Origin of the sequence: Pseudolabrys sp., assembly GCF_035943735.1 — a bacterium.
Classification (GTDB): Bacteria; Pseudomonadota; Alphaproteobacteria; order Rhizobiales; family Xanthobacteraceae; genus Pseudolabrys.
Map to the genome: position 1 here is coordinate 168283 of NZ_DASZBV010000019.1, position 230686 is coordinate 398968.

Annotated in this window: 210 protein-coding genes, 1 tRNA gene and 1 pseudogene (2 of these 212 running past the window's edge); 99 read left to right on the plus strand and 113 right to left on the minus strand. The window is 66.1% G+C overall.

Translation table 11 applies throughout. The features are described 5' to 3' along the window. On the minus strand, positions 1-513 hold the 5' portion of the coding sequence (locus VGV41_RS13690; protein WP_326864394.1) for a glutathione S-transferase family protein. It extends 252 nt beyond the left edge of the window; 513 of the gene's 765 nt are visible here — the first part of the coding sequence; the start codon lies at positions 511-513; the stop codon falls past the left edge of the window. A gap of 343 nt (positions 514-856) precedes the next feature. Between VGV41_RS13690 and VGV41_RS13695 the strand changes: the two genes are divergently transcribed. Beyond that, positions 857-1243, plus strand: a complete 387-nt coding sequence (locus tag VGV41_RS13695) for a hypothetical protein (RefSeq protein WP_326864395.1) — start codon at positions 857-859, stop codon at positions 1241-1243. Between the two features lie 62 nt (positions 1244-1305). Here the strand turns inward: VGV41_RS13695 and VGV41_RS13700 are convergent, their stop codons facing one another. Further along, on the minus strand, positions 1306-2262 hold the full coding sequence (locus tag VGV41_RS13700; protein ID WP_326864396.1) for an NAD(P)-dependent oxidoreductase: 957 nt from the start codon (positions 2260-2262) through the stop codon (positions 1306-1308). Between the two features lie 241 nt (positions 2263-2503). On the opposite strand from VGV41_RS13700, the gene VGV41_RS13705 reads away from it, so the two are divergent. The 6 genes from VGV41_RS13705 (at position 2504) to VGV41_RS13730 (ending at position 8541) form a co-directional block, all read left to right on the plus strand. Further along, positions 2504-3328 carry an ABC transporter permease gene (locus VGV41_RS13705; protein ID WP_326864397.1) on the plus strand — a complete coding sequence of 275 codons (825 nt, stop codon included), beginning with the start codon at positions 2504-2506 and terminating at the stop codon, positions 3326-3328. Then, positions 3328-4113, plus strand: coding sequence for an ABC transporter permease (locus VGV41_RS13710; RefSeq protein ID WP_326864398.1), 786 nt, complete (start codon positions 3328-3330; stop codon positions 4111-4113). The genes VGV41_RS13705 and VGV41_RS13710 overlap by 1 nt, the downstream gene beginning before the upstream one ends. Positions 4114-4122: 9 nt before the next feature. Next, on the plus strand, positions 4123-4929 hold the full coding sequence (locus tag VGV41_RS13715) for an ABC transporter ATP-binding protein (protein WP_326864399.1): 807 nt from the start codon (positions 4123-4125) through the stop codon (positions 4927-4929). Positions 4930-4931: 2 nt separating this feature from the next. Beyond that, positions 4932-5915 (plus strand): ABC transporter substrate-binding protein, encoded by a 984-nt coding sequence (locus tag VGV41_RS13720; RefSeq protein WP_326864400.1) that lies wholly within the window; start codon positions 4932-4934, stop codon positions 5913-5915. Between the two features lie 153 nt (positions 5916-6068). Then, positions 6069-7310: a hypothetical protein gene (locus tag VGV41_RS13725; protein WP_326864401.1), complete on the plus strand. Its 1242-nt coding sequence runs from the start codon at positions 6069-6071 to the stop codon at positions 7308-7310. Positions 7311-7524: 214 nt separating this feature from the next. After that, complete coding sequence (locus VGV41_RS13730) at positions 7525-8541, plus strand: GTP-binding protein (protein ID WP_326864402.1); 1017 nt, start codon at positions 7525-7527, stop codon at positions 8539-8541. Between the two features lie 39 nt (positions 8542-8580). Here the strand turns inward: VGV41_RS13730 and VGV41_RS13735 are convergent, their stop codons facing one another. From VGV41_RS13735 to VGV41_RS13750, 4 genes are all read right to left on the minus strand, one after another. Beyond that, positions 8581-9408 (minus strand): ABC transporter permease, encoded by an 828-nt coding sequence (locus VGV41_RS13735; protein WP_326864403.1) that lies wholly within the window; start codon positions 9406-9408, stop codon positions 8581-8583. Next, entirely contained in the window at positions 9408-10187 is a 780-nt protein-coding gene (locus VGV41_RS13740) for an ABC transporter ATP-binding protein (protein ID WP_326864404.1), read from the minus strand. The genes VGV41_RS13735 and VGV41_RS13740 overlap by 1 nt, the downstream gene beginning before the upstream one ends. 114 nt (positions 10188-10301) lie before the next feature. Continuing rightward, entirely contained in the window at positions 10302-11288 is a 987-nt protein-coding gene (locus VGV41_RS13745; protein WP_326864405.1) for an ABC transporter substrate-binding protein, read from the minus strand. Positions 11289-11387: 99 nt separating this feature from the next. Then, positions 11388-12299 (minus strand): methylenetetrahydrofolate reductase, encoded by a 912-nt coding sequence (locus VGV41_RS13750; RefSeq protein WP_326864406.1) that lies wholly within the window; start codon positions 12297-12299, stop codon positions 11388-11390. Between the two features lie 101 nt (positions 12300-12400). Here VGV41_RS13750 and VGV41_RS13755 point away from each other — a divergent pair, with 101 nt between their 5' ends. The 5 genes from VGV41_RS13755 (at position 12401) to VGV41_RS13775 (ending at position 17557) form a co-directional block, all read left to right on the plus strand. Further along, the gene (locus VGV41_RS13755) at positions 12401-13216 is read left to right on the plus strand and encodes a CoA transferase subunit A (RefSeq protein WP_326864407.1); all 816 of its coding nucleotides are present in this window, start codon (positions 12401-12403) and stop codon (positions 13214-13216) included. Further along, the gene (locus VGV41_RS13760) at positions 13197-13955 is read left to right on the plus strand and encodes a CoA-transferase (RefSeq protein ID WP_326864408.1); all 759 of its coding nucleotides are present in this window, start codon (positions 13197-13199) and stop codon (positions 13953-13955) included. Before VGV41_RS13755 ends, VGV41_RS13760 begins: the two co-directional genes overlap by 20 nt. An 82-nt stretch (positions 13956-14037) precedes the next feature. Then, the gene (locus VGV41_RS13765) at positions 14038-15129 is read left to right on the plus strand and encodes a Gfo/Idh/MocA family oxidoreductase (protein WP_326864409.1); all 1092 of its coding nucleotides are present in this window, start codon (positions 14038-14040) and stop codon (positions 15127-15129) included. A gap of 229 nt (positions 15130-15358) precedes the next feature. Continuing rightward, positions 15359-16474, plus strand: a complete 1116-nt coding sequence (locus VGV41_RS13770) for a Gfo/Idh/MocA family oxidoreductase (protein WP_326864410.1) — start codon at positions 15359-15361, stop codon at positions 16472-16474. Positions 16475-16561: 87 nt separating this feature from the next. Then, positions 16562-17557 (plus strand): tripartite tricarboxylate transporter substrate binding protein, encoded by a 996-nt coding sequence (locus tag VGV41_RS13775; RefSeq protein WP_326864411.1) that lies wholly within the window; start codon positions 16562-16564, stop codon positions 17555-17557. 3 nt (positions 17558-17560) lie between these two features. Here VGV41_RS13775 and VGV41_RS13780 read toward each other — a convergent pair whose 3' ends face one another. Together VGV41_RS13780 and VGV41_RS13785 are read right to left on the minus strand one after the other, a co-directional pair. Continuing rightward, positions 17561-18631, minus strand: coding sequence for an Ldh family oxidoreductase (locus VGV41_RS13780; protein ID WP_326864412.1), 1071 nt, complete (start codon positions 18629-18631; stop codon positions 17561-17563). After that, positions 18628-19629: an amidohydrolase family protein gene (locus VGV41_RS13785; RefSeq protein WP_326864413.1), complete on the minus strand. Its 1002-nt coding sequence runs from the start codon at positions 19627-19629 to the stop codon at positions 18628-18630. The genes VGV41_RS13780 and VGV41_RS13785 overlap by 4 nt, the downstream gene beginning before the upstream one ends. 188 nt (positions 19630-19817) lie before the next feature. Here VGV41_RS13785 and VGV41_RS13790 point away from each other — a divergent pair, with 188 nt between their 5' ends. Beyond that, the gene (locus VGV41_RS13790) at positions 19818-22145 is read left to right on the plus strand and encodes a xanthine dehydrogenase family protein molybdopterin-binding subunit (protein ID WP_326864414.1); all 2328 of its coding nucleotides are present in this window, start codon (positions 19818-19820) and stop codon (positions 22143-22145) included. 148 nt (positions 22146-22293) lie between these two features. On the opposite strand, the gene VGV41_RS13795 is transcribed toward VGV41_RS13790, so the two are convergent. The 5 genes from VGV41_RS13795 to VGV41_RS13815 all read right to left on the minus strand — a co-directional run bounded on the left by VGV41_RS13795 (position 22294) and on the right by VGV41_RS13815 (position 28222). After that, a complete protein-coding gene (locus VGV41_RS13795) occupies positions 22294-23721 on the minus strand; it encodes an NAD-dependent succinate-semialdehyde dehydrogenase (protein WP_326864415.1) in 1428 nt (475 codons plus the stop codon). Positions 23722-23858: 137 nt separating this feature from the next. After that, the gene (locus tag VGV41_RS13800; RefSeq protein WP_326864416.1) at positions 23859-24611 is read right to left on the minus strand and encodes an SDR family NAD(P)-dependent oxidoreductase; all 753 of its coding nucleotides are present in this window, start codon (positions 24609-24611) and stop codon (positions 23859-23861) included. Positions 24612-24781: 170 nt separating this feature from the next. After that, positions 24782-26155: an MmgE/PrpD family protein gene (locus VGV41_RS13805; RefSeq protein ID WP_326864417.1), complete on the minus strand. Its 1374-nt coding sequence runs from the start codon at positions 26153-26155 to the stop codon at positions 24782-24784. A gap of 19 nt (positions 26156-26174) precedes the next feature. Beyond that, the gene (locus VGV41_RS13810) at positions 26175-26966 is read right to left on the minus strand and encodes an enoyl-CoA hydratase (protein WP_326864418.1); all 792 of its coding nucleotides are present in this window, start codon (positions 26964-26966) and stop codon (positions 26175-26177) included. A gap of 62 nt (positions 26967-27028) precedes the next feature. Further along, positions 27029-28222: a CoA transferase gene (locus VGV41_RS13815; RefSeq protein WP_326864419.1), complete on the minus strand. Its 1194-nt coding sequence runs from the start codon at positions 28220-28222 to the stop codon at positions 27029-27031. A 392-nt stretch (positions 28223-28614) separates the two neighbouring features. On the opposite strand from VGV41_RS13815, the gene VGV41_RS13820 reads away from it, so the two are divergent. The 3 genes from VGV41_RS13820 to VGV41_RS13830 all read left to right on the plus strand — a co-directional run bounded on the left by VGV41_RS13820 (position 28615) and on the right by VGV41_RS13830 (position 32032). Continuing rightward, positions 28615-30063 (plus strand): DEAD/DEAH box helicase, encoded by a 1449-nt coding sequence (locus tag VGV41_RS13820; RefSeq protein ID WP_326864420.1) that lies wholly within the window; start codon positions 28615-28617, stop codon positions 30061-30063. 106 nt (positions 30064-30169) lie between these two features. Next, positions 30170-30442 (plus strand): translation initiation factor IF-1, encoded by a 273-nt coding sequence (gene infA, locus VGV41_RS13825; RefSeq protein ID WP_326864421.1) that lies wholly within the window; start codon positions 30170-30172, stop codon positions 30440-30442. A gap of 78 nt (positions 30443-30520) precedes the next feature. Next, the gene (locus tag VGV41_RS13830; protein ID WP_326864422.1) at positions 30521-32032 is read left to right on the plus strand and encodes a S10 family peptidase; all 1512 of its coding nucleotides are present in this window, start codon (positions 30521-30523) and stop codon (positions 32030-32032) included. Here VGV41_RS13830 and VGV41_RS13835 read toward each other — a convergent pair. The 4 genes from VGV41_RS13835 to VGV41_RS13850 all read right to left on the minus strand — a co-directional run bounded on the left by VGV41_RS13835 (position 32029) and on the right by VGV41_RS13850 (position 35925). Then, complete coding sequence (locus VGV41_RS13835; RefSeq protein WP_326864423.1) at positions 32029-33027, minus strand: tripartite tricarboxylate transporter substrate binding protein; 999 nt, start codon at positions 33025-33027, stop codon at positions 32029-32031. The two genes, VGV41_RS13830 and VGV41_RS13835, sit on opposite strands and share 4 nt — an antisense overlap. Before the next feature lie 102 nt (positions 33028-33129). After that, on the minus strand, positions 33130-34125 hold the full coding sequence (locus tag VGV41_RS13840) for a PdxA family dehydrogenase (protein WP_326864424.1): 996 nt from the start codon (positions 34123-34125) through the stop codon (positions 33130-33132). Between the two features lie 5 nt (positions 34126-34130). After that, positions 34131-34628: a hypothetical protein gene (locus VGV41_RS13845; RefSeq protein ID WP_326864425.1), complete on the minus strand. Its 498-nt coding sequence runs from the start codon at positions 34626-34628 to the stop codon at positions 34131-34133. 10 nt (positions 34629-34638) lie between these two features. Next, entirely contained in the window at positions 34639-35925 is a 1287-nt protein-coding gene (locus tag VGV41_RS13850) for a Rieske 2Fe-2S domain-containing protein (RefSeq protein ID WP_326864426.1), read from the minus strand. A gap of 118 nt (positions 35926-36043) precedes the next feature. Between VGV41_RS13850 and VGV41_RS13855 the strand changes: the two genes are divergently transcribed. Continuing rightward, positions 36044-36373 (plus strand): non-heme iron oxygenase ferredoxin subunit, encoded by a 330-nt coding sequence (locus VGV41_RS13855; RefSeq protein ID WP_326864427.1) that lies wholly within the window; start codon positions 36044-36046, stop codon positions 36371-36373. Positions 36374-36386: 13 nt separating this feature from the next. On the opposite strand, the gene VGV41_RS13860 is transcribed toward VGV41_RS13855, so the two are convergent. Together VGV41_RS13860 and VGV41_RS13865 are read right to left on the minus strand one after the other, a co-directional pair. Beyond that, a complete protein-coding gene (locus VGV41_RS13860; RefSeq protein WP_326864428.1) occupies positions 36387-38081 on the minus strand; it encodes an AMP-binding protein in 1695 nt (564 codons plus the stop codon). A gap of 105 nt (positions 38082-38186) precedes the next feature. After that, positions 38187-38263: transfer RNA gene (locus VGV41_RS13865), tRNA-Arg, on the minus strand. Positions 38264-38587: 324 nt separating this feature from the next. Between VGV41_RS13865 and VGV41_RS13870 the strand changes: the two genes are divergently transcribed. Continuing rightward, positions 38588-39376, plus strand: coding sequence for a hypothetical protein (locus VGV41_RS13870; protein WP_326864430.1), 789 nt, complete (start codon positions 38588-38590; stop codon positions 39374-39376). 89 nt (positions 39377-39465) lie between these two features. On the opposite strand, the gene VGV41_RS13875 is transcribed toward VGV41_RS13870, so the two are convergent. Then, entirely contained in the window at positions 39466-40056 is a 591-nt protein-coding gene (locus VGV41_RS13875; protein ID WP_326864431.1) for a hypothetical protein, read from the minus strand. 155 nt (positions 40057-40211) lie between these two features. After that, complete coding sequence (locus tag VGV41_RS13880; protein ID WP_326864432.1) at positions 40212-41189, minus strand: tripartite tricarboxylate transporter substrate binding protein; 978 nt, start codon at positions 41187-41189, stop codon at positions 40212-40214. Positions 41190-41550: 361 nt separating this feature from the next. Here VGV41_RS13880 and VGV41_RS13885 point away from each other — a divergent pair, with 361 nt between their 5' ends. From VGV41_RS13885 to VGV41_RS13895, 3 genes are all read left to right on the plus strand, one after another. After that, positions 41551-41982 (plus strand): SPW repeat protein, encoded by a 432-nt coding sequence (locus VGV41_RS13885; protein ID WP_326864433.1) that lies wholly within the window; start codon positions 41551-41553, stop codon positions 41980-41982. 101 nt (positions 41983-42083) lie between these two features. Continuing rightward, the gene (locus VGV41_RS13890; RefSeq protein WP_326864434.1) at positions 42084-42833 is read left to right on the plus strand and encodes a thermonuclease family protein; all 750 of its coding nucleotides are present in this window, start codon (positions 42084-42086) and stop codon (positions 42831-42833) included. Beyond that, positions 42830-44299 carry a M48 family metalloprotease gene (locus tag VGV41_RS13895; RefSeq protein ID WP_326864435.1) on the plus strand — a complete coding sequence of 490 codons (1470 nt, stop codon included), beginning with the start codon at positions 42830-42832 and terminating at the stop codon, positions 44297-44299. The genes VGV41_RS13890 and VGV41_RS13895 overlap by 4 nt, the downstream gene beginning before the upstream one ends. 75 nt (positions 44300-44374) lie before the next feature. Here the strand turns inward: VGV41_RS13895 and VGV41_RS13900 are convergent, their stop codons facing one another. After that, positions 44375-45340, minus strand: a complete 966-nt coding sequence (locus tag VGV41_RS13900) for a VOC family protein (protein ID WP_326864436.1) — start codon at positions 45338-45340, stop codon at positions 44375-44377. 799 nt (positions 45341-46139) lie between these two features. On the opposite strand from VGV41_RS13900, the gene VGV41_RS13905 reads away from it, so the two are divergent. Together VGV41_RS13905 and VGV41_RS13910 are read left to right on the plus strand one after the other, a co-directional pair. Continuing rightward, positions 46140-46766: a cyclic nucleotide-binding domain-containing protein gene (locus VGV41_RS13905; RefSeq protein WP_326864437.1), complete on the plus strand. Its 627-nt coding sequence runs from the start codon at positions 46140-46142 to the stop codon at positions 46764-46766. Between the two features lie 140 nt (positions 46767-46906). Next, positions 46907-48244: an adenylate/guanylate cyclase domain-containing protein gene (locus tag VGV41_RS13910; RefSeq protein WP_326864438.1), complete on the plus strand. Its 1338-nt coding sequence runs from the start codon at positions 46907-46909 to the stop codon at positions 48242-48244. A gap of 136 nt (positions 48245-48380) precedes the next feature. Here the strand turns inward: VGV41_RS13910 and VGV41_RS13915 are convergent, their stop codons facing one another. Next, complete coding sequence (locus VGV41_RS13915) at positions 48381-49148, minus strand: HpcH/HpaI aldolase family protein (protein ID WP_326864439.1); 768 nt, start codon at positions 49146-49148, stop codon at positions 48381-48383. Between the two features lie 17 nt (positions 49149-49165). Beyond that, on the minus strand, positions 49166-50143 hold the full coding sequence (locus VGV41_RS13920) for a tripartite tricarboxylate transporter substrate binding protein (protein WP_326864440.1): 978 nt from the start codon (positions 50141-50143) through the stop codon (positions 49166-49168). Positions 50144-50452: 309 nt separating this feature from the next. Here VGV41_RS13920 and VGV41_RS13925 point away from each other — a divergent pair, with 309 nt between their 5' ends. After that, on the plus strand, positions 50453-51064 hold the full coding sequence (locus VGV41_RS13925) for an aspartyl/asparaginyl beta-hydroxylase domain-containing protein (RefSeq protein WP_326864441.1): 612 nt from the start codon (positions 50453-50455) through the stop codon (positions 51062-51064). Positions 51065-51072: 8 nt separating this feature from the next. Here the strand turns inward: VGV41_RS13925 and cydB are convergent, their stop codons facing one another. The 5 genes from cydB to VGV41_RS13950 form a co-directional block, all read right to left on the minus strand. After that, positions 51073-52077, minus strand: a complete 1005-nt coding sequence (cydB, locus tag VGV41_RS13930; protein ID WP_326864442.1) for a cytochrome d ubiquinol oxidase subunit II — start codon at positions 52075-52077, stop codon at positions 51073-51075. A gap of 11 nt (positions 52078-52088) precedes the next feature. After that, positions 52089-53480, minus strand: coding sequence for a cytochrome ubiquinol oxidase subunit I (locus VGV41_RS13935; RefSeq protein ID WP_326864443.1), 1392 nt, complete (start codon positions 53478-53480; stop codon positions 52089-52091). Positions 53481-53596: 116 nt separating this feature from the next. After that, positions 53597-54244, minus strand: a complete 648-nt coding sequence (locus VGV41_RS13940; RefSeq protein WP_326864444.1) for a SagB/ThcOx family dehydrogenase — start codon at positions 54242-54244, stop codon at positions 53597-53599. Between the two features lie 152 nt (positions 54245-54396). Beyond that, a complete protein-coding gene (locus VGV41_RS13945; protein WP_326864445.1) occupies positions 54397-54675 on the minus strand; it encodes a hypothetical protein in 279 nt (92 codons plus the stop codon). A gap of 145 nt (positions 54676-54820) precedes the next feature. Then, on the minus strand, positions 54821-55264 hold the full coding sequence (locus tag VGV41_RS13950) for a CBS domain-containing protein (RefSeq protein ID WP_326864446.1): 444 nt from the start codon (positions 55262-55264) through the stop codon (positions 54821-54823). Positions 55265-55660: 396 nt separating this feature from the next. Here VGV41_RS13950 and VGV41_RS13955 point away from each other — a divergent pair, with 396 nt between their 5' ends. Continuing rightward, positions 55661-55915, plus strand: a complete 255-nt coding sequence (locus tag VGV41_RS13955) for a hypothetical protein (RefSeq protein WP_326864447.1) — start codon at positions 55661-55663, stop codon at positions 55913-55915. A 1329-nt stretch (positions 55916-57244) separates the two neighbouring features. Further along, the gene (locus VGV41_RS13960; RefSeq protein ID WP_326864448.1) at positions 57245-58882 is read left to right on the plus strand and encodes a putative bifunctional diguanylate cyclase/phosphodiesterase; all 1638 of its coding nucleotides are present in this window, start codon (positions 57245-57247) and stop codon (positions 58880-58882) included. A gap of 61 nt (positions 58883-58943) precedes the next feature. Here the strand turns inward: VGV41_RS13960 and VGV41_RS13965 are convergent, their stop codons facing one another. From VGV41_RS13965 to VGV41_RS13985, 5 genes are all read right to left on the minus strand, one after another. Continuing rightward, on the minus strand, positions 58944-59714 hold the full coding sequence (locus tag VGV41_RS13965; protein ID WP_326864449.1) for a CarD family transcriptional regulator: 771 nt from the start codon (positions 59712-59714) through the stop codon (positions 58944-58946). Between the two features lie 278 nt (positions 59715-59992). Beyond that, complete coding sequence (fdxA, locus tag VGV41_RS13970; RefSeq protein ID WP_326864450.1) at positions 59993-60331, minus strand: ferredoxin FdxA; 339 nt, start codon at positions 60329-60331, stop codon at positions 59993-59995. 116 nt (positions 60332-60447) lie between these two features. After that, on the minus strand, positions 60448-60714 hold the full coding sequence (locus VGV41_RS13975; RefSeq protein ID WP_326864451.1) for an RNA-binding S4 domain-containing protein: 267 nt from the start codon (positions 60712-60714) through the stop codon (positions 60448-60450). Positions 60715-60730: 16 nt separating this feature from the next. Then, positions 60731-63955: a helicase-related protein gene (locus VGV41_RS13980; protein WP_326864452.1), complete on the minus strand. Its 3225-nt coding sequence runs from the start codon at positions 63953-63955 to the stop codon at positions 60731-60733. Between the two features lie 563 nt (positions 63956-64518). Beyond that, positions 64519-65379, minus strand: coding sequence for a DUF3108 domain-containing protein (locus VGV41_RS13985; protein ID WP_326864453.1), 861 nt, complete (start codon positions 65377-65379; stop codon positions 64519-64521). A gap of 304 nt (positions 65380-65683) precedes the next feature. Between VGV41_RS13985 and rpmB the strand changes: the two genes are divergently transcribed. After that, a complete protein-coding gene (rpmB, locus tag VGV41_RS13990; RefSeq protein WP_326864454.1) occupies positions 65684-65974 on the plus strand; it encodes a 50S ribosomal protein L28 in 291 nt (96 codons plus the stop codon). Positions 65975-66036: 62 nt separating this feature from the next. Here the strand turns inward: rpmB and VGV41_RS13995 are convergent, their stop codons facing one another. The 4 genes from VGV41_RS13995 to VGV41_RS14010 all read right to left on the minus strand — a co-directional run bounded on the left by VGV41_RS13995 (position 66037) and on the right by VGV41_RS14010 (position 71078). Next, a complete protein-coding gene (locus tag VGV41_RS13995) occupies positions 66037-67080 on the minus strand; it encodes an esterase-like activity of phytase family protein (RefSeq protein WP_326864455.1) in 1044 nt (347 codons plus the stop codon). A gap of 89 nt (positions 67081-67169) precedes the next feature. Beyond that, a complete protein-coding gene (gene cobT / locus VGV41_RS14000; RefSeq protein WP_326864456.1) occupies positions 67170-69065 on the minus strand; it encodes a cobaltochelatase subunit CobT in 1896 nt (631 codons plus the stop codon). Between the two features lie 212 nt (positions 69066-69277). Then, complete coding sequence (cobS, locus tag VGV41_RS14005) at positions 69278-70264, minus strand: cobaltochelatase subunit CobS (protein WP_326864457.1); 987 nt, start codon at positions 70262-70264, stop codon at positions 69278-69280. Positions 70265-70475: 211 nt separating this feature from the next. Further along, a complete protein-coding gene (locus tag VGV41_RS14010) occupies positions 70476-71078 on the minus strand; it encodes a J domain-containing protein (protein WP_326864458.1) in 603 nt (200 codons plus the stop codon). 129 nt (positions 71079-71207) lie between these two features. Between VGV41_RS14010 and VGV41_RS14015 the strand changes: the two genes are divergently transcribed. Next, positions 71208-71483, plus strand: coding sequence for a BolA family protein (locus tag VGV41_RS14015; RefSeq protein ID WP_326864757.1), 276 nt, complete (start codon positions 71208-71210; stop codon positions 71481-71483). Between the two features lie 2 nt (positions 71484-71485). Here VGV41_RS14015 and VGV41_RS14020 read toward each other — a convergent pair whose 3' ends face one another. Genes VGV41_RS14020 through VGV41_RS14030 form a run of 3 tightly spaced genes read right to left on the minus strand, consistent with a single transcriptional unit; the run spans position 71486 to position 74488 of the window. Then, positions 71486-72769 (minus strand): HlyC/CorC family transporter, encoded by a 1284-nt coding sequence (locus tag VGV41_RS14020; protein WP_326864459.1) that lies wholly within the window; start codon positions 72767-72769, stop codon positions 71486-71488. A 4-nt stretch (positions 72770-72773) separates the two neighbouring features. Next, positions 72774-73901, minus strand: coding sequence for a 3-dehydroquinate synthase (gene aroB, locus VGV41_RS14025; protein ID WP_326864460.1), 1128 nt, complete (start codon positions 73899-73901; stop codon positions 72774-72776). Further along, the gene (locus VGV41_RS14030) at positions 73898-74488 is read right to left on the minus strand and encodes a shikimate kinase (protein ID WP_326864461.1); all 591 of its coding nucleotides are present in this window, start codon (positions 74486-74488) and stop codon (positions 73898-73900) included. Before VGV41_RS14030 ends, aroB begins: the two co-directional genes overlap by 4 nt. Positions 74489-74635: 147 nt before the next feature. Here VGV41_RS14030 and VGV41_RS14035 point away from each other — a divergent pair, with 147 nt between their 5' ends. The 6 genes from VGV41_RS14035 to VGV41_RS14060 all read left to right on the plus strand — a co-directional run bounded on the left by VGV41_RS14035 (position 74636) and on the right by VGV41_RS14060 (position 79637). Further along, entirely contained in the window at positions 74636-74788 is a 153-nt protein-coding gene (locus tag VGV41_RS14035) for a histidine kinase (protein WP_326864462.1), read from the plus strand. A 12-nt stretch (positions 74789-74800) separates the two neighbouring features. Beyond that, positions 74801-75763 carry a site-specific tyrosine recombinase XerD gene (locus VGV41_RS14040; RefSeq protein ID WP_326864463.1) on the plus strand — a complete coding sequence of 321 codons (963 nt, stop codon included), beginning with the start codon at positions 74801-74803 and terminating at the stop codon, positions 75761-75763. Between the two features lie 56 nt (positions 75764-75819). After that, positions 75820-76806, plus strand: coding sequence for an acetyl-CoA carboxylase carboxyltransferase subunit alpha (locus tag VGV41_RS14045; protein ID WP_326864464.1), 987 nt, complete (start codon positions 75820-75822; stop codon positions 76804-76806). A gap of 182 nt (positions 76807-76988) precedes the next feature. Then, entirely contained in the window at positions 76989-78422 is a 1434-nt protein-coding gene (locus VGV41_RS14050) for a L,D-transpeptidase family protein (protein WP_326864465.1), read from the plus strand. A 124-nt stretch (positions 78423-78546) separates the two neighbouring features. Next, complete coding sequence (locus VGV41_RS14055; RefSeq protein WP_326864466.1) at positions 78547-78813, plus strand: GIY-YIG nuclease family protein; 267 nt, start codon at positions 78547-78549, stop codon at positions 78811-78813. Further along, entirely contained in the window at positions 78810-79637 is an 828-nt protein-coding gene (locus VGV41_RS14060) for an amidohydrolase family protein (RefSeq protein ID WP_326864467.1), read from the plus strand. The genes VGV41_RS14055 and VGV41_RS14060 overlap by 4 nt, the downstream gene beginning before the upstream one ends. Before the next feature lie 54 nt (positions 79638-79691). Here VGV41_RS14060 and VGV41_RS14065 read toward each other — a convergent pair whose 3' ends face one another. Further along, on the minus strand, positions 79692-80273 hold the full coding sequence (locus tag VGV41_RS14065; protein WP_326864469.1) for an HPF/RaiA family ribosome-associated protein: 582 nt from the start codon (positions 80271-80273) through the stop codon (positions 79692-79694). A gap of 53 nt (positions 80274-80326) precedes the next feature. On the opposite strand from VGV41_RS14065, the gene VGV41_RS14070 reads away from it, so the two are divergent. Continuing rightward, positions 80327-81646 (plus strand): PrpF domain-containing protein, encoded by a 1320-nt coding sequence (locus VGV41_RS14070; protein ID WP_326864471.1) that lies wholly within the window; start codon positions 80327-80329, stop codon positions 81644-81646. 116 nt (positions 81647-81762) lie between these two features. Here VGV41_RS14070 and VGV41_RS14075 read toward each other — a convergent pair whose 3' ends face one another. Continuing rightward, positions 81763-82908: a DUF2778 domain-containing protein gene (locus VGV41_RS14075; protein WP_326864472.1), complete on the minus strand. Its 1146-nt coding sequence runs from the start codon at positions 82906-82908 to the stop codon at positions 81763-81765. 194 nt (positions 82909-83102) lie between these two features. Between VGV41_RS14075 and VGV41_RS14080 the strand changes: the two genes are divergently transcribed. Beyond that, on the plus strand, positions 83103-85091 hold the full coding sequence (locus tag VGV41_RS14080; protein WP_326864473.1) for a tetratricopeptide repeat protein: 1989 nt from the start codon (positions 83103-83105) through the stop codon (positions 85089-85091). 3 nt (positions 85092-85094) lie between these two features. Here the strand turns inward: VGV41_RS14080 and VGV41_RS14085 are convergent, their stop codons facing one another. Continuing rightward, the gene (locus VGV41_RS14085; protein ID WP_326864474.1) at positions 85095-85355 is read right to left on the minus strand and encodes a hypothetical protein; all 261 of its coding nucleotides are present in this window, start codon (positions 85353-85355) and stop codon (positions 85095-85097) included. Positions 85356-85424: 69 nt separating this feature from the next. After that, complete coding sequence (secA, locus tag VGV41_RS14090) at positions 85425-88223, minus strand: preprotein translocase subunit SecA (protein WP_326864475.1); 2799 nt, start codon at positions 88221-88223, stop codon at positions 85425-85427. Between the two features lie 324 nt (positions 88224-88547). Between secA and VGV41_RS14095 the strand changes: the two genes are divergently transcribed. From VGV41_RS14095 to VGV41_RS14115, 5 genes are all read left to right on the plus strand, one after another. Then, positions 88548-89474, plus strand: a complete 927-nt coding sequence (locus VGV41_RS14095) for a peptidylprolyl isomerase (protein ID WP_326864476.1) — start codon at positions 88548-88550, stop codon at positions 89472-89474. A gap of 262 nt (positions 89475-89736) precedes the next feature. Next, complete coding sequence (gene argJ / locus VGV41_RS14100) at positions 89737-90984, plus strand: bifunctional glutamate N-acetyltransferase/amino-acid acetyltransferase ArgJ (RefSeq protein ID WP_326864477.1); 1248 nt, start codon at positions 89737-89739, stop codon at positions 90982-90984. Next, positions 90981-91877 carry an alpha/beta hydrolase gene (locus tag VGV41_RS14105; protein ID WP_326864478.1) on the plus strand — a complete coding sequence of 299 codons (897 nt, stop codon included), beginning with the start codon at positions 90981-90983 and terminating at the stop codon, positions 91875-91877. The genes argJ and VGV41_RS14105 overlap by 4 nt, the downstream gene beginning before the upstream one ends. 117 nt (positions 91878-91994) lie before the next feature. Then, the gene (mutT, locus tag VGV41_RS14110) at positions 91995-92396 is read left to right on the plus strand and encodes an 8-oxo-dGTP diphosphatase MutT (RefSeq protein WP_326864479.1); all 402 of its coding nucleotides are present in this window, start codon (positions 91995-91997) and stop codon (positions 92394-92396) included. A 24-nt stretch (positions 92397-92420) separates the two neighbouring features. Beyond that, a complete protein-coding gene (locus tag VGV41_RS14115; protein ID WP_326864480.1) occupies positions 92421-92606 on the plus strand; it encodes a Flp family type IVb pilin in 186 nt (61 codons plus the stop codon). A 10-nt stretch (positions 92607-92616) separates the two neighbouring features. On the opposite strand, the gene VGV41_RS14120 is transcribed toward VGV41_RS14115, so the two are convergent. Next, positions 92617-93516: a methyltransferase domain-containing protein gene (locus VGV41_RS14120; RefSeq protein ID WP_326864481.1), complete on the minus strand. Its 900-nt coding sequence runs from the start codon at positions 93514-93516 to the stop codon at positions 92617-92619. A gap of 16 nt (positions 93517-93532) precedes the next feature. Here VGV41_RS14120 and VGV41_RS14125 point away from each other — a divergent pair, with 16 nt between their 5' ends. From VGV41_RS14125 to VGV41_RS14150, 6 genes are all read left to right on the plus strand, one after another. After that, positions 93533-94336, plus strand: coding sequence for a ComF family protein (locus tag VGV41_RS14125; RefSeq protein WP_414705115.1), 804 nt, complete (start codon positions 93533-93535; stop codon positions 94334-94336). Positions 94337-94364: 28 nt separating this feature from the next. Then, positions 94365-94637 carry a glutaredoxin 3 gene (gene grxC, locus VGV41_RS14130; RefSeq protein WP_326864483.1) on the plus strand — a complete coding sequence of 91 codons (273 nt, stop codon included), beginning with the start codon at positions 94365-94367 and terminating at the stop codon, positions 94635-94637. Then, positions 94634-95515 carry a carbon-nitrogen hydrolase family protein gene (locus VGV41_RS14135; protein ID WP_326864485.1) on the plus strand — a complete coding sequence of 294 codons (882 nt, stop codon included), beginning with the start codon at positions 94634-94636 and terminating at the stop codon, positions 95513-95515. Before grxC ends, VGV41_RS14135 begins: the two co-directional genes overlap by 4 nt. Beyond that, a complete protein-coding gene (locus VGV41_RS14140) occupies positions 95512-95991 on the plus strand; it encodes a DUF1178 family protein (protein ID WP_326864487.1) in 480 nt (159 codons plus the stop codon). Before VGV41_RS14135 ends, VGV41_RS14140 begins: the two co-directional genes overlap by 4 nt. Positions 95992-96290: 299 nt before the next feature. Next, positions 96291-96575 (plus strand): 30S ribosomal protein S21, encoded by a 285-nt coding sequence (gene rpsU / locus VGV41_RS14145; protein WP_326864489.1) that lies wholly within the window; start codon positions 96291-96293, stop codon positions 96573-96575. 9 nt (positions 96576-96584) lie between these two features. After that, positions 96585-96803, plus strand: coding sequence for a hypothetical protein (locus VGV41_RS14150; protein WP_326864491.1), 219 nt, complete (start codon positions 96585-96587; stop codon positions 96801-96803). A gap of 121 nt (positions 96804-96924) precedes the next feature. On the opposite strand, the gene VGV41_RS14155 is transcribed toward VGV41_RS14150, so the two are convergent. From VGV41_RS14155 to ubiG, 5 genes are all read right to left on the minus strand, one after another. Further along, positions 96925-97230 (minus strand): hypothetical protein, encoded by a 306-nt coding sequence (locus VGV41_RS14155; protein WP_326864492.1) that lies wholly within the window; start codon positions 97228-97230, stop codon positions 96925-96927. Between the two features lie 520 nt (positions 97231-97750). After that, on the minus strand, positions 97751-98425 hold the full coding sequence (locus VGV41_RS14160) for a spermidine synthase (protein ID WP_326864493.1): 675 nt from the start codon (positions 98423-98425) through the stop codon (positions 97751-97753). Between the two features lie 4 nt (positions 98426-98429). Beyond that, positions 98430-99317: an EamA family transporter gene (locus VGV41_RS14165; RefSeq protein ID WP_326864494.1), complete on the minus strand. Its 888-nt coding sequence runs from the start codon at positions 99315-99317 to the stop codon at positions 98430-98432. 141 nt (positions 99318-99458) lie between these two features. Then, positions 99459-99803 (minus strand): hypothetical protein, encoded by a 345-nt coding sequence (locus VGV41_RS14170; protein ID WP_326864495.1) that lies wholly within the window; start codon positions 99801-99803, stop codon positions 99459-99461. Between the two features lie 16 nt (positions 99804-99819). Next, positions 99820-100572, minus strand: a complete 753-nt coding sequence (ubiG, locus tag VGV41_RS14175; protein ID WP_326864497.1) for a bifunctional 2-polyprenyl-6-hydroxyphenol methylase/3-demethylubiquinol 3-O-methyltransferase UbiG — start codon at positions 100570-100572, stop codon at positions 99820-99822. 160 nt (positions 100573-100732) lie between these two features. On the opposite strand from ubiG, the gene VGV41_RS14180 reads away from it, so the two are divergent. The 5 genes from VGV41_RS14180 to VGV41_RS14200 all read left to right on the plus strand — a co-directional run bounded on the left by VGV41_RS14180 (position 100733) and on the right by VGV41_RS14200 (position 107887). Beyond that, the gene (locus tag VGV41_RS14180; protein WP_326864498.1) at positions 100733-101986 is read left to right on the plus strand and encodes an aspartate kinase; all 1254 of its coding nucleotides are present in this window, start codon (positions 100733-100735) and stop codon (positions 101984-101986) included. Positions 101987-102291: 305 nt separating this feature from the next. Continuing rightward, complete coding sequence (gene ptsP / locus VGV41_RS14185; protein WP_326864499.1) at positions 102292-104559, plus strand: phosphoenolpyruvate--protein phosphotransferase; 2268 nt, start codon at positions 102292-102294, stop codon at positions 104557-104559. A gap of 93 nt (positions 104560-104652) precedes the next feature. Further along, on the plus strand, positions 104653-105735 hold the full coding sequence (prfA, locus tag VGV41_RS14190; protein ID WP_326864500.1) for a peptide chain release factor 1: 1083 nt from the start codon (positions 104653-104655) through the stop codon (positions 105733-105735). Continuing rightward, positions 105732-106631, plus strand: coding sequence for a peptide chain release factor N(5)-glutamine methyltransferase (gene prmC / locus VGV41_RS14195; RefSeq protein WP_326864501.1), 900 nt, complete (start codon positions 105732-105734; stop codon positions 106629-106631). Before prfA ends, prmC begins: the two co-directional genes overlap by 4 nt. Positions 106632-107137: 506 nt before the next feature. Continuing rightward, on the plus strand, positions 107138-107887 hold the full coding sequence (locus VGV41_RS14200; RefSeq protein WP_326864502.1) for a DUF4167 domain-containing protein: 750 nt from the start codon (positions 107138-107140) through the stop codon (positions 107885-107887). A gap of 4 nt (positions 107888-107891) precedes the next feature. On the opposite strand, the gene VGV41_RS14205 is transcribed toward VGV41_RS14200, so the two are convergent. After that, positions 107892-108632, minus strand: coding sequence for a class I SAM-dependent methyltransferase (locus VGV41_RS14205; protein WP_326864758.1), 741 nt, complete (start codon positions 108630-108632; stop codon positions 107892-107894). Between the two features lie 112 nt (positions 108633-108744). Here VGV41_RS14205 and gloB point away from each other — a divergent pair, with 112 nt between their 5' ends. Together gloB and VGV41_RS14215 are read left to right on the plus strand one after the other, a co-directional pair. Then, the gene (gene gloB / locus VGV41_RS14210; protein ID WP_326864503.1) at positions 108745-109512 is read left to right on the plus strand and encodes a hydroxyacylglutathione hydrolase; all 768 of its coding nucleotides are present in this window, start codon (positions 108745-108747) and stop codon (positions 109510-109512) included. Between the two features lie 2 nt (positions 109513-109514). Then, positions 109515-109940: a cupin domain-containing protein gene (locus tag VGV41_RS14215; RefSeq protein WP_326864504.1), complete on the plus strand. Its 426-nt coding sequence runs from the start codon at positions 109515-109517 to the stop codon at positions 109938-109940. Here VGV41_RS14215 and VGV41_RS14220 read toward each other — a convergent pair whose 3' ends face one another. Beyond that, a complete protein-coding gene (locus tag VGV41_RS14220; RefSeq protein WP_326864505.1) occupies positions 109941-110801 on the minus strand; it encodes a DMT family transporter in 861 nt (286 codons plus the stop codon). A 112-nt stretch (positions 110802-110913) separates the two neighbouring features. On the opposite strand from VGV41_RS14220, the gene VGV41_RS14225 reads away from it, so the two are divergent. Together VGV41_RS14225 and VGV41_RS14230 are read left to right on the plus strand one after the other, a co-directional pair. Continuing rightward, positions 110914-111717 (plus strand): class II aldolase/adducin family protein, encoded by an 804-nt coding sequence (locus VGV41_RS14225; protein ID WP_326864759.1) that lies wholly within the window; start codon positions 110914-110916, stop codon positions 111715-111717. A 65-nt stretch (positions 111718-111782) separates the two neighbouring features. Then, entirely contained in the window at positions 111783-112718 is a 936-nt protein-coding gene (locus tag VGV41_RS14230; protein WP_326864506.1) for a YncE family protein, read from the plus strand. A gap of 72 nt (positions 112719-112790) precedes the next feature. Here VGV41_RS14230 and phbB read toward each other — a convergent pair whose 3' ends face one another. Further along, the gene (gene phbB / locus VGV41_RS14235; RefSeq protein ID WP_326864507.1) at positions 112791-113516 is read right to left on the minus strand and encodes an acetoacetyl-CoA reductase; all 726 of its coding nucleotides are present in this window, start codon (positions 113514-113516) and stop codon (positions 112791-112793) included. A gap of 221 nt (positions 113517-113737) precedes the next feature. Continuing rightward, on the minus strand, positions 113738-114913 hold the full coding sequence (locus VGV41_RS14240; RefSeq protein WP_326864509.1) for an acetyl-CoA C-acetyltransferase: 1176 nt from the start codon (positions 114911-114913) through the stop codon (positions 113738-113740). A gap of 260 nt (positions 114914-115173) precedes the next feature. Here VGV41_RS14240 and phaR point away from each other — a divergent pair, with 260 nt between their 5' ends. Beyond that, a complete protein-coding gene (gene phaR, locus VGV41_RS14245; RefSeq protein ID WP_326864511.1) occupies positions 115174-115761 on the plus strand; it encodes a polyhydroxyalkanoate synthesis repressor PhaR in 588 nt (195 codons plus the stop codon). A 4-nt stretch (positions 115762-115765) separates the two neighbouring features. Here phaR and VGV41_RS14250 read toward each other — a convergent pair whose 3' ends face one another. After that, positions 115766-117472, minus strand: coding sequence for an EAL domain-containing protein (locus tag VGV41_RS14250; RefSeq protein ID WP_326864512.1), 1707 nt, complete (start codon positions 117470-117472; stop codon positions 115766-115768). Between the two features lie 202 nt (positions 117473-117674). Here VGV41_RS14250 and VGV41_RS14255 point away from each other — a divergent pair, with 202 nt between their 5' ends. Continuing rightward, a complete protein-coding gene (locus VGV41_RS14255; protein WP_326864513.1) occupies positions 117675-117947 on the plus strand; it encodes a hypothetical protein in 273 nt (90 codons plus the stop codon). Here VGV41_RS14255 and ggt read toward each other — a convergent pair. From ggt to mtgA, 4 genes are all read right to left on the minus strand, one after another. After that, positions 117944-119524: a gamma-glutamyltransferase gene (gene ggt, locus VGV41_RS14260; RefSeq protein ID WP_326864514.1), complete on the minus strand. Its 1581-nt coding sequence runs from the start codon at positions 119522-119524 to the stop codon at positions 117944-117946. The genes VGV41_RS14255 and ggt overlap by 4 nt on opposite strands. A 22-nt stretch (positions 119525-119546) precedes the next feature. Further along, the gene (locus VGV41_RS14265) at positions 119547-119966 is read right to left on the minus strand and encodes a hypothetical protein (protein WP_326864515.1); all 420 of its coding nucleotides are present in this window, start codon (positions 119964-119966) and stop codon (positions 119547-119549) included. Positions 119967-119995: 29 nt separating this feature from the next. Continuing rightward, the gene (rpmF, locus tag VGV41_RS14270; RefSeq protein WP_326864516.1) at positions 119996-120181 is read right to left on the minus strand and encodes a 50S ribosomal protein L32; all 186 of its coding nucleotides are present in this window, start codon (positions 120179-120181) and stop codon (positions 119996-119998) included. 107 nt (positions 120182-120288) lie between these two features. Next, a complete protein-coding gene (mtgA, locus tag VGV41_RS14275; RefSeq protein ID WP_326864760.1) occupies positions 120289-120999 on the minus strand; it encodes a monofunctional biosynthetic peptidoglycan transglycosylase in 711 nt (236 codons plus the stop codon). A gap of 99 nt (positions 121000-121098) precedes the next feature. Here mtgA and VGV41_RS14280 point away from each other — a divergent pair, with 99 nt between their 5' ends. The 7 genes from VGV41_RS14280 (at position 121099) to VGV41_RS14310 (ending at position 128204) form a co-directional block, all read left to right on the plus strand. Beyond that, on the plus strand, positions 121099-122031 hold the full coding sequence (locus VGV41_RS14280) for a farnesyl diphosphate synthase (protein ID WP_326864517.1): 933 nt from the start codon (positions 121099-121101) through the stop codon (positions 122029-122031). 15 nt (positions 122032-122046) lie between these two features. Further along, a complete protein-coding gene (locus tag VGV41_RS14285) occupies positions 122047-122730 on the plus strand; it encodes a DUF1345 domain-containing protein (protein WP_326864518.1) in 684 nt (227 codons plus the stop codon). 94 nt (positions 122731-122824) lie between these two features. Then, positions 122825-124432 carry a Na+/H+ antiporter gene (locus tag VGV41_RS14290; RefSeq protein ID WP_326864520.1) on the plus strand — a complete coding sequence of 536 codons (1608 nt, stop codon included), beginning with the start codon at positions 122825-122827 and terminating at the stop codon, positions 124430-124432. A 15-nt stretch (positions 124433-124447) separates the two neighbouring features. Further along, entirely contained in the window at positions 124448-125305 is an 858-nt protein-coding gene (locus VGV41_RS14295) for a MaoC/PaaZ C-terminal domain-containing protein (RefSeq protein WP_326864522.1), read from the plus strand. A 173-nt stretch (positions 125306-125478) separates the two neighbouring features. Further along, positions 125479-126648, plus strand: coding sequence for an acyl-CoA dehydrogenase family protein (locus VGV41_RS14300; protein WP_326864761.1), 1170 nt, complete (start codon positions 125479-125481; stop codon positions 126646-126648). A 75-nt stretch (positions 126649-126723) separates the two neighbouring features. Beyond that, the gene (locus VGV41_RS14305) at positions 126724-127011 is read left to right on the plus strand and encodes a GIY-YIG nuclease family protein (protein ID WP_326864524.1); all 288 of its coding nucleotides are present in this window, start codon (positions 126724-126726) and stop codon (positions 127009-127011) included. Positions 127012-127079: 68 nt separating this feature from the next. Beyond that, positions 127080-128204 carry a CaiB/BaiF CoA-transferase family protein gene (locus VGV41_RS14310; RefSeq protein ID WP_326864526.1) on the plus strand — a complete coding sequence of 375 codons (1125 nt, stop codon included), beginning with the start codon at positions 127080-127082 and terminating at the stop codon, positions 128202-128204. Between the two features lie 5 nt (positions 128205-128209). Here VGV41_RS14310 and VGV41_RS14315 read toward each other — a convergent pair whose 3' ends face one another. The 3 genes from VGV41_RS14315 to VGV41_RS14325 are packed head-to-tail and all read right to left on the minus strand — an operon-like array spanning position 128210 to position 131421. Next, positions 128210-129769 carry a DHA2 family efflux MFS transporter permease subunit gene (locus tag VGV41_RS14315; protein ID WP_326864529.1) on the minus strand — a complete coding sequence of 520 codons (1560 nt, stop codon included), beginning with the start codon at positions 129767-129769 and terminating at the stop codon, positions 128210-128212. 15 nt (positions 129770-129784) lie between these two features. Further along, the gene (locus VGV41_RS14320) at positions 129785-130936 is read right to left on the minus strand and encodes an HlyD family secretion protein (protein ID WP_326864531.1); all 1152 of its coding nucleotides are present in this window, start codon (positions 130934-130936) and stop codon (positions 129785-129787) included. A 5-nt stretch (positions 130937-130941) separates the two neighbouring features. Then, positions 130942-131421 (minus strand): MarR family winged helix-turn-helix transcriptional regulator, encoded by a 480-nt coding sequence (locus tag VGV41_RS14325; RefSeq protein WP_326864532.1) that lies wholly within the window; start codon positions 131419-131421, stop codon positions 130942-130944. A 192-nt stretch (positions 131422-131613) separates the two neighbouring features. Here VGV41_RS14325 and VGV41_RS14330 point away from each other — a divergent pair, with 192 nt between their 5' ends. Both VGV41_RS14330 and VGV41_RS14335 read left to right on the plus strand, forming a co-directional pair. Beyond that, entirely contained in the window at positions 131614-132507 is an 894-nt protein-coding gene (locus tag VGV41_RS14330) for an NAD(P)-dependent oxidoreductase (RefSeq protein WP_326864533.1), read from the plus strand. Then, positions 132504-133301, plus strand: a complete 798-nt coding sequence (locus tag VGV41_RS14335; protein WP_326864534.1) for an N-acyl homoserine lactonase family protein — start codon at positions 132504-132506, stop codon at positions 133299-133301. Before VGV41_RS14330 ends, VGV41_RS14335 begins: the two co-directional genes overlap by 4 nt. 168 nt (positions 133302-133469) lie before the next feature. On the opposite strand, the gene VGV41_RS14340 is transcribed toward VGV41_RS14335, so the two are convergent. From VGV41_RS14340 to VGV41_RS14350, 3 genes are all read right to left on the minus strand, one after another. After that, complete coding sequence (locus tag VGV41_RS14340) at positions 133470-134018, minus strand: O-acetyl-ADP-ribose deacetylase (protein WP_326864536.1); 549 nt, start codon at positions 134016-134018, stop codon at positions 133470-133472. 173 nt (positions 134019-134191) lie between these two features. Further along, complete coding sequence (locus VGV41_RS14345) at positions 134192-135277, minus strand: patatin-like phospholipase family protein (protein WP_326864762.1); 1086 nt, start codon at positions 135275-135277, stop codon at positions 134192-134194. Then, entirely contained in the window at positions 135277-136059 is a 783-nt protein-coding gene (locus VGV41_RS14350; protein WP_326864537.1) for a 3-hydroxybutyrate dehydrogenase, read from the minus strand. Before VGV41_RS14350 ends, VGV41_RS14345 begins: the two co-directional genes overlap by 1 nt. 170 nt (positions 136060-136229) lie before the next feature. Between VGV41_RS14350 and VGV41_RS14355 the strand changes: the two genes are divergently transcribed. Both VGV41_RS14355 and VGV41_RS14360 read left to right on the plus strand, forming a co-directional pair. Continuing rightward, positions 136230-136718 (plus strand): Fur family transcriptional regulator, encoded by a 489-nt coding sequence (locus VGV41_RS14355; RefSeq protein ID WP_326864538.1) that lies wholly within the window; start codon positions 136230-136232, stop codon positions 136716-136718. 63 nt (positions 136719-136781) lie between these two features. After that, positions 136782-137684, plus strand: coding sequence for a DMT family transporter (locus tag VGV41_RS14360; RefSeq protein ID WP_326864540.1), 903 nt, complete (start codon positions 136782-136784; stop codon positions 137682-137684). On the opposite strand, the gene VGV41_RS14365 is transcribed toward VGV41_RS14360, so the two are convergent. From VGV41_RS14365 to VGV41_RS14395, 7 genes are all read right to left on the minus strand, one after another. Continuing rightward, the gene (locus tag VGV41_RS14365) at positions 137685-138143 is read right to left on the minus strand and encodes a MarR family transcriptional regulator (RefSeq protein WP_326864541.1); all 459 of its coding nucleotides are present in this window, start codon (positions 138141-138143) and stop codon (positions 137685-137687) included. 122 nt (positions 138144-138265) lie between these two features. After that, positions 138266-138994: an ABC transporter ATP-binding protein gene (locus VGV41_RS14370; RefSeq protein ID WP_326864542.1), complete on the minus strand. Its 729-nt coding sequence runs from the start codon at positions 138992-138994 to the stop codon at positions 138266-138268. Then, the gene (locus VGV41_RS14375; RefSeq protein WP_326864544.1) at positions 138991-139755 is read right to left on the minus strand and encodes an ABC transporter ATP-binding protein; all 765 of its coding nucleotides are present in this window, start codon (positions 139753-139755) and stop codon (positions 138991-138993) included. The genes VGV41_RS14370 and VGV41_RS14375 overlap by 4 nt, the downstream gene beginning before the upstream one ends. Beyond that, a complete protein-coding gene (locus tag VGV41_RS14380) occupies positions 139752-141635 on the minus strand; it encodes an ABC transporter permease (RefSeq protein ID WP_326864546.1) in 1884 nt (627 codons plus the stop codon). Before VGV41_RS14380 ends, VGV41_RS14375 begins: the two co-directional genes overlap by 4 nt. Positions 141636-141831: 196 nt before the next feature. After that, the gene (locus VGV41_RS14385) at positions 141832-143043 is read right to left on the minus strand and encodes an ABC transporter substrate-binding protein (protein WP_414705117.1); all 1212 of its coding nucleotides are present in this window, start codon (positions 143041-143043) and stop codon (positions 141832-141834) included. 299 nt (positions 143044-143342) lie between these two features. Then, positions 143343-144161 carry an SDR family NAD(P)-dependent oxidoreductase gene (locus VGV41_RS14390; RefSeq protein ID WP_326864547.1) on the minus strand — a complete coding sequence of 273 codons (819 nt, stop codon included), beginning with the start codon at positions 144159-144161 and terminating at the stop codon, positions 143343-143345. Between the two features lie 22 nt (positions 144162-144183). After that, entirely contained in the window at positions 144184-145041 is an 858-nt protein-coding gene (locus tag VGV41_RS14395; RefSeq protein WP_326864549.1) for an alpha/beta hydrolase, read from the minus strand. Positions 145042-145239: 198 nt separating this feature from the next. Here VGV41_RS14395 and VGV41_RS14400 point away from each other — a divergent pair, with 198 nt between their 5' ends. From VGV41_RS14400 to VGV41_RS14420, 5 genes are all read left to right on the plus strand, one after another. Next, positions 145240-146214, plus strand: coding sequence for an ABC transporter substrate-binding protein (locus VGV41_RS14400; RefSeq protein WP_326864550.1), 975 nt, complete (start codon positions 145240-145242; stop codon positions 146212-146214). Continuing rightward, positions 146204-146977 carry an ABC transporter permease gene (locus VGV41_RS14405; RefSeq protein WP_326864551.1) on the plus strand — a complete coding sequence of 258 codons (774 nt, stop codon included), beginning with the start codon at positions 146204-146206 and terminating at the stop codon, positions 146975-146977. The genes VGV41_RS14400 and VGV41_RS14405 overlap by 11 nt, the downstream gene beginning before the upstream one ends. Before the next feature lie 79 nt (positions 146978-147056). Continuing rightward, the gene (locus VGV41_RS14410) at positions 147057-147887 is read left to right on the plus strand and encodes an ABC transporter ATP-binding protein (protein WP_326864552.1); all 831 of its coding nucleotides are present in this window, start codon (positions 147057-147059) and stop codon (positions 147885-147887) included. 185 nt (positions 147888-148072) lie between these two features. Continuing rightward, positions 148073-149320 carry a flavodoxin-dependent (E)-4-hydroxy-3-methylbut-2-enyl-diphosphate synthase gene (gene ispG / locus VGV41_RS14415; RefSeq protein WP_326864553.1) on the plus strand — a complete coding sequence of 416 codons (1248 nt, stop codon included), beginning with the start codon at positions 148073-148075 and terminating at the stop codon, positions 149318-149320. A gap of 34 nt (positions 149321-149354) precedes the next feature. Then, a complete protein-coding gene (locus tag VGV41_RS14420) occupies positions 149355-149792 on the plus strand; it encodes a hypothetical protein (RefSeq protein WP_326864554.1) in 438 nt (145 codons plus the stop codon). 86 nt (positions 149793-149878) lie between these two features. Here VGV41_RS14420 and VGV41_RS14425 read toward each other — a convergent pair whose 3' ends face one another. The 10 genes from VGV41_RS14425 to VGV41_RS14470 form a co-directional block, all read right to left on the minus strand. Further along, positions 149879-150982, minus strand: a complete 1104-nt coding sequence (locus VGV41_RS14425) for a 5-methyltetrahydropteroyltriglutamate--homocysteine S-methyltransferase (protein ID WP_326864555.1) — start codon at positions 150980-150982, stop codon at positions 149879-149881. 183 nt (positions 150983-151165) lie between these two features. Then, positions 151166-152266, minus strand: coding sequence for a 5-methyltetrahydropteroyltriglutamate--homocysteine S-methyltransferase (locus tag VGV41_RS14430; protein ID WP_326864556.1), 1101 nt, complete (start codon positions 152264-152266; stop codon positions 151166-151168). A gap of 193 nt (positions 152267-152459) precedes the next feature. Beyond that, positions 152460-153569, minus strand: a complete 1110-nt coding sequence (locus tag VGV41_RS14435; protein ID WP_326864557.1) for a 5-methyltetrahydropteroyltriglutamate--homocysteine S-methyltransferase — start codon at positions 153567-153569, stop codon at positions 152460-152462. Positions 153570-153616: 47 nt separating this feature from the next. Continuing rightward, positions 153617-154495, minus strand: a complete 879-nt coding sequence (locus VGV41_RS14440; protein ID WP_326864558.1) for a methylenetetrahydrofolate reductase — start codon at positions 154493-154495, stop codon at positions 153617-153619. Next, entirely contained in the window at positions 154495-155937 is a 1443-nt protein-coding gene (locus VGV41_RS14445; RefSeq protein ID WP_326864559.1) for a hypothetical protein, read from the minus strand. The genes VGV41_RS14440 and VGV41_RS14445 overlap by 1 nt, the downstream gene beginning before the upstream one ends. A gap of 302 nt (positions 155938-156239) precedes the next feature. After that, positions 156240-156857 (minus strand): protocatechuate 3,4-dioxygenase subunit alpha, encoded by a 618-nt coding sequence (gene pcaG / locus VGV41_RS14450; protein ID WP_326864560.1) that lies wholly within the window; start codon positions 156855-156857, stop codon positions 156240-156242. Between the two features lie 3 nt (positions 156858-156860). Further along, positions 156861-157568 (minus strand): protocatechuate 3,4-dioxygenase subunit beta, encoded by a 708-nt coding sequence (gene pcaH, locus VGV41_RS14455; protein WP_326864561.1) that lies wholly within the window; start codon positions 157566-157568, stop codon positions 156861-156863. 24 nt (positions 157569-157592) lie between these two features. After that, complete coding sequence (gene pcaF / locus VGV41_RS14460; protein WP_326864563.1) at positions 157593-158798, minus strand: 3-oxoadipyl-CoA thiolase; 1206 nt, start codon at positions 158796-158798, stop codon at positions 157593-157595. A 13-nt stretch (positions 158799-158811) separates the two neighbouring features. Then, complete coding sequence (locus VGV41_RS14465; RefSeq protein WP_326864564.1) at positions 158812-159585, minus strand: CoA-transferase subunit beta; 774 nt, start codon at positions 159583-159585, stop codon at positions 158812-158814. Positions 159586-159593: 8 nt separating this feature from the next. Continuing rightward, the gene (locus VGV41_RS14470) at positions 159594-160445 is read right to left on the minus strand and encodes a CoA transferase subunit A (protein ID WP_326864565.1); all 852 of its coding nucleotides are present in this window, start codon (positions 160443-160445) and stop codon (positions 159594-159596) included. A gap of 94 nt (positions 160446-160539) precedes the next feature. Between VGV41_RS14470 and VGV41_RS14475 the strand changes: the two genes are divergently transcribed. The 5 genes from VGV41_RS14475 to VGV41_RS14495 all read left to right on the plus strand — a co-directional run bounded on the left by VGV41_RS14475 (position 160540) and on the right by VGV41_RS14495 (position 164959). Further along, a complete protein-coding gene (locus tag VGV41_RS14475) occupies positions 160540-160992 on the plus strand; it encodes a DUF3237 domain-containing protein (protein ID WP_326864566.1) in 453 nt (150 codons plus the stop codon). Then, positions 160989-161789 (plus strand): crotonase/enoyl-CoA hydratase family protein, encoded by an 801-nt coding sequence (locus VGV41_RS14480; protein WP_326864567.1) that lies wholly within the window; start codon positions 160989-160991, stop codon positions 161787-161789. The genes VGV41_RS14475 and VGV41_RS14480 overlap by 4 nt, the downstream gene beginning before the upstream one ends. A 63-nt stretch (positions 161790-161852) precedes the next feature. Beyond that, a complete protein-coding gene (locus VGV41_RS14485; RefSeq protein WP_326864568.1) occupies positions 161853-163739 on the plus strand; it encodes a feruloyl-CoA synthase in 1887 nt (628 codons plus the stop codon). An 18-nt stretch (positions 163740-163757) separates the two neighbouring features. Further along, complete coding sequence (locus VGV41_RS14490; protein WP_326864569.1) at positions 163758-164519, plus strand: SDR family NAD(P)-dependent oxidoreductase; 762 nt, start codon at positions 163758-163760, stop codon at positions 164517-164519. Between the two features lie 14 nt (positions 164520-164533). Continuing rightward, positions 164534-164959, plus strand: coding sequence for a thioesterase family protein (locus VGV41_RS14495; RefSeq protein WP_326864571.1), 426 nt, complete (start codon positions 164534-164536; stop codon positions 164957-164959). Between the two features lie 9 nt (positions 164960-164968). Here VGV41_RS14495 and VGV41_RS14500 read toward each other — a convergent pair whose 3' ends face one another. Further along, the gene (locus tag VGV41_RS14500; RefSeq protein ID WP_326864572.1) at positions 164969-165457 is read right to left on the minus strand and encodes a MarR family winged helix-turn-helix transcriptional regulator; all 489 of its coding nucleotides are present in this window, start codon (positions 165455-165457) and stop codon (positions 164969-164971) included. A 155-nt stretch (positions 165458-165612) separates the two neighbouring features. On the opposite strand from VGV41_RS14500, the gene VGV41_RS14505 reads away from it, so the two are divergent. From VGV41_RS14505 to VGV41_RS14545, 9 genes and pseudogenes are all read left to right on the plus strand, one after another. After that, a complete protein-coding gene (locus VGV41_RS14505; RefSeq protein ID WP_326864573.1) occupies positions 165613-166644 on the plus strand; it encodes a TRAP transporter substrate-binding protein in 1032 nt (343 codons plus the stop codon). A 155-nt stretch (positions 166645-166799) separates the two neighbouring features. Continuing rightward, complete coding sequence (locus VGV41_RS14510) at positions 166800-167297, plus strand: TRAP transporter small permease (protein WP_326864764.1); 498 nt, start codon at positions 166800-166802, stop codon at positions 167295-167297. A gap of 11 nt (positions 167298-167308) precedes the next feature. After that, positions 167309-168607, plus strand: coding sequence for a TRAP transporter permease (locus VGV41_RS14515; RefSeq protein ID WP_326864575.1), 1299 nt, complete (start codon positions 167309-167311; stop codon positions 168605-168607). A gap of 48 nt (positions 168608-168655) precedes the next feature. Next, positions 168656-170767 (plus strand): annotated as a pseudogene (locus VGV41_RS14520) (thiamine pyrophosphate-dependent enzyme); the annotation flags it as partial. Beyond that, entirely contained in the window at positions 170756-172453 is a 1698-nt protein-coding gene (locus VGV41_RS14525) for an indolepyruvate oxidoreductase subunit beta family protein (protein WP_349256816.1), read from the plus strand. The pseudogene VGV41_RS14520 and the gene VGV41_RS14525, both read left to right, overlap by 12 nt. Positions 172454-172563: 110 nt before the next feature. Next, positions 172564-174264 carry a thiamine pyrophosphate-requiring protein gene (locus VGV41_RS14530; protein ID WP_326864576.1) on the plus strand — a complete coding sequence of 567 codons (1701 nt, stop codon included), beginning with the start codon at positions 172564-172566 and terminating at the stop codon, positions 174262-174264. Positions 174265-174293: 29 nt separating this feature from the next. Continuing rightward, complete coding sequence (locus VGV41_RS14535) at positions 174294-175304, plus strand: amidohydrolase family protein (RefSeq protein WP_326864577.1); 1011 nt, start codon at positions 174294-174296, stop codon at positions 175302-175304. A 166-nt stretch (positions 175305-175470) separates the two neighbouring features. Further along, positions 175471-178224, plus strand: coding sequence for a DNA mismatch repair protein MutS (gene mutS / locus VGV41_RS14540; RefSeq protein WP_326864579.1), 2754 nt, complete (start codon positions 175471-175473; stop codon positions 178222-178224). Then, positions 178221-179990, plus strand: coding sequence for an FAD-dependent oxidoreductase (locus VGV41_RS14545; protein WP_326864580.1), 1770 nt, complete (start codon positions 178221-178223; stop codon positions 179988-179990). Before mutS ends, VGV41_RS14545 begins: the two co-directional genes overlap by 4 nt. Here the strand turns inward: VGV41_RS14545 and VGV41_RS14550 are convergent. The 4 genes from VGV41_RS14550 to VGV41_RS14565 all read right to left on the minus strand — a co-directional run bounded on the left by VGV41_RS14550 (position 179987) and on the right by VGV41_RS14565 (position 183296). Then, complete coding sequence (locus VGV41_RS14550) at positions 179987-180778, minus strand: hypothetical protein (RefSeq protein ID WP_326864582.1); 792 nt, start codon at positions 180776-180778, stop codon at positions 179987-179989. The genes VGV41_RS14545 and VGV41_RS14550 overlap by 4 nt on opposite strands. Positions 180779-180785: 7 nt before the next feature. After that, positions 180786-181580, minus strand: a complete 795-nt coding sequence (locus VGV41_RS14555) for a hypothetical protein (RefSeq protein ID WP_326864583.1) — start codon at positions 181578-181580, stop codon at positions 180786-180788. A 120-nt stretch (positions 181581-181700) separates the two neighbouring features. After that, the gene (locus VGV41_RS14560; RefSeq protein ID WP_326864584.1) at positions 181701-182210 is read right to left on the minus strand and encodes an OsmC family protein; all 510 of its coding nucleotides are present in this window, start codon (positions 182208-182210) and stop codon (positions 181701-181703) included. A gap of 27 nt (positions 182211-182237) precedes the next feature. Further along, positions 182238-183296, minus strand: a complete 1059-nt coding sequence (locus VGV41_RS14565) for an alcohol dehydrogenase (protein ID WP_326864585.1) — start codon at positions 183294-183296, stop codon at positions 182238-182240. Positions 183297-183460: 164 nt separating this feature from the next. Here VGV41_RS14565 and VGV41_RS14570 point away from each other — a divergent pair, with 164 nt between their 5' ends. From VGV41_RS14570 to VGV41_RS14580, 3 genes are all read left to right on the plus strand, one after another. Beyond that, complete coding sequence (locus VGV41_RS14570; RefSeq protein ID WP_326864586.1) at positions 183461-186280, plus strand: [protein-PII] uridylyltransferase; 2820 nt, start codon at positions 183461-183463, stop codon at positions 186278-186280. Between the two features lie 172 nt (positions 186281-186452). Then, the gene (locus VGV41_RS14575; protein ID WP_326864587.1) at positions 186453-187946 is read left to right on the plus strand and encodes an ATPase domain-containing protein; all 1494 of its coding nucleotides are present in this window, start codon (positions 186453-186455) and stop codon (positions 187944-187946) included. Continuing rightward, positions 187943-189634: a response regulator gene (locus VGV41_RS14580; protein ID WP_326864588.1), complete on the plus strand. Its 1692-nt coding sequence runs from the start codon at positions 187943-187945 to the stop codon at positions 189632-189634. Before VGV41_RS14575 ends, VGV41_RS14580 begins: the two co-directional genes overlap by 4 nt. On the opposite strand, the gene VGV41_RS14585 is transcribed toward VGV41_RS14580, so the two are convergent. Further along, a complete protein-coding gene (locus VGV41_RS14585; protein ID WP_326864589.1) occupies positions 189631-192711 on the minus strand; it encodes a bifunctional diguanylate cyclase/phosphodiesterase in 3081 nt (1026 codons plus the stop codon). The two genes, VGV41_RS14580 and VGV41_RS14585, sit on opposite strands and share 4 nt — an antisense overlap. Before the next feature lie 384 nt (positions 192712-193095). After that, positions 193096-193302: a hypothetical protein gene (locus VGV41_RS14590; RefSeq protein WP_326864590.1), complete on the minus strand. Its 207-nt coding sequence runs from the start codon at positions 193300-193302 to the stop codon at positions 193096-193098. Between VGV41_RS14590 and VGV41_RS14595 the strand changes: the two genes are divergently transcribed. Next, on the plus strand, positions 193301-194290 hold the full coding sequence (locus VGV41_RS14595; RefSeq protein ID WP_326864591.1) for a hypothetical protein: 990 nt from the start codon (positions 193301-193303) through the stop codon (positions 194288-194290). The two genes, VGV41_RS14590 and VGV41_RS14595, sit on opposite strands and share 2 nt — an antisense overlap. Positions 194291-194302: 12 nt before the next feature. Here the strand turns inward: VGV41_RS14595 and VGV41_RS14600 are convergent, their stop codons facing one another. The 3 genes from VGV41_RS14600 to VGV41_RS14610 form a co-directional block, all read right to left on the minus strand. Beyond that, positions 194303-196291 (minus strand): putative bifunctional diguanylate cyclase/phosphodiesterase, encoded by a 1989-nt coding sequence (locus VGV41_RS14600; protein WP_326864592.1) that lies wholly within the window; start codon positions 196289-196291, stop codon positions 194303-194305. A gap of 180 nt (positions 196292-196471) precedes the next feature. Continuing rightward, complete coding sequence (locus tag VGV41_RS14605) at positions 196472-197737, minus strand: MFS transporter (RefSeq protein ID WP_326864594.1); 1266 nt, start codon at positions 197735-197737, stop codon at positions 196472-196474. A 334-nt stretch (positions 197738-198071) separates the two neighbouring features. Beyond that, the gene (locus tag VGV41_RS14610; RefSeq protein WP_326864595.1) at positions 198072-198284 is read right to left on the minus strand and encodes a hypothetical protein; all 213 of its coding nucleotides are present in this window, start codon (positions 198282-198284) and stop codon (positions 198072-198074) included. A 248-nt stretch (positions 198285-198532) separates the two neighbouring features. Between VGV41_RS14610 and VGV41_RS14615 the strand changes: the two genes are divergently transcribed. Continuing rightward, positions 198533-200647, plus strand: coding sequence for a penicillin-binding protein 1A (locus VGV41_RS14615; RefSeq protein ID WP_326864596.1), 2115 nt, complete (start codon positions 198533-198535; stop codon positions 200645-200647). Here VGV41_RS14615 and VGV41_RS14620 read toward each other — a convergent pair. The 5 genes from VGV41_RS14620 to VGV41_RS14640 all read right to left on the minus strand — a co-directional run bounded on the left by VGV41_RS14620 (position 200644) and on the right by VGV41_RS14640 (position 205854). Next, the gene (locus VGV41_RS14620) at positions 200644-201840 is read right to left on the minus strand and encodes a multidrug effflux MFS transporter (protein WP_326864597.1); all 1197 of its coding nucleotides are present in this window, start codon (positions 201838-201840) and stop codon (positions 200644-200646) included. The genes VGV41_RS14615 and VGV41_RS14620 overlap by 4 nt on opposite strands. A gap of 50 nt (positions 201841-201890) precedes the next feature. Continuing rightward, the gene (locus VGV41_RS14625) at positions 201891-202652 is read right to left on the minus strand and encodes a SprT family zinc-dependent metalloprotease (protein WP_326864598.1); all 762 of its coding nucleotides are present in this window, start codon (positions 202650-202652) and stop codon (positions 201891-201893) included. A 58-nt stretch (positions 202653-202710) separates the two neighbouring features. Further along, complete coding sequence (locus VGV41_RS14630) at positions 202711-204042, minus strand: polyhydroxyalkanoate depolymerase (RefSeq protein ID WP_326864766.1); 1332 nt, start codon at positions 204040-204042, stop codon at positions 202711-202713. A 164-nt stretch (positions 204043-204206) separates the two neighbouring features. Next, positions 204207-205007, minus strand: a complete 801-nt coding sequence (locus VGV41_RS14635) for an ABC transporter permease (protein WP_326864599.1) — start codon at positions 205005-205007, stop codon at positions 204207-204209. 85 nt (positions 205008-205092) lie between these two features. Further along, the gene (locus VGV41_RS14640) at positions 205093-205854 is read right to left on the minus strand and encodes an ABC transporter ATP-binding protein (protein WP_326864600.1); all 762 of its coding nucleotides are present in this window, start codon (positions 205852-205854) and stop codon (positions 205093-205095) included. Positions 205855-205986: 132 nt separating this feature from the next. Here VGV41_RS14640 and VGV41_RS14645 point away from each other — a divergent pair, with 132 nt between their 5' ends. After that, positions 205987-207300 (plus strand): ActS/PrrB/RegB family redox-sensitive histidine kinase, encoded by a 1314-nt coding sequence (locus tag VGV41_RS14645; protein WP_326864601.1) that lies wholly within the window; start codon positions 205987-205989, stop codon positions 207298-207300. A 130-nt stretch (positions 207301-207430) separates the two neighbouring features. Beyond that, the gene (locus tag VGV41_RS14650) at positions 207431-208003 is read left to right on the plus strand and encodes an ActR/PrrA/RegA family redox response regulator transcription factor (protein ID WP_326864602.1); all 573 of its coding nucleotides are present in this window, start codon (positions 207431-207433) and stop codon (positions 208001-208003) included. Here the strand turns inward: VGV41_RS14650 and VGV41_RS14655 are convergent, their stop codons facing one another. Both VGV41_RS14655 and mtnA read right to left on the minus strand, forming a co-directional pair. Next, positions 208004-208483: an MmcB family DNA repair protein gene (locus tag VGV41_RS14655; RefSeq protein WP_326864603.1), complete on the minus strand. Its 480-nt coding sequence runs from the start codon at positions 208481-208483 to the stop codon at positions 208004-208006. Next, entirely contained in the window at positions 208480-209574 is a 1095-nt protein-coding gene (gene mtnA, locus VGV41_RS14660) for an S-methyl-5-thioribose-1-phosphate isomerase (RefSeq protein WP_326864604.1), read from the minus strand. Before mtnA ends, VGV41_RS14655 begins: the two co-directional genes overlap by 4 nt. A gap of 89 nt (positions 209575-209663) precedes the next feature. On the opposite strand from mtnA, the gene VGV41_RS14665 reads away from it, so the two are divergent. Next, a complete protein-coding gene (locus tag VGV41_RS14665; protein ID WP_326864605.1) occupies positions 209664-210509 on the plus strand; it encodes an alpha/beta hydrolase in 846 nt (281 codons plus the stop codon). A 3-nt stretch (positions 210510-210512) separates the two neighbouring features. Here VGV41_RS14665 and VGV41_RS14670 read toward each other — a convergent pair whose 3' ends face one another. The 9 genes from VGV41_RS14670 to mdh all read right to left on the minus strand — a co-directional run bounded on the left by VGV41_RS14670 (position 210513) and on the right by mdh (position 224425). Then, on the minus strand, positions 210513-211292 hold the full coding sequence (locus VGV41_RS14670; RefSeq protein ID WP_326864606.1) for a sulfite exporter TauE/SafE family protein: 780 nt from the start codon (positions 211290-211292) through the stop codon (positions 210513-210515). A gap of 19 nt (positions 211293-211311) precedes the next feature. After that, entirely contained in the window at positions 211312-212529 is a 1218-nt protein-coding gene (locus tag VGV41_RS14675) for an acyl-CoA dehydrogenase (RefSeq protein ID WP_414705119.1), read from the minus strand. A gap of 837 nt (positions 212530-213366) precedes the next feature. After that, entirely contained in the window at positions 213367-214791 is a 1425-nt protein-coding gene (locus VGV41_RS14680; RefSeq protein WP_326864607.1) for an MFS transporter, read from the minus strand. 229 nt (positions 214792-215020) lie between these two features. After that, complete coding sequence (gene lpdA / locus VGV41_RS14685) at positions 215021-216424, minus strand: dihydrolipoyl dehydrogenase (protein ID WP_326864608.1); 1404 nt, start codon at positions 216422-216424, stop codon at positions 215021-215023. A 157-nt stretch (positions 216425-216581) separates the two neighbouring features. After that, positions 216582-217808: a 2-oxoglutarate dehydrogenase complex dihydrolipoyllysine-residue succinyltransferase gene (odhB, locus tag VGV41_RS14690; protein ID WP_326864609.1), complete on the minus strand. Its 1227-nt coding sequence runs from the start codon at positions 217806-217808 to the stop codon at positions 216582-216584. A gap of 125 nt (positions 217809-217933) precedes the next feature. Then, positions 217934-220891 (minus strand): 2-oxoglutarate dehydrogenase E1 component, encoded by a 2958-nt coding sequence (locus VGV41_RS14695; RefSeq protein WP_326864610.1) that lies wholly within the window; start codon positions 220889-220891, stop codon positions 217934-217936. Positions 220892-221256: 365 nt separating this feature from the next. Then, a complete protein-coding gene (sucD, locus tag VGV41_RS14700; protein ID WP_326864611.1) occupies positions 221257-222141 on the minus strand; it encodes a succinate--CoA ligase subunit alpha in 885 nt (294 codons plus the stop codon). Then, complete coding sequence (gene sucC / locus VGV41_RS14705) at positions 222141-223310, minus strand: ADP-forming succinate--CoA ligase subunit beta (protein ID WP_326864613.1); 1170 nt, start codon at positions 223308-223310, stop codon at positions 222141-222143. The genes sucD and sucC overlap by 1 nt, the downstream gene beginning before the upstream one ends. 152 nt (positions 223311-223462) lie before the next feature. Next, entirely contained in the window at positions 223463-224425 is a 963-nt protein-coding gene (gene mdh / locus VGV41_RS14710; RefSeq protein WP_326864614.1) for a malate dehydrogenase, read from the minus strand. A 281-nt stretch (positions 224426-224706) separates the two neighbouring features. Here mdh and VGV41_RS14715 point away from each other — a divergent pair, with 281 nt between their 5' ends. Then, a complete protein-coding gene (locus VGV41_RS14715; RefSeq protein WP_326864615.1) occupies positions 224707-225975 on the plus strand; it encodes a divalent metal cation transporter in 1269 nt (422 codons plus the stop codon). A gap of 16 nt (positions 225976-225991) precedes the next feature. Here VGV41_RS14715 and VGV41_RS14720 read toward each other — a convergent pair whose 3' ends face one another. Further along, positions 225992-226762 (minus strand): DUF1003 domain-containing protein, encoded by a 771-nt coding sequence (locus VGV41_RS14720; protein WP_326864616.1) that lies wholly within the window; start codon positions 226760-226762, stop codon positions 225992-225994. Positions 226763-226852: 90 nt separating this feature from the next. Beyond that, positions 226853-228025 (minus strand): cell division protein ZapE, encoded by a 1173-nt coding sequence (gene zapE / locus VGV41_RS14725; RefSeq protein ID WP_326864617.1) that lies wholly within the window; start codon positions 228023-228025, stop codon positions 226853-226855. 412 nt (positions 228026-228437) lie between these two features. Between zapE and VGV41_RS14730 the strand changes: the two genes are divergently transcribed. Then, positions 228438-229010 carry a GNAT family N-acetyltransferase gene (locus VGV41_RS14730; protein ID WP_326864619.1) on the plus strand — a complete coding sequence of 191 codons (573 nt, stop codon included), beginning with the start codon at positions 228438-228440 and terminating at the stop codon, positions 229008-229010. Between the two features lie 185 nt (positions 229011-229195). On the opposite strand, the gene thpR is transcribed toward VGV41_RS14730, so the two are convergent. Together thpR and VGV41_RS14740 are read right to left on the minus strand one after the other, a co-directional pair. Further along, positions 229196-229741, minus strand: a complete 546-nt coding sequence (gene thpR, locus VGV41_RS14735; protein WP_326864620.1) for an RNA 2',3'-cyclic phosphodiesterase — start codon at positions 229739-229741, stop codon at positions 229196-229198. 9 nt (positions 229742-229750) lie between these two features. Beyond that, the gene (locus tag VGV41_RS14740; RefSeq protein WP_326864621.1) at positions 229751-230359 is read right to left on the minus strand and encodes an arylesterase; all 609 of its coding nucleotides are present in this window, start codon (positions 230357-230359) and stop codon (positions 229751-229753) included. Between the two features lie 79 nt (positions 230360-230438). Here VGV41_RS14740 and VGV41_RS14745 point away from each other — a divergent pair, with 79 nt between their 5' ends. Next, positions 230439-230686, plus strand: the 5' end (the start) of a protein-coding gene (locus VGV41_RS14745; RefSeq protein WP_326864622.1) for an ABC transporter ATP-binding protein. 445 nt of this gene lie beyond the right edge of the window; 248 of the gene's 693 nt are visible here — the first part of the coding sequence; it begins with the start codon at positions 230439-230441; the stop codon falls past the right edge of the window.

A 230686-nucleotide genomic window follows, 5' to 3' on the forward strand; every position in this document is an offset into this window, starting at 1 on the left:
CATGCGCTCCCAGGAGCGGCGCAGGCGGCCAAGCGCCGCGTCCATCTCCTCCTTGGGAAAACCGGTCTGGCCCATCGCCAGCATGAACTCGCGCCGCAACGGCTTCGACTCGGCCATGGCGACGAAGTCATCGCGGCTCATCGCCTGGAACTTGGGCAGGAAAGCCAGATTGAAGGTCGGCACCCGCACCGCCGCCGCCGGCATCTCGTCGATGAAATGCATCAGCGTGCGCATGCGCGCCCGCACCACCGGATCCTCCGGCGTGAAGCTCGCGTCCGGCTCGACCTCGTCGAGATATTCGGTGATCACCGTCGAGTCGGTGACAATGGCGCCGTCGTGGTCGAGCGTGGGCACGACCCCATTCGGATTGAGCTTGAGGTAATCGGGCTTGAGCTGGTCGCCTTCGAGCAGGTTGAGCTTGATCTCCTCGAACGGCAGGCCCTTCGCGTTCAGCACGAAGCGCACACGCTGGCTGCATGTGGATTGCGGCGCGTTGTAGAGCCGATAAGCCATCGCGTTCCTCCTGCTTTTGTTGATGAAATCATGCGCTAAAAGTCGCGGCAAAATCCACCGGGATTTTTATGGCCATTTTACTTGTGATATACGCCCCCGACCGATTGAGTGGGTTCGTGCGCAGCCGTCGTTTTCCTCCCTTAGGCTTAGCGACGGCGTGAATCCTCCACCTTCTGCACACAGGGCCGCGAAAGCGGCCCTTTTTTTTTGTGGCGCCGGCCACGATTATTCCAGGGTTTGAGAAAAATTTTCATCGCGCGCCGGCCGGAATAGCCGTTCCGCGGCGGCATTTGTCCTCTCGGAAGCAACGGACGTTCTCGTCCACAACAATCCGGAGGACATCATGAAACGCATTCTGTTCGCGGCGATCGCCGCCGCAACGCTGAGCATGGTCGGCGCCGCGCACGCGCAAATGGCGCCCACCAAGATGGGCACAACCAGCAAGGGCCAGGTGCTCACCGACGCCAAAGGGATGACCCTGTACACGTTCGACAAGGATGCCGGCGGCAAGTCGGCTTGCAACGGCCCGTGCGCCGGCAACTGGCCGCCGCTGATGGCGTCCGCCGACGCCAAACCCGCCGCGGGTTACGCGATCATCGCGCGCGACGACGGCGGCAAGCAGTGGGCCTACAAGGGCAAGCCGCTGTACACGTGGAAGAACGACCACAAGCCCGGCGACATCACCGGCGACGGCTTCCTCAACAACAGCTGGCACATCGCGAAACCGTAAGCGACGCGCGCAACAAAAACGCCGCCCTGCCGAGGCAGGGCGGCGTTCGCGTTCCGAAAAACTCAGAGGCCGGTGCCGACGTTCTTGTTCTCGCTGGCGAGCTTCATCCCGGAGAGCTCGGCCATGGTCTCGGCCATCTTGGCGAAGTCCTGGGCGAGGATCTCCTTGCTGTTCGGCTGCGACAGCGCCTTGCCGATGTGCTGCTGGATCACTTCGCGGGTCGCCGCCGTCACCGGCATCGGCACGTCCCACTCGCGGCCAAGCTCGAGGCCGAGATCGAGGTCCTTGCGCAGCAGTTCCGGCGTGAAGGTCGCGGCCCAGTCGAGATTGACCAAAGCCGGCGTCTTGTAGGCCGTGAACATCGAACCCATGACGCCGTTGTTCATGAAGGCGAGGAAGGCGTGGCGCGGCACGCCCATCTTGTTGGCGAGCAGCGTGATCTCGATCAGGTTCTCGATGACGACGCCGAGCATGACGTTGTGCGCGATCTTGCAGATGCGCGCCAACTCGCCCTCGCCGACGTAGGAGACGCCGCGCGGCGCGAACACCTCGATGACCGGCATCGCCTCCTTCGCCTCGGCTTCCGGACCGGAGACGACCGCGGACAGCTTGCCGGCCTTGATCACCAGGCCGTTGCCGGACACGGGCGCGCAGATGAAGGCAACGCCGTGGTCCTTCAGCCGCGCGCGAATGCGCTCGGAATCCTCGACCGAGATCGACGAGCAATCGACGAAGACCTTGGGCAGCTTACCCTTGGCATTGGTGACGATGCCGTTCTTGCCGAAATAGACCTCTTCGAGATCCTTGCCTTCCGACACGATGGCAAACAGCATGTCGACGCCGGAAAGTTCGGCGAGCGTATCGACGATCTTGCCGCCGTGCTGGGCGAGCGGTTCGGCCTTCGCCTTGGTGCGATTCCAGATCGAGACGTCGTGGTTCGCCTTCAACAGGCGCTCCACCATCTGGTAGCCCATGCGGCCCACGCCGATCCAGCCGATCTTCATTTCCGTCTTCGACATCCCGAAACTCTCCCGTTAAATCCGCCGCCGTCGCAGACGAGGCGGCAGGCGTTTACCCGTTCTGAGGGCATAGCGCCAGAGGCCGGCTGGACCCGTGCGGCGGATTGACCGCGCCTCCTTGTGGCCGGCAGCGGAAGAGCATTATCCTACACGCAAGGCCGGGAACAAGGCTCGCGACCGCAGACGAACGAAACCCGTTCGCTGCCAAGATAAAAAGCTCAGGGAGGAGGCTGCCGGCACCATGCAGGAAGCCGCGACACTTCAGGCTCCGGCACCGGCGTCCCCGCTCGCCGGCGAGCGGCTGCGGGCTTTCGCCCGCAATGCCTTTCCGTTCGTCGTGGTCGGCGCCATTTGGGAAATCGTCGCCCGCTCGGGCATTTTCCCGCGCCAGCTGTTCCCGACGCTGGAAGACATCGCGCGTTCCTTCGTCCGTCTCACCGTCTCGGGCGTGCTGCCGCACCACACGATCGATACGCTGATCCGGCTCTCGTCCGGCTTCGCCCTTGCCGCCGTGATCGGCATGACGATCGGCGTGTCGATGGGACGCTCGCGCCGCATCGAGGACGTCCTGCTGCCGCTGGTGTCGATCCTGGCGCCGATTCCGGGGCTCGCCTACACGCCGCTGTTCCTGCTCTGGTTCGGGCCCGGTCAGTTTTCGGCCATCCTGCTCGTCGCCTTCGTGTCGATGTTCCCGGTCATCTACAACAGCTGGACCGGCGTGAAAGCGGTGAAGGAGATCTGGTTGCGCTCAGCGCAGTCGATGGGCGCCGACAAGCACCGGCTGTTCCGCCACGTCATCCTTCCCGGTGCGATGCCCTACATCCTGACCGGACTGCGGCTCGGCCTCGCGCAGGCCTGGCGCATCCTGATCGCGGTGGAGATGCTGGCGTCGGTAAACTTCGGCCTTGGCTGGCTGATCTTCGGTGCCCGCGAATTCCTCGACACCGCGGCGATGATGTCCGGCGTCGTCGTCATCGCCGTCATCGGGCTCCTGCTCGAGAAATACGTGTTCCAGAAGATCGAGGCTTATACGGTCGTGCGCTGGGGCATGGTGGGGTCGATGTGATGGACGAGCAGCGCAAACGCTCCCTCGTGCGCGGCACGCTGGCCATTGCCGGCGCCGCGGCGCTGTACGAAGGCGTGTCCTATAGCGGGCTGTTCCCGCAGGTGCTGCTGCCGACGATCCAGACGGTCGCCAGCACGCTGTACGGCATGCTGGCGGACGGCAGCATGTTCGAGCATGCCGGCGCCACGTTGTTGCGCGTGCTGGTCGGCTTCACGCTGGCGACGTCGCTGGGCGTGACGCTCGGCATCCTGATGGCGCGTTTCAAACCGGTGGAAAATTTCTTTTTGCCGCTGGTCAGCGCGCTGATGCCCATCCCCTCATTCGCGCTGGTGCCGCTGTTCATGCTGTGGTTCGGGCTCGGCAACACCACGACGGTGCTGGTGGTGTTCTACGGCGCGACCTTCCCGATCCTGTTCAACACCTGGTCCGGCGTGCGCGCGGTCAATCCGCTGTGGTTGCGCGCCGCCGGCGCGATGGGCGCGGACGAAAGCAATCTGTTCTGGAAAGTGATCCTGCCCGGCGCGTCGCCGTTCATCATCACCGGCATGCGGCAGGGCTTCCTGCGCGCCTGGATCGCCGTGGTCGGCGCGGAGATGATCGCGGCGTCGGACTGGGGACTCGGCTGGGTGATATTCGATGCCGAGCAGTTCCTGCAGGCCGACATCATGATCGCCTCGATCGTGGTGATCGGCATCATCGGCTTTGTCTTCGAGCGGCTGGTGTTCGGCTCGATCGAGCGCGCGACCGTCCATCGCTGGGGCATGGTGCGGGCGGCGAAAGGATAACAACGAACAATGCTTCCCATCGAAATCCGCGACGTTTCGCTGATGTACGACACGCCGGGCGGCAAGGTGCCCGGCGTCAAGGACGTCAGCATCAATATCGACGCCTCAGAGTTCGTCTGCATCGTCGGCCCCTCCGGCTGCGGCAAGTCGACCCTGCTCAACATCATCGCCGGCTTTCTGGCGCCGGCCGCCGGCGAGATCCGCATCGGCGGCAAGGCCGTCACGGGGCACGGCATGGATCGCGGCGTCGTCTTCCAGGACTTCGCGCAGCTCTTCCCCTGGCGCACCGCGCTCGGCAACGTGACCTTCGGCCTGGAGATGAAGGGCGTGCCGAAGGACGAGCGCGAGAAGATCGCGCGCGAGCAGTTGCGCCTCGTCAAGCTCGAGAAATTCACCGCTTCGTTCCCGCACCATCTGTCCGGCGGCATGCAGCAACGCGTCGCCATCGCCCGCGCGCTCGCCTACAACCCGGCCGTCCTGCTGATGGACGAGCCCTTCGCGGCGCTCGACGCGCTTACCCGCGACGACATGCAACGGCTCCTGGCCGATGTCTGGCGCGAGACGCGCAAGACCGTGATCTACGTGACGCATAACGTCAGCGAAGCGGTCTATCTCGCCGACCGCGTCATCGTGATGTCGGCACATCCCGGCACGGTAAAGGCCGACATCCGCATTCCGCTCGATCGGCCACGCGATCCGCTGAGCGCCGATTTCCTCGAATGGCAGAAGAACCTGCTGCGTCACCTCGGCCATGACGCCGGCGGCGGCGAGGCGGGGCAGAAAAGCAACGGCAAGGCACACACCCAGGGAGGATGACAATGACGAACAAGGGCATGACGCGCCGGCAGACGCTGGCGGTCGCCGGCGCAGGCGCACTCGCTGCCGGCTTCGGACTGCGTCCGGCGATGGCCGAGACCACGGTCAAGCAGGGCTATCAGACCAATATGTGGGGCATGCCGACCTACTACCTGCTCCACTCCGGTCATCTGGAGAAGCACGGCATCAAGGCGGAGGAATTCGCCGTGCCGTCGGGCAACCTGACCATGCAGCAGCAGGTCGCGCGCCAGGTCGATCTCGGCACCTATGCCGGTCCCTCGCTGCTCATCGGCTACGACAAAGGCGGCCTGATCGCCATCGCCAAGATCGAATACGTCGGCAAGACCGCACGCGTGATGGGCCGCAAGGACCTCAACATGAAGACGGTCGCCGATCTGCGCGGCAAGAAGGTCGCCAACCAGACCGGCTCATCCACCGGCAACATCTTCGTCGACCAGATCGCCACCAAAGCGGGCCTGAAGAAGGGCGACTATCAGGAAGTCCGCATGAACGTGAACGACATGGTCGCGGCCATGGCGGCCAAGACCGTCGACGCGATGGTCAATGTCGAGCCGTACAACGCGATCGCCGAAGCGAACGGGCTGGCCAATTCGCTCGAGGACTTCTACTCGTTCGACAAGCTGCCGGTGTTCATGGCGGCGACCCCGGAATTCGTGCAGAAGAACCCGGACGCCATCGTCGCCTATATCAAGGCCTGGCTCGACGTCGCCAAGGATTTCAAGAACGAGCCGGACAAGGTCGCCGACAAGATCTACTCGTTCTACACGTCCAAGGGCTACAAGATGTCCAAGGAGACCTTCGCGAAGGCGCTGGCGCGGGTGGAGGTCGGCATCGACTGGCCGGACGACCTCGATGCCTACATGAAGCACCACGCCGAGGTGCTGATCGCCGCCAAGAAGATCAAGGCGGTGCCGGACTGGAACAAGCTCTTCCGCAAGGATTTCGTGAAAAAGGCCATGGGCTGATTTGCACGCTGCGAAAGCCGTCACCGACGGCCGTCGCGGCAGCCTTGCGAGACGGGTGGGATGACGGCCGCGCCCGCCTGCGCTACAAATCCCGCGCCGGCGCCTCCCGCGCCGGCGTTCCTTTGATGTCCATCCCCTGACCCGGAGACGCGAATGTCGGCCGCGACCAATCCGCTCAACAAGAGCAGCGAGCCCGTGACCTGGAATTTCAAGCTGCTTGCGCAGAATGACCTCGGCGGCTTCGGCGGCATGGGCGAAGGCATTGCGGTGCAGGTCGCCAAGGACGGCCGCCGCATCGCCTGGATCGCGCACGAGAGCGCGCCGAAGAACTTCACCGGCGTCGACGTCTCCGACCCCCGCAACCCGAAGGTCGTGGTGCAGACGGCGCTGCCGCAGACGCATATGCGCTCGAACTCGCTCGACGTCTCCGGCGACATCATGGCGGTCGCCTACCAGACGCAGAAGGTCGGCCAGCAGCCGGCCGGGCTCGAATTGTTCGACATCTCGGTGCCGGAAAAGCCGCGCTCGATCTCGTTCTTCGACTGCTCGGGAGCGACCTCGCGCGGCGTGCACCAGCTGTGGTTCTGCGACGGCGAGTACGTGCACATGGCCTCCGGCGCGCCGGACTTCAATCCATCCAACCCGCTCGACGACCAGTTCTACCGCTGCATCGACGTGCGCAATCCGTCGAAGCCGGTCGAGGTCGGCCGCTGGTGGATCCCCGGCACTTCGGCGACCGACAACGTCGCGCCGCCGCCGCGCCATCCGCTCGACAAGGGCTATCGCGCGCACAACACCAACGTCTATCCGCAGCGGCCGGACCGGATGTATCTCTGCTACATCGACGGCGGCATGTTCGTGATGGACATCAAGGACAAGGCCAATCCGAAGGTCATCTCGCACTGGACCAACTCGCCGCCCTACACCGGCTTCATGCACACCGCCGTGCCGCTGTTCGACCGCAACCTGATGCTGGTCACCGACGAGTCGACCGAGAACAACGCCAAAGACTGGCCGAAGCTGATCTGGGTGCTCGACGCGCGCGACGAGGAGCATCTGGTGCCGATTTCGACCTGCCCGCTGCCGCCGGTCGACGCCTACAAGGACCGCGGCGGCCGCTTCGGCGCACACAACATCCACGAGAACACGCCGGTGCCGACGGCCTTCCACTCCGACCAGATCGTGTTCGGCACGTTCTTCAACGGCGGCCTGCGCGCCTACGACATCTCCAATGCGTACCAGCCGAAGGAGATCGCGGCCTTCGTGCCGCCGGCGCCGGCCAATTCGCCGGTCGGCGCGGTGCAGCTCAACGACGTCTATGTCGACGAGCGCGAGGTCATCTACGTGGTCGACCGCTTCTCCGGCGGCCTTTACACGCTGGAGATGGATTTCTGAGTTCTCCCTCTCTCCCGCTTGCGGGGAAAGGGGTCGGGGTGAGGGGCGTTTCGAACTGCTCAGACTCGCGGCTAAGCCCCCTCACCCGATTTCCTCGCTACGCTCGGAATCGACCTCTCCCCGCATCTGAACTCGGGTTCACCGGAGTTCGGCTTTGAAATTGGTTGAAGTCGGATATATCCGACTTCAACTGGGGAGAGGTAAAGTAAGGCCCATGACCTCCCTCTTCTCCTCTCCGGCCGCGGGCCCGTTCGGCCGCAGGCAGCGGCGCGAACGCGGCGCGCGCGTTCCGGTGACCGTGCTCACCGGCTTCCTCGGCGCCGGCAAGACCACGCTGCTCAACCGCTTCCTGCAATCGTCGGAAGGCCAGGGCACGGCCGTCGTGGTCAACGAGTTCGGCGCCGCCGGCATCGACGACGCGCTGGTGCGCGCCAGCGCCGACGAGACCGTGCTGCTCGGCAATGGCTGCCTCTGCTGCGTCTCGCGTACCGATCTGCAGGAGACCTTGCGCAAGCTGGTCATCGACCGCGAGCGCGGTGACATCCCCGCCTTCCGCCGCGTCGTCATCGAGACCAGCGGGCTGGCCGATCCGTCGCCGATCCTGCAGACCTTCTCCACCGACCGCGCGCTCGCCGACACATTCCACGTCGAGGTGGTGATGACGGTGGCCGACGCGGTCACCGGCGCCGAAACGCTCGACTGGTCGGCAGAGGCGCGCAAGCAGGCGATCCTCGCCGACCGGCTGGTGATCAGCAAAACCGATGTCGCCGGGCAGGCGGCGGGCGAGGCGCTGATGGCGCGGCTGCGCGCCCTCAACCCGCGCGCAGAGGTCGATGTCGCGGTGAGCGGCGCGATCGATCCGCGGCGCCTCACCGAGCCCGTCACCGCGCGGCGCAACGCCTTCGTCGCCGAGGCCGAGCATTCCGACGGCATCGGCAGCTTCGTGCTCGAATTCGATAAGCCGGTCGCCTGGCCGGTGTTCGCGCGTACGATGGACACGCTGATCGCCCTGCGCGGACCGGACCTCTTGCGCGTCAAGGGGCTGCTCGCCGTCGAAGGCTGCAAGGGGCCGGTCGTGGTGCAGTTCGTGCAGCACCTTGCGCAGCAGCCGACCGAGCTCGAGGCATGGCCCGATGACGATCGCCATGGCCGCGTCGTGTTCATCACGCGCGGCATCGGCAAGCAGCAGGTGAGCGATCTCCTGGCCGCGGTGCAGGGAATCGCGACGTAAGCGCGGCGGCAGCGGGTTTGCCGCTGCCGCGCCTTTCGTCTAGTCGCGGTCGCGGCCGGTGATCTCGGCCTGCCAGGGCGCGACCTTGTGCTCGACCCAGCCGATGAAGCTGTTCAGCCCGATCGCCATCACCATCAGGATGATGATCGGCACGAACATCGTCGCCGTGTCGAAATTGTTGGCCGAGTTGATGATCACCGCGCCGAGGCCGGAGATCGTGGTGAAGAACTCGGCGATCACCATCGCCACCACCGCGCGGCCGACCGCGAGGCGGATGCCGGCCATGATATAGGGCAGTGTTGCCGGCAGCACGATGCGACGTAGAATGACCATATCCGAAGCGACGAAGGATTTGCCGACCTCGATCAGTGTCTTCGGCACGGCGATGACACCGAGCCAGGTGTTGATGCAGATCGGAAAGACCGACATTAGGAACACGACCGACGCCTTCACCGCGAAGCCGAGGCCGAGCCACAGCACCAGCAGCGGCACCAGCGCGACCAGCGGCATGGCGTAACCGGCGGTGACGTAGATGCCGAACGCCGCTTCGGCCCAGCGGAAGCGGCCGATGATGAGCCCCATGGGGACGCCGAAAACGATGGCGAGGAAGTAGCCGAGCAGGAACGGCTGCAGGCTCTGCACCATCGCTGTGCCGAGATCGCCGCTGATCAGCAACTCCCAGAAGGCGACCGCAATCGCGCTCGGATAGGAGCCGAACACCGGGTTCACCTGGCGCCCGAAAATCTCCCACAGCCCGAGCATGACGCAGATCGAGATCAGCGTAATGGCCCAGCGCGGCATCGGACGGCGCGGCGCGGCTTCCGCCGGCGCGGCGGCCTTGTTTTCCGTGTCCACGATGTCGACCATCAGTGCACCGTCTCTTCTTCGTGCAGCGTGCGCCACACCTTGTAGCGAGTCTCGGCGAACTCCGGCATGCCCCGGACCACGCCGAGATCGGGCCGCGGACGTCGGAGCGGCACGGTCATGACCTCGCTGACGCGGCCGCGCTTCATCACCACGATACGATCGGCGATCAGCACCGCTTCATCGAGATCGTGGGTGACGAAGATCACGGTCTTTTTCGTACGGGCATGGATTTCGAGCAACTCGGCCTGCAGCGTCTCGCGCGTCTGCGCGTCGAGCGCGCCGAACGGTTCGTCCATCAGCAGCACCTTGGGATCGATGGCGAGCGCGCGGGCGATGCCCACGCGCTGCTTCATGCCGCCGGAGAGCTGATGCGGCCGCCGGTTCTGCGAGTCCTTGAGGCCGACGAGATCGAGATATTTTTCGGCGGTCGTACGCAGCTCGGCGCCGCGCATGCCCTTCATCTCCAGCCCGAACATGACGTTCTGCAACGCCGACAGCCAGGGCAGCAGCTCGGCGTGCTGGAACACCATGCCGCGGTCATAGCCGCAGCCGCTCACGGCCTTGCCGTCGACGGTGACGCGGCCCGAGGTCGAAGCGTCGAGCCCCATGGCCACGCGCAGCGCCGTCGTCTTGCCGCAGCCGGACGGGCCGATCAGCGCGACGATCTCGCCGTCGTTCACCGTGAAATTGACGCGGTCGAGCGCCTGCACCGTGTGCAGTTCGTTGTCCACGCGCAAGCTGAAGCGCTTGGACACGTCGAAGAAAGTTACCTCACCCATTCAGAACTCCGATCGAAATCGCTGCTCCGGGCTCGCGCGCGGGGCGCGGCCCGGAGAGGAACCAATGTTGTCGCCTGGAAACCGGGTTCCGCCGCTCGGGCGTCCCGGGACGGCTTATGAGTGCCCGGCCAGCTTCAGCGCCTTTTCGCGATACTCCGGCGCGATCACGCTGTCGATGGGCAAGGGCTTCGTGAGCTTGCCCGCCTTCACCATCTGGCCCTGGACCCAGTCCAGCTTGTCCTTCGGCAGCGGCAACGTCGGATCGACCTCGTGATGCGCCACCGCGTCGTCGAAGACGAAGGCGGCGCGCGGGTCGTCCGGCTTCGCGTGCGTGATCTCCTTGGTCAGCGCCACCGTCTCGGCCCTGTGCGTCAGGGCATAATTGAGCGCGTCCATTTCCGTCGCGAGGAATTTGACCGCGTCGTCGCCGCGGGCCTTGAGCTTGCTGGCGGTCGAAGCAATGCAGACGCGCAGGAAGTTCGGCAACGCGTCGCGGCCGGCGAGCAGCAGATGCACGCTTTTCGGCGCGATCGGCTGATATTCGTTCGACACAACGGCGGCCTGCACGACGCCGCCGATCAGCGCCTGATAGCGCTCGCGGTCGCCGCCCACCGCAGCGAATTTCACCGAATTGACCGGCACGCCGTTTGCCTCCAGCGCCGCGCGCGCGAGCAGGTCTGGCATCGTATTCGGCGAGGAAACCGCGATGCTCTTGCCCTGCAGATCCTTAACGCTCTTGATCGACTCGTTGGCATAGATGCCGTGCGGCACGACGATCCAATGGCAGCCGATGATGCGTGCGTCAGCGCCGCGTGCATCCGCCGCGAACACGCCTTGCGGCCCGCCTTCGAAGCTGTCGATTTCACCCGCGATCAGCGCCTTGAGCGCGAGCTGGTCATCCTTGAACTGCGAAATCTGGAGCTTGAGCCCGTGCTTCTTCGCGAAGTCGCGGGTCGACATCATCATGAAGATGCCGGCGTCCGATTTGGCATTGAGGAGGCCGTGGCGCCAGACCTTCTCCTGCGCGTGCGCCGACATCGCGAGCGCGGCGACGGCGACCGCCACAGCGGCGCCGGCGCAGTTGCGAATCCCTTTGTGCATTCTTATCCTCCCCTTACCTTTTCATGGCTGCCTTTTGGCGCCCTTTGACAGCAAACGTAGCATTATTTTCGCCGCCGCACGACAGCGGGGATGGCCCTCCTAGCCGGCCCGCAAACGCGGCATTGTGGCGCGTGCCTCGGCAATCACCTCCGGCACGGCCGCATCGTTGCCCGGCGCCATGATGTGGCAGCCGGCCACCGCCGGGATCGCCGTCAGATCGGCGATGACCTCGAGGCAAATGCGGCGCCCTTCGGCGATCGGGTCGGCGGCCTTGTCCAAGCGGGTGACGAAGGCGTCCGGGATGATTGTGCCGTAGAGCTTCTCCTTCATCCAGCGCGCGGACTGCGCCGAGCGCAAGGGCGCGATGCCGATGAGGAAGGAGAGCTTGCCGCCGAGGCCACAGTCCTCGAGCCGCGCCAGATAACGGCGTACGACTTGCGCGTCCATGCAGAATTGGGTCTGCACGAATTGCGCCCCGGCGTCGATCTTGGCGACGAGGCCCTTGGGCTCCCAGCCCGGCGGCGGGTCGATCGGATTGTCGGCGGCGCCGAGGAAGAACTGCGGCTTACCGCCGACTTTGCGCCCGGTCGGCAGTTCGCCGGCATCGCGCAGGCGGCGCGCGGTGTCGAGCAACTGGCGCGCATCGAGATCGAACACGGCCTTGCTGTCGGGCTGATCGCCGGCGGACGGATCGTCGCCGCGCAGCGCCAGCAGATTGCGCACGCCGAGCGCCGCAGCGGCGAGAAGGTCGCTTTGCAAGGCGATGCGGTTACGGTCGCGGCAGGTGAGCTGGAGGATCGGCTCGATGTCCGCCGCCTGCAGCAAACCCGCTGCGGTGACCGCCGAAAGGTGGGCGCGCGCCCCGGCGCCGTCGGTGACGTTGACGGCATCGGCCAGGTCCTTGAGCGGCAGCGCCTTGGCCAAAAGGTCGCCGCGGTCCGCGGACACGGGCGGCGTCACCTCCGCGGTGAGGACGAAACGGCCCGCGCGCAATTTTTCTTCAAGGGTCATGCGGCGCTCCAAGTCGCAAAATCCAGTGGACCTGGCAAGCGGGGCAATGACAGATTGCCCCACGCGGCCGAGCGGCCGCACCGCAATCCGGGGCGAGAGATATGGCACAGATCACCTCGCTCGACGAGGTATTGGCCTTGATCGGCGACGGCACCCTGCTGGTGGTGCCGCGCGAGGTCGCTGGCGTGCCGATGGCGGCGACGCGAGCGCTGATCCGCCGCGGCGTCCGGCGCCTGCATCTGGTGGCGCTACCGACCTCGAGCCTGCAGGCAGACCTACTGATCGGTGCCGGCTGCGTCGCGACGCTGGAGACGAGCGCGGTCAGCCTCGGCGAATTCGGCCCGGCGCCGCGGTTCACCGCCGCCGTCACCGGCGGCACCATCACCATGAAGGACGCCACCTGTCCGGCGCTGCACGCGGCGTTGCAGGCGGCGGAGAAGGGCGTGCCGTTCATGCCGCTGCGCGGCCTGATCGACTCCGACGTGCTGAAGTATCGCGATGATTGGCAAGTCATCGACAGCCCGTTCGGCAATAACGATCCGATCGTGCTGCTGCCGGCGATCAAACCCGACGTGGCGCTGTTCCATGCGCCGATGGCCGACCGCTTCGGCAATGTGTGGATCGGCCGCCAGCGCGAGCTGACCACGATGGCGCATGCAGCCGAGAAGACCGTCGTCACCGTCGAGCGTATGCACGACGGTGACCTGCTCGCCGACCCGGTCCTCGCCGCCGGCACGCTGCCGGGATTTTACGTCGAGCACATCGCCATCGCCGAACGCGGCGCCTGGCCGCTACCGCTGCCCGACCATTACAAGAGCGACGCCGAGCATCTGGCCTTGTACGCAAAGATGGCCGCGACGCCGGAAGATTTCGCCGAATATCTCGACAGGTATGTGTATGAGCGCCGCGCCGCCTGATCGTCCCGTCCGCGACGAAGAACTGCTCGCCTCGGTGATCGCCGATCTGATCGGCGACGTGCGTCACGTCGCGGTCGGCAATGCCTCGCCGATTCCGGCGACCGCCGCGTTGCTCGCGCGCGAGCGCGGCAAGGGCCGGCCCTACGTCTCACTCCTCGGCAGCGCGGCGCACACCTTCTGGACCGACGGCGGCCGCGAACTGTTCGACTGCGCCGGCCAAGGCCGCATCGACGTCTTCTTCCTGTCCGGCGGTCAGATCGACGGCCACGGCAACATCAACCTTGTCGAGATCGGCGAACACGGTCATCCGAAGGTGCGCTTTCCCGGCTCGTTCGGCTCGGCTTATCTCTATTACGTGGTGCCGAAGGTGATCCTGTTCCGCACCGAACATTCGCGTCGCACTCTGGTCCCTGAGGTCGACTTCGTCAGCGCGCCGGGCTCGAACGCGCCGAACGTGTTCCGCACCGGCGGTCCGATCGCTCTGGTCACCAATCGCTGCCTGTTCTCGTTCGCGAACGGGCGGTTCCGGCTGGAGAGCGTGCATCCGTGCCATACGCTCGACGAGGTGATCGAGAACACCGGCTTCGACTTCGACCGCCCGTCGGAGGTGCCGGAAACGCCTGCACCGACATCCGGGACACTGCGGCTGCTGCGCGAGGTCGTGGCGCCGCAACTGGCCGACGTCTACCCGCAATTCGCCCGTCAGGTATTCGGGTTCGGCGCCGTCGCCCCCGTTTGAGCGGGGGCGCGCAAGAGGCTAGTGTGCGACCCGCACGGCGGGCCCGCCGTGGCGCATCAAAACAAGACAAGGGAAACGTCCGGTGCAAACGGTTGAAGTTGCGGTCATTGGCGTCGGCTGGGTCGGCGGCACGCGCGCCGAAACGCTGGCGCGCACGGCGCTCGTCGACAAGCTCCATCTGTGCGAGATCCGCCCGGACCGCCTCGCCGAGGTGAAGGCGCTGTACAAGCCCGCCACCGCGACCGCGAACTATCAGGACATCATCGACAATCCGAACATCTCGGTCGTCTATATTTCGACCACGCCGGAATCGAACCATTATCCGATCTGCCGCGACTGCCTGAAGAACGGCAAGAACGTGATGCTGGAGAAGCCGATCGCGCTGGAGCTGTGGGAGGCCGACGAGCTCATCCATCTCGCCAAACGCAACAATCTGAAATTCACCATCGGTTATTCGCAGCGCTTCAATCCGAAGATCGCCTACGCCAAGAAGAAGATCACCGACGGCACGCTCGGCACCGTCGTCTCGGTGCTGGTGAGCCGGCACCTGTCGCGCTCGCTCGGCAAGAAGATCGCCAGCCGCGTGCGGCTCTCGCCGGTGGTGATGGAATCGACGCACGACCTCGACTTCGTCATGTGGCTGCTGGAGCCGGCCAAGCCCGTGCGCGTCTACTCGCAGGGCGCCTATGGCTACATGAAACCGGTCAACGGCTCGCACGACATCATGTTCACCACCGTCACCATGGACAACGGCGTCGTGGTGATGATCGGCGGCGGCTGGAATCTGCCGCCGAGCTACCCGAACTACTGCGCCACCTGGATCGAGATCACGGGCACGGACGGCGCGCTGATGCTGGACGACACCCAGCGCGACAACTGGCTGAATACGGTGGAGCGCGGCCAGGAATTCCCGATGTCGACGATGCCGGGCGAATGGGTCGACAATGTCTTCGCCGGCGGCATGGGGCCGGAGACGATCCATTTCCTCGAGGCCTGCATCCGCAACACGCCGGTGATGGTGACGCCGGAATCGGCGCGGCGCGTGATGGAAACCTACAGCGCCGCCGATCTGTCGGCTGACCGCAACGAGCCGGTCGACCTGCCGCTGTCGAACGAGACCATCTCGGCGATCGCCGAGTTCAAGCAGAAGATCCGCGCGGGAGTGAATGATTGAACGACAGCGCCGCGAGTGTGGGCGCCCGTCGCTGCGCCCTCTCCCCGTTGTGGGAGAGGGCATTTAGGACTCTCACGCACTCGATTGGGTGAGGGGGGCGGCATTTCGACAGTCCCAGCCCCCTCACCCATTCTTTGAATTTGCACAGCTGCGGCTGCCCTCTCCCACGGGGGGAGAGGGCGCAGTTACGAATCGCCAAACCCGCGAAAGCGTTCGGGAGAGACAGGACATGAAGAAATCAGCCAAGGGCCTTGGGCTCGCGATCATCGGCGGCGGCCGCGTCGGACTGTTCCGCGGCGAGGTGGCGGCGCGCCATCCGGCGGTCGAATGGATCGGCTTGGCCGAGAAGAACCCGAACCGCGCCGGCGAAGTCGGCCCGAAGATCAGCGCCGATTTCGTCACGCAGAGCCACGTCGAGCTGATCAAGCGGCCGGAGACGACCTGCGCCATCATCGCCACCGACGAGCATCTACACGTCGATCCGATCATGGCCTGCATCGAGCGTGGCATTCCGATGCTGATCGAGAAGCCGCTGGCGACGCGGCTCGACGAATCCGCGCGCGTGCTGAAGCTGATCAAGGACGCCAAGCTCGACGCCGTCGTCGGCTATACCCAGCGCTTCCGCCGCCGCTGGCTGGCGGCGAAGGAGAAATGCCGCACCGGTGCGCTCGGCGACGTGACCTTGGTCACCTCGCGCGCCTTCATGAACCGACTGGTGGCGATCGACAACTACAAGCGCACCGACGACCCCTCGACCATTTCGCCGATGGTGATCTCCGGCACGCACGCGCTCGACATCTGCATGTGGTGCCTCGAAGGCAAAAAGCCGGTCGAGGTCTTCGCGCGCTCAATCGACAAGGTGATGGGCCCGCTTTACCAGGGCATAGACGCCACCGCCGGGATGATCATGTTCGACGACGGCACCGTCTATCATCTGAGCATGTCGTGGGCGATGCCGGTGACGTGGCCGGCGGCGGTCTATTCGCTCGAGGTCGGCATCTCCGGCACCACCGGCGTGCTCACCATCGACGACACGCATCGCGACATCGTGCTCGCGGTGTCGAAGGCGCAATCGGAAGGCTATAACCCGGACGCGACGCGGCTCGTCGACTTCATGGGCAGCTACCCGCCCGGCGACATGGCCCTCGGCGAACTGCGCGGTCCGATGGCGGACGAGACCGTGAGCTGGCTCAACCGCGTCTCGCTCGGCCTGCCGACCGCGGCGGCGACCGTCGAGGAAGCCCATCGCAACCTGATGCTGACCAAGGCGCTCGACTTGTCGGCCAAGCGCAAGCAGTCGGTGAAGCTGCCGCTCGATGCCGACGACATGAAGGCGGTCGCCTGACCGCGACCACCCCCGCTGGCGGCGCGCGCAATGCGTGGCTACTCTTGGCGCCAACAAGAATCAAAACGGTGCCAGGAGGAGGATCCCATGGAGACCGCGGCCGCCCGGCTGCGCGCGTGCATCGCGCTGCTGTTCCTGCTGACAAGCTTTGTAGCGACGCGGCCAGCCGCCGCCGATGATTACCCGAGCCGGCCGATCCACATCATCGTGCCGTTCGCTCCCGGCGGCGCTTCCGATCTCGCCATCCGCCTGCTGCAGCCGGGCCTGGAAAAGGTTCTCGGCCAGCAACTCGTCGTCGAGAACAAGTCCGGCGCCGCCGGCAATATCGGCATGGAAATCGCCGCGCATGCGGCCGCCGACGGCTACACGTTGTTCTTCGGCAATGTCGGCACCATCGCCATCAACCCGCATTTCTATCCCGAGCTGAAGGTGAAGCCGGCGCACGACTTCGCACCGGTCTCCATGGTGTCGGAAACACCGGGCATCTTCATCACGCGGCCGGACTTTCCGTCCAATTCGCTCAAGGAGATGGTGAGCTATGTGAAGGCGCGGCCGGGCAAGGTGAACTACGCCGCGGCCGGCATCAGCACCCTGAATACCTTGGAGATGGAGCAGTTCGAGCACGTCGCCGGACTGAAGATGATCCAGGTACCGTACAAAGGTGGCGCCGGGCCGGCGGTGGTCGATCTGATGGGCGGCCACGTCGACGTGATGTGCGTGACCTACTCGTCGGCTCTGCCGTTCGTAAAGGCCGGCAAGCTGAAGGGGCTGGCGGTGACGACGAAGGAACGGCTGGCCGAGCTGCCGGATGTGCCGACCGTGGTCGAGCTCGGCTATCCCGACAGTGTCAGTTCATCGTGGCAGGGCCTGTTCGCGGTCGCCGGCACGCCGCAGCCGATCGTCGCCAAGCTGCACGACGCGGTCGTGAAGGCGCTCGCCGACCCGACCGTGCGCGCGCACATGGCGACGGCCGGCATGCTGCCGAGCCCGAGCAAGTCACCTGACGAATTCAAGTCCTACATCGCCGCCGAGGCCGCGAAGTGGGCCAAGGTGGTGAAGGAGATCGGCGCCAAGCCGCAATAGCGGCTAGCGCCCGGCGAGCGGCGCGATCGCAAGTTCCGCCGCCAGTGCGTCGAGCTGCTTCATCAGTTCCGGCGGCAGCGCAAGGCCGTTTGCCATGCGGTCATTGCGGCGCTTGGCGCGCGCATCGCCCGGCAGCCGCACGCTCTCGCCGGGCAACGCCTTGGAGTTGCGCAGCGAGCGGACGTGGCGGTCGACCTCGGCCTTGAATTGCTCGAGCTTCTGGAAGCGCGACGGATCGAGCGCCACCACGAACTGGCCGGTATTGGTGACGCGGTCGGGCTCGGCGTTGAAGTCGACGCAGTCGCGGCCGAACAGCGCGCCGTTGAGCGTGCCGGCGAGCAGGCCGAGCATCAGCGCCAGCCCGGCGCCCTTGTAGCCAGCCATCGGCAACAGCAGCGCGTGCGCGCTCTCGTGCGGATCGGTGATCGCCTCGCCGGTCTTCGGATCGATCATCCAGTCGTCGTGCAGCGGCATGTTCTGCAGGCGGTGGTTCTTGATGGTGCCGTAGGACACGATCGAGGTGGCGATGTCGAGCACCACCGGCGGCTCCTCGCCCGCCGGGATGGCGATGGCGAACGGATTGGTGCCGAGCAACGGCTCGGCGCCGCCGGCGAGCGGCATGTGGTTGGCGTTGGCCACGGCCGAATACATGCCGATCATGTCGGACTTCAGCGGCAGCGCGGCGTAGACGCCGGCGGCGCCGGCATGGCCCGACATCACGCAGCCGACCCAGGCGACGCCGCATTCGCGCGCCAGCTCGACCGCCGTCTCCGCCGCGCGCGACACGACGAGGTGGCCCATGCCGTTGTCGCCGTGCACCAGCGCCGTCGCCGGCGCCGAGCGCTCGACCTTGATATCGGGACGCGGATTGGTCGAGCCGAGCTTCAGCCGCTGCACGTATTGCGGCAGCCGGAACACGCCATGCGCGTCGGCGCCGATCAGATCGGCTTCGAGCATCAGTTCCGCGATCCTGGCGGCGTCGGCATCCGGGACACCGGCCTTGCGCATGGCGTCTGCGCAGAAGCCGCGCACGGCGGCGGCCGGAATGCGTTGCGCCTTCACGGGAGCGTTCATTTTGCAATTCCCGCCAGCACTTTCTCGAAATTGCCGTAGAGGATCGCGGCCTTGTCGGCGTCGGAGATCTTCAGGCCGCGCACGTGGCTGACGCAATCGAGCATCGCCATGTCGTAAGGGTAATCGCTGCCGAGCATGACCTTGTCGACGCCGACGAGGCCGATCATCGCCTCCAGCGTCTTATCCGAGTGCAGGATGGTGTCGTAGAGGAAGCGGCCGGCGATGTTCTTGGGCTGCGTCTTGATGTTCTTCTTGGCTTCCTCGCGCACCTTCCAGCCGTGCTCCCAGCGCGGCGCCTGATACGGCGTGAAGCCGCCGCCATGCGCCAGCATGACTTTCAGCTTCGGATAGCGGTCCATGACGCCGCCGAAGAACAGCGAGGCGGCGGCGATGGTGGTGTCGAGCGGATTGCCGATCAGGTTGCCGAGATAATACGACTTCAGCCGGTCGGCGCCGGCGACGTTGTTCGGGTGCACGAACATGAATGCGCCGAGCTTCTCGGCCTCGGCCCACAACGGCTCGAACATCGGATCGTCGAGATTGATGCCCTTGATGTTCGAGGCAAACATCGCGCCCTTGAAACCGTGCTTGGTCATCACGCGCTTGAGCTCGTCGGCGGCGCGGGCCGGCTGCGCTAGCGGCAGCGTGGCGATCGCCATGAAGCGGTCGGGATGCGCGGCGACGTGCTTCGCCATCTGGTCGTTCTGGATCCGGGCCATCGTGGCGCTCAACTCCGGCTCCAGATTGTAGAGATAGGTCTGCGGCGTCGCCGACAGGACGTGCACATCGACGCCGGTCGCGTCCATGTCCTTCAGCCGGCGCGGGATGTCGTAGCCGCCGGTGGGGAGGGCCTTGTAGACGACGCCGTTGACGTCGAGCGTCGAGAGCTCGGCGTCGTCCGGCGTGATCGTCACCTTGGCGCCGGCTTTGGTCAGCAGCGCCGCCGTCTCCAGCGTGAGAATGTGCGTGTGGGTGTCGATCGTCCGCGCCTTGCTCATTTCATCCCCTGAAAGCTGAAACCACCGCGAATGCGGGCCGCGCTTCCAGTGCCGCAGCCGGAGCGCGCGCGCAAGCCCCTGCGCTCCTCCTGCGGTATTGGGCAAAGCCGTGAGAAAACGGGCTTTTTCCTGCATGCGGACCTGCGATAGGCTCTGCGCCCCAAGTCAACGCACGACCGGAAACGCGCATGTCATCGACCAGCCCTGCCCGCACCCAACGTCCGCCCCGCGTCGAGGACGACGCCCTGGTGCGCGGGCTCGGCCATTTCAGCGACGACCCGCGGCTGCCGAACCAGGCTTACGCAGTGTTCGTCCGCTCGCCGCATGCGCATGCGCGGGTGAAGGCCGTGAATGCCGATGCCGCGCGCAAGGCCAAGGGCGTGCTGGCGGTGCTGACCGCCGCCGACATGAACGCGGCCGGAGTCGGCAGCGTCGCCCGCCATCCGCCGGTCGTCGGCCGCGGCGGCGCCAAGATGCCGATGCCGTTCCGCCCGGCACTTGCCGGCGACAAGGTGATGCATGTCGGCGACGCGGTGGCGATGGTGGTCGCCGACAGCGTCGGCCGCGCCCAGGATGCCGCCGATCTGGTCGAGGTCGACTATGAGGAACTGACGCCGGTCATCACGCTCGACGACGCGATGGCGGGCAAGACGCAGCTCTTTGCCGACGCGCCCGGCAATCTCTGCGTCGACTGGCCTGGCCCGACGCCGAGCGAGGACAACGAGCGCGAGGTGGCGAAGATCATCGACGGTGCGGCGCATGTCGCGCGCGTCAAGGCCGTCAACCAGCGCATGGTCGTCGCCTCGATGGAAACGCGCGGCGCCACCGGCGTCTACGACAACGCTGCCGAGGCCTATACGCTGCACGCCTGCTCGCAGAGCGCCTTCGCGCTGCAGGGCCCCGGCGCCGCCGTCATGGGCGTACCGCCGGAGAAATTGCGCATCATCACCGAAGATGTCGGCGGCGCCTTCGGCATGAAGACGCCGTTCTACCCCGAATACGCAGCGGTGCTGGTCGCCGCGCGCAAGCTCGGCCGGCCGGTGCATTGGCAGTCGACCCGCTCGGAGGCGTTTCTCACCGACACACAGGCGCGCGACACGGTGACGGAAGCCGAGCTGGCGCTGGACGACAGCGGCAAGTTCCTGGCGCTGCGCGTGCGCCACCTGTGCAACCAGGGCGCCTATGTCTCCGTTGCCGGCGTCAACATCAATACCAACAACTTCGCCCGCTGCCTGCCCGGCATGTATCGAATTCCCAAAGTCGACGTGTCGGCAGCCTGCTATTTCTCCAACACCGCGCCGATCGGCCCCTATCGCGGCGCCGGAAGACCGGAGGCGAACTACGCGCTCGAGCGCGTGGTGGAAGAAGCCGCGCGCATTCTGAAGATGGATCCGGTGCGGCTGCGCAGAAAGAACCTGATCCCGAAGTCGTCGATCCCGTGCAAGACTGCGGTCGGCAATGTCTACGACAGCGGCGATTTCCCCGGACTCGTCGACAAGGCGCTCGAGCTTGCCGACTACGCCAACTTCAACAAGCGCAAGCGCGAGTCGGCCAAGCGCAAGAAACTGCGCGGCATCGGTGTCTCCTGTATGCTCGAGCACGCCGGCGCCATGCCGACCGAGACGGCGTCGATCGGCTTCCCCGGCGATGGCAAGATGGTGCTCGGGCTGAACGTGCAGTCGACCGGGCAGAGCCACGCCACCGTGTTCGCGCGCGTCCTGGCCGAGAAGCTCGGCATCCAGCCGTCGCAAATCGAGCACAGACACGGCGACACCGCGATGGGGCTGACCGGATTTGCCTCGGTGGGCTCGCGCTCGGCGATGTGCGCCGGCGCGGCGATCCTCGCTACGGCCGACGCGGTCGTCAGCAAGGGCAAGAAGATTGCCGCCGGTCTGCTGGAGGCGTCGGAGGGCGACATCCAGTATAAGAACGGCGCCTTCGAAGTCGTCGGTACCGACCGCAAGGTGACGCTGTTCGAGACCGCGCGGCGGGCGAAGGAGATCGGCGAGCCGCTCGACAGCAAGGAGAAGGCCGAGGCGCCGCTCACCTTTCCCAACGGCTGCCACATCGCCGAGGTCGAGATCGATCCGGAGACCGGCAACGTCGATCTCGCCACCTACACGGCGGTCGACGACTGCGGCGTGCCGCTCGACACCATCGTGGTCGAGGGCCAGGTGCAGGGCTCGATCGCCAACGGGCTCGGCCAGGCACTGACCGAGAACGCCGTCTACGACCCGCAGAGCGGCCAGCTCGTCTCCGGCTCGTTCATGGACTACGGCATGCCGCGTGCGCACAACATGCCGGTGGAGTTTCGCGAGGCGATGCATGCGGTGCCGGCGACCACAAACCCGCTCGGCGTCAAGGGCACCGGCGAGGCCGGCACCACCGCGGCCATTGCCGCGGTGATGAATGCCATTGCGCACGCGATCCCGAACGGCGCCGCCGACCACATGGAGATGCCGGCGACACCCGCGAAGGTGTGGGAGGCGTGTCAGAAGGGATTGGCGGCGAAGTAGACGCGCGTGTCCCGGACGCGGTGCAGCGCGTTAGCGGTGCGCCGCAGATCCGGAACAGCTTTCTTAGTTTTCTGAAGAAGCAATCGGGGTCCCGGGTCAGCAGCGCAACACTAATTATTGCGCTGCGCCCGGGACACGAGTCAGTGCCTCACGCCTGCGAGATGAACTTCGTGTTCATGTACGCGTGCAGGCCCTCGACGCCGCCTTCGGAGCCGTAGCCCGACTCCTTGATGCCGCCGAACGGCGTCTCCGGCGTCGAAATGGCCACCGAATTGACGCCGACCATGCCCGACTGGATGGCGTCGCCGATGGCGGTCGCGGTGGCGCCCGACGCGGTGAAAGCGTAGGCGGCGAGGCCGAACTCGAGCGAGTTGGCGCGCTCGACCACTTCATCGAAGGTCTTGAACGGTACGATCGGCGCCACCGGCCCGAACGGCTCCTGCGTCATGATTTTCGAGTCATCCGGCACGTCGGTGATCACCGTCGGCTGGAAGAAGAAGCCCTGGTTGCCGTGCCGCGAGCCGCCGGTCTGGATCTTGCCGCCGCGCTCCTTGGCGTCGTTGACGAACGACTCCATCGCGTCGAGCCGGCGCGGATTGGCGAGCGGCCCCATGCCCGTGCCCTTCTCCATGCCGTCGCCGAGTTTCAGGCCCTTGGCGTACTCGGTGAAGCGCGCGAGAAATTTCGGATAGGACTGCTCCTGCACGTAGAAGCGCGTCGGCGAAATGCAGACCTGCCCGGCGTTGCGATATTTGAACGCGGCGATGACGTCGGCGGCCTTCTCCGGATCGGCGTCGGCAAACACGACGACCGGCGAATGACCGCCGAGCTCCATGGTTGCCTTCTTCATGCCCTTGGCGGCGAGCGCGGCGAGATGCTTGCCGACCGGGATCGAGCCGGTGAACGAAATCTTCTTCACCAGCGGCGACGGAATGAGATGCTCGGACACTTCCGCCGGAACGCCGAACACGAGATTGAGCACGCCCGCCGGCAGGCCGGCATCGGCGAAGCACTTCACCAGTTCGACGCAGCCGCCGGGCGTCTCTTCCGACGCCTTGATGATGATGGTGCAGCCGGCAGCGAGCGCGCCGGCGATTTTTCTCACCGGGGTGAGCGTCGGGAAATTCCACGGCGTGAAGGCGGCGACGACGCCGACCGGCTCCTGCATCACGATCTGGCGCACGCCCTTCTGCCGGCCGGGCACGATGCGGCCGTAAGCCCGGCGGCCTTCTTCCGCGTACCAGTCGATGATGTCGGCCGACGTCAGCACTTCGGCGCGCGACTCGGGGTACGGCTTGCCCTGTTCCTGCGTCTGCACGCGCGCGACGTGGTCGGCGCGCTCGCGCAGTAGGTCGGCGGCCTTGCGCATGATCTTCGAGCGGTCATAGGCGGAGGTCGATTTCCATACCGCGAAAGCCTTGTCCGCGGCGGCGAGCGCATGATCGAGGTCCGCCTTGCTAGCATGCGGCAGATGCGCGAGCGCCTTGCCGGTCGCCGGATTGATGACGTCCTCGCCCTTGCGGCCCTCGCCGCTCCGCCACTTCCCGTCGATGTAGAGAGCAAGATCGGTGTACATGCGGCACTCCATTTTGCGCGGACAACGTCGGCAGCTGGATTAGCATTTTCAAGGCGGTGCGACCACCCTCAGAGCCGTGTCCCGGACGCGGTACAGCGACCCACTCTTGCTGCGCTGCGCCCGGGGAACGTCGCGAGCTACGACCCGAGATACGCGCCGCCGTTGGCATGCACGGCCTGGCCGGTGACGAAATGCGCGGCCGGTGTGCAGAGGAAATACACCAGCGCCGCTACGTCGTCTGGCGTGCCGCGCTCGCCGGTGATCGTGCCGTGCGTGAGATGATGCGCCGGTTTCGGCGAGCTCTGCGGCCGCGGCGTGTCGATGGCGCCGGGCACGACGCAATTGACCCAGATGCCGTCGGCGGCGAGATCGTGCGCCAGACCACGCGTGAAGCCGACGAGGCCGACCTTCGCCGTCATCACATGCGCGCGGTGGGCCGATCCGATATGCGCGCTCATGCCGCCGACATTGACGATGGCGCCGCCATCCTTGCGTAGCGCCGGCAGGCTAGCCTTCACGCAATGGAAGGCGCTGTCGAGGGTGACGTCCATCACCTCGCGCCATTCGGCGTAGGTCATGTCGATGATCGACTTCTCGCGTCTGAGCGCCGCGTTATTGACGAGGATGTCGATGCGGCCGAAGCGTTCGAGCGCCGTCGCGGCGAGCGCTTCCGCGACCTTCGGATCGGCGACGTCGCCCAGCACGCTCGCCGCCCTGCCGCCGAGCGCCTCGATGCTGCGCACCACCTCGTCAGATTCCTTGGCGTTCGAGCGGGCATTGATCACCACAGCGGCGCCGGAGCGCGCCAGCTTCAGCGCGATGGCGCGGCCGATGTTGCGGCCGGCACCGGTGACAATGGCCGCCTTGCCGGCGAGTTCCTGTTCGCTCATTGATTTCTCCTTATGCGCCGCAGCTTCTCTTCACCTCTCCCATAAGGAGAGGTCGACGCGCGAAGCGCGTCGGGTGAGCGGTTGCAAACTATCGAGTCAGGAACCCCCTCACCCCGACCCTCTCCCCACAGGGGAGAGGGAGCTTGCCCCCGTCTATTGCGTGGCAGTCATCACCCTCTGAGTCCGGATAGTTCAATTCCGCCGTCGTAAAGTTTCGCCAAAAGCTTCAACGCCGCGGTGCTGCGCGCTGCATCCCAGCCGCCGTGGCGGGCGTTGAGCACGAATTTCTCTTCCAGGTCGGCGCGCGTCAGCGGCTCCTGCGCGCCGCCACGGAAATGCGGCTGCCGCTCCTCGACGACACGGCCGTCGTTGAGCACGGCGCGGATGTGGCCGGTGAAGGCGTTCGGATAGGGATTGTTCGGGTCGATGACGTAGCTGACCTTGGCGGCGAGCGCGAGCACGTCCGGATCCTTCACAGCGTCATCGGTGAAGGCGTCGAGGCCGACGCCGCCCTTGACGAAGCCGGTCGCGAGGATGAACGGCGTTGCGAACTTGGCGGCGTAGCCGTTCTGCGGACGGCGCTTGGCGGCGAGCGGCTCCCACAGACGATGCACGGTGCCTTCGCCGACCTCGCAGACGAGATCCTTCACGTCCGAAGGCTTGATGCCCTTCGCCGCAAGGCGCCGTGCGCAATCGATGTAAGGATGCGCCATCGTCCCGCAGGGATAGGGCTTGAAGGCGAGCGTCTCGATCACCCAGCGCTCGGCGAAGTCGCCGATCAACGCGTCGTAGTTTCCCTTGGTCGTGTGCGCGAAGGCGTGGAAGAGACCGTGCACGCCCTCGAACACGGTGCGCGGTCCGAGGAAGCCGGCGCGCGCCAGCAGCGCCGCGCGGATGGCCGACTGCGCCGCCCAGCCGGGATGCATGCGCTTGGTCCAGGTGCCTTCGGCGAGATATTCGATGATGCCCGCCGCCATCGAGCCGGCGATGCCGAGCGCGTCGACGGTCTGCTTTTGCGTCAGGCCGAGCGCGGCGGCGACGCCGGCGGTCGCGCCCATGACGCCGTACACCGCGGTCGGATGGAAGCCGGCCTTGTGCGCCGCCTTCGGCACCACGGTCGACAGCCGGCACATCACTTCTGAGCCGATAGCGATGCCGAGCATCGCGTCCGGACCCTTGCGGCCGTGCCGCTCGCAGGCGGCCAGCACCGCGGGCACCACCACCGCGCCGGCGTGGACGGGGCCGCCTTCGAAGGTGTCGTCGAAATCCTCGCCGTGCGTCGCCGTGCCGTTGACCAACGCGGCGCCGGCCGAGGTCAGCGTGCGCGTGTGCCCGATCGCGGTGCAGGGGCCGTCGTCGTCGAGGCCGGCGAGCACCGCCTGCACGTAATCCTCGTTGCGCGCGGTAACGCAGAGGCCGACCACGTCGATCAGCAAATCCTCGCACTTGGCGCGCACGCCGGCCGGCAGAGCATCGGGCCGCAGCGTCGCGATGCGCGTCGCCAGTTGTTCGGCCAGCGCCGTGGCCGGCAGTTGCGCGTCCATCATCGTGTCCTTCGGTAGCTCAGCTTCCGGTGAACTGCGGCTTGCGCTTTTCCATGAAGGCCGTGCGGCCCTCGGTGTAATCGCGGCTGGCGAAGCAGCCGCTGACCAGATCTGCGCATTTCTGCAGGTCGCGCTTCGACTCGTCGGCCAGCACCTGGCTGACGATGTATTTGACCGAATCAACGGTCAGCGGCGCATTGTTGCTGATGGTCTCGGCGTAGCTCTTCACGTAGCTCTCGAGCTCGGCTTCCGGCACCACGCGGTTGACCAGCCCCATGCCGTGCGCCTCGGCGGCGGTGAACTGCCGCGCCGTGAAGAAGATCTCCTTGGCGTAAGATGGGCCGACGACGTCGACCAGCTTCTTGATGCCCTTGTAGCCGTAGCCGAGGCCGAGCTTCGCCGCCGGCACGCCGAATTTGGAATTATCCGAGCAGATGCGCATGTCGCAGCAGAGCGCCAGACCGACGCCGCCGCCGATGCAGTAGCCGCGGATCATGGCGATGGTCGGCTTCGGGAATTCGAACACCGCAGTGTTGGCCGCATCGACCGCGACGTTGTAGCGGTCGATGCCTTCCTTGGTGGAGCGCTCCTTCGCGAATTTCGAGATGTCCGCGCCGGAGACGAAGGCCTTTCCGCCGGCGCCCGTGAGCACCACCACGCGCACCGCGCTGTCGTTGCGGAAGTCCTCGAGATAGTGCGAGGCTGCCTCCCACATCTCCAGCGACACCGCGTTGTGCCGCTCGGGGTTGTTGAAGATCAGATAGCCGATGCCGCCTTCCTTGCGGGACAGCATCTTGTCGGTGAGAGGCATCCGTCGCTCCTCGTGTCTCGAAACAAAATGCCCGGCGCAAGGCCGGGCATGAGTGGGTCGCTTCAGACCGCCTGCGCCTTGTGCAATTCGGCGATCTCGCTGTCGGCGAAGCCGAACTCCTTGAGGACCTCGTCGGTGTGCTGCCCCTGCTTCGGCGGCACCGCGGCGATCTTCGTCTGCGTGCGCGACATCTTGAACGGCTGCGCGACGAACAACTGCTCGCTGCCGTCAGCCTTGTGTCCGGCGATGGCCATGCCGAGATGCTGGACCTGCGGGTCGGCGAACACCTGGTCGATCGAATTGATCGGGCCGCACGGCACGCCGGTCGTGTTGAAGATGTCGATCCATTCGGCGCTGGTCTTGTTGACGGTGATCTTGTTGATCGCTTCGTTGACCGCCACGCGGTTCTTCGAGCGCAGCGCGCCGGTCTTGAAATCCTCGCGCGTGAACATCTCCGGCGCCTCGAGGGCCTGACACGTGCGCTCCCAGATCACCTGGCCGGCGGCGGCGATGTTGATGTAGCCGTCCTTGGTCTTGAACACGCCGGTCGGGATCGAAGTTGGGTGATCGTTGCCCGCCTGCTTCGCCACTTCGTGCATCTGCAGCCAGCGGGCGGCCTGGAAATCGAGCATGAAGATCTGAGCCTGCAGCAGCGACGTCGAGACCCACTGGCCCTCGCCGGACACCTCGCGCTCCAGGAGCGCGGTGAGGATGCCCATGGCGCAAAACAGGCCGGCGGTGAGATCGGCGACCGGAATGCCGACGCGCATCGGCCCGCGGCCCGGCTCGCCGGTGATCGACATCAGGCCGCCCATGCCCTGCGCGATCTGGTCGAAGCCGGGACGATCGCGATACGGGCCGTCCTGGCCGAAGCCGGAGATCGAGCCGAGCACGATGCGCTTGTTGATCTTCTTGAGGTCCTCGTAATTGATGCCGAGGCGGTCCTTCACGTCGGGGCGGAAGTTCTCGACCACGACGTCGGCCTTCTCGACCATGCGCCTGAAGGCGGCGATGCCCTGCTTTGACTTGAGGTCGAGCGTCATCGAGCGCTTGTTGCGGTGCAGGTTCTGGAAGTCGGCATTGTCGCGCGGGCCGCCCGGTCCTTCGCCCTTCTCCAGGTGCGGCGGCGTCTCGATCTTGATGACGTTGGCGCCCCAGTCGGCCAGTTGCCGCACGCAGGTCGGGCCGGAACGGACGCGGGTGAGATCGAGGACGGTAAAGCGGGAAAGGGCCTGGGAAGCCCTGGGGAACGACATGCGGCGGCTCCGGGATAGGTAACGCGGGGCGTTTCTTGTGCTACAGGCGCGGGACAATCCCCGATCCGAGCCGCGTTGTAAATCGGGGGTTCGGCATGCCTGCGGCTGCGAAAAACGGGTCCAAAGGAGCGATTTGTTCATCCTGAACGGAACAATCGACTACCGGTGCCTTGAAAAGGCCTTCCGTCGCTGTCATATGAGGCGTGCGGATGATTCGACCCGGTCCATTCGGGTTGCGGGCCGCGTGCACGAAGCTCGATTACACGAATTTCGCCCCGCCCATCCGTTTTCCGAACGACCGACAACCCTGGCAACGCGGGATGTCTCAAACCCCGCGATTCCGCCGCCCACGACCGTGGGACGGCCGCTTCGCCGTATAAGAAAGTTCTCTTTTGACCTCCTTTAACGATTTCGGCCTCGCTGAGCCGATCCTCCGCGCCCTCACGGAAGAAAAATACGTCACCCCTACCCCGATCCAGGACCAGACCATCCCGCTCGCCCTCGCGAAGCGCGACGTCATCGGCATCGCCCAGACCGGTACCGGCAAGACCGCGGCCTTCGCGCTGCCGATCCTCAACCACCTCATCAACAAGCGCGTGCGCCCGGCGCAAAAGGCCTGTCGCGTGCTGGTGCTCTCGCCGACGCGCGAATTGTCCGGTCAGATCGCCGACAGCTTCCGCGCCTACGGCCGCCATATTCGCCCGCTCGCCATCGAGCTCGCCATTGGCGGCGTGCCGATCAACCGGCAGGTCCGGGCCATGTCGCGCGGCGTCGAGGTGCTGGTCGCAACGCCCGGCCGTCTCCTCGACCTCGTCAATCAACGCGCCGTCACGCTCAACCAACTCGAAGTGCTGGTGCTCGACGAAGCCGACCGCATGCTCGACATGGGCTTCATTCACGACATCAAGCGCATCATCGCCATGCTGCCGAAAGAGCGGCAGACGCTCTTCTTCTCGGCCACGATGCCGCAGGAGATCACGCGTCTCGCCGACCAGATGCTGCGCGACCCTGCGCGCGTCGCTGTTACGCCGCAGGCGACGACCGTCGAGCGCATCGCGCAGCGCGTGATCCACATCGACAAGCCGGCCAAGGGCGCGCTGCTGGCAGAACTGCTCAAGAGCGAGCAGGTCGACCGCGTGCTGGTGTTCACCCGCACCAAGCACGGCGCCGACAAAGTAGTGCGCGGGCTGCAGAGCGCCGGCTTCACCGCCGAGGCGATCCACGGCAACAAGTCGCAGAACCAGCGCGAGCGCGTGCTCGCCGCTTTCCGTGACGGCTCTCTGCGCACTCTGGTCGCGACCGACATCGCCGCCCGCGGCATCGACGTCGATGGCGTCAGCCACGTGTTCAACTACGACCTGCCGAACGTGCCGGAGAGCTACGTCCATCGCATCGGCCGCACCGCGCGCGCCGGCGCCGAGGGCATCGCCATCTCGTTCTGCGACCACGAGGAGCGCGGCTATCTGCGCGACATCGAGCGGCTGATCCGCATGTCGATCCCGGCGAGCGACCGCCGCACCGGCAAGCCGGTGCAGCAGGAGGCCACCGAGCACCGCGCCCCGAGGAACCGTAACGGCCACCCGCACAAGCGCGGCGGCAACGACCGGCGCGGCCATCACGGCCAGGGCGAACCGCGCGGCCATCACGGCCACGCCGAGGCGCGTCCCCACAAGGCCCACGCCGATCAGCATCCTCACAAGGGTGGCCAGCCGCGAGGCCAGCGTCCGCACGCCCAGCAGGACCATGGGAAGGGCGAGCCAAAGGACTTCGGAAGTGTTAGTTTCATGCAGCGCCAGGGCGGGCGGCCGCACCGTAATGCCGGCCAGCGCGCGCCCCGGTAAGACACGATCCTGACAATAACCCGCCTTCGGGCTTGACCCGGAGGCGGGAACCGGTTTTCGAAAGGCTTTGGCGCGGCCGGCTCCCGGCCCCTTTGGAGACGACTGGATGGCGAAGGAAGAATTGCTGGATTTCGACGGAACGGTCACGGAAGTCCTGCCGGACGGCAACTTCCGTGTGAAGCTCGACAACGGACACGAGGTGCTGGCCTATACCGCCGGCAAGATGCGCAAATTCCGCATCCGTACCGGCGTCGGCGACCGCGTGATCGTGGAAATGTCGCCTTACGACCTCGGCCGCGGTCGCATCAGCTTCCGCCACAAAGGCGACGCACCGAGCGCCTCACCGCAGCAACGCCGGCCGAACTTCCGCCGCCGCTGAGATTCATGACCGGCCGGCATGTTTCCGGCCGCGGGGCGCATTCGTCGGGGGCATCGCCGTTCAGGAGTGTCGCTGCCAATGAGCTCCGTCGCACGTCTCGCGCTCGCCGTTCTCCTCGCCGCCACGATCGGCAGCGCCAGCGCCCAGCCGAAGCCCGACCAACACGACGTCGCGCCTGCGCGCCAGCATCAGGCGCAACCCGCGGGCCAGGGCCTGCTGCGGCTGCTGCCCGGCAATTCGGTCACCGAGCACACGCTCGACACCGCCGGCGGCCCACTCGCCTACACCGCCACCGCCGGCACTCTGCCCTTCTACGACCCGTCGGGCGACCACATCGCCTCGATCTTCTACGTCGCCTACGTCGCCAAGAACGGCGGCGCGAACCGGCCGCTGACATTCGTCTTCAACGGCGGGCCGGGCGCGGCCTCCGCATTCCTCAATCTCGGCCTCGTCGGCCCCCGCCGTCTCGATCTCGGACCGCAGGCGCGCGATCCCGAAAGCGCCAGGCTCGTCGACAATCCGGACACCTGGTTGCGCTTCACCGACCTCGTCGTCATCGACCCGATCGGCACCGGCTGGAGCCGCGCCGCCAAGGCGGACGACGCCAAGAAATTCTGGACCGTGCGCAGCGACGCCGACTCGATGGCCAAGGCGATCGCGCTCTACGTGTCCGGCAACAATCGCGCCCAGTCGCCGCTCTATCTGCTCGGTGAAAGCTATGGCGGCTTCCGCGCCGCCAAGGTCGCCAACGCGCTGCGCCGCCAGCAGGGCATCATCACCAACGGCATCGTCATGCTGTCGCCGCTGCTGGAAGGCTGGCTGACCTTCGGCGACGAGCAGTCGGCGCTGCGCGCGGCGCTCGAATTGCCGTCGCTCGCCGCCACGCATCTGGAAGCAACCAACGCGCTGACGCCGCAGAACCTGGCGGCGGCGGAGAAATTCGCGCTCGGCGATTATCTGACGACGCTCGCGGGTCCGCCGCTCTCGGCCGATGCGGCCAAGGCGTTCTATGAGCGGATCGCCAAGGTCACCGGACTGCCCGCCGACGCCATCGCGCAGCAGCGCGGTTTCGTCACCGGCAACTACGTAAAGACGCTGCACGCGGGCAAGATCGTCAGCCATTACGACGCGGCTTACGCGGTCGACGATCCTTTCCCGGAGCAACGCGCGCCGCACGGGCCCGACCCGATCCTCGACGGCGTCGCGCGCGCCTATGGCGGCGCGTTTTCCGCCTATGCGCGCAATGAGCTCGGCTTCAAGACCGAGATGACCTATCAGCTGCTCGCCAATGACGTGACCGGCCACTGGGACTGGGGCACCGGCCGCGCCGAAGCCGGCATCGACAGCGACCTGCGTGTGCTGCTGTCGCTGTCACCGCACTTCCGGCTGCTGGTCGCCAGCGGCCTGTCCGACCTGGTCACGCCTTACGCGGCGGCGCGCTATGTGCTCGACCACCTGCCGCCGAGCGATCCGCCCGGCCGCGTGCAGTTCAAGACCTATCGCGGCGGCCACATGGTCTATCTCGATCCGCAGTCGCGCAAGGCTTTCACCACCGACGCCGCCGCCTTCTACAAGGCGGGCGCGCGCTAACGGCTCATCGTGGCGCCGGAGGCCTTCACGATCGCCGTCCACTTCGGAATCTCGGATTTGATGTAGGCGGCGAACTCGGCCTGCGTGTCGCCGACGATATCGACGCCGAGGCGGCCGAGCGACGTCCTCACCTCCGGGTCGTGCAGCGCCTTCACCGCAGTATCGTGCAGCTTGGCAAGAACGTCGGACGGCGTGCCGGCCGGCGCGACGAGACCGTGCCAGGTGCTCGCCTCGAAGCCTTTCAGGCCCGCCTCGTCCATGGTCGGCAGGTCCGGCAGGATCGCCGTGCGCTTGAGCGTGGTCACCGCCAGCGCCCGCACCTGCCCGGCCTTGATGTGGCCGATCACCGAGGCGGCGGTGGCGAACATCATCTGGTCGCTGCCGGCGATCACGTCCTGCAACGCCGGCGCCGCGCCCTTGTAGGGCACGTGCACGATGTCGACCTTGGCGTCCGTCTTGAACAGTTCGCCGGCGAGATGCGCCGCCGCGCCATAGCCGGATGAAGCGAAGTTGATCTTGCCCGGCTGCGCCTTGCACAGCGCGATCAACTCCTTGAGCGAGTGCGCCGGCACCTTCGGATTGACCACCAGGATGTTGGCCTGCGTGCCGATCAAGGTGATCGGCGCGAAGTCGGTCTCCGGCTTGTAGTTGAGCTTCATGTACAGGCTCTCGTTGGTGGCGAGGATGCTGTTATTGCCCATCAGCAGCGTGTAGCCGTCCGCCTTGGCGTGCGCCGTGTATTCGCCGGCGATGTTGCCGCCGGCGCCCGGCTTGTTCTCGATGACGACCGGCACGTCGAGCAGTTCGCTCATCTTCTTGCCGACGATGCGGGCGAGCACGTCGCTCGGGCCGCCTGGCGTAAAGGCGACGACCAGGGTGATCGGATGATCCGGATAGCCGGCTGCGTATGACGGCGCGGCGGGACCGAACGCGACGAGCGCGGCAAAGCCGGCAACGAGGCGCAGCGCGCCGGCGCGCGTGATCTGGAACGGCATGGATGTTTCCTCCGCAGCCGCGGCCGTCGAGGGCCCGGGCAATTTTACGAGGTGAAAAACTTATGTGCGCATCCGGAGTGTGGCACGCGCGCGCGACGAAGCTCAAGCGACCGCGCGCGCAGCCCCAGCATTCGCCAGACGCGTGACGGCTTCGATCATCGCCGTCGGATCGGCCACGCCCTTGCCGACGATGTCGTGGCCGCTGCCGTGCGCGACCGACGAGAACAGGATCGGGCTGCCGATGGCCAGGCCCGCCGTGGCGTTGCGCGCGAGCAGCTTGGCGGTGATGTGCCCCTGGTCGTGCAGCATGACGATGAAGGCGTCGACGCCCTTCTTGTGGAACATGGTGTCGGCGCCGAACGGTCCGGCGACGCGGATGCCGGCGGCCTTGGCGTCCTCCATGGCCGGCTTGATGATCTCGATCTCCTCGCGACCGAACAGTCCGCCCTCGCCCGCATGCGGATTAAGGCCGCCGACATGGATCGTCGGTTCGGCGATACCGAGCCGCTTGAGCGTGCGGTCGGCGACGGCGATGACGTGGCCGACGCGCTCGCGCGTGATCAGGCCGATCGCCTCGCGCACGCTCGCATGCAGCGTGCAATGCACGATCTTCATCTCGCCGAAGCAGAGCATCAGATAGACGTCGTCGCGGCTGAGGCCGGTCTCGCGCGCGACGAAGGACGGGTAGCCGTCGAACTCGATGCCGGCGAGCGAGATCGAGGTCTGGTTCTGCGGCGCCGCGACGACGGCGTCGACCTTGCCGGCCAGCGCCGCCTTGATCGCGCTGCTGGCCGCGGCGAGCGAGGCGCGGCCGCTCGCCGCGCTGTTGGCGCCGAAGGCGATCTCGGCGGCGTCCGGCGCACGGCACGCGAGCAGCGTAACGCCACCATTGGAATTGGCGGCCGCAGCGACGTCATCGACCACGCGGATATCGGCGCCGATACCGCAGCTCTTGGCCTGCCGCGCGACCACGTCGGGATCGCCGACCAGCAGCGGCCGGCACAACCCGCGCACGCGATCGTCGAGCGCGGCCTTCAGGCTGAGCTCGGGTCCGATGCCGGCGGGATCGCCGGTGGCGATGGCAACAATAGGCTGCATGGCGGTCACGCGCGCAAAGCGGTCAGCATCGCTTCGACATATTCCTCGCCACTGGCGACGACAAGCATCGAGGCGCAGGGCCGCAGCGGCACCAAAGTCTTCAGGAGGCTCGCCTCCGGCGCGCCGGCGGCGTCGAGAATGAGCGCGGTCATCTGCTTGCCCTGCGCCCGGCAGGCCTCGGCGACGACGCCGGCCATTTCGGAATTCTCGCCGGCGCTCGACAGCGTCACCACCACGTCGGCGGAGCGGATCTGCTCGATGAGGCTCATCGTCTCGCCAGCAAGATCGGCGAGCCAGCCGCCGACCGGCTGCGCCGACGGTTGCTTGTTCAGCACCGTCATGAAGGCGGCGCTGCGCCAGGGCTGCTGCGCCAGCCGGCGCAGCACGGTTTCGCTGGCGCGATCGAGTGCGATCACCTTGATTGCGCGCGCCTTCGAGTTCGGCGCGTCGATGCGGAAGCGCTGCTCTTCCCGCGTCGTGGCGCGCGCGCTTTCACTAAGCATGCCGTGCGCCTCACACCGATGCGTGCGCGACGCCGTCACGCACCGTGAGCGCCTCGCGCGCGCCTTCGTTGAACGGCTGGTCGGGCCCAAGGATCACCGCGGCCGAACGCACGCGCTGGTGCGCCGGATCGACGCCCGGCGGCACCGTGCCCTTGTCCATCAGCGCCTTGACCGCCTTGAGCATGCGATGCCGCGCCATGATGATGCCGTTGTCGGTGGAGACGAGGTTCTCCTTGGTGCGGTCGACGACCGGTCCCATGCTCTCTTGCAGCGAGGCGTCCTGCATGGCGATGCCCTCGACGCCGCTGTAGTAGCGGCCGGCCTTCTGCGCCTCGCGGTCGATGAGGTAGTCGTTGTCCTTGTTCTGGAGCGGCCGATACGAGCCGGGCACGAACTTCACGTAGATGCCCTTGCCGTCCTGCATCGCCTGCACTTCGGTCTCGGTGAGGTCGCGGGTCGAGTGATAGTCGAAGCTCCAGGCCCAGCAGTTCTCGTCGTCGATCGGCACCCAGAAATGGCCGTGCACCGGATGATTGCCGCGCGGCGGAATCATCGTGTAGCTGGGCATCACCCAGGGCGTGATGCGCCAATAATAATTGTTGTTCTCGGCGTTGCGGCGCACGCCGATGTAGAGGCCGCCGGGATTCTCGACGACCTCGAAAACCGGGCGCGAGTCATTGAGATTGTACTGGTTGCCGCGCGAGCCCTTGAACAGCGGGTCGGTGTTGAGCTCGCCGCGATGCAGCCACGACACGTGGCTGGAGTCGATGCCGCCTTCCAGCGCCTGCAGCCAGTTGCACTCCTGCAGCCGCTTGGCGACGAAGCGCTGCTGCGGCCGCACGTGCACGATCTCGTATTCCGGCAGCGGCGGCTGCTTGTCCGGCGGGCCCATATAGGTCCACAGGATGCCGCCGCGCTCGATCAGCGGGTAGGACTTCAGCTTGATGCGCTGGCAGTAGCCGCTATCGGCCGGCTCCGACGGCACGTCGATGCACTGGCCGGTGATGTCGTATTTCCAGCCGTGGTAGGGGCAGCGCAGGCCGGCCTCCTCGTTGCGGCCGAACCAGAGCGAGACGCCGCGGTGGGCGCAGAACTCGTCCATCAGGCCGTAGCGGCCTTGCGAGTCGCGCCACGCCAGCAGCCGCTCCGACAGCAGCTTGACCCGCACCGGTGGGCAGTCGTTGGAGGGCAGCTCCTCGGCCAGCAGCGCCGGTAACCAGTAGCTGCGGAAGAAGGCGCCGCCGGGCGTGCCGGGGCCGGTCTGCGTGAGAAGGTCGTTCTGTTCCTTGCGCAACATCGATGGATCACCCGTAGCAATTGCCGAAATCGGCGGCAGCATACGCGCGCTTGACCGCCATGGGAACCGTGATACTGAGCAGGCGCATTCACGTTTTCCTGCGAAAGGATCGTCCCTGATGAGCGAGACGAGTTCCCCCGCCGGCACCCGGCTCGAACTGTGCGCGATCGACGATGTCGCACCCGGCTCGGCCTTGAAGGTGGAAGCCGGCGACCTCACGCTCGCGGTGTTCAACGTCGACGGGACGTTCTACGTCACCGACGACCAGTGCACGCACGGGCCCGGCTCGCTGTCGGAGGGGTTCCTCGACGACTGCGTCATCGAGTGCGATTTCCACCAGGGGCAGTTCGACGTGCGCACCGGCGAGCCGGTGCTGGCGCCGTGCACCGTTCCGGTGCGGACCTATCCGGTGACGCTGGAGAACGAGAAGGTCTACATCACCGTATGAGGACCGCGGCCGCTTACGCGGTCGCCTGTTCCTTGAGCTGCAGCTCCTGCGCCATCTGATCGCGCATCATGAACTTCTGCACCTTGCCGGTGACGGTCATCGGAAAACCATCGACGAATTTGATGTAGCGCGGGATCTTGTAATGGGCGATCTGGCCCTTGCAGAACTCCTGGATCTCCGCCGGCGTCGCCGTCATGCCGACCTTGAGCTTGACCCAGGCGCACAGCTCCTCGCCGTATTTCACGTCGGGCACGCCGATCACCTGCACCGCCTCGATTTTCGGATGGCGGAAGAGGAATTCCTCGATCTCGCGCGGATAGACGTTCTCGCCGCCGCGGATCACCATGTCCTTGATGCGGCCGACGATGTTGACGTAGCCCTCGGCGTCGATGGTGGCCAGATCGCCGGTGTGCATCCAGCGCGCCGCATCGATCGCCTCGGCGGTGCGTTCGGGATCGTCCCAGTAGCCGAGCATGACCGAATAGCCGCGCGTGCATAATTCGCCGGGCATGCCGACGGGAACGATGCGGCCGTCCATATCGACGATCTTGACCTCGACGTGCGGATGCACGCGGCCGACGGTGCTGACGCGGCGCTCGAGCGGATCGTCGAACGAGGTCTGCGTGCTCACCGGGCTGGTCTCGGTCATGCCGTAGGCGATCGTCACCTCGCTCATATTCATTTCGCTGACGCAGCGGCGCATGATCTCGATCGGGCACGGCGAGCCGGCCATGATGCCGGTGCGCAGGTTCGACAGATCGAACCGCTTCATGTCCGGCAACCCGAGCTCGGCGATGAACATGGTCGGCACGCCGTACAGCGCCGTGCATTTCTCCGCCTCCACCGCCTCGAGGGTGGTGAGCGGATCGAAGCCCTCGCCGGGATAGACCATGGCCGCGCCGTGCGTGATGCAGGCGAGGTTGCCGAGCACCATGCCGAAGCAATGGTAGAGCGGCACCGGGATGCAGACACGATCGTGCTCGGTGAGGCGCTGCGCCTCGCCAATGAAGAAACCGTTGTTGAGGATGTTGTGATGCGTCAGCGTCGCGCCCTTGGGCGCGCCGGTCGTGCCGCTGGTGAACTGGACGTTGATGGCGTCGTCGAACTGCAGCTTCGGCTGCAGCTCGGCCAGTATCTGGCGATGCGCGTCACCGGCGAGCGCGGCGACGTCGTCGAAGCGGAGGAAGCCATCGACCGTGTCGGCGCCGATGCGGATCAGCGTCTGCAGCGATGGCACGCGCGCGGCGCGTAATTCACCCGGCGCCGCGCGACCGATCTCCGGCATCAGTTCGCGCAGCATGCCGACATAGTCGCTGCTCTTGAAGCGATCAGCGGTAACGAGCGCCTTGCAACCGACCTTGTTGAGCGCGTAGTCGAGCTCGAACGTGCGATAGGCGGGATTGATGTTGACCAGGATCAGCCCGGCCTTGGCGGTGGCGAACTGGGTGATTACCCACTCGGAATTGTTCGGCGACCAGATGCCGACGCGATCACCGGGCGCGAGACCCAACGCCAGCAGGCCGGCGGCGAAGGCATCGACGCGCGCGTTGAGCTCGCGATAGGTCCAGTGCACGTCCTGGTGCCGCACGATCAGCGCCGCGCAGTCGGCCCAACGCTCGGCCGCCTTCTGGAAATAGACGCCGATGGTGTCGCCGATCAGCGGAACGGCGGAAGCACCCTGGGTATAGCTTTGAGTCAGGCCCGCCATCACGTCCTCCCGCGTTTTTTCCAGGAGGGTCGACGTTCCGCTCGCGCGTAGCGGCCGCTGTTGATGGCGGCGGCTGTCGGACAGGCCCCTCTTCTTCTTGTTGGCTGGCGGTCCCGAGAGGATTCGAACCTCCGACCTTCGGTTTAGGAAACCGCTGCTCTATCCAGCTGAGCTACGGAACCGCTGCGGCTCCGATCTAGCACAGGCGCGCGGGCCGCGCACGCCCGCCGGACGCCGGCCCTGTGCATGAAGTCCGTTGCATCCGCTCGCCCGGTTTGCCCGGCATCTGCGAACGCCGCGCGAACCGCCGCCGGCCGGAGCCGAAACGTCGCTCCGGGTATCGCGGACGCGGCAAAGCCTGACGCGCGTCCGTCGCGCCGCATCTTTCTCGCTCCGAACAAACATCGCACGAATTGTATGTGGCGAATCCACTTGACGATGAACGTACCCCGGCGACCAAATTGACCGGGGGCGCACCAAGTAGCCATGCGGCGAGCGCATGAGACGTGACGCGCGATGGCCGCCTTGAAATATCAAACGAGCCGCGGAGGAAAGCGCTTATGAATAGACAATTTGATTACACCCAGAAAGTCCTGCTGGCGGTCGATTTCGCCGACGTACCGCGGCGTCTCGAGGGAATGCCCGCCAGCTATGCGCTGTTCAAGCGGCTGTCGATTCCGGATGTCATTCGCGCCTTTGACGAATCGCACAGTCTGTTCGTGCAACTGATCGCCGGCCGCAAGTTTCGGGACGTTCTCGAGCGGCACATGGGTTATTGGGAGAAAAACGTTCCCGCGAACAAGCAATGCTTCGTCCACTACGCCATCGGGTCCGACGCCGTCATTGCGGCCGCGTTCGACCGGCTCAAGGGGACCGGTTTCGCTCAGTTAGGCGTGTACCACGTCGAGCCGCAGTCGTCGGCCTATCCGTTCAGCTTCCCGTCCGGCGACGCGCCGGATCACTGGCATCTCGGGGAGCACTTCTCGCTGACGGACGAGTCGGTGTTCTGGTTCAACTTCTTCCCGCAGCAATCCTATCTTTTTGAAAAGACGTTCGCCGTCTGGGCCGTCTTCCAGTTGCTGCAGCTCAAAGGCCGCGGCGAGAACAATCAGCTCGTGGCCTGGGACGGCAAGGAGCGTCTGGTCTCGCACGGCGTATCCGATTTCGTCCAGGTCAATCTCAACCGCTTCACCAGCCTGTCGGGTTTCTTCAACGCGGCGCACGAGGCCGGGAAACACACGTTCACCGTCGATCCTGATTATGTCTGGTACGGGATGTTGATGAAGAAGATTTAGGCGTGCGCCGCGCGCCTTCGCAATCACAATCCAGCCAACCGGGCGGCGCATCGTCGCGCGCCGCCCGGACAGCTAGTGCATAAGCAGTCCTACATGCGGTCGCCGGGGACGGCGGGCGTCCGCGGATTGTCGCTGCCGGGCGTCACGGCACCGGGTGTGGCGTCATCCTGATCGTTCTGTTCCCGGCCGAGACCCGAGCCGTTGGTCCGGCCGTTGTTCCCGGTCGCCGAGCCGGTGGTGTTGTCGCCGCCGTGCTGCAACTCGGCGATCTTGTCGAGCAGCTCCGTCGCCGCATGCACGCAGGCCTGCAGATTGGCCTGCGCCGGGCAGCGGATGTCAATGCGGGCCTTGCCGCGGGCGAAGTGGAAATGCGCGCCGCCCATCGCGTTCATCATCATCTGATGCCGGCGCCCCGTCATAGGCCCCATGCCCATGCGCCGCTCGTTCCACTGGCGATCGCCGCGCCCGCCTTCCCGCTCGCCGTTGTCGTCGCGCCAGGTCCCGTTCTGCTCGTCGGTATTGGCGCCGGTGGTGGCGTTGCCATTGTCCGTGTCCGACCGGTCCTGCGCGTAAGGCTGGTTGCCGGCGCCGGTCTGGTCCTGCGTTTGCGCCAAGACGGGTTGCGCGCAGCCGATGGCGAGGGCGACTGTCGAGGCGAGCGCGAGTGCTGCGAGTTTCATGACGGATGCTCCGGTGACGAGAGGGGGTGCCCCTGCCACCAGCAACATCCGCAATCCCGGACGCGTTCCGAAGTATTTGCGTGCGCGATGTTCCGCGCGCAGCCGCGCCGCGACGGCCGGAATGTTCCGGCCGCGCTGTCACAAAGCGGCGACAATCACCGCGTCAGCGAGATGTGCGCCTTCTCCGCCACGCCCTTCCACATCGCCAGTTCGGACGTGATCAGCTTCTTGAAGTCGGCTTCCGACGCGCCGGCCGGCGTCACGTTGATGCGCGCCGTCTTCTCGGCAAACTCGGGCATCGCCAGCACCTGCCGCACCGCCTTGTTCAGCGTGGCGACGATCTCGAGCGAGGTCCCCGCCGGCGCCCAGACACCGCTCCAGTCGACCACCGTGACGCCGGCAACGCCGGCCTCGGCCATCGTCGGCACATCGGGGAAAGCGGGCAGCCGATGTGGCGCGGTGGTGGCGAGAATGCGCACCGCGCCGGCCTTCGCCTGCCCGACGACCGGCGGCGGGCTCGCAATGGCGAACAGCACCTCGCCGGTCAGGACAGCGCTGACCATGTTGCCGGCGCCCTTGTATTGCACGCGCGTGGCATTGAGCCCGGCCTGCTGCGCGAACAACTCGCTGGCCAGCCAGAAGACGCTGGACGACGACGCATAGTTCGCCTTGTCGGGGTGCGCCTTGATGTAGGCAACTAGGTCCTTGATCGTCTTGATCGGCGAATCCCCCTTCACGATCACGAAGAGCGGGAATGTGACGACGTCTGTGATCGGCAGGAAATCGCGATTGGTGTCGTAAGGCAGGCTTTTGTACATGGCCGGATCCATGACCATGCCGTCACCGGCCGTGAACAGCAGCGTGTAACCGTCGGGCGCCGCGTGCGCCACATACTCGACGCCGATGATCGAGCCCGCGCCGGGCTTGTTCACGACGACGACGGTCTGCTTCAAAATCTTCTGCAGTTCTGGCGCGACGAGGCGCGCGGCGATGTCGGTGCCGCCGCCCGGGCTGTAGGGCACGACCAGGGTGATGGTGCGATCCGGATAGCCCGCCGCCCGGGCGGCGCGGCTCGCCAGCGCCGCCGCGGAAATGGCCATGAGCGCGTGGCGGCGGGTGATACGTGCAGGCATCGTGATCTAGCCTCCCCTTTTTGGTCCCGGGCTCGCGCCCCGACCGTTCTTTCGCAAAATGAAATCGTCGGCGATGCGACAAAATGCCGACGCGCAGTGGGCCTCAAAGGCGGAGCGAGATCAAGCGTGCTGCAATCGCCATCCGTGTTCCTCGGTACGCTGCATGTGTCCGCAAGTTCATTTTGCGCACAGGAACGCACCGCCGCGTCTTCGCGTTGATCCCATGAGCGATCGGCGCGTCCGCCGCTGACGACCCGAATGCCGCGTCATGCCGGCACGGTTCGGCGCCCCCAATTCGCAACTCGCATAAGACGCATCAACGGCGCGCGATCCGATCACCTTCAAACCAAAGGAGGTCATCATGACCTATGCAAACACAGGTACGCCGCGTCCGCCGGGTCGCGCCGCGCGCTGGCAGGACCCGGCCAATCTGATCCTGGCGATCTGGCTTTTCATTTCGCCATGGGTGCTGCAGTTCGGCTACGCCGGCACGGCCGCGGCCGGCGCGCCCACCATCGCCGCGTGGAATGCGTGGGTGCTGAGCGTGATCGTGTTCCTCGTCGCGCTGACAGCGATGGGACACCGCATGGTGAGCGGCCAGAAGTGGTTCAACTTGTGGCTTGGCGTCTGGATCTTCGTCGCGCCGTGGGTGCTCGGCTTCGCCGCCCGCGCCTCCGACGCGGCCTGGGACCACTGGATCGTCGGCGCACTGGTGTTCCTCGTTTCGGCCAGCGCTTTGGCCAGCCCTCGCACGGTCGAGCGCGCAGACCTGCACGCGCCCTTGCACCGCTAAGCATCGCCCAGTGATCGGTCGGCCGCCGCTCCTGAACGGGAGCGGCGGCTTTCGTTTGCACGGTTGACGTGCGGTCGCGCGGCTGCGGACAATCGTGGACCATGTCCGTCGCGCGTTTCCTGGTTGTCACAATGCTCGCCCTGGCGCCGCTCGCCGCGGCGGCAGAGAGCGCCTGCGGCGGCAAGGATCTTGCCGGCGGCACGGTCGTCGGCATCCGCGACGGGCGCACCTTGCTCCTCGCGGACGGGCGCGAAGTCCGCCTAGCCGCCATCGAGACGCCGGCCGGCGCCGCATCGGCGCTCGCGGCGCTGGCGCAGGGCCGCACGCTGACCTTGAAGGCCGGCAGCGAGGCGAGCGACCGCTACGGCCGCGCCGTCGCCTTCGCCGTCCCGGCCGGAGCGGCGGAAACGTTGCAGGAATCGCTGCTCGCGGCCGGGCAGGCGCGCGTTTCGGCCAGAATCGGCACGAAATTCTGCGCCGCGGCGCTGTTGACCCTCGAAAAGCAGGCCCGCGCCGCTCGCCGCGGCCTCTGGGCCGATCCAAATTTCGCCCCTTTGCCTGCCGAGGATTACCGCCGTTTACGGGCCGAGACCGGCCATTTCGTGCTGGTCGAGGGGAAGGTTCTGTCGGTGCGCACGAGCGGCGCCACCATTTACGTGAACTTCGGGCGGCGCTTTACACGTGACTTGTCCCTGACCATTCTGCGGCGCCTGCGCGCGGGCTTTTCCGCCGCCGGCATCGAACCCGGAACACTGGAAGGCCGCCGCATCCGCGTACGCGGCTGGCTGGAACGGCGGCGCGGCCCGATCATCGCGGTCGACGCGCCCGAGCAGATCGAAGTGATCGAATGAGTGCGTGCCTGGCGAAGCTGGACAGAGCGAAGGTGCTGCGCGGCCTCGGCGTCGCGCTCGGCCTGCTGCTCGCCGCCTGCACCAGCACGCCGGATTTCAAGACGGTATCGCTGCCGCTGCCGCCGGCGGCTCCACGGCCGGAACTCACCGCGGCCGAGCGCGAGCACGCGCGCATCCTCGCCTCCTATGGCGGGCGCTTCGACAATGCGCGTCTGCAGGCGCTGGTCGAGAGCACGATCAATCGCCTGGTCGCCGCCTCGGAAAAGCCGGACCTCACATACAAGGTCACCATCCTCAATTCGCCGGCTGTCAACGCTTTCGCGCTGCCGAACGGCCAGCTCTACGTCACGCGCGGGCTGATCGCGCTCGCCAATGACGATGCCGAGCTCGCCTCGGTGCTGGCGCACGAGATGGGCCACGTCATCGCCCGGCACGCCGCGATCCGCGAGGAACAGGCGAAGCAGGCGGCGATCGTCGCGCACGTGGTCAGCGACGTGCTCAGCGATCCGCAGGCGGGCGCGCTGGCGCTGGCCAAGTCGAAGCTGACCATGGCGAGCTTCTCGCGCGCGCAGGAATTCGAGGCGGACGCCATCGGCGTCGGCATCTCGGCGCGCGCCGGCTTCGATCCCTATGGCGCCGCGCGCTTCCTCGCCGACATGCAGCGCAACGCCGACCTCAAGGCCGGCAATGCGGCCAAGGACACGCGCTCGCTCGACTTCATCTCCTCGCATCCGTCGACGCCGGAGCGGGTGAAGAACGCGATCGCCAATGCGCGGCAGTTCAACGCGCCGGGCGCCAAGGGCGAGCGCGACCGCAGCGCCTATCTCGCGGCGATCGGCGGTATCGTCTATGGCGACGATCCGAGCGAGGGCTTCGTGCGCGGCCGCCGCTTCGTGCATCCCAAGCTCGGCTTCACCTTCACCGCGCCGCCGGGCTTCTCGCTCGACAACACCGCCGACGCCGTGCTCGGCCTGAAGGACGGCGGCGGCGCGGCGCTGCGCCTCGACGTGGTCAGCGTGCCGGCCGGACAGACGCTCGGCGCCTATCTCAAGTCGGGCTGGATGGAGAACGTCGACCCGGCAAGCGTCGAGGAGACGACGGTCAACGGTTTCCCGGCGGCGACCGCGATGGCCGCCGGCGACGGCTGGTCGTTCCGGCTCTACGCCATCCGCTACGGCAGCGACGTCTACCGCTTCATCTTCGCGGCGCGCGAGCGCACGGCGCAGACCGACCGCAGCTTCCGCGAATCGGTGACGACGTTCCGCCGCATGAGCCTGAAGGAAGCGCAGGAAGTGAAACCGCTGCACCTCGCCATCGTCACGGTCGCGGCCGGCGAGACGCAGGACAGCCTGGCGCGGCGCATGGCGGTGAGCGAGCATCGGCTCGAAACCTTCCGCGTGCTCAACGGCCTCGGGCCGAAAGACGCGCTCAAGCCCGGGCAGAAGGTGAAGCTGGTCGTCGACTGAGGCCGCGCTGTGCACTCCTGAAATGCTAATGCCCGGCGCAAGGCCGGGCATTGGCTTTTCAAATCCTATGAAGCGTCAGCTTTCGCCGGCTTCCGGGTTGACCGTGAACTCGCGCGGCACGTCCGGACCCCAGAGATAGAACGAGTCCTCCGGCTTGTGGTCAGCGGCCGGCCAGCGGTCTTCCTTCGGGATGTAGTCGATGTCGCAGGAGTACTCCGAGAAGCTGCCCCACGGATCCATGATGTAGTGGAAGTAGTTCGAGCCGAGCACGTGGCGCCCGAGGCCCCAGCCCTTCTGGTAGCCCTTGTCGTGCATGCGCATGGCGCCGACGCCGATGTCGTTGATGCTCGCGGTATCCCACGAGCAGTGATGGAAGCCGGGGCCGCTCGACTTCACCAGCGCCAGCAGATGATGGTCGCTGCCGTGGATGCCGTGCATGAAGGCGACGATATCGGACGCGCGGTCGGAGAGACGGAGGCCGAGCGTGCGCTCGTAGAACTTGATCGAGGCGTCGATGTCGCGCGTGAAGATCAGCACGTGCGACAGCCGGCGCGGCCGCACCAGCGGCGACTTCTCGCGCGTGGTCGCCGCGGCGACGCCCGGACCGACGGTGATGAACTGCGCGTCGGCCTTGGTATCCGGCGACACCTTCGGCGCCACCTTGATCTCCATCAGCACGCCTTCGTGGTTGCGAAACCAGATGCCGTTCGATTCGAATCCCGGCGGCGCGTCGACGAGCTTGATGCCCTCGCCTTCGATGCGCGCCTTCAGGCGGCCGAAGTCGTCGGCGTAGCAGCCGAAGGAGAGATGATGCAGCGCCTTCTTCTGCGCGCCTTCGACCACCGAGCCCCAGCGGTGATCGTGACCGAAGGTCTTGATCGCCAGCACGTTGCCGTCGCGGCGCACGTCGAGGCCGAAATTGCCGTAGAAGTCGACGGCCTTGCTCGCGTCCGGCACCTGCAGCACGAACTGGTCGAGCGAGTGCACGCCGAGATCGCCGTCCTTCGCCTCCGGCGCGATATGACCCGTGATCGCGGTCATCGTTAGCTCCCTTGCAATCGTGTTCGCGGATTTGGCGGGTATTCTAGTCTTCTGCGCGGGCGCGGCAATGGCGGCGGACGCACGACAGTGTCGCGCTTTGGTGGAACGCGTGCGCTTGCCCACGCCATGTTCCGCATTGTGGGCGCGCGATGGGCGTGCGTCATCGGCCCTGTTCTTTGATCGGCGCGGGCACGCCGGTGTCCCCTTTTCCGTCCCCCGAAGGGAATGGAGCGCATCCGATCTCGGGTTTACCCGAGATCGGACATTCTAGTGCGCAAGTCGGGTAAACCCGACTTGCGATGGCGCCAGGGGCTTGCGAGGCCCCTTTGGACCACCCTTGCGATCGGGCGGTCCGCGCGCCGACGTTCGAGAGCGGGGTTGCGAAGCCCGCCCCCGGGCGCGCGCACCGCGATTGCGGCAGGTTTGCGAGGCCTGCCGCCCGGGTGCTGCGCCTCCCGGCGCTCCATCGGTGAGCGGGATGTCTCCCCGCGCACCCTCCGCCGCCGGTCCTCGCCCGCTCGAGACGGGAGAGGATCGGAGGCAGGTTTCGGCTGTATATTCCTATATAGGATGATTGTCAAGCAGCGTCTGCGGCGGCTCACCGTTCGCTGGAGCGGCGCAGCGCCGGGTCGGATTTTGACCCGAAGCGGACATCGGCGGTGAGACCGCGTCAGGTCATTTCCTGACCCGATCCCAACCTTTAGCGCCCTCCTTCACCGATGTGTCTCTTTCATATTGCCGGGCCGGACTGGCCTGAGCATAATTGACGGCGTTTGGCGGGGAATGGGGGAGGGAAGGCGTGGTCTTAGGGCAGAGTTGGATCGACGGGCTCGGCTACGTGGCCTCCGGCCTTGTCTTTGTGACCTTCTGCATGAAGACGATGATTCCTCTTCGTCTCATTGCAATGACAAGCAATGTCGCGTTCATCGCCTACGGCTTCGCCGGGCATCTATATCCGGTTCTGTTTCTTCACGTCATTCTGCTGCCGATGAACATCTGGCGCTTTCTCGAAATGATCAAGCTCGTCCGGCGTGTCGAGGCGGCAGCGACCGGAGACCATTCCATCGAATGGCTAAAGCCGTTCATGAAATTCGAGCGCCTTACCGCCGGCACGGTTTTGTTCCGCCGGGATGACAAGGCCGACAGGCTGTATGCCGTCCTGAGCGGACGCATCGATCTCGACGAAATCGCCGTGAGCGTCGGCCCGGGCCAGGTCGTCGGAGAAATGGGCTTGTTCGCTGGCCATCACCGCCGAACGCAAACGGCCCGCTGCGATACCGATGTCGAACTGCTCTGGATCAGCGAAGGCGAACTTGCGCAGCTCTGTTATCAGAACCCGGCGATTGCCTTCCACCTGCTCCGGCTGATCACAAATCGGCTGCTCGAAAATGCCGATCGCCCACAGCCCGCGCGGCTGCCGGCATGAGTTTTGAAAACGGAGCCTTCTGAGGCCGCCTAGGCGCTCTCTGACGGCCGCGCTCCGGGGAAATGGGCTATCCTCTTTTGGCGAGACCCTTACTATAGGGTTTGGGGGCGCGCGCGACAGTCAAATAGCCGGGCGAGTTCGTGGGGAAAATCAAGACACCGCCGAAGAGTATCCGGCGCAGCGGCGTCAAACCGCAGCGCGGCAACAGGTCCGCAAAACAGCGGACGGCTAAGGTCTTGGAAGAAAAGCTCGCGAGTGTGCAACGCGAGCTTGCGGGAGTCCGTGATCAGCAGGGAGCGACATCGGAGATCTTGCGGATTATCAGTGCGCGCGCGAATTTGAGCGATGTTTTCAGCGCGATTTTGCAGAAGGCGACCGTTCTTTGCGAAGCAAAGTTCGGTTTAATGTACACGTACGATGGTGCCCTTTTTCATAACGCGGCGATGCACGGTGCTCCGGATGCCCTGGTCGAACATCATTCCAGGAGGGGACCTTTCCGGCCGCCTCCGGGAACACCTCTTGATCGCTTGCTGGCGACGCTGAGCGTCATCAAATCTGCCGACGATTCACGGGAAGCGACTCCAAGCGCCCCTACGCGGCTGGCGGGGGCTAGGTCGCACATCGCCGTCCCAATGCTGAAGAATGGTGCTCTGGTGGGCGTGATTGTGATCTATCGGACCGAGGTAAACCCGTTTACGGATGGCCAAATCGATCTGGTCAGGAGCTTCGCAGCGCAAGCCGCGCTCGCCATTGAGAACGCGCGATTGCTGAGCGATCTGAACGATCTCAACCAGCAACTCGGAAAACGCGTCGCGGAACAAGTGGCCGAAATCGAACGCATGGGACGGCTGCGGCGTTTTCTTCCTCCGCAAGTGGCTGATTTGATCGTTTCATCGGGAAATGAAAGACAGCTTGAGAGTCATCGCCGGGACATCACCGCGCTGTTTTGCGATTTGCGCGGTTTTACCGGGTTCTCCGAAAGTGCCGATCCGGAAGACGTCATGATGTTGCTGCGCGAATATCACGCCGCAGTCGGCCGGTTCACCATGGAATACAGCGGAACGCTCGAGCGTTACGCGGGCGACGGCATCATGGTGATTTTCAATGACCCTGTTTCGGTTCCGGATCCTTCGCTTCGGGCGGTTAAGATGAGCCTTGATATACGAGAGGCTCTCGGAGTGCTGACGGAGAAATGGCGGCGTCTCGGGCACGACATCGGATTCGGCGTCGGTATCGCGCACGGATTTGCGACCCTCGGCACGATCGGATTCGAAGGACGGTTCGATTATGCGGCGATCGGGACGGTATCGAACTTGGCGTCCCGTCTCTGCGACGAGGCGAAAGCTGGTCAAATTCTGATCAGCGCTCGCGTCTTGATGGCGGTTGAAAACGACGTCGAGGTGGAATCTGTCGGAGAGTTTACGCTCAAAGGCATCCGGCGCCCGGTGGGGGCCTACAACGTGCTTGGCAGACGATGACGGGGAACCTGGGATGACTGCCGAGCGCGTTGTGAAACTATCTCTGTCAGCCACACGACGGATCCAATCGACTGATCGAATAAGCAAGGCCGTTTGTGGCCCCTAGCAGACCTACCATGCCATCGCCGCGCTCAGCTCACCTTGTGAACGACACCATGCGCTGGCAGGCCTGCAGCAGCACCAGCGCGTCGGTGGCGAAGACGAGGCCCTGAACGCCGCGCGCAACGAGGCCGCGGCTGTAGTCGCGCTCCTGCCGGTCGCCGATCGTCGTGACGATGTGCTTGCCATGCGCGCGGCAGGCGCTCGCGACGCGGTCGAGCGCCGCGCTCATCGCCGGATGATTGAAGTCGGCACCTGGCGCGCCGACCGAGATCGACAGATCGTAGGGGCCGATGAACAGCCCGTCGATGCCCGGCGTCGCGGCGATGGCCTCGATGTCGTCGATCGACTCCTTGTCCTCGATCAGCGGCAGCAGCATGACGTCGCGATTGGCCTTTGCGGCATAAGCGTTCCAGTCGTCCGGCCAGTAGCGCGTGGCGCGCACGATCGGACAGGCGCCGCGGTCGCCCTCCGGCGCGTAGCGCGCGGCGCGCACCAGCGCCTCGCACGAGGCGCGGGTGCCGTGCGGGATGACGATGCCCGCGGCGGCGAGGTTCAGCACGCGCTTGATCAGCCCGGCATCCACCTCCGGCACGCGCACCAATGGCGCGATGCCGGCGGCGTCGGCGGCCCGGATCAGATGGGCCAGCCGGTCCATGTCCATCGGACAGTGCTCCATGTCGATCATGACGAAATCGATGCCCGCGCGGGCAAAGATCTCGATCGTCATGGGCGCGCCGATGAAGCCGATGATGCCGGTCACGGCATCGCCGCGGGCGAAGCGCTCGCGCAGGCTGAGTGTCACGCGTGCCCCCTTGGCCGTCACTGCACTTTCATGTTGGCGGCTTTGACCACTTTGGTCCACTTGGCGGTGTCGTCGGCGATCATCTTGCCGAACTCGGCCGGCGTCAGCGCCATCGGATCGAGGCCGAGATTGAGCAGCTTGGCCTTGACGTCGGGCGCGTTGACGGCGGCGACGATCGCCTTGTTGAGCGCGTCGATGACCGGCTGCGGCGTGCCCTTCGGCGCGCCGAAGCCGAACTGGCCGCTGGCGTCGTAGCCGGGCACGAACTGCGAGATGCTCGGCGTGTCGGGCAGCGCCGGCGAGCGCGTCTTCGAGGTGACGCCGAGCGCGCGCAATTTGCCACTGCGGATGTGCGCGACCACCGTCGGGATCGGCGCGAACACCACCTGCACCTGGCCGCTCAGCAGATCGGGCACGTAGCTGCCCTTGTACGGCACGTGCACCATGTCGACGCCGGCCATCATCTTGAACAATTCGCCGAAAGCGTGCGGCGGCGTGCCGATGCCGGCCGAGCCCATGTTGATCTTGCCCGGATGCGCCTTGGCATAGGCGATGAACTCGGGGACGGTCTTCACCGGCAGCGAGGGCGTCACCGTCATGACGTAGCCGGCGCCGCCGATGATGGCGACCGGGGCGATGTCGCGCACGAAATTGAACTTGAGGTCGGGATAGAGCGTCGTGTTGATCTCGTTCGAGGTCACGACCTCCATCAGCAGCGTGTAGCCGTCCGGCGCGGCCTGCACCACCGCCTCGGTGCCGATATTGCCGCCGGCGCCCGGCTTGTTCTCGACCACGAACTGCTGCTTGAAACGATCGGACAGCGCCTGCGAGACGATGCGGGCGAGGCTGTCGGCCGCCTGTCCGGCCGGGAAGCCGACGATCACGCGCACCGGACGCGACGGATAGGTGTCGGCGAAGGCGAAGCCGGACAGCGCCGGCAGCGCCGCCGTGCCCGCCGCGCCGGCGGCCAGTTGCAGGAAGTGTCGGCGTTTCATCTGTGATCTCCCCCGATGATGGCTTCTTGTTCTGAAATACGGCCGGCACGAACGTCGCGGCCCGCCATGTGCGAGGTATGCAACCTAACGGAGTTCGCCGCGGCCCGGAAGGCGCTGCCGCCCTACCCCGATAGGGCGAGGCGGCCGGGGGTTTTCTGAAAATTTATGTTCGCCAGCGCACCGAAGGATTAGAATTGCCGGTCAGGGGCGATTGCAATTCGGGGGTTCCGGGTGCCGGGCTACGACCGCGCCGTGGGCGCTTTGCGCGCACTGTACGACAAACGCATTTCGACGCCGCCGATTCTGGACATGGACGCGTACTTTCCGAACGCGCACCTGTTTCTCGACGCCTATCCGGCGATCCGGCGCGAGGCCTTCGACGTCGTCTCCAGCCTCGTGCATATCCCGCGCTTCCACGATTTGATGCCGCAGCAGGCGGAGATCTCCGCCAACGACGGCCGCGACTGGCGCATGTTCATCATGAAGGCCTACGGCGTGTCGGTGGCGGAGAACCTGGCGCGCTGTCCGACCGTCGCCGCTGTCCTGCGGCAGGCGCCCGAGGTGGTGTCCTGCGTGTTCTCGTTCCTGGCGCCGGGCAAGCACATCCCGAAACACCGCGGCCCGTTCCGCGGCATCCTGCGCTTCCATCTCATTTTGTCGATGCCGCTCGACGACGGTGGGCTGCCTGCCTGCGAACTGAACATCGACGGCGAGCCGTACCGCCTGCGCGACGGCGACGGCCTGCTGTGGGACGACACCTATCCGCACGAAGTGTGGAACCGGAGCGAGCAGATGCGCATCGCGCTGCTGCTCGACGTCTGGCGCAAGAACATGCCGGCCGACATCGAAATCTTCTCGCGCACGCTCTACGCGCTGGCGAAGACGGTGATCAGCATGAGGGGCGTGTCCTACGCCGGCTGACGCGCGCCCTAGTGATAGCCGGCTTCGGCGCGCACCTTGCCGCGGAATACCCAGTACGACCACGCGGTGTACATCAGGATCACCGGCAGCAGGAACAACGTGCCGATAAGCAGGAAGGCCTGCGTGCTCGGCGACGACGCGGCTTGCCACAACGTGTAGCGATAGGGGACGATCAGCGGCCACAGGCTGATGGCGATGCCGAGGAAGGACATCGCGAACAGGCCGATGGCGGCGAGGAAGGGCACGAACTCGTGCTCGCGGCCGAGCGAGCGCCATTCGACGACGGCGATGAGCGCGGTGATAATGGGCACGGGGCTGAGAAAGGCGATGTTCGGCCAGGCGAACCAGCGCTGCGCGATCTCGGCGTGCGCGAGCGGCGTCCAGATGCTGACGCCGACGACGGCGATGCATACGCCGATGAAGGCGAAGCGGCCCGAGCGGCGCGCCCAGCGCTGCAGCGCGCCTTCGGTCTTCAGGATCAGCCAGCCGGCGCCGAGCAGCGCATAGCCGAACATCAGCGCCACGCCGGTCAATAAGGCGAACGGCGTCACCCAGTCGAACGAGGTGCCGGCGAAGACGCGGCCGTCGACCTTGAAGCCCTCGATGAACTGGCCGAGCACGATGCCCTGCGCGAAGGTCGCAAGCGCCGAGCCGGCGGAGAAGGCGCGGTCCCAGAAGCGGCGCAGCGCCGCGCGCTTGAAGCGGAATTCGAAGGCGACGCCGCGGAAGACAAGCGCCAGCAGCATGATGGCGATCGGGAAATAGGCCGCCGGGATGATGATGGCGAAAGCGAGCGGGAACACCGCGAGCAGGCCGATGCCGCCAAAGACGAGCCAGGTTTCGTTGCCGTCCCAGATCGGCGCGATCGAGGCCATCATCAGCGCGCGGTCGTCTTCGTTGCGGGCGAATCCGGAGAGGATGCCGACGCCGAGATCGAAGCCGTCGAACACGACGTAATAGAACACGGCGAGCGCGACCAGGAACGTCCAGATCGGCACGAGATCGAGCACCATGGTCGTTTCCCCTATTCGTCGGCCAGCGTGCTGGCGCGCTCGAACGGCCGCCCGGGACGGCCGCTCTCGATCGGGGCCGTCTCCTCGGCCACGATCGGCCCGCGCCGCACGAGCCCGGCCATGAAGGCGATGCCGGTCGGGAACATGATCAGGTAGACGATCACGTAGAACGCGAGCGAGATGGCGACGTCGGTGCCGGTGAGCGACGGCGACACCGAATCCGCCGTGCGCATCAGTCCGTAGACGGTCCACGGCTGACGGCCGACCTCGGTCACCACCCAGCCGGCGATCACGGCGATGAAGCCGAGCGGCGACATCCACTGGCACAGGCGCAGAAAGCCGTCCGAGCGCCACAGGCGGCCGTTCCAGCGCATCATGATCTGCCCGGCGATGGCGACGATCAGCATGAGGATGCCGATGCCGACCATGATGCGGAAGGCGAAGAATGGCGGCCCGACCGGCGGCCGGTCCGCGACCGGCCATTCCTTCAGGCCCTTGATGCCGCCGTTCCAGGTGTGCGTGAGGATGAGCGCGCCGAGGTGCGGCACCTCGACGGCGTAACGCATGGTCGCGTTCTTGTCGTCGGGAATGCCGAACAATGTGAGCGGCATCGGCGTGACGGTGTCATAGCGGCCTTCGATCGCCGCCACCTTGGCCGGCTGATATTCGAGCGTGTTGATACCATGCTGATCGCCAAGGAAAATCTGCAACGGCACGAGGACGATCAGAAGGTCGAGCGCCATACGAATCATCAGGCGCGATTCCTCGACCGCGCGGCCGCGGCGCAGGAGCCAGGCGGCGACACCGAGCACGACGAAGCCGGTGGTGATGTAGAACGCCGTGACGTTATGCGCGAGGCGGTACGGGAACGACGGATTGAAGATGATCGCGGTCCAGTCGGCCGGCAGGAAGCGGCCATCGACCACCTTGTAGCCCTGCGGCGTCTGCATCCAGCTGTTGGTGGCGAGAATCCAGAACGACGACAGCAGCGTGCCGAAGGCGACCATCACTGCAGCGAAGAAATGCGCCCAGTTCGGCACCAGCTTGCGGCCGAACAGCAGCACGCCGAGGAACGACGACTCGAGGAAGAAGGCCATCAGGCCCTCGTAGGCCATCATCGGCGAGATGACGTCGGCGGTCGCGTCTGTGAAGCGGCTCCAGTTGGTGCCGAACTGGAACGGCATGATGATGCCGGAGACGACGCCCATGCCGAACGACACGGCGAAGATGCGCGTCCAGAAGCCGGACGTGCGAAACCAGACCTCGTTCCTGGTGAAGAAGTAGAACCCCTCGAGCACCGCGATATAGGAGGCCACGCCCACGGTGAAGGCGGGCAGCAGGATGTGCCAGGCGATCACCCAGGCCCATTGCAAACGCGACAGCCAGACCGGATCGAGGCTCATCGGGCCTCCGAAAATTCACCTGCCGACATTGCGCGCGGTCAAGCACGCGACGCCGCCTTGACGCGGCCCCGCGGGCGCAAGTCGCAACGGGACTGTTTGGGTTTCGGGTAGCCGTGTCAAGCGGCCGGATGGCCGACCGTCTGCGCGAAGGTGACGAAATCACCGCCGGCGAGGCCGAGCGTGCGGCCGAGTGCGCGCGTGTCGACGGCGCCGCGGAACACACTCGCCAGCCCCTCCGACGCGCAATAGAGATAGACATTCTGGCCGATGAAACCGGTGTCCACCGAGGCGTAAAGGCGGCGCTCGTCCGGCGGCACATCGCGTATGCGCTCGCCGTGCGCGATGTAGATCAGGTTGAGCGGCGCGCGGGCGACGAAATCCTGCTGGCCCGTCTGCGCGCGGATGTCGGCGCTCATACGGCGCACCAGCACGTGACGCGCCGGATCGTAGAACCACACACCGTCGGCCATTGCCGCCAGCACGTCGATGACCATGATATGCCGCCAATACGGCGCGGTGCGATCACCGCTCGGGCGGTTGACACCGAAGCCGGCCCACAGGAGGTCGGAGAGGATCTGGTCGCTCAGTGGCCGGTCCGAATACTCGCGCGTCGAATGGCGCGCGCTTAACGCCTGCATCAGCGGCTTGCCGGCGTCCTTCCGCGGCGGCGGCAAAGCGCGCTCGTTATCGGCGGCGAGCGCGGGCGCGGCGGCGAGCAATGCGGCGCCGGCGAGACTTGCGTTGGCTTCACGGCGAGTCATCATAGCGGCCTCGGCAGACGGCATGGGCATGGGATCGCACCATCTCTGCAGGCCGCGCACGCGCGCCGCATTGATTCAGATCAGGTCCGCGCGCGGCACGCAAAAAGCCCGGCGTCACCGCCGGGCTTTCATGACAGGTCGAGCCGCGGGCGGCGTCAGTCCTTGTCGATTTGCTTTTCCTTGATGACGGTGTCGCCGCTGCCGGTCGTCGTGTCGGTGCAGACCTTGGTCTGCTTGATGCGGTCTTCTGCCTGGTCGCGCGAGGTGAATGCGATGGGACCGATTTGCGTCACCACCGTTTTCGACTCGGGCTTCTCTGTCACCACCGTGCAACGGTGCGTGGCCGGGTTCTGCACGACGTAGTATTCGTCGGCCATCGCCGTGCCCGCGAATGCGACGCAGAGCAGTCCGGCAAGCATCAAACGCGTCTTCATGATCGTCCTCCTGATCGGTTGTCGCGATCGGAGGCCGCGGCGGGCAGCCACAAAGCACGTCCCACGTCGGCTGGCGCATCGGCTCCGTCGTCTTGAACGCAATGCAGCCAACGTAAAGTTCGTTCCGGACGGAACCCGGTTCCAATCATCGGCCGCGCGTCGCCAGGACGACGTCGCGCAGGATGTTCTTTTCTTCCTCGGTCTCGGCCAGCCGCGACGCCAAAGTGTCGCGCAGCGACAGCATGCCGATGACCTGCCCGTTCCGCGCCACCGGCAGATGGCGGAACTTGTTGTCGCGCATGACCTCCTGGGCGTGCTGCATGGTGTCGTCGGGGGTGCAGACGATCACGCGCGTGGTCATCAGGTCGCGGGCGCGCAGATATTGCAGCTCGCCGAGATCGGTGCGGGCGAAGGCACGCACGAGATCGCGCTCGGAGACGATGCCGACCATGCGGTGATTGAGCTCGCACACCGGCAGCGCGCCGATGCCGTGCGTGTACAGCAGCCGGGCGACGTCGTTGAGCGCGTGGTCCGGGATGCAGGTGATCAGGCGCTGCCGCGAGGCGTTGAGAAATTCGCCGACTTTCATGGCCGTAGCTCCTATTCAAGTCGCCGCCGTCCCGAATGTGGGAATCAAGTATGACGCAATTGGGGTATTGGCGAGATGCCGCAGGTGCGGCTGCGAGCTCCGATAGGATCGAGACCGCGCGTGCTCACCAGGACCGGGACAAGCTCCGCCGCCGCGCCTATGACCGAACGCGTTCTTCAGTGAACGGCAGACATGATGGGACGGGTCCTGGTGCTAGAGAATTGATGCACCGAACTCCATCGTTCGCCCCCTCAATAGACTGCTCAGTCTCGTTGATTGATATGGAAAGCGTCCATGGGCGATGCGGCGACTTACCACGTAGCTCCAGTGTACATGCTGCGCGGAACGAAGAGCTTACCCCGCCCGTTGGCATCTGAAAGTAACAGGAGGCTTCACATGCGCATGCTTGCTTTGGGAATACTCGCCGCTGCTGGCATCGCACTTGCCGGTCCCGCAACCGCTCAAGGTCTATACTTCGGCGCTGGCCCGGGCGGGGTTGGCGTTGCTGTCGGCGCGGACCACTATGACCATGACCGCTACGACGGCGACCGTTATCGCGAGCGCGTCGTGGTTCGTGAGCGACGCCACGAGTGCCATACCATCATCATCCACGACGATGGTGAGGTTCGTAGAATCCGCCGCTGCCGCTGAACTTCTTACAACGGATAGCAGCGATCAGAGGCCTCGGGAAACCGGGGCCTTTTTCTATAGGAGATACGGTAACTCGCTGAGTCTATAATAAGGAGCTGCGGCTATGTCTTTGGCGCCTTCGACCCTTTTTCCGCGATCAGCTGTGCAACGCGTGCCTGCGCCTTGGGGTCGCTGAACGGATCATCGAGGTTTCTCGGCCGATCCGCAGCGGTGTCGAAGACTGCGTCGTGTGGCCGACGGACGACAGCGCCGCGCAGTCGGGACATCAGCTTGAGAAGCGTATTATAGAGCGCTCCCATGGTATTTGCGGCTGGGGTCATATCCTGTGCTCGGGTCGCGCTCTGGTCCGCGTCCGGCCAGTGGAGAGAATTTGAATCCCGTTCTCATGGGCTTTTTGACATGTCGAGTTATAGCTTCTGCGAAGCCGCCGAGCGGCGGCGCTGCAGGTGTAACCCTTTGTCAAAAGCCGTCGGAGGTGGACGATATCTTCGTCATTCCACCGAAGGACCAGTAAGCGGCGCATGTGATTTAGCCCCTTTAGGCCTATCCCAAGCTCCTGGAGGCGGACTTGTTCCTCCGTCACGCTTCCACTCATACTCTTGCGCCGGTACTTCGCGCCTGAGTGGGTAAGGCAGGGGCCGTTGCCGACCTCCTTGCGAAGCGGCCTGCGACCCGCTTCCGCTCATGAGCCCAAAGCGGATCCACCCCGCCGCTCGATTCAATGCAAACAAAAAGCCCGGCATCGCTGCCGGGCTTTTTTCTATTCGTCGTCGTTCGGCTCGGTGGCCTTTCAGGCCGCCTCGTCCTCGACGCCTTCCTCGGCGCCGGCCTCATCGGCGGGCTTGGGACCACGGCGTGGGCCCTTGGCGAGCGCGCCTTCGATCTCCTTGATCGCCTCGGTCTCGGTCACCTTCTGCACCGCCGCCGGTGTCGGCTTTCGCTCTTAAGGCGACAACGGCCACGCGCGACTTGGGGTCGCTTACCCTGCCAGGCCGGCGGCGGGGGCCGGATAACAATAATCACGAGTCCGGCCGCCTTATTTCCGGCATTCAGACCGACGACTGCCTATATGTCCTCTATCGTTGGGCTTATGCCATCACGCGCCAACGGCTGGGAGACACGACCGGGCTCCCGCCTCTAATGGGAATAACGGTGGCGCACGCCCTGTCCGACAGGTTGCTGTGCGGCCTGTCTGAAGAGGCCGCAGACGCGCCCCGGCCCACATTTGCGACGAACGAGCTGGTCGACGGGCGACGGCGCCGATACGGCACGTCCGTGTGTGCAACTCGTTCGAGCACTTATGCCTGACAACAAAAGAGACATTGGGATATGCAGTCGGTTGATGATGGACTTGTTGGCTTTCGTGCACCGATGCACAAGATCAGCCGACTCACACGCCGGGCCGGAAACAGGCTTGCTTCGCTTCGTCCGGCGACACGGGATGCAATTGTCATTTCGTTTTTCGGCATCATTTGTTTTGCAAGCGAGTACTTTTTCGATCTTGCACCACGATTGTTTGAATTTTCACTGAATTACAGGGACTGGGAGATCGATAATTTGATCTTCGTTGTTTTTATCATGAGTTTCGGATTTGCCATCTTCAGCTATCGCCGCGTGAGGGAGCTGGCCATTGAAATGAAGGCCCGACGCGACGCCGAATCGGACGCCAGGAAACTTGCGCGGCATGATCCGCTGACCGGGCTACCCAACCGCCGCTTTTTCGTCGAGGCCCTTGGTGAAGCTCTCCGGAGTACGGCCCACGACTCGCGGACGGCCGTGCTTATGCTTGACCTCGACGGCTTCAAATCGGTTAACGACGCTTATGGCCACGGGGTCGGCGATCAGACCTTGGCCGAGTTTGCGCAACGCGTTTTAGCCATCGTGCGGGCGGGCGCAATTTTAACCCGCATCGGCGGCGATGAATTTGCCATCATCGTCCCGAGCATCAAGTCGCTCGATGATCCAGCGGCCTTGGCGCGGCGAATTGTTGCGGCCGTGGCTGAACCCTTTGTCATCGGGCAAATCTCCAGATCGGTTGGCGTCGGCATCGGAATAGCGATGTCACCATCGGACGGGACGGACCCCGAGATCCTTGTTCAACGCGCCGACCGGGCGCTGTATCGCGCCAAGGCGGAGGGCCGCTCCTGCATTCGCTTTTTTGAGCGCGACATGGACGCCCATGTGGAGCGCCGCATATTAATCGAAACGGAATTGCGGGCCGCGGTGGCAGCTAAAGCGATTATTCCCTATTATCAGCCCGTGGTCGCGTTCGCAGGCAGGCGCGTGGTCGGCTTTGAAGCACTGGCGCGCTGGAAGAGCGATAAGCTCGGCTGGGTGTCGCCGGACCTGTTCATCAAGGTCGCCGAAGAGATCGGTCTTATCAGTGAACTCGGCGATCAACTCTTGCGTCAGGCCTGTCTCGATGCCCGAACATGGCCGTCGGAATTGACACTCGCGTTCAACATATCGGCCGTCCAGCTGAGCGACCCGACCATCGGTATGCGCGTGCTTGCGATCCTGGCGGAGACCGGCTTCAACCCGCTCCGTCTCGAGCTGGAAATTACCGAAACGGCCCTCGTCGACAATATGAAGATCGCGCAAGAGATCACCGGTCGGCTGCGTCGAGCGGGGGTGCGCATTGCGCTGGACGACTTCGGTACGGGCTATGCGACGCTGAGCCAGCTGCTTTCCCTCAAGCTGGACCGGATCAAGATCGATCGCAGTTTTGTCGATCGTCTCGGCAAGGATAAGGAAAGCACCACGATAATCCGTGCTGTACTCGGACTAGCCGGCGGATTTAACCTTGAGACAACCGCCGAAGGCATCGAGAGCGAGGAGCAACTCGCATCATTGACAGCTGACGGTTGCTTGGAAGGGCAGGGCTATCTTTTCAGCGAGGCGGTGGCGGCGAGCGACGTTCACAGCTTGCTGGAGAGCCATAAGTTGACGACGAAGGCGGTCGCATAAAAAAAGCCCGGCATCGCTGCCGGGCTTTTTTCTATTCGTCGTCGTTCGGCTCGGCGGCCTTTCAGGCCGCCTCGTCCTCGACGCCTTCCTCGGCGCCGGCCTCATCGGCGGGCTTGGGACCACGGCGCGGACCCTTGGCGAGCGCGCCTTCGATCTCCTTGATCGCCTCGGTCTCGGTCACCTTCTGCACCGCCGCGATCTCACGCGACAGGCGGTCGAGCGCCGCTTCGTAGAGCTGGCGTTCGGAGTAGGACTGCTCCGGCTGCGTGTCCGAGCGGTACAGGTCGCGCACCACCTCGGCGATGGCGACGATGTCGCCGGAATTGATCTTGGCTTCGTATTCCTGCGCGCGGCGCGACCACATGGTGCGCTTGATGCGAGCACGGCCCTTCAAGGTCTCCAGCGCCTTCTTGACCAGCGGCGGCTCGGCGAGCTTGCGCATGCCCACCGACACGATCTTGGCGGTCGGGACGCGCAACGTCATCTTGTCCTTGATGAAGTTGATGACGAACAGCTCGAGCTTCGCCCCCGCGATCTCCTGCTCCTCGATGGCAACGATCTGGCCGACCCCGTGCGCGGGGTAGACGATGAACTCGCTGGTCTTGAAGCCTTGGCGCTGGGTGGTCTTCTTATTGGTAGCCATTCCGGGCACTACTCCTTCGGCGGCCGGCGCCGGCTTCCGGCTGGCGGCCGCTTTCGCTGCAGGGGCCCCGCCGCGGGCCGAGGCACCGCGGGAGGCGTGAGAGGTCCGCCGCGCGACGGCAGACTTTTTGGTCGTCCGGTTGGAACCGGAGGAGCCCTTTTTCGACTTCTGACGCGATTTTGCTGCCACTGCTTAACGCGTGGATCGCACGCCCTTCTAGCCAGACCCTTGGGAACCGTTATTTCAACCGCTGAAAAATAAGGCTCCCGCGAGGGAGCTCATCAAAAAGCGGCCGACTTTTTCGTCTATGTCGATTTTTTGTATATATAGCACATTTTTGGCCGATTTCAAAGCCTTATAGGGTCGCAAATCGGCTGTAAAATTGCAATTTGGCGGCCCGGTTAATGCCGCGACCACAGCCCCAAATGGAAATGCTCGGGCGGCTCTAGGAAGCCGCTAACCCTGGCTCAGGTTCCGCTGCCGGGATTCGACGAAAAGAACTTGTCGAATTTGCCGGCCTGGCCGTCGAACTCCTTGGCGTCCGCCGGGGCCTCACCCTTGACGGTAATATTCGGCCAGGTCTTGGCGTATTCGGCGTTGAGTTCCAGCCACTTCTCCAGTCCCGGCTCGGTGTCCGGCTTGATCGCCTCGGCCGGGCATTCCGGCTCGCAGACGCCGCAGTCGATGCATTCGTCCGGATGGATGACGAGCATGTTCTCGCCCTCGTAGAAGCAGTCGACCGGACACACCTCTACGCAATCCATGTACTTGCACTTAATGCAGTTTTCGACGACGACGTAGGTCATCCAACGAACTCCGGCCGGAATCGGAACGCTTCAACCCGCGCTCCCCCTAACGCAACAATAGATAGGCGCGCAAGGCGCGCATTGCCATTCTGGCGCGCGATAGGCGCATGGCAACCTCAGGCGGAGAGGCTCACCTCGCGATAGAGGGTGCGCGCCAAAGGCGGGCCGCCGCGCCGTTCGCAGAAGCCCTGCACCTCCACCACGCGCACCGCCCGGTCGAGCGCGACGGTAATGACATCCCCGGGGCGGACCACCTGGCTGGCGGCAGTGATGCGGCGGCCGTTCAGCCGGACGTGCCCCTTTTCGGCGAGCGCGGCGGCGTCGCCCCGCGTGCGCACCATGCGCGCGTGCCACAGCCATTTGTCGATGCGCTGGCGGTCCACGGCAGCTGTGAGGCCTCTAGCGGTCCTTGTTCTGCTCCAGCTGCTGCTTGAGCGCGGCGAGCTTGGCGAAAGGCGAATTCGGATCCGGCTCCTTGTTGCGGCGATCGGACCCCTGCGGGCGCGCATAATACTGCTCGCGCTCGGCGCGGCCGGGCCCCTCATCGCGGCCACGGCGCGGGCCGCGATCGCGGCGCGGACCGCGGTCGGGGCGATCGCCGCTCGGGCCGTCGCGGCGCTCGCCGCGATTGGCCTGCTTGTCCGTGCGCTGCTGGCGGTCGCGGTGATTCGGCCGGTCGCTGCGCTCGGGCTGCGGCGGCCGGCCCTGGCGCGGCTCTTGCGATTCGCCGGCCGCGGGCGCGGCGGCGACAGCCGCGCCGTCGGCGGGCGCTGCGGCGGCCTGCTGCGGGCGCTGATGCGCACGACGATGACGCGGCGGGCGCTGTTGCTCGGAACGCCCGCCCGGACGCCACACCTCGATCATCGCCGGCTCGGCCGGTTTCTCCTCGGCAGGGGCGGCTTCGACAGAGGCGGCTTCCGCGGGCGGCTGCCCGGCCTGCGCTTCGGCAGACGGCTGTTCAGGCTGCGGCTCGGCCGGCTGCTCGATCACCGGCGCGGGCATCACCTCGGCATCGGCGACCAGCGGCGGCGCTTCGGCTTCAGGCGCGGGCTCGGCTGCGGCTTCGGCAGGGGTGTCGGTCGCGGTTGCTTCAGCAGCCGGAGCTTCGGCTGCCGGCGCCGCTTCCGCCGCCATTTCTGATTTTGCCGGCTCCGCCGGTTTCGGCTTGCGCTCCATGCGATAGCCAAGCGCGCGCAGGATCGAGGCGAAGTCCTCGCCCGAGGCGCCGGTCAGCGACGTCATCGCGCCGGTGACGGTGAAGCCGCGGCCGTCGATCGCGCCATCCGGCTTCGGCGTCGTGCCCTCGCGCCAGGCGAGCGCCGGGCGGATCAGGTCGGCGAGGCGTTCGAGAATGTCGACGCGCACCGCGCGCTCGCCGCAGACGCGATAACCGGACGTGCGGTAGAGCGCCTTCGGCGTCTCCTTGTCGACCGGGATCGAGGTGCGTCCCGAGGCGGCGAGATGCAGCAATTCGGTGACGCCGTGCGCATCGGCGCTTTCGTGCTTCAAGGCATGCAACTGCGTCGCCAGCGCGCGCGGCGCCGGCTTCATCAGCGCGGGCAGATAGATGTGATAAGCGCCGAAGCGCACGCCGTATTTGCGCAAGGTCGCGCGCGACGGCTGGTCGAGGCCCTTGACCTCTTCCGACACCTTCTGCCGTTCGAGCACGCCAAGCGCCTCGGCCAACTGGAAGGCGACGCCGCGCGCCATGCCGGTGACGTCCTCGGCGACCGACAGCGTGAACAAAGGCGCCAGCAGCTTCTCGATCTGCGACTTGAGCCAGAGATCGAGGCGCGTCTGCACCAGGTCGCGCGCCGGGCCGGTCAGATGCTCGTCGGCGATGATGCGCACGCGCGGGCGCAGCGTGTCGTCGCCGGCGGCGAGCTTCCCGACGACGGCGCCAAGCCAGCGGATGGCGCCGTCATTGGCCAGCACGATCTGATCGTTCGACGCCTGCGACAGCCGCGTGGCGCGGCTTTCGATCTCGACCGACAGCACCTTCTGCGCGGCGGCGTTGAGCGCCTTGGCGTCGGTGCCGGCGCCGGCGGCGTCGGGCGCGAACATGAATCCGTCGAGGCGGCCAATGACGTGGCCTTCGACGCTGACCTCGCCGGTCTTTCCGATTTCGGTTTCGAGCATTGCGTTCTCTCTAAGCCGCCGCATCAACACGCTGGTGCGGCGGTCGACGAAACGCTCCGCCAGCCGCTCGTGCAACGCATCCGACAGCTTGTCCTCCACTGCGCGCGTGGTCGCCTGCCAATGCTCGGGGTCGGCGAGCCAATCCGGGCGATTGGCAACGAAAGTCCAGGTTCTGACATGCGCGATCCGGTTGGAGAGGGTGTCGATGTCGCCGTCGGTCCGATCCGCCTGCGCGACCTGACGAGCAAACCAATCGGTCGGGATGTTACCCTCTCGCATCAGGAATCCATAGAGGGTCGTCACCAGTTCGGCATGGGTCGCCGGCGCGATCTTGCGATAATCCGGAACCTGGCAAATGTCCCATAAACGTTCGACCGCGGACCGGCCTTTCGCGACGTCGCGCACGTCGGCGTCACGCGCGGCATGGTCGAGCACGAGGATATCCTCGCCTACCGGTGCGCGCGTCAGCCCCTGCTCCTGCGGCGCCATCGCCAGCGACGCCTGCAGCGCGCCGAGCGAGGCAAAATCCAGATCGGCGTTGCGCCATTGCAACATGCGCACCGGCTCGAAGACGTGGCTCTCCAGCGCCTGCACCAATTCCGGCTCGAACGGATCGCAACGGCCGGTGGTGCCGAAGGTGCCGTCGCGCGTCGCGCGTCCGGCACGGCCGGCGATCTGGCCGAGCTCGGCCGGCGTCAGCTTGCGAAACTGGTAGCCGTCGAATTTGCGATCGGAGGCGAAGGCGACGTGATCGACGTCGAGATTAAGGCCCATGCCGATGGCGTCGGTGGCGACGAGATAATCGACATCGCCCGACTGGTAGAGCGCGACCTGCGCGTTGCGCGTGCGCGGCGAGAGCGCGCCGAGCACCACCGCGGCGCCGCCGCGCTGGCGGCGGATCAGTTCGGCGATGGCGTAAACTTCGTCGGCCGAGAAGGCCACGATCGCCGAGCGGCGCGGCAGGCGCGTCAGCTTTTTCTCGCCGGCGTAAGTGAGCATCGACAGCCGCGGACGGCTGACGACATGCGCGCCGGGCAACAGCTTTTCAACCATCGGCCGCATGGTCGCGGCCCCAAGCACCAGCGTTTCCTCGCGGGCGCGGCGGTTGAGCATGCGGTCGGTGAAGACGTGGCCGCGCTCGAAATCGGCGCCGAGCTGGATTTCGTCGACGGCGAGGAAGGCGACGTCGAGATCGCGCGGCATGGCCTCGACGGTCGACACCCAGTAGCGCGCATGCGGCGGCTTGATCTTCTCCTCGCCGGTGATCAGCGCCACCAGCTGCGCGCCGACACGGTCGACCACCTTGTTGTAGACCTCGCGCGCCAACAGACGCAGCGGCAGGCCGATGATGCCGGAGGAATGCGCGAGCATCCGCTCGATGGCGAGATGCGTCTTGCCGGTGTTGGTGGGACCGAGGACAGCGGTGACGCCGGCGCCGCGGACACGCCCGCCCTTGGCCGGCTGCGGAGAGAAACTGAGGGTCATTACCGATCCAGACTGCGGCCCGAGCCCCGCGATGAGGCCCCAAGCTGCGAAGCTCCTGTATCACAATGCGACGGGATGTGCGTCCGCGGTTAAGGTTTGGAACGGGGGTCGAACGAACCGCGCCCGAATCGCTTGAAACCCGGCAGTCGGATTCCGTTCACTACGAGATGTAGGAAGCCGTCCGGCAGATGCCACCAGTCCTATTCGGCTCGTGACCGACCCGGTCGAATTCCAGACAAGTTTCGTTAAAATCCGCGCGGCGACGGCGAGTCCGAGCGGATTTGCAGGTAATCACGCCAACGGCGCAGCACGCTACCGCCGCTGTGCCACAGTGCGACGACATCGGCGCCGCTTTTAAGGGTTCGGAACGAGTCTGGAACGAAACACGCCCGAATCGCTGACTCGATGGCTGTATGGATTCGTTCACGGCCACATCTGGAACAGGCAGGCCAGAGTCCCACTAGATCGGGTGCCGGGACGCGGATTTTCCGGGCTTTTTCAGCATCAGGTCTTAACGCGGCGCCGAACCGGCCCGCGGCGGAAGAGTCAAGGCGATTGCAAATTTATTTGGTCGACGAGGCGCGCGTCGGCGTTACGGTGGAGACGAACTGCGTCGCCTGCAGCACTACCGGGCCGATCGGCGTCGGCCCCTGGGCGTGGATCGGCACCAGCACGTGCGTGCCGGTGATGGGCGCGAACCACACCTCCATGTCCTTCAGCTTGGCGATGTACTTGATCGCGTAGCGCGACGGGATGTAGCCGGCGATCGGCGTGAAATTGACCGAGCAGACCAGCGCCGGCCCGGCATAGCCCTTGTCGGTCTTGACCTGCTCGATGCGCTTGTAGGCGAGCTTGAGATCGTAGCGCAGGCGGCCGTCGAAGATGGCGAGCGTGCGGTCGCAGGTCGCGGGCGCCATCGGGTTGGCGGCGTCGGGCGCACGCAACAGGCTCGCCGTCATCGGGTCGAGGATGCCACGCTCATGCGCCGGCGTGATCGGGACGCGCTCGGGATCCTTGTCGCGCGGGGGCTCGAGCCGCGTGTCCTTGACGTCGCCGTGATTGATGGTGAGGCGGACCTCGTCCGACTTCTGGCGGGTGGTGATGGTGGCGGCGTAGATGGAGCTCAGCGGGATGCCGCCGCTGGTGAGTGTGCCGCGGGCCGCGCTGGTGCCCTGACCGCCGGTAAAGACCCGCAACAAACCAGTGGTCGCACCGCTTGCGGCGGCCAGATAGTGCGTGTCATTGACGTCGACCATCCACGAGCCGGTGCCGATCGGCAGGCCGGCGAGCGTCACTTCGTAGCGGGCCTCAAGCTTGCCCTGCGCCGACGCCGGAACGGCTGCGGCCAGCGCCAGCGCGCCGCCCGCCCACGTCATCGTCCGGATGGCCTTGCCCAGCGCTCGCATGAGTTCCCAGATCGTCATCCCGGCGGCTCGGCTTTGCCGCAACCCCTTACCGTAGCCCAAAGATCGGCGCGGCTGACAGAACCACGGCCATTAAATTCATCAGACAGCGGGGATTTGGTCGAATGTTTGTCGCCGCCGGGCGCCTCTGACCGGGGGGCACAAAGCCGTCCGGAGGGCGTGGATCTGGCGCGGAAACCCCTTAGATATCAGGCGTGCCGCGGGCTTGACGCTGCCCGCCGGCCTCTCTATACGTCCGCCTTCTTGACAAAAGACCGGCTGGGCGCGGGTTTGACGCAGCCCCCGGCGTTTCGAGGATTTGACGATGTCGTTCCGTTGCGATCTGACCGGCAAGGGGCCGTTGGTCGGCCACAAGGTCAGCCATTCGAACATCAAGACCAAGCGTCGGTTCCTGCCGAACCTGCAGAACGTGACGCTGATCTCGGAGACGCTCGGTCGCTCGGTGCGCGTGCGCATCTCGACCAATGCATTGAAGACGGTCGATCACCGCGGCGGCCTGGACGCCTTCCTGCTCAAGGCGAAGGACACCGAACTGGCGCCGAAGATGGTCGAGCTCAAGCGCCAGATCCGGAAGAAGCAGGCCGCGGCGAGCTGATCGCCCCCGCTTCGTTTCGCACTGCGACGCCGCCCCTCGGGCGGCGTTTTGCTTTTGGGGGATCACTCGCCCATGAGCGCGAACTGCAGCAGCAGCGTGCGCTGGATGACCGAGAAATTGTCGTCGGAGATCAGCGTCAGGATCGTCTCGCCGTCCGGACCTCGGCTGACGCCGATGCCTTCCATGTTGTCGATCTGATAGCCCATGTCGGCCGTGACCACGACCGGGCCGTCGATCAGCGCGCCGTCCTTGATCGCCGACAGCGGAATGCGGCGCATGCGCATGGCGACGCCCTTGGCCAGCGAGAAGCTGCGTTCGAGCACCAACAGGTCGTGCGACGGCAGCACCGCGCAGTCGCTGACGTCGAAATCGTCGCTACGCTTCACCGAGAAGCGCGCGACGCGATCGCCTTCGAACAGAAAGGCGCGGTGATTGCCGTGCGCGTCGAGGCTGCGCTCGGTGATCGCGATCAGGTCACCGGCGAGCGGCCCGCCTTGCGGCGGCGCGGCCAGGCATTCGAGACTTTTGTTGAATTTGAAGGTCTTGAACTCCGCCGGCACCTTGATCGGCTCGCCGCGCGCGGCGAAGCCGAACTTCTTCAAGTCGAAACGCACGATCTGCTCGACGCGTTCGATGCCGACATAGAACTGGCCGTCGCGCTCGGCGAGCGATTCCATGTCGAACCAGCCGCGGCTGGCGAGCGGCGCGCCGTCGGGCCCGAGCGCCGGCGCCATCTCGGCATCGGCAATGGCGGCCGGCCGGCCATCCCTGGAGACGATGCGCGCACGCAGCCACGAGCCGTTGTCGCTGGCCGCGATGAAATGCACGCCGTCGGGCATCATGTGCAGCGCCGACAGACCGCCGAATGCCGGATATTTCGACGTCAGCACCAGGCCGCCGCGGAACTCGAGCGCGCCAAAGCGCACGCCTGTCGGATCGCGGTTGTCGAAGGCGGCGATCGGCGTCGCATCGATGCTGATGGCCGTCGGCGCCGCGCTGGTGTGCAGGCCTTCGGCGGCGATGGCCGCGACGATGACCAGCAACGCGGCCGCGACCGCGCCGGGCCAGATCCAGCGCCGGCGGAGGACAAACGCGGGCAGTCTCACCACATCCTCCGCTCGTCGCGAGGGTCAGGCCGCACGCAAACGCGACACGTTCTACAACGGCTCAGGATCGCCTAACCCTGCGCTGGCAATCAGGCGACGCGGCGGCGCGTTCGCCGCACCGGCCGTTCCGCGGCCGCGGCGTGCTCTTCGAACAGCTCGGCCAGCTTCTCGGTCATGGCGCCGCCGAGCTCCTCCGCGTCGACGATGGTGACCGCGCGGCGATAGTAACGCGTGACGTCGTGACCGATGCCGATGGCGATGAGCTCGACCGGCGAGCGGGTCTCGATCTCCTCGATCACCCAGCGCAGATGCCGCTCGAGATAATTGCCGGGATTGACCGAGAGCGTCGAGTCATCGACCGGCGCACCGTCCGAGATCATCATCAGGATCTTGCGCTGCTCGGTGCGCGCCAGCAGGCGCTTGTGCGCCCAGTCGAGCGCCTCGCCGTCGATGTTCTCTTTCAAGAGACCCTCGCGCATCATCAGGCCGAGATTCTTGCGCGCGCGCCGCCACGGCGCGTCGGCCGACTTGTAGATGATGTGACGCAAGTCGTTGAGCCGGCCCGGATTGGCCGGCTTGCCCGCGGTGAGCCAGTGCTCGCGCGACTGCCCGCCCTTCCAGGCGCGCGTGGTGAAGCCGAGGATCTCGACCTTGACGCCGCAGCGTTCCAGCGTGCGCGCGAGGATGTCGGCGCAGGTGGCGGCGACGGTGATCGGACGGCCGCGCATCGAGCCCGAATTGTCGAGCAGCAGCGTCACCACCGTGTCGCGGAATTGCATGTCCTTTTCCGCCTTGAACGACAGCGGATGGAACGGATCCATGACGATGCGCGACAGGCGTGCCGGATCGAGCATGCCCTCCTCGAGGTCGAATTCCCACGAGCGGTTCTGCTGCGCCATCAAGCGACGCTGGAGGCGGTTGGCGAGCCGCGCGACGACGCCCTGCAGACTGGAGAGCTGCTTGTCGAGATAGCCGCGCAGGCGGTCGAGTTCCTCCGCCTCGCACAGATCCTCGGCCGCGATGGTCTCGTCGAACTTGGCGGTGAAGGCGCGATAGTCCGGGCCGCGCGGCTGGTTGTCGCCAAACTGGCGCGGCCGCTGCGGCTCGCCGGGCGTCTCGGCGTCGCCCATGTCGCTGTCTTCCGCCATCTCGGAGGTCGCGGCGTCGGCGGCTTCCGCGGCGGAATCGGGCATGTCCTCGGCGGAGGCCTGCGCGTCCTCCATGCTCGAGCGCTGCATCTCCTCGGATTCGGAAGATTCGCCCTCCTCACCCTGATCCTGCTTGCTCTGCTCGTCCTCGCCGTCCTCCTCGTCTTCGGAGTCGGAGGAACGGTCCTCGCCCATTTCGAGCGAATCGAGCAGGTCGCGCACGGCGTCGCCGAACTGGCGCTGATCTTCGATCAGCGAGTCGAGCCGGTCGAGATCCTCGCCGGCGCGGTCCTCGATCAGCGGCCGCCACAGATCGACGAGCTTCTTCGCCGTCGCCGGCGGCGCCTGACCGGTCAGGCGCTCGCGCACCAGAAGCGCCACCGCTTCCTCGATCGGCGCTTCCGAACGCTCGGTGACCTGGTCGAACTTGGCGCGGTGAAAGCGGTCGTCGAGCATCGCCGTCAGGTTCTTGGCGACGCCGTCCATGCGTCGCGCGCCAATCGCCTCGACGCGCGCCTGCTCGACAGCCTCGAAAACCGCGCGTGCCTGCTGCCCGGTCGGCTGCATGCGCCGGTGCATCGCCTGATCGTGGCAGGCGAGCCGCAATGCCATGGCGTCGGCATTGCCGCGCACGATGGCCGCTTCCGCCTTGGTGAGCTTGCGCGCCGGCTCCGGCAGCCGCGCCTTGCCGCCGATCATGCCCGGCCGCTCGGCCGCGAAGGACACTTCGAGATCGGGTTTGCGCGCCAGCGCGCGCATGGCGCCGGTGACCGCCCGCTTGAACGGCTCGGTCGGCGCTTCCTTGGCGGGCGTTTTGCCTTTGATGTTGGAGGCCATTTGGCTCTTCTCCCTCTCCCCGTTCTTACAACCGAACTCGGGTCCACCCGGGTTCGGTCATTCATTCAGTGACCGAAGTCGGAAACATCCGACTTCGGTTGAGAGGGTCGGGGTGAGGGGGCGTTAAAACTTATGTCGGCGAAAACTGCGAAGCCCCCTCACCCGGCTCGCTTCGCTCGCCGACCTCTCCCCACAAGCGGGGAGAGGTGAAATCAGCTCAACGCTACATTCACAGCGCTTTCCGGCAACTCGACGCCGAAGCAGCGCTGATAGAACTCGGCCACGATCGGCCGCTCAAGCTCATCGCACTTGTTGAGGAAGGTGAGCCGGAAGGCGAAGCCGATATCGTTGAAGATCTCGGAATTCTCCGCCCAGGTGATCACCGTGCGCGGGCTCATGACCGTCGACAGGTCGCCGTTCATGAAAGCGTTGCGCGTCAGATCGGCAATGCGCACCATCTTGTTGACGATGTCGCGACCCTTGTCGTTGCGATAGTGCTTCGCCTTGGCGAGGACGATCTCGACTTCGTTGTCGTGCGGCAGATAGTTCAGCGTCGTCACGATCGACCAGCGGTCCATCTGGCCCTGGTTGATCTGCTGCGTGCCGTGATAGAGGCCCGAGGTGTCGCCAAGACCGATGGTGTTGGCGGTGGCGAACAGCCGGAACGACGGGTGCGGCTTGATCACGCGGTTCTGGTCGAGCAGCGTCAGCCGGCCCGATGCTTCAAGCACGCGCTGGATCACGAACATCACGTCCGGGCGGCCGGCGTCGTATTCGTCGAAGCAGATGGCGACGTTGTTCTGCAGCGCCCACGGCAGGATGCCGTCGCGGAATTCGGTGACCTGCTGGCCTTCCTTCAGCACGATCGCGTCCTTGCCGATCAGGTCGATACGGCTGATATGGCTGTCGAGGTTGACGCGCACGCAGGGCCAGTTGAGTCGCGAGGCGACCTGCTCGATGTGCGTCGACTTGCCGGTGCCGTGATAGCCGGTGACCATCACGCGGCGGTTCTTGGCGAAGCCGGCGAGAATGGCGAGCGTGGTCGGCCGGTCGAACCGGTAATCCGGATCGAGCTCGGGCACGTATTCGTCCGGTTGTGAGAACGCGGGCACTTCCAGGTCGCTGTCGATTCCGAACACTTGCCGAACCGACACTTTCATGTCCGGCAGGCCGGTCTTTTCTTGAACTGCGGCAGTCATTGATCCTCCGTGGGCTTCGCGGATCCGAAGCCCCTGATACGGTCCGACATCACGGTCCGGCTGATGGCGGCAACCTAGCAGACCGGCCGAGCCGGCAAAACCCGGCAGGCGCGGCGCAAGTCGCTTCTGCTATGCAGGAAAGATAGGGTCTGCGGGAGCGAGGCGAAAGACGGTTCCACCTTACCGCGCCGGGAAATTTGTACCGCCTAAATCAGGCAAAACCCACAGATTTCAGATAGTTATAGGACTGGATGACCTCAACCAGGCGGTCCTCGGTCGAGCGATCACCGCCATTGGCATCGGGGTGATGGCGCTTCACCAGTTCCTTGAAGCGCGCCTTGACCTGCACCGCGGTCGCCGTGGGGTCCAACCCAAGAGTATCGAGCGCTTTGCGCTCCGCATTGCGCACCGGCCGCGCCGCCTCGGCACGCTGTTGCTGCTCGGCCTTCAACCCTTCGGAGAACAGGCTGAACGGATCGCCGTGCGCGCCGAAGGTCTGCCCGTCCGGCCGCGGCGTGCTCTTCCCGGTGCCCATCTTCCAGGTCGGGCGGTGACCGGTGAGCGCGTCCTTCTGGTACGCCATCACCGCGTTGTCGCTCATGCCTTTGAAGAAATTGTAGGAATGGTTGTACTCGCGCACATGGTCGAGACAGAAGCGCCAGTACTCGTTCTCGCGATCGCGGCCCTTGGGCGCGCGATGCGAGGCCTTCTCCTTGCAGCCATGCCAGTCGCAGGTCGGCCCGGCCGTTTTTGGACGGCGGTCCTGCGACGGTTTCACGCGGATACGATCGAACAGAGGTGAGTCGAATTTCATGACCGAACACTATGCGCCGACGGCGATGACGCCTTCAAGACTTGACATGGGGCGAAGCAACGCGATTCCGCCGCAAAGCGGACCAAGCAGACATTGACCGGCGGCCCGCCGTTGCTTAACTCGAACGGCATGCGCACCGTGGATGTTATCTCAGAGAAACTCACCGAAGCTTTCGCGCCGCACAGCCTGAAAGTGGAGGATGAATCCCACCGCCACGAAGGCCATGCCGGGCACCGGCCGGGCGGGCAAACCCATTTCAGGGTCTATATCGTGTCGGACGCCTTCAAAGGGAAGAGCCGGATCGAGCGCCACCGCATGGTCAACGCGCTCTTGGCGGGCGAACTCGCCGACGGCGTGCACGCGTTGGCCATCCACGCCGCCGCGCCGGGCGAAGGCGGAATGTAGCCCTACTCCGCCGCTTTCGGCTTCGGCAGCGGCTGGATGCGCAGCGCGGTGATGCGATTGCGCGCCTTGCGCAACACCCTGAAACGGAAGCCGTGGAACGTGAAGCTCTGCCCGATTTCCGGGATCGAGCGCGCCTCGTGAATGACGAGGCCGGCGATGGTGGTCGCCTCCTCGTCCGGCAGGTTCCAATCCATCACGCGGTTCAAGTCGCGGATCGGCACGGCGCCGTCGACATTGACCGAGCCGTCCGGCTGTCGTCGCACGCCGGGGATGGCGACGTCGTGCTCGTCGGTGATGTCGCCGACGATCTCTTCGAGAATGTCCTCGAGCGTGACGAGGCCTTCGACCTCGCCGTATTCGTCGACCACCAGCGCGAACGGCGTCTTGCGGCGGCGGAACGCCTTGAGCTGCTCCGACACGGGCCGCGTGTCGGGCACGAACCACGGCGCCGTCATCAGCGCGGCGATATCGACCTTTGAAGCGTCGCCGTCGACCGCGTGCAGCGCGCGCAGCAGGTCCTTCACGTGCAGCACTCCCACGATGTTCTCGGGATTGCCGCGCCAGAGCGGCAGCCGCGTGACCGGCGACGCGATCACCGCGTTCACCAGATCCTCCGGCTTCTCGTCGGCATCGAGCATGATCATGTTGGTGCGGTGGATCATCACGTCCGACAGCGCGAGCTCGCGCAGGTCGAGCACGCCGCCGAACATGTCACGGTCGAGCTTCTCCACGCCGCCCTCGCGGTGGAAGAGATCGACGGCGCCGCGCAACTCCTCGCGCGCCGACAACACCGCCTGATCCTCGCCGACGACGATGCCGACGTGCTTGAGCAGCCAGCGCACCAGCGCCTCGATCGTCATCAGGATCGGGCCGAGCACCTTCACCACCCACTGCATCGGGCGGGCGACCTCGAGCGCGATGCGGTCGGGCGCGTTGAAGGCGGCGGTCTTCGGCAGCACCTCGGCGAAGACGACGATGATAATCGTCATCACCACGGTCGCGTAGGCGATGCCGGCCGAGCCGAACCAGGTGAGCAGCACGCCGGTGGCGAGCGAGGAGGCGGCGATGTTGACGGCGTTGTTGCCGAGCAAGAGCGCGCCGATCAGCCGCTCGCGGCTGGCGAGCAGGCGGTTGACGATGCCGGCGCGGCGCTCGCCCTGCTTCTCCAGCCGCGCCATGCTGGCGCGCGACGACGCGGTCAATGCCGTCTCGCTGCCGGCGAAGAAGGCCGACAGCAGGAGGCAGATCACGACGACAACGAGCGATATCCAGTCGGCAGCGGTCATGGGGTCAGGCGACGGCGTCAGTCAGAAACGCGCGCACGTCGGCAGGATCGACATTGCTTTCGATGAAGGCCTGGCCGATGCCGCGCACGAGAATGAAAGTGAGCGCGCCGCGTTTCACTTTCTTGTCCTGTGCGATCAGACCCATCAAGGCATCGACGCCCGGGACGCCGCCGGGAACCTCCCTAACATGGGTCGGCAGGCCGACCGCCGCAAGGTGCGCCCTGGCCCTCGCGGCGTCGGCGGCGCTGCAAAGGCCTTTGCGCGCCGAGTAGTCGAACGCCATGACCATGCCGAGTGCCACCGCCTCGCCGTGCAGCAGCCGCTGCGAGAAACCGCAGCCGGCTTCGAGCGCATGGCCGAAAGTATGTCCGAGATTGAGCAGCGCCCGCTCGCCGGTCTCGCGCTCATCGCGCGCGACGATGGCCGCCTTGGCGCGGCAGCAGACGGCGATGGCGTGCTCGCGCGCAGGGCCGCCCGCGAACATGTCCCGCCAGTTCTGCTCCAGCCAGGCGAAGAAGCCGGCGTCGCCGAGCAGCCCGTATTTGGCGACCTCGGCATAGCCGGCGCGGAATTCGCGCGGCGGCAGCGTGTCGAGCAGCGCCGTGTCGGCGAGCACCAGGACCGGTTGATGAAAGGCGCCGATCAGGTTTTTGCCATGGCGGGAGTTAATGCCGGTCTTGCCACCGACCGAGGAGTCGACCTGCGCCAGCAAGGTCGTCGGCACCTGCACGAAATCGATGCCGCGGCGAACGCACGACGCCGCGAAGCCGGCGAGGTCGCCGATGACGCCGCCGCCCAGGGCAATCGCGAGATCGCCGCGCTCGATCCGCGCGCCGATGATCTCCTCGCAGACGCGCTCGAAGGTCGGAATGTTCTTCGAGCCCTCGCCCGGCGCCACGACGATGCGCGACGAGGCGACGCCGGCTTGCTTCAGCGCGGCCTCCGCCGCCGCGAGATGATGCGACGCGACGTTCTCGTCGGTGACAATCACCGTGCGCGCGCCAGCACGCAGCTTCGCAATCGTCTGGCCGAGCGTGGCGGCGATACCACGGCCGATGACGATGTCGTAAGCTCGATCGCCCAGCGCGACCGGAACGGTGATGGGTTCGCGCGCTCGCAGCGGCGCCGTCATGATGTTTTCTCCTCCTGCGCCGCCGGCAGATACCTCGGCATAGCAGCGATGATCTCGTCGACGATGGTCTCGTGCGGTTCGTCGCGCGATTGCACCGTCATGTCCGCCTGCGCATAGAGCGGTTCGCGCTGTGGCAGCAAGTCCTTGATGCGATCGACCAGCGGCCGTTCGCCGCGGCGGCGGGTGCGCTTGAGCAGCACGTCGAGGTCAGCCTTGAGCCAGATCGACAGGCTCTTGTCGCGGATCAGCGCACGCGTCTGCGCGTCCATCACGGCGCCGCCGCCGGTCGCCAGGACCTGCGGCCCCTGCTCGAGCAGGCGGGCGATCACACGCGCTTCGCCGGCGCGGAAATAGGGCTCGCCGTGGCGGGCGAAGATGTCGGCGATGGTCATACCGGCGGCGTTCTCGATCTCGGTGTCGGCGTCGATAAAGGGGACGCCGAGCCGGCCGGCCAGCCGGCGGCCGATCGACGACTTGCCGGCGCCCATCATGCCGACCAGCACGACGGAACGCGCGCCCAGCGCGCGCACGATGCGCGCTTCCGGGCTTGCCTCCACGGCCGGTTTTTGAACGGCGCCGTTTACCATGCTAGGATGTCCAAATCGCCTCCACGGTTCCATATACCAGCAATCGCGACACCGCGAGGGCGCCCTTGCCAGCGCACATGGAAACGTGGTCGTAACCCAGGGCGGGCGAAGGTCGGCCCGCACCTGCCTTGCCGGATGCCTTGAGCCATGCCGAGCCTGTTCCGCTTCCTGATGTTCCTCGGCCTGATCGGCGGCCTGGCCTATGGCGCCGTGTTCTCGCTCGCCAATTTCGTCAAATATCAGCCGCGCGAGATCATCGTGACCATTCCGCCCGGCAAGTTCGTCAAGCAGCAGCAGTAGCGGCCGGCAGCGATGGCCCGGGGGGCATCCGACCAGACCTTCATCGAACTCTTCCTCGACATGCTGGCGGCCGAGCGCGGCGCAGGCGCCAACACGCTCGCCGCCTATCGCAACGATCTCGACGATCTCTCATCCTTCCTGCGCGCGGCAGGAAGGAACATCGCCGACGCCGATACTGACGATCTGCGCGGTTTCCTCGCCGATCTGACCGAACGCGGCTTCAAGGCTTCGTCACTGGCGCGGCGGCTGTCGGCGGTGCGGCAGCTCTATCGCTTCCTCTATGCCGAGGGAAAACGCGGCGACAATCCGGCCGCGGTACTGGAAGGGCCGAAACGCGGCCGCCCGCTGCCGAAGGTGCTGTCGATCGCCGAGGTCGATGCGCTGCTCAAGGAAGCGCAGCGGCAGGCCGACGACACCACGCCAGCGCCGGCGGCGCGGCTGCGCGCGATGCGGCTGCTGTGCCTGCTCGAAGTCGTCTACGCCACGGGCCTGCGCGTCTCCGAGCTTGTGGCGCTGCCGGCCTCGGCGGCGCGGCACGACCAGCGCATGCTGGTGGTGCGCGGCAAGGGCGGCAAGGAACGGCTGGTACCGCTCAATCAATCGGCCAAGACGACGATGGCCGCCTGGCTGGCGCTGGCGGCCGAGGCCGGCCGCAAGGGGGAGAACAAATGGCTGTTCCCGTCCTTCGGCGAGCAAGGCTACCTCACCCGTCAGCATTTCGCCCGTGAACTGAAGGCCTTGGGGGTGGCCTGCGGCATCGCCCCGGCGCGGCTGTCGCCGCACGTGCTGCGCCACGCCTTTGCCAGTCATTTGCTGCACAACGGCGCCGACCTCCGCATCGTGCAGACCCTTCTCGGCCACGCGGACATTTCTACGACACAAATCTACACGCATGTCCTCGAGGACCGGCTCAAGACCATGGTCCGCGACTTGCACCCGCTCGGACAAGGTGGCACGCGCAATCCGCCCCGGTAGAGCCAAATTAACCCCTTTGGTTGACTACTCGGCCTCGGATACGTCAGTTCAGACCCATGCTCAGTCCCGGAAATCTCCGCAGCTATCTCGACTTCGAAAAGCCCGTGGCCGAACTTGAGGCCAAGGTCGAGGAACTGCGCGCCATGGGCGAGGCGAACAGCGCCGTCGCCATCGACGACGAGGTCATGCGCCTCGAAGCCAAGGCCGGCGCTGCGCTGAAGGAGATCTACGAGACCCTGACGCCGTGGCAGAAGACGCAGGTCGCGCGCCATCCGCAGCGGCCGCACTGCCTCGATTACGTCGCCGGGCTCATCACCGATTTCACGCCGCTCGCCGGCGACCGCAAGTTCGGCGAGGACGAGGCCGTCGTCGGCGGCTTCGGCCGCTTCAAGGGCGAGAGCGTCTGCCTGCTCGGTCACGAGAAGGGCTCGGATACCGAGAGCCGGTTGAAGCATAATTTCGGCATGGCGCGGCCGGAGGGCTATCGCAAGGCGGTGCGCCTGATGGAGATGGCCGAACGCTTCTCTATCCCGTTGATCTGTCTGGTAGATACGGCCGGCGCCTATCCCGGCATCGGCGCCGAAGAGCGCGGCCAGGCGGAAGCCATCGCGCGCTCGACCGACGTCTGCCTGGGTCTCGGCGTACCCAACGTCGCCGTCATCCTCGGCGAAGGCGGCTCGGGCGGCGCCATCGCGCTCGCCACCGCCAACCGCGTGCTGATGCTCGAGCACGCGATCTACAGCGTCATCTCGCCGGAGGGCGCCGCCTCGATCCTGTGGCGCGACACCACCAAGGCGCAGGACGCCGCCACCAACATGAAGATCACCGCGCAGGACATGGTGCGCTTCGGCGTGATCGACACGATCATTCCCGAGCCGACCGGAGGCGCGCACCGCGATGCAGCTGCGGCGATCGCGACGACAGGCGACGCCATCGCCAAGGCGTTGAGCGAACTCAAGGGGCTCGACGCCGCCGCCATTCGCAAGCAGCGGCGCGAGAAGTTTCTCGACATGGGCCGGGCCATGGGCCGCGCCGCCGGCTGATACGGGCGTGGATAACCCGCGCGGCGGCCCTCGGGCTGCTTCGCAACGACCCGAATGTGATTTACGTCAGATTTACCATAGGCTTAGAGGAATTTGGCGGTGGCCGTCTACGCCTTGCTCCGGTCATGTGATATGGATAACGATTACTCAATGAGGGCCCACCCCCCGGGGGAGTACCGCGTTTGAGACGTTCGGCCATACGCACGCTGCTGGCGTCCGCGGCGCTCTGCGCCGCCGTTGCCCTTGCCGGCTGCAATCCGAGCGACCTGCCGACGAACGGCCGCGCCATGGCGCCGCTGTCCGATCAGATGGTCAAGCTCATCGCCGACAAGAACATGGACAAGGGATCGCCGATCCTCGTCCGTGTGTTCAAGGACGAGTCGGAGCTCGAGGTCTGGAAGCAGACGCGCGACGGACAGTACGCGCTCCTGAAGACCTATCCGATCTGCAAGTGGTCCGGCGATCTCGGCCCGAAGAAGAAGGAAGGCGACCGTCAGGCGCCGGAGGGCTTCTACGCCATTACGCCCGGCCTGATGAATCCGAATTCCAACTACTACCTCGCCTTCAACACCGGCTTTCCCAACGCCTATGACCGCTCGCACGGTTACACCGGCTCGGAGCTGATGGTGCATGGCGACTGCTCGTCGCGTGGCTGCTACGCGATGACCGACGAGCAGATCCAGGAAATCTACGCGCTGGCGCGCGACTCCTTCTTCGCCGGCCAGAAGTCGTTCCAGTTCGACGCCTTCCCGTTCCGCATGACGGCGCTGAACATGGCCAAGCATCGCAACAACCCGAACTTCGCGTTCTGGAAGATGCTGAAGGAAGGCTACGACGACTTCGAGGCGACCAAGCAGCCGCCGCAGGTCGCGGTGTGCGAGCAGCGCTATCTCTTCGATCAAGTGGACAAGGACGGCCAGCCGATCGATCCGCGCAATGCGCGCGGCAAGTGCCCGGTCTACCGTCTCGATCCGCAGGTCGCCGACGCGGTGCTCGATTATCGTCGCGCCGAGCAGGTCAAGATGGCCAACTACATCGGCGAAAACGTCGCGCTGGCGCCGCCGCATGTCGGCGACGGCGGCATGAATCCCGTGTTCGCCAGCAAGCTGGGCACGCAGGAAGGCTACGATTCGCGCGGGCAAGTGGTGCAGATGGCGCAGGCGCCGGGCTGGCTGCCGCACGTGCCAAACCCGCCGGGCACGACCATCCCGCGGCCGCAGGTGCAGCCGGAGGAAAGTCAGCAGCCGGTGGCGGTCGCCGCAGCGCCGGCGCCACAGGCCGTGCCGCTGCCCGAGCAGCCGCCGCGCGAAGCGGTGCGCACCGCGAGAGCCCCGTCCGCGCCGGTGGCGCTGCGCGGCACAAACACCGAATTTGCCGCCAAGCCGCGCCAGACCGTGACGCATCTCGCCTCGGTGCCGCATGAGGCGAAGCCGCACGAGACCGCCAAGGCGAAGCCGGCGGTGCTGCACGAAACCGCCGAAGCAACGCCGCCGAGGCCCGACTCCAATATCCGTGCCGCCTATGCCACGCCGGTCGCGAGCGACAGCCTGCTCACTGGCGCGCAGCCGACCGTGCCGGCCGGATCCTTCGCCAGCCGCTGGACGGGCGTGCAGTAATACGCCGCAAGAGTTTTCCAGTATCCAGGTGTCGTCACCGGGCTTGTCCCGGTGATCCCGTTTAGTAGAGCACTGCCTTCCTCATCGGGATGGCCGGGACAAGCCCGGCCATGACAAGTCGAAGATGTCCTCCTACGTCTACGTCCTCGGCTGCCTCACCCGCACGCGGCATCTCACTTATGTCGGCTGGACCACCGACATCGCGCGGCGGCTCAAGCAGCACAATGCCGGCAAGGGCGCGCGCTCGACGCGCGGCCGCGCCTGGGTGCTGCTGCATTCGGAGAGCTTCGCCAGCAAACGCGAGGCGATGAGCCGCGAATGGCACCTCAAGCGCGACAGCGGCTTCCGCAAGCAACTGGCGCAGGCGCTGCGCGTCAGGCCCCGGCGATGAACGTCCTCGCCGAGCCGAAGATCGACTGCCATCTGCACGTCATCGATCCCGCGCGCTTTCCGTACAATCCGCAGGTCGCCTACAAGCCATCGGGGCAGGAGATCGGCACGCCGGCGCAACTCGATTCTGTGATGGCGGTCTATGGCGTCACGCATGCACTGATCGTGCAGCCGAACTCCGGCTATGGCAGCGACAATTCCTGCATGCTCGATACGATCGCGCGCGGCAATGGCCGCTTCAAGGGCGTCGCCATCATCGACTTCGATGCAACGGCGGCGGACCTGCGCGCGCTGCAGGCGCAGGGCATCGTCGGCGCCGCGTTCAATCCGACGTTCCACGGCGTCGATTACTACAAGGATTGCGCGCCGCTCGTGCGCCGCCTCGCCGACGCCGGCATGTTCGTGCAGGTGCAGACCGAGCACGACCAGTTGCTGCACTTCGTGTCGTTGCTAGAGGGCATTCCGGTGCGCGTGCTGATCGATCACAGCGGCCGGCCGACGGTGGCGCGCGGCGTCAACCAGCCGGCGTTCCAGGCGCTGCTGAAGCTTGCCGACACGGACCGCGTCAGCGTCAAGCTGTCCGGCTACGCCAAGTTCTCGCAACAGCCCTATCCGTTCGCTGACACGCGGCCGTTCGTCGACGCGCTGGTCGATGCCTTCACGCTCGATAATTGTATGTGGGCGTCGGATTGGCCGTTCCTGCGCGCGACCGAGCGGCAGGATTACGGGCCGCTCGTCGCGCTGGCGGTAGAGCTGTTTCCGGATGCGGAGGATCGGGCGAAATTGTTCTCCGGCACGGCGAAGCGGCTGTTCGGATTTATGTGACTGCAAAGCCGCGGGCGACAGCGTCGCCGCACCACGTTGAGCGCCGTAAAGCCCTTAAGCCCGTTCCTGCACGCGCACCTTGCTCGCGGTGGGGCCGTTGTCGCCCATGGCTTCCACGTAAGAGACCTCGTCGCCGCGATGCAGGCGGTCGAAATCGCCGGTGAGCATGCTGTTGCGGTGGAAATACAAGAGCGCTCCTTCCTTGGTCATCAGGAAGCCGAAGTCCTCGCCGGGCGTGAGCTCGGCGATCTGGCCACGGAATTCCTGCGCCGCCTCGTGCCGCATGTCGGCGGTGCCGTGGTCCGCACGCTTATCCTTGAATTTCGACAGCTGCCGCTCGGCGATACGGAAGGCTTCGTTGACGGCGTTGCGCAATTCCGGCGCCTGGTACTTGCGCTGCAAATGGCCCGGCTCGTGCGCGACGACGATGTCCTTGTGGCCGGGTACCGAAATCTCGATACGCACCACCGGCGGGATGGTGTCGCTCTGGTTCTGGTTGCGCTGATCGACGCGCACGCGGCACGTGGTCATGTGCCCGTAAATGCGATCGAGCCGGTCGATGTGATCGCGGATGGCATCCTCGATCGTGGCCGAACTCTCGCAGTTGTGAAAGGAAATCTCGGGAGCGATTTGCATGGTTTCTTGACCCGACATGAGGCGGTGTCCGGGTTAATGCCAGAGCCCGGGCTTTGGTTGCGAGGGTCAAGGCGCGGAGCTATGGTCCGCGCCGCTGGATCAAGCCGCAGGAGCGTCCCATCAACTACGCCGCACCCCTCCCCGCCGACCGCCTGCCGCGCGAGCGCTTCGGCACATGGGAATTCCCCGTCATGCACGCGCGCGGCGGCACCTCGACCGGGCTCGTCATCTGGGACCGCGTCGCGCCGCAGGAGCTGCACCTGCGCGAAGAGCTGCTACGCCATCTGATGGGCCTGCCGCTCGAGGGCACGACCAACGACGCCAAGCAGATCACCGGTCTCGGCCGCGGCTATCCGACCAGCAACAAGGTGTTCTTCGCCGAGATGAAGCGGACTGCCTCCGGCGCGCCGCAGATCGTCAGCACTTTGGCGCAGCTTGCGTCGGGCAAGGCTGCGATCGACTGGAGCGTCAACTGCGGCAACATGTCCGCGTCGCTGCCCTACTGGGCGATCGACCAGCAATTCCTGCCGCGCGATTTGAACGGCGCCGGCGAGGTCGAGATCTACAACACCAACACCAAGTCGACGATGATCGCGCGCGTCGCGCTCGACGGCGATGGGTTCGCCTTCGCGTCGATCCCCGGCGTCGATGGCGCTTTCCCGGGCGTCGATCTGTTCCTCACCAATCCGGTCGGCGCCAAGACCGGCAAGGCGCTGCCGACCGGGGCGCCGGCCGACCAGATCGGCAAGTATCTCGTCTCCTGCGTCGACGTCGCCGTCCCGATGGTGATCGCGCGCGCCTCCGACTTCGGCAAGACTGGCACCGAGCCGGTCAAGGAGTTGCGCGGCGACGAGAAATTCTTCTCCGCGCTGAAGGCGCTGTGGATCGAGGCCGGCCTGAAAATGGGCCTCAAGCGCAAGGACGGCACGCCGATGAGCGCGGACGAACTCGCCAACAGCGAGACGATCCCGAAAGTGTGCATCATCAGCCCGCCGGTGAATGGCGGCCACATCTCGACGCGCTATTTTACGCCGCAGGAAGGCCACGCCACCATGGCGGTGACCGGCGGCTGTTGCCTCGCCGCCGCCTGCCTGATGCCGGGCACGGTCGCGCACGCGATCGCCCGCGGCCTGCCCTCGCTCGGCGCGGAGACGAGCGAGATCCAGGTCGATATCGAGAATCCGGCCGGCATTCTCTCCGCCACCATCGGCGGACGCCGCGTCGACCAGACGACGACGATCGAACGCGCCGCCTACAAGCGCTCGGCGCAGGTGCTCTTGCGCGGCTATGCGCCGCTCTACCGCGCCTCGCCGGAGTTGAAGAAGGCGCTGGCTGCGATCGCCGCCAATCCGGCGCTGGCGCTCTCTGCGTGATGTGAGCGGAAACGCCGCCCCGCACGCTGCGCGCTCCCTCTCCCCGTGGGGGAGAGGTCAAGCGAGACTGCGGCGATGATCGAGCCAACCACGGCCGCTTGCGTGCTGACCGCGTGTCACTCCGCAGCGAACGCCGAGAACAGGTTCCACTTCGGCGCCGGCAGTGACAGCGCCGTGCGCGTCTTGGCATCGAGCCGCGGTACCACGACCATGCGGTCGACCTGGCCGTCGAGATAGGCCTCGAGGAAGGCGTTATAGTTCTTGAACGAGACGCAGCCGTTCGACTGTCCGTTCGGCCCGAGCATGTAGGTGTGCGCCAGCATGCCGTCACGCCCGTGCATCTTGCGCTCGTCGACCGGCGTCAGACGGATGGCGCGCACGCCGTGGAAGAGCTGTTCGCGCAGCGTCAGCGCGTAGACGTTCGGCGGCGTCGGGCCGCGCATCTTGGCGCGGATATAGCCGGGATCGTCCATCATGTGGCCGAGGCCGGAATGCGCCTCGAGTCGGCGGCCGTTCGGCAGATACACCGTGTGCGCCTCGATGTCGTAGACGGCGGTGCGCTTGCCGATGGCCGACGCGGCCTGTTCGTCCTTCGGCGCGGGCGCCGGCGGCAATGCGGCAACCTTCGGTTCGGGCGCGGGCGCCGGTGCGGCGCGCGCGATCACCGGCGGCTTCTCCGCTTCCGGCTGCGCGATGAACGGCCGCGCTGGCGGCAACGGGATGTTCTCGGCCACGGCCGGCGCCGGCGGCGCAGCGGGTGGCGGGGGCAGCATCGCGACCGGCGGCTGAGCGGGCAACGCAGCGACCGGCGGCGCGATGCGGGGCCGCGGCAGCGGCACGCGCACGAACGGCTTCGGTGCAAGTGCAGGAGCACGTGGTGCAACAGGAGGCGGCGCGAGGACGGGAGCGGGCGCCTGTTCCGGCGCGAGCGCGGCGAATTCCGGTGTGTCGGGCGCATTGCCGAAACCATTGCCGGAGCCGGAGCGCGCGCCCGAGCGCACCAGGGTGCGATGCCATTCGCCCAGCGCCGAGGCAAGCGGCGCGATTGGCGCGCCGGCGTGCAGGCGCGTCGGGACGTTGAGCGAAATGGCGGAAATCCAGAGCGCCGAGAGACCGAGCGAAGCCGCCAGCACGCTGCCGGCCGCGACGATGGCCGTGCCCGCGAGCAATCCCTTGGCGGCGATGCTCCGCGAGCGCCGGACGGGGAATTTGGGGATCTGGAACGGGGCGACGTCCGAATACGTCGCAGTCACGTACGTCATACGCGCGCTACTCGACCTGCTGAGGTCGAAGACACTGCGGCAGTAAGGTTAAGCGGTTGTAAATACGCACAGAAAAAGCGCACGACAGCGGCATGTTAGGGTCACGGCAGGGCGCGTTAACCGCGCGCAAACCATAATCGAATTACTCAAATACGACCGATGCGCCTACCCGGCGCGTCCGCGCGGAATCTCCCATGCCCAATGTCGCGACGCCCGCTGCCGGCGATGGCTTCCAGGCCACGATGCAGAAGGCGGTCGCGCTGCATCAGCAGGGCCGCCTCGGCGACGCCGCCGAACTCTATCGCACGCTGCTCGCGACGCGGCCGAATGATGCCAACGCGCAGCATCTGCTCGGGCTGGTCAAGTTCGCGGGCGGCGCCACGGCTGAGGCGCTGACCCTGATCGACGGCGCGTTGCGCTGCGGCCTCGCCTCGCCGCAAGTGCTGCTCAATCGCGGCCTCGTGCTCAACGCGCTCAACCGCCCGATCGAAGCGGTGGCGAGCTTCGAGCAGGCGATCCTGCGCGACCGCAATTTCCTCGAGGCCTACAACAACCGCGCGATCTTGCTGGCCGCGCTCGGGCGTCCCGAGGACGCGCTGGAGAGCTACCGGCAAGCGCTGCGCATCGCGCCAGACGAAGCTGCCCTGCACTACAATTACGGCAACGTGCTGAAGGATCTCGGCCGGCGCGACGAGGCGCTGGCCGCCTACGACGCCGCATTGAGGGTGCGGCCCGACGCCGCCGAAGCGCATCTCGCGCGCGGCGACGTCCTGCGCGAGCTGAAGCGCTACGACGAGGCGTTGGCGAGCTACGACCGCGCGCTGGCCTTGCGTGCTGACGACGTCGAGACGCTGTGCAACCGCGGGCTGGCGCTCGACGCGCTCGGGCGGCACGCCGAGGCCGTCGACAGCTACGACCGCGCGTTGGTGCTGCGGCCTGACGAAGCCGTCATCCTGCGCAACCGTGGCTGTGCGCTGATCAACCTCAAGCGCTTCGATGAAGCGCTGGCGACGTTCGATGCCATCGTGGTGCGCAACCCCGCCGACGCCGAGGCGCACTACAATCGCGGCAACGTGCTGCTGCAGTTCGAGCGCTTCAGCGAGGCGCTGACCAGCTACGACGCCGCGCTCACAGTGCGGCCCGATCTTGCCGAGGCGCTGAACAATCGCGGGCTGGCGCTGAAGGAGCTCGATCGCTTCGCCGAGGCCGCCGACAGCCACCGCCGCGCCTACGCCATCGATACCGGTCACGTCGAGGCGCGCTGGAACGAGGCGCTGCTGCAACTCCTCACCGGCGATTACCAAAACGGCTGGGCCGGCTACGAGTGGCGCTGGCACAAGGAGCCGCTCATTCGCGCGCGCCGCGATTTCGGCCAACCGCTCTGGCGCGGCGAGGCGATTGCCGGGCAAACGATCCTGATTCACAGCGAGCAGGGTCTCGGCGACACCATCCAGTTCAGCCGGTATGTGCCGCTGGTCGTCGCCAGCGGCGCGCGCGTGGTGTTCGAGGTGCAGCCGCCCTTGCTGCGCCTGCTGCACGGCATTGGCGGAGTCGAGATCATCGCCCGCGGCGAGGCGCTGCCGCCGTTCGACTGGCAATGCCCGCTGCTCAGCCTGCCGCTCGCGTTCGGCACGCGTCTGGAGACGATCCCGGCGGACATCCCATATCTGCACGCAGAGCCCGACCTCGCGCGCGTGTGGGCGCAGCGGCTCGGCGAAAAGCGCCGGCCGCGCATCGGCCTCGCCTGGGCCGGCAACGTCGATCATCGCAACGATCACAACCGATCGATCGCGCTGGACAAATTATTGCCGTTGCTCGACGCGAAAGCGGACTTCGTCAGCCTGCAGAAAGTCCCCCGCCCCGGCGACGACGCGCTGCTCGACGGCTGCGACATGCTGCGCGTCGGCGCTGCGCTCGGCGACTTCACCGACACCGCCGCGCTGATCGCCGCGCTCGATCTCGTGATCTCGGTCGACACCAGCGTCGCGCATCTCGCCGGCGCGCTGGGCAAGCCAGTGTGGGTGCTGGTGACGCACAGCCCGGATTGGCGCTGGCTCATCGGCCGCGACGACAGCCCGTGGTACCGAAGCGCGCGCATCTTCCGCCAGGACGCGAGCCGCGACTGGGACGCGGTCATCGCCCGCGTCCGAACGGCGCTCACAGACCTCATCGGCCCGAGCTGATCGTCAATGCACCGACGGCGGCGGGCCGGATGCGGCGCGCTGGCGCGTCAAGTCGATGATCGCCTGCTCGACTTCGGCCAGCCGCTCGGTCAAGTCGAGATACCGCGCGGTCGATGCGCCGGCGGCGGCCCATTCGCCCGAGCGGCGCTGCTCTTCCGGCGCCGCGGCCATGTCGCTGATCATCGCCTGCACCTGTTCGTCCAGCGCGTCGCGCTCGCGCGTGAGGTCGGCCAGCACCTTGTCGATCTTATCGTCGTTCGTCATCACAGATCCTTCAAACGAAAACGCCGCGCTCGCGCGCGGCGTTCCGAAGCTCGAACCGATACGCCCGTATCAGGCGAAGCGGCCGTGGCAGTGCTTGTACTTCTTGCCCGAGCCGCAGGGGCAGACCTCGTTGCGGCCGACCTTGCCCCAGGTCGTCGGGTCTTTGGGATTGCGTTCGGCCACCGCCGTGGTGTCGTCGCCGGCGGTCGCAGCCACCGTGATCGGCGCGGCGGCCATCGCCATTTCGTCCTCGCCGGTCGACGGATCGACCTTGTGCGCTTCCATGTAGGGAAGCTGCTGCGTCTGCTCTTCCGGCGCCTGCTGCACGATCTCGACGCGCATCAGTTGCGCCGTCACCGCCTCGCGCAGATGCGCCACCATGGCCTCGAACAGCGCGAAGGCCTCGGCCTTGTACTCGTTGAGCGGGTCGCGCTGGCCGTAGCCGCGCAGGCCGATCACCTGGCGCAGATGGTCGAGCATCACGAGATGCTCGCGCCAGAGATGGTCGAGCGCCTGCAACAGGATCGACTTCTCGACGTAGCGCATCACGTCGGGGCCCCATTTGCCCACCTTGGCCGCCATGAACTCGTCGGCGCGGCGCTCGATGCGCTCCTTCATCTCTTCGTCGGCGATGCCGTCTTCCTTGGCCCATTCGACGACCGGCAGGTCGAGCGTGAGCACCTCGAGCAGCGCCTCGTGCAGCCCGACCGTGTTCCACTGCTCCGGATAGGCGTTCGGCGGGATGAACTTGCTGACCAGTTCGTCGACGACCTCGTGCCGCATGTCGGCGATGGTCTCGTCGACCGCCTCATCGCGCATGAGATCGAGCCGCTGCTCGAAGATCACCTTGCGCTGGTCGTTCATCACATCGTCGTACTTGAGCAGGTTCTTGCGGATGTCGAAGTTGCGCGCCTCGACCTTCTGCTGCGCCTTCTCCAGCGCCTTGTTGATCCACGGATGGACGATGGCCTCGCCTTCCTTCAGACCGAGCTTCTGCAGCATGCCGTCGAGCTTGTCGGAGCCGAAGATGCGCATCAGGTCGTCTTCAAGCGACAGGAAGAACTTCGAGTGGCCCGGGTCGCCCTGGCGGCCGGAGCGGCCGCGCAGCTGGTTGTCGATGCGGCGTGACTCATGCCGCTCGGTACCGAGCACGAACAGGCCGCCGGCGGCGAGCGCCTTCTCCTTGAGCTTGGCGACCTGCTCGCGAATCTCGGCCGCGCGCGGATGCCGGTCGCGCTCGCCCCAGTCAGAGATCTCAGCAAGCTCCTGGCGGATGCGCATGTCGGCGTTGCCGCCGAGCTGGATGTCGGTGCCGCGGCCGGCCATGTTGGTGGCGATGGTGACAGCACCGGGCACGCCTGCCTGCGAGACGATGAACGCCTCCTGCTCGTGGTAGCGGGCGTTGAGGATGGCGAAGACCTTCTTCTGCGTCTCGCCGGAATAGAGGTCGCGGAACGCGTTCGGGTCGGAGAAGTCGTGCTGCTCCCAGCCGTCCTTGCGCAGCAATTCGGCAAGATGTTCGGACTTCTCGATCGAAGTGGTTCCGACCAGCACCGGCTGGCCGCGTTTGCGGCAGTCGTCGATGAGCGCGATGATCGACCGGTTCTTCTCCGCCGCCGTGCGATAGACCTCGTCGTCGTCGTCGATGCGCGCCAGCGGCTTGTTGGTCGGCACCTCGAGCACTTCGAGATTGTAGATGTCGCCGAACTCTTCCGCCTCGGTGAGCGCCGTGCCGGTCATGCCGGCCAGCTTCTCGTACATGCGGAAGTAGTTCTGGAAGGTGATCGAGGCAAGCGTCTGGTTCTCGGGCTGGATCGGCTGATGCTCTTTCGCCTCCAGCGCCTGATGCAGGCCTTCCGAATAGCGGCGTCCCGGCATCATGCGGCCGGTGAACTCGTCGATGATGACGACCTCGCCGTTTCTGACGATGTAGTCCTTGTCGCGCTGGAACAGTTTATGCGCACGCAGCCCCTGGTTGACGTGGTGCACGACGGAAACATTCTCGACGTCGTACAGTTTGCCGCCCTTGAGCAGTCCGGCCTCGCGCAGCACCGTCTCCATCTTCTCCATGCCGGCCTCGGTCATGGTGACGGTGCGCTGCTTCTCGTCGACCTCGTAGTCGCCCTTGTCGAGCTGCGGGATGTAAGTGTCGATGGTGTTGTAGAATTCGGAACGGTCGTCGAGCGGGCCGGAGATGATCAGCGGCGTGCGCGCCTCGTCGACCAGGATGGAGTCGACTTCGTCGACGATGGCGTAGACGTGGCCGCGCTGGACCATGTCCTCCATCCGGTACTTCATGTTGTCGCGCAGATAGTCGAAGCCGAGCTCGTTGTTAGTGCCGTAGGTGATGTCGCAGTCGTAGGCCTTCTTGCGCTCCTCGTCGTCGATGCCGTGCACGATGACGCCTGTCGTAAGCCCGAGGAAGCCGTAGATCTGATGCATCCACTCGGCGTCGCGCTTGGCGAGGTAGTCGTTGACGGTAACGACGTGCACGCCGCGGCTGGTGAGCGCGTTGAGGTAGACCGCGAGCGTGGCGACCAGCGTCTTGCCTTCGCCGGTCTTCATCTCGGCGATGCGGCCCTCGTGCAGGATCATGCCGCCGATGAGCTGCACGTCGAAATGGCGCTGGCCGAGCGTGCGCTTGGCCGCCTCGCGCACGGTGGCGAAGGCCGGCACCAGGATGTCGTCGAGCGAGGTGCCTTCCTCGATCTGCTTCTTGAATTCGGCGGTGCGGGCCTTCAGCGCGTCGTCGGACAGCGCCGAGATGTCCTTCTCGAGGGCATTGATGGCGGCGACCCGCGGTTGGTAACTGCGGATCCGCCGTTCGTTGGCGGAGCCGAACAGTTTGCGGGCAACGGCGCCGATCATGGTCTCAAGCTCCTCAACGTATGGCCGGGCGCCCTATCAAGCCGGCGCGGCCGGATTTTGGTTCCGGCGCTCCGGAAATCGGGTCATTTCGGGCAGATTCGACGCCATTGGCGCGGTTGCGGACGCTTCCAGCCGAAGTCAGCCGACAGATAGGAGGGGGTCCGATTATTGTCAATTGCCTGCGCCAAAAGGGGTTTACGGCTTTCCGTCACACACTCGTCACGGCCGCGGGGATGCGATGCCATTGCAAAGCCACGGTTGTTGGGTGACAAGTTCGCCGCCGTCCCCCGGTATGGACGTGGACCCAAGCCCCAAGGATTGCTCATGATCTCCCTCTTCCCGGCCGTCACGATGACCCCCGTGCGCCGAGCTGTCGCCGTCGCGCTGGCCCTGCTGATCGCCGCGGCTGCGCCGGCGTTCGCGCAAGACAAGGATCCGGTGGTCGCCAAGGTCAATGGTACCGAAATCCATCAGAGCGATCTGGCTATTGCCGAAGAGGAAGCGGGTCAGCTGCCGCCGATGTCGCCGGACCAGAAGAAGGACTACCTGGTCCAGTTCATGGCCGACATGGTCCTCGTGTCCAAGGCGGCCGAGGACAAGAAGATGAGCGACACGCCCGTGTTCAAGGCCAAGCTCGCCTTCGCGCGCAAGAAGCTCTTGATGGAAGCGATCCTGCAGCAGACCGCCAAGGACGCGATGACCGACGCGGCCATGCACAAGGTCTATGACGACGCGGCCAAGACGATGTCGAACGAGGAGGAGGTGCACGCGCGCCACATCCTGATCCGCGCGCCGGCCGGCGATCCCAAAGCGGACGCCGCCGCCAAGGCCAAGATCGAAGCGATCATCGCGCGCCTGAACAAGGGCGAGGACTTCGCCAAGGTCGCGACCGAGACCACCGAGGACCCGTCGGGCAAGGCCAATGGCGGCGACCTCGGCTACTTCACCAAGGAGCAGATGGTGCCGGAATTCGCCAACGTCGCCTTCTCGCTGAACAAGGGCCAGATCTCCGGCCCGGTGCACACGCAGTTCGGCTGGCACGTGATCAAGGTCGAGGACAAGCGCAAGAAGCCGGCGCCGACCTTCGACGAGGTCAAGCCGCAGATCGAGCAGTACGTGGCGCGCAAGGCGCAGGCCGAGATGGTCACCAAGCTGCGCGCCGACGCCAAGATCGAGAAGAACTATACGGTCACGCCGCCGGCGGCGCCTGCTGCGCCGGGCGCTGCTCCGGCCGCGCCGGAGAAGAAGTAAAGCCTCTCGTCGTCCGCTCGTCCCCGCGAAAGCGGGAATCCAGCGCTGACTCAGAACTGGGTGCCCGCTTTCGCGGGGACGAACGAAGAGTGGGATACGACGATCAGATGCCCGGCCTCGCGCCGGGCATCTGTTTTTGTGGCGGACCCATCAATAGATGTCGTCATGGCCGGGCTTGTCCCGGCCACTCACGTCTTGCATACACAAGCGCCGCACGACGTGGATGCCCGGCACAAGGCCCGGCACGACGCTGGAGAGCTTCATGTCCTCTTCCGTTTCCCCCCTCGCCCCGACCAATGTGCCCGACATGCCGGCGATCGCCGGCGTGCGCCTCGCCACCGCGCAGGCCGGCATCCGCTACAGGGGCCGCACCGACGTGCTGCTGGCGCTGTTCGACGAGGGCACCACCGCCGCCGGCGTCTTCACCAAATCGAAGTGCCCGTCGGCGCCGGTCGAGTGGTGCCGTGCCAACCTCAAGTCCGGCAAGTCTGCAAAGAACTTGGCGCGCGCGCTCGTCGTCAACTCCGGCAACGCCAACGCCTTCACCGGCCGGACTGGCCGCGAGGCCTGTAAATTCACCGCGCAGATCGCCTCGCGCGCCGCCAAGGTGAAAGCCGGCGAGATCTTCCTCGCATCGACCGGTGTGATCGGCGAGCCGCTGAACGCCAAAGCCTTCGACGGCGTGATGGACGGGCTTGTCGCCGACGCCGCGCCGGGCCGCTTCCTCGACGCGGCCAAGGCGATCATGACCACCGACACTTTCCCCAAAGTCGCGACGGCCACCGCCAAGATCGGCAACACAAAAGTGACGATCGCCGGCATCGCCAAGGGCGCCGGCATGATCGCGCCAGACATGGCGACGATGCTGTCCTTCGTCTTCACCGACGCGGCGATTGCCGCGCCTGCCTTGCAGGCGATGCTGAAAGAAGGCGTCGCCGGCACCTTCAACGCCGTGACCATCGACGGCGATACCTCGACCTCCGACACGCTCATGCTGTTCGCCACCGGCAAAGCCGGCAACCCGCGCATCGTGCGCGCCGCCGATCCGAAGCTGAAGGCGTTCAGGAAAGCGCTCAACGCCGTGCTCGCCAACCTCGCCGAGCAGGTCGCGCGCGACGGCGAAGGCGCGCGCAAGCTGGTCGAGATCACCGTCGAAGGCGCAGCCTCGAACGCTTCCGCGCGCAAAATTGCCATGTCGATTGCCAACTCGCCGCTGGTGAAGACGGCGATCGCCGGTGAGGACGCCAACTGGGGCCGCGTCGTCATGGCCGTCGGCAAGGCCGGCGAGCCGGCGGATCGTGATAAATTGTCGATCTGGTTCGGCGGCATTCGCGTTGCGCACAAGGGCGCGCGCGATCCGTCCTACGACGAGGCCAAGGTCAGCGAAAAGATGAAGGAGCAGGTGATCCCGCTCAAAGTCGCGCTCGGCATGGGCAAGGGCCGCGACCGCGTGCTGACCTGCGACCTGACCAAGGAATACATCGCCATCAACGGCGACTATCGCAGTTGACCGCGCTCCGGCACGTCCGCACGCCGAGCCTCGACATCGCTTACGAGGAAAGCGGCGGCGCGGATCGCGCGCCGGTGATCCTGCTGCACGGCTGGCCGTACGATCCGCGCTGCTACGACGACGTCGTGCCGCTGCTTGCCCTGGCCGGCTGCCGCGTAATCGTGCCTTACCTGCGCGGCTTCGGCGCGACACGCTTCCTCTCAGAGGACACGCCGCGCTCCGGCCAACAGGCCGCGCTCGGCAACGACCTGCGCGAATTGATGGACGCGCTGGCGATTCGGCGCGCGCTGCTGGCAGGATACGACTGGGGCGGCCGCGCCGCCTGCATCGTCGCCGCGCTGTGGCCCGAACGTGTGGTCGGGCTGGTCAGCGGCAACGGCTATAACATCCAGGACATCGCCGGCTCGGCGAAGCCACAGCCGCCCGAGCAGGAAGCGCGCTACTGGTATCAATATTATTTCCACACCGAACGCGGCGTCGCCGGCCTGACGCTGAACCGCGACGCCTTATGCCGCCATCTCTGGCGGCTGTGGTCGCCAAACTGGACCTTCGACGAGGCGACCTTCGCGCGCAGCGCGGCCTCGTTCGCCAATCCCGATTTTGTCGCCGTGACGATCCAGTCCTACCGGCATCGCTACGGCAACGCGCCCGGCGATCCGGCGCTGGAGGAGATCGAACGGCGCCTCGCCGACCTGCCGAAGATCGGCGTGCCGACGATCGCCCTGCAAGGTGAGGCCGACGGGGTGCAGCCACCGGCGCTGTTGGGGCAGCACGACCGTTCATTCACCGGCCCGTTCGAGCGCCGTATCCTGCCGGAGATCGGGCACAATCCGCCGCAGGAGGCGCCGGCCGCCTTCGCCGGGGCGATCCTCGCCCTGTTGCGCAACGCCTAGCCGGGACTTTGCGCATCGGTGTAAGCACTCGTTAAGCGCGGTTGGTTGTGACCATCCCTCCTGCGCTACCTTTTAAGCGGCGGTAACCAAGCCCCGCCTATGGTCCGGTGAGGGATCGTGAGCAAAATCGTCCTTGTTGCCGCCTGCGCTCTCATCGATGCCGACGGCCGCGTTCTGCTCGCGCAGCGGCCGGCCGGCAAACCGATGGCGGGCTTGTGGGAATTCCCCGGCGGCAAGGTCGAGATCGGCGAACGGCCCGAGCAAACGCTGATCCGCGAATTGATGGAGGAACTGGGTATCGCCGTCAGTGAGCCGTGTCTCGCGCCGCTCACCTTCGCCAGCCACAGCTATCCCGACTTCCACCTCCTGATGCCGCTCTATGTCTGCCGGCGCTGGGAGGGGACGGTCGCGCCACAGGAGGGACAGGCGCTGGCATGGGTGAAGCCGAACAGGTTGCGGGACTATGAGATGCCGCCGGCCGACGTGCCGCTGGTGTCACATCTGACGGCGCTGCTCTGATCCGCCGCATCGAAGGGCGCACGCATGAACTGGCTCAGGAACGGCCTGCCGACGACCGTCCACCTGCTGCTGCGCAACCAGCGCGGCACCACGGCCATCGAATATGCGCTGATGGCCTCCGGCATCGCGCTTGCGATCATGTCGACGATCTGGTCGCTCGGCGACAGCGTGAAAGCCAACCTTTACGACAAGCTCGCCACGATGTTCTAAAGCGGCGCGTTCAGCCGCCGGCCTTGTCGCCAGCCGGAATTTCCTTCGCACCCAAAGCATCCGCCAGCCGCTGGGCCGCCGAGCCGGGCTTGAGCGGCTTCTGCTGACTGGCATGCGGCGACCAGCCGGACAGCCAGGCGATCTCGAACGTGGCGCGCACGCGATTATCGGCGTCGGAAAAGCGTTCGGCGTAGATTGCCGCCATGCGCGTCAGTGTGGCGCGCTTCAATGGCGTGCGCCGGCGCTCGGCCAGCACATTGGTCGCGCCCATCGCGCGCAGGTCCCGCATCAGCGCGAAGGCCGAGTCGTAGCGCACCGTCAGTCGGTCGCTATCGACCACCGGCAGCGCGAAGCCGGCGCGCTGCATCAGCGCACCGAGCTCGCGCAAATCGGCGAACGGTGCGACGCGCGGCGAAAGCCCGCCTTCCATCTCGCTCTCGGCGCTGGCGAACGCCTCGCGTAATTCCATCAGGCTGTCGCCGCCGAGCATCGCCGCCAGCAACAGTCCGTCCGGTTTCAGCGCGCGGCGGATCTGGATCAGCGCACCGGGCAGATCGTTGACCCATTGCAAGGCCAGCGCCGAGACGACGAGGTCGAGCGACCCGTCGGCGAAGGGCAGCGCCTCCTCATCGGCGGCGACGCGCGGATATGCGCCGTCGAGCGCGGCGGCCGCCGGCTCGGCGGCGATCAATGTGGCGATGGTGTCGATTTCGGCGAGCGCGCGCCGCAGCGCATCGCTCGGCGTGCCGAGATCGACCGCGACATCGAACTTGCGCAACACGGCGGCGAGCCGCTCGGCGAGATCCGCCGCGACATGCTCGAGCAGGAACATCGCCGGCCCGCGCGAGCGCGCCCGGCGCTGACGCGCGCGGAGCAGGTGGCGATCGAAGATGGTCGGGTTCGTCGGCATCTGCTAGCCTTTAAGCATGAATAGGCTGGCGGCTGAAGGCGAACGGCAGACGCCCTCGCTCGTCGCGCGATGGCGGCGGGGTGTGGCCCATGCTTTCCGCTTCGTCCTCGACGTGGCGCTGCCGCCGCTCTGCCCGTCCTGCCGCGCGCCGCTCGGCGACGGTCAGGGCCTGTGCGCGGCGTGCTGGGCGAAGTTGTCGTTCATCGAGCCACCCTATTGCGCCCGGCTCGGCATCCCCTTTGTCTACGATCCCGGCCCCGGCCTCCTGTCGATGGAGGCGATCGCCAATCCGCCCTCCTACGACCGTGCGCGAGCGGCGGTGCGCTACGACGACGTGGCACGCGCACTGGTGCACCGGTTCAAATACAGCGACCACCTCGAACTGGCGCCAATGCTCGGGCAATGGATGGCGCGCGCCGGGCGCGAACTCACGCGCGAGGCCGACGCACTGGTGCCTGTGCCGCTGCACTGGCGCCGGCTGTGGGCCCGGCGCTTCAACCAGTCGGCGGCGCTGGCGCTGGCGGTCAGCCGCAGCACGGGCGTGCCGGTGCTCGGCGAAACGCTCCGGCGCGTGCGCGCGACCCCGCAGCAGGTGGGGCTCGACAAGTCGGGCCGCGCGCAGAACGTGCAGGGCGCGTTCCGCGTGCCGCCGGAACGCAAACCGGACGTCGCCGGCCGGCGGCTGATCCTCATCGATGATGTGTTGACCTCGGGGGCGACCGTCGAGGCCTGCGCCCGCGCGCTGCTGCGGGCGGGCGCGGCGCATGTCGACGTGCTGGTCTTCGCCCGGGTTGTGGCAGGGGCCCGCGCCACCATATAAGTTCCTCTAGGAACTGCGGAAACCCGTAATGCCCCCGGTCGAAATCTACACCACCCGCTACTGCCCCTATTGCCACGCCGCCAAGGCCCTGCTGAAACGCAAGGGCGTCGACTTCAAGGAGATCGACGTCGGCGCCGACCGGAACCTGCGCAGCCAGATGATGGAACGCGCGCAGGGCGGCTATACGGTTCCGCAAATTTTCGTCGGCAGTGTGCATGTCGGCGGCTGCGACGACCTGCACGACCTCGAACGGGCGGGCAAGCTCGACGCGCTGCTCGCCGGCGAAGGACAGAATGCATGAGTAACAAAACCGCGACCTTCAAGGCGGCGATGATCCAGATGCGGTCGGGGCTCACCCCTGCCGCCAATGTCGATGCCGCGGCTGCCCTGATCGCGGAGGCGAAGGCGGCCGGCGCCGATTACGTGCAGACGCCGGAGATGACCAACCTGCTCGCCGCCAATCGCGAGCAGTTGCTCAAGACCATCGTCGGAGAGAAGGCAGACCCCTCGCTCGCCGCTTTCCGCGACATGGCGCGCAAGCATTCGCTTCACGTCCATGTCGGCTCGCTGGCGGTCAAGCATTCGGACGACCGCGCCTCCAACCGCGCCTTTCTCATCGATCCGCAGGGCGAGATCGTCGCGCGCTACGACAAGATCCACATGTTCGACGTCGATCTCGGCAATGGCGAGACCTATCGCGAGTCGAACAATTACGCTCCGGGCGAGAGCGCGGTGCTCGCCGACCTGCCTTGGGGCCGGCTCGGCATCACCATCTGCTACGACGTGCGCTTCCCGGCGCTCTATCGCGCGCTGGCCGAAGCCGGAGCGACGATGCTAACTGTGCCGTCAGCCTTCACCAAACAGACCGGCGCGGCGCACTGGCACATCCTCAATCGCGCGCGCGCCATCGAGAACGGCTGCTTCGTCATGGCCGCGGCCCAGGGCGGCAAGCACGAGAACAACCGCGAGACGTTCGGCCACTCGCTGATCGTCGATCCGTGGGGCCGCGTGCTCGCCGAAGGCGGCACCGAGCCCGGCGTGATCATGGCCGAGATCGATCCGGCCGAGGTCGCGAAGGCGCGCAGCCGCATCCCGTCGCTGCAGCACGGCCGCCGCTTCGAAGTTGTCGAGCCGCTGGCCGAGCCGGCGCGGCTGCATCTGGTGCGGGGCGCGGAATGATCAAGTACGCGCTGATCTGCGACAAGAAGCACGCGTTCGAAAGCTGGTTCGCCGATAGCGCCGCTTTCGACAAGCAGGCGAAGCGCAAGCTCGTCGCCTGCCCGGTGTGCGACTCCACCAAGGTCGAGAAAGCGATCATGGCGCCGCGCATCACGACCAAGAAAGGCCGCGTGCCGATCGAGATGCCGGCGCAGACTGCCGCGCCGGAAGCACCGGCCGCGGTGCCGGCGCCGGTAGCGATGATCTCGCCGCAGGAGCAGGAATTCCGCGCCAAGCTGAAGGAACTGCGCGATCACCTGGTGAAGAACGCCGACAATGTCGGCGCCAAATTCCCCGAGGAAGCGCGCAAGATGCACTACGGCGAGACCGAGCATCGCTCGATCTGCGGCGTCGCCTCGGCGGAAGAGGCGAAGGAACTCGTCGAGGAAGGCATCGAGTGCCATCCGCTGCCGGTGCTGCCGGACGAGTGGAATTGACTGTCGCTGCGCCGCGCTAAAGGCCGAACCAGGACTCGAGGCTCCGGAATCGCGTGCCACGCAGATGTCCCGCGGTACTTATCGCGATGTCAGCCCTTGACCCGGACCCGACTTGGCCGCGACGAACGTGAATACTGCGCCTCGGTGCGGCCGTATTGGGCCGCAGAGGCCTCGCTAATGCGGACCAAAGCGGCTAAAGTCGATCCCATCATCGGCTGATGCCGCAGGCGCCGGTGACTGAGAGACATCGAGACGCGCGCCACGCGTCTGGGCTCCCGCCTCAACAGGAGCACAGATGCATGCAGGTTTTCGTTCGCGACAACAATGTCGATCAGGCGCTGCGCGTTCTGAAGAAGAAGATGCAGCGCGAGGGCCTGTTCCGCGAGTTCAAGCGCCGCCGCTTCTACGAGAAGCCGTCCGAGCAGACGGTGCGCGAGAAGGGCGAGGCGGTGCGCCGCATCCGCAAGCTGGCGCGCAAGAAGGCGATCCGTGAAGGCCTGCTGGCGGCGCCGAAGCCGAAGCCGAGGTTCGATGCCCAGGGCAAGCCTATCGCGCCGCGCGGCGCGCGCCGCGCCGGCGCGTAAGGAGTCAAGATGCGTATTTATATGTTCACGTCGGAGGCCAACGGCCTGTCCGCCTTCAGCGCCGATGCGGAAGGCGGCAAGCTGCCGCAACAGTTCGCGCCATGGGCGCCGGACGGTTTCGTCGAGAACGGTCAGCAGCCGCCGCACAACTTCTCCCGCTTCAAGATCGAGGCGGCGCTCAAGCTGGTCGGCTTCCAGCTCTGGCGCGTGAAGGAGAAGGCGGAATAGGGCGCGGTCCGAACGGACCGCCCGGTGTCCGACGAAGTCGGGCTATTTGCGAGCCGCTCTGCACAAGGAAGCATAGGTCTGACGTCAGGCTGCCGATACCGGCCTCGAAAATAGCGCCGGCTCACCGGACTTTGTCCTCGGCCTCGTTATGGTGATGAAGGAAGCGAGCGATCTGCCCCCGCAACTCCGGCGTTCGCAGCAATTCGCCCATTGATCCTGCCGTGTCGAAGAGGTTGCGTTGGAGTGTTGCCGGGATCGCTGCCCATTGCAGCATAACGGCCGCTCCGAGGCATCGCAGGATGTGCTCCTCGATCTCAGTCGCGGTCCGGCCATTGATCTTCTCGCTCGGATATTCGGCTGCCCGGCCGTCCTGTGAGCGGATGATCTTGTCGAGATTCCCTGCCAGCCACTCTTCATTCTGCGCCAACGAGAGGAAGCTCTGCTCGAGCCGGCGGAGATCCCTGATCTCGCTCGGAACGGCTGCCTTATCGGCCTGCTTCGCGCAATCCGCCGCTTTTGAGCGGAACTTGTCTGCGTTGAATATAAGACGCCTCCTCGAAGCGGATCGACGGGCAAATTCGACCCATCCGCATTTTGTGCGTGATCGTGTGCCTTGCCTCACATGGGGACCGCCGGGCTGGATTGCTGTTGTTTCATCCGAAATCGGCGGACTAAATATTTTATATTCGAAAGGCGCCCCTATTGTTGCAGCTGTTCGTGGCCATATACGATGATCGTTTGAATGAACCCATTCAAATGACGACACTTAATTGATATTTTGGAGATTACGCGGTCGCCCTTGGGCGGCCTCGTCGTCCCCTCCGATTTCCGAGGGAAGGCTCGGATGACCGTCTCACGCTTGCGATTCGAAGCGGCGGTCATGCCGCGCGATAATGGAGCGCCTCTCTCGATCGGCCAATCCCCGCCGGGAGAGATAGTCGCGGCCTTCACCCGCCGCGCGTCGCCACCCAGATGAAATGCTGCGCGCGGCCCTGCGGGCCCTTGGCGCGCACGGCGTTCTCGCTGACGTCGAAGCCGCTCTTGCGCAGCCGCGCGGTGAATTTCGCATCGCCCGCCGACGACCACACCGCCAGCACACCGCCGGGCTTGAGCGCCTGATGCGCGGCGGCGAGTCCGTTCACGTCATAGAGCCGGTCGTTGGCCTTGCGCACGATGCCGTTCGGACCGTTGTCGACGTCGAGCAGAATGGCGTCGTAGTCCGCCCGCGCCGCGCGGATGAGATCGACCACATCGGTTTCGCGGATGGTGACGCGCGGATCGACGAGACTGTCGCCGAACAGGTCGGCCATCGGCCCGCGCGCCCAGGCGACCACCGCCGGCACCAGCTCCGCGACCTCGACCTTGGCCTGCGGGCCGAGGACAATGAGCGCGGCGCGCAACGTGAAGCCCATGCCCAAGCCGCCGATCAGGATCTTCGGCGCGGTGCGCGTCTTGATCCTGTCGCAAGCGAGCGTGGCGAGCGCCTGCTCGGTGGCGGTGAGCCGGCTGTTCATCAGTTCGTTGCTGCCGAGCTTGATGGCAAACTCGGAACCGCGCCGCATCAGGCGTAGTTCGCCACCGCCGGGGATGTGCGCCGTATCGAGCCTTTGCCAGGGAATCATCGGTCTAGTACGCCCACACCAGCAGCACGACACCCACGACCACCAGCACGACGCCGGCGAGCTCGCGCGTGGTCGTTGGCTGCCTGAAGATGAAGCGCGTCACGCCGAGCGCGAACAGCACTTCCACGAGTCCGAGCGTACGCACGTTCGCCGCCGTGGCGATGGCGAAGGCGAGGAACCAGAATTCGGAGGCGAAGGCGCCCATGAAGCCGGCGAACAGCGATGGCTTCCAGGCGGCGGCGATGTCGCGCAGCACTTTTGGCTCACGCAACACCAGATACGCGGTGAGCATCACAGCCTGCATGACGAGGCCGACGGCGAGGGTGAAGGTCGCGGCCATGACGAAGTGCGGCAGGTGCAAGGACAGGATGGCGCCGCGATAGCCCACCGCGGAGATCGCGAACAGCGCACCGGAGACGATGCCGATTACCGTCGAGCGCGTCGTGCTCACCTGCCCGGCACCGGGCTTGAGCGAGATGACGATGACGCCGATCGTGGCGATGACGATCGCCGCCGTTGTCAGCAGCGTCAGCCTGTCGCCGAGGACGACGAGGCCGAACAGCGCGACCTGCACCGGCTCGGTCTTGATGTAGGCATAGGCGACGACGAAGGAGCGCTCGCCCATCACCGAGAGCATGGTGGCGGTGGCCGCGATCTGCGTCACCGCGCCGGCCACGACCCATGGCCAGAAGATGGCCGGCGGGTTCGGCAGCGCCTGACCGGCAAAGAACATCACGCCCGGCAAGAAGACGAACAGCGCGAACGGAAAGCCGAACAGGAAGCGCACATGCGTGGCGCCGACGGTGCCGAGCGTCGCGGTCAACTCGCGCTGCATAGCGTTGCGCGCGGTCTGCGCCGCCGCGGCGATCAGCGTGAAGACGGCCCAGAGCATTCTCTCTCCGCGTCATGCGCGGGCTTGACCCACGCATCCATAATGACTGTCAACTGGCGCAAGGATTACGAAGACGCAGTTTTGTGCGCGGCCTCATGGATTGCCGGGTCAAGCCCGACAATGACCGTGCTGATTAAGCACTCACGCCGCGTCGGCCTTGATCTCCGCGGCTTGCGGAAACTCCGTGACCTTGCCCTGTTCGTTGTCGATGAGCAGGAACAGGTCGAAATAGCGAATGGTCGGCGCGGCGCCGGTGCGCTTGATGATCGACTGCTTCCAAACTTCGTCGTGCGCGCGCCGCGCGGCGTCGACCGACGGCCAGATATAGACGCCGGCGCCGGTCTTGCCGTTCAGTTCGAGCAGGAAATGCTTGCGCAAAAGCTCCTTGTTGCCCTGCCACTTGGGGATGACGTGGCGCGCGTCCTCGGCGACCTGCTCGCGCGTCCAGCCCTTCGGCGAATTGAATTCGACCAGCTCCAGAATCATCGCACCCCTCCGTTTATCACGCGCTGTCGCGCGCCGCGGCCAGCATGTAGTTGACGTCCATGTCGGACGAAAGCTGCCAGCGGTCGGCCAGCGGATTGTAGATGACCCCGCGCTCGCCGATCACGTTGAGGCCGGCATCCTCGATCGCCGCCTCCAGTTCGTCCGGCTTGACGAACTTGTCCCACTGGTGCGTGCCGCGCGGCAGCCAGCGCAGGATGTATTCGGCGCCGACGATCGCCAGCGCGAAGCTCTTCAGCGTGCGGTTGAGCGTCGCCATGACGAGCAGGCCGCCGGGCTTGACCATCCCCGCGCAGGTGGCGACGAAGGCCGGCACGTCGACGACGTGCTCGACCACTTCCATCGCCAGCACCACGTCGAAGCGCTCGCCGGCCTCGGCCAGGGTTTCGGCGGTGGTGGCGCGATAGTCGACCGCGACGCCGCTCTCGCTCGCGTGCAGGCGGGCGACCTCGATGTTCTCCGCCGCGGGATCGATGCCGACCAGCTCGGCGCCGAGCCGCGCCAGAGGCTCCGACAGGATGCCGGCGCCGCAGCCGATGTCGAGGATGCGCAGGCCCTTGAGGCAGCCCATGAGCTTGACGTCGCGGCCGAACCGCTCGGCCGCGCGGTCGCGGATGTAACCGACACGTAAGGGATTGAGCTTGTGCAGGGGCGCCATGGGGCCGCGCGGGTCCCACCATTTCGCCGCCATGCGGGCGAAGCGCTCGACCTCGCGCGGATCGACGGAGCTCTGCGCCGTTCGGGCCACCATGCGATTTACCTTATAGCACGACGATTGTACTACCGGCGCGGTTCCGATTGTTGCAGTGCCGCAGCCGCGCCGTTATGTATACGCGCCTTTCGGGCCGGCGCCCGGGACGATGCCGACGCCGGCCGCTTGTTAGCTGTTTTTCGCGGGTCCGGGAACCTCAATGCCTCGCCTGGTCATGAAATTCGGCGGTACGTCCGTCGCCGACCTCGATCGCATCCGCAACGTCGCGCGGCATGTGAAGCGCGAGGTCGACGCCGGCTACGATGTCGCCGTCGTCGTCTCGGCCATGTCCGGGGTCACCAACCAGCTCGTCGCCTGGTGCCGCGACGCGGCGGTGCTGCATGACGCGCGTGAATATGACGCCGTGGTCGCGACCGGCGAGGAGGTGACCGCCGGGCTGCTCGCCATCGTGCTGCAGGGCATGGGCATCAACGCCCGCTCATGGCAGGGCTGGCAATTGCCGCTCCTGACCGACAACGCGCACGCCTCCGCCCGCATCGCCGGCATCAACGGCGACGAACTGATCCGCCGCTTCAAGGAGCACAACCAGGTCGCCGTCATCGCCGGCTTCCAGGGCCTGCACAAGGACACCAACCGCATCACCACGCTGGGCCGCGGCGGCTCGGACACATCGGCAGTGGCGGTCGCGGCGGCGATCGGCGCCGAGCGCTGCGACATCTACACCGACGTCGATGGCGTCTACACTACCGACCCGCGCGTGGTGCCGAAGGCGCGCCGCCTCGATAAGGTCGCCTTCGAGGAAATGCTGGAAATGGCCTCGCTCGGCGCCAAGGTCATGCAGGTGCGCTCGATCGAGCTCGGCATGGTGCACAACGTGCGCATCTTCGTGCGCTCCAGCTTCGTCAAGCCGGAAGATATCGACCCCAAGCAGACGCCTCCGGGCACCCTCATCTGCGACGAGAGTGAGATCATGGAACAGCAAGTCGTCACCGGCATCGCGTTCTCCAAGGACGAGGCGCAGATCTCAATCCGCGCCGTGCAGGACAAGCCGGGGGTCGCGGCCGCGATCTTCGGGCCGCTGTCCGAGGGCAATATCAACGTCGATATGATCGTGCAGAACGTGTCGGGCGACGGCAAGACGACCGACCTCACCTTCACGGTGCCGTCGGCCGACTTCGACCGCGCCAAGGCAACGATCGAGAAGGCGAAGGGCGAGATCGGCTACGCCCGCATCGACGGCGCGCAGGATGTCGCCAAAATTTCGGCGATCGGCATCGGCATGCGCAGCCACGCCGGCGTCGCCGCCGAGGCATTCAAGGCGCTGGCCGAGAAGAACATCAACATCCGCGCCATCACCACTTCCGAGATCAAGTTCTCGGTGCTGATCGACGCCGCCTATACCGAGCTGGCGGTGCGCACCCTGCACAGCCTGTACGGGCTGGATAAAGCCTGAGCCTCCCTTCACCTCTCCCCGCCATGCGGGGAGAGTTCGGCTTTCGAGCGGAAGCGAGAAAGCCGGGTGAGGGGGCATTTCCCTTCGTCTGGGCCTGTCGAAGCGCCCCCTCACCCGGCTCGCGCCTGATGGCGCTCGCCACCCTCTCCCCGCCAGCGGGGCGAGGGGATGCTGGCTTGCCCCTTGCATGGGCTTTTGGCATAGCCTGATTGTGCGATGGGCAGGAAAATTGGCTCCCCCGGCCCCGTTTCGTCCATGATCGGCCCGTATGGGAAGTCGGGCTTCCCGGGCCTGAGGAATCACTGATGCGTGGCGCGCTCGGCGGTCCGCGCGTGCTTTTGCGCCGGCTTCGCGAGGTGATGGCGGAGCCGGTCAGCGCGCAGGATCGTCTCGACAAGGTAGTGGTGCTGATCGCCGCCAACATGGTGGCGGAGGTGTGCTCTGTCTACGTCCTGCGCGTAGACGGAACCCTTGAGCTATACGCCACCGAGGGCCTGAAGCGCGAGGCCGTCCACCAGACCGTCATGAAGCTGGACGAGGGCCTCGTCGGCCTCGTCTCCAGCGAAGCCAAGCCGATCAATCTCTCGGACGCGCAGTCGCACCCAGCCTTCTCGTTCCGTCCGGAAACCGGCGAAGAAATCTATCATTCCTTCCTCGGCGTGCCGATCCTGCGCGCCGGCAACACGCTCGGCGTGCTGGTCGTGCAGAACCGGGCGCGGCGCACCTACACCGAGGAAGAGGAAGAGGCGCTGCAGACGACGGCGATGGTGCTCGCCGAGATGATCGCCTCCGGCGAGCTGTCGTCGCTGGCCAGGCCCGGCGCCGAGCCGGCGGCGCGGCATCCCTTGCATCTCACCGGCACCTGCCTGTCGGACGGCATCGCGCTCGGTCACGTCGTGCTGCATGAGCCGCGCGTCGTCATCACCAACGTCATCGCCGACGACGTGCCACGCGAGCTGAAGCGCCTCGACGCGGCGATTGCCACTCTGCGCGCCGATCTTGACCGCATGGTCGAGCATCGCGATGTCGCGGACGGCGGCGAGCATCGCGACGTACTCGAAGCTTACCGCATGTTCTCGTACGACCAGGGCTGGCTGCACAAGATCCGCGAGGCAGTGACGACCGGCCTGACCGCCGAGGCCGGCGTCGAGCGCGTGCAGTCCGACACGCGCGCGCGCATGCTGCGCGCCTCCGACCCGTATCTGCGCGACCGGCTGCACGATCTCGACGATCTCGCCAACCGGCTGATGCGCGTGCTGATGGGCCAGGATCACGCCCCCGGCCGCGAGCAGTTGCCGGAGAACGCCATCATCGTCGCGCGCTCGATGGGCCCGGCGGCGCTGCTCGATTACGACCGCAAACGCCTGCGCGGCCTTGTGCTCGAGGAGGGCGGCCCGACCTCGCACGTCTCGATCGTCGCCCGCGCGCTCGGCATCCCGACCGTCGGCGAGATCGACAACGCCACCGGTCAGGTCGAACAGGGCGACGCCATTATCGTCGACGGCTCGACCGGCCACGTGCACATGCGGCCGACGCCGGAGATCGAAGCAGCCTATGGCGAGCGGGTGAAGCTGCGCGCGCGGCGGCAGGCGCAGTACCGCGCGCTGCGCGACCGCCCCTGCGTCACCAAGGACGGGCACAAGATCTCGCTGATGATCAATGCCGGCCTCGCCATCGACCTGCCGCACATCGAGGAGACCGGGGCCAGCGGCGTCGGCCTGTTCCGCACCGAATTGCAGTTCATGGTTGCCGACACGCTGCCGCGCACCAACGAGCAGCTCTCGCTCTACCGCGCCGTACTCGACGCAGCCGGCAAGAAGCCGGTGACCTTCCGCACGCTCGACATCGGCGGCGACAAGGTGCTGCCTTATCTGCGCAACATCGAGGAGGAGAACCCGGCGCTCGGCTGGCGCGCCATTCGCCTCGGCCTCGATCGCCCCGGCCTGCTGCGCAGCCAGGTGCGTGCGCTTCTGCGCGCTGCCGGCGGCCGCGAATTGCGCGTAATGTTTCCGATGATCGCCATGGTCGAGGAATTCGACAAGGCGAAGGCGCTGGTCGAGATCGAGCTGACGCATCTGCGGCGGCACGGCCATACCTTGCCCGAGCGGGTGCAGATCGGCACCATGCTCGAAGTGCCGTCGCTCCTCTTCCAGCTCGACGAGTTGCTCGAGCGCGTCGACTTTCTCTCGGTCGGCTCGAACGACCTGATGCAGTTCCTCTACGCCGCCGATCGCGGCAATGCCCGCGTCGCCGACCGCTTCGACCCGCTGTCGACGCCGGTGCTGCGCGCCCTCAAGGACATCGTCGACCGGGCGAAGAAACACGGCAAGCCAGTGGCGCTGTGCGGCGAACTGGCCTCGCAGCCGATTGGCGCGCTGGCGCTGGCCACGCTCGGCTATCGTTCGCTGTCGCTGTCGCCGTCCTCGGTCGGCCCGGTGAAGGCGCTGCTCATCGAGCTCGACACGCGCAAGGCGGAGAGCGCCATCCTGCCGCTGCTCGACAAGCCGGTCGGCAGCGTGTCGATCCGCCAGAAGCTGCAGGAATTCGCCGCTTCCGAAGGCCTCCAGTTGTAGCGACGCATCGTGAAAATGCCACCGGCAGCGGCCTCGGCCGGGCCGCGTATGCCATCCACAATCGTCGCAAAGTTCAGATCACGAGACTTGCCCTTGATCGCCCTGCCGCAGCAGAAATTGGACGCCCTTCTCCATCGCCACGCGCTGGTCGAGCGCGAATTGTCGTCGAATCTCGCGCCTGACGCCTTCGTGAAGCTGTCGCGCGAACATGCCGAGCTCGAGCCGGTGATCGACGCCATCAAGGCCTTTCGTGCCGCCGAGCAGGAGATCGCCGATCTCGACGCAATCATCGCCGATCCGTCGACCGACGGCGAGATGAAGAAGATGGCCGAAGCGGAAAAACCCGACTTGCAGGAGAAGCGCGAGAAGCTCGCGCACGACATCCGCATCGCGCTATTGCCGAAGGACGCGATGGACGATCACGACGCCATCCTGGAAATCCGCGCCGGCACCGGCGGCGATGAGGCGGCCTTGTTCGCCGGCGATCTGTTCCGCATGTACGAGCGCTACGCTGCCAAGGAGGGCTGGACCACCGAGGTGCTGTCGCTGAGCGAGGGCACCAAAGGTGGCATCAAGGAAGTGATCGCCGAGGTGCACGGCCGCGGCGTCTTTGCCAAGATGAAATTCGAATCCGGCGTGCACCGCGTGCAGCGCGTGCCGGACACGGAAGCGTCGGGCCGCATCCACACCTCGGCGGCGACCGTCGCGGTGCTGCCCGAGGTCGAGGACGTCGACATCCAGATCAACGACTCCGATCTCAAGATCGACACGATGCGCGCGCAGGGCGCAGGCGGCCAGCACGTCAACAAGACGGAATCGGCGATTCGCATCACGCACATGCCGAGTGGCATCGTCGTCTACGTTCAGGAGGAGCGCTCTCAGCACAAGAACCGCGCCAAGGCGATGAAGATGCTGCGCGCCAAGCTCTACGACCAGCAGCGCTCGAAGCTCGACGCCGAACGCGCGGCCGACCGGCGCGGCCAGGTCGGCTCCGGCGACCGCTCCGAGCGCATCCGCACCTACAATTTTCCGCAGGGCCGCGTCACCGACCACCGCATCAACCTGACGCTCTACAAGCTGCCGCAGGTGATGGAAGGCGAAGCGCTCGACGAAATCATCGACGCGCTGGTGACGCAGCATCAGGCCGACCTGCTGGCGGCCGAAGGAGCCCAGTGAGAGCGGTTGCCGGTCTCAAGGCAGGCGTGACGGTCGCCGAAGCGCAGCAGCTGATGGCGGCCGCGTTCGAGCTCGCCGGCATCGACTCGAGCAAGACCGATGCGCGCGCGCTGCTCGGCGCCGCCTTGCGCCTCACACGCGCGCAATTGCTGGCGCAATCCGACCGCATTCTCGAAGCGCGCGAGACCGCCGCGGCCTCCGCCCTCGCCGCGCGGCGGCTCAAGCGCGAGCCGGTGTCGCGCATTCTCGGACGCAAGGAATTCTGGAGCCTCGCGTTGGATGTGAGTCCGGACGTGCTGGTGCCGCGTCCCGACACCGAGACGATCGTCGAGGCGGCGCTCGAGTTCGTCGTGAGCGGCGGTCTGCGGCTGGAGAAATTGCGCATCCTCGACATCGGAACCGGCTCGGGCGCGCTGCTGCTGGCACTGCTGCAGGAGTTGCCGAATGCGTTCGGCGTCGGCACCGACATCAGCGCCGCGGCGCTCGATGTCGCGCGCGGCAATGCCGAACGGCTCGGCTTTGCCTCTCGTTGCTCTTTGGTGGCGTGCAGCATCGCCGACGGCCTGCAGGGCCGATTCGATCTGATCGTCTCCAATCCGCCCTACATCGCCCGCGGCGCCATCGCCTCGCTCGATCTCGAAGTGCGCGACTACGATCCGCGGCTGGCGCTCGACGGCGGCACGGACGGCCTTGATGCGTACCGGGCGATCGCGGCGGCGGCGCCGGCGCTGCTGGCGCCCGGCGGCCGGCTGGTGGTCGAGCTGGGCATCGGCCAGGGCGATGCTGTTGGGACTTTATTCGAGGCATCCGGGCTTGCGATCCGCTCGATCAAGGACGACCTGGGCGGCATTCCGCGCGCTCTGGTCGCCTCTTTGCGCCCTGTGCAAGCACCATGAGCCGGCTGCATCAGGCTACGGCGAAATTGCAGGGCTGGGAAAATCGCCAAAAAAGCACTTGGAATAACCCCCGGAAACGACTAGCTTCGGGTTACGGAATCGACCCGAGAACATTGCGCGCAGGAACCCCGGAGTAATCGCTCTGTGTGGCCGCGGCGCAAGGCGGACGATGAAAACCCGGCTTAGCAACGAAGGTAAGACTAAGTCGGATAGGGGCAGACGCCAGCACGGGTCTGAACACTTCAGCGGTTGGACGCATCACCATTCTAGACAACGATCGATGCGTTTGAACGAGAGGTAGGCAACGCCGCAGGATGAACCGCGGCCAAGGGGTTGCTGCTGTTATCGCGATAAGCGAAGGCACGATAGCTCTGGATTGAGCTCCAGTTTTGGGCGCGGGCAGATCGCAGGTCCGGCCGCGCGGTTAATTTGGTCTGGACTTGCATAACTGAAAGCGATGCGTGCGGCGAACGCCGCCGCACAACAGAAGGTCGGCGAACAGGCACATGAGAAACGGTCAGAAGCGCATGCGGGGTCGGGGTGGTAACCACCGGAAGAGTCAAAACCCGCTGACTCGGGTCTACGAGTCGAACGGCCCCGACGTGAAGATTCGCGGCACCGCCTCGCACATCGCGGAGAAGTACATCCAGCTCGCGCGCGACGCGCAGGGCTCCGGCGACCCGGTGGCGGCCGAAAATTATTATCAGCACGCTGAGCATTACTTCCGCCTGATCGCCGTGGCGCAGGAGCAATTCCGCCAGCAGAATCCCTATTACAACAACCAGCAGCAGGGCGTGCCGCAGGGCGCCGCCGACGACAATTTCGACGACGACGGCGACGATCAGCCCTACATGGGCCAGAACGAGCCAAGCTTCGGCCCGCGCGAGCCGCAGCAGCAGCCTTTTCTGCCGCGCGAGGCGCAGCCCTTCCCGCCGCGCGATCAGCAGCAGCCGCGCCAGCAGCAGCAGCCGGCGCAGCAGCGCCAACCGGCGCAGCAGCACCAGCCGCAGCCCTATGGCGGCGAGCCGGACGTGAACGAAGGCCTGCCCGCCTTCATCACCGGCGGCCAGCCGGCGCAGCAGAACGGCGCCGCCAACGGTCACGAGCAGCAACAGCAGGGCGAGCGCGGCGACCGCTTCGGCCATCACCGGCGTCGCCGCCGGCGTGGCGGCAGTGGCGGCGGCTTCCGTCCGGAGCGCGCCGATTTCGGCGGCCAGCCGAGCGCGGGCGACGGCGACCAGGGTCAGACGGAATAAATAATCAAATCGATTTGGGCGACGGCGCCGGTGCCAGCGCAGGCTCGAGCGCCGGCACCAGCCGTCGCTTGACGCGGCGCGCCGGGATCGCGCGATAGACCTGCTTGCTCGCTTCCACGAGATGCACGCCGGCGAACGGCGCCGACAAGGTCGCGCCGGTGCGCTCCCAGGCGAACGCCGCGCGCAGGAACCAGCCGCGCTCGACCGGCGGCACGTAGAGCGCCTCGCTCCATCCGGTCGGCGTGAACCAGGTCTCGCGCAGAAGCTGGTTGATCTGGCTGCGCGAATAGGGCCGGCCATGGCCGAACGGCGTCGTGTCCGTGCGCGCCCAGACGCCGCGTCTGTTCGGAATCACCGCGAGTAATCGGCCGCTCGGCGCCAGCACGCGCCACACCTCGCGCAAGAGCGCCGCAGGATCGTGCGTCATCTCCAGGTGATGCACCAGCAAGATGCGGTCGACGCTGGCGTCCGGCAGCGGCAGATCGAACTCGTCGACCAAAGCCGCCAGCGCGGGACGGCTGGTCGGCCATTTCACCACCCCCTGCCCCGACGGCATGAAAGCGAGACAGCGCTCGGCCTCCTCGCGGAAGAGGCCGAGATAGGGCGTCGCATAGCCGACGCCGAGCACGCTTTGGCCCGCGGTATTGCGCCACAGCCTGCGGATGCCGCGGCCGATGAAGCGGCGGGCGACCACCCCGAGCCGCTGGCTGTAGAAATTGCGCAGATCAACGACGTCGATCGACATGGTGGCGAGGATTACCACATTTCGGGCCCGGCGAGGCGCAGTGAAACCCCGGGACGTGCACGCGGATTGCCGGGCATGGTAAAGCTCCGCCGACCGTAAGAAGGACCGCCCCATGCCCGCCCAGACCCGGCTTTTCCGCTGCCTGTCCGACAATTTCGGCGTGCTCCTGCATGACCCCGAGACCGGGGCCACGGCGGCCATCGACGCACCGGAAGCGGCTCCCGTCGAAGCGGCGCTGAAGGAGACCGGCTGGAAGCTGACCGACATCCTCGTCACGCATCATCACGCCGACCACACCGACGGCATCCGCGCGCTGAAGGAGCGGCACAAATGCCGCGTCGTCGCGCCCGCCGGGGAGGCCGCCAAAATCCCCGCAGTCGACGAAGTCGTGAAAGAGGGCGACACGGTGAAAGTCGGCAATCTCGCCGCCAACGTGATCGAGACGCCCGGCCATACCGCCGGCCACATCTCCTACTGGTTCCACGCCGACAAGCTCGCCTTCGTCGGCGACACGTTATTCTCCATCGGCTGCGGCCGCGTCATCGAGGGCACGCCGGCGCAGATGTGGACGTCGCTGAAGAAACTGCGCGACCTGCCGGACGACACGCAAATCTACTGCGGCCACGAGTACACGCTGTCGAACATCAAATTCGCCCGCACCGTCGAGCCGGACAACAAGGCGCTGGCCGCGCGCGAGGCACAGGCGAAGGCGCAGATCGAGAAAGGCGAGCCGACCATCCCCGTGACCATCGGGGCGGAGAAGGCGGAAAACCCGTTCCTTCGCGCCGACCGCGCCGACGTCGCCGCCAATGTCGGCATGAGCGGCAAGCCGGCAGCGGAGGTGTTCGCAGAAATCAGGGCGCGGAAGAACAAGTTCTGACCGTGCCTTATCCCACCGCCGCCGAGATCGTCGTCAAGCTCGCGCTGAAGCCGCATCCGGAAGGCGGCCATTACCGCGAGACATTTCGCGACACGCACCTAATCGACGGCCGTCCCGCTTCCACCGCCATCCTGTTCCTGCTGGCGCGCGGCGAGCGTTCGCACTGGCACCGCATCGACGCCGTCGAGATCTGGCACTACTACGCCGGCGCGCCGCTCAAGCTGGAGATCGTCGACGGCGTGAAGGAAGAGATCGTCCGCCTCGGCCCGGATGTCCATGCCGACGAGGCGCCGCAGGCCACGGTGCCGGCGCGCGCCTGGCAGGCGGCGGAGAGCCTCGGCGACTGGACCTTGGTCGGCTGCACCGTGGCGCCGGGCTTCATGTTCGACACGTTCGAGCTGGCGGCGAAGGACTTCTCGCCGCGCTGATCATTTTGTCGTCCGTCCCGACGCCGCGATGAGGCCGCCGCCGGAAATGAGCAGCGCCGACAGCGCAAGACTGGCCCGCGCTTCGGCGAATCCGGCGAGCACCAAAAACGCCGTCGACAGGATCGGCGCGGCGTAGGACGCGACGCCGAGCAGGCGGATGTCGCCGCGCTTGACGCCGATGTCCCAGACATAGAAGGCGATGCCGACCGGGCCGACGCCGAGCAGCACCACCGCCAGCCATTGCGTGACGTCCTGCGGCCATACCGTCGTTTCGGTCAGCATGTGCGCGAGAGCGGCGAGCACCGCGGTGGCGATGCAGAAGCCCGCGACGGTTGCCGTCGGCACGTTGGCGAGGCGGCGCGACAGCACCGAGTAGCCTGCCCACACGAAGGCGGCGCACACGGCGGCGGCGTAGCCGGCCGTGTGGTCGAGCGCCAATGTCAGCCCCTTGCCGAGGAACAGGACGATCGTGCCGGCGAACCCGAGCAGCGCGCCAGCGACCGATTTCAGCGGCAGCCGCTCGCCCGGCAACAGGCCGGAGAACAGCACGATCAGCAGCGGCCAGAAATAATTGAGCAGGCCGGCTTCCGCCGGCGGCGCCAGCCGCAGCGCGGTGAAGTAGAGCGCGTGGTAGCCGAACAGCCCGCCGACGCCGAGCGCCCAGACCTGCAACGGCTGGCACAGCGCGCCGAGCGCGCCCTGCTGCGCCACCCGGGCAACGCCAAAGACGCCGCCGACGGCGAAGGTCATGGCGAGCAGCTGGAACGGCGGCACCTGGCCCGTCAGTACGGTCAATACGGCGAGCAGCGACCACATCAGGATCGCCGAAAAGCCGATGAGCGTTGCGCGCAAGGAAGACATGAGCCCCCGGTGTGACCGTGCTGCGCTTAGCGTAGCCTCCCCGGCTGGACAAGCGAGGCGCCACCCGGCACAAAACCGGGCCGACAGTCACGAAGGGGTAAAGCCAGTGCCGATGCCGCTCGATGAAGCGCGCGAACAAGTCGCCCGCGCCAACCGGATCGTGGCCAACGAAGGCGTGCTCGACGCTTTCGGCCACATCAGCATGCGCCACCCGAACGACCCCAACCGCTATCTGCTGTCGCGCTCGCGCGCACCCGAATTGATCCAGCCCGAGGACGTCCTTGAATTCACCCTCAATTCCGAGCCGGTGAAGCCGCCGGCCGTGCGTCTCTATGGGGAGCGCGTGATTCACGGCGAAATCTACAAGGCGCGGCCGGAGGTGATGGCGGTGTGCCATCATCACGCCGCGTCGATCCTGCCGTTCTGCATTTCCGGAACCGACCTCAAGCCGGTCTATCATCTCGGCGCCACCATGGGCGCCGCGGTTCCGTTCTGGGACCAGCGCGACGACTTCGGCAACACGACTTTGATCGTCGCCAAGCCGGAGGAAGGCGCGTCGCTGGCGCGCGCGCTCGGCGACAACTGGCTGGTGCTGATGCGGCGGCACGGCGCGACGGTCGCCGGCCGCACGCTGCAGGAACTCGTGTTCCGCACCATCTACACGACGCGCAACGCCGGCATGCAGATCCAGGCGCATGCGCTCGGCCACGTCTCGCCGCTCAATGCCGAGGAGACGCGGCTCGCCGGCGACTACAATCTGCAGCCGAGCCCTGTGGCGCGCGCCTGGGAATACTGGAACGTGCGGCTGGACAAGGCGGAGGGCACGTGGCGACCGGAGAAGCGCAAGGCGGCCGCACGCAAACCCGCGAAGGCGGCGAAGCCGGCGCGCAAGAAGAGCGCGAAGCGCCGACGCTGAATGGGTGAAGAGCTGGACGCCCGGAGCAACCGGGCGCCATCGATCAATGCGGGGGAAATGAGATGGTGAGCCAAAACGACGTGCGCGGTATGATCGGGGTCGACAAGATCGGCACCAAGATCCTGTTCCTCGACCCGCGCACCTACGCGACCGAGACCGTCCTCGACGGCTTCCAGAAAACGGTGCACGAACTGCTCATCATCCCGGAAACCGGGCGCGCTTACGTGCCGATCTTCGGCGACGGCATCCACGGCCGAAATCCAAATCCCGGACATCTGCTGCTGGTGATCGACTGCCTGGCGCGCAAACACGTGCACACGATCGACCTGTCGCCGCTCAGCGCACCGCACACGTTGCGCCGCGCTAAAGACGGGCTGATCTATATCACCTGCGAGAACAGCGCCAAGGTGGCGGTGATCGATCCGGCGACGAACCGCGTGATCGACACCATCGACTCCGGCTCGACCAACGGTCATCGCCTGGCCATCCCCGCCGACGGCCAGCGCATCTATACCGACAACGAGGAGGACGCGACGGTCTCCGTGATCGATCTGCCGAACCGCAAGCTCATCGGCAAGATCGCCACGCCGCAGCCGCTCGCCGGCATCGCCGTGTCCGAGGACGGCAAGACCGTCATTGCCGTGAGCGACGAGAGCCCGGCGGTGTTCGTCATCGACACCGCGGCAGGCAAGGTCGTACGCACGGTGGACCTCGAAGGCGTCGAAAAACCGGCGCAGATCGCGCGCTATTCGCCGGATGGCCGACTGCTGGTCGTCTCGAACACCAACAGCAACAAGCTCAGCATCATGGATGCCGGCACGTTCGGCAACCAGTCGGCGATTCCCGTGGGCAGCCAGCCGATGGATTTCGCCTTCAGGGGAGACGAGTTGTTCGTCGGCTGCCAGGGCGACGGCACCATGCACATCGTCGACGTGCCCGGCCGGCGCAACAAGGGCCACGTCAAGGCTGGATCGGGCTGCGAGTCGATCGGATTTTTCTGATCCGGCGACGGAACCCGCGCGGCGCTTGTCGATGCGCGCGCCGCGACTGACGACGCGCCGCGTCAACACAAACTAAGTGAAATACTGCCCGCCGTTGGCGGTCAGCGTCGCGCCGGTGATCAGGCCGGCGTCGTCGGCAACGAGGAACACGACGCAGCGCGCGATCTCCTCCGGCTCGCCGAGGCGGCCGATCGGAATCTGCGGCAGGATGGACTTCTCCAGCACGTCCTTCGGCACCGCCTGCACCATCTCTGTGTTGATGTAGCCGGGACAGATGGCGTTGACGGTGATGCCGGCGCGCGCGCCTTCCTGCGCCAAGGCCTTGGTGAAGCCGAGATCGCCCGCCTTCGCCGCCGAGTAGTTCACCTGGCCGAACTGGCCTTTCTGGCCGTTGATCGACGAGATGTTGACGATGCGGCCGAACTTGCGCGCGCGCATGCCCTCCCACACCGGCCGCGTCATGTTGAACAGCGAGCCGAGGTTGGTGCCGATCACCTGCTGCCACTGGTCGAGCGTCATGCGGTGAAACGGAGCGTCGCGGGTGATGCCGGCATTGTTGACCAGCACCTCGACCGCGCCGAGTTCGGCCTCGACCTTCTTGATGCCCTCGCTGCAGGCCTCGAACGACGATACGTCCCACTTGAACGCGGGGATGCCGGTCTCGGCCTTGAATTTCTGCGCCGCCTCGTCGTTGCCGCCGTAGTTGGCCGCCACCTTGTAGCCGGCGGCCTTCAGCGCTTTGCTGATCGCGGCTCCGATGCCGCGGGTTCCGCCGGTGACCAAAGCAACACGCGCCATTTCAGATCCTCCCAGTGCGTCCCGACATGCCCGACCCCACGCCGGCATGCATGTCCGCATCCGATGACAGCTTAAAGACGTGCATGGCCGGGACAAGCCCGGCCATGACGTAGATCAAGTGCAAATTTTGTGCGACGCGAGGTGCGTCTTCGCGAGCGCCGACGCGCCCTGTCCGGTACTCGTTCGTTACCGCTCGACGCCTCTTCGCTGGTGCGTGTTCGCTACCGCTCCACGCACATGGCAATGCCCATGCCGCCGCCGATGCAGAGCGTTGCGAGGCCCTTCTTGGCGTTGCGCTTCTGCATCTCGTAGAGCAGCGTCGTCAGGATGCGCGCGCCGGATGCGCCGATCGGATGGCCGATGGCGATGGCGCCGCCATTGACGTTGACCTTGGAGGTATCCCAGGCGAGATCCTTGTTGACGGCGCAGGCTTGCGCGGCGAAGGCCTCGTTGGCCTCGATGAGGTCGAGGTCGGCGGTGGTCCAGCCGGCCTTCTTGAGCGCGGCGCGCGAGGCCGGGATCGGGCCGGTGCCCATGATCGCCGGATCGACGCCGGCATGCGCCCACGAGACGATGCGCGCGAGCGGCGTGTGGCCGAGCTTGGCGGCTTCCGACGCCTTCATCAGCACAACCGCGGCGGCGCCGTCATTGATGCCCGAGGCATTAGCGGCAGTCACCGTGCCTTCCTTGTCGAAGGCCGGACGCAGCTTGGCGATGCCTTCCACCGTGACGCCCGCCTTCGGATATTCGTCGGTGTCGACGACGGTGTCGCCCTTGCGGCCCTTGATGGTCACCGGGACGATCTCGTCCTTGAAGCGGCCGGACTTCATCGCCGCCTCAGCCTTGTTCTGCGAGGCGACCGCAAACTCGTCCTGCTGCTGGCGGGTGATCTGCCACTGCTTGGCGACGTTCTCCGCCGTGTTGCCCATGTGATAGCCATTGAAGGCGTCCCACAGGCCATCCTTGATCATCGTGTCGATGAGTTCGACCGAGCCCATCTTCACGCCGCCGCGCAGGTACTGCGCATGCGGCGCCATGCTCATCGATTCCTGGCCGCCGGCCACGACGATGTCGCTGTCGCCATTGAGGATCGCCTGATAGCCGAGCGCCACCGCCCGCAAGCCGGAGCCGCAGAGCTGGTTCACGCCCCATGCGGGGCTCTCGACCGGGATGCCGGCGGCGATCGAAGCCTGCCGTGCCGGGTTCTGCCCCTGACCGGCGGTGAGAATCTGCCCCATGATCACCTCACTGACCCGGTCGCCGGTCAGCCCGGCGCGGTCGAGCGCCGCCTTGATCGCCGTCTTGCCGAGTTCATGGGCAGGAAGATTGGCAAAAGCCCCGTTGAACGCACCGACCGGCGTGCGGGCGGCACTGGCGATGACGATGTCGTCTTTCATCGAAAACTCCTGTTGCGGTCATTTGCGGTCATCGGGCGAGGCAGGGACCGGCTTTCGGCAGTGCCGCATCCTTGAGAAGCAGGACGCGGCTGTCAACGCTGCGGCCCATCGGCAAGGCACCTGAGAAGTGGCGGTTTTCCGCTCTGGGCGCAAGGGTGGGCGGTGCCGCAATCCGCCCTGCCGCGCCGCCACAAAAGGGGGTTGGCCGCGGTGCTGGCCAGTGGTTATGCTGTCACACAGGCAGGGGGAAGCGTGCGGACATGGCAGAAGACAAAGAGCCGGTCACAATCAAGAAATACGCCAACCGGCGGCTCTACAACACCGGAACAAGCACCTACGTCACGCTTGAAGACCTCGCCACCATGGTCAAGACCGGCGAGGACTTCGTGGTCTACGACGCCAAGAGCGGCGACGACATCACCCGCTCGGTGCTGGCGCAGATCATCTTCGAGCAGGAGAACAAGGAAGGGCAGAGCCTGCTGCCGATCACCTTCCTGCGGCAGTTGATCCGTTTCTACGGCGACAGCATGCAGATGCTGGTGCCGCGCTATCTCGAACAGTCGATGCAGTCGCTGACCAGCCAGCAGGACAAGTTCCGCGAGCAGATGGCGCAGGCCTTCGGCAATGTCGGCTTCGGACCGATGGAAGAACATGTCCGCCGCAACATGGAGATGTTCGAGAAGACCTTCGCCATGTTTGCGCCGTTCGGCCGGCCGCAGGCAAAACCCGCGGCGGCGCCGGAGAAGCAGGCCGCATCGGGCGGCAGCGACATGGACGACTTGAAGCGTCAGCTCGACGACATGCAGAAGCGCCTCGACAAGATGTCGGGCGGCGGCGGCGCGGAGTAGCGCTTTAGCCGCTGGCGGCGTGGCCGTTATGGCCGTTGCCGCCGCTCCACGGCCGCTCGGTCGAGGCGAGCCCCACCAGCGCGCCCTGCAGATAATCGCAGCCCCAGCCGACGAGCAGCGCGGCCGCCGCCTCGTCCTGCACCCATTCGGCGACTGTCTTGTGCCCGAGCCGGCGCGACAGGTCGATGAGCGTGTGCACGAAGGCGCGGTCTTCCTCAGACTTGACGATGTTCTGCACGAACTCGCCGTCGATCTTGACGATGTCCGCGCCGAGCCGGCGCAGGTTACGGAACGAGGTGTGGCCGGCGCCAAAGTCGTCGATGGCGATACGGCAGCCGAGATCCTTCAGGCGGCGGACGAAGCCGCGCGTGTCGTCGATGTCCTGGATGGCGGCGGTCTCGGTGATCTCGACGGTCAGCCGCTCGGCCGTGCCCGAATGGGCGCGCAGCAGCGCCGCCAGACCCGACAACCAGTTAGGATCGAGCGTCGAGGCAGGCGCGACGTTGACGCTGACGTTCAGTTGCGGCGCGTCGACGAGCTCCTGCACGGCCAATTCGACCATGCGGTAGTCGAGCATGCGCACCAGCCCGAGCTTCTCCGCCACCGGCACGATCTCGCCGGCATGTGCGTTGCTCCCGTCGGCGCGCTTCACCCGCATCAGGCATTCGTAGAACGCGAGCCTGCGCGTCGACGCCTCGACCACCGGCTCGAAGGCGAGCGCGATGCGGCGCTCGTTGAGCGCGGCGACGATCTCGTCGGTCGCGCGCGCGCTTTCGCGGCGCTGGGCGTCGCGCTCGATGTTCGGCCGATAGGCGGCGAACGAACCGTGCCGTTTGGCGCGCGCGTCGTGGAGCGCGTCGAGCGCGCGGCTGAAGATCTCTCCCACGCTGCGCGCGTGACGCGGCGCGGTGACGCCGCCGACGGTGACGGTGACCGCAACCGGCCCGGCCGAGGTGGCAAGCGGCTCCTCGCGCACGCCGGCGAGCAGACGGTCGGCGGCGACCGCCATCTCGTCGGGCGTGCAACTGGTCAGCACCAGCCCGAACTTGTTGCCGGAGATGCGACCGAGATGGTCCTTGCCGCGCAGCCGCCCGCGCAGCCGTCTGGCGACTTGCGCGATCACCTCCTCGGCGACGTCGAAACCGTAGGATTCGTTGAGCCGCCCGAGATGATCGATCGAGGCGAGCAGGAAGCCGCAGGATCCGCGTGCGCGCACCGTCTGCTCGAGCGTGCCGGTGAGCACGTCGGTCAGCGCCTGGCGATTGAGCTCGCCGGTCAGGGGATCGAATTTCGACAGCCGCTCGAGCTTGCGCTCGCGCTCGGCGCGTTCGTCGATGCGGCGGACGATGCCATGTGCGCGCTGCGGCTTGCCATCGGCGCCGGCGAACCAGCGGCCGACGTCCTCGATCCAGAGCGTGTCGTCTCCGGATTTGAACCGATACTGAAGCTGGTAGGGCACGCCCGCGCCGAGATCGCGCTGGCCCGCCTGCTGCAGGGCGTCGGCGCGGCTCTGCCCCGCCTCGGCTTCGACATGCGCGGCGAAGGCGCGGCCGCTGGCGATCTCCGCCGGCGCGGTGCCGAGCAACGTGGCGGCATGCGGCGACCAGACGAGCGCGTCGCTGTCCAGCCGCCAGTCATAGGCGGCCTCGCCGATCGAGCGGAGGATGTCCGCAGCGTCGGGGACGCCCGCCGGCTGACCGTTCTGGATCACGACTGCCCCTTTTCGGGAACGCGAGGCGGTGCCTGCGTGTTGCTTCTGCGAAAGACGTCACTGGAAGCTACGGACAACCCTTAAACAATTAGGAAAAGCCGCCGATTCCAGCGCGTTTACAACTTGAAAGAGTTAACGGCACGGCCATTGCCATGTCGTTGGCAGAGCGGGCGATGGTGTCCCGCATTGGTACAGAAACGCGATGCGTATCGGCCGCAGCAGAGAGGGAGCGTTCGGAGGCGACGGCCGTCGGCCGGTCGCTGTCGCCACGCCTTCCCGAAGCGCGAGCCGCGCCCTGACCATCCTTGCCGCCGCGCCGGCGCGCGAGGCCTCCCCCCAGACGCGCGGCGATGCCGCCTTCCTCGCCCAGTTGATCGCGACCAAGGTGCAAGCGCCGCAAACACGCGCCAGGCGCCGCGCCGAACCCGCCGAGGCACTGGCGGCCTATCGCGCCGTCGCCAACCTGAAGTTCTAATAGCCCAGCGCACAGCCGTCCTTGCGCGGCTCGGAGCCGGCGATGAGTACGCCGCGGTCCCAGTCGATCTTGATTGTCTGCGCGCCGCCCCAGGGCTGATCGCAAAGCACGACATCGTGGCCACGCGCACACAAGCCGTCGATGGTCCGCTGCGGCGTGCCGGTTTCGACCTCGACCTTGTCGCCTTCCCAGAAGAAGCGCGGGCAATCGATCGCCTGCTGCACGTCCATGCCGTAGTCGATCATGTTCATCATGATCTGCACATGGCCCATCGGCTGGTAGTGCGCGCCCATGACGCCGAAGCTCATGTCGCAGCGGCCGTTCTTCATCGCCAGCGCGGGGATGATGGTGTGCATCGGCCGCTTGGCCGGGCCGAACGTATTCGGGTGATCGGGCGCCAGGGTGAAGCAGGCGCCGCGATTGGTGAGCAGCACACCCGACTTCTCGGTGCAGATGCCGGTGCCGAAGCTCGAAAACAGAGAATTGATGAACGACACCGCGGTGCGGTCCTTGTCGACCACGGTGAGGTAGACCGTGTTGCTGCCCGGTGCCGGCGCAGCCGGCAGGTCGCCGCGCTTGTTCATGTCGATGAGCGACGCGAGCTTCCTACCCCAGGCCTTGTCGTTGAGCGCGACGACCGGCGTGCGCATGTGGTCGGCGTCGGCAAGATGCGTGTCGCGCACGGCGTAGCCGATGCGCGCCGCTTCCAGCACCAGATGGAAGCGCTCGGGCCCGACCGGATCGAGCGACTTGATATCGAAATTCTCGAGGATGTTGAGCATCACCAGCGCGGTAAGGCCCTGCCCGTTCGGCGGGATCTCGATGAGATCGATGCCGCGGTAGCTGGTCGAGATCGGTGCGACCGCATCGCCGCGATGATTGGCGAAGTCCTGTTCGGTAAGGAACCCCCCGCGTGCCGCAACCGTCGCCGCCATCTCTGCACCGACGTCGCCCTCGTAGAAGCCCTTGGTGCCTTTCGCGGCGATGGTCTTCAGCGTCTGCGCCAAAGCCGGAAAGCGGATGACGTCGCCTTCGCGCGGCGCCTTGCCGTTGAACAGGTAATGCTTCGACGCGCCGGGATCGGCCGCGAGCTTGGCGACGTGGCGCTGCCAATCCCAGGCGACGCGCGGCGCGACCGGGAAGCCGTCTTCGGCATAGCCTATTGCCGCGCGCAGCACGCGATCGAGGCCGAAGCGGCCGTGCGTCTTGAGGACCTGCTCCCACGCATCGATCGAGCCGGGCACGGTGACGGCGTGAATGGAATTGCCGATCGCGCGCAGCCCAGCGTCGCGCAGCGCCTCGTACGACGCCTTGGCGCCGGAGCGCCCGGAACCATTGTAGCCCCACACCGGCCTGTCCGGCTTCGCCACCAGCGCATAGCAATCGCCGCCGATACCGGTCATGTGCGGTTCGACCACGCACAGCGTGGCAACCGCGGCCACCGCCGCGTCGGCGGCCGTGCCGCCGGCACGCAGGATATCGATCGCCGCCAAAGTGGCGAGCGGATGCGAGGTCGCGGCCATGCCGTTCATGGCAATGACCGGCGAGCGACCCGGGAGCTGGAAGTCGCGGCTCATGGCAAATCTGAAATTTATAAGATCAGGTGGGGAGATGCCCGCCGACGCCCTCGACCGTGAGGTCGCGCTGCGCCGAGCGTAGCGTCACGGCGAAGCCGGCAATGACGTCGACGAAGCTGATGACCATGAGGACGAAGAAGGTGCCGGTGGCGGTCGCCTTCACCAGCAAAAACTCGACCAGCATCGCGAGGAAAAGCACCAGCGACAGGCTGTGATCGACGATGGTGCGTACGCCGATGCGCGTCGACTTCACCACCTCGCCCGCGAGCAGCAGGATGGCGAGCGTGATGAGAAGATCGCTGGCGGACATGGTCCAGTCGGCGCCCGAGACCATGTGCACGCTGAACAGCGTGCCGGTCCAGGCGACGCCCGGCATCAGGAAGGCGACGATGTTGTAGACGGCGAAGGTGATCAGCAGCAGAGGAAAGCCGAGCAAGGACATGCGAGCTTTCCTCCGACTGGCCGGGCCGATCAGGCCTCGGTCTTCACCTTCAGGACCTGCCGGCCCTTGTACATGCCGGTCTTCAGATCAATGTGGTGCGGGCGGCGAAGTTCGCCCGAATCCTTGTCCTCGATATAGGAGGGGCGCTTGAGCGCGTCGGCCGAGCGGCGCATGCCGCGGCGCGAGGGCGAGGTTTTTCGCTTCGGAACAGCCATCGTCTAACTCCAGAATAGCTCGGAACGGCGCGGAACCGCCGAAAAAGGGTCCGTCATGCCGGTTTGGGCGGGCTTATAGTGGAAGGGCCGCGATAAGGCTAGCCCCGTCAGCGCCTGCGGACGCAAGCGGCGGCCTCGGGCGAGCGGCCGGCGCGGGCCTCGTAGAGCCCGGCCAGCCGCCGCAGGCCCGGTCCCGGATGGCGGGCGCTGCGGTCGTGCGGATTGGGCAGCGTCGAGGCGAGCAGCGCCGCCTGGTAGCGGCTCAGGTCGCGGGCCGGCTTGTGGAAAGCGTACTCCGCGCCCGCCTCCACCCCGAACTGGCCGCTCGGACCCCATTCCGCGACGTTCAGGTAGATTTCGAGGATCCGCCGTTTCGACAGGACCAGATCCACCCAGAGGGCCAGCGGGAATTCGAGCGCCTTGCGGATGTAGCTGCGCGAATTCCAGAGAAACAGGTTCTTGGCCACCTGCTGGGTGATGGTCGAGCCGCCGCGCATGTCCTCGATATTGTCGGCGCTGTCGAGCGCGGCCTGAATGCCCTGGAAGTCGACCCCCCAATGCTCGCAGAAGCGTCCGTCCTCGGCGATGATCACGGCGAGTTGCAGGTTGGACGAGATGCGCGACAGGGGGACGTATGTGCGCACCACCGGCTCGCCGGCGATCCGCCGCCAGATCATCATGGTCGAGACCGGCTCCATGACAGCGTAGAGCGGCGTCAGCAGGTAGGGCAGCAGGATCAGCCCGAGCAGCGCCATCAGGATGATCCGCAGCGGCCGCGACCGGCGGGACAGGCCGAGGATATCGTGGGCGACACTCATGCGGTGCGGGTTGGCGCGGGAACGGGGCATGGCGGGGAACATTAACTCATTTCCACACGCCGATTGCCGTCCCTGCGGCGATGAGGCTAACAAGAGCCCATGGACGCAGTTCCCGACCACGATTTCTCCCGCCGCCTCACGGCCGTCGCCGGCGAGGCAGAGACCGCCCTCGAACGCCTGCTCGGCAACGATGCGCTGCCGGGCGAGGTCGTCCGCCCGCCGCGGCTGATGGAGGCCATGCGCCACGCCGTGCTCGGCGGCGGCAAGCGCCTGCGGCCGTTCCTGGTGGTCGAGAGTGCGGCCTTGTTCGGCGCCACCGGCCACGGGCCCCTGCTCGCGGGCTGTGCGCTCGAATGCCTGCATTGCTATTCGCTGGTGCACGACGACCTGCCGTCGATGGACAATGACGACCTGCGCCGCGGCCGGCCAACCGTCCACAAGGCTTTCGACGAAGCGACCGCCATCCTCGTCGGCGACGCCCTGCTGACCTTGGCTTTCGACATCCTCGCCCGCGAGGAGGTGCACCCGGACGCGCACGTGCGCACCGCCCTGGTGCGCGAACTCGGCCGCGCCGGCGGCATCGGCGGCATGGTCGGCGGCCAGATGCTCGACCTCGCCGCCGAAGGCCGCTTCGAGGCCAAGCGCGCGCTCTCCGAGAGCGAGATCATCACCTTGCAGGCCATGAAGACCGGCGCGCTGTTGCGCTTCGCCTGCCGCGCCGGCGGCATCCTCGGCAAAGCCGATGCGGCCGCGAGCGCGGCGATCGACCGCTACGGCGCCATCGTCGGCCAGGCGTTCCAGATCGCCGACGACCTGCTCGACGTGGAAGGCGACACGGCGACGCTCGGCAAGGCCGCCGGCAAGGATGCCGCCGCCGGCAAGGGCACGCTCGTGACCGCCCTCGGCATCGAGGGCGCCCATGCCAAGCTCGACGCGCTCGTCGCCGAGGCCGAGAGCGTGCTCAAGCCGTTCGGCGCCAAGGCCGACGTCCTGCGCGCCACTGCGCGCTTCATCGCCAACCGGCGGACGTAGCCCCCGCCAATCGCCATGGCCGCCAGCAAGAAAACGCAACTGCCGCTCAAGCCGCTGCCGGTGCGGATCGTGCGCCTGCACGCCAATCTGATCATCGGCGCGCTCGTCGGCCTGACCGGAGTCGCGCTGGCGCCGTTCACGCCGCTCGCGACGCGCCTGCTGGTGGGCTGGGACATCGGCGTCGCGCTCTATCTGTTGCTCATCCATTGGACCATGTGGCGTTGCGACATCGAGCGCATCCGCCGCCGCGCCGCCGAGCAGGATGAAGGCGCTTTCGCCATCCTGCTCATGACGATGGCGGCGACCTTTGCCAGCCTCGTGGCGATCATCTTCGCGCTCGGCGGCTCGAAGTCGGCGCCGCACGAGCAAGCGACGGTGCTGATCGGGCTCACCATCGCCACGATCCTGCTGTCGTGGTTCTTCGTGCACACGATCTTCGCCCTGCATTATGCGCACGAATATTACGGCGAGCGGCGTGACGGCATCATCGGCGGACTCAATTTTCCCGGCGACGACGACCCCGATTACTGGGACTTTTTCTATTTTTCGCTGGTCATCGGCATGACCTCGCAGGTCTCAGACGTCGCCATCACCAGCAAGTCGCTGCGGCACGTCGCCACCATGCACGGCGTGCTGTCATTCTTCTTCAACGTCACCGTGCTGGCACTGACCATCAACGTGGTCTCCGGCCTGCTCTGAGGACGCAAAGCCGGCTTTGCTTCAAGCGCCATTTCCGCCATCCTGACGCACGAGCGCGCCTGCGCGCATCGCGGTACCGGGGACCACACCGCCCATGACCGACGTCTTCCAGACCGTGCTGCTGATGATGGCGGTGCTGGCGCTGGTCGCGGTCGTGGCGCGGCGACTGCACATCGCGCCGTCGATCCTGCTGGTGGTCGCCGGCGTCGGCGTCGCGCTGATCCCCGGCCTGCCGCCGGTGGTGCTGGCGCCGGAGATCGTGCTGCTCGTCATCCTGCCACCGCTGATCTACTCGGCCGGCGTAGCGATGAGCTGGCGCGAGTTCCGCTTCAACCTGCGGCCGATCACGCTGCTCGCCTTCGGCTGCGTCATCTTCACCACCTGCGCCATCGCCGCGGCGGCGCATTACCTGCTGCATTTCTCATGGGCGACGGGCTTCGTGCTCGGCGCCATCATCGCGCCGCCGGACACGGTGGCGCCGCTGGCGATCGCACGCCGGCTCGGCCTGCCGCGCCGGCTCGTCGTCGTGCTCGAGGGCGAAGGGCTGGCGAACGACGCCACCGCACTCATTCTCTACCGCTTCGCGGTGGCGGCTGCGGCGACCGGCGCCTTCTCGCCGAGCCGGGCCGCCGGCACGTTCGCGCTGATCATCGTCGGCGAGATATTCTGGGGCATCGCGATCGGCTGGCTCAGCCTCAAGCTGCGGCAATGGGCGCACGATCCGCGCGTCGAGATCACTTTGTCGATCATGACGCCCTACGTCGCTTTCTGGGCGCCGCAGCATCTCGGCGGCTCCGGCGTGCTCGCCACCGTCGCCTGCGGCCTGTGGGTGAGCTGGAACGGGCCGCGGCTCATTTCGTCGGCGACCCGGCTGCAGGGCATCTTCTTCTGGGACCTGATCGTCTATCTGATCGAAGGCTTCGTGTTCCTGCTCACCGGACTGCAGGCGCGCATGCTGATCGACCAGTCGCATGACTTCCCGCTGCCGGAAATCCTGATCGCGATCGCGGTGACGACGGCGATCGCCATCGTCGCGCGCTTCGTCTGGGTGTTTCCGGCCACCTATCTGCCGCGCTGGCTGGTGCCGGCGGTTGCGAAACGCGATCCCTCGCCGCCGTGGCAATTTCCGTTCTTCCTGTCGTTCACCGGCGTGCGCGGCGTCGTCTCGCTCGCCGCCGCGCTGGCGATTCCGTATGTCACGATTTCCGGCGCGCCGTTCCCGGAACGCGAGATGATCATGTTCGTCACCTTCGGCGTCATCATCATCACGTTGGTCGGCCAGGGCACGATGCTGCCTTGGGTTGCGCGCTGGCTCGGCCTGACCCGCCTCGGCGCTGAAGAGCATCGGCATGAGATCGAGGCGGAGCTCGCCGGGCGCCAGGCGGCGCTGAAACGCGTCATCGACCGGCTCGAAGATCTGGTCACGGATCGCGCGATCCCGGAGGACATCATCACGCTGCTGCGCACACGCAACGAGAGCCGTCAGCAGATCCTGCCGGCCGACCTCGGCGACGGCCTGGCGCGGCTGCGGCTATCGGCCGATATCAAGAAGGAATTGATCGAGGCCGAACGCGATTTCATTTTCGGGCTGCTGCGCGACGGCAAGATCACCGACGAAGCGCGCCGTCGCATCGAATACGAGCTCGATCTCGAAGAGGCGAGCGTCGCCAATCGCGGCCGCGACGGCGGCGGCTGGTTCTAATTTTTGGAAAGACGAATGCCGCTCGATCCCGACAAGCTGCTCGCGCTCGACATCCCCGATGTCGAGCACAGCTACGGCCCGAAGGACTGCATCCTCTATGCGCTCGGCGTCGGCCTCGGCCAGGACCCGACCGACGAGAATGAGCTCGCCTTCGTCTATGAAAAGAATTTGAAGGTGCTGCCGACTTTCCCGGTCGTGCAGGGCTACAGCGCCTATACGTTCAAGCGGCCGGAACTCGGCATCACCTGGACGCATGTGGTGCATGGCGAACACGCCGTGCAGGTGCATGCGCCGATCTCGCCGGCCGCTACCGTCATCGGCCGAACGCGTATTCTCGACGTTATCGACAAGGGCGCGGACAAAGGCGCGCTGATCTATTCCGAGCGCAAGATCATCGACAAGACGAGCGGAACGCTGCTCGCCACCATCAACCAGACCACCTTCTGCCGCGCCGACGGCGGCTTCGGTGGCGCAAAGCGCGAAGCGCCGGCGCCGCATCCGATCCCGGAGCGCGCACCGGACATCGTCTGCGATCTGCCGACGCGGCCGGAGACGGCGCTGATCTATCGGCTGTCCGGCGACGTCAATCCGCTGCACGCCGACCCCGCCTTCGCCCGCGCCGGCGGCTATCCGCGGCCGATCCTGCACGGACTCGCCACCTTCGGCGTCGCCGGGCATGCGCTGCTGAAAAGCCTATGCGGCTACGATCCGGCGCGGCTCACGGCGATGGCCTGCCGCTTCTCGGCGCCGGTGTTTCCCGGCGAGACCATCCGTACCGAAATCTGGCGCGAGGGCGCTGTCGCCAGCTTTCGTGCCCGCGTCGTCGAGCGCGACGTGATCGCGATCAATAACGGCCGGGCGGAAGTTCGGTAGCCCTGCTCCCTCTCCCCGCTTGCGGGGAGAGGGTCGGCGTGAGGGGGCGTTTCAAGAGGCTGGGATTTGCGGTAAGGCCCCCTCACCCGCCCCGCCTGCGCTGACGCTACGGCGGGCCGACCTCTCCCCGCACGCGGGGAGAGGTAACCGTGCCTGACATTCGCGGAACACAAATGGCCAAGCACCACGCCTCCCACGACACCTACCCCGACATCCGCGAGAGCGTGCGGGCGCTGTGCGCGCGCTTCCCCGGCGAATACTGGCGCGACCTCGATCGCGAGCGCGCCTACCCGACCGCGTTCGTGCGCGCGCTGACCGAAGCCGGCTATCTCGCCGCGCTGATCCCCGAGGAGTACGGCGGCAGCGGCCTGCCGGTGAGCGCCGCCGCAGCGATCCTCGAGGAGGTGCACGCCTCCGGCGGCAATGGCGCCGCCTGCCACGCGCAGATGTATACGATGGGCACCATTCTGCGGCACGGCTCGGACGAGCAGAAGGAACGCTATCTGCCGATGATCGCCGACGGGAGCTTGCGCCTGCAGGCCTTCGGCGTGACCGAGCCGACTTCCGGCACGGACACGCTGTCGCTGCGCACCACCGCGCGCAAGGAAGGCGACCATTACATCATCAACGGCCAGAAGATCTGGACCTCGCGTGCCGAGCATTCCGACCTGATGTTGCTGCTCGCGCGCACCACGCCGCGTGACCAGGTGAAGAAGCGCACCGATGGCCTATCGGTCTTCCTCGTCGACATGCGGCTCGCGCGCGGCACGTCGATGACGATCACGCCGATCCGCACCATCATGAATCACGCCACGACGCAGATATTCTTCGACGACCTGCGCGTGCCGGCGGAGAACCTGATCGGTGAGGAGGGCAACGGCTTCCGCTACATCCTCTCCGGCATGAACACCGAGCGCATCCTCATCGCCGCCGAATGCATCGGCGATGCGAAGTGGTTTATCAAGAAGGCCACCGACTACGCCAAGGAGCGCGTCCTGTTCGAGCGCCCGATCGGCAAGAACCAGGGCGTGCAGTTTCCCATCGCCCGCGCCTATGCGCAGATGCGCGCGGCCGAACTGATGGTGCACGAGGCGACGCGCCGCTACGAGGCGGGCGACGACATGGGCGCCGAGGCGAACATGGCGAAGCTCCTGGCCGCCGACGCCTCATGGGCCGCCGCCGACATGTGCGTGCAGACGCACGGCGGCTTCGGCTTCGCCGAGGAATACGACGTCGAGCGCAAGTTCCGCGAGACGCGGCTCTACCAGGTGGCGCCGATCTCGACCAACATGATCCTGTCGTACCTGGCCGAGCACGTGCTGGGATTGCCCAGGTCGTATTGATTTGTAGAAATGCCTCGGCCACATTTCCTGTCATGGCCGGGCTTGTCCCGGCCATCCCGATCAGGAAGGCAGGCCGTGGCCCAATCCTACGTCTACATTCTTGCCAGCCGCTCAGGCGGCGCAATCTATACGGGCGTCACAAAGGACCTCGTCCGACGTGTCTATGAGCACAAGAATGGATTGGTGCCCGGACACACAAAGCGCTATGGCATCGACAAGCTTGTATATTTCGAAGTCCATGATTCAGTTTATCAGGCCATTCAGCGCGAGAAGAATATCAAGCACTGGCCTCGAGCTTGGAAAACGCGACTGATCGGCGAACGCAATGCCGAATGGCGTGATCTTTATGCGGAGATCGCGTAACCAATGAATCGGGATCGCCGGGACAAGCCCGGCGATGACAGTCTGAACATTTTACGCGATACCGACCCATGCCCCTCCCCCTCTCCGGCGTCCTCGTCGTCTCCATCGAACAGGCGGTCGCCGCGCCGCAGTGCACCTGCCGGCTGGCCGACGCCGGCGCGCGCGTCATCAAGGTGGAACGGCCGGAAGGCGACTTCGCCCGCGACTACGACCATGTCGTGCACGGGGAGAGCACGCACTTCGTCTGGCTCAATCGCGGCAAGGAATCCGTGACGCTCGATCTCGGCAAGGCCGAGGACAAGGCGCTGCTCGAACGCATGCTCACCAAGGCCGACGTGTTCGTGCAGAACCTCAAGCCCGGCGCGCTCGCCAAGCTCGGCTTCGCCGTGGCGCGGCTGCGCAAGGATTATCCCAAGCTCATTTGCTGCTCGATCTCCGGCTACGGCGAGACTGGCCCCTATGCGCAGCGCAAGGCGTACGACCTGCTCATCCAGGCGGAATCGGGCGTGGCTTCCGTCACCGGCGGGCCGGATGCGCCGGCGCGCGTCGGTGTGTCGATCGTCGACATTGCCGCTGGCTTGAACGCCTACATGGCGATCCTCGAAGCGGTCATCGCGCGCGGCAAGTCCGGTGAAGGCGCCGAGATTTCGATTTCCATGTTCGACGGCATGGCGGAATGGATGACCGTGCCGCTGCTGCACGGCGAGTGGGGCACGCCGTTCAAGCGCATCGGCCTCGCGCATGCCGGCATCTCGCCCTATGGCGTGTTCAAGACGCGCGATGGCGGCGATATCCTGATCTCGATCCAGAACGACCGCGAATGGCGCGTGCTGGCCGAAAAAGTGTTGGGCGACGCCACGCTCGGCACCGATGAACGTTTCGCCACCAACATCCAGCGTGTCGCCAACCGGCCGCAGACCGACGGCATCGTCGCGCGCGTGTTCGCCACGCATGACGCGGCGGTGCTGGAGGAGATGCTGGCCAAGGCCGAGATCGGCTTCGGCCGCGTCAACGACTGGGAATTGCTGCTGAAGCACCCGCACCTGCGCCGCATCACCGTCGAAACGCCGACCGGCACGGTCAAGACGCCAGCGCCGACGCCGATCTTCGCCGGCGAGGAGCGCCGCTACGGCGCGGTGCCGGCGCTCGGCGCGCATTCCGAGAAAATCCGCAAGGAATTCGGCGGCGGCTAGGCCGCCTACTCCATCACGATCGGTTCGTCGTCGTGCCCGCCGCCGGCGGGCGCGGCCTGCTTCGAGCGGCCGATGATGAAGATCAGCGGGATGACCAGCAGCGTCAGGACCATCAGCAGCTTGAAGTCGTTGAGATAGGCGATCAGGTTCGCCTGCTGCGTGACGATCATGTCGAGCATGGCGCGGCCGGCGTCGGTCGTGGTGCTGAGGATCGAGCTCACGTTCGGCATCTGCAGCGCGTTGTTGAACGGCGTCACGTCCTCGGCGAGCCGGGCGTGCATGACCGTGGTCTCGCTGGTGAGCTGCGCGATCACCATCGAGATGCCGATCGACGAGCCGATGTTGCGCACCAGCGTCAGGATCGCCGTGCCGCCGGTGCGCAGATGTCCCGGCAGCGTGGTGAAGGCCGCGGTGGTGATCGGCACGAACAAGAGGCCGAGGCCGACGCCCTGCGCGATCGAGGTGGTCACGATGGTATACTGCGTGGTGTCGAGCGAAAAGCCCGTGAAGATCCACAAGGTCGCGCCAGTAATCAGCAGGCCAGCGAGGATCAGCCAGCGCACCTCGATGTGCTTCATCAGCCGCGGCGCCACCATCATCGTCAGCAGCGTGCCGACGCCGCGCGAGCCGAGCAGGAAGCCCGCGGTCTGGATCGGATAGCCGAGCAGGTTCTGCATAAACGGCGTCACCAGCGCCATGGTGCCGAACAGCACCACGCCAATGACCACCATGAACACGACACCGGAGACGAAATTACGGTCCTTGAACATCTCAAACCGCACGAACGGCTCATCGGTCGTCAGCGAATGGGCGAAGAAATAGTAGAAGCCGAAGACCGAGATGATCGCCTCGATCCAGATCTCGTTGGCGCCGAACCAGCCGACCTGCTCGCCGCGGTCGAGCAGCATCTGCAGCGAGCCGATGCCGACGGCGAGCGCGAGAAACCCGAACCAGTCGAAGCGCAGATGCGTCTGCAGCCTGGTCTCCGGCATGAACAGCGACAGGCCCACCACGGTAATGGCGCCGATCGGCAGGTTGATCAGGAACACCCAGTGCCAGGAGTAATTGTCGGTCAGCCAGGCGCCGATGGTCGGGCCCATGATCGGCCCGAGCATCACGCCGATGCCCCAGATCGCCATGGCGCCGGAGCGCTCCTCGACGCTATAGGAATCGAGCAGCACCGCCTGCGACAACGGCACCAAAGCCGCGCCGGCCATGCCTTGCAGCAGGCGGAATAGCACGATCTCCTCGATGTTCTGCGCCAGCGCGCAGAGCAGCGAGGCGACGGTGAAGCCGGCGACACAGACGATGAACAGCTTCTTGCGGCCGAAGCGATCGGCGAGCCAGCCGATCGGCGCCGTCATGATTGCCGAGGCGACGATGTAGGAGGTCAGGACCCAGTTGATCTGGTCGAGCGACGCCGACAGCGAGCCCTGCATGTACGGCAACGCCACGTTGGCGATCGTCGTGTCCAGCGCCTGCATGATCGTCGCCGTCATGGCGCAGATCGTGATCAGCGTGCGCCGGGTCTTCGGCGACATCGTGCTGGTTGCGGCTGGGCTCATCGCGTGACGAACTTCTTACTTCGCGGTTTCCTTGGCGGAAGCGCCGCCGAGCCATGACGGCCAGCGGCTGTGATGCGTGTCGATCGACACGTTCACGCTCATCCCGGCGCGCAGCAAGCGCGTCGCCTCATCCTTGTCGAAACTGATGCGGACGGGCACGCGCTGCACGACCTTGACCCAGTTGCCGCTGGCGTTCTGCGGCGGCAGAATCGAGAACTGCGCGCCGGTGCCGGGGCTGACCGAGGTCACCGTGCCGGTGAAGGTGTGGTCGGGGAACGAATCGACATCGAGCGTCACCTTCTGGCCGACGCGCAGATAGGTGATCTCGGTCTCCTTCGGGTTGGCGTCGACCCACGGCTGCTGGTCGTCGACCACGCTGAATACCGGCGTGCCGGCCGGCACGAAGCGGCCGAGCTGGATGTTGTCGACCTGCGTCGCAGTGCCGGCGATCGGCGCCCGCACCACGGTGTTGGCGAGATCACGTTGCGCATTGTCGACCGCCGCCTGGGCCTGGGCATATTCGGGGAACTGTTCGATCGGGAGGTCGGGGTTGCCGAGCAACTGGTTCAGCGTGGTGTCGCGCTGCTGTTTGGTGAACTCCAGCTCGAGCTTGGCGGTCACCAGCCCGCTCGCCGAAGTGTCGACGTCGGCCTGCGAACCGGCCTGGCTCTGCGCCAGCTTCAGCTTGCGGTCATAGTCGCGTTGCTTGAGATCGACGTTCTTCTCGCCGAGCGTGATCAGGTCGTTGAGCGACTTGTAGCTGGTCATCAGCTTGTCGTAGGCGCTGCGCGCGGCGGCAAGCTTGCCCTTGGCGGCGTTCAGCTTGAGCTCGTAAGGCGTCTTGTCGAGCGTGAACAATTCGTCGCCCGGCTTGACGTGCTGGCCCTCGCGCACCGCGACGTGCACGACCTTGCCGGCGATCTCCGGCGTGATCAGCACCTTCTGCGCCCCGATATAGGCGTTGTCGGTTTCGATGTAGCGGCCGCCCATCATGTAGAAAAGGCCGCCGCCGATCAGCGCGATGACCGGCAGCACGACGAGCAGGATCGTGCGCAAACGCTTGCGCCCGTCGCGCGGCCCTGGCGCCGGAGAAGCGGCAGCAGTTTTCGCGTCCGGCGTCGACTTGGCTTCCGCCGCGGGGACGATCTTCAGAGCTTTTTCGGTCATAATTCTCAACCAGTCGCAGTTTGATCTTGCACGGTGTTGGTTTGGCGATTGATGGCGGCGCGGAGGTTGTCCTTCATCACGCCGAGTTCGCGCAGCAACTGCTCGCGCGAGGCATCGTCGATGCCTTCGAGCACCGTCGTCATCATGTCTTCGCCGAGATGCGACAGCTCTTCGATCAACGGGCGAGCCGCCGGCGTCAGATAGAGGCGGTTGGCGCGCCGGTCGTGGGGATCGGGCCGCCGCTCGATGAGGCCGTTGGCGGCGAGGCGGTCGAGCAGCCGCGTCAGTGAAATCGGCTGCAGGTCGAGCATCTCCGCGAGTTCCGACTGTTTCAGGCCCTCGCAGCGGTCGAGCCGGATCAGCACTGTCCACTGGGCACGGGAAATGCCGAACTGGCGGGCCCGCTGGTCGGCATAAGTCTTCAGCATCCGCGCCACGTCGATGACGCTGACCGCGATCTCGCGGGACTGGGGAAATTGGGGCATGGGCCTGCTCTCTGGGCCTATTCTCTTCCTAGGCCCCGATATAATAAGCACGCTTATAGTAAGGTCAAGTAGTAAAATGGTGCGGTGCGGGATAAATTTCGCCCGCGCCAGCGGGCACCTGCTTGCGCCCCTGACAAGCGGACCGGCCTGAGGCACAGTCGCCGCCTCTCACGTCATTCTCGGGACAGGATCATGGACATCGGTTTCATCGGATTGGGGAACATGGGCGCCCCCATGGCCCGGCGGCTCATCGAGGCCGGCCACAGCCTGGTCGTCTACGACACGCGCAACGACGCGGTGGCGCCGTTCGTCGCCATCGGCGCCAAGCTCGCCTCCTCCCCGGCCGATCTCGCCGATCGGGTCGAGACGGTGATGGCCAGCCTGCCGTCGCTGCAGGTGTCGGAGAAGGTGGCGATCGGCGCCGGCGGCGTGATCGAGGGCAAGCGCGTAAAGCGCTTCATCGACCTGTCCACGACGGGATCGCGCATGGCGATCAAGATCGCCGACGCGCTGGCCAAGAAAAACATCGTGCAGATCGACTGCCCCGTGTCCGGCGGCGTCGGCGGCGCCGCCAAGGGCACGCTCGCCGTCATGGTGTCCGGGCCGAAGGCCGACGTCGATCACGTGAAGGACGCGCTCGCCGTGTTCGGCAAGGTCTTCGTCATCGGCGAGAAGCCGGGCATGGCGCAGACGATGAAGCTCGCCAACAATTTCCTGTCGGCAAGCGCGATGGCCGCCACCGCCGAGGCGGTCGCCATGGGCGTGAAGGCCGGGCTCGATCCCGCCGTGATGATCGACGTGATCAATGCCGGCTCCGGCCGCTCGCGCGCGTCGGACCAGAAGTTTCCACAGTCGATCCTGCCGCGCACCTTCGACTACGGCTTCGCGACGGCGCTCATGCTCAAGGACGTACGTCTTTGTTTCGAGGAGGCGAAGAACCTCGACGTGCCGCATGACATGATGAAGACGACCCTCGACGACTGGGAAGCGACCAACACCGAGTTCGGCGGCGACAGCGACTTCACCTCGATCGTCAAGATGATCGAAAATCGCGCCGGCGTGACGATCGGGGGCAAGAAGGCATGAGCGACGACATCCACGAGGTCTACGCGGTCTGCTACGCCTCGCACGGCCGCAAGCGCGCCGAGAATTACATCTTCGGCGACCCGCACGACGAGATGACATCGATCTCGTATTACGTCTGGGTGATCAAGGGGCCGCACGGCACCTTCGTCTGCGACACCGGCTTCGACGAGGCGGCGGCGAAGGAACGCGCGCGCAAGATCATCCATCCAGTCGGCGAAGGGCTGAAGGCGCTCGGGGTCGAGCCGGACAAGGTCGATCACGTCATCGCCACGCACATGCATTGGGATCACGCCGGCAATTACGACCTGTTCCCCAATGCGCGCTACCACGTGCAGGATACCGAGATGGCCTACTGCACCGGCCGCTGCATGTGCCACCAGACGCTGCGCATGCCGTTCAGCGAGGCCGACGTGCACGCGATGGTGAAGAAGGTGTTCAATTATCGCGTCGATTTTCACGACGGCGACGACGAGATCGCGCCGGGCATTACCGTGCACAAGATCGGCGGCCATTCGAAAGGCCTGCAATGCGTGCGGGTAAAAACGCAGCGCGGCTATGTCGTCGTCTCGTCCGACGCCTGCCACCTCTACTCGCACATCGACGAAGGCCGTGTGTTTCCGATCACCTACAGCGTCGGCGACACGCTCGAGGGCTACAAGAAGCTCCTGAAGCTCGCTTCGTCGCGCCATCACATGGTGCCGGGGCATGATCCGGAGGTGAGGAAGCTCTACCCGGCGGCGAAGCCCGGGCTGGAAGATTGGGTCATGCGTCTCGACGTCGCGCCGAGGGTTTAGTTCACCCTCTCCCCGCTTGCGGGGAGAGGGTGGCGAGACGCGCAAGCGGCGAGCCGGGTGAGGGGGCGCTGCCGCGAGTCTGAGCGTGTCGAGAAGCCCCCTCACCCGGCTTCCTCGCTCTCGCTCGGAAGCCGACCTCTCCCCGCAAGCGGGGAGAGGTAAGGAAGGTCACGCCAACCCCAATTCCGCGAACGCATCCTGGTGATGCGCGGCGCTGGTCTCCGAGAAACAACAAAAGATGACCTGCGCGAGACCGCGAGCGCTGGCCGCGACTTCCGCCGCTACCGTGCCGACGGCGATGCGCGCGGCGCGGTCGGCGGGAAAGCCGTAGACGCCGGTCGAGATCGCCGGAAAGGCGACCGAGACGAGCCGGTGCCCACGCGCGAGATCGAGCGCCGTGCGGTAGCAACCGGCGAGCAGCGCGTCCTCGTCGTGCCCGCCGCCGTTCCACACCGGGCCGACCGCGTGGATGATGTGCCGCGCCTTCAGCCTGTGCCCCGCGGTGATCTTGGCCGAGCCGGTGTCGCAGCCGCCGAGCGAGGCGCATTCCTGGCGCAGGCCGGGTCCGGCCGCGCGATGGATGGCGCCGTCGACGCCGCCGCCGCCGAGCAGCTTGCGGTTGGCGGCATTGACGATCGCGTCGACGTCGAGCGTCGTGATGTCGGCGACGATGATGTCGAGCCGCGTCGGCCCGATCTCGGCAGTGAGCAGGGACATCTTATTCTCTCGTCATCACCGGGCCGGCGCGGCACGCGCCGTGACCCGGTGATCCCGCTTAGGATGGCACAGCCTTGCTCTCCTAAGCGAGATGGCCGGGACATAAGGGCGTTCACGCCCGTCTTCGACGGGCTATGCCCGGCCATGACAAATGAGAGGTTCATGCACACTTTCTACCCCCGCTCCGCCGCCACCTCCGCCTTCAGATCGATGCTCGAGCGTACGCCGATGTCGGCGAAATGCCCGTCGAGAAAGCGCCGCGCCGAACGATGGCCGAGCTTGCGCAGCAGTTCGAACGATTCGAGGTCGTTGCGCAGCTTGCTCGACGAGGAGAAGCGCTCGCCGAGGCCTTCCAGCACGATGCGATGCACGCGGATCTGCCGGTACTCGTTAGCGCCGGTGCCGTGCGGCACGCGACCCAGCTCGATCAGCCGGTTGACGAACTCGATGGCGCGCAATTCCGCCATCAGCGCCGAATTGAACGTGATTTCGTTCACGCGGGCCATGATCTCGCGCGTCGAATGCGGCACCTTGCGGCGCACGAGCGGATTGATCTGCACGATCAGCACGTCTTCCGTCGCCGTGGCGCGGAAGAACGGAAACAGCACCGGGTTGCCAAGATAGCCGCCGTCCCAATAAGGCACGCCGTCAATCTCCACCGCTCGGAACACCGCCGGCAGGCAGGCCGACGCCATCACCGCTTCCGCCGAGATCTTCTCGCGCGGAAAGATGTGCAGCCGTCCGGTCTGCACATTGGTGGCGGCGATGAACAGCGCGCGCGGATCGGCGCGCAAGACTTCGAAGTCGACGAAGCGTTCGATCAGATCCTTGAGCGGATTGATGTTGAGCGGATTGACGTCGTAGGGCGACAGATATTTCGACCAGGCATTGAGCCAGTCGAAGGTCGGCGAATTATCGCTCGGCAGCAGCGAGAACAGGCGGTTGAGCACCGCGCGCTGCAACGGCGGCAGATCGCCGCCGAGGCTCGCCGCGCGCCAGAAATCAGAGAGACGCTTGCGCGCTTCGTCGGGTCCGCCGCGGCTAAGGCCGTCGGCGAGCATCACCGCGTTCACCGCGCCGGCCGAGGTGCCGGAGATGCCGTCGACGGCGAGCCGCCCGTCTTCGAGCAAATGGTCGAGCACGCCCCAGGTAAAGGCGCCGTGCGCGCCGCCGCCTTGCAGCGCGAGATTGATGCGCTTGGGCGATTGCGGCGCAGACTCGCGCGACTTGTCGCCGAAGGCCCGCGCGAGGAAGTCGATCACTGCGCGGTCCAGCCGCCGTCGATCGAGTAGGACGATCCGGTGATCGAGGCCGCCGCGTCCGAGGCGAGGAAGACGGCCAGCGCGCCGATGTTCTCCGGGCTGGAGAACTCGTGCATCGGCTGCTTCTCGGAGACGAGCGCCACCTTGGCCTGATCGAATGTCTGCCCGGACTGCTGCGCGCGTGCCTCGATCTGCTTGGCGACCAGCGGCGTCAGCACCCAGCCTGGGCAGATGGCGTTGCAGGTGACGCCATCATTGGCCGCCTCGATGGCGACGGTCTTGGTCAGGCCGACGAGGCCGTGCTTGGCGGCGACGTAGGCGACCTTCTGGCCGCTGGCGACGAGGCCGTGCGCCGAGGCAATGTTGATGATGCGGCCCCATTTGCGCTTCTTCATGCCGGGGATGGCGGCGCGGATGGTGTGGAACGACGACGAGAGATTGATGGCGATGATCGCGTCCCAGCGGTCGATCGGGAAATCCTCGATGTTGGCGACATGCTGGATGCCGGCATTGTTGACGAGCACGTCGACCGAACCGAACTCCTTCTCGGTCTCGGCGATCATGGCGGCGATCTCGGCCGGCTTCGACATGTCGGCGGCCGAATAGCGGGCCTTGATGCCGAAGTCCTTCTCCAGCCCGGCCCGCTCCTTCTCGATCGCCGCCTTGTCGCCGAAGCCGTTGATCATCAGGTTGGCGCCGTCCTTGGCCAGCGCGCGGGCGATGGCCAAGCCGATGCCCGAGGTGGAACCTGTGACCAGCGCAGTCTTCCCTTTCAGCATGACGACCTCTTGACGAGAGCGGCGCCGGGCGCCGCGGGATGGCATAGGCGAATAAGGCGGGGACCCTGCCCCCAATTTTGTTGCGGTGCAATACCGGCTGGGCAAGGCAGAGCCGCGTTCGCAAATCCGGCCCGCCGTGCTTAGATTTGGCGCGGAGAATGGAGCGACCCTTGGCACGCAAGCCTGCGATCTTCCCGGCCCCCGGTCATGACCACGGCCGCTGCACCAGTGACGCGATCGCGCACGCCGAGGCGCTCTGCGAGGCGCGCCACGAGCGCCTGACGCCGATCCGCCGGTCGGTGCTGGAGGCGCTGCTCGCCAGTCACCAGCCGCTCGGCGCCTACGACCTGATCGACCGCCTCGCCGACGACGGCGGCCGGCCGGCGCCGATCACGGTCTACCGCGCGCTCGACTTCCTGCGCGAGCAGGGCTTCGTGCACCGCATCGAGAGCCGCAACGCCTTCATCGCCTGCGTGCACAATCACGCCAGCGGCGATCCCGTGGTGTTCCTCATCTGCGAGAAGTGCGGCGCGGTCGGCGAAGCGGCGGCGGCGGCGGTGGCCGAGACCATCCGCAGCGCCTCGCGCGCGGCCGGCTTCACGCCGAAGACGCCGGTCATCGAGATTTCCGGCATCTGCGCCCACTGCAAGGCGGCGTAAGCGTTCGCCGGCGCGACATCACAACCAAATCGCGCTAAGACGAATCCCGCCGGAAGTCCCTTCATGCCCGATACGTCCGCTTCCCACGTCACGCGCCCGCTCGATGCCGCGGCGGCCGCGCTGGTCGTACTGATCTGCCTGTCCTGGGGCTTCAACCAGGTGTCGGTGAAGCTCGCGATCCACGACATCCCGCCGCTCATGCAGGGCACCATCCGCTCGGTGGGGGCGACGATCCTCGTGGCGGCGTGGTGCAGGTGGCGCGGCATGCCGCTGTTCTCGCGCGACGGCACGCTCGTCGCCGGCCTCGTCACCGGCGCGCTGTTCGGCCTCGAATTCGTCCTCATCTATCAGGGGCTCGCCTACACCACCGCGACGCGCGCGGTGCTGTTCATCTATCTCGCGCCGTTCTTCGTCGTGCTCGGCACGCGCATCGTTCTGCCGGCCGACCGCTTCGGCCCGGCGCAGTGGCTCGGGCTGGCGCTGTCCTTTGCCGGCATGATGGTCGCGTTCGGCGCACCGACGCCGGCGCTCGACCCGCGCCAGATGATCGGCGACCTGATGATGGTCGCCGCCGCCGCGATGGCCTGGGCCGCCACCACGCTGATGATCAAGACCAGCCTCAACCGCATCTCTTCCGAGAAGGTGATGCTGTATCAGCTCGTCGTGTCCATCCCGATGCTGGCGATCGGCGCGCTTTTGTTCGGCGAGCACGTCCGGCACTTTCCGTCGGCGCTGGCGATCGGCGCGCTCGCCTACCAGACGATCTGGGTCGTGAGCGTCACTTTCGTGCTCTGGTTCGCGCTGGTCGTGCGCTATTCGGCGAACCGGCTGTCCGCCTTCAGCTTCCTGACGCCTTTGTTCGGCGTCGCCGCCGGGCATTTCGTGCTGGGCGAGCCGATGACGCCGGCCTTCGCCGCCGCGGTCGCGCTGGTCGCGCTCGGGCTGGTGCTGGTGAACCGACGCTGACTAGCCGAGCCTCTTCAGCAGGCGCACCACCGTTTCCCGCTCCTCGGCGGAGAGCGGCGCCAAAGTGGCGGCGGTGATGTCGCCGGCGATCTTCATCGCCTGCTCGGTGACCTCGCGCCCGCGCGGCGTCAGCGCCACCGCGCGGCGGCGGCGGTCGTTGGGATCGTTGAGCGCGGTGAGGAAGCCCCGCGCGCCGAGCCGGTCGACCACGCCCTTGATGGTGGCGGCGTCGAGATAGATCAGGCGGCCGAGATGGTTCTGCGAGCAGGGGCCGACTTCATAGAGCTTGGCGAGCGCGGCGAACTGCGTCTGCGTCAGGCCCTCGATCATGCGCGCGGTGAAGATCGAGGTGTGCCGCTGCATCGCGATGCGCATGAGGAAGCCGACCTGCGCGTCGAGCACGTAGCCGACATCGCCCCGCTCCGGCACGGGATCGAGTTTCAATTTCTCACGCGGCATTGCGTCGTCCCGTGCCTGCAGCAGTTTCGCCCCGGGAGCATGATGGCCGGGTTGGCGCGCCGGAGGAAAGGCCTATTGCGCGGGAAACGAGAAAAAAAGCGAAGATTTCCCGGAATATGGTTTCAGACCGTCAGATAGGCGCGCTGGACGTCCTGATTTGCTTCGAGTTCGGCCATGGCACCATTCCACTGCACCTGGCCTTTTTCGAGCACATAAGCCCTGTCGGAAACGAGCCGGGCGAAATGAATATTCTGCTCGGACAGCAGAATTGACAGGCCGTCGCGTTTCAACTCGACGATGGTGTTGGCCATCTGCTCGACGATCAGCGGCGACACGCCCTCCGACGGCTCGTCGAGCAGCACCAAGAGCGGATTGCCCATCAGGGTGCGCGCGACGGTGAGCATCTGCTGCTCGCCGCCGCTCATGCGGCCGCCGAGGCGATTCGGCATCTCGGCGAGATTGGGAAAGAGTTTGAACAGTCTGTCCGGGGTCCACAACGGCGCCGCCGTGCCGTCGGCGAAGCGGCGCGGCGGCTGGCGACCGATGTCGAGATTTTCCATGACCGTGAGGTCGACGAAGATGCGGCGGTCTTCCGGCGTGAAACCGAGGCCGCGGCGGGCAATCTCGAACGGCTTGAGCCGCGAGATATCGTCACCGTTGAAGCGCACGGTCCCGCGGCGCGCGGCGATCAGCGCCATGATCGCTTTCATCGTCGTGGTCTTGCCGGCGCCGTTGCGGCCCATCAGCGCGACGACCTCGCCGCGGCCGACCTCGAGGCTGAGGTCGTAGAGAATGCGCGCCGCGCCGTACCAGGCGCTGAGCTTGTCGACCTGCAGCATCGGCGCGGTCATGACGTCCCCCGCGCGAAGGTCTTGCCCGTGCCGAAATACACCTCGCGCACCTGCGCGTCCTCGCGGATCGCGTCGGCGCTGCCGTCGGCGATGAGGCGGCCGCGCGCCAGCACGACGATGCGGTCGGCGTAGGCGAAGACCACGTCCATCGAATGCTCGGTGAACAATACCGAGATGCCGCGCTCGACGACGAGGCGCTTGACCAGCGCAATCAATTCATTGCGCTCGCCCGGTCCCATGCCGGCGGTGGGCTCGTCCATCAACAAGAGCTTCGGCTCGTTGGCGAGCGCGATGGCGAGCTCGATGCGCTTGACGTCGCCATAGGCGAGTTCGCGGCTCGGCCGGTCGGCCGCCTCGCGCATGCCGACCTGCGCCAGCAGATCGAGCGCGCGCGCGCGGTGCCGCGACGCCGCCGGCCGCCAGACGCGGTAGGTCTCGCCGGCGTGCGAGATCAGCGCCATCTGCACGTTCTCGACCACCGTCATCGAGGCAAAGGTCGCGGCCACCTGGAAGGTGCGGCCGACGCCGCGCCGCCACACCTCGCGCGGCGCCAGGCCGGCGATGTCCTCGCCGTCGAGCAGGATCTTGCCCGAATCGGGAACGAGCTGGCCGTTGATCATGTTGAAGCAGGTCGACTTGCCGGCACCGTTCGGGCCGATCAGGGCGAGAAACTCGCCGCGCGCGATGTCGAAGCTGACCTCGTTGGCGGCGCGCACGCCGCCGAAGGCCTTGGTCAGCGCGCGCACGGCGAGCAGCGTCATGATGCGCGCCTCTTGCGAAACAGCGCGACGACCGCGCCGACGATGCCCTGCGGGAAGGCCAGCACCAACACCAGAATGATGCCGCCCAGCATCGCGCGCCAGTATTCGGTGTCGCGCATCACCATGTCCTGCAGCACGGCGAAGAACGACGCGCCGACGATCGGGCCGGTGAGCGTCTGGATGCCGCCGAGCAGCACCATCACCAGGCCGTCGATCGAGCGGCCGACGCTGATCGTCTCCGGCGAGATCGAGCCCTTGGCGAAGGCGAACAGGCCGCCGCCAACGCCGCACACCGCGCCGGCGACGGCGAAGGCCAGCCAGTGCACGCGCTTGACGTCGATGCCGATCGCCTCGGCCCGCAACGGATTATCGCGGCCCGCCCGCATGGCGTAGCCGAACGGTGCAAACAGCAAGCGCCGCAACAGCAGCACCGCGACGACTGCCAGCGCCAGCGTGAGCAGGAAATAGATACTCGTCTTGTCGAACGGCGGCGGCGGCCAGATGCCGATGACGCCGTTGGAGCCGCCGGTCAGTTCCTCCCACTGGAACACGGTCGCCCAGACGATCTGCGCGAAGGCGAGCGTCAACATGGCGAGATAGACACCGGAGAGCCGCACGGCGAACCAGCCGAACAGCAGCGCGCCGGCGAGCGCGACGACCGGCGCGGCGAGGAGCGCCACGCCCATCGGTACCGCCAGCCATTTCACCAGCAGCGCGGCGCCGTAGGCCCCCAGCCCGAAATAGGCGGCGTGGCCGAACGAATGCATGCCGCCGGGACCGGCGATGAAATGCAGGCTGGTGGCGAAGATCACCGCGATCAGCGCGTCGATGCCGAGGATGAGCACGTAAGGCGAGCCCTGCGCCAGCCACGGCAGCGCCACGAGCACCGCCAGCACGATGGCGGCGAGCACTTTCAGCAGCGGCGTCGCCGGGCGGATCGGCTCCTCCGGCTCGGCGACCGTGCGCACCGCGCCTTGCCTCTTGCCGAGCAGACCGTAGGGCCGCGCGATCAGCACGATCGCCATCACCAGGAATTCCGCGACGAGCGTGAACTTCGAGGCGTTGAGGGTGAAGCCGGCGATATGGAAGACGCCGATGCCGATGCAGATCGCCTTCACCTCGGCGATGATCACCGCGGCGAGATAGGCGCCGGTGAGCGAGCCCATGCCGCCGACCACCACGACGACGAAGGCGTCGCTGAGCGCGACGAGATCGGTCGACAGGCTCGCCGGCTCGCGCGCGAGCTGCAGCGCGCCGCCAAAGCCTGCGAGCGCGGCGCCGAGCGCGAACACGCAGGTGAACAGGATCGCCTGATTGACGCCGAGCGCGCCGACCATCTCGCGGTCCTGTGTCGCCGCGCGGATAAGGCGGCCGAAACGCGAGCCCTTCAGCGCGAAATGCAAGGCCAGCAAGACCGCGGGGCCGACGAAGATCAGAAACAAATCATAGCTCGGCAGTTGCCTGCCGAAGATCTCGACCGCGCCGCGCAGGCCGGGCGCGCGCGGCCCAAGCAGGTCTTCCGGCCCCCACAGGTAGAGGGCCGCGTCGTTGAACACGAGCACCAGCGCGAAAGTGGCGAGCAACTGGAACAATTCGGGCGCGCGGTAAATGCGCCGCAGAAGCACGATCTCGATCAGCGCGCCGATGAGGCCGACGGCGAGCGCCGCGGCAATCATCGCGCCCCAATAGCCGAGCCCGCCGCCGATCCGCGTGGCGATCGAATAGGCGATGTAGGTCCCCAGCATATAAAGGGAGCCGTGCGCGATATTGATGATGCGGGTGACGCCGAAGATCAGCGACAGGCCAACGGCGACGAGAAACAGGCCAGAGGCGCTGGAGAGCCCGTTGAGCGCCTGGAAGAGGAAGGCGGAGAGGGTCATGGCAACGTCGCCGCGATCCCGCTTCCCTCGCCCCGCGCAGCGGGGAGAGGGTGCCCGAGCGGAGGCGAAGCCGAGCGAGGGCGGGTGAGGGGCAATAGGGTCATATAGCTCAGAAGCCCCTCACCCGGCTTGGCGCTACGCGCCTCGCCACCCTCTCCCCGCAAGCGGGGAGAGGGAAGAGAAGGCCCTCGCTTCGTTAGTTCGCGCTCGCCGGGCGCAGCTTGGCGACTTCCGCCGGGCCGGGCAGCACCGAGGCGCCGTCGACATATTTGAAATCGACCATGGTGCCCTTGCCGTTCTCGACCGCGAGCTTGCCGACGAAGCAGCCCATCGTCGCCTGATGATCGCTGGCGCGATACTCGAACGGGCCGAATGGGCTGTCGACCTTCAGGCCCTTGAACGCCGCAACCAGCTTCTCGGTGTCGGTCGCGCCCGCCTTGGCGAGACCGGCGGCGAGCGACTTCATCGTCACGTAGCCGACCACGGAGCCGAGCCGCGGATAGTCGTGATACTTGTCCTGATAGGCCTTCAGGAATTTGACATAGTCCGGCGTCTTGATCTTGTCCCACGGGAAGCCGGTGACCAGCCAGCCGGCCGGCGCCTCGTCCTTCAGCGGGTCGAGATATTCCGGTTCGCCCGACAACAGGCTCACCACGAAGCGGTTCTTGAAGATGCCGCGCGTCGTGCCTTCGCGCACGAACTTGGCGAGATCGCCGCCGAACTCGACGTTGAAGATGGCATCGGGCTTGGCGTCGTCGATCGCCTGCGCCACCGCGCCGGCGTCGATCTTGCCGAGCGGCGGCGCCTGCTCGGTGACGATCTGCGCGTCGGGCTGCTCCTTCTTCAGCAACTCCTTGAACGCAGCAGCGGCCGACTGGCCGTATTCGAAGTTCGGATAGACCAGCGCCCAACGCTTCTTGTTCGCCGCGACCGCGCCCGGCATCAGCATCGCCGTCTGCTCCCAGGTCGAGGCGCGCAGGCGGAAGGTATATTTGTTGCCGTCCTGCCAGGTGATCTTGTCGGTCAGCGGCTCGGCGGCGAGGAAGAACACCTTCTTCTGGCCGGCGAAGTTGGTCACCGCCAGGCCGACATTGGAGAGGAAGGTGCCGGTAAGGGCGACGACGCCTTCGCGCGTTACGAGCTCTTCGGCGGCGCGCACCGCTTCGCCGGGATTAGCACCGTCGTCGCGCGAGATCACTTCCAGCTTTTTGCCGAGGACGCCACCCTTGGCGTTGATCTCCTCGACCGCCATCTCCCAGCCCTTCTTGTACGGGTCGAGGAAAGCCGGCTGCGACTTGTAGCTGTTGAGCTCGCCGATCTTGATCGTCTGCTGCGCCATCGCGGGCGCGGCGAACGCGGCGATCGAAGCCGCAAGCGCGAAGCTGATGACGTGACGTACGGACAACATGACTTTTCTCCCTGCGTGGCGGCGGCCGCGATGGCGCGCGCGGACCATCCGCGATGTGGTTCAAGTCTGCAACGTCTTCGTCGCCTCCGACTTGGCGAACTTGTTTGTGCACAAATAGTCTGACCGCACTCCGATACTTGTCAAGCGAAGGCAACAGGCACGCATTGCCGCAGATGCAGGCGCTGAGCCTCGCCGCCCCCGCTCCGTTCATTCCCGCGAAAGCGGGACTCCAGTTGGATCTTTCATTGCTGCATGTCTGCGCTGGGTCCCCGCTTTTGCGGCGACGAACGGAGAAAACATCAGCCTCTCGGGCGATCGCGGAAGCGATCCATCAGCGGCTTGTCCTGGCCGCCGTCGATCTCGATCATCGTGCCGTTGACCATCTCCATCAGTGGCGAGGCCAGCATGACGACGAGGTTCGCCACCTCGTCGACCTCGGCGATGCGGCCGACCGGGATCGAGGCCGGCGCGAGCTTGTCGGCTTCGTCGTAGGAAATCTTCATGTCGCGCGACATCGCGTCGACAAGGCCGGCCCAGCGCTCGGTGCGCACCGGCCCCGGATTGACGGCGACGAAGGTGATCTTCTCCTTGCCGTATTGTCCGGCGAGCGACAGCGTCAGGTTCTGACCGGCGGCGTTGGCGGCGCCGGGGCAGATTTCCCAATATGACGGCTTGACGCCGTCATTGCCGATGAGGTTGACGACGCGGCCGCCGCCCTGCGCGCGCATGATCGGCAGCACGTAACGCAGGCAGCGCACGTAGCCCATGAACTTGAGCTGCAGGCCCTTTTCCCAGTCGTCCTCGGTCAGGTGTTCGATGACGCCGCCGGCGGCAGAGCCGGCATTGTTGACCATGATGTCGATGCGGCCGAGCGCCTTGTGCGCCTGTTCGATGAAGGACTTGGCATCCTTGTCCTTGCGCAGGTCGGCGGTGATCGGCACGATCCTGCGGCCAGTCGCCTTGGCGATTTCGTCGGCCGCCGCCTTCAGCGGCTCCATGCGGCGCGCGCAGATGGCGACATCGACGCCTTCCTTGGCCAGCGCAAGCGCGATGCCCTTGCCGATGCCTTCCGAGCCGCCGGTCACCGCCGCGGTTTTGCCTTTGAGCCTGAGATCCATCGCATGTCTCCTTGCGTAACTTTTATTGGCCGCGGTGCGCCATCCAGCGCCCGGCTTCGGCATTGGCGATGAGGTCGGCAAGCGCGGCGTTGAACGCCGCCGGCTCCTCGCTGGTGATGGTGTGGCCGGAGCGCGGGATCACGCAGAGCCCGGCGGTCGGCACGGTGCGCTTGAGATAGACGCTCGATTCCAGGCACCAGTCATCCTCGTCGCCGACCAGCACCAGGAGCGGCAGCGTGAACTTCTTAAGCTCGCCTTCCAGCTCCCACAGGCTTGGCCGCTTGGCCTGTACCTCGAGCATCGTCAGCGCGTGGCCGACGGGTGAATGCTCCGTGAGCATCTGTGCGAATTCGGCGAAGCCGCGCGGATCCTTGTGCTTGTGCGTCTGCCGCGTGGCGCCATCGGCGTAGCGCGCCGCAGCAGACTTGAAGTCCTCGGTCTGAAACATCTTGCCCGTTTGCCGCGAGGCTTCGCGCGTCTCTTCGACGACCTTCGCATCGGGGCTGGAGCCATAGCCGCAGCCGGCGGCGGTGACGCTCAGGCAGCGCCCGGGATATTTCAGCCCGACGAGCAGCGCCGTGAGCGCGCCCATCGAATGACCGACGACATGCGCCCTGTCGATCTTCAGCGCATCCATCACCGCGACGACATCGTCGCGGGCGAGGTCCTGGCCGTAGCGCGTGGGATCGGTGGGCACGTCGGAGGGCGGATAGCCGCGCTGCGAATAAGTGACGCAGCGATGGGTGCGCGCGAAGAAGCGCATCTGCGGCTCCCACGTGCGGAAGTCGCCGGCATATTCGTGGATGAAGACGATCGGAGTGCCCTGCCCCGCCTCCTCGACATACAGCCGCGTGCCGTCCCGGGTGGTGATGTGCGGCATCGTCCGCTCCCCTCAGATGATAATTATTTGCACGCAAATGAATTCAGGTAAAGTCTCCCGAAGGGCGAGCCACTTCGCGTCACACGCGCAGCGGCGAGAAACGTGCCGCAAACATGGATTGCGGTTCGCCGCGGAACACGGCTCAATGCCGGGCAATCGGCGCGCGCAACAGCGCCGCATACGAGGGGGAAGGCGTTCATGACCAAGCTCACACGCCGCAGTTTTGCGGCTTCCGCTGCCGCGCTCGCCGCCGGCGCCGCCATTCCGGTGCGCGCGCAGGACAAACCGGTGATCAAGGTGTCCAGCCTGACGCTGCCGGTGTTCAACCCGTTGGTCTGGAACGTGATGAAGGCGCGCGGCTTCGACGCCAAGCACGGCTTCACCCTCGACATCCACCCCTATCCCTCGATCGCCGCCTTCTATGCCGGCTTTGCGACCGGCGAGACCGACGTGTTGATCGGCGGCCCGACCATCTTCGTGAAGCTGGCGCAGCAAGGCGTGCCGGTGCGCATCATCGGCAGCGGCTTCACGCTCGCCGATCTCGTGATCTTCGCCAAGGATCCGAAGATCAAGTCGCTCGCCGACCTCAAGGGCAAGCAGCTCGCCATCGACATGGGCGGTTCGCAATATCAGGTGGTGAAAATCTATTGCGCGGCGAAAGGCATCGACCTCGGCAAGGATATCACCGTGGTCAACGCCAATTTCGCGGTGGCGCGCGCGCAGCTCGAGGCCGGCCGCGTCGACGCGGCGCTGGTGATCGAGCCGCTGGCCAGCATCATCACCAAGCAGCATGCCGACTGGCATTCGATCTTCAATGGCGCCGAGGGCTGGAAGGAGATCACCGGCGAGGCCGGCTGGGAGATCGTGCCCGCCATGCGCGCGGATTCGATCAAGCGCGTGCCGAAGGCACCGCAGATGCTGCTCGCGGCGTTGCAGGACACGGCGGCTGAATTCGAAAACAATACCGCCGCCGCCGACAAGATCGCCAACGAGACGCTGAAACTGCCGCCGGGCATCCTCACTGCCGCGGTCGAAAGCAAGCGTCTGCAGATGATCGTGAAGCCCGCCTGGGATCCGGCGGTGAAGAAGTCCATCACCGACATGATGGAGCGCGCCGTAAAAGCCGGCTTCTACGACAAGATGCCGGACGGGGCGATCATTTATGCCCCTTGAGGAGCACCGGGAGCAGGTCCCGGTTCTGAAATTCCCACGACAGACGATCGTGTCGCTGCTCGTCTTCGCGGTCGTCTGGGAAATTCTGTCGCATCTGTCGCCCTATCTGGGGATCCCGCCCTTCGCGATCCCCAGCCTGCTGCGCATCGCCAAGAGCATGACCACCATCACGCCGATCGACGTGGCGGTGACTTTGGCGCGCGTCATCGCCGCGCTGATAGCCTCCTTTGCGTTCGGCCTGGCCCTGGCGATGGTCATGTACAATTCCAGGATGCTGGACGAATACCTGCATCCGATGATCCGCATCCTCATGGCGGTGCCGGTCGTCTCCTGGATCCTGTTCGCGGTGCTGTGGTTTCCCGGCGTCGAATTCCGCATCGGTTTCGTGCTGGTGGTGGTGTGCGGGCCGGTGTTCCTGGTCGACACGCTCGACGCCATGCGTAACGTGCCGCGCGATTTGCGGCAGATGATGCGCTCGTTCCGGCCGACGACCTGGCAGTTCTTCATCAAGCTGATGCTGCCGGCGATCGTGCCGACCATCTTCACCAGCTGGAAGGTCAACATCAGCCTCGCCATCCGCGTCGTCACCATCGCCGAGCTGGTCGGCGCGGTGACCGGCATCGGTCACCAATTGTCGGTGGCGCAAGAATTGTTCTCGGTGTCCGACGTGTTCGCCTGGACGGTCGTGCTGGTGGCGCTGCTGTTCCTGCTCGAAGCGGGTGTCGCCCGCGTCGAGCATCGGTTGCTGCGGTGGCGGGCATGAACAGGTGCCGCATGCTCTTTCTTACCCTCCCCCTTGTGGGGAGGGTCGACGCACGAAGTGCGTCGGGGTCGGGGTCGCTATGACAATGCAATCACCCCCACCCCCGACCCCTCCCCACAAGGGGGAGGGGAGAAGCACGCCGCTGCCGATCGAAGTGCGCGGCCTGCGCAAGGTGTTCCGCCAGGCGACGTCGGGCCAGGCGGTCGTCGCCATCGATCGCCTCGACCTCGTCATCCAACCGAAGGAGGTCATCGCCATCGTCGGCCAGACCGGCTGCGGCAAGTCGACCTTCTTCGATCTGATGATCGGACTCGAAGAGCCGACCGAGGGCGCGATCCTGATCGGCGGCAAGAGCCCCTCCGGAGACTTCGACGCCTTCCGCGGCAAGATCGCCACCGTATTCCAGCAGGACCGGCTGCTGCCGTGGCGCTCGGCGCTCGACAACGCCAAGCTGCCGCTCGAGCTCGCCGGCGTGCCGGAAGCCGAGCAGCGCGAACGCGCGCTCACCTGGCTCAACAAACTGGGCCTCGCCAAATTCACCAATGCCTATCCGCATGAGCTGTCCGGTGGCATGCGCCAGCGCGTGGCGATCGCGCGTGCCTTCGCGGTCGAGCCGGAGATCTTGCTCGCCGACGAGGCCTTCGGCCATCTGGACGAGGTGACCGCCGCCGAACTGCGCGAGACCTTCCTCAAGCTCGCGCGCGAGAGCGGCGCGACCGCGATCCTGATCACGCATCAGCTCGAGGAGGCGATCGCCGTCGGCGACCGCATCGCCGTATTCGGCCAGTCGGCCAAACTGCTCGCCGATATCCACGTGGCGCGCTGGGCGGAGGGCGATTACGGGACGCTGCGCGAGGCGATCCAGCAGACCCTCCAGAACCAGAAGCCTGACCCGCGTCTGCACGACTGAGAAGTCACTGAAACGTCGCGATTTCGGGCAATATTAGCCGTTCCGGAACCGTTGACGGCGCCGGGTGTTGGAACTTCGGTCCCGGCCCGCTAAATAAGTCCCGGATGGTCCGGCCCGAAGTTTCGGGCGCGGGCTGTCTTTGACGTAAAAAGCCCAGCGGCCAAGCCCATTACAGGTCGATTCTCATGAGCGGTATTTCGGCGCAGGAGCGGCACAAGACGGTCGGCGTGGACGTCGGCGGCGTGATGGTCGGCGGCGGCGCCCCGATCGTCGTGCAGTCGATGACCAATACCGACACAGCCGACGTGGACGCCACCGTCCGCCAGGTCGCGGCGCTCGCCCGCGCCGGCTCGGAACTCGTGCGCATCACCGTCGACCGCGACGAGGCGGCCGCCGCCGTGCCGAAGATCAAGGAGCGGCTCCTCAAGATGGGCGTTACCGTGCCCATCGTCGGCGACTTCCATTACATCGGCCACAAGCTGCTCGCCGAGCACCCCGGCTGCGCCGAGGCGCTCGACAAGTACCGCATCAATCCCGGCAATGTCGGCTTCAAGGACAAGAAGGACCGCCAGTTCTCGCAGATCGTCGAGATGGCGATCAAGCACGGCAAGCCGGTGCGCATCGGCGCCAACTGGGGCTCGCTCGATCAGGAGCTGCTCACGACGCTGATGGACGCGAATTCCAAATTGCCGAATCCGCTCGACGCCCGCCGCGTCATGCACGAGGCGATGGTGCAGTCGGCGCTGTTGTCGGCCGAACGCGCCATCGAGATCGGCCTGCCGAAGAACCGCATCATCCTGTCGGCGAAGGTTTCCGCGGTGCAGGACCTGATCGCCGTTTACGCCGAGCTGGCGCGCCGCTCCGACTTCGCGCTGCATCTCGGCCTGACCGAAGCCGGCATGGGCACCAAGGGCATCGTCGCCTCCTCGGCCGCGATGGGCGTGCTGCTGCAGCAGGGCATCGGCGACACGGTGCGCATTTCGCTGACGCCGGAGCCCGGCGGCGACCGCACCCGCGAAGTGCAGGTCGGCCAGGAGTTGTTGCAGACCATGGGTCTGCGGACGTTCGTGCCGCTGGTCGCCGCCTGCCCCGGCTGCGGCCGCACCACCTCGACGACGTTCCAGGAACTTGCCCAGGACATCCAGAGCTTCATCCGCGACTCGATGCCTGGCTGGAAGACGCAGTACCCGGGCGTCGAGACGCTCAACGTCGCGGTGATGGGCTGCATCGTCAACGGCCCCGGCGAGTCGAAACACGCCGACATCGGCATCTCGCTGCCCGGCACCGGCGAAACGCCGACCGCGCCGGTGTTCATCGACGGCAAGAAGGCGGCGACGCTGCGCGGCGCGACCTTGTCGGCCGATTTCAAGCAGATGGTGATCGATTACATCGAGAACCGCTGGGGCGCGGGCGCGCGGACGGCGGCGGAGTGATCATGCTATTGATCGTTCCAATGGCTGCATCGATTTGAAATCCAAGCTCGTCATCATCGTCTTCGCGATCGGCGTCGTGCTCGCCACGGCCGTGTCGGTCTATATGAGCCGCACCATCGCACCGGTGCAGAAGACGGTCACCGCGGTGCCGGCGCCGGACGGCCGCTACAAGGCGGTCGTCGTGTCGCTGTGGCAGGACGGCAGCGCGCCGTTCTGCTACGACACCGTCTCGATCTACCTCGCGATGTATCCGAACGATTTCGCCGAGAGCGAACAGGGCTATCAGGTCTACTGGTCGCCCTGCGCGACGCCGGCCAATCCGGCCGACACGCCGGCCGTGAAATGGTCCGCGAACAACGAGGCGCAGATCACCTACACGCAGGGGCCGGCGCCGGCCGATCCGCGCAAGCTGCGCAAGCGCGTGGTCGACGCGTCGAAGTTCGTGAAGATCACGTACGTGGAGAGGAAGTAAACTCTCCGCTCGTCTCCGCGAAAGCGGGGACCCAGTTGGGACTCAGCGCTGGATTCCCGCTTTCGCGGGAATGAGCGGCGTTTCTTCTACCCCCACACTTCCTTCGCCACCTCGACGATCATCCTGAGCTTCGCCCACTGCTGTTCCTCGGTGAGCACGTTGCCTTCTTCCGTCGAGGCGAAGCCGCACTGCGGCGACAGGCAAAGCTGCTCGAGCGGAATGAACTTCGCCGCCTGATCGATGCGGCGCTTGAGCTCGTCCTTCGACTCGAGCGTGCCCGTCTTCGTCGTCACCAGCCCGAGCACCACCTGCCGGTTCTTCGGCACGGCGCGTAGCGGCTCGAAGCCGCCGGCGCGCGCGGTGTCGTACTCCATGAAGAAGCCGTGCACCTTGATCTTGCCGAACAGGATTTCCTGCACCTTCTCGTAGCCGCCGGCGCCCATATAGGTGCTCTTATAGTTGCCGCGGCACATGTGCATGGTGATGGTCATGTCGGGTGGAATATCCGACATCGCCGTGTTGATGAGATCGGCATAGAGCTCGCCGAGCCTGTCCGGATCGTCGCCGCGCGCCGTCATCTGCTGGCGATATTTTTCGTCGCACAGCATGGCGATGAACACCTCGTCGAGCTGCAGGTAGCGGCAGCCGGCGTCGGCGAAGGCGCGCACCGCCTTTTTGTAGGCCTGACCGAGATCGTCGAACATGGCATCGAGCTTCGGATAGACTTTTTCGTCGACCGGCGTCTTCATCGGCCGACCCCACAGCGCCGACGGCGCCGGGATGGTGATCTTCGGCGTCTTCTTCGTGTGCGCGGCGACGAACTTGAAGTGCTCGATCATCGGGTGATGCTTCGAGCCGATCTTGCCGGTCACCTTCACGCCTTCGTTTCGCGTGGTCACCGCGGCGAAGGCGACGCCGGTATCCATCACGTGCTTCTCGACGCCGTCGAGGCCCCAGAGAAAGTCGAGATGCCACCACGAGCGGCGGAATTCGCCATCGGTGACCGACTGCAGGCCGCACTCCTCCTGCTTTCTGATGACCCGCTCGATCTCGCGATCCTCGACCGCCTTGAGCGCGGCGGCATCGATCTCGCCCTTGGCGAATTTGACGCGCGCGTCCTTCAGCACGGCGGGGCGCAGCAGGCTGCCGACATGATCGGCGCGAAAGGGCGGTGTGGTGCGTGGGGACATGGCGATTTCTCCCTTGCTTTTCTTCACCTCTCCCCGCTTGCGGGGAGAGGTCGACGTCCGAGCGAACGCGAGGGCGTCGGGTGAGGGGGCGCATCGATGAAGCTGAGCGCGCGGAGACTCCCCCTCACCCGGCTCGCGCCTACCGGCGCTCGCCACCCTCTCCCCGCAAGCGGGGAGAGGGAATTACCCCCAAACTTCCTGCGCCAGTTCGACGATCATCGTCAGCTTCGCCCACTGCTCGTCCTCGGCCAGCACGTTGCCCTCCTCGGTCGAAGCGAAGCCGCACTGCGGCGACAGGCACAGCTGCTCCAGCGGCACGAATTTGCTCGCCTCGGCGATGCGGCGCTTGATGTCGTCCTTCTTCTCCAGCGTGCCGCTCTTGGAGGTGACGAGGCCGAGTACGACCTGCTTGTCGCCCTTCAAGTGCCGCAGCACGTCGAAGCCGCCGGCGCGCTCGCTGTCGAATTCGAGGAAGTAGCCGTCGATGTTGACCTTGCCGAACAACTCCGCGGCAACGAACTCGTAGCCGCCAGAGGCGATGAAGGTGGAGCGGAAATTACCGCGGCACGAATGCATCGTCATCGTCATGTCGGACGGCTTGCCGGAGAGCGCGGTGTTGGTCACCTCGCGGTAGATCGCCGGCAGCCTGTCGGGATCGTCGCCGCGCGCGCGCGAGTGCTCGCGCTCCTTCGGATCGCACATCATCGCCCAGGCGGTGTCGTCGATCTGCAGATAGCGGCAGCCGGCGTCGTAGAAGGCGCGGATCGCCTGCTTCCAGGCGTTCGCGACGTCGGCGAAGAAGGCGTCGAGGTCCGGATAGACCTCCTTGCTCACCATCGCGCGGCCCTGGCGGAAGTGGAACGTGCTCGGCGCCGGGATGGTCATCTTCGGCGTGACGCGGCAATGCGCCTTCAGAAACTTGAAATGCTCGAGCATCGGATGGCCGGCGAAGCCGATCTTGCCGGTGATCTTGATCGCCTCGGCCTTGGTCTCGACGCCGTGGAATTTGATCGGCGGCGCGCTGATCATCTCGACGCCCTGCAGGCCGCGGAAGAAATCGAAATGCCACCAGGAGCGGCGGAATTCGCCGTCGGTCGCGAGCTGCAGCCCGATCTCTTCCTGCTTGCGGACGACCTTCTCGATCTCGCGGTCTTCCACCGCCTTAAGGCCGGCCGGATCGAGCGCGCCTTTGGCGAATTTGTCGCGCGCGTCCTTCAGTGCGGCCGGCCGCAGCAGACTGCCGACATGGTCGGCACGGAACGGGGGCTTGGTGCGTGGGGACATGGGCGATCTTCTCCCTCGTTTTTTTCACCTCTCCCCGCTTGCGGGGAGAGGTCGACGTCCGAGCGATTGCGAGGACGTCGGGTGAGGGGGCGCATCCGCGGGTCTGAGCGCATCGAAACGCCCCCTCACCCGGCTCGGTCCTGCGGACCTCGCCACCCTCTCCCCGCACGCGGGGAGAGGGAAGAGGCGGCGCTTACCTGCCCCACACTTCCTTGGACAGATCGACGATCATCTTCAGCTTCGCCCACTGCTCGTCCGCCGCCAGCACGTTGCCTTCCTCGGTCGAGGCGAAGCCGCACTGCGGCGACAGGCAAAGCTGCTCGAGCGCGACGTACTTCGTCGCCTCATCAATGCGGCGCTTGATGTCGTCCTTCTTCTCCAGCGTACCGCTCTTCGAGGTGACGAGGCCAAGCACGACCATCTTGTTGCCTTTGGGCAGGAAGCGCAGCGGTTCGAAGCCGCCGGCGCGGTCGGTGTCGTATTCGAGGAAGTAGCCGTCGTAATTGCACTTCTCGAGCAGGTTCTTCGCGACCGGCTCGTAGCCGCCGGAGGAAATGAAGGTGGAACGGAAGTTGCCGCGGCAGACATGCGTGGTGATCGTCATGTCGGCGGGCTTCGCCTCCAGCGCCTTATTGATCATTGCGGTGTAGCTGTCCTGCAGATGATCGACGTCGAGACCGCGATCGCGCGCCTTCTTCAGCTCTTCCTGCGAACAGAGATAGGCCCAGGCGGTGTCGTCGAACTGCAGATAGCGGCAGCCGGCGTCGTAGAAGGCCTTGACCGCCTTCTGATAGGCGGCGGCGAGGTCGTCGAAGATGGCGTCGCGGCTGGCATACACGTCCTTGCTGACCGAGCCCGGCTCGAGGCGGAAATGCATCACGCTCGGCGCCGGAATGGTCATCTTCGGGGTGCGGCTCGTATGCGCCTTCAGGAACTTGAAGTGCTCGAGCATCGGGTGATTGGAGAAGCCGATCTTCTTGTCGACCTTCAGCACCTGCATCTTGGTCTGCATGCCCTGGAACTGAATTCCGTGGTCGGATTCTTCCAGGCGGACGCCATCGAGCATGCTGAAGAAATCGTAGTGCCACCACGAGCGGCGGAATTCGCCGTCGGTGATCGCCTGCAGGCCGATCTCTTCCTGCTTCTTGATGATCTTTTCGATCTCGCGGTCCTCGACCTCCTTGAGCTGGGCCGCGGTGATCTCGCCCTTCTCATGCTTGGCGCGCGCTTCCTTGACGGGCGCGGTGCGCAGGATCGAGCCGACATGATCGGCGCGGAACGGCGGTTTGCTTCTCTGGGCCATCGGTTTAGTCCTCCCGAATGGCGCGCCGCCCGGCCGGCCGCGCGCGCCTAATATGGATGAGCCATAGCACGGCGAGCGCCATGCGTTCCATGCGCGGCATCGCATGCATAGCGTGCGGTTTCAACGCAGCCGCCGAAGGAAAAATAGTGCGCGGCAATCTCGCCGAGACCGTCGGCCGCCGCAATCTCGGCAATGACGCGGTCGGGCCCGACATGACCGACCAGCGAGGCGGCCGACCCCGTCATCAGTCCGCGCAGCGAGGCCGAAACGCCGCAGCGGCGCGCGAAACGGACCAGCGCCGGAACGCTGGTCGGCCCGACCATGCCGACCTTGACCGGCAGCCGGATGCCGCAGGTGCGCAATTGCCGCAGCCAGGCGACGATGCGCTCGCCGGAGAACGAGAACTGGCTCACGATGTGGACCGCGAGCCCCTGCGCCGCGGCCAGTGCGATCTTTTCGTCGAGCGAGGCTTCGAGCCGCCCCGGCGGGATGCGCGGATGGCCCTCCGGGTAGCCGCCAATGCCGATCTCGGCAATGCCGTGCTCGCCAAGGCGCCCCTTCCGGATGACCGACAAGGCATCGGGGAACGGGCCGGCGACCTCGGCGTCGCCGCCGACGACGAGCAACCGCGTCAGCCCCGCTTCGGCGACGAGCCGGCGCATGAGTTCATCCAGCGCGGCGGCGCTCGGCACCATGCGCGCGGCGATGTGCGCCACCGGCTCGAGCCCGGCCGCGCGCACGCGCGCCGCCGCCGTCACGAGTTCGTCGGCGGTCAGCTTCGGCACGGCGGTGATGTAGATCTCGGTGCCGCGCGGAAGCGCTGCCGCCATCGCGGCGATCTCGGCCGCGGTCGGCTTGGTCGCCTCGACCGAGAATCGTGCGGCGAAGCCGTTCGCTGCGCCGTGCTCGTTGGCGGCGATCAGCATCACTCGCGCCGTCGCGAGATGACGAAGGACTCGTCGTAGAACCACAACCCGCCGTGCTGCTGCAGCACGTCGCGCGTGGCCTCGACGTAGCGCCGCTCGGCATTGATGTCGGCCAGCCGGTCGTCCTCGACCTGCGCCACGTAAATGGCCGCGTTCCACGCCGCGAGCAGCGTCGAGGTGCCGATCGAGGAGGAGATTTCCGACGGCAGCGTGTGCATGTCGTAGCGGAAGATCGAACGCTGGTCGGAATAGGCGTTGAAATTGAGGTCGCGGCCGGCCGATCCGAGGTCCTGCTTCACCGCCTTCAAGAGATCATGGCGGTTGTGCACAAATGGATTGTCCTGCGGCCACACCCGCTGAATGATCTCCATGCCCGGATCGTTCCCGTGCGAGTGGATGGCGATCATGCGGCCGCCGGGGCCGAGCGCGCGCGCAAGCGGCGCCAGCACGCGCTTGGCCTTGAATTCGAGCGAGGCGCGGGCGCGGAACGGCTGCGAGGCGATCACCAGATCGTAGTCGGCGACGGTGCCGCCCGGCTTCGGGACGATCTGGTCGAGCAGGAATTTGTGATCGTTGCGGTAGAGAACGAGGATCACCGGCCGCTCGTAGACCGGATTGCCGCTCTTCGCCGACACGCGCGCCTTCCAGTTCTCGGCCAGGAACGGCTCGAGCGCGGTGATCTGCTGCTCGAAGGAGTGCGCGCTGGTGCCGTCCATCGCCACTTCCTTCCACACCAGGCTGGTGGCGGCGGTGAGCGATTTGACGTTCAGCCACGGCGCCTCGGCGTAAGCGAGGTTGGTGAGCACCACGACACTCGAGGGATGCTCGACGAAGCGGTCGGGCAGCTTCTGCAGCGTCAGCCGTACGTCTTCGAGGCTGATCTCCTTGCCGACCACGTAGAACGGCATGGTCGGGAAGCGGTCGTGCATCGCGCGCATGACGCGCGCCAGCACGGTGCCGTCGCCGACGCCGGCGTCGAACAGGCGCACCGCCGGCGGCCGCGGATGGATGTTGGCGAGCTCGAGGCTGACGCGGTTGGCCACCTCCCACTTCTCGCTGCAGGTATTCACGAACAGCAGATATTTCTGCCGGTTGTCGAAGAAGCGAAAATTGCGCTGCGGGTCGTCGCTGGCCTGACCGGAGGCGACGGGCGGCGCGGGTGGCTTGACCATTGGGAGCTGGGAGGTTGAAGGAGCTGCGGATGGCGCTGAGGACGCGGACGCCGCGGGATCGAACAGGATGCGCCGGCGCGTGGGAGGTTCGTCGGCGCTCTGCGCCATGAAGGCGCGGATGCGGTCGAGGGTGTCGGTGGTGATGCGGCCGCCGTTGCGCAGGCGGCTGGCGAGCTTGCCGTCATTAACGGCGCGGCGGCCGAAGGTGGATTCGGCGAGCCCGCGCTGACGGCAAAAGTCGCTGATCTCCTGAAGGATCTGCTCGTTCATGGCACGTTTCCTCTCGGCTCTAACGGCCGGTTTCCTGAAGGAAAGCGAACCAAGCTCGTGCCCAGCCGTCAACCACAAAACGCATGTGGGAAAGTTGGGCAGAGTGGGTGGGCAGGAATTTAGGCGCCTTTGGCGAATCGAACTATTTCGGCTCGCCCTGGGAGATTAAGGCCGCCCATCGCCGGGGCTGAGCCGATCATTGCCCACGCGTCTGACAAAAAGGAGGGGTGGAAGGTGGGCAGCGCCCGCCGTCCACCCCTAGATTTGAGGCCGTCGTGCCGGCAAAGCCGGCGCAAATGCGGTCAGATTTCGAAGAAAACCGTCTCGTTGCCGCCTTGGACGCGGATGTCGAAGCGATAGAGCGGCACGCCCTTCTCCTCGCCGGCCTTGTGGGCAATGAGTGTCCCGCGCCGGTCCTCGGGCACCAGCGCCAGGATGGGATCGGACGCGTTCGCCGCCTCGTCGGCGAAGTAGAGCCGCGTATAGATCTGGCGCAGCATGCCGCGCGAGTAGATGCAGACGACGATATGCGGCGCCTGCGCCTTGCCGCCGGGGCCGGGCACCGCGCCCGGCTTGACGGTGTCGAAATTGTAGACGCCGTCCTTGTCGGTCGCCGAGCGGCCGAAGCCCTTGAATTGCGTGTTCGGCCGCCCGCGCGTGTCTTGCGGGCTGGCATAGCGCCCTTGCGAATCCGCCTGCCAGATTTCGAGCATGCAGTCGTTGATGGGCGCGCCGTCGCCGTCGGTCACCTGACCCTGGATGCGTATCTTTTGTCCGGTCGCGTCCGGCGTGATCAGGTTGTCGCCGACGGTTTCCTTCCAGCTATAGGTGCCGTTCGGGTCCCACTTGGCGCGGCCCTTCGGCGTGAGGCCGTAGGCGAAGAACGGGCCGACGGTCTGCGATGGCGTGATCTCGGACATGAGTTAATGCTCGTCGTTGTCGAGGGGCGTCGCTTCGCGGCCGCGCAGGACGATGTCGAAGCGGAAGGCGAGGGCCCAGTCGGGAATGGTGTTCTCCAGATCGAAGGTCGAGACCATGCGCGCGCGCGCCTTCTCGTCCGTGACCGAATTGAAGATCGGGTCGAACGGGAACAGGTAGTCGCCCGGGAAGTACATCTGGGTGACGAGACGCGACAGGAACGAGTGCCCGAACACGGAGAAGTGGATGTGGTTCGGGCGCCAGGCATTGTGGTGATTGCCCCACGGATAGGCGCCGGGCTTCACCGTGATGAACTTGTAATAGCCGTTCTTGTCGGTGACGGTGCGGCCGGCGCCGGTGAAGTTGGGATCGAGCGGCGCCCGGTGCTGGTCGACAAGATGGACGTAGCGGCCGCAGGCGTTCGCCTGCCATATCTCGACCAGCGCGTCCGGCACCGGCCGCCTGTCCTCGTCGAGCACCTGGCCGTGCACGATGATGCGCTCACCGAGCGGCTCGCCGGCGCACTGCTTGGTCAGGTCGTTGTCGCCTTCCTCGACCGCGTTGTGGCCGTAGACCGGGCCGGTCAGCTCCGAAAGCGTGTGCGGCACGATGATCAGCGGCTGCGATGGCGAGCGCTTGACCGTGCTGCGATAGCCCGGCGTCAGATGCGCCGGGAAATTCTCCAGACTCTTGGTTGGATAGACGAGCGACATAAGTCCCCCTTCAGTTCTTGTTCGTTACACGCGCTCGATGGCCAGCGACACGCCCTGGCCGACGCCGACGCACATCGTGGCGAGGCCGAGCTTGCCGCCGCGCTCTTCGAGCCCGTGCGTAGCGGTGAGCGCCAGACGCGCGCCCGACATGCCGAGCGGATGCCCGAGCGCGATCGCACCGCCATGCGGATTGACATGCTCGGCATCGTCGGGAAGCCCGAGCTGACGCAGACACGCTAGCGATTGCGAGGCGAAGGCTTCGTTGATCTCGATCAAATCGTAGTCGCCAATCTTGTGGCCGAGCCGCGCCATCAGTTTCTGCGTCGACGGCACCGGGCCGATACCCATGATGCGCGGCGGCACCGCCGCCGAGGCCATGCCGAGGATGCGCGCCCGCGGGGTAAGCCCGTGCGCCTTCACGGCGGCTTCCGAGGCGACGATCAGCGCGGCGGCGCCATCATTGACGCCGGAGGCATTGCCCGCCGTCACCGTGCCGGGATTGCGGAACGGCGTCCTCAGCTTGGCGAGCTGCTCAAGCGTCGTCTCCGGCCGCGGATGCTCGTCGCTCTCGACCTTGACGACGTCGCCCTTGCGGCCGGCGACCTCGACGGGGACGATCTCCCTGGCGAAGTAGCCGGCGGCGATCGCGCGGCCTGCCTTCTGCTGCGAGCGCCACGCGAAGGCGTCCTGATCGGCGCGCGTCACCTGGAAATCCTCCGCCACGTTCTCGCCGGTCTCCGGCATGGAATCGACGCCGTACTGTTTCTTCATCAGCGGATTGACGAAGCGCCAGCCGATGGTGGTGTCGTAGATTTCGGTCGTGCGCGCGAAGGCTTCCGTCGCCTTGCCCTGCACGAAGGGCGCGCGCGTCATCGATTCGACGCCGCCGGCGATGGCGAACTCCATCTCGCCGGCGCGGATGGCGCGCGCGGCGGTGCCGACAGCTTCGAGACCGGAGGCGCACAGGCGATTGAGCGTCACGCCCGGCACGCTCCCCGGCAGGCCGGCGAGCAGCAGCGCCATGCGCGCCACGTTGCGGTTGTCCTCGCCGGCCTGGTTGGCGCAGCCGAAGAACACCTCGTCGAGCTTCTCCCAGTCGGCCTTGGTGTTGCGCGCCATCAGCGCCTTGATCGGCACCGCGGCGAGGTCGTCGGTTCGCACCTTGGCGAGCGAGCCGGCGTAGCGGCCGATGGGCGTTCGGATCGCGTCGCAGATGAAGGCGTCACGCATGGGACACTCTCTGTTATGCCGCTTCGGCGTGGGCGCGCGCGGTGCGCGCGTACAGTTCGCGCAGGACTTCGAGTTCCTGCTGCGTCGGCGGCTGCGTCTCCGCCACCTTGGCGGCGAAGCGCACCTGCCAGCCGGTGTTCTCCTGGATCTGCTCGCGCGTCACGCCCGGATGCATGGAGGTGACGATCATCTCCTTGGTTTCCGGATCGGGCTCGAACAGCGCCAGGTCGGTAATCAGCCGCGTCGGACCCTTGGTCTTGACGCCCAGCTTCTGCCGGCTATCGCCGCCGGTGACGTGGCCGATCGAGGTGACGAAGTCGAGCTTGTCGACGAAGCCGCGCTTGCCCTGCGCCATGATGATGAAGATCTCGCCGCAGGAGGTGGCGATCTCCGGTGCGCCGCCGCCGCCGGGCAGGCGCACCTTCGGCTTGTCGTAGGGGCCGACCACGGTGGTGTTGAGGTTGGCGTATTTGTCGATCTGCGCGCCGCCGAGGAAGCCGACCTTGATGCGGCCGCCCTGCAGCCAATAGCGGAACATCTCCGGCACCGACACGGTGGTCAGCGCGGTCTCGCACAGTTCGCCGTCGCCGATCGACAGCGGCAGCACGTTCGGCTTGGTGGCGAGCGTGCCCGATTCGTAGATCAAGGTGATATCGGGTGCGTGCGTCAGCCGCGCCACGTTGCAGGCGGCAGAGGGCTGGCCGATGCCGACGAAACAGACATCGTCGTTTTTCAGCCCGCGCGCGGCGGCGATGGTCATCATCTCATTGGGCTTGTAGTCGGCCATGACGATCCTCACTTCGCGCGCTTGCGCGCGTATTGCGCGAAGGCTTCGGGGCCCTTGTCGAGCACGTTCTCTTTCATCCACGCCTGGAACGTGTCGCGCTCGCGCGCGATGTCGTCCCACTTTTTATAGAAGCTGTTGTTGCGCGGGTAGTAGCCCTGCGCATAGGACGGGAACGCGCCGCCGGGCACCTCGACCACGTGGCTGACGGTCCAGTGCGGCAGCACGACGGCGTTCAGGCTGCGCTCCGGCAACTCGTCGACGATCTCCTCGACCGTCACCACCTGGCGCTTGGCGGCGAGCACCGCCTCCTTCTGCACGCCGAGCACCCCCTCGATCATCACGTTACCCTTGCGGTCGGCGCGCTGCGCGTGGATGACCGCGACATCGGGCCGGTGCGACGGGATCGCGGCGAGACGCTCGCCGGTGAACGGGCACTCGATGAACTTGATCTTCGGGTTCACGGTCGGCAGTCCGCCACCGATGTAGCCGCGGAAGATCGCGCAAGGCAGCCCGGCGGCGCCCGCCTCGTAGGCGTTGGCCATGGCGGCGTGCGAGTGCTCCTCCAGCTCCAGCTTGTTGGGCCAGCCCTGCTCGACTGCGTCGCGCAGCCGGTGCAGCGAGCCGACGCCCGGATTGCCGCCCCAGGAAAAGACCAGTCTGTCGACGCAGCCCATGCCGATCATCTGATCGTAGATCAGGTCGGGGGTCATGCGGATGAGGGTCAGGTGCTTGCGGCCCTGCCGGATGATCTCGTGGCCGGCGGCATGCGGAATGAGGTGCGTGAAGCCCTCCAGCGCCACCACGTCGCCGTCGTGGACGGCGGCTTTGATGGCGGCGGCAAGCGACGTAATCTGCGCCATAACTATACGGGTCCCGGGTTTTTCGGGTCCGTATTTACGGCCCGCAACCGCAGGGGTCAAATGGCGGTTGGCACTCCAACCATCCGGCCCACACATGCTCAGCGCACAACCGATCTTCACCATCGAAGCCGAACTCGAAGCGATCATGAGCCTCGGCCGCACGCCGGTGGGCGAGCGGCGGATCATCGGCATCGGCGGCGGAACCGTGCGCGGACAGAAGTTCAACGGCCGCGTGCTGCCGGGCGGCGCCGACTGGCAGGTGATCCGCGCCGACGGCGCTGCCGATATCCAGGCGCGCTACACGATCGAGAGCGACGGCGGCGCCCGCGTACTGGTCGACAGCGTCGGCTTGCGGCACGGACCGCCCGAGGTGATCGAGAAGCTGGCGCGGGGCGACAATGTCGATCCGGCCCTCTATTATTTCCGTACCGTGATGCGCTTCGAGACCGGCGACCCCTCGACCGACTGGCTCAACCGCATCATCGCGGTGGCGTGTGGGCAACGGCTCGCGCGCGCCGTGCGGCTCGATGTCTACGAGGTAGAATGATGGCGTCCGACCGGCTTGCGGTGTCACTTCCGGACTCGCTTCGGGCCGAGCAGCAAGGACAAGTCACGGTCCTGCGGCTCAGCCGCGCGCAGAAGCGCAACGCGCTCGACGACGAGATGGTCGCCGGGATCGACGCCTTCTTCAGCCACCTGCCGGACAACACCGCGGCGGTGGTGATCTGCGGCGAAGGCGAGCATTTTTCCGCGGGACTGGATCTTTCTGAGCTCAAGGAGCGCGACGTCCGCGAGGGCATTGCCCACTCCGGACGCTGGCATCGCGCCTTCGAAAAGATCCAGTACGGCAGGGTGCCGGTGGTTGCGGTGCTGCACGGCGCCGTGGTCGGCGGCGGGCTCGAACTCGCCGCGGCGGCGCACGTGCGCGTCGCCGAACGCTCGGCCTATTACGCGCTGCCGGAGGGCAGCCGCGGCATCTATGTCGGTGGTGGCGGCTCGGTGCGGCTGCCGCGGCTGATCGGCGTCGCGCGCATGATGGACATGATGCTCACCGGCCGCACCTATTCGGCCGAAGAGGGCCTCGCCATCGGGCTCACCACCTATCTGGTCGATTCCGGCAAGGGGCTGGCCAAGGGCTTCGAGCTCGCCCAGCGCATCGCCGCCAATACGGCGATGACCAATTTCGCCGTGATGCAAGCACTGCCGCGCATCGCCGAGATGACGCCCGACGCCGGCTTCGCCATGGAGGCGCTGATGTCGTCGATGGCGCAGGCCGACCCCGAGGCGAAAGCGCGACTCAAGGACTTTCTGGAGAAACGCGGGCCGAAGGTCACCCGCTCTTGAGGCGGCGGCGCCGCGCGCGGTATCGTTGTCCAGGACAACAATAAGACGCCGCTAAGGGACGAAATGCCTGAACCAGCCCGTACGGCCGATGCGGCCCGCGCGGCGCCTCTGCGCCCGGTCCGGCTCGGCGTGCCGACGCCCGTCCTCGAGCGGCGCGCCGACGGAAGTATCGTCGTGCGGACCCGCGAACCGCTCGGCCCCTGCCCCGCCAATCTGATCGAGCCGTTGCGGACATGGGCGGAGCGCGCGCCGGACCGCGTCTTCCTCGCGCAACGCGATGGCGACGGCGGCTGGCGCCGGCTCACTTACGCGCAGGTATACGAGACCGTGCAGCACATCGGCGCGGCGCTGTTGCGGCGCGGGCTGTCGCCGGAGCGGCCGATCGCCATCCTCTCCGGCAACGATATCGAGCAGGCGCTGCTCGGGCTCGGGGCGATGCTGGTCGGCGTGCCGTTCGCGCCGATTTCGCCGGCCTATTCGCTGCTGTCGAGCGACTTCGGCAAATTGCGCAGCATCCTCGATCTGCTGACGCCCGGCCTCGTCTTCGCCAATGACGGGTTGCCGTTCGCGCGCGCGCTCTACGCCACGGTGCCGGACGACGTCGAACTGGTGGTCACGCGCAGCCCGCTCGGCGACCGGCCGACGACCTTGTTCTCAGAGCTGATCGGCGAGGAGGACGCGCGCGGCGTCGCCGCCGCTTACGCCGCGGTCACGCCGGACACGATCGCAAAATTCCTCTTCACCTCCGGCTCGACCGGTCACCCGAAGGGCGTGATCAACACGCACCGCATGCTGTGCGCCAATCAGGCCATGCTCGCCGCCGGCTTCGCCTTCGTGCAGGACGAGCCGCCGGTCGTGCTCGACTGGCTGCCGTGGAGCCACACCTTCGGCGGCAACCACAATTTCAATATGGTCCTGGTCAACGGCGGCACGCTCTATATCGACGACGGCAATCCGACGCCGCCCGGCGTGCCGAAGACGGTCCGCAATCTGCACGAGATCGCGCCGACCATCTATTTCAACGTGCCGAAGGGCTACGAGGCGCTGATCCCGCACTTCCGCGCCGATGAAGGCCTGCGGAGGACCTTCTTCAGCCGGCTGAAGATGTTGTTCTATGCCGGCGCCGGCCTCAACCAGGCGACCTGGGACGAGATCAACGATCTCGCCGTCGCAACCACCGGCGAGCGGATCATCTTCGTGTCGTCGCTCGGCTCCACCGAGACGGCGCCGGCCTCGCTCGCCTGCTCGTGGGACTTCGATCGTCCCGGCAATATCGGCCTGCCGGCGCCCGGCGTAGAGCTCAAGCTTGTGCCGAGCGAAGGCAAGTTCGAGGCGCGGCTGCGCGGGCCGCACATCACCCCGGGCTATTGGCGCGAGCCGGCGCTGACGCAGAGCGCCTTCGACGAGGAAGGCTTCTACAAGATCGGCGATGCGCTGAAATTCGTCGACCCTGACGATCCGGCCAAGGGATTCCTGTTCGACGGCCGCATCGCCGAAGACTTCAAATTGTCGACCGGCACCTGGGTCAGCGTCGGGCCGCTGCGCGGCCGTTTCATCGACCACTTCGCCCCCTACGCGCGCGATGTTGTCTTCGCCGGGCCCGACCGCGACGACATCGCGGCGCTGGTGTTTCCCGATGTCGAGGCCTGCCGCAAGCTCGCCGGCCTCGCCGCGGAGGCGGCCGTCGATGCCGTACTCGCGCATCCGGCCGTGCGAAAAATCTTCGCCGGGCGACTCGCCAGCATGGCGAAGACGAGCACCGGCTCGTCCACCCGCGTGGTGCGGCTGATCCTGCTGGCGGAGCCGCCGTCGATGGACAAAGGCGAGGCGACCGACAAAGGGTCGATCAACCAGCGCGCGGTGCTGAAAAGTCGCGCGAGCCTGGTCGAGGCGCTTTATGCTTCGCCGCTGCCGGCAGCGACGATCGCGCTCGCCGACCAGCCCGGCTGAACGACAAGGACGATACGGATGGAAATCAAGGGACAGGCCGCCATCGTCACCGGCGGCGCCTCCGGCCTCGGCGCGGCGACCGCGCGGGCGCTCGCCGCGGCCGGGGCGCGCGTGGCCATTGTCGACGTCAACGAAAAGGCCGCCGCCGAGGTGGCCAGCAGCATCAGCGGCATCGCCGTTGCCTGCGACGTCGCAGATAGCGCGAGCGGCGAAGCGGCGGTGAAGCGCGCCGCCGCCGATCACGGACCCGCGCGCATCCTCGTCAACTGCGCCGGCGTGGGACCTGCCAAGCGCATCGTCGGCAAGGACGGCCCGATGCCGCTCGCCGACTTCGAGCGGGTCATCCGCATCAACCTGATCGGCAGCTTCAACATGATGCGGCTGGTCGCCGCCGGCATGCAGGCATTGGAGCCGCTGCCGGGCGGCGACCGCGGCGTCATCGTCTCGACCGCGTCGGTCGCGGCCTTCGAGGGTCAGGTCGGCCAGGCCGCCTATGCCTCGTCGAAAGGCGGCGTCGCGGCGCTGACAGTGCCGGCGGCGCGCGAGTTCGCCCAGTTCGGCATCCGTGTGCTCGCCATCGCGCCGGGCATCTTCGCCACGCCGATGCTGAAGGCGCTGCCGCAGGAGGCGCAGGATTCGCTCGGCGCCTCGGTGCCCTATCCCAAGCGCCTCGGCGAGCCGCGCGAGTTCGCCGCGCTCGTCCTCCATTGCATCCACAACGGCTATCTCAACGGCGAGGTGATCCGCCTCGACGGCGCGCTGCGCATGGCGCCGCGCTGACCCCTGAACGCGCCATGAGCCTGACCAACATCCGCACCGTGCGCATCGAGTGGGGCGATTGCGACCCTGCCGGTATCATCTTCTATCCGCGCTACTTCGAGATCTTCGACGCCTCGACCGCGCGGCTGTTCGAGGCGAGGCTCGGCTTCACCAAGCACGAAATGTTCAAGCGCCTGCCCTTTGCCGGCTGGCCGCTGGTGCGCACGCAAGCGCGCTTCCTGAAGCCGACGCGCTTCGGCGACGACGTCACCGTCGAAAGCACGATCACATTTGGACGTTCGAGCTTCGACGTGAGCCACAAGCTCAGCCTGAAGGGCGATCTCTGCGCGGAGTGTACGGAGAAGCGTGTGTGGACCGTACGCGATACCGACGGCCGCATGAAGTCGTATCCCGTGCCGGCCGAGGTGCTGGTGAGGTTCGGTATCGCACCGACGCCATAAGCCGGCGGCTTAGCCCAGCGCCGCCGCAAGGCGCTTGAGCACATCGATAAACCGCTTACGGTCGCGCGCGCCGATGATGCCGTCGAGGACGCGTTCGTGCTCGCGCGCGCAGCGCGTCATCAAGGCGAGCATTTTCTTGCCGTCCGCGGTCAGGCTGAGCCGGTAAGCCCGCCGGTCGTGGTCCATGCGCTTGCGCTCCACCAGCCCGCGCCGCACCAGATCCTCGACAACCGGCGTCAGGCTCGATTTGTCGCGGCCGTTGGCATAGGACAACTCGGTCTGGCTGATGCCCGGATTGCGGCTGATGAGCGTCAGCGTGGCAAAGCGGCCGGGGCTCTCGCCGATCTCCTGCGAGCGGTGCGAAAACGCCTGGAACGTCGCCTCCTGCGCCATGCGCAGATTGAAGCCGACCCAGCCGGCGAGCGGCCCGAAATCGACGTCTGCAGCGGCCTCGCCGTTCTTCTTTTTGCGGCGCACAGGCGTTTTGCTCGCAGGCACGTCCCACCCCTCCCCACGCGTCCCGGATCTCCGCCCGGCTCGGGAATAGTTTGACTTCAAACGATGCTCTTTACAACCGCGGCGGCCATCGGCTCAAATGCCGCAAAAGAGTTGGCTCAGTCCAACCAACAACAATCGCAGGGAGGAAGTCCGTCATGAAAGCCCGCTTCACGGGATACGTTTGCGCGGCGGCGATCGCCGCGGTCATCGGCTCAGGCGCCGCGTTTGCGCAGGAGAAGACGTTCGAGCTCAAGCTGTCGCATTGGGTGCCGCCGTCGCATCCGTTGCAGAAGGCGCTCGAAGAATGGGGCGCCGACGTCGAGAAGGAGTCCGGCGGCACGATCCACTACAAGGTGTTCCCGGCGCAGCAACTCGGGAAGGCCTTTGACCATTACGACATGGCGCGCGACGGCATTGCCGACCTCACCTACATCAATCCCGGCTACCAGCCCGGTCGGTTCCCGATTATCGCCGCTGGCGAACTGCCGTTCCTGATCGCCAATGCCAAGGGCGGGTCGCAGGCGCTGGACGCCTGGTATCGCAAATACGCCGACAAGGAGATGAAGGACGTCAAGTTCTGTCTCGCCTTCGTGCACGATCCCGGAACGTTCCATTCCAAGAACAAGAAGATCGTGCTGCCGTCCGATATCAAGGGCATGAAGATTCGGCCCGCGCATGCGACCATGGCCGAGTGGGTGACGAGCCTCGGCGGCACCAACGTGCAGTCGAGCGCGCCGGAAGTGCGCGACATCCTCGACAGGGGCGTCGCCGACGCCGTGACCTTCCCCTGGGGTTCGGTGCCGCTGTTCGGCATCGACAAGGTTACGAAGTACCACATGGACGTGCCGCTCTACACGACCACCTTCGCCTTCGTGTTCAACAAGAACACCTACAACCAGATGTCGGCGCGCCAGAAGAAGGCGATCGATGACCACTGCACCAATGAGTGGGCGTTGAAGGTCGCCGCTCCGTGGGCGGACTTCGAACACGCCGGCATCGCCAAGATCAAGGCCGAGCAGGGTCAGGAAGTCTACGAACTCACCCCGGCACAGCTCGCCGAATGGAAGAAGTCGGCTGAGCCGCTGGAGAAAAAGTGGGCCGCCGGCGTCAAGAAAGTGGGCGTCGATCCGGACGCGGCAATGAAGGAACTCAAGGCCGATCTCGTCAAGTACAAGGCCGGTTACTAGGCGCCCTTACCTGAGACAAAGCTGCGCCGGGCGCCCGTGATCGCGCCCGGCGCCGAGTTTCCGGGGATCGAGCCATGTCCGACCACGTGATGAGCGACGAGGACGTCGTCCGGCGGCTCGCCGGCGGCAGCGGCCGGCCGCGCCGGCATAATCTGATGGACCGTTTCATCAACGGCATCGAGATGATCGCCGCGTTCTTCGTCGGCATCGTCGCCGCCGACATCTTCATCTCGGTATTATTGCGCTATTTCTTCAGCTTTCAAATTCCAGACGCCTACGATTTCGGCAGGCTCCTGCTCGGCATCCTGATCTTCTGGGGCATCGCCGCGACCTCTTACCGCGGTACGCACATCACCGTCGATCTCGTCTGGGCCAATTCCAGCCCGCGCTGGCAGCGCTTTATCGACGTGTTCGCGACGCTCGTGCTGCTGTTTGTCGTCGTCGTCCACACCTACACCCTGTTCGACAAGGTGATCGGCACCTACCGCGACAACGTGCTCACGTTCGACCTGCGGCTGCCGACGTGGCCTTTCTTTGCGGTGGCATGGATCGGCGACGTGTCCGCCGTGCTGCTGATCGCCATCCGCACCTATCGGCTGATCTTCCATCCCGAGGCGATGGAGCGCGGCTATCAGATCAAGCCCGTGGAATAAGCACAACGATCATGAGCAGCGATCTCGTCGCCATCACCGGGTTCGTCGCGCTGTTTGCGATGATGCTCCTGCGCGTGCCGATCGGCATGGCGATGGGCCTCGTCGGCGTCACCGGCTTCGGCTACATCGTCGGCGCGGGGCCAGCCCTGAAGATGGTCGGGCAGACGTCGATGCGGACCGTGACCGACTACACGTTCGGCGTCATCCCGATGTTCCTGCTGATGGGCGCCTTCGTCGCCAATTCCGGCATGAGCCGCGAACTGTTCCGCGCCGCCAACTCCTTCCTCGGTCATCTGCGCGGCGGACTCGGCATCGCAACTATAGCCGCCTGCGGCGGTTTCGCCGCGATCTCCGGCTCCTCGGTTGCCACCGCCGCGACCTTCTCGACCGTCGCCTACCCGGAGATGCGCCGATACGGCTATCCGCAGAGCTTCGCCACCGGCGTCATCGCCGCCGGCGGCACGCTCGGCGCGATGCTGCCGCCGTCCACCGTGCTTGTGGTCTACGGCATCATCACCGAGCAGGACATCGGCAAACTGTTCGTCGCCGGCATCCTGCCCGGAATCCTGGCGGCGTCGATGTACATCGCGACGGTCGCGATCATCGGCTTCGTGCGGCCCGACTTCCTGCCGCGCGCGCCGCGGCATAGCTGGAAGGAGCGCATTGAAAGCCTGCGCAACATCTGGGCGACGCTGCTGCTGTTCGTCTTCGTGATTGGCGGCCTCTATGGCGGCCTGTTCACGCCGACCGAGGCGGGCGGCATGGGCGCCGGCGGCGCCTTCCTGATCGGCGTGCTGCGCGGACGGCTCGACCGCGCCGAAATCCGCCGCTCGCTGCTGCAGGCGACGCGCACCGCCGCGGCAGTGTTCACCGTGCTGATCGGCGCGCTTCTGTTCGGCTATTTTCTCACCGTCACCCAGACGCCGCAGAAAGTCACCGAATTCCTGACCGGACTCGGCGTCGGCCGCTACGGCGTGCTCGCACTGATCATGCTGATGTACCTGGTGCTCGGCTGCCTGATGGATTCGCTCGCGATGGTGATCCTGACGGTGCCGATCATCTTCCCGGTCATCACCCATCTCGGCTTCAATCCGATCTGGTTCGGCGTCATCATCGTCATGACAGTCGAGCTCGGGCTGATCCACCCGCCGGTCGGCATGATTGTCTTCGTCATCAAGAGCGTGGTGGACGACGTCAAATTCACCACTATCTTCAAGGGGGTGCTCCCCTTCATCATCACCGATCTAATCCGGCTGATCATCCTGATCGCCTTCCCGATCATCGCCCTGTGGCTACCCTCGCGCATGTAGGGATAGGCCGCTATAATGGTTGGGACCCCAACGGCTTCGTAGGCAGGCATGGAACGTTCGTTCAAGAAAGAGGTCGAGGCGCTGCGGCTGGGTGAAGGCGAGACCTTCCGCGGCGAAGGCATCCTCGCGGTCACCAAGGCGCTGTTGCAGTCCGGCGTGTCGTATGTCGGCGGCTATCAGGGCGCGCCGGTGTCGCACCTGCTCGACGTGCTGGTCGACGCCGAGGACATGATGGCCGAGCTCGGCGTCCACCTCGAGACCTGCTCGAACGAAGCGAGCGCCGCCGCCATGCTCGGGGCCTCGATCAATTATCCGTTGCGGGGTGCTGTGACGTGGAAGTCGGTCGTCGGCACCAACGTCGCCGCCGATGCACTGTCGAACCTGTCGTCGCCCGGCGTTGTGGGGGGCGCCCTGATCATCCTCGGCGAGGACTACGGCGAGGGCGCGAGCGTCATTCAGGAGCGCTCTTATGCCTACGCGCTGAAGTCGTCGATGTGGCTGCTCGACCCGCGTCCCGACCTGCCGACGATCGTGCGCATGGTCGAGAAGGGCTTCGAGCTGTCGGAGGCGAGCCATGCGCCGGTGATGCTCGAGCTGCGCATCCGCGCCTGCCACGCCACCGGCGAGTTCGCCGCCAAGGACAATCGCAAGGGCATCGTCTCAGGGCTCGACAAGCTGCCGGGGCCGCCGAAATTCGAATATGGACGGCTCGCGCATCCGCCGGTGATCTTCACGCAGGAGCGCCTGAAGGTCGAAGAGCGATTGCCGGCCGCGCGCGCCTTCATCCGCGAGCAGAAACTGAACGAGACGATGGACGGCGATCTCGCCGACATCGGCATCATCGTCATGGGTGGGCTCACCACCAGCGTGCTGCGCGCGCTGGAGCGCATGGGCCTTGCCGACGTGTTCGGCGCCTCGCGCGTGCCAGTGCTCGTGCTCAACGTCGTCTACCCGCTGGTTCCCGAGGAAATCACCGCGTTCTGCGCAACCAAACGCGCCGTGCTCGTCGTCGAGGAAGGCTTCCCGGACTACATCGAGCAGGCGGTGAACGTCCAACTGCGCCGCGCCGACATTCAGACCAAGGTCTACGGCAAGGGACCGTTGCCGCAGGCAGGCGAATACGCCTCCGACGTGCTGCTCGACGGGCTTGCCGCCTTCCTGCAGGCGGCACGACCCGCGGGCCTCGACGTCGATACCATCGCCGAGCGGGCGCGCGGCCTGTTCGCGCACAAGCCGAAAGCTGCCGCCGCGCTTGGGGCCCTTCCGCCGCGTCCACCGGCTTTCTGCACCGGCTGCCCGGAGCGGCCGGTGTTCTCCGCGCTCAAGCTGATGCAGCGCGAGCTCGGTCCGACGCATATCGCCGCCGACATCGGCTGCCATTCGTTCGCGACCTTTGCGCCGTTCTCGATGGGCAACTCCATTCTCGGCTACGGCATGTCGCTCGCCAGCGCCGCCGCCGTCGGCCCCAACATGCAGAAGCGCTCGATCGCGGTGATGGGCGACGGCGGCTTCTGGCACAACGGGCTCATCACCGGCGTCGCGTCCAACCTGTTCAACAAAGGCGACGGCGTTCTGATCGTCATGCAGAACGGCTACACGTCTGCGACCGGCCAGCAATATATGCCGTCGTCGAAGGCGAGCCGCTCCGGCGCCGCGCCGGGCATGGATATCGAGCAGACCTTGCGCTCGATGGGCGTGAAATGGATGCGCACGGTGCGCACCTATGGCGTCTCGAAGATGGTGACGACGCTGAAGGAGGCGATGAGGACCGCCGAGCGCGGGCTCAAGGTCATCATCGCCGACGGCGAATGCATGCTGGCGCGGCAGCGGCGCATCCGCGCCGAGGACGCCGAAAAGCTCAAGCGTGGCGAACGCGTCACCCGGGCGCGCTACGGCGTCGACGGCGAGATATGCACCGGCGACCACTCCTGCATCCGCCTCTCCGGCTGTCCGTCGCTCTCCGTCAAGCCGTCGCCCGATCCGTTGCGCACCGACCCGGTCGCCACCGTCGTCGAGTCCTGTGTCGGCTGCGGGCTGTGTGGCGAGGTGGCACATGCCGCGGTGCTGTGCCCCTCGTTCTATCGCGCCGAGATCGTTCGCAACGCGACCTGGCGCGACCGCGCGCTGTTCAACGTTCGCCAGCGCGTCATCGGCTGGCTCGGCGGTACTTCCTCTTCACCCTCCCCCTTGTGGGGAGGGTCGCTCGTCGAAGACGAGCGGGGTGGGGGTCCTTCGTCACAAATCGCAGCCACCCCCCTCCCCAACCCTCCCCCACAAGGGGGGAGGGAGCACGCAGTGCCTGCGGTGAGTGACGATAAATCCCCGCGTCCCATCACGCTGCTGATCGCCGCGCTGGGCGGCGAAGGCGGCGGCGTGCTCAGCAACTGGATCGTCGCCGCGGCCGCGAAGGCCGGCTTCCCGGTTCAGTCGACGTCGATTCCCGGCGTCGCGCAGCGCACCGGCGCCACGACCTATTACGTCGAGATCCTGCCGGTGCAGACGAGCGAGCTCGGCGGCAAGCGGCCGGTGCTGGCGCTGACACCCGGCGTCGGCGACATCGATATCGCCGTGGCGAGCGAATTGCTCGAGGCCGGACGCACGGTGTCGGCCGGTTTCGTCACGCGCGACCGCACGCACCTGATCGCCTCGACCAGCCGCTTCTATGCCATGGACGAGAAGATCGCCATGGGCGACGGCCGCTTCGATCAGGACAAGCTCATGGGCGCGATCGCGGAGCATGCGCGCGACGCGCTGCTCATCGACATGGACGCGCTGGCGAAGCAGAGCGGCTCGATCATCAACGCCGTGATGCTGGGGGCCATCGCCGGCTCGGGACGCCTGCCACTGACGGTCGAGCAGTTCGAGGCCGCGATCCGCGACGACGGCAAGGCGCTCGACGCCAACCTGCGCGGCTTCCGTGCCGGTTACGACGCCGCGCGCGCCAAGGCCGCGCCGGTGAAAGCGCCCGAGGGCAAGACGCGCGCCGCGGCGACGCAGGAGGCGCTCGAACAAGATGTCGCCGACACGATCCCGGCCGCCGCGCAGGATATCGTGCGCGAAGGCGTGCGCCGGCTGGTGCCATATCAGAGCGTGGCTTACGCGCGGCTTTATCTCGATCGTCTCGTGCCGATCGTCGAGGCCGACGCTGAAGCGGGTCTGCAGGGCAGACTGCTGCGCGAAGTGGCGCGCCACCTCGCGGTGCGCATGTCCTACGAAGACGTGGTGCGCGTGGCGCAGGCGAAAATTGCTCCTGCGCGCATGGAGCGCATCGCACGCGAGGAACTGCGGGCCAAGAACGAGCCCTACTCCGTGCACGACTTCCTCAAGCCCGGCTTCGAGGAATTGACGCAATTGCTGCCGCCGGCACTGGCTCGTCCCATTCTGGCCCTCGCCGAACGCAAAGGCTGGCTCGGCCGCGTCTATTTCGGCATGGAGATCAACACGACCTCGATCTCCGGCTATTTGCGTTTCCTGCTGCTCGCCAAGATGCGCGCCATCCGGCCGTATGGCATCCGTTACGTGCAGGAGCAGGAGCAGATCGAATCCTGGCTCGGCCTCATCGTCGAGGCGGCGCTGCGGGCACCCGATCTCGCGCTCGAGATCGCGGAATGCGCGCGGCTGATCAAGGGCTACGGCGACACGCACGCGCGCGGCGTCGCGAATTACCGTGCCATCGAAGGCCGCGTGATCCGCCCGGCGCTCGATGGAGCCCTGCCCACCGACCGCGCCGCCGACGCGGTGGCCAGCGCTCGAACCGCCGCGCTGGTCGACCCGGAAGGCGAAAGCCTTGCCAGATGCCTCGATCAAATCGAGGCGGTGCGGCCGCTGGCCGAGGCCGCGGAGTAGCCCTGCGTCCGGCTGCGTTGTCAGCCCGGCGCGCTTGGCGTACAAGGCCGGAAAAACAACCAGCCACGCCGCGCGCCCGCGCCGGCGGCATTTTCACAGGGAAGAGACGAATGGCCGCCACGCCGACGACGCGTCCGATCATCGCTGCCGAAGCGTTCCTGCGCGCCCTGGCGGATCACGGCACCGACTATTTCTTCGCCAATCCGGGCACCGATTTCCCGCCGGTGGTCGAGGCCTTCAGCCGCGCCAAGAAGACCAACGCCAAGGTTCCCAAGCCGGTCCTGGTGCCGCACGAGAACCTGGCGGTCGCCATGGCGCACGGCGCCTATCTGATGAACGGCCGGCCGCAAGCGGTGATGGTGCACGTCAATGTCGGCACCGCCAACACCATCAACAACATGACCAACGCGTCGCGCGACCGCATCCCGCTGATCCTCGCCGCCGGACGCACGCCGATCACCGAGAAGGGCTCGTTCGGTTCGCGCTCGCGGCCAATCCACTGGGCGCAGGAGATGTTCGACCAGGCGGGGATGCTGCGCGAGCTGGTGAAGTGGGACTACGAGTTGCGTACGCCGGGCCAGATCGTCGACGTGGTGGCGCGCGCCAGCGAAGTGGCGATGGCGCATCCGCGCGGCCCCGTCTATCTGTCGCTGCCGCGCGAGCCGCTCGCCGCGGCGATGCCGGAGCCGCCGGCGCCGACCAAACCGCGGCCGCATGCCGCCGCGGCTTTCCCCGATCCGAAGGCCATCGCCACGCTGGCCGAGTGGCTCGCCACCGCCGAGCGGCCGCTGATCATCGCGTCGACACTGCCGAACGACGCCGTGCCGGTGCTGTCGCATCTGGCCGAGCGGTGCGCCATTCCGGTGATCACGCACAACCCGCGCACCGTGTGCCTGCCGTCGAGCCACCCGATGCATTTCGGCTACGAGCCCGGCACGCTGCTCGCCGATGCCGACCTCGTCATCGTGCTCGAAGCCGACGTGCCGTGGATTCCGCAACTGCAAGGGCCGTCGGCGGGCGTGCGCGTCGCGCATGTCGGCGAGGATCCGTTCTACGTGCGCTATCCGATGCGCTCGTTCCCCAGCGATCTCGCGGTGCAGGCCGGCGCCACCAATGCGCTCTCCGCGCTCAGCGCAGCGGTCGAGCAGCGCCTGCAGATGGCCGAAGCGCGCATCGCCGCGCGCCGCGGCCGCCTTGCCGAACGCATGCGCAACCGCCGCGCCCAGCTCGCGAAGGATTCCGCCGCCGGCGACCGAATCTCGCCGGAATATCTCTCGCGCTGCATCGGCGAATGCGTCGGCGAGGACGCGGTCATCTTCAACGAGTATCCGTTGCGCGCCAATCACTGCCCGCGCGAGAAGGCCGGCACCTTTTATGCGCTCGGCCCGGCCGGCGGCCTTGGCTGGGGCTTCGGTGCCGCGCTCGGCGCCAAGCTCGCCGCGCCGGAGAAGCTCGTCGTCGCCACGCTTGGCGACGGCGCCTACATGTTCGGCAATCCGCTGGTCGGTCACTGGGTGTCGCAGGTGCACGACCTGCCGATCCTCGCCATCGTGTTCAACAACAGCCGCTACGGCGCCGTGCGCAACGCGACGCTCGCGATGTTCAAGGACGGCGTCGCCGGCGAAACCGACGGTAACGTGCTGGCCGATCTCTCGCCGGCGCCGCCCTACGATGAGATGGCGCGCGCGCAGGGCGCGCATGCCGAACGCGTCGAGAAACCCGCCGACCTGCCCGACGCGCTGGCCCGCGCCCGCGACGTCGTGGTCAAGGAGAAGCGCCAGGCGCTGCTCAACGTCATCGCCCATTACTGACAGCAACGAAGAACAACACGGAGTCCTTCATGCGTATCGACGCCTACACCCATTTCATCCCGGAGAAGTTTTTCGCCAAGGTGGTGGAAAGCAATCATCCGGGCATCGGCAAGCGCATGCGTGAATTGCCGGCGATCCATGACCTCAACGTCCGCAAGAAGGTCGTCGATCAGTTCAAGGACTACGCGCAGATCCTGTCGCACGGCATGCCGCCCCTCGAGGCGCTGGCCAAGGGCCAGGAGGTCGAGGAATATGCCAAGCTGCTGAACGATGGCTTCGCCGAAATCTGCAAAAAGGATCCCGATCGCTTCCCTGGCTGGGTGGCGCAGAGCGCGCTCGGCGCGCCGGACCTCGGCATCAAGGAGGCAAAGCGCGCGATCGCCAACGGCGCGCTCGGCGTGCAGATCTACACCCACGTCAACGGCCGCCCGCTCGACGATCCGGAGTTCGAGCCCTTCTTCGCGGCGATGAACGAGATCGACAAGCCGATCTGGCTGCACCCGGCGCGCACCGCGGCCATGACCGACTACGCCACCGAGACGAAATCGAAATACGAGATCTGGTGGACGTTCGGCTGGTCCTACGAGACGGCGGCGGCGATGGCGCGGCTCGTGTTCTCCGGCATTATGGACAAGTATCCGAAGCTGAAGATCATCACGCACCACTTCGGCGGCATCGTGCCGATGGTGGAAGGCCGCATCGGTCCCGGCTGGGACCAGCTCGGCGCGCGCACCTCGGACGAGGACCTGTCGCTGGTGCTCAAGCGCCTGAAGAAGCGCCCGCTCGACTACTTCAAACACAGCTTCTACGCCGACACCGCGACTTTCACCGGCGAGCCGGCGATGCACGCGGGCTTCGCGTTCTTCGACATGGACAAGATCGTGTTCGCCTCCGATTGTCCGTTCGATCCGGAGAAGGGCACGATGTACACGCGCGAGACCCTGCGCATCATCGAGGGCCTCGACATCCCGAAGGCCGACAAGGACAAGGTCTGGCACGGCAACCTGGAGCGCATCACCGGCACCAAGCTGGTGAAGTAATCGCCCACGGCATCCCATTTTTGCGTCATGGCCGGCCTCGCGCCGGCCATGTTCGTTTCTGACGCAGCGTGAAAAGCCGTGGATGCCCGGCATAAAGCCGGGCATGACGGGCGTGGGAACGCCCTGCCCCATGAAAATCCGGGCCGCATCTGCTAGCGTCCCGGCCATGGCGCTGACCCACCCCATCGGCCTCGATGAGCCTGACGAGACATCCGCCGCGCAAGCGCCGGCGGAGGCAACCGGCCACGTCACGCCGGTGATGGCGCAATACGTGGAGATCAAGGCCGCCAATCCGGACTGCCTGCTGTTCTACCGGATGGGCGATTTCTACGAGTTGTTCTTCGAGGATGCCGAGGTCGCCTCACGCGCGCTCGGCATCGTGCTGACCAAGCGCGGCAAGCATCACGGCCAGGACATCCCGATGTGCGGCGTGCCGATCGCGCGCTCGGACGAATATCTGCATCGGCTGATCGCGCTCGGCCATCGCGTCGCGGTCTGCGAGCAGCTCGAGGATCCGGCCGAGGCGAAGAAGCGCGGCGCCAAAAGTGTCGTGAAGCGCGACGTGGTGCGGCTGATTACGCCCGGCACGCTGACGGAAGATTCGCTGCTCGAAGCGCGGCGCAACAACTATCTGCTCGCTGTCGCGCGGGCACGATTATCGTCGGTCGGCGAGGAGACGCGCTTCGCGCTCGCCTGGATCGACATCTCGACGGGTGAGTTCCGCATTTGCGAATGCGATCGCATCGCCCTCGCGGCCGAGATCGCACGGCTCGAGCCGGGCGAGGTGCTGGTGTCCGACGCGCTCTACTCCGACGCCGAACTCACACCATTTTGGCGGACGCTCGCGGCGGTGACGCCGCTGACCCGCGACGTGTTCGATTCCGCGACCGCCGAGCGGCGGCTGACGTCCTACTTCGCGGTGGCGACCAGCGACGCTTTCGGCACGCTGACGCGGCTCGAACTGACGGCCGCCGCGGCCATCGTGACCTATGTCGAGCGCACGCAGCTTGGGTCGCGGCCGCCGCTGTCGCCGCCGATGCGCGAGAGCGCCGGCGCCACGATGGCGATCGACCAGGCGACGCGCGGCAATCTCGAACTGACGCGCACGCTCGCCGGCGAGCGCCGAGGCTCGCTGCTCGACGTCATCGATCGCACCGTCACCTCTGCCGGCTCGCGTCTGCTGGCGCAGCGCCTCGCCGCGCCGCTGACCAGCCCTGCCGCCATCGACCGCCGGCTCGATGCCGTCGCCGCCTTCGTGGCCGACGTCGCCGCGCGCGCCGACACGCGTTCGCAATTGCAGGCGGCGCCCGATCTCGCCCGCGCGCTGACCCGGCTCGCCCTCGCCCGCGGTGGCCCGCGCGACCTCGCCGCGATCCGCGACGGTGTCGCCGCCGCCGCGCAGTTGGCGCAGTCGCTTGCCGTGCTGAAAGACACGCCGGTCGAGATCGCCGACGCGCTCGCCGCCTGCCGTGCCCCGGATGCGAACCTTGCGCACGAGCTTGCCGCTGCCCTCGGCGACGAGCTGCCGCTGATGAAGCGCGACGGCGGTTTCGTGCGCGAGGGCTACGACGCCGCGCTCGACGAGACGCGCGCGCTGCGCGACGAGTCCCGCCGCGTCATTGCCGCGCTGCAGGCACGCTACGCCGACGAGAGTGGCGTCAAGGCGCTGAAGATCCGACACAACAACGTGCTCGGCTATTTCGTCGAGGTGACGGCGCAGCACGGCGAGAAGCTGATGGCGCCGCCGCTCAACGCCACCTTCATCCATCGGCAGACGCTTGCCGGGCAGGTGCGCTTCACCACCACCGAGCTCGGCGAACTTGAAGCCAAGATTGCCAGCGCCGCCGATCGCGCGCTCGGCCGCGAACTGGAGATTTTCGAGCGGCTGTCGCAAGCAGTGATCGCTTCAGGCGAGACAATCAAGCGGTGTGCCGACGCGCTCGCGTCGCTCGACGTCGCCAGCGCTTTGGCTGCGCTCGCTGCCGAGCGCGATTATGCGCGGCCGGAGATCAACGACGGGCTCGCCTTCGCCATCGAGGGCGGCCGTCACCCCGTGGTCGAGCAGGCGCTGTCGCGCGACGGCACGCCTTTCGTCGCCAACGATTGCGACCTATCGCCGCCAGCGGAGACCGACGCGGGCCGAATCTGGCTGATCACCGGTCCGAACATGGCCGGCAAGTCGACGTTCCTGCGGCAGAACGCGCTCATCGCCATCCTCGCGCAGATGGGTTCCTTCGTGCCGGCGCGCTACGCGCAGATCGGCGTCGTCGACCGCCTGTTCTCGCGCGTCGGCGCCGCCGACGACCTTGCGCGGGGCCGCTCGACCTTCATGGTCGAGATGGTCGAGACCGCGGCCATTCTCAATCAGGCAGGGCCGCGTGCGCTGGTCATCCTCGACGAGATCGGCCGCGGCACCGCGACCTTCGACGGCCTCTCGATCGCCTGGGCGGCCATCGAGCACCTGCACGACGCCAACAGATGCCGCGCGCTGTTCGCGACGCATTACCACGAGCTGACCGCGCTGTCGGCGCGGCTCAATCGCCTGCACAATGCGACGGTGAAGGTGAAGGAATGGAAGGGCGAGGTCGTGTTCCTGCACGAGGTCGTCGCCGGCGCCGCTGACCGCTCCTACGGCATCCAGGTAGCGAAGCTCGCCGGACTGCCGGGCGCCGTGATCGAGCGCGCCAAGGTCGTGCTCGCCAAGCTCGAGCAGGAGGACCGCGCCGCGCCCAAGGGCTTCGAGGACCTGCCGCTGTTCGCGGTCAACTCCAAGCCGGCGGAAGCGGCGCAGGCCGCGGCGGATGACAAACTCACCGCGGCAATCGCCGCGCTGCATCCGGACGACATGTCGCCGCGCGAGGCGATGGATGCGCTCTATCGCCTCAAAGAGTTGTTGGGCAAAGCCGACAAGGGCCGATGATGAACGTCGCCGAGCGGACGCATGCGAATGCCCCCGCCGAAACGGCGCGCTGGCTGGATCGTTTTGCCGAGGCGTTGCGCGGCAACGATACGGGTGCCGCGGCCGCGCTGTTCATCGAGGACGGGCTCTGGCGCGACATCCTCGCCTTCACCTGGACCATCGAGACGATGTCCGGCCGCGACGCTATTTCATCGCGGCTGAACGAGACCGCGAAACGCACGCAGGCGGGCGATTTTCATATTCCACCGCAGCGCACGCCAGCGCGCTGGGTCACGCGCGCCGGCACGCAGTGCATCGAGGCGCTGTTCGCGTTCGAGACCGCGCTTGGCCGCTGCAACGGCGTGCTGCGGCTGGTGCCGGACCCGCAGGCACCGGACACGCTGCGCGCATGGACGCTCGTCACGATTCTGGACGAGTTGAAAGGCCACGAGGAGGCGTTCAAGCGCCGCACGCCCGACGACGAAGCCGGCTTGCGCGACTATGGCGGCCCGAACTGGCTCGACCGCCGCAAGCAGGCGGCGCGCTACGACGATCATGAACCCGCCGTCGTCGTGGTCGGCGCCGGCCAGGCCGGACTGTCGATTGCCGCGCGCCTGACGCAACTCGGCGTCGACACCTTGATCGTCGACCGTCATGCGCGCGTCGGCGACAACTGGCGCAAACGCTACCATTCGCTGACGCTGCACAACGAGCGGCACGTCAACCACCTGCCCTACATGCCGTTCCCGTCGACCTGGCCCACCTACATTCCGAAGGACATGCTGGCCAACTGGTTCGAGGCCTATGCCGACGCGATGGAGCTGAACGTCTGGACGGGCACCGAGCTTCTCAGTGGCAGCTACGACGACGCGCAGCACCGATGGACGCTGACACTGCGCTGCGCGGACGGCAGTGAACGCCACGTGCGCCCACGCCATCTTGTCTTCGCCACCGGCGTGAGCAGCATTCCGTTCACGCCTGACCTTCCAGGGTTGAAGGATTTCGCCGGTGTCGTCTCGCATTCCGGCGCGTTCGACCATCCGGAGCGCTGGAAGGGCCGCAAGGCGCTGGTGCTCGGCACCGGCACCAGCGGCCACGACGTCGCGCAAGAGCTGCACACATGCGGCGCCGACGTCACCATCATCCAGCGCAGCAAGACCTACGTCGTCAGCCTGCCGGAGGCGCAGAGCGTTTACGCCATCTACCGGGAAGGCATCCCGTTCGAGGACTGCGACCTGCTTGCCACCTCGTTCCCCTATCCGGTGCTGCAGCGCTCGTATCAGCTGTCGACCGCCAAGAGCCGAGAGGTCGACAGACCGCTGCTCGACGCGCTGGCGAAGGCCGGATTCCGCCTGCATTTCGGCGAGGACGATACCGGCTTCCAGATGATGTATCTGCGCCGCGGCGGCGGCTATTACTTCGACGTCGGCTGTTCGCAGCTGATCATTTCCGGCGCGATCAAACTCATGCAATTCGCCGACATCGAGCGCTTCGTGGGGCAAGGCGCGCGGCTGAAGAACGGCCGCGTCGTGCCAGCCGATCTGCTGGTGCTCGCGACCGGCTACCTGAGCCAGCAGGACGCCGTGCGGCACTTCCTCGGCGACAGAATCGCCGACTCGATCGGGCCGGTCTGGGGCTTCGACGACGGCGGCGAGTTGCGCAACATGTGGCGGCGCACGGCGCAAGCCGGCCTGTGGTTCACCGCCGGCAGCCTGGCGCAATGCCGCATCTTCTCGCGTTACCTGGCACTGCAGATCAAGGCGATCGAGGAAGGCATCATCGCCTAGGCGCTCAGGCGCCGTTGCCGCAACGCCCACAAAAGCGCGTTCCAGCCGATGCCGACCGACAGGCCGGCGAGATACGACCACCAGACGCCGACCGTCACCGCCATGACGTGCACGACGAGCAGGCTCAGGCCGAGCCCGACCAGCGGCGCCTGCACATGCGCCGCGGTGCTCGCCGCCGCCTGCCCACCGAGACGCGTGTGCAGGATGACGAGGAACGAGCTCATCGCCACCGGAAAGAAGGCGAACAGGCCGGAGGCGAAGGAGCCGATCGAGTAGCTCGCCGCGGTGATCACGATGACCACAATGGTCACCACGCCGGCGCGCCAGGCGAGATCGGCCGCGGTGAAATGCACGCGCCCCTCGCGCACGATGTGCGTGCGCAAGCGCGCGCCCGCGAGGATGGCCGGCGGAAACACCAGGAGATTGGTCAGCATGGCGGTGAGCGCGGTCCATTGCACGAAATGTGCGGCGAAAGCGAGCGCGAACCAGACGGCGAAGGCGGCGGTGAGGCTGACCGCCAGCGAGCGCCGTTGCGCCACGACCGCATAGGTCAGCGCGAATACGGCGCAGATCGCGTTCGAGACGATGCTGCCGACGGCGCTGCCGGCAATGAACGCCGGCGGATGCTCGAGCGCGAGAATGATCATGGTCGCGCCGCCGGCCGTCGGCAGCGAGGCGATCAACGAGCCGATGAACGGCCCTGAGCGCTCGACCACCATCGAGGCTGCGACGACGATGCCCGCGGTCAGCACGATCTTGAACAGCAGCCCGCCTGCGAAGAACAGCATCGGCGCGTCAGACCCGCAAGCCGAGCCGGCGCGCTTGCCAGACGCTCAGGCTGAAGCCGATCGACACGGCGAGCGCGATGGCCAGACCCGGCCACTTGCCGAACGACTCGGCGCTGTAATGTAGGGCAATACAGGCGATGCCAAATCCCGTCAGTCCGAGAACCGCATTGGCCATGACTGCCGCCGTCGGCTTGCCGCCGGCCCGGTTGTGCAGAATGAGGATGATGCTGGTCAGAATTACCGGAAACACAGCGAGCAGTCCGCTCGCATAGGGGCCGACGCGAGAACTGAACGTGACCAGCACGCCGACGAGAGCCGCGACGAGCCCCGCGCGCAGCGCATAATCGTACCAGCGGCGCTCGACCCGCATCATCGGCACGTGCCGCAGCGGTCGAACGAGCCAGATGCCGCCGATCAGGACAAGCACGTTGAGCACCAGCGCGGCGCCAATGGACCAGTGCTGGGCATTCGTGATCACGCCGAGCACGATCCAGATAACGTAAGCAGTGCCCAAGCTGACGAGCAGCGAACGTTTCTGCGCCAGCAGCGTATAGACCGCGGCGAACACGACATTGCCGATGTTACTGGCAAGGCTCGCCACCGCGCTCTGCGCGATGAACGTCGTATTGTGATCGAGCGCGAGAAACACATAAGCGGGGCCGGCGCCCAGCGGCAGCGTGGCAACAAGCCCGCCGACCAGCGGGCCGGCACGCTCGGCCGTGACGGTTGCGGCCACCACAAAGGCGGCCGTCACAGCCATTTTCACGATGAGAATGAGCGCGAAATGCAGGTCGGGGGACATTGCGGGAGTTCTATAGCGCGATTTGCAGCCAGCGTCCCGGTTCGATGCTCGTCGATATGCCCTCCCCGCTCGGGGGAGAGGGCACTGCAATTGGCGCCGCGCCTGCGGAGAATAAACTTCTCACGCCCGCACCATCTGCACATCCACCGGCGGGCCGCTCTTGATGGTCTGGTAGACGACGCAATAGCGCTCGGTGAGCTTGAGCAACTGGTCGAGCCTATCCTGCGGCGCGTCGGTGTCGACATCGAAGCGCAGGCGGATTTGCCGGAACCCGACGGGCGCGTCCTTGGCGACGCCGAGCGTGCCGCGGAAGTCGAGCTCGCCCTCCGCCGACACGATGCCCGACTTGAGCGGAATGGCGAGCGCGGTCGCCACCGCCTTCAATGTCACGCCGGCGCAGGCGACGAGCGCCTCGAGCAGCATGTCGCCGGAGCAGAGTTCGAGGCCGGAGCCGCCGGTTGCCGGATGCAGGCCGGCCATGGCCAGCGCACGGCCAGTCTCGACCTTGCAGGCGATGTTGCTGTCGTCAAGCGTGCCTTTCGCTTTCAGGGTGATGAGGGCTGCATCCGGATCGTCCTTGTAGCGCTGCTTGATCGGTGCCTGCATGGCGCGAAGTTGGTCGGCATCCATCGCGATGTGTCCTCCGAATTTGTGCGCTCAGCCCACCGCCGGCTGCAGCACGACGCGGCCGACGATCTTGCCGGCGCGCAGGTCGTCCAGCGCGGCGTTGACGGCCGACAGCGGCCGCGTCGCCACCGGTACGTCGGGCAGCCCGCTGCGTTTCACCAGATCCATCAGTTCCGCCATTTCCGGCACGCTGCCGACATAGGAGCCCTGGATGGTCAGCGCGCGCATCGGGATCGGCGGCAGCGACACGGTGAGATCGCCGCCGAACAGGCCGACGATCACGTATTTGCCGCCCTTGATGAGGCTGTTGTAGCCGAGCCGCGCCGATTGCGACGAGCCAACGAGATCGACGACCGCCCAGGCGCCGCCGTTGGTCAACGTCCTGATCTGGTCGACTACGTCGGGCGCGCGGGCGTCCACGACCGCTTTGGCGCCGGCCTTCTTTGCCGCGTCCAGCTTGGCCGCATCGATGTCCACGACGATGGCCGAGTGGCCGCCCATCTTCTGGTGGAGCGCGAGACACATCAAGCCGAGGCCACCGGCGCCGACGATCACGGTCGGCTCGGTCTTGAGCGTCGGCACCTTCTTCAGCGCGCCGAACGTCGTGACGCCCGAGCAGGCGAGCGGCGCGGCGCGTTCCGGCGGCAGGTCGCCGATGTCGAACAGGTACCGCGGGTGCGGCACCATGAGGTAATCGGCGTAGCCGCCGTTCGAAAACACGCCCAGGCTGCGCATCGCCGAGCAGAGGTTGTCCTCGTTGCGCCGGCAGGGCCCGCATTGACCGCAGCCGATCCAGGGATCGGCCAGCATCTTCTGCCCGATCTTGACCCCCTTGGCGTCGGGACCCAGCGCCACCACCTCGCCCACGTTCTCATGGCCCAGGGTGATGGGGAGGTTCATGCCCCGCTCCTGCAGGCTCAGCCGTTTGCCGCCGCCGAGATCGAAGAAGCCCTCGGCCAGATGCAGATCGCTGTGACAGACGCCGGCCGCAAGCACCTTGAGCAACACCTCCGTGCCCGTGGGCTCGGGCGTGGGCTGCTCATTGCATTGCAAGGGCTGGCCGCAGACGCAGACCTGGAACATGCGCATGGCTGTCTCTCTCTCGCTGACCTGTTTTGCCGCAGGGAACCACGGCGGCCATGAACCCTCACTTCGGCCGGAAATGACCGGAATTTAGGCAGCCGCCGACGGCCGACGATATCTTTTCCCGGCCCGCGTGACACCTCCGCCGCGCTCGGCTATGCGAGTGCGTCATGACTTCGCTTGCTTTCGAAGAAAAGCCCCGCTCCGCGAATGACGCTGCCGCACGACCGGGAGAGCTGATCGACGTCGCCGCCATTGCCGCCGAACTCGAGGCCCTGGCGGCATCGCACAGCGGCAACGAGGCCGAGCTGCGCACCGCGATTGCCCAGAAGCTCAAGGTGGCGCTGCAGGCCGGCCGCACCAGGGCCGAGGAAAGCCTGCTGAAGGATCGCCACGGCCGCGGCTGCGCGGAACGCATCTGCCGGATGGAAGATGCGATCATCGGCCTCTTGTACGACTTCACGCGCAAGCATCTCTATCCGTCGCAGAACCCGTCCGAGACCGAACGGATGGCGGTCGTCGCCACCGGCGGCTACGGCCGCGGCCTGCAGGCGCCCGGCTCCGACATCGATCTCCTGTTCGTGCTGCCCTACAAGCAGACCGCGTGGGGCGAGTCGGTCGCCGAAGCCATTCTCTACTGCCTGTGGGACCTCGGCCTGAAGGTCGGCCACGCCACCCGCTCGATCGACGAATGCATCCGCCAAAGCAAGGCGGACATGACCATCCGTACCGCCATTCTCGAGGCGCGCTTCCTGCTCGGCGACAAGGCTCTGTTCGACGACATGGTGAAGCGCTTCGACGACGAGGTCGTGCGCGGCACCGCCGCCGAGTTCGTCGCCGCCAAGCTCGGCGAGCGCGAGGAGCGCCACCGCCGCAGCGGCCAATCGCGCTATCTGGTCGAGCCGAACGTCAAGGACGGCAAAGGCGGCCTGCGCGACCTGCACACGTTGTTCTGGATCGCCAAATACGTCTACCGTGTCCGCGAGCCGTCCGAATTGATCGAACGAGGCGTGTTCGACCGCGGCGAATATCAGCTGTTCCGCCATTGCGAGGATTTCCTCTGGTCGGTGCGCTGCCACATGCATTTCCTCACCGGCCGCGCCGAAGAGCGGCTGTCGTTCGACATCCAGCGCGAGGTCGCCGTGCGGCTCGGTTACACCGAGCATCCGGGCCAGCAGGACGTCGAACGGTTCATGAAGCACTACTTCCTGGTCGCGAAGGACGTCGGCGACCTGACGGCCATCCTCTGCACCGATCTGGAAGACAGTCACGCCAAGAGCGTGCCTGTGCTCAGCCGCGTCATGGCGCGGCTACGCCCGGTGCGCCGGCGCAGCCTGAGCGAAAGCGGCGATTTCATCGTCGAGCACAATCGGATCCTCTGCGCGCGGCCGGACGTATTCGAGCGTGATCCGGTCAATCTCATCCGCATCTTCCATCTGGCGCAGAAGCACAATCTCGCATTCCATCCCGACGCGATGCGCGCGTTGCGGCGCTCGCTCAAGCTTGTCGATGCCAAGCTGCGCGAGAACAAGGAGGCAACCTCCCTTTTCCTGGACATCCTGACGTCCAAAAACGACCCGGAGACCGTACTGCGGCGCATGAACGAAGCCGGAGTACTCGGCCGTTTCGTCCCGTCGTTCGGCAAGATCGTCGCGATGATGCAGTTCAACATGTATCACCACTATACGGTGGACGAGCATTTGTTGCGCTGCATCGGCGTGCTGGCGGAAATCGAGCGCGGCAGCAGCAACGATACCCTGCTCGCCAACGAGCTCATTCACAAATTGCAGCCCGGCAGCCGCGAGATTCTCTACGTCGCTGTGTTCCTGCACGACATCGCCAAGGGCCGGCCCGAAGATCATTCCACTGCCGGCGCGCGCGTCGCCCGCCGCTTCTGTCCGCGCGTCGGCCTCTCTGCCGCCGATACCGAGCTCGTGGCCTGGCTCATCGAAAACCATCTCGTCATGTCGAGCGTCGCGCAATCGCGCGATCTGTCCGACCGCAAGACGATCGAGAACTTCGCGGCGGTGGCGCAATCGGCCGAGCAATTGAAGCTGCTGACGATCCTCACCACCGCCGATATCAAGGCGGTCGGCCCCGGCGTATGGAACGGCTGGAAGGCGCAGCTCGTTCGCACGCTCTATTACGAGACCGAGCCGGTGCTGACCGGCGGCTTCTCCGAGGTCAATCGGGCCCAGCGCGTCACCATGGCGCAGCAGGAATTCCGTGCCGCCATGACCGAATGGTCGGCGGAACAGATCGACGCCTACATCGCCAAGCACTATCCGCCCTACTGGTTGAAGGTCGACCTGCCGCACAAGATCGCGCACGCGCGTTTCATGCAAGAGAACGACGCGCGCGGAAACACGCTGGCCACGATGACCGGCTTCGACGAGAACCGCGCCGTCACCGAGCTGACGCTGCTTGCGCCGGACCACCCGTGGCTCTTGTCGATCATCGCCGGCGCCTGCGCGATGGGCGGTGCCAACATCGTCGACGCGCAGATCTACACGACCACCGACGGCCGCGCGCTGGACACGATTTCGCTGTCGCGGGAGTTCGAGCGCGACGAAGACGAGCAGCGGCGCGCCGCGCGCATTGCCGACACGATCGAGAAGGCGCTGCGCGGACAACTCCGCCTGCCGGAAATGGTCGGCAAGCGCGCCGCGCCGAAGGGCCGCATCCGCGCCTTCGCGCTGGAGCCGACTGTGACCATCAACAACCAGTGGTCCCATCGCTACACGATGATCGAGGTCACGGGGCTCGACCGCACCGGCCTGCTCTACGAGCTGACCGCGACATTATCGAAGCTCAACCTCAATATCGCCTCGGCGCATGTCGCGACGTTTGGCGAGCGCCTGATCGACGTCTTCTACGTAACCGACCTGCTCGGCGCCCAGATCACCTCGCCGACTCGCCAGGCAGCGATCAAGCGCGCGCTGGTCGCCCTCTTCACCGCCGACGAGAGCAAGCGCGTGGCGCCGCAATAGCCCGGCGGCCGCCCCTCACGCCCGTATCACTCTGAATTGACGTGGTATTTCCGTGCCGTCCGAAATGGAACCGGCGGGAATTCTCGTGCGTTTTGGAACTCGAAAGTTTGGCCGCCGTGGGCTTCTCGTCGGTAGGCCTTCCAACTCGGACCGAACCATTTAGCGGGACGTCATGGACGCCACGACAGTATTCTTGCCGCGCGCCAGCACAGGCGTGGACGGCCTCGATCAAGTATTAGGCGGCGGCTGGACCCGCGATCGTATGCACCTCCTCGAGGGCAGCCCGGGCACCGGCAAGACCACCATCGCGTTGCAATTCCTCCTCGCCGGGGCAAAGGCCGGGGAGGCCGGAATCTATGTTTCCCTCGCCGAGACCGAGCACGAGCTGCGCGACGGCGCCCGCTCGCACGGCTGGATCATCGAACCTTCGATCGAGATATTCGAACTGGTGCCGCCGGAGAGCGTGCTCGATCCGGAGCAGCACCAGAGCCTTCTGTACTCCTCCGATCTCGAACTCGGCGAGGCCATCACCCGCGTTTTCGAGTCCATCGAGCGCGTGCGGCCGCAACGCGTGGTCATCGACAGTCTTTCGGAGATCAGACTGCTGGCCCAGAGTTCGCTGCGCTACCGCCGTCAGATCCTGGCGCTCAAGCACTATTTCGCCAAGCATCATTCGACCGTCGTCATGCTCGACGACCTGACCGGCGAAACCAATGACCGTGCTGTGCACAGCATCGCGCACAGCGTCACCCAGCTTGAACAACTGGCGCCCTTGTACGGCGCCGAGCGGCGGCGGCTGCGCGTCGCCAAGTGTCGCGGACAGGCATTCCGCGGCGGGTACCACGACTTCATCATCGGTGCCGGCGGCCTGCAGGTTTTCCCGCGCCTGGTGGCGGCCGAGCAGCGCAAGGGCTTCACCGGCGAATTGCGCATGAGCGGCGTCCCCGCGCTCGACAAACTCGTCGGCGGCGGTCTGCCGTCGGGGTCGAGCACGCTTCTCATCGGCCCGGCCGGCACCGGCAAGACGTTGCTCGTCATGCAGTACCTGCGCGAGGCCATCAAGCGGGGCGAACGCGCGGCGCTGTTCGTGTTCGATGAGGAGTTAGGCTTGCTGTTCTCGCGGGCTAAAGGGTTGGGTATCGATCTCGCCGGTATGCGCGACGCCGGAAAATTGATCGTGCAGCAGATGGACGCTGCCGAACTTTCGCCCGGCGAATTTGCCTGTCACGTGCGCAATGCGGTCGATGACGAGAACATTCGTACCGTGGCCATCGACAGCCTCAACGGCTATCAGGCGTCGATGCCCGAGGAACAGTTCCTCACACTGCATCTGCACGAATTGCTGCAGCACATGAACCGCCGCGGCGTCGCGACATTCCTCACGCTCGCGCAATCCGGTATGGTCGGCGAAATGAAGTCGCCCGTCGATCTCACCTATCTTGCCGACAGCGTGATCATGCTGCGCTATTTCGAGGCGCTCGGGCGGGTGCGGCGAGCGATATCGGTCATCAAGAAGCGCGGCGGTCCGCATGAAGATACCATCCGCGAGTTCCGCATCGACGGCAGCGGTATCCACGTCGGCGAGCCACTGCACGGCTTCCAGGGCGTGCTGCGCGGCGTGCCGACCTTCGTCGGTCAATCCGAGAATCTGATGGGTCGCACTTGAGTGTCATTACGCCGCTTCCCCTCGAGCGCGCGCTGATCCTCGCACCGCGCGGCCGCGACGCCTTGGTCGCGCGCGACATCCTCAACGACGCACAGCTCTCGACAATCGTCTGTCGCGACCTCGATGACCTTCTGCAGCAGCTTCGGCGCGGCGCGGACATGGCCATCATCACCGAGGAGGCGTTGCGCGGCGACACGCGCGCGCTCGCCGGCTGGGTCAGCGCGCAGCCGCCCTGGTCTGACTTTCCCTTCATCGTGCTGACGGAGCACGGCGGCGGCGTCGAGCGCAATCCGGAGGCGGCCAAACTCAACGCCACGCTCGGCAACGTCAGTTTCCTCGAGCGGCCGTTCCATCCGACCACTTTGGTCAGCGTCGTACTCACGAACATGCGCGGCCGACGCCGTCAGTATGAGTTCCGCCGATTGAACGAGGAACTGGAAACGCGTGTGCAACATCGCACCGCGGAACTCGCGACGGCCAACCGGCAGCTGATGGCGCAGATCGAGGAGCGCGAGCGCGTCGAGTCGACGCTGCGGCAGATGCAGCGCCTCGAAGCGGTCGGCCAGCTCACCTCCGGCGTCGCGCATGACTTCAACAATCTGCTCACGGTCGTGCTCGGTAATATCGGCTTCATCGAACGCGCTCTCGACAAGGCCGGCATCGACGGCAAGACCACGCAGCGTCTCACCTATATGCGGGCGGCGGCCGAGCGCGGCGCCAAGCTCACTGACCAGTTGCTCTCGTTCGCGCGGCGGCAGCGGCTGGAGCCGAAAGTCGTCGACCTCAACGAAACCATCGCCGGCATGCGCGACCTGCTGCAAAGCACGATCGGCGGCAGCGTGACGATCCGCACGCACCTGGCCGGCGACATCTGGCCGGCGCTGGTCGACCGCACGCAGCTCGACATCGCGGTGCTCAACCTGGCGATCAACGCCCGCGACGCCATGGAGATCGGCGGCACGCTCGAGGTAGCGACCTCGAACGTGCGCCTGGGCCATCCGAAATCGGCCGAGGAGCCGGCGGCCGGCGATTACGTCGCGATTTGCGTCAGCGACACCGGCTCCGGCATGAGCGCCGAGGTGCGGGCTAAGGTGTTCGAGCCCTTCTTCACGACCAAGGAGATCGGCAAGGGTTCGGGCCTGGGCTTGAGCCAGGTGCTCGGCTTCGCCAAGCAGTCGGGCGGCGGCGTACGCCTCGAATCCGAGCCGAGCAAAGGCACGGCCGTGCACATCTACCTGCCGCGCGCCGAAGCGAAGCCGGACGCGGTGACGGCTGCGGCCGGCGAGGCGCTTCCGGCGGCGCGGCCGGGCGCCGGCATCCTGCTGGTGGACGACGATGGCGCGGTACGTGACGTCACGGCCGCCATGCTGCGAGAAATGGGTTACAGCGTGCTGGAGGCCGGAAATGGCGAGGCGGCGCTGGCCCTCCTCGAGGGGCGCAGCGACATCGACCTCGCAGTCATCGACCTGGCTATGCCGGGCATGAGCGGCGCCGAACTGGCGCGTCAGGTGCACGCGCGGCGGGTCTCATTGCCGGTCCTGTTCGTGACCGGCTTTGCCGAACGTGAAGCGCTCACCGGCGTCAGCGACCGCCAGATTGTCAGCAAGCCCTTCGTGAGCGGCGAGTTACGGGAAAAGGTGCGCATGGCGCTCACCGGCGCGCCGCTGCAAGACCACGCCGTTCGCTAGCCTGCCACGCGCCGCGGCTTGAACACGCGCCCTCGACCGACGAGATCGGCGTAGGTCTCTATCGGCTGCGGCCGCCCGGTCAGGTAGCCCTGAATCTGGTCGCAGCCCTTGCGCAGCAGCAGCAGGTGCTGGCCTGCAGTCTCCACGCCTTCCGCCAGCACCGGGATGCCGAGGCTTTGGGCGAGATCGATCACGGCGCGTACGATGGCGATCGAATGCTGGTTGGTCTCGATACCGCCGACGAATGTCCTGTCGATCTTGATCTTGTCGAACGGGAACGCGTGCAGATAGGACAGCGACGAGTAGCCCGTTCCGAAATCGTCGAGGGCGACGCGCACGCCGAGCGCCTTGAGCCGGCGCAGCACCGCAAGCGCACGCGCTGAATCGTCGATGAGCACGCCTTCGGTGATTTCCAGTTCGAGCCGCCGCGGCGGCAGTCCGGTCTCCAACAGGATCGAATGCACGAGGCCGGCCAGATCCCGATCGCGGAACTGCACCGGCGAGAGATTGACGGACACCGTTAGCGCGCTCGGCCATTGCGCGGCCTCGCGGCAGGCCTCGCGCATGACCCACTCGCCGATCGGGTGGATCAGCCCGCTCTCCTCCGCGATCGGAATGAAGACCGATGGTGGCACCGCGCCGCGCCCCTTGCAGGTCCAGCGCAAGAGCGCCTCGAATCCGACAGTCTCGCCCGCCATCGTCTTTTGCGGCTGATAGTGCAGCGTGAGTTCGTTCCGCTCGATCGCACCCGCGAGATCGAGCTGCAGCGCGCGCCGCTCACGGGCGCTCTCCCCCATTTCCGCGACGAAGAACAGCATCGTACCGCGCGCCTTCGCCTTCGCCTGATACAGCGCGATGTCGGCGTTGATCATCAAAGTGGCCGCGTCCGCGCCGTCGCGCGGATACAGCGCCGCGCCGATGCTGGCGCCGACCGTAATCTTGCGATCTCCGATCGCGATCTCAGCGGCGAGCGCCTTCAGGATCTCGTTCGCCACGGTGGTGGCCGCACCCGACTGCACCCCGTCGGATACGATCAATGCGAACTCGTCGCCGCCGAGCCGCGCCACGAAGGCCGTGCCGGCGGCTTCCTGCAACCGATGCGCCACCTCGCGCAGCAGCGCGTCGCCGACCGAATGGCCATAGGTGTCGTTCGCTTCCTTGAATCCGTCGAGGTCGAGCGAGAGAACTGCCAGTGCGCCACCGGATTTGCCCTCACGCGCGATCGCCGCCTCGAGGACTTCGTTGAAGGTCGCGCGATTCGGCAGATCGGTCAGCGCATCGTAATGGGCCATGCGCGAAATGCGCTGCTCCCAGCGCCGGCGATCGGTGACGTCCTCGAGAACGGTGAGGAGATAGCGGGGGCGGCGCGCGTCGTCGCGCACGGCAAAGCTCTTGCCGACGGCATAGCGAATGCCGTTTGCCGGCGTATGCACCTCGTGGTCGGAGACCACGATGGGCTCTTCCGACCGCAAGGTCTCGTTGTTCTCGGCGACGATGAAATCGGCACGCTCCTTCGGATAGATCTCCGCCGCGGTCTTGCCGATCAACTCGTCCCGGGAGACGCCGAACAGATCCTCGCCTGCGCGATTGATGAGGCTGTACCGGCAGTCGGCAGCGTCCGTCGCATTCCGTGGCACGTCCTTGACCAAGATCGGCACCGGCACATTCTCGACAATCATGTCGAGGAAGTTTTGCATCTGCCGCATGCGCTCGGCCGAATGCTCGTGCTCGGTCACGTCGACATGCGACGTCACCCAGCCGCCGCCCGGCATCGGCTTGTTCTTGACGATAATGATCCGGCCGTCGTTGAGATGCTGAGTCAGCACAATTTCCTGGCCAAGTGCGATCTCGGCCAGAACGTGCTCGACAAACCTGTCGGCGTGCTCGAACGCGCCCGGCTGATATGTCCCGTTTTCCAGCCGCATGCGCAGAATGTCGTTAAGCCGCGTCCCGCGTGTCAGCGCCGCACGCGACAGGCGGTACATCTCGAGATAACGCTCATTGCAGATGATCAGCCGCCCTTCGCCATCGAACATGGCCAGCGCCTGAATCATGCTGTTGAGCGCGGTGTCGAGTCGGCGATTCTGCGCCTGGACATTGCGCCAGATTTTGCGCGCCATGGCCCACGAGAGCGCAGCGATCAGGAGCACGATGAGTGCCGCGCCTCCTGCAACATAGATGGCGGCATACTGCCAGCTGTCGAGCGCGTCGCTGAGCCGCCGCGTGACGACGATGGAGAGAGGATAATGAGCGAGCTTGCGCCCGGTGATCAGCAGGTCACCACGCGTGGTCAGGCCGTGTTGGCGAACGGTGCCGTGGCTCGCCTTCGCAAGCACCTTGAAGATATCGCGACCCAACAATGAATGACCACGCAGACTGTCGTCGCGCGGGAAGCGCGCCATCTGAACGGCATTGGCGTCGAAGACCCCGATGGAGTGATCGTGGTTGCGCGCCACGCTCTGGAAGTAGTCCTCGAAGTAGCTAAGTTTCATCGTTCCCAGGACGAAGCCGAGAAACTCGCCGCGCGGGCCCGAGAGCCTGTGCGCGAGCCCCATCACCCACTGGCCACTGACCGGGCTGCGGACGGGGTCGGCGACAAGGCGGCGCGCAGACGGGTCCGCTTTGAAGCGGGGAATCAGATCGGTCGCGCTCGCGATATCGGGGATCGGCCAGTAACGGGAAAAATTGACCAGCCTTCCGTCTGCGTTGACGACAATCAGGGCATCGACATGCGGCAGCCCACGGACCTGCTCCTTCAGGCGATGCTGCGTGTCCTCGTCCGACATTCGCTGCGACAATTCGGCCGAATTCGCGACGCCGAGCCGATCGACCTGTTCGATCACGCCCGCTTCCAGCAAATCGATCGACTGGAAAGTGCGGTCGATCTGCTCGCTCAGGGCGAGCGACAGGCTTTCCATGTCCTCGCTACTTTTGGCGATCTGCTCCTGGCGCAGGTCCCACAGCAGCATCCACACGGCGCCGATGATGACCGCTATGACGAGGGCGCTGGCAAGCGCGATCCAGCGTACCGGATGCGAACGCCAGGGCGACGCCGACACGACAAGATCGGCCGCCATAGGCGGACGCGCACGCGTGGCCGCCATCGCCTGCAACTTTTTCGTGAAGTTTCGAAGAAGAAATTCGATCGGCATATCGCCATGATCGATCGGACTTATTCAAAATCCCCTAAGTAAACCGGTCGACATTGATCATGGTGTAACGCCGCTTAAGCGCAGCATCGGGAACGGAACATTCGAAGCCGAGAGCAACCCGGCGATGGCGACCATGCGCGCGCATGCGTCTGCACGGAGAACCCGCGGCGATCTGAATTGTCGATTGCCGGATGCCCGCTCGACCGGAGCAGCCCTAAGCGCGCGAGATTGAAGGGGCGTCGGCACGGTCACATCGACGACGGCGTTTATGAATGGCCGACGGCCCGCGACGCATAGTCGAAATTGGCGTTAGCGCCGGCGCGCGGTCGCGCATTTCGTCGCATCGCGCTCCCGGCGCTCGACTTGGAACGGTCCCTCCACACCAAACATGGTTAACGCCCCATCGGAATACCAGTCCAGCGCGGAACCATGCGTCTGTTTGCTTGCGGAGCGAGCATCCTTCGTTAAGATATCGTAAACGTGGTGCCGCTGGTGTTGTTGTTGAGGCTCGGTCATGGCGTCGGTCGTGGTGCAAGCGCCAAAGAGGAGCTTCACTTTACCGCACGAGTCCGGCGCGGTATCGCATCTGCTCTCGGCCAGCAAAATCGACAGCAACGAGGTCGATCGCTATTGCCGTGTCGCCGCTGAACTCGAAGCGGGTCGTCGGCAACTGTCGGTCTATGCGGGCAAGGCGGTCGCCTTACTGTTTTTCCAGCCGAGCACGCGCACCCGCATGGGCTTCGAGGCGGCGACGGTAGCGCTTGGGGCATCCGTCATTGGCGTCGACGACATGTCGGCTTCGCGTTCGAACCAGCGATCGGGAGAGAGCCTGGAGGATTGCGCCTCGGTCGTGTCGCGCTTCAGCGACGCCATCATCGTTCGTCATCACGAGGTCGGCGCCGCTGCGCGCATGGCGGCCAAATCGGTCAGCCCGGTCATCAATGCCGGTGACGGATGGAACGAACATCCGACGCAGGCGCTCATCGACATATTTGCGCTCAGGCGAGGGCTTGGCGGCATCCGCGGCAAGAGCATCGCCTTCGGCGGCGATCCGCGAGGGCGCACGGTTCGCTCGCTTGCGTGGTTGCTGCGTTACGAGGCCCCACGGGAAGTGGTGTTCTGCCCGCCGTCCTACTACGACATCCCGCGCGACGTGCTCGAGATCTTCGCCGAGGCCCAGATTCGCTGCCGCTTGGTCACCGAGATCGCCTACGCCCTCGCGGAGTGCGACGCAGTGATGATGGCGCCGTACGACATGTCGGACATCGGTGAGCCAGCGGCCTCGGGCTATATCTCGCCGAAGTCTACGCCCGATACTCACGTCGTGACGGCGGAGAAGCTCGTTCGGATCGCGTCGGAAGCGCTGATCTACCATCCGCTGCCGCGGCACGACGAGATCGACGCAAGCTGCGACAATCTGCCGAATGCGATGTATTTCGAGCAGGTCCGGCTGTCGAAGTTCATGCGCATGGCGGTGCTCGAACGGTTCCTGACCGAGCGCTAACCTGCCAGCTGGCTACGACGCAATCTTCCGGAAGTGCGCCGTACCGAGCCGGCTCTGTTCGGCATCGCCCTCGGTGCCTTGCGGCGCGAACGGCGTGCTGATCACGTCCAGCAGCTTATCGGCGCGCACCGGCGGGCAGAACAGGAACCCCTGCACCGCGGTTATGCCGAAGCCGAGCATGCGCTGCAGCTGCTTGTTCGACTCGATGCCTTCGGCAACCAGCTCGATGCGCAGGTCGCGCGTGATCTTGGCTACGCCGCCGATGATCGCGGCCGTGCGCGGCGAGGTCTCCACGCCTTGCGAGAACTTGCGGTCGATCTTGATCTTGGAGAATGGGAAGTCGTTGAGATAAGCGAGCGAAGAGAATCCCGTTCCGAAATCGTCGAGGGAGATGCCGACGCCGAGCCCGCGCAGGCCCTCGAGCATGGCGAGCGCCGTCGCCGAGTCCTCGATGAGCACGGATTCGGTGATTTCCAATTCGAGGCGCCGCGCCGGAAGGCCGACGCTGTCGAGCGTGCTCACGACCATATCGACGAGCTCGTTGCCGCGGCGGAATTGCACCGGCGACAGGTTGACCGCGAGGCTGATGTCGGACGGCCAGCGCGTCGCTTCCCGGCAGGCGGTGGCGAGCACCCAGGCGCCGATGGACACGATCAAGCCCGTCGACTCGGCGATCGGAATGAATTCGACCGGGCTGATCTGCCCGCGCTTCGGATGGTTCCACCGCAGCAGCGCTTCGCAACAGATCGCGCGGCGCGAGCGCGGATCCACGATAGGCTGATAGACCAGCTCGAATTCGTCGTTCTGCAGCGCGTGCTGCAGGTCATGTTCAAGCTCGATGCGGCGATCGTAGCGCTCGGTTATGCCCGCGGTGTGGCGCACGATCTGCGCACGACCGGCCTGCTTCGCCTCGTAGAGAGCCAAGTCGGCATTGCGGAACAGGACATCGAGCGTCGTGCCGCCCTGCGCGATGGCGTAGCCCACGCTGGCGCCGCAGAAATGCCGGGTCATTCCGACCTTGATGGGATCGCCGAAGCTCGTAAAAATCCTGCGCGTCACCGCGTGGATTTCGTCTTCGCTCGTGTCCGACAGCATGACGATGAATTCGTCGCCGCCGATTCGCGCAACTTCGTCCCTCGGCCGCACGGCCGACCTGATCCGGTCGCCGACCTTCTTGAGGACCACGTCGCCGGTCTGATGCCCGAACGTGTCGTTCACGTCCTTGAAGCGGTCGAGATCGATGAGCACGAGCGCGACGGTCTCGCCGGTCTTGGCGATGCTTTCAAGGCGGCTTTGCAGGAGGTCGATGAACGCCGATCGGTTCAGGAGATCGGTCAGCGGATCGCGCTGGGCGATCAGCTCGATCTTGCGGAAGGCGGTGTGGCGCGAGACGATATTCTCGAACACCGCCCGGCAGATCATGACGATGCTGATAAACAGAACGGCCAGGAAGACGGCGAGAACGACATGCACCACGTTCGGCCGCGCCAGCATCGCGAGAGCGAACGGAATGGCAGTCAGTGACACCTGCCCAATCGATATGATCGGACGGCTGGCGTTGCGCGAGGAAATGCCGGCGATGTAGCCCATCACGCAGCAATTGACGAGCAGCTCGGCGTCGGCTCCCGGATGCGCAATGACGGTGTAGGCGCCGGCGACACCGACGAGCAGGGCGAAAGCCCACGCGCCGGCAAGCGCGCGACGTTCCCAGCGGATCGTTGCGGCGCTGTCATCCGCGCTGTGCTGGCGGGCGCGACGCAGAACGATGAGTCCGTTGCGCACCGCTCCGACGAGCAGGAAGCCGGCGAAAAACCAGCCGTAGGCATAATCGCCGGTCATGAACGCGGTGATCGCGATGATGCCGAGGGCCGCGACGGTGGCGCCGAGGATGGACTTCGGCGTTCCGTACAGCGCCTGCACTAGTTCAAAATGCAGTTGCTGGTCCGGGATCGCCAGATCCAACCACTCTATGACTGCCGCTTTCGCGGTCGCGTGTTGCATGTCCCGTTCCCGCGCACACCGCGATGGATGTGCGATCCGCCATCAAGACATCGATTCAACAGGCATTATTAGAGGTTCATTGCTAGCAATTCGCTTTACGAACGTGGTAAACGGTTTCTCTACAAAGGGCGATCAACTAGACCTTTGATTTGTCCGGCGGCGTGGCGGGCAGGAATTCCGCTAAAATCGCAAACGGCGATGTAGCGCAAGCGTGGCCAGGCTGATGGCGGCCGCGCCCATTAGATAAAAGCCGGGGGCGACGTTGCTGCCGGTGGCCCGGATCAGCCAGACATTGGCGAATGGCGCAAAACCGCCGAATATCGCGACGCTCAAAGAGTAGCTGACCGCCAGACCGGTCGTCCGCATCCGGGCCGGGAACAGTTCCGACATCAGCGCCGGCAGCGGTCCCATATAGGCGGCGCCGACGACGCCGACCGCTATTTGGACAAACAGCAGCGTCTGCAGTGTCGGAACTGCCGACATCCATGCAAACATCGGATAGCTGATCAGCAACATCGCTATGGCCGCGGGGACCATTACCGACAGCCGTCCGAATCTGTCGGATATCGCACCGAAAGACGGGACGAGGGCGATCTGAAATGCACCGGCGAGCAACGTCGCCAGGAAGCTGCCCGCTTGCGGCAGGCCAAGCTGCCGCATCGCGAAGCTCGGCATGAACAAGGTCGTGTACATGGCCACCGTGCAAAGGACCACGGCGCCGACCGACACGAGCAATCTCAGTTTTGCCTGCGAAAGATCGCGGAGCGGCCTTCCAGGTTCCGCCATCGCGCGGAACTCGCTCGTTTCATCGACCGCGCGCCGAAGGTAGTAAGCGATCGGCCCGATCAGCAGCCCGATGACAAATGGAATGCGCCAGCCCCAGTGCGCCATCTGGTCGCCCGTCAACACGTCCGCCAGAATGGTTCCGGTTGCCGCCGCGAGCACTGTCGTCATGCCCTGGCTGGCGAATTGCCAGCTGGCGAAATAGCCGCGCCGTTTAGGGTCCTGCTCGGCAAGGAACGCCGTCGCGCTGCCGAACTCGCCACCCGCGGAGATGCCCTGCACGAGGCGGGCGACGACGATAACGGCCGGCGCCCACAATCCGATCACCGCATAACCCGGCGTAACGGCGATCATCGCGGTGCCGAGCATCATCAGCGAAATCGCCAGAACAAGGGCTGCCTTTCGTCCATGCCGGTCCGCGAACACGCCCAGCACGATCGCGCCGAAGGGACGCACGAGAAATGTAATTCCAAAAGTCGCGAAGGCCACGAGCAGCGATTCGACATCGCTCCCCAACGGAAAGAACTGCTTCGCGATATGCGCGGCGAAATAGCCGTAGATGATATAATCGAACCACTCGAGCGCATTGCCGATGGAAGCCGCGGCAACCGCGCGCCAGCGTCCGGGTCCTTCGGAAATCGTCGATGTCGGTTGTATGACCACTCTCCGAATCAATCAGTGAGACGATGAAATAAATGCCCGATAAAGTTTGATAATATGTTCTTTTGGCACAGCGAAAAACCGCCCCCCGGGAGACGCAGTTTCGACGACGATAGGTTGCAAGACGCAGCCTCCTCGCTCGGCGGGATATTCCGGTGCGATCTGTAGATCTTTCCAGGACATATAGTGAGCGCATCGTGCAGCCGGCGACACGATCAGATTTTATATCTGCCGGCTAAATGGGCCCGAGTTCGCGTTCGAATTGCATGCGTCTGAAGTTCCGACCTGGGCTTGTCGGATCGACTGTCGTGCGGCGACAATCTGCCGCTGGCGACAATCAGTGCAGGCGGATAGGCGCCGAGAAAGCGCCGACCGGAAGCGGCGGGAGGAATTTGAAACGGCGCCCGAAGACGCTCTCGCCAATGAAGACGGCGTTCATGAAGGCTTCGGATGTGTCGAGCATCCGCCATTCACCGTCCACCACCCACCAGGCCTCCGAGCCATTCATCAGCGTCGGCCGGTTCTCCATCCTGTAGTGCCTGAAATCCATCTCGCCCCCTCGCAAAGCGAGGGCATACCTGCGGCGGCGAAACGGATGGCCGATTGACCTCGGTCAAATGCGTCGGGCTTTTTTGGGCCTGTGCAGCCGTCGGCCCCCCCGGCGCAGGCCTAACGAAGCCTTAATGCGCTCGCTTCCGCCTGCGCGCGGCCAGCGCAGGTAAGACGCCCTTAAACCGCTGCCCGTAGCGTCATCACCGGGAGCGGCGGCGCGTGCGGCAGCCGCCGGGTGACAGGGTCATGGCGTCGGGACGGGGACATTCAGGTCCGCGGCGGGAGCCGGTATTCGATTCCCCGGCGCCGCGCGTGAGCGCCGGCGAGCGGCCCGCAGGCGGCGGCGGCAAGCGGCCGCGGCGGCGCAAGCGCGGCAAGGCCGTCAAGCGGCATCGGCGCCCGCTGCTCGTGCGGCTTGGCTATTGGGCGCTAGTGCTGGGGCTGTGGGTCGGCATCGCCGGCGTCGGCACGGTCGCCTGGGTCGGTGCGCATCTGCCGCCGATCCAGTCGCTGGAGATCCCGAAACGCCCCCCGACCATCGACATCGTCGACGATCAGGGCCATGCGCTGGCGCGGCGCGGCGACCTCGCCGGTCCGCCGGTCGCGCTCAAGGATATGCCGCCTTACGTGCCGCAGGCCTTCGTCGCCATCGAGGACCGGCGCTTCTACCACCATTTCGGCGTCGATCCGCTCGGCATCGGCCGCGCCTTCATCGCCAACGTCCTGCATCGCGGCGTGGCGCAGGGCGGCTCGACCATCACGCAGCAACTGGCCAAGAACCTGTTCCTGACCCAGGAGCGCACGATCACGCGCAAGCTGCAGGAGGTGTTGCTGGCGCTGTGGCTGGAGCGAAAATTCTCGAAGACGCAGATCCTCGAGCTCTATCTCAACCGCGTCTATTTCGGCTCCGGCGCCTACGGCATCGAGGAAGCGTCCGAGCGTTATTTCGGCAAATCGGCGCGGCAACTGACATTGGCGGAAGCGGCGATGCTGGCCGGGCTCGTCAAGTCGCCGTCGCGGCTGGCGCCGACCCGCAACTTCAGGGAAGCGGAGAAGCGGGCGAAGATCGTTCTCGCCGACATGGCCGGGCTGCATTTCATCTCGCCGGCGAGCGAGCGGCTGGCGCTGGCGCAGCCGCCGCACATCGCCCACAACGCGAACGGCGGCTCGGTCAACTATGTCGCCGACTGGGTGATGGACGCGCTCGACGATATCCTCGGCCACGTCGACGAGGACATCGTGGTGCGGACGTCGATCGACGCCGGCATGCAGGCGAGCGCCGAACAGGCCGTCGCCCAGGAGCTCGCGGCCAAGGGTGGCAAGGTCAATGTCTCGCAAGGCGCGCTCGTTGCGATGACGCCGGACGGCGCGGTGCGCGCACTGATCGGCGGACGCAATTACACCGAGAGCCAATACAACCGCGCCATCGCCGCGCGCCGGCAGCCGGGCTCATCGTTCAAGCCGTTCGTCTATCTCACCGCGATGGAAAGCGGCTTGACGCCGGATACGATCCGCGAGGACCGGCCGATCGACGTGCACGGCTGGCGGCCGGACAATTACGGCCACGAATATTTCGGCGCCGTGCCGCTGTGGAAGGCGCTGGCGTTCTCGCTTAACTCGGTCTCGGTGCGACTGACGCTGGAGATGACACCGGCCGCGGTCGTGCGCACGGCGCATCGGCTCGGCATCGCTTCCAAGCTCGAGCCGAACGCATCGATCGCGCTCGGCACGTCGGAGGTGTCGCCGCTGGAGTTGGTCGGCGCCTACGTGCCCTTCGCCAATGGCGGCTATGCCATCGTGCCGCACGTGATCGACCGCATCGCGACGCGCAACGGCAAAGTACTGTACGAATTCCCGCACGCCCAGCTTGGACGCATCATCGACGCGCGCTACGTCGCGATGATGAACTTCATGATGGAACAGACACTCGCCGTCGGCACCGCGCGGCATGCGTCGCTGCCGGGCTGGACCGCAGCCGGCAAGACCGGCACGTCGCAGGACTTCCGCGACGCCTGGTTCCTCGGCTACACGCCCTATCTCGTCACCGGCGTCTGGCTCGGCAATGACGACGGCACGCCGACCAAGCACGTCACAGGTGGCAGCCTGCCGGTCGACATCTGGAGCCGCTTCATGCGCGACGCGCACAAGGGCGTTCCGGTCGCCGCGCTGCCGACCAATTGGAACGGCGGTGGCCTGATCTCGAGCCTGTTCGGCAATACCAGCTCGGGCTCAACCGCGCCATCGAACGGCGGCGGCGCGCCACCGCGCCCGCCGGGATCGATTCAGACCAGCAGCAATGCGCCCGCACGCAGCGGCGGCATGGACAACTGGTTGCTCGATAACTTGTTCGGCCGACGCTAGAACTTTGCCACGGCGCGGCGCACGCCGCGCGTGAGCAGCCACAGCAGCAGCGTCGCGCATCCCATCAGCGCCATCGCTGCGGCGAGCGGCCATGCGTTGCGCCCCAACAGCCAGGCGACCAGCGCGCCGCACACGGCCGCCGCCGTCTGCTGCACGAAACCGAACAGCGATGACGCCGCGCCGGCGCGCTCGGGAAATGGCGTCATTGCGCCGGCGATCGACTGCGGCAGCACCATGCCCAGTCCGGCAAGGAACATCGCGACCGGCAGCACCAGCGACAGCGACGATGTGAACCCGAGCGCCACCGACAACGACATGAGCAAGCCGCCGATCGCCAGCATCGCGCTGCCGAGCCCCGCGACGCGGTCGAGGCCAAGGCGGGCGACCACGCGCGCCGCAATTGTGGTGCCAACCATGTAGCCGACCGCGCCGATCGCGAACACGACGCCGAACACGAAGGGCGTGAGGCCGTAGAGGTTTTGCAGCACGAAGGACGCGCCGGAGAGCCAGGCAAACAGGCCGGCATAACTGAACGAGCCGAGGCCGAGATAAGCGAGATAGACGCGGCTGGAGAGCACGATACGGTAGGACCGCAGCATCGAGACCGGCGCGCCGTTCATCGTCGGCTTGGCGAGAGTCTCGGGCAGCAGAGTCCATGTGATCGTCATGGCGATGGCACCCGCGGCGACCAGCACGACAAAGATCGCCTGCCAGCCGAAGACGGTCTGCAGCGCGCCGCCGGCGATCGGCGCCAGCACCGGCGCCAGCGCCATCACCGAGCCGATCAGCGACAACTCGCGGCCGGCGCGCACCCCGGAATAGAGATCACGCACGATGGCGCGTGTGAGCACCACCGCGCCGGAGCCGCCGAGCGCCTGCGCGGCGCGCGCGGCGATCAGCATCTCGATCGAGGTGGACAAAGTGCAGGCGAGCGACGCGGCGCAGAACAGCCCGACCGCCGCGAGCAGCACCGGCTTGCGGCCATAGCGGTCGGACACGGGGCCGTAGACGATCTGCCCGACGGCGAAGCCGATGAGGAAGGCCGACAGAGTGAGTTGCACCTGCGGCGTGGAGGCGTGGAACTCGTGCGCGATGTCCGGCAGCGACGGCAGATACATGTCCGTCGACAGCGGCCAGACCGCTGTGAGGGCCGCGAGCAGAGCGGTGAGAGCGAAAGTGCCAGGACGCAGCATTGCAAATTCCGCAGAGGGCCGTACTGCCTAGCGGAAGTCGCGTCTGAAGGCTAGTTCGACGTCTCTTCGGCGCCGTAGCGATGCAATTCGCTGCCGTGCGCGTCGAGCCAGGCCTTGGCGCGGCCGACGTCGGGATTGATCTTCTCCACGAGCCGCCAGAACCGGCGCGAGTGGTTCATCTCGACCAGATGCGCCGCCTCATGCGCGGCGAGATAATCCAGCACGAAGGACGGCGCCAGAATCAGCCGCCAGGAATACGACAGCACGCCGGTGGTCGAGCACGAGCCCCAGCGGCTCGACTGGTCGCGGATGGAGACGCGCGCGAGGCTGACGCCGAGTGCCGCCGCGGCGGCACGGCTGGCGCGCTCGAGCTCCTTTTTCGCCTCGCGCTTGAGGTAGTCGCGCACGCGGCGGGACACGTGCGGCGCCTCGCCGGCGACGCAGAGAAGCTGGGCGCCGTCGTCGCCGCATTCGACCCACACCGTGCCGCGCGACCCCCGCCGGTGCTCGATGCGGTGATCGATGCCGCGCAGCGGCACCATCTCGCCATGAGCGAAAGGCTGCGGCCGCGGCAGCCGCTTCAGCCGCGCCGCGATCCAGGCCCCCTGCTTCTGCGCGAAGACATTGGCCTCGCGCAGGCTGCCGCGCAGCGGCATCGACAGCACGACCTCGCGCGTGACGGCATGGATGCGCAGCGTATAACGCCGCGCCTGCGCGTGCCGGCGCACGCGCACCTCATAGACCGCGTCGTCGAAAGCGACGGTGAGGGACGCAGGTTGGGGCGGCCGACGGTTGAGAAAAGCGCGCAGCATGGGCAAGGGTGACCGATTCGGTCGCGGCCCGCTCATTGTCGCGCGCGGGAGCGCGCGGTCAATGGCCGTTGGAGCGTCGGCCGCCCTTGCCGGCGCCATTGTTCGACAGCACGAAGTCGGCGATGCGCGGAGCGATCTCGGCGCGGAAGCGCGATCCGTTGAACACGCCGTAATGGCCGACGTTCGGCTGCATGTAGTGCACGCGCTTGTCATCGGGGATGTTGACGCAGATGCGGTGTGCCGCCTCGGTCTGGCCGACGGCGGAGATGTCGTCGTGCTCGCCCTCGACCGTCATCAACGCGGTGCGCGTGATCGCGGCCGGCTCGATGCGGCGGGCGCGATGCGTCATCTCGCCTTTCGGCAGCGCATGGCGGACGAAGACGGTGTCGACCGTCTGCAGGTAGAACTCGGCCGACAAATCCATGACCGCGAGGTACTCATCGTAGAATTCGCGATGCTTCTGCGCCGAGTCGCCGTCGCCCTTGACCAGGTGCAGGAAGAGATTGCGATGCGCCTCGATGTGGCGGTCGAGGTTCATGCTCATGAAACCGTGCAGCTGCAGGAAGCCCGGATAGACGTCGCGCATGAAGCCCGGATGCGGGAACGGCACCTTGGTGATGACGTTGCTGCGGAACCAGTCCATGCCGCGATCGACCGCGAGCGTGTTCACCGCCGTCGGATTGATGCGTGTGTCGATCGGACCGCCCATCAGCACCATCGAGTTCGGCGCGTAGGGGTCCTTGTCCGCCTCCATCACCGCGACGGCCGCGAGCACCGGCACCGACGGCTGGCAAACCGCGATCACATGCGTCTCGCCGCCAAGCACATGAAGGATGGAGATGAGATAGTCGATGTAGTCGTCGAGATCGAAGCGGCCTTCGGCGAGCGGCACCGTGCGCGCATTGCGCCAGTCGGTGATGTAGACCTCGTGATTGGGCAGGAAGGCTTCGACCGTGCCGCGCAGCAGCGTGGCGTAGTGGCCGGACATCGGCGCCACGATGAGCACCTTCGGCTGCGGCCGGCGCGGGGCGCGCACGAACGCACGCTCGAAGTGCAAGAGCCGGCAAAACGGCCGTTCCCAGACGGTCTTGACGTCGATCGGAATGCGCTCCCCGCCGACGACGGTATCGTCGATCATCCAGTCGGGACGGCCGTAACGGCGCGTCGAACGCTCGAACAATTCCATCGCCGCGGCGACGGACTTGCCATAGACCGTGTGCGTGAGCGGATTGGCCGGGTTTTTATAATAGAGCCGCGTGACGTCGGCCAAGGCGCGCGCCGGTGACAGCGCGGCATGACCCATCTCGTAGAGCCAATACATCGGCGTCGACAGCAGGATGCCGCTTTCACCGGGCAGCGTTGCCGCGGCCTCGAATTCCCCAATCGCCATCGTGTCCGGCCCCGACCCCTGCTGCAGTGCAGCAGACTGTCGTTTTTTCGTCATACCGTCAATAATGGAGATAAGTCCTTCGCGTTCGGTTTACAGCCCTGCATTTCGCGCACAATCACGTGAAAAGCCCAACTTTTCAGCAGCTTGCGGGCGGCGCTTGCGGCCTATTCGCCCATTTGCAGCAGCGAACCCTGGTCACGGGCGCTCCTGAGCAAGAGCAAAAAGGCTGTTGATGCAGCCGCGAAGAGAACGAGATTGTACAGAAAAGCCTCGAGCATCAGATCCGCCCGAAAGACGTGGTCGATCAGCAGCGCGCGCATGCCTTCGAAGACGTAGGTCGGCGGCAGCGCCCAAGCGACGTATTGCAGCCAGTGCGGCAGCACCGACACCGGATAATAGACGCAAGTGAGCGGCAGGAAGAGAAACATGATGGTCCAGGCGAGACTCTCCGCGCCCATGCCGTTGCGCAACAGCAGCCCGGAGACGAAGACGCCGATCGACCAACTCGTCAGGATCAAATTGACGAAGAACACCGCGAGCGCAAACCCGAGCGACCACAGATTGAAGCCGAAGAAGCCCATCGCCAGGAACGTCACCGGCACCATACCGATCGACAGCCGCACGATACTCATGATCATCAGCGCGGCGAGGAATTCGGCCGGTCGCAGTGGCGAGATCATGATGTTGCCAAGGTTGCGGGCGTACATCTCCTCGAGAAACGAAATTGAAAATCCGAGCTGACCGCGGAACAGGATGTCCCACAGCAGCACGGCGCCGATGAAGACGCCGCCGGCGCGGGCGAAGAAGCCCGCGTTCTGCGCCACGTACATCTGCAGGAAGCCCCACATCAGCATCTGCACCGTCGGCCAGTAGATGAGGTCGAGAATGCGCGGCCACGACGACCGCAGCAGGTACCAGTAGCGGCGCACCATTGCGCCGATGCGGCTGAGGGAGGCGGAGGTCATGGTGCGAAATCCTGTGTCCCGGATCTGTGCAGCAGCGTTGCGCTTCGCGTCACGCCGCAGCGCGTCCGGGACACGAGCTTCATGCTCATCTCCCCGCCTCCGCCGCGTGGCCGCGGCCGCGCGCGACGTCGAGGAATACCTCCTCCAGCGTATCGCGGCCGTAGCGCGCGAGCAGATGCTCCGGCGCATCGTCGTCCTCGATGCGGCCGCGCTTCATGATGATCACGCGCTCGCACAGGCGCTCCACCTCCAGCATATTGTGCGAGGCGAGCAGCACCGTGGCGCCGACGCTTTTACGGAAATGCTCGAGCCGGCCGCGCACCCAGTCGGCCGTGTCAGGATCGAGCGAGGCGGTCGGCTCGTCGAGCAGCAGCACGTCGGGGCGGTTCAACAGCGCCTTGGCCAACGACACACGCGTCTTCTGCCCGGCCGAGAGCTTGCCGGTCGGGCGGTCGAGCAGATCGACGAGATCGAGATCGGCGGCGATCTCGGCGATACGGCTGTCGATGTCGGCGACGCCGTAAAGCTGCGCAAACACCGACAGGTTCTGCCGCACCGTCAGCCGCATCGGCAGGTCGACATAGGGACTTTCAAAATTCATTCGCTGCAGCACGCGGTAGCGCTCGTCCGGCATGCGGGCGCCGAGCACGCTGACCGTGCCGGAGGTGGGCGTCACCAGGCCCATCAGCATGGCGATGGTGGTGGTCTTGCCGGCGCCATTGCCTCCGAGCAGGCCCGTGATCGAGCCGCGCGGCAGCGAAAATGAAATGCCGTCGACTGCGAGCGCGGTCTTGTAGCGCTTGACGAGACGGTCGACCTGGATGGCGGGAGATGTCTGGACGGTCATCGTGCGGTCCGATCGGGCCATGAGATGTGACCCCGTGCCGCATGGAACGCAAGACCCGGTCTGCGCGGTTTTGTCCTCTCGCGCCCCGGCACGCCGTTTGGTCCGTCCGCTCCGAGCCGATAAAGTGTCGTCATGCCCGCCCTCGATCTCGCCCACAACCATCCGCGCCGCAACGTCCGCCTCGACACGCTCGTGCGGCTGCGCTGGCTGGCGATCGTCGGCCAGACCACGGCCGTGCTCGTCGTCTATTTCGGCCTCGATTTCGACCTGCCGCTCTGGGCCTGCCTTGCGGTGATCGCATTGTCGGCCTGGCTCAACGTCGCGCTGCGGCTGCGCTTCTACATGACGCAGCGGCTGGAGCCCGACCGCGCCGCCTGGCTGCTGGCCTTCGACATCGCCGAGTTGGCGGTGCTCCTGTTCCTCACCGGCGGCCTGCAGAATCCGTTCGCCTTCCTGTTCCTGGCGCCGGTGCTGCTGTCGGCGACGGCGCTGCCGCCACGTTTCACCGTGATCCTCGGCGCCTTCGCCGTCGCCTGCGCGACCGTGCTGGTGTTCGTGCATTACCCGCTGCCGTGGGACGCCGACGATCCGCTGCGCCTGCCGCCGATCTACATGGCCGCGGTATGGCTGGCGATCCTGCTCTCCATCGGCTTCATCGGCGTGTATGCGTGGCAGATCACGGAGGAATCCCGGCAGCTCTCCGACGCGCTCGCCGCCACGGAATTGGTGCTGGCGCGCGAGCAGCATCTCTCGCAACTCGACGGTCTCGCCGCCGCCGCCGCGCACGAGCTCGGTACGCCGCTGTCGACCATCACGGTCATCGCCCGTGAATTGGAAAACGCCATCGCCGCCGACGCGCCGCACGGCGACGACGTGCGGCTTCTGCGCGAGCAGGCGCGCCGCTGCCGCGATATCCTCTCCAAGATCACGCAATTGTCGTCGAGCGGCGAGCCGTTCGACCGCATGCCGCTGTCGGCGCTGATGGAGGAGGTAGTCGCACCCTACCGCAATTTCGGCGTCGCTATCGACGTGCGCATTTCCGGCGACGGCCGTCCGGAGCCGGCCGGAGCGCGCAATCCCGCCGTGCTCTACGGGCTCGGCAATCTCATGGAGAATGCCGTCGACTTCGCGCAGGAGCAGGTCGTGCTCGGCGCGATATGGACGGAGGAGACGCTCGAGATCAGCATCACCGACGACGGCCCGGGCTTTGCGCCCGAGATCATTGCCCGCATCGGCGAGCCTTACGTCACCAGCCGGCCGGGCGTCGAGCAGCAGGACGAGCCGAGCGGCCTCGGGCTGGGCTTTTTCATCGCCAAAACGCTGCTGGAGCGCGCCGGCGCGAGTTTGTCTTTCGAGAACCGTGTGCCGCCCGAACGCGGCGCCGTCGTTTTCGCGCGCTGGAACCGCAGCGATTTCGAGCGCCCGCTGCACCCGGCTGCGGCTTGATACCGCGTGCCGATGGCCCTATTTTTACCGTAAGGATTACGGGGGCTTCTGACGCGACCGGACGTCGCAGGTCGTTAGTGAAACAGCAGCGCGGATGAGGCGTTGCGCAGCGAGCGAGGCGGCAATGACCATGGCCACCGATACAGTCGCCGCGGCGGCACGAAACGAGACGGCTTCGGCCGAGCGCTCGGTGCTGATCGTCGAGGACGATCACTCCTTCCTGCAACGTCTGGGCAAGGCGCTGGAGCAGCGCGGCTTTACCGTGGCGACCGCGGAATCGGTCGCCGAGGGGCTGTCGCGCGTCGAGCAGTCGGCGCCGGCCTTTGCGGTCGTCGACATGCGGCTCGGCGACGGCAGCGGCCTCGACGTGATTTCGGCGCTGAAGCGGCGCCGGCCCGAGGCGCGCGGCATCATCCTCACCGGCTACGGCAACATCGCCACCGCCGTCACCGCGGTGAAGCTCGGCGCCGTCGACTATCTGTCCAAGCCCTGCGACGCCGACGATGTCGTCGCCGCGCTGCTGGCGCAGGACAATGACCGCATCTCGCCGCCGGAAAATCCGATGTCGGCCGACCGCGTGCGCTGGGAGCACATCCAGCGCATCTACGAATTGTGCGGACGCAACGTGTCGGAGACGGCACGCCGCCTCAACATGCACCGCCGCACGCTGCAGCGGATCCTGGCCAAACGCGCGCCGAAGTAATCACTCCATCTCCCCATAAGGCCCGGTCGGGTCGATCAGCGACTGCAGACGCAGCGCCGCAGCGCGGGCGAACGAGAGCATCATCGCCTTGCGCGTCGCCGCCGGCAATTTGTGTTCGGGCGCCTCGCATTTGAATTCGGCGCCAAAGGCGTCGGCGACGATGAGGCCGCAATCGGGCGGGAAGATTTCGCACGGCACGTCGAGCGAGGTGGCGAAGAACAGGCGGTCGCAGTGCGCCCGGTAGTCCGGCCATTTCTGGTCGGCGCGATAATCGGCGATGGACGACTTGATCTCGACGATCCAGACAGTCCCTGCACTATCGAGCGCGACCAGATCGGCGCGGCGCCCGGACGGCAGCGGCAATTCGCTGACCACACTGAAGCCGTGCGCGTGCAGAAGCCGCGCGGTGCCGCGCGCGACCGCGAGCGCGGTCTCCGACTGGCGGCCGTCGATCGGCACGATGAGCGCGGGGCTGCTCACGACGCGCGCTCCGGAAACGCCTTGGCCAAGGCTTCGCGGTTCGCGGCGAGCACGCCGCGCTCGGTGATGAGCCCGGTGACCAGCCGCGCCGGCGTCACGTCGAAGGCGTAGTTGGCGACGGGCGAGCCATCCGGCGTCAGCTGCACCGTCTCGATGCGCCCCGACGCCGTCTTGCCGCTGATGTGCGACACCTCCTCGGCGCCGCGCTGCTCGATCGGAATCTCCATGACGCCGTCGCTCACCGTGAAGTCGATGGTCGGCGACGGCAGCGCGACGTAGAACGGCACGCCGTTATCGCGCGCGGCCAGCGCCTTGAGATAGGTGCCGATCTTGTTGCAGACGTCGCCGTTGGCGGTGGTGCGGTCGGTGCCGACGATGACGAGATCGACCATGCCGTGCTGCATCAGGTGGCCGCCGGTATTGTCCGGGATGACCGTGTGCGGCACGCCGTGATGATTGAGCTCCCAGGCGGTGAGCGCCGCGCCCTGGTTGCGCGGGCGTGTCTCGTCGGCAAAAACGTGGATCGGCAGGCCCTTGTCGTGGGCCATGTAGATCGGCGCCGTCGCCGTGCCCCAGTCGACCGTTGCCAGCCAGCCGGCGTTGCAGTGCGTCAGCACGTTGACGCCCCCGCCGTTTTTTCGTGCGGCAATTTCTTCGATCAACTTCAGCCCGTGGCGGCCGATCGCCTGATTGATGGCGACGTCCTCGTCGGCGATTTCGTTCGCCCGCGCGAGCGCCGCCGCGGCGCGCTCGGCACGCGGACGGTTGCGCAACGCCACCATCATCTCGTCGAGCGCCCACTTCAGGTTGATCGCCGTCGGCCGCGTCGCCAGCAGCAGTGCATAGGCACGCTCCAGCGCCTCGTCGGAGGCGTCCGCGCGCATGGCGAGCCACATGGCGTAGGCGGCGGCGGCGCCGATCAGCGGCGCGCCGCGCACCTGCATGGCGCGGATGGCGTGGGCGGCGTCCTCGACCGTCTTCAGGTGGGCGACGACGAACTCGTGCGGCAGCCGGGTCTGGTCGATGATGCCGCAGCCGGCGCCATCGGCCTCCACCCAGATCGTCCGCATCGGTTTGCCGTCGACTTTCATGGCGCTGATCTAGCCTGTTTTCGCGTTTTTGTCGCCTTGCCTGCCGTGGACCTTTGCCGCACTGTGCGGACGATATTGCGGAGGAATTGATGAGCCTCGACTACGAGACCGAATATAACAACCGCGCCCGCGTGCCGGAGTATGCCGATATCTTCGCCCGCTGGGAGCGCGAAGGCGCCGCCTGGCGCGCCGCCGCGCCCAAGGCCGAGCTCGGCCTGAAATACGGACCGTCGCAGCGGCAGACGCTCGACATCTTCCCGACCGCAGGCGACGGACCGAACACGCCACTGGCGCTGTTCATCCATGGCGGCTGGTGGCGCTCGCTGCATCCCTCGAGCTTCAGCCAGATGGCCAAGGGCCCGAACGCGCACGGCGTCAGCGTCGCCGTCGCCGGCTACGATCTCTGCCCGGCCTGCTCCATCGCGGACATCGTCGGGCAGATGCGCACCGCCTGCCTGACCTTGTGGCGGCGCTATCGCCGGCCGATCACGGTCTACGGCCATTCCGCCGGCGGCCATCTCGCCGCCTGCATGGTGGCGACCGACTGGAAGACCCTCGCGCCCGACGCGCCGGCCGATCTCGTGCCCGCCGCCTACGGCGTTTCCGGCGTATACGATCTGGCGCCGCTGACGCAGATCTCGGTCAACGCGGACCTGAAGCTGACCGAGGAGAGCGCGCACCAGTTGTCGCCGCTCTATTGGGACGTGCCGGCCGGCCGCGTGTTCGACGCCGTCGTCGGCGCCGAGGAGTCGAACGAGTTCCTGCGGCAGAGCAAGATCATCGCCGAAGCATGGCGGCAAGGCATGACGACCACGCGTTACGAAGCGGCGCCGGGCAACCACTTCACCGTGCTCGATCCGCTGAACGATCCGGCGAGCGCGATGACGGCGCGCGTGGTCGAACTGGCGCGCAAGGTGCAGGCGGAAACGCTCTAGCGCTCATCGCGGATCGAACCAGTAGAGCTTGGCGAAGACGACCGTCAGCGCCACGCCGACGACGACGATCATGCCGCGGGCAAAGCGCGGCGGGATGACGCGCGCGACGTAGGCGCCCGCGAGGCCGCCGGCGAGCATGCCGCACATCAGCGCCAGGGTCTGCGGCCACACCACCACGCCCTTGGCGATGAAGATGCCGGAGGCGACCATGGCGTTGAGGCTGGAGACGAAGTTCTTCGCCACGTTGGCCGAGCGATAGTCGCCGCCGGTGGCGATCGAAAACACCGCGAGGATGAGGACGCCGACGCCGGCGCCGAAATAGCCGCCGTAGAACGACACCGGCAGCAGGATCTTCAGGCTCGAGACGTTGAACTTCACCTCGCGCCCCTTGTGCGCGGCGCGCTTGCGGATGTGGTGACCGATGCGGTCGGCCAGCGCGAAGATCACCGTGGCGAAGCCGAGCAGGACCGGCACGATGATCTCGAACACGCGGCCGGGCGTGATCATCAGCACGATGGCGCCGGCGCCGGCGCCGACCACCGAGGCGAACACCAGTTCGACGAAGGCGCGGTTGAACGGCGGCAATTGCGAGCGGTCGGACAGCGCGGCAAGCATGGTCGCCGGCATCAGCGCGACGAGGTTGGAGGCGGCGGCGAATTGCGGCGGCACGCCGGTCGCGATCAGCGCCGGATAGACGATCACCGCCGCGCCGCCGACGATCGAGGCGACCATGCCGGCGAGGACGCCGAGGCCGGCGAGCAGCACGAAGACGTGGATTTCCATCACACTTTTCCGGCGTTTCTCACATGAACGCCTGGATGCCGGTCTGCGCGCGGCCGAGGATCAGCGCGTGGATGTCGTGCGCGCCCTCGTAGGTGTTCACGGTCTCGAGGTTCATGAGCACGCGCATCACGTGATACTCTTCCGAGATGCCGTTGCCGCCGTGCATGTCGCGCGCGACACGGGCGATGTCGAGCGCCTTGCCGCAGTTGTTGCGCTTCATCAGCGAGATCGACGGCGGCGCGGCGCGGCCCTGCTCGAGCATGCGGCCGAGCCGCAACGCGCCGGCCAAGCCCAGCGCGATCTCGGTCTGCATGTCGGCGAGCTTCTTCTGCACCAACTGGTTGGCGGCGAGCGGCCGGCCGAACTGCTTGCGGTCGAGCACGTATTGCCGCGCGCGGTGCCAGCAGAATTCCGCCGCGCCCATGGCGCCCCAGGCGATGCCGTAGCGCGCATTGTTGAGGCAGCCGAACGGACCGGCGAGGCCCTTCGCGTTCGGCAGCAAATTTTCTTCCGGCACGACGCAGTCGCTGAGAACGACCTCGCCGGTGATCGAGGCGCGCAAGGAAAGCTTGCCTTCGATCTTCGGCGTGTCGAAGCCTTTCATGCCGCGCTCGACGATGAAGCCGCGGATGACGCCGTCGAGCTTCGCCCAGATGACGCCGACATCGGCGACCGGCGCGTTCGAGATCCAGGTCTTGGCGCCGTTGAGCTTGTAGCCGCCCGCGACCTTCTCGGCGCGGGTGACCATCGAGCCCGGATCGGAGCCGTGGTCCGGCTCGGTAAGGCCGAAGCAGCCGATCATCTCGCCGGTGGCGAGCTTGGGCAGATACTTCATGCGCTGCGCTTCGGTGCCGTAGGCGTAGATCGGATACATCACCAGCGACGACTGCACCGACATCGCCGAGCGATAGCCGCTGTCGACGCGCTCGATCTCGCGCGCGATCAGGCCGTAGGCGACGTAGCCGAGACCCGCGCCGCCGTATTCCTCCGGAATGGTCGGACCGAGCAGGCCGAGCTTGCCCATCTCGCGCATCAGGTCCGGGTCGTATGTCTCGTCGCGGAAGGCGGCCATGACGCGCGGCATCAGATAGTCCTGCGCGAAGCCGCGCGCGGTGTCGCGCACCATGCGCTCGTCTTCGGTGAGTTCGAACTCGATGCCGAGCGGATCCTCCCACTGGAAGTCCTTGTCCTTGAGCATCGGCGGCTTGGCGCCGCGCTTCTCGGCCGTCTGCGACATGGCAGTCTCCTCGCTACTGGCTTATGCGTGATTATAGACGCTGGCGGGCGCGAGCAAGAGAGCGGGTTTGCGAGTTCCGTCTCGGGAGCGAACCGCGCACCCTGTCAATCCTCCGTTCGTCCCCGCGAAAGCGGGGACCCAGTTGTGAGTCGGCGCTGGATTCCCGCTTTCGCGGGAATGAACGGTGTTGGTGGATGCACCATCCCGCCATGGCATGAGTCATCGCCCGTATTCTTGGTGTCGGCCCCGGGCAGGCCCTCGTCCCCTTCCTCACCACGCTCCCCAACCAGGGGAGCGGAGCGCCGGGAAACGCGGAGCGCTTGCGATCGCGCTCCTGAGCGGCCCGGCGAGGGCCGCCCGAGACACCGTGCGAAGGCGTCTCCTTCCTCCTTGCGATCGGAGAAAGGCGCCTCCCGGCGCTCCACATGCGGCGTCTTGAAAACCCCTTGGACCGCGCTTCCGGGCAGCGACAGGGCCCGTGTTCAAGCCCCCGATCCGGAGCAGTGGCCGCCGCTCCTTCGTCGCCACCGCGTGCAGCCCATCGCTCCGTAGAGCTGCGGGCAGCCGGTCGTAATGCCGGCGGACGGCTGGCCAGGGCCTCCCGAGTGCGCAGGGTGCGTACCCTCCGCCCGCGGGCGCCGCATCGACCGATGCGGGTTTCCCCGCCTCGACCCGATGAGCGCGAAAGGCCGCATCTCCGGCCTCCCGTCCCACCGCTGCTCCACCCTCACAGCGCCCCATGACGGCGCCCCTGGCGAGCAGGACGGAAGGAGTTTAGGCATATCGGCCTAGTAGGTCAATAGTCCGTGGAAAAGAATTTGTGCTGTGGCGGCGCGGTTACCAGGAGCCGCTGTGCTCCGGCACCTGGGCGACCATCGGCAGGCTTGCCAGGACCAATGCGGCTTCCAGGGCGAAGAGCACCGCTTGCGTGTGGCCTGCGTCATGAGAACCGGCAAGGATTGCGGTGTCTATCGTGACAGTGGCGATTGTGCCGATTTGCATGCTCATCGTCCGAAGTGCGGCAAGAGTCGATGCGTTCTTGGGCGACAGTTGCAGCCCCGCGTTGCGACTGGCCGGGTTGTTCATGCCGCGTCCCACGCCAATGAGAAACGTGGAAGCCGTCAGCCACACAAACGCCGTGACACCGGCGATCGGGCTTACGGCGAGCAGCAGCGTGCCGGCGGCCATGACGGCACCGCCTGCATACAGGGGCGTCCTGTAACCGGTGCGCCGCAGGGCGAAGGTGGAAACGGTCGACAATACGATCGCGGCGACGCCTTGCGCGACGAGCAACGCACTGGAGTCCAGCGCGCTGATCCCATAGCGGTTGATCGCGTATAGCGGCACCAGCGCAATCACAGCCGAGGAGACGCCGCCGTAGACTGCATTCAGCAGATTCACGGCCCCGAAACCTGGTCCGGTGATCAGACGCGGTTCAATGAATGGGTTGGCCGAGCGATTGATGTGGCGAAAGAACATCCATAGCGCGAGGACCGCGACAGCCAACACGATCGCGACCAACGGCCACCACGCATCGGTCGCCGCCTCGCCCAGATAGCTGATGGCAAGCATGCCGAAAAGCAGGCCGCTGCCAAGGAGCGCTATGCCCGTTGCATCCAGCCTCTGACGGGTTCCCTCCGGCCGAGGCCGATCGGCCGGCACGTAGCGCCATGCGAGCGCAGCAACCGTCAAGCCGATCGGCACGTTGACCAGAAAGATGCCGCGCCAGGACCCGTAGGTCACAAACAGCCCACCGAATACGGGGCCGATCATCGCGCCAATCGAGAAGATGCTTCCAAACAAGCCGACCGCACGATCCCGCGCGGAGCCGAAGTTGTCGACAATGATCTTGGTTGCCGCGGGCGTGAAGCCCGCGCCGCCGGCCGCCTGTAGCGCGCGCATGGCAATCAGCAGATAAATATTGTCGACCATCCCGCAGCATAAAGACGCGATGGTGAAGGCAATAATCGACCCGAGGAACACCTTCCGGCAGCCATACAACTCGCTCAGTCTTCCGCTCACCGGCAGCGACACGACAAATCCGAGCGAGTATGCCGTGATGGTCCACCCGGCCCAGCCGATCGACGTGTGCAGGCCGGTTCGCAAGGCATGCAACGCCGTCGCGACGATCGTCGTGTCGATCGACATCATCAGCAACGCGAGCGCGACGATCGTAAAGACCAGACCGCGGTGAACGGGGCGGCTTTTTACGCGAGGGCCTGAAAGGTCGTCAGCGGCGCAGGAATCTTGCTCGACACTCATGGGCGCCTCATACCAGTCTGTTGCGGGCCGGTGTGCCATAGATTCATGCGGGACCGGCATGGCTGGCCCGCGCGGGCGCGGATGCGGTTTTATCCCTCCCCTGAAAGGGGAGGGTGGCTCCGCGCGCAGCGCGGAGACGGGTGGGGTTACGTCGCAATTGAGAATGCCCCCACCCGGCGCGCAAACGCGCGCCACCCTCCCCCGCAAGCGGGGGAGGGATAAGAAGCGCTCACATATGGATGGCGCGCTTGTCGACGGCGAGCGCGGCTTCCTTGACCGCCTCGGGCAGCGTCGGATGCGCGTGGCAGGTGCGGGCGATGTCCTCGGCCGAGGCGCCGAACTCCATCGCCACGCAGGCTTCGGCGATCATGTTGCCGGCGTCGGAGCCGACGATGTGCACGCCGAGCACGCGGTCGGTCTTCGCATCGGCGAGGATTTTGACGAAGCCATCGGTCTGCTGGTTGGCCTTGGCGCGGCCGTTGGCGGTGAACGGAAACTTGCCGACGTTGTAGGCGACATTCGCCGCCTTCAATTCTTCCTCGGTTTTGCCGACCGAAGCGATCTCCGGCATCGTGTAGACGACCGCCGGGATGACGTCGTAGTTCACGTGCCCCGCCTGGCCGACGAGGATCTCGGCGACCGCGATGCCTTCGTCTTCGGCCTTGTGCGCCAGCATCGGTCCGGCGATGACGTCGCCGATCGCCCAGATGCCCGGCACGCTGGTCGCGTAATAATGATCGACGGCAACGCGGCCGCGCTCGTCCATCGTCACGCCGAGTTCCTTCAGCCCGAGCCCATCGGTGTAGGGCACGCGGCCGGTCGAGACGAGCACGACGTCGGCCTCGATCGTCTCGGCCTTGCCCTCGCCTTTCGCCGGCTCGACGGACGCCTTCAAGGTCTTGCCGGACGTGTCGACGCCGGTGACCTTGGACGACAATTTGAAGGTCATGCCCTGCTTCTCGAACAGGCGCTGCACAGCTTTGCGCACCTCGCCGTCCATTCCGGGCAGAATGCCATCCATGAACTCGACGACGGTGACCTTGGCGCCGAGACGGCGCCACACCGAGCCGAGCTCGAGGCCGATGACGCCGGCGCCGATGACGAGCAGATGCTTCGGCACCTCCGGCAGCGTCAGCGTGCCGGTCGAGGAGACGATGCGCTTCTCGTCGATGTCGATGCCCTTGAGCTTGGCGACGTCGGAGCCGGTGGCGATGACGATCGACTTGGTCTCCAGCGTCTGTTTCTTGCCGTCGGTGCCGGTGACCTCGACCTTGCCCGGCGCCGCGATGCGGCCGGCGCCGATGAAGGCGTCGACCTTGTTCTTCTTGAGCAGGAAGTCGACGCCCTTGGTGTTGCCGTCGACCGCCTGGTCCTTGAACACGAGCATCTGCTTGAGATCGAGCTTCGGCGCCGGCACGCCGATGCCCATCTTGCTGAACGAATGTCCCGCCTCCTCGAACAATTCGGACGCGTGCAGCAGCGCCTTCGACGGGATGCAGCCGATGTTGAGGCAGGTGCCGCCGAAGGTGGCGCGCTTCTCGACCACCGCGGTCTTGAGGCCGAGCTGCGTCGCGCGGATGGCGCAGACATAGCCGCCGGGGCCGGTGCCGATGACGATGAGATCGTAGGACATAACGAAAAAGCTCCGCTTGCTTATCCCTCCCCCCGCAAGGGGGAGGGCGGCGAGCCGCGAAAGCGGCGAGCGGGTGGGGGTCGCCAAAGTTGAGAGAAGACCCCACCCCGCCTCGCTCCGCGAGGCGACCCTCCCCTTTCAGGGGAGGGATTAAAAATCAAAGATCCAGCACCAGCCGTGCCGGGTCCTCGAGGCACTCCTTGACGCGCACGAGGAAGGTGACCGCCTGCTGGCCGTCGACGATGCGGTGGTCGTAGGAGAGCGCGAGATACATCATCGGCCGCACCTCGATCTTGCCGCCGACGACCATCGGCCGCTCCTGGATCTTGTGCATGCCGAGGATGCCCGACTGCGGCGCGTTCAGGATCGGGGTCGACATCAGCGAACCGTAGACGCCGCCATTGGTGATGGTGAAGGTGCCGCCCTGCATCTCGTCGATCTTGAGCGAGCCGTCGCGCGCGCGGCGGCCCAGGTCGGTGATCGTCTTCTCGATCTCGGCGAGCGACTTGGCTTCGGCGTCGCGCACCACCGGCACGACGAGGCCGCGCTCGGTGCCGACGGCGATGCCGATGTGATAGTAGTTCTTGTAGACGAGGTCGGTGCCGTCGATCTCGGCGTTGACCGCGGGGATCTCCTTCAGCGCCTGGATGCAGGCGCGCGTGAAGAAGCCCATGAAGCCGAGCTTCACGCCGTGCTTCTTCTCGAACAGCTCCTTGTACTGATTGCGCATATGCATGACCGCGGTCATGTCGACCTCGTTGAAGGTCGTCAGCATGGCGGCGGTGTTCTGCGCGTCCTTGAGGCGCCGCGCGATGGTCTGGCGCAGGCGCGTCATGTGCACGCGCTCCTCGCGCGCGGCATCGTCGGCCGGCGACGGCGCGCGCATCTGCACCGGCGCCGAGACCTGCGTCGGCGCCGAGGCGGCGCGCTCGATGGCGTTGAGCATGTCGCCCTTGGTCACCTGGCCGCGCACGCCACTGCCCTCGACCTTGCCGGCATCGACGCCCGATTCGGCGGCCAGCTTCTTGACCGACGGCGGCAGCGGCATCGTCGACGTAACTGCGGGCGCAGCGGCAGCCGCGCCCTTTGGCGCTTCGGCCGGCTTGGCGGCGGCGGGCGCGGCAGCCTTGGCCGGCGCGGCGGCGGCGCCGCCTTCGGTGATCGAACCGAGCAGCGCGCCGACAGCAACGGTGGCGCCGTCCTTGGCCGCGATGTCGCCGAGCACGCCGGCGGCGGGCGCCGGCACTTCCAGCGTCACCTTGTCGGTCTCGAGCTCGACCAAGGGCTCGTCGACGGCGACCGGGTCGCCCGGCTTCTTGAACCATTTGCCGACGGTCGCTTCGGTGACCGATTCGCCGAGGGTGGGGACGCGGATGTCAGCCATTGTTTCTCTCTTGTCTCGTCATCGTCTTCGTCATGGCCGGGGCTTGTCCCGGCCATCTCGCTGAGGCGGGCACCGTGCCTCGATAAGCGGGGTGGCCGGCGCAGGGCCGGCCACGACAGATCAAATTAGCCCAGCGCCTCTTCGAGGAACTGCCTCAACTGCGCCAGGTGCTTCGACATCTGGCCGACCGCAGTCGAGGCGGAGGCCGGACGGCCGGCATAGCGCGCTTGCCTGTGCTTGGCGTTGATGTTGTTCAGCACCCACTGCAGGAACACGTCGACGAAGAACCAGGCGCCCATGTTGCGCGGCTCTTCCTGGCACCAGACGATCTCGGCCTGCTTGAAGCGCGACAGCTCCGCCACCAGCGCCTTGGTCGGGAACGGATAGAGCTGCTCGATGCGCAGGATGTAGATGTCGTCGATGCCACGCTTCTCGCGCTCCTCGTAGAGGTCGTAATAGACCTTGCCGGTGCAGAGCACGACGCGGCGGATCTTGTCGTCGGCGACGAGCTTGATCTTCTCGCCCTTGAGATACTGCGCATCGTCCCACAACAGGCGATGGAACGAGGTGCCGGTCGTCATCTCGTCGAGCCGCGACACCGCGCGCTTGTGGCGCAGCAGCGACTTGGGCGTCATCAGGATGAGCGGCTTGCGGATCTCGCGCTTGAGCTGCCGGCGCAGGATGTGAAAGTAATTCGCCGGCGTCGTGCAGTTGGCGACCTGCATGTTGTCCTCGGCGCACATCTGCAAAAAGCGCTCGAGGCGCGCGGAGGAATGCTCCGGCCCCTGCCCTTCGTAGCCGTGCGGCAACAGGCAGACGAGGCCGGACATGCGCAGCCATTTGCGCTCGCCGGCGGAGATGAACTGGTCGAACACGACCTGCGCGCCATTGGCGAAGTCGCCGAACTGCGCTTCCCACAGGGTCAGCGTCTTCGGCTCGGCGGTCGAGTAGCCGTATTCGAAGCCAAGGACGGCTTCCTCCGACAAACTCGAATTGAGAACCTCGAAACGCGCCTGGCCTTCGCCCAGGTGATTGAACGAGGTGTGGCGCTCTTCGGTTTCCTGATCGAACAGCACCGAGTGGCGCTGCGAGAAGGTGCCGCGTTCACTGTCCTGGCCGGACAGGCGCACGGGCGTGCCTTCCTTCAGCAGCGTGGAGAAAGCGAGCGCCTCGCCGGTCGCCCAGTCGATGCCCACGCCGGTCTCGATCGACTTGGCGCGGTGATCGAGGAAGCGCTGCACCGTCTTGTGCACGTTGAAGCCGTCCGGCACCGTGGTGATCGCCTTGCCGATCTCCTTGAGCACCTTCTCGTCGACGCCGGTGTTGCCGCGGCGCGGATCGTCGACGTCGTGCGCGGCTTTCAGCCCCGCCCAGCGGCCGTCGAGCCAGTCGGCCTTGTTCGGCTTGTAGCCCTGGCCCGCCTCGTGCTCGGCGTCGAGGCGCGTGCGCCAGTCGGCCTTCATCTTCTCGACTTCGCCCTCGGTGACGACGCCCTCGCCGATCAGCTTCTTGGAATAGATCTCCAAAGTCGACGGATGCGAGCGGATGTTCTTGTACATCAGCGGCTGGGTGAACGAGGGCTCGTCGCCCTCGTTGTGGCCGAAGCGCCGGTAGCACCACATGTCGATGACGACCGGCTGCTGGAACTTCATCCGGTACTCGGTCGCCACCTTGGCGGCGAAGGTCACCGCTTCCGGATCGTCGCCGTTCACGTGGAAGATCAGCGCGTCGATCATCTTCGCGACGTCGGACGGATAGGGCGACGAACGCGAGTAGCGCGGATAGGTGGTGAAGCCGATCTGGTTGTTGACGATGAAATGGATCGAGCCGCCGGTGCGGTAGCCCTTCAGGCCGGAGAGGCCGAAGCATTCCGCGACCACACCCTGGCCGGCGAAAGCGGCGTCGCCGTGCATCAGCAGCGGCAGCACCGCGGTGCGGTCTTCCGGCGGGCAGTTGTGCTGGTCCTGCTTGGCGCGGACCTTGCCGAGCGTCACCGGGTCGACGATCTCGAGATGCGACGGGTTCGGCGTCAGCGACAGATGCACCTTGTTGCCGTCGAACTCGCGGTCCGACGAGGCGCCGAGGTGATACTTCACATCGCCCGAGCCTTCGACATCTTCCGGCGTCGCCGAGCCGCCCTTGAACTCATGGAACAGCACGCGGTGCGGCTTGCCCATGACCTGCGTGAGGACGTTGAGGCGGCCGCGATGCGGCATGCCGATGCAGATTTCCTTCACGCCGAGATTGCCGCCGCGCTTGATGATCTGCTCGAGCGCCGGGATCAGCGCCTCGGCGCCGTCGAGGCCGAAGCGCTTGGTGCCGGTGTATTTGACGTCGAGGAATTTCTCGAAGCCTTCCGCTTCGACCAGCTTGTTGAGGATCGCGCGCTTGCCCTCGCGGGTGAACTGGATCTCCTTGTCGCGGCCCTCGATGCGCTCCTGAATCCACGCCTTCTGCGCGGCATTGGAGATGTGCATGAACTCGATGCCGACGGTCTGGCAGTAGGTGCGCCGCAGGATCGAGACGATCTCGCGCATCGACGCGAATTCGATGCCGAGCACCTTGTCGAGGAAGATCTTGCGGTCCATGTCGGCTTCGCCGAAGCCGTAGGACGAAGGCTCGAGCTCCTCCTCGTTCGGCTCGGCCTGGATGGCGAGCGGATCGAGCTTGGCGTGGAAGTGGCCGCGGATGCGGTAGGCGCGGATGAGCATCAGCGCGTGGATCGAATCGCGCGTCGCCTGCATCACGTCGGCGTTCGACAGTTCGACGCCCTTGGCCTGCGCCTTGCCGGCGATCTTCTCGCCGATCTTCTTCTCGGTCTCGGCCCAGTTGCCGTCGAGCGCGGCGACGAGATCGTCGTTCGGGCGCACCGGCCAGTTCGGCTTCTTCCAGGAGGCGCCCTCGGCGCTCTTCACCACCGCGGCGCGGTCGTCTTTCAGGCTCTGGAAGAAATCGCGCCACTCGGCATCGACCGCGGAGGGGTCTTTTTCGTAGCGGGCGTAGAGGTCTTCGATGTAGGCGGCGTTGCCGCCGTAGAGGAAGGAAGTGCGGGCGAAGGCAGCGTTGGCGTCCTGTCGGGACATGCGGTCAGTTCCTTGGCGCGGCGGGGTCCAAAATGCGCGCGGGCGCCGGACCGGGCTCCTGGCAGACTCGGTCGGCGCGATGTCTTTTAACGCTATTTATGACCTCTGTAAGTCAACGAAAGACCAAGAAATGAATTCAGATTCATCGATCTGAGAGCGGTTTGCGGTCGGAATCCGGTCCTGCGTCCGCCCGATCGCGCGCTGACGCCCGCCGCCGAAGCCATTTCCCGGCATCGCATTAACGATAACGCTGGGCGTCCGCGTCCGTTTCCCGGGGCGAAAACAAACGATCCCTGGCCGCCAAAATGAATGTGCCCGCCACGAGGGCGGGCACATGTCAGCGCAAATAGCCGACGGCGTGCGCGTCAGCGCTTCAGCACGTCCATCAGCGTCTTGCCGATGCGCGCCGGCGACGGCGACACCTTGATGCCAGCCGACTCCATGGCGGAGATTTTGGACTCCGCATCGCCCTTGCCGCCGGAGATGATCGCGCCGGCGTGGCCCATGCGGCGGCCCGGAGGCGCTGTGCGGCCTGCGATGAAGCCGGCCATCGGCTTCTTGCGGCCGCGCTTGGCCTCGTCCTTGAGAAACTGCGCCGCGTCCTCTTCGGCCGAGCCGCCAATCTCGCCGATCATGACGATCGACTCGGTCTTGGGGTCGGCAAGAAACATCTCGAGCACGTCGATGAACTCGGTGCCTTTCACCGGATCGCCGCCGATGCCGACGGCGGTGGTCTGGCCGAGGCCCTCGCGGCTGGTCTGGAACACGGCTTCGTAAGTCAGCGTGCCGGAGCGCGACACGATGCCGACCTTGCCCGGCTTGAAGATGTTGCCCGGCATGATGCCGATCTTGCATTCGCCGGCGGTCATCACGCCGGGGCAGTTCGGGCCGATGAGACGCGACTTCGAGCCGGACAGCGAGCGCTTCACCTTGACCATGTCCATCACCGGGATGCCTTCGGTGATGGACACGATGAGCGGGATCTCCGCCTGGATCGCCTCGCAGATCGCGTCGGCGGCGCCCGGCGGCGGCACGTAGATGACGGAGGCGTCGCAACCGGTCTTCTCTTTGGCCTCGGCGACGGTGTCAAAGATCGGCAGGTCGAGATGCGTGCCGCCACCTTTGCCCGGCGAGGTACCGCCGACCATCTTGGTGCCGTAGGCGATCGCCGCCTGCGAGTGGAAGGTGCCGTTCTTGCCGGTGAAGCCCTGGCAGATGACCTTGGTGTTCTTGTCGATGAGCACGGACATCAGGCGGCTTCCTTCACAGCTTTGACAATCTTCTGCGCAGCGTCGTCGAGGTCATCGCCCGCCGTCACGTTGAGGCCGGACTCGGCGATGATCTTCTTGCCGAGGTCGACGTTGGTGCCCTCGAGGCGCACCACCAGCGGCACCTTCAGGCCGACTTCCTTCACCGCGGCGACCACGCCCTCGGCGATGACGTCGCACTTCATGATGCCGCCGAAGATGTTGACCAGGATGCCCTTCACGTTCGGGTCGGAGGTGATGATCTTGAACGCGGCGGCAACCTTGTCCTTCGTGGCCGAGCCGCCGACGTCGAGGAAGTTCGCCGGCGCCATGCCGTAGAGCTTGATGATGTCCATCGACGCCATCGCGAGGCCGGCGCCGTTGACCATGCAGCCGATCGAGCCGTCGAGCGCGATGTAGTTGAGGTCGAATTTCGAGGCCTCGACTTCCTTCTCGTCTTCCTCGGTCAGGTCGCGCAGCGCCAGCACGTCGGGATGGCGGTAGAGCGCGTTGCCGTCGAAATCGACCTTGGCGTCGAGGCAGATGATCTTGTTGTCCTTGGTCACAACCAGCGGATTGATCTCCAGCATGGTCATGTCCTTGGCAACGAATGCCGCATAGAGCTTCGGCAGCATGGCTTCGATCTGCTTGGCGAGATCGCCGGTGAGCTTGAGCGCCTGCGCCACATAGCGGCCGTGGTGCGGCATGATGCCGGTGGCCGGATCGACCGAGAACGTGAGGATCTTCTCGGGCGTCTTGTGCGCGACTTCCTCGATGTCCATGCCGCCTTCCGTCGAGACGACGAAAGCGACGCGCGAGGTTTCACGATCGACCAGCGCGGAGAGATAGAACTCGCGGTCGATCAACGAGCCTTCCTCGATGTAGAGGCGGTTGACCTTCTTGCCCTGCGGGCCGGTCTGGTGCGTGACCAAAGTCGAGCCGAGAATGCGGGTCGCTTCCGTCTTCACGTCGTCGACCGACTTGACGACCTTGACGCCGCCAGCCTTGCCGCGGCCGCCGGCGTGAATCTGGGCCTTCACCACCCAGACCGGGCCGCCGAGCTCGTCGGCGGCCTTGAGCGCCTCATCGACGGTGAATGCGGGAACGCCGCGCGGCACCGGCACGCCGAATTCGCGCAGCACGGCTTTGGCTTGATATTCGTGGATGTTCATGCGGCGTCCCTCGGTGTTCCCTCATTTGTCCCGGGCGCAGCGCAGCACGAAGTGGTGCGCTGCAGAACCGGGACCGCAACAGACTCAGTCCCTCTTACGGTCCCGGATCAGCGGTGCACCGCTCCGCGCTGCACCGCGTCCGGGACACGCGCTCACGCCAAATTCGGCGCGATCTTCTTGCAGGCCTCGATCAGGCCCTGCACCGAGCCCGCCGACTTCTCGAACGCCGTCTTCTCGGCGCCGTTGAGGTCGACCTCGACGATGCGTTCGACGCCCTTCGCGCCGATGACGACCGGCACGCCGACATAGAGGTCCTTCATGCCGTACTCGCCGTTGAGATAGGCGGCGCAGGGCAGCACGCGCTTCTTGTCGAGCAGGTAGCTCTCGGCCATCGCAACGGCAGATGCGGCCGGCGCGTAGAAGGCCGAACCGGTCTTCAAAAGGTTGACGATCTCGGCGCCGCCATTGGCAGTGCGCTTGACGATCTCGTCGATGCGCGCCTGCGAGGTCCAGCCCATCTTGACGAGATCCGGCACCGGGATGCCGGCGACGGCGGAGTAGCGGGTGAGCGGCACCATCGTGTCGCCGTGGCCGCCGAGCACGAAGGCGGTGACGTCCTCGACCGAAACGTTGAACTCGTCGGCGAGGAAGTAGCGGAAGCGCGCCGAGTCGAGCACGCCGGCCATGCCGACGACCTTCTGGTGCGGCAGGCCGCAGGACTTCTGCAGCGCCCAGACCATCGCGTCGAGCGGGTTGGTGATGCAGACGATGAAAGCGTTCGGCGCGTACTTTTTGATGCCGGCGCCGACCTGGTCCATGACCTTCAAATTGATGTCGAGCAGGTCGTCGCGGCTCATGCCCGGCTTGCGCGGCACGCCGGCGGTGACGATGCAGACGTCGGCGCCTTCGATGGCGTCGTAGGAGTTGGCGCCGGACAGTTTGGCGTCGAATTTGTTGACCGGCGAGGACTGGGCAATGTCGAGGGCCTTGCCCTGCGGGACGCCTTCCGCGACGTCGAACATGACGACGTCGCCGAGCTGCTTCAAACCGATGAGGTGGGCCAGGGTGCCGCCGATCTGGCCGGAGCCGATCAAGGCAATCTTGTTACGGGCCATGGTGGGAGAACTCTCAGAGCTGGGTGCTGCCGCGGAGCGCGGCCGCGTGGTGGTTATCCCGTTAAACCGGGGGCGACAAGGCGGCGCCGCGCCGGGCGTCCTCCTTCTGGCGTCAGGTATACATTATACCAGCAGAGCCGTGGCGGGCTGTCCAGAGGGGAAAGCGGAGGGACTTCGCGGAAAACGTTTTGCGTTGCAATATGATAGCTGCATCGCAACATCCCGGCGGGCTATGCTCGGACCGGCCCGCGCCGCATCATCGGCCGGCAGGGGGGTGAGTCGTGACCGGACAGAAAACTTCGGTGCATCGCATCTGGCGCGCACTCGGGCCGGGCCTGATTACCGGCGCGGCCGACGACGATCCGAGCGGGATCGCGACCTACTCGCAGGCCGGCGCGCAATTTGGCTTTTCGCTGCTGTGGACGCTGTTCCTGACGCTGCCGTTCATGGCCGCGATCCAGATCATCAGCGCCTGCATCGGCTGGGACACGCGAAAAGGACTGAGCAGCAACATTGCGCGCGTGCTGCCGCCGGCCGCGGTGTATCCGCTCGTCGCGTCCCTGCTGGTCGCCAACACGATCAACATCGCCGCCGATCTGGCCGCCATGGGCGAAGCGCTGCGCCTGGTCGTGGGCGGATCGGCACTGGCCTTCGCGGTGCTGTTTGGAATCGTGTGCCTGACCGCCGAGGTGTTCATCCCCTATCACCGCTACGCCGGCTACCTGAAATTTCTCACGATGGTGCTGCTGTTCTACGTCGCCGCGGCTTTCAGCGTGCACATTCCATGGGGCGAGGTGCTGTACGCGACGGTCGCTCCCAAAATCAGCTTCGATCGCGACATGCTGCTGATGGTGGTGGCGATCTTCGGCACGACGATCAGCCCTTATTTGTTCTTCTGGCAGGCGTCGCAGGAAGCGGAAGAATCGAGGCTCAGCCATCGCCATCAACACGCGCGCACCAAGTCGTCGAAGACGGGCGCGTTCCAGAAAATTTCGGTCGATACCTGGATCGGCATGGTCTTTTCGAACACCATTGCCTGCTTCATCGTCGTCACCACCGCGGCGACGCTGCACGCGCACGGCATCACGCATATCGACACGGCGGCGCAGGCCGCCGAGGCGTTGCGCCCGATCGGCGGCCCGCTGGCCTTTGCGCTGTTCGCCGCCGGCATCATCGGCACCGGACTGCTGGCGGTGCCGGTGCTGGCCGGATCGGCGGCTTATGCGGTCACCGAAGTGTTCCATATGCGCGGCAGCCTGGAGCTGCCGGCCAACCGCGCCATCGGATTTTACGCGATCGTTGCCGCGGCGACGATCGGTGGCTCGGCGCTGCTGGCCACCAATATCGATCCGATCGCGATGCTGTTCTGGACCGCGGTGATCAACGGCATCGTCGCGGTGCCGATCATGATCGCAATGATGCTGGTGGTGACGAACAAGCGTGAAGCGGCGCGCGTGTCGCTGCCGCGCTGGATCAAGGTTCTCGGCTGGCTCGGCAGCGGGCTGATGGCCGTCGCCGTCCTGCTGATGATCTGGTCGACCGTCACCTAGCGCCGCGGGCTCGATATCACCGCTTCCTGATTGCGCCTTGCATGATCTCGAGCTGGATCTGCTGGATCTCGGCGAGGCGCTCCCACTGCCGCGTCAGGATGTGATCGATCTTTTCGTGCAGGTGGCGGATTTCCAGTTCCGCCTTCAGGTTGACGCGATAATCGTTCTCGCCGCGCAGCCGGTCCTTCGCCTCCTGCCGCTTCTGACTCATCATGATGATCGGCGCCTGGATGGCGGCGAGGCACGACAGCACCAGGTTGAGCAGGATGAAGGGATAGGGATCGAACTGCCCCTTGCCGGCGACGACGATGTTGAACGCCATCCAGGCGACCAGCACGACGGCAAAGAAGATCAGGAAGCTCCAGCTGCCGCCGAACGTCGCCAGGTGATCGGACAGCCGCTCGCCGAAGGTACGGTGGCCTTCGAACTCGGTCTCGATGTTCTCGGCGAGGGTCTCGTGGTCGGCGAGGCTCTGCACCACGTCCTGCTCGAGCCGGGTGAGTTCGCCGCGCTCACTACGCAGCAATTCGGACACGTAGCTGGAGCGGAAACGGTCGAGATCGTCGATGCAGACGAAGCCCTCGGCGGGCAGTTCCGGATAGGCGTCGCGGATGCGGTCGAGCAGGCTCGGGCGCACCACATCGAGACGGACGATGTCGCGCGTCGGCTTGTCCTTGCCGCAGAGCACGCAGCGGAAACGCGACGGCCGGGCGCGGCGCGCGCGCGTGGTCGCCAGCGTCCCGCCGTCCGTCTCGGTCCCCTCGGGGGCGACATCCTCATTGGCCATGACCGCTCCCTGCTTTCGCAAGCCCCGCGGATGTTTCGCGCTTTGCAGCGAAACTGACAACCGAAAAAGGCGGGAGAAGGTTAAATGCGGTCAGGTTTCGACGATGCCGCCGGTGTCGCCGCTGTCGCCGCCGCGCGCGCCGTGCGGGAGCGCGAGATAATCGGCCGAGCGCATCTCGATCAGCCGCGAGACGGTCCGCCTGAACTCGTGCGCCTCATAGCCGTCGCTGGCGAGATAAAGCTCATCCGGCTCGGCCATGGCTGAGGCGATCAGCTTCACGCCATGATCGTACAGCGTGTCGATCAGGATGATGAAGCGCTTGGCGGCGTTGCGCTGCGGATAGTCCATCACCGGGATGCGGTCGATGATCAGCGTATGGAATTCGTGCGCGAGGCGCAGATAGTCGCTGGCCCCGAGCGGCTGCTCGCACAGCTGGCCGAAGGTGAAGCGGGCGACGCCCATCGCCGCCTCCGGCACGCGCAGCACGCGGCCGGCAAGCTGGATCGAGACCGGCTCGCCTTCGAGCGTGCCGGTGATCTTCTGCCAGGCGATGTCGAGCGCGACCTCGGCGTCCTCGTCGGCCGGCACGTACCAGGTCGCCACGCCGCCGAGCTTCTCCATGCGGTAGTCGGTGCGCGCGGCGAGCCGGACCACGTCGACGTGATGCAGGAGCAGATGGATGAAGGGCAGGAACAGCGCCCGGTTCAGTCCCTCGTAATAGAGATCCTCCGGCGCCACGTTCGAGGTGGCGACCAGCACCACGCCCTGTTCGAACAGCCGCGTGAACAGGCGGCCGAGGATCATGGCGTCGGCGATGTCGTCGACGTGGAACTCGTCGAAGCAGAGCAGCCACGTCTCCTGCGCGATCTCGTCGGCGACGTGACGGATGGGGTCGCCATTGGTGAGCGTGCCGAGCTTCAACTGGTGGCGCACCTCGCGCACACGGTCGTGCACCTCGGCCATGAACTCGTGGAAATGCGCCCGACGCTTGCGGCGGACCTCGCTGGTGGCGAAGAACAGGTCCATCAGCATGGTCTTGCCGCGGCCGACGTCGCCCCAGACGTAGAGGCCCTTCACCGGGCCGGGGGTCTGCCGGAGCGAGAACAACCAGCCGAGCGACGACGACTTGCGCGACAGCCTGTGCTGCGCCAGCGCACTCTCGAGCGCCACCAGCCGACGCACGAGCTCGGCCTGGGCGGGGTCGGCCTCGATCTTGCGGGAGGAGATGAGCGCAGCGTAGCGGGTGGCGAAGCTGTCGGGCATTGGGTCGGGGTGAATCGCGGGGCGGGCTGCCCGCGGGCAGGGATGAACGAGTGCTACGTGGCCCCGGGGTCCAAGTAAATCTAACCGCAGGCGAATCCCGCGCTTTGCGGCGGCTTTGCTGCACCCTTTGCTGCAGCATTGGCGCCAATGTTGCAGTGCAACCGCCGCGATTACTGCGGCTCATGCTGCGCAATGGCCGCAGCAAGGGTGCAGCATTACTGCGGACAGACGACATTAACGCCTTGGCGAGCCATGCGTTTTACGCGGGGAAGAGCCGCGCAAGATCGTTGCGCCATGTCATGTCTTGTTGCGGCGCACCATATAAGGTTCGGCCGTGCTGCGCGCGGGATCAACGCCGCGGACCGGCCCGGAAACGCTCCTCGAGGGTCTACCGACCTGGAGACCCTTTGAAATGCTTGAATTTCTTCCGCCCGGCGGCACCGTCCGCAAACTATGGATCGGCGAAGCCGAGGCCTATCGCGACCACCTGCTGCGTCTGGACTTCGAAAGCCGCCGCCGCCGCTTCTCGGGCGGGGTCGGGGACGATTTTATTGCGCAGCATGCCCGCAGCATCGGCGCCTTCGGCGTCGTGGTCTACGGCTTCTTCCTCGACGGCGTGCTGCGCGGCGCCGCCGAACTGCGGCCAGCCGGCCCCTTCGCCCGCGAGGCGGAAGCCGCCTTCAGCATCGAGCAGCCGTGGCAGAGCCTCGGCGTCGGCAGCGTGCTGCTCGAGCGCATCCTGCTCGCCGCGCGCAATCGCGGCATCACGGCGCTGCAGATGCAGTGCCTGGCCGAGAACCGGCGCATGCAGCAGCTCGCCCGCAAGTTCGAGGCCGACCTCAAGTTCGACTTCGGCGACGTGGTCGCCGAGGTCGATCCGCCGCGCTTCACCGGCCTGTCGCTGTTGCGCGAATGGACCGAGGACGGCTGGGGCGTGGTCAACGCACTGCTCGACGCGCAGTCGCGGTTGGTGAGGGCGGGGTAAAGACTTACGAGGACGCGACAGCAGTATCTGCGCCCTCTCCCCCCTGTGGGAGAGGGCATTGAGAGCCTCGCCGCGCATTCTGATGGGTGAGGGGGACAGCCCCCTCACCCATTCTTCTTCATTTGAAATGTTGCGGATGCCCTCTCCCACAGGGGGGAGAGGGCGCAACGACAGACGCCGCGTGCCTACTGCGTTGCGCCGCCGAGCGGATAACTCGCCTCCACCACATACGGCCCGCCGCCGGTGGAGTTGCGCGAAGAGAACAGTACGAAGCGTTCGACGGGAAAGGATGGCGTGCGGAACAGGCCGCGCGCCGAAAGATAGTCGGCGACGTCCCGGCTGGAGGATTGGCGCAAGCGCGCCAGTGTCACGTGCGGCAAGTATTTCCGCCCTTCCGGCGGCAGCCCGATGCGCCGCATCAGCCGCTCCTGCTCGGCCTGCAAGTCCATCAAGGCCTGCGGCTGCGGCATCGTGGCGACGATGGCGCGCGGCTTGCGCCCGCCGAACGAGGTGATCCCGTCCAGATGCAGGTCGAGCGGCGCGCGCCTGACGCGGCCGAGCGCATGGGCGGCCTCGTGCGCGGTGACGTCGTCGACGTCGCCGATAAAGCGCAGCGTCAGATGATAGTTCTCGGGATCGATCCAGCGCGCGCCGGGCAGGCCGCCGCGCAGCATCGACAGCTGCTGGCCGATCGCCGCCGGGATCTCGATGCCGGTGAAGAGACGGGGCATGACGGACTGCTATTTCCGGGCGGCGCGTGCCTTGCCGACAAGCTCGACGACCTTGGGCATGATGCGGGCGACGATGACGTCGACGCCGGCGGCATTGGGATGCATGCCGTCGGCCTGGTCGAGCTTCGGGTCGGCGGCGACGCCGTCGAGGAAGAACGGATAGAAGATCACCGGATGCTTCGCGGCAAGCGCCGGGTAGATGGCGTTGAACGCCTTGGCGTAGTCGGCGCCCATGTTGGGCGGCGCCATCATGCCGGCGAACAGCACCGGGATGTGGCGCTGGTCGAGGCGGGTGAGGATGGCGTCGAGCGCCTTTTCGGTCAGCTTCGGGTCGAGGCCGCGCAGCGCGTCATTGGCGCCGAGCTCGACGATAACGGCGTCGGTGCCGTCCGGCACCGACCAGTCGAGCCGCTCCTGCGCGCCGGAGGCGGTATCGCCGGACACACCGGCATTGGCCACACTGGCGTCGATGCCCTTGGCCTTGAGCGCCGCCTGCAGCCTGGTCGGGAAGGCATCGGCCAGCGGCAGGCCGTAGCCGGCGGTGAGCGAATCCCCCAGCGCCACGACCTTCACCGGCCGCTCCGCCGCCCACGCGGCCGACCCAAGCAGACACGCCATCGTGACCAGCAGGGCCGCGACGCGCTGGACCGGAGCGGTCCTGTTCCCATATGAGCGGGACTGTGGACGGTGACCCTGCATGAATGACCCTTCGACGGCGGGACCGGCGATCGCGCTCGCCGGCGTCAATCTCTCGCTCGGGCAAGGCGCCGCCCGCGTGCATATCCTCAAGGACATCGACCTGCATATATGCACAGGCGAGGCCGTTGGCCTCGTCGGGCCGTCGGGGTCGGGCAAATCGACGCTCCTGATGGTGATGGCCGGGCTGGAGCGCACCGATACCGGCACCGTCCTGGTGGCCGGCGCCATGCTCAACAAGCTCGACGA

Coding starts and splice junctions, on each gene's coding strand:
- VGV41_RS13695 (WP_326864395.1), top strand. CDS start 857: ATGAAACGCATTCTGTTCGCGGCGATCGCCGCCGCAACGCTGAGCATG.
- VGV41_RS13700 (WP_326864396.1), bottom strand. CDS start 2,262: ATGTCGAAGACGGAAATGAAGATCGGCTGGATCGGCGTGGGCCGCATG.
- VGV41_RS13705 (WP_326864397.1), top strand. CDS start 2,504: ATGCAGGAAGCCGCGACACTTCAGGCTCCGGCACCGGCGTCCCCGCTC.
- VGV41_RS13710 (WP_326864398.1), top strand. CDS start 3,328: ATGGACGAGCAGCGCAAACGCTCCCTCGTGCGCGGCACGCTGGCCATT.
- VGV41_RS13715 (WP_326864399.1), top strand. CDS start 4,123: ATGCTTCCCATCGAAATCCGCGACGTTTCGCTGATGTACGACACGCCG.
- VGV41_RS13720 (WP_326864400.1), top strand. CDS start 4,932: ATGACGAACAAGGGCATGACGCGCCGGCAGACGCTGGCGGTCGCCGGC.
- VGV41_RS13725 (WP_326864401.1), top strand. CDS start 6,069: ATGTCGGCCGCGACCAATCCGCTCAACAAGAGCAGCGAGCCCGTGACC.
- VGV41_RS13730 (WP_326864402.1), top strand. CDS start 7,525: ATGACCTCCCTCTTCTCCTCTCCGGCCGCGGGCCCGTTCGGCCGCAGG.
- VGV41_RS13735 (WP_326864403.1), bottom strand. CDS start 9,408: ATGGTCGACATCGTGGACACGGAAAACAAGGCCGCCGCGCCGGCGGAA.
- VGV41_RS13740 (WP_326864404.1), bottom strand. CDS start 10,187: ATGGGTGAGGTAACTTTCTTCGACGTGTCCAAGCGCTTCAGCTTGCGC.
- VGV41_RS13745 (WP_326864405.1), bottom strand. CDS start 11,288: ATGCACAAAGGGATTCGCAACTGCGCCGGCGCCGCTGTGGCGGTCGCC.
- VGV41_RS13750 (WP_326864406.1), bottom strand. CDS start 12,299: ATGACCCTTGAAGAAAAATTGCGCGCGGGCCGTTTCGTCCTCACCGCG.
- VGV41_RS13755 (WP_326864407.1), top strand. CDS start 12,401: ATGGCACAGATCACCTCGCTCGACGAGGTATTGGCCTTGATCGGCGAC.
- VGV41_RS13760 (WP_326864408.1), top strand. CDS start 13,197: ATGAGCGCCGCGCCGCCTGATCGTCCCGTCCGCGACGAAGAACTGCTC.
- VGV41_RS13770 (WP_326864410.1), top strand. CDS start 15,359: ATGAAGAAATCAGCCAAGGGCCTTGGGCTCGCGATCATCGGCGGCGGC.
- VGV41_RS13775 (WP_326864411.1), top strand. CDS start 16,562: ATGGAGACCGCGGCCGCCCGGCTGCGCGCGTGCATCGCGCTGCTGTTC.
- VGV41_RS13780 (WP_326864412.1), bottom strand. CDS start 18,631: ATGAACGCTCCCGTGAAGGCGCAACGCATTCCGGCCGCCGCCGTGCGC.
- VGV41_RS13785 (WP_326864413.1), bottom strand. CDS start 19,629: ATGAGCAAGGCGCGGACGATCGACACCCACACGCACATTCTCACGCTG.
- VGV41_RS13790 (WP_326864414.1), top strand. CDS start 19,818: ATGTCATCGACCAGCCCTGCCCGCACCCAACGTCCGCCCCGCGTCGAG.
- VGV41_RS13795 (WP_326864415.1), bottom strand. CDS start 23,721: ATGTACACCGATCTTGCTCTCTACATCGACGGGAAGTGGCGGAGCGGC.
- VGV41_RS13800 (WP_326864416.1), bottom strand. CDS start 24,611: ATGAGCGAACAGGAACTCGCCGGCAAGGCGGCCATTGTCACCGGTGCC.
- VGV41_RS13805 (WP_326864417.1), bottom strand. CDS start 26,155: ATGGACGCGCAACTGCCGGCCACGGCGCTGGCCGAACAACTGGCGACG.
- VGV41_RS13810 (WP_326864418.1), bottom strand. CDS start 26,966: ATGCCTCTCACCGACAAGATGCTGTCCCGCAAGGAAGGCGGCATCGGC.
- VGV41_RS13815 (WP_326864419.1), bottom strand. CDS start 28,222: ATGTCGTTCCCCAGGGCTTCCCAGGCCCTTTCCCGCTTTACCGTCCTC.
- infA (WP_326864421.1), top strand. CDS start 30,170: ATGGCGAAGGAAGAATTGCTGGATTTCGACGGAACGGTCACGGAAGTC.
- VGV41_RS13830 (WP_326864422.1), top strand. CDS start 30,521: ATGAGCTCCGTCGCACGTCTCGCGCTCGCCGTTCTCCTCGCCGCCACG.
- VGV41_RS13835 (WP_326864423.1), bottom strand. CDS start 33,027: ATGCCGTTCCAGATCACGCGCGCCGGCGCGCTGCGCCTCGTTGCCGGC.
- VGV41_RS13840 (WP_326864424.1), bottom strand. CDS start 34,125: ATGCAGCCTATTGTTGCCATCGCCACCGGCGATCCCGCCGGCATCGGA.
- VGV41_RS13845 (WP_326864425.1), bottom strand. CDS start 34,628: ATGCTTAGTGAAAGCGCGCGCGCCACGACGCGGGAAGAGCAGCGCTTC.
- VGV41_RS13850 (WP_326864426.1), bottom strand. CDS start 35,925: ATGTTGCGCAAGGAACAGAACGACCTTCTCACGCAGACCGGCCCCGGC.
- VGV41_RS13855 (WP_326864427.1), top strand. CDS start 36,044: ATGAGCGAGACGAGTTCCCCCGCCGGCACCCGGCTCGAACTGTGCGCG.
- VGV41_RS13860 (WP_326864428.1), bottom strand. CDS start 38,081: ATGGCGGGCCTGACTCAAAGCTATACCCAGGGTGCTTCCGCCGTTCCG.
- VGV41_RS13875 (WP_326864431.1), bottom strand. CDS start 40,056: ATGAAACTCGCAGCACTCGCGCTCGCCTCGACAGTCGCCCTCGCCATC.
- VGV41_RS13880 (WP_326864432.1), bottom strand. CDS start 41,189: ATGCCTGCACGTATCACCCGCCGCCACGCGCTCATGGCCATTTCCGCG.
- VGV41_RS13885 (WP_326864433.1), top strand. CDS start 41,551: ATGACCTATGCAAACACAGGTACGCCGCGTCCGCCGGGTCGCGCCGCG.
- VGV41_RS13890 (WP_326864434.1), top strand. CDS start 42,084: ATGTCCGTCGCGCGTTTCCTGGTTGTCACAATGCTCGCCCTGGCGCCG.
- VGV41_RS13895 (WP_326864435.1), top strand. CDS start 42,830: ATGAGTGCGTGCCTGGCGAAGCTGGACAGAGCGAAGGTGCTGCGCGGC.
- VGV41_RS13900 (WP_326864436.1), bottom strand. CDS start 45,340: ATGACCGCGATCACGGGTCATATCGCGCCGGAGGCGAAGGACGGCGAT.
- VGV41_RS13920 (WP_326864440.1), bottom strand. CDS start 50,143: ATGAAACGCCGACACTTCCTGCAACTGGCCGCCGGCGCGGCGGGCACG.
- VGV41_RS13925 (WP_326864441.1), top strand. CDS start 50,453: ATGGACGCGTACTTTCCGAACGCGCACCTGTTTCTCGACGCCTATCCG.
- cydB (WP_326864442.1), bottom strand. CDS start 52,077: ATGGTGCTCGATCTCGTGCCGATCTGGACGTTCCTGGTCGCGCTCGCC.
- VGV41_RS13935 (WP_326864443.1), bottom strand. CDS start 53,480: ATGAGCCTCGATCCGGTCTGGCTGTCGCGTTTGCAATGGGCCTGGGTG.
- VGV41_RS13940 (WP_326864444.1), bottom strand. CDS start 54,244: ATGATGACTCGCCGTGAAGCCAACGCAAGTCTCGCCGGCGCCGCATTG.
- VGV41_RS13945 (WP_326864445.1), bottom strand. CDS start 54,675: ATGAAGACGCGTTTGATGCTTGCCGGACTGCTCTGCGTCGCATTCGCG.
- VGV41_RS13950 (WP_326864446.1), bottom strand. CDS start 55,264: ATGAAAGTCGGCGAATTTCTCAACGCCTCGCGGCAGCGCCTGATCACC.
- VGV41_RS13955 (WP_326864447.1), top strand. CDS start 55,661: ATGCGCATGCTTGCTTTGGGAATACTCGCCGCTGCTGGCATCGCACTT.
- VGV41_RS13960 (WP_326864448.1), top strand. CDS start 57,245: ATGCAGTCGGTTGATGATGGACTTGTTGGCTTTCGTGCACCGATGCAC.
- fdxA (WP_326864450.1), bottom strand. CDS start 60,331: ATGACCTACGTCGTCGTCGAAAACTGCATTAAGTGCAAGTACATGGAT.
- VGV41_RS13980 (WP_326864452.1), bottom strand. CDS start 63,955: ATGACCCTCAGTTTCTCTCCGCAGCCGGCCAAGGGCGGGCGTGTCCGC.
- VGV41_RS13985 (WP_326864453.1), bottom strand. CDS start 65,379: ATGACGATCTGGGAACTCATGCGAGCGCTGGGCAAGGCCATCCGGACG.
- rpmB (WP_326864454.1), top strand. CDS start 65,684: ATGTCGTTCCGTTGCGATCTGACCGGCAAGGGGCCGTTGGTCGGCCAC.
- cobT (WP_326864456.1), bottom strand. CDS start 69,065: ATGGCCTCCAACATCAAAGGCAAAACGCCCGCCAAGGAAGCGCCGACC.
- cobS (WP_326864457.1), bottom strand. CDS start 70,264: ATGACTGCCGCAGTTCAAGAAAAGACCGGCCTGCCGGACATGAAAGTG.
- VGV41_RS14010 (WP_326864458.1), bottom strand. CDS start 71,078: ATGAAATTCGACTCACCTCTGTTCGATCGTATCCGCGTGAAACCGTCG.
- VGV41_RS14015 (WP_326864757.1), top strand. CDS start 71,208: ATGCGCACCGTGGATGTTATCTCAGAGAAACTCACCGAAGCTTTCGCG.
- VGV41_RS14020 (WP_326864459.1), bottom strand. CDS start 72,769: ATGACCGCTGCCGACTGGATATCGCTCGTTGTCGTCGTGATCTGCCTC.
- aroB (WP_326864460.1), bottom strand. CDS start 73,901: ATGACGGCGCCGCTGCGAGCGCGCGAACCCATCACCGTTCCGGTCGCG.
- VGV41_RS14030 (WP_326864461.1), bottom strand. CDS start 74,488: ATGGTAAACGGCGCCGTTCAAAAACCGGCCGTGGAGGCAAGCCCGGAA.
- VGV41_RS14035 (WP_326864462.1), top strand. CDS start 74,636: ATGCCGAGCCTGTTCCGCTTCCTGATGTTCCTCGGCCTGATCGGCGGC.
- VGV41_RS14040 (WP_326864463.1), top strand. CDS start 74,801: ATGGCCCGGGGGGCATCCGACCAGACCTTCATCGAACTCTTCCTCGAC.
- VGV41_RS14045 (WP_326864464.1), top strand. CDS start 75,820: ATGCTCAGTCCCGGAAATCTCCGCAGCTATCTCGACTTCGAAAAGCCC.
- VGV41_RS14055 (WP_326864466.1), top strand. CDS start 78,547: ATGTCCTCCTACGTCTACGTCCTCGGCTGCCTCACCCGCACGCGGCAT.
- VGV41_RS14060 (WP_326864467.1), top strand. CDS start 78,810: ATGAACGTCCTCGCCGAGCCGAAGATCGACTGCCATCTGCACGTCATC.
- VGV41_RS14065 (WP_326864469.1), bottom strand. CDS start 80,273: ATGCAAATCGCTCCCGAGATTTCCTTTCACAACTGCGAGAGTTCGGCC.
- VGV41_RS14075 (WP_326864472.1), bottom strand. CDS start 82,908: ATGACGTACGTGACTGCGACGTATTCGGACGTCGCCCCGTTCCAGATC.
- VGV41_RS14080 (WP_326864473.1), top strand. CDS start 83,103: ATGCCCAATGTCGCGACGCCCGCTGCCGGCGATGGCTTCCAGGCCACG.
- VGV41_RS14085 (WP_326864474.1), bottom strand. CDS start 85,355: ATGACGAACGACGATAAGATCGACAAGGTGCTGGCCGACCTCACGCGC.
- secA (WP_326864475.1), bottom strand. CDS start 88,223: ATGATCGGCGCCGTTGCCCGCAAACTGTTCGGCTCCGCCAACGAACGG.
- VGV41_RS14095 (WP_326864476.1), top strand. CDS start 88,548: ATGATCTCCCTCTTCCCGGCCGTCACGATGACCCCCGTGCGCCGAGCT.
- argJ (WP_326864477.1), top strand. CDS start 89,737: ATGTCCTCTTCCGTTTCCCCCCTCGCCCCGACCAATGTGCCCGACATG.
- VGV41_RS14115 (WP_326864480.1), top strand. CDS start 92,421: ATGAACTGGCTCAGGAACGGCCTGCCGACGACCGTCCACCTGCTGCTG.
- VGV41_RS14120 (WP_326864481.1), bottom strand. CDS start 93,516: ATGCCGACGAACCCGACCATCTTCGATCGCCACCTGCTCCGCGCGCGT.
- VGV41_RS14125 (WP_414705115.1), top strand. CDS start 93,533: ATGAATAGGCTGGCGGCTGAAGGCGAACGGCAGACGCCCTCGCTCGTC.
- grxC (WP_326864483.1), top strand. CDS start 94,365: ATGCCCCCGGTCGAAATCTACACCACCCGCTACTGCCCCTATTGCCAC.
- VGV41_RS14135 (WP_326864485.1), top strand. CDS start 94,634: ATGAGTAACAAAACCGCGACCTTCAAGGCGGCGATGATCCAGATGCGG.
- VGV41_RS14140 (WP_326864487.1), top strand. CDS start 95,512: ATGATCAAGTACGCGCTGATCTGCGACAAGAAGCACGCGTTCGAAAGC.
- rpsU (WP_326864489.1), top strand. CDS start 96,291: ATGCAGGTTTTCGTTCGCGACAACAATGTCGATCAGGCGCTGCGCGTT.
- VGV41_RS14150 (WP_326864491.1), top strand. CDS start 96,585: ATGCGTATTTATATGTTCACGTCGGAGGCCAACGGCCTGTCCGCCTTC.
- VGV41_RS14160 (WP_326864493.1), bottom strand. CDS start 98,425: ATGATTCCCTGGCAAAGGCTCGATACGGCGCACATCCCCGGCGGTGGC.
- VGV41_RS14165 (WP_326864494.1), bottom strand. CDS start 99,317: ATGCTCTGGGCCGTCTTCACGCTGATCGCCGCGGCGGCGCAGACCGCG.
- VGV41_RS14170 (WP_326864495.1), bottom strand. CDS start 99,803: ATGATTCTGGAGCTGGTCGAATTCAATTCGCCGAAGGGCTGGACGCGC.
- ubiG (WP_326864497.1), bottom strand. CDS start 100,572: ATGGTGGCCCGAACGGCGCAGAGCTCCGTCGATCCGCGCGAGGTCGAG.
- VGV41_RS14180 (WP_326864498.1), top strand. CDS start 100,733: ATGCCTCGCCTGGTCATGAAATTCGGCGGTACGTCCGTCGCCGACCTC.
- ptsP (WP_326864499.1), top strand. CDS start 102,292: ATGCGTGGCGCGCTCGGCGGTCCGCGCGTGCTTTTGCGCCGGCTTCGC.
- VGV41_RS14200 (WP_326864502.1), top strand. CDS start 107,138: ATGAGAAACGGTCAGAAGCGCATGCGGGGTCGGGGTGGTAACCACCGG.
- VGV41_RS14205 (WP_326864758.1), bottom strand. CDS start 108,632: ATGTCGATCGACGTCGTTGATCTGCGCAATTTCTACAGCCAGCGGCTC.
- gloB (WP_326864503.1), top strand. CDS start 108,745: ATGCCCGCCCAGACCCGGCTTTTCCGCTGCCTGTCCGACAATTTCGGC.
- VGV41_RS14220 (WP_326864505.1), bottom strand. CDS start 110,801: ATGTCTTCCTTGCGCGCAACGCTCATCGGCTTTTCGGCGATCCTGATG.
- VGV41_RS14225 (WP_326864759.1), top strand. CDS start 110,914: ATGCCGCTCGATGAAGCGCGCGAACAAGTCGCCCGCGCCAACCGGATC.
- phbB (WP_326864507.1), bottom strand. CDS start 113,516: ATGGCGCGTGTTGCTTTGGTCACCGGCGGAACCCGCGGCATCGGAGCC.
- VGV41_RS14240 (WP_326864509.1), bottom strand. CDS start 114,913: ATGAAAGACGACATCGTCATCGCCAGTGCCGCCCGCACGCCGGTCGGT.
- phaR (WP_326864511.1), top strand. CDS start 115,174: ATGGCAGAAGACAAAGAGCCGGTCACAATCAAGAAATACGCCAACCGG.
- VGV41_RS14255 (WP_326864513.1), top strand. CDS start 117,675: ATGCGTATCGGCCGCAGCAGAGAGGGAGCGTTCGGAGGCGACGGCCGT.
- ggt (WP_326864514.1), bottom strand. CDS start 119,524: ATGAGCCGCGACTTCCAGCTCCCGGGTCGCTCGCCGGTCATTGCCATG.
- VGV41_RS14265 (WP_326864515.1), bottom strand. CDS start 119,966: ATGTCCTTGCTCGGCTTTCCTCTGCTGCTGATCACCTTCGCCGTCTAC.
- rpmF (WP_326864516.1), bottom strand. CDS start 120,181: ATGGCTGTTCCGAAGCGAAAAACCTCGCCCTCGCGCCGCGGCATGCGC.
- mtgA (WP_326864760.1), bottom strand. CDS start 120,999: ATGAGTGTCGCCCACGATATCCTCGGCCTGTCCCGCCGGTCGCGGCCG.
- VGV41_RS14280 (WP_326864517.1), top strand. CDS start 121,099: ATGGACGCAGTTCCCGACCACGATTTCTCCCGCCGCCTCACGGCCGTC.
- VGV41_RS14285 (WP_326864518.1), top strand. CDS start 122,047: ATGGCCGCCAGCAAGAAAACGCAACTGCCGCTCAAGCCGCTGCCGGTG.
- VGV41_RS14290 (WP_326864520.1), top strand. CDS start 122,825: ATGACCGACGTCTTCCAGACCGTGCTGCTGATGATGGCGGTGCTGGCG.
- VGV41_RS14295 (WP_326864522.1), top strand. CDS start 124,448: ATGCCGCTCGATCCCGACAAGCTGCTCGCGCTCGACATCCCCGATGTC.
- VGV41_RS14300 (WP_326864761.1), top strand. CDS start 125,479: ATGGCCAAGCACCACGCCTCCCACGACACCTACCCCGACATCCGCGAG.
- VGV41_RS14310 (WP_326864526.1), top strand. CDS start 127,080: ATGCCCCTCCCCCTCTCCGGCGTCCTCGTCGTCTCCATCGAACAGGCG.
- VGV41_RS14315 (WP_326864529.1), bottom strand. CDS start 129,769: ATGAGCCCAGCCGCAACCAGCACGATGTCGCCGAAGACCCGGCGCACG.
- VGV41_RS14320 (WP_326864531.1), bottom strand. CDS start 130,936: ATGACCGAAAAAGCTCTGAAGATCGTCCCCGCGGCGGAAGCCAAGTCG.
- VGV41_RS14325 (WP_326864532.1), bottom strand. CDS start 131,421: ATGCCCCAATTTCCCCAGTCCCGCGAGATCGCGGTCAGCGTCATCGAC.
- VGV41_RS14330 (WP_326864533.1), top strand. CDS start 131,614: ATGGACATCGGTTTCATCGGATTGGGGAACATGGGCGCCCCCATGGCC.
- VGV41_RS14335 (WP_326864534.1), top strand. CDS start 132,504: ATGAGCGACGACATCCACGAGGTCTACGCGGTCTGCTACGCCTCGCAC.
- VGV41_RS14340 (WP_326864536.1), bottom strand. CDS start 134,018: ATGTCCCTGCTCACTGCCGAGATCGGGCCGACGCGGCTCGACATCATC.
- VGV41_RS14350 (WP_326864537.1), bottom strand. CDS start 136,059: ATGCTGAAAGGGAAGACTGCGCTGGTCACAGGTTCCACCTCGGGCATC.
- VGV41_RS14360 (WP_326864540.1), top strand. CDS start 136,782: ATGCCCGATACGTCCGCTTCCCACGTCACGCGCCCGCTCGATGCCGCG.
- VGV41_RS14365 (WP_326864541.1), bottom strand. CDS start 138,143: ATGCCGCGTGAGAAATTGAAACTCGATCCCGTGCCGGAGCGGGGCGAT.
- VGV41_RS14370 (WP_326864542.1), bottom strand. CDS start 138,994: ATGACCGCGCCGATGCTGCAGGTCGACAAGCTCAGCGCCTGGTACGGC.
- VGV41_RS14375 (WP_326864544.1), bottom strand. CDS start 139,755: ATGACGCTGCTCGCCGTGCGCGCGCTGACCAAGGCCTTCGGCGGCGTG.
- VGV41_RS14380 (WP_326864546.1), bottom strand. CDS start 141,635: ATGACCCTCTCCGCCTTCCTCTTCCAGGCGCTCAACGGGCTCTCCAGC.
- VGV41_RS14385 (WP_414705117.1), bottom strand. CDS start 143,043: ATGTTGTCCGTACGTCACGTCATCAGCTTCGCGCTTGCGGCTTCGATC.
- VGV41_RS14390 (WP_326864547.1), bottom strand. CDS start 144,161: ATGGATCTCAGGCTCAAAGGCAAAACCGCGGCGGTGACCGGCGGCTCG.
- VGV41_RS14395 (WP_326864549.1), bottom strand. CDS start 145,041: ATGCCGCACATCACCACCCGGGACGGCACGCGGCTGTATGTCGAGGAG.
- VGV41_RS14400 (WP_326864550.1), top strand. CDS start 145,240: ATGACCAAGCTCACACGCCGCAGTTTTGCGGCTTCCGCTGCCGCGCTC.
- VGV41_RS14405 (WP_326864551.1), top strand. CDS start 146,204: ATGCCCCTTGAGGAGCACCGGGAGCAGGTCCCGGTTCTGAAATTCCCA.
- VGV41_RS14410 (WP_326864552.1), top strand. CDS start 147,057: ATGACAATGCAATCACCCCCACCCCCGACCCCTCCCCACAAGGGGGAG.
- ispG (WP_326864553.1), top strand. CDS start 148,073: ATGAGCGGTATTTCGGCGCAGGAGCGGCACAAGACGGTCGGCGTGGAC.
- VGV41_RS14425 (WP_326864555.1), bottom strand. CDS start 150,982: ATGTCCCCACGCACCACACCGCCCTTTCGCGCCGATCATGTCGGCAGC.
- VGV41_RS14430 (WP_326864556.1), bottom strand. CDS start 152,266: ATGTCCCCACGCACCAAGCCCCCGTTCCGTGCCGACCATGTCGGCAGT.
- VGV41_RS14435 (WP_326864557.1), bottom strand. CDS start 153,569: ATGGCCCAGAGAAGCAAACCGCCGTTCCGCGCCGATCATGTCGGCTCG.
- VGV41_RS14440 (WP_326864558.1), bottom strand. CDS start 154,495: ATGCTGATCGCCGCCAACGAGCACGGCGCAGCGAACGGCTTCGCCGCA.
- VGV41_RS14445 (WP_326864559.1), bottom strand. CDS start 155,937: ATGAACGAGCAGATCCTTCAGGAGATCAGCGACTTTTGCCGTCAGCGC.
- pcaG (WP_326864560.1), bottom strand. CDS start 156,857: ATGTCCGAGATCACGCCATCGCAGACCGTCGGCCCGTTCTTCGCCTAC.
- pcaH (WP_326864561.1), bottom strand. CDS start 157,568: ATGTCGCTCGTCTATCCAACCAAGAGTCTGGAGAATTTCCCGGCGCAT.
- pcaF (WP_326864563.1), bottom strand. CDS start 158,798: ATGCGTGACGCCTTCATCTGCGACGCGATCCGAACGCCCATCGGCCGC.
- VGV41_RS14465 (WP_326864564.1), bottom strand. CDS start 159,585: ATGGCCGACTACAAGCCCAATGAGATGATGACCATCGCCGCCGCGCGC.
- VGV41_RS14470 (WP_326864565.1), bottom strand. CDS start 160,445: ATGGCGCAGATTACGTCGCTTGCCGCCGCCATCAAAGCCGCCGTCCAC.
- VGV41_RS14475 (WP_326864566.1), top strand. CDS start 160,540: ATGCTCAGCGCACAACCGATCTTCACCATCGAAGCCGAACTCGAAGCG.
- VGV41_RS14480 (WP_326864567.1), top strand. CDS start 160,989: ATGATGGCGTCCGACCGGCTTGCGGTGTCACTTCCGGACTCGCTTCGG.
- VGV41_RS14485 (WP_326864568.1), top strand. CDS start 161,853: ATGCCTGAACCAGCCCGTACGGCCGATGCGGCCCGCGCGGCGCCTCTG.
- VGV41_RS14490 (WP_326864569.1), top strand. CDS start 163,758: ATGGAAATCAAGGGACAGGCCGCCATCGTCACCGGCGGCGCCTCCGGC.
- VGV41_RS14495 (WP_326864571.1), top strand. CDS start 164,534: ATGAGCCTGACCAACATCCGCACCGTGCGCATCGAGTGGGGCGATTGC.
- VGV41_RS14505 (WP_326864573.1), top strand. CDS start 165,613: ATGAAAGCCCGCTTCACGGGATACGTTTGCGCGGCGGCGATCGCCGCG.
- VGV41_RS14510 (WP_326864764.1), top strand. CDS start 166,800: ATGGACCGTTTCATCAACGGCATCGAGATGATCGCCGCGTTCTTCGTC.
- VGV41_RS14515 (WP_326864575.1), top strand. CDS start 167,309: ATGAGCAGCGATCTCGTCGCCATCACCGGGTTCGTCGCGCTGTTTGCG.
- VGV41_RS14530 (WP_326864576.1), top strand. CDS start 172,564: ATGGCCGCCACGCCGACGACGCGTCCGATCATCGCTGCCGAAGCGTTC.
- VGV41_RS14535 (WP_326864577.1), top strand. CDS start 174,294: ATGCGTATCGACGCCTACACCCATTTCATCCCGGAGAAGTTTTTCGCC.
- mutS (WP_326864579.1), top strand. CDS start 175,471: ATGGCGCTGACCCACCCCATCGGCCTCGATGAGCCTGACGAGACATCC.
- VGV41_RS14545 (WP_326864580.1), top strand. CDS start 178,221: ATGATGAACGTCGCCGAGCGGACGCATGCGAATGCCCCCGCCGAAACG.
- VGV41_RS14550 (WP_326864582.1), bottom strand. CDS start 180,778: ATGCTGTTCTTCGCAGGCGGGCTGCTGTTCAAGATCGTGCTGACCGCG.
- VGV41_RS14555 (WP_326864583.1), bottom strand. CDS start 181,580: ATGTCCCCCGACCTGCATTTCGCGCTCATTCTCATCGTGAAAATGGCT.
- VGV41_RS14560 (WP_326864584.1), bottom strand. CDS start 182,210: ATGGATGCCGACCAACTTCGCGCCATGCAGGCACCGATCAAGCAGCGC.
- VGV41_RS14565 (WP_326864585.1), bottom strand. CDS start 183,296: ATGCGCATGTTCCAGGTCTGCGTCTGCGGCCAGCCCTTGCAATGCAAT.
- VGV41_RS14570 (WP_326864586.1), top strand. CDS start 183,461: ATGACTTCGCTTGCTTTCGAAGAAAAGCCCCGCTCCGCGAATGACGCT.
- VGV41_RS14575 (WP_326864587.1), top strand. CDS start 186,453: ATGGACGCCACGACAGTATTCTTGCCGCGCGCCAGCACAGGCGTGGAC.
- VGV41_RS14585 (WP_326864589.1), bottom strand. CDS start 192,711: ATGGCGGCCGATCTTGTCGTGTCGGCGTCGCCCTGGCGTTCGCATCCG.
- VGV41_RS14595 (WP_326864591.1), top strand. CDS start 193,301: ATGGCGTCGGTCGTGGTGCAAGCGCCAAAGAGGAGCTTCACTTTACCG.
- VGV41_RS14590 (WP_326864590.1), bottom strand. CDS start 193,302: ATGACCGAGCCTCAACAACAACACCAGCGGCACCACGTTTACGATATC.
- VGV41_RS14600 (WP_326864592.1), bottom strand. CDS start 196,291: ATGCAACACGCGACCGCGAAAGCGGCAGTCATAGAGTGGTTGGATCTG.
- VGV41_RS14610 (WP_326864595.1), bottom strand. CDS start 198,284: ATGGATTTCAGGCACTACAGGATGGAGAACCGGCCGACGCTGATGAAT.
- VGV41_RS14615 (WP_326864596.1), top strand. CDS start 198,533: ATGGCGTCGGGACGGGGACATTCAGGTCCGCGGCGGGAGCCGGTATTC.
- VGV41_RS14620 (WP_326864597.1), bottom strand. CDS start 201,840: ATGCTGCGTCCTGGCACTTTCGCTCTCACCGCTCTGCTCGCGGCCCTC.
- VGV41_RS14625 (WP_326864598.1), bottom strand. CDS start 202,652: ATGCTGCGCGCTTTTCTCAACCGTCGGCCGCCCCAACCTGCGTCCCTC.
- VGV41_RS14630 (WP_326864766.1), bottom strand. CDS start 204,042: ATGGCGATTGGGGAATTCGAGGCCGCGGCAACGCTGCCCGGTGAAAGC.
- VGV41_RS14635 (WP_326864599.1), bottom strand. CDS start 205,007: ATGACCTCCGCCTCCCTCAGCCGCATCGGCGCAATGGTGCGCCGCTAC.
- VGV41_RS14640 (WP_326864600.1), bottom strand. CDS start 205,854: ATGACCGTCCAGACATCTCCCGCCATCCAGGTCGACCGTCTCGTCAAG.
- VGV41_RS14645 (WP_326864601.1), top strand. CDS start 205,987: ATGCCCGCCCTCGATCTCGCCCACAACCATCCGCGCCGCAACGTCCGC.
- VGV41_RS14650 (WP_326864602.1), top strand. CDS start 207,431: ATGGCCACCGATACAGTCGCCGCGGCGGCACGAAACGAGACGGCTTCG.
- mtnA (WP_326864604.1), bottom strand. CDS start 209,574: ATGAAAGTCGACGGCAAACCGATGCGGACGATCTGGGTGGAGGCCGAT.
- VGV41_RS14665 (WP_326864605.1), top strand. CDS start 209,664: ATGAGCCTCGACTACGAGACCGAATATAACAACCGCGCCCGCGTGCCG.
- VGV41_RS14670 (WP_326864606.1), bottom strand. CDS start 211,292: ATGGAAATCCACGTCTTCGTGCTGCTCGCCGGCCTCGGCGTCCTCGCC.
- VGV41_RS14675 (WP_414705119.1), bottom strand. CDS start 212,529: ATGTCGCAGACGGCCGAGAAGCGCGGCGCCAAGCCGCCGATGCTCAAG.
- VGV41_RS14680 (WP_326864607.1), bottom strand. CDS start 214,791: ATGAGTGTCGAGCAAGATTCCTGCGCCGCTGACGACCTTTCAGGCCCT.
- lpdA (WP_326864608.1), bottom strand. CDS start 216,424: ATGTCCTACGATCTCATCGTCATCGGCACCGGCCCCGGCGGCTATGTC.
- odhB (WP_326864609.1), bottom strand. CDS start 217,808: ATGGCTGACATCCGCGTCCCCACCCTCGGCGAATCGGTCACCGAAGCG.
- VGV41_RS14695 (WP_326864610.1), bottom strand. CDS start 220,891: ATGTCCCGACAGGACGCCAACGCTGCCTTCGCCCGCACTTCCTTCCTC.
- sucD (WP_326864611.1), bottom strand. CDS start 222,141: ATGTCCGTGCTCATCGACAAGAACACCAAGGTCATCTGCCAGGGCTTC.
- sucC (WP_326864613.1), bottom strand. CDS start 223,310: ATGAACATCCACGAATATCAAGCCAAAGCCGTGCTGCGCGAATTCGGC.
- mdh (WP_326864614.1), bottom strand. CDS start 224,425: ATGGCCCGTAACAAGATTGCCTTGATCGGCTCCGGCCAGATCGGCGGC.
- VGV41_RS14720 (WP_326864616.1), bottom strand. CDS start 226,762: ATGGCCAATGAGGATGTCGCCCCCGAGGGGACCGAGACGGACGGCGGG.
- zapE (WP_326864617.1), bottom strand. CDS start 228,025: ATGCCCGACAGCTTCGCCACCCGCTACGCTGCGCTCATCTCCTCCCGC.
- VGV41_RS14730 (WP_326864619.1), top strand. CDS start 228,438: ATGCTTGAATTTCTTCCGCCCGGCGGCACCGTCCGCAAACTATGGATC.
- thpR (WP_326864620.1), bottom strand. CDS start 229,741: ATGCCCCGTCTCTTCACCGGCATCGAGATCCCGGCGGCGATCGGCCAG.
- VGV41_RS14740 (WP_326864621.1), bottom strand. CDS start 230,359: ATGGCGTGTCTGCTTGGGTCGGCCGCGTGGGCGGCGGAGCGGCCGGTG.